We start from the raw sequence: 224,066 nt of genomic DNA on the forward strand, positions 1-224,066 counted from the left end.
TCGGGCAAGCGCTGGAGTGCGCTCGTCATCGACGGCGATCGCGCCATGGAGACACCGCTTGCCTTTGAATGAGCGGCTTTTATAGTCGCCGCCAGCCTGCGGCCTGTGCCGCTTGATCATCCGAACGAGGAGAGTTTCATGACCATCGCAATCGGCGACAGCCTTCCGGCCGCCACCTTCAAGGAAAAGACATCGGACGGCCCGGTCGAGACCTCGACCGAACAGCTGTTCAAGGGCAAGCGGGTCGTGCTCTTCGCCGTTCCCGGCGCCTTCACCCCCACCTGCTCGCTGAACCATCTGCCGGGCTATCTCGAAAATCGCGATACCATTCTCGGCAAGGGCGTCGACGATATCGCCGTGGTCGCCGTCAACGACTGGCACGTGATGGGCGCCTGGGCGCAGCAATCCGGCGGCCTCGGCAAGATCCACTTCCTTGCAGACTGGGATGCGGGTTTCACCAAGGCACTCGGCCTGGAAGCCGACCTCTCGGCTGGCGGCCTTGGCGTACGCTCGAAGCGCTATTCGATGCTTGTCGAGGATGGTGTCGTGAAATCGCTGAACGTCGAGGAAAGCCCCGGCCAGGCGACGGTCTCGGGCGCGGCTGCGATGATCGAGCAGCTGTAAGCTATTTCAGTTGGCGGCGGGCCGGTTCCGCCGCTTTCTTTTTGGAGATGCCGATCCACACTAGGGATGGGTGTCCCTTGGCAAGACATATCCCTCATGCCTGTGCTTGTCACAGGCATCCAGCCAGCCCAAGTCCTTGGGCTGAAAGACTCTCCCCACCGCGCCGACGCGCGGTGACTGGATTCCTGTGACGAGCACAGGAATGAGGGAGGATAGGTGCGAGCATCTGGTTAGCGTTGGGCTCTCAGGCAAGCGATCCGAGTTTCCAGCACTGCTCCCAGCTCGTCATCGCTGATGTCTCCGCCCGCAGCAATTGACGCATCGATGATCGCGTGCAAGCCATCGAGCCTAGCCTCTTGCTGAGCGACGAGGCTCAATCCCACGCTGACGACCTGTTCGGCTGAGTGGCAGCGCCCCTCGGCGACCAATCTCTCGACGAAATCTTCCCACTGCTTTTCGATCGATACCTTCATGGCGAAGCTCCCTTTCTGACAGGCTAATAGAAAGTCGTTGGCGCTACACCCTCCCGCTTGCATCCGCCGTGCTTTTGCCATACTCGTTATAACATAACTGTTATGTTATTACATTTTAGAAAGCGCTTCGATGCCCCGCCCCTTTCCCAACCTGCTCCGGCAATCCGCTGCCGTGCGTGCCGGTTTCGTGTTGTTGATGATCGCCGCGCTGTGGCTGGCGATCCATTGGGCGGTGATCCTGCCGTGAGTGCCGTTCTCATCGAGCTCGATAACCTGACAGTCAGCTACGACCGGCATCCGGCGGTACATCATGTGTCCGGCAGCCTTCGCGAGGGCAGCCTGACGGCGATTGCCGGGCCAAATGGGGCAGGTAAATCGACGTTGCTGAAGGCGCTCATCGGCGAGATCAGGCCGGCGGCGGGGCAGATTCGTCACCGGCTGGCACGGCTCGACTTCGGCTATCTGCCGCAGGCTGCCGATATCAACCGGCGCTTTCCAATCTCGGTTCTGGATACCGTGATGCTGGGCGCCTGGCGGCAGGCTGGGGCCTTCGGACGGGTGGCCGCGAACGAGCTGCAGAAGGCGCTCGAGGCGCTGTCAGCCGTCGGGCTCGACGGTTTCGAGAACCGGCATATCGGCGCGCTGTCGGCAGGGCAGTTCCAGCGCGTGCTGTTTGCCCGGCTGCTGCTGCAGGACGCCAAGGTTATCCTGCTCGACGAACCTTTCACGGCGATCGACGCGCGCACCACCCGCGACCTTCTCGACATCGTGGCGCGCTGGCATGGCGATGGGCGGACGGTGATCGCGGTGCTGCACGATTTCGAGCAGGTCCGGGCACATTTCCCCGAGACAATGCTGATCGCCCGCGAGCTGATCGGCTGGGGGCCGACGGCGGAGGTGATGTCGGCGGCGAATCTGATGACGGCGCGGGCGATGGCCGAACGCTGGGACGAAGACGCCGCTATCTGCGAGCCCGCCGCATGACCGCCTACGATATCTTTCTGGCGCCTTTCGCCGATTACGGTTTCATGCGACGCGCGCTCGCCGCCTGCCTCTGCCTCGGCCTCGGCTCCGGGCCGATCGGCGTGTTCCTGATGCTCCGGCGCATGAGCCTTGTCGGCGATGCGATGAGCCATGCGGTGCTGCCAGGGGCGGCGATCGGCTATCTCGTTGCCGGGTCCCTGTCGCTCACGGCGATGGGAATCGGCGGGCTCGTCGCCGGGCTTTCGGTGGCGCTGCTTTCAGGCGTCGTCAGCCGCGTGACGGTGCTGCAGGAGGACGCCAGTTTTGCGAGCTTCTACCTGATTTCGCTGGCGCTCGGCGTCCTCATCGTCTCGCTGCGTGGCTCGAACATCGATCTGCTGCATGTGCTGTTCGGCACAATCCTGGCGATAGACACCCCTGCCCTGACGCAGATCGGTGCGATCACGTCGGTGACGCTTTTGGCACTTGCGATCATCTATCGGCCGCTGGTCGCCGAGTGTTTCGATCCCGGCTATCTGCGCGCCGTCGGCGGGCGCGGTCTGCTCTATCACTTCCTTTTCCTGCTGCTCGTCGTGCTCAATCTCGTTGCGAGCTTCCAGGCACTCGGCACGCTGATGGCAGTAGGGCTGATGATGCTGCCGGCGGCGATCGCGCAGCTCTGGTCGCGCAGCCTGCCCCGGATGATGACCATTGCCGCGGTCAGCGCCACGGCATCCGGCTATCTCGGCCTTGTCGCCTCCTACCATCTCGAACTCGCCTCGGGGCCGACGATCATCATGACGGCGGCGGGCTTCTACGCGCTTTCGATCTTCTTCGCACCGTCCGGCCTTGCCCGGCGCTATTTTCCCCGCCCGCATCTCAAGGGCTGAACAAAGGAGACCATCATGAGATCCAAAACCCTGCTTCTGTCAGCCGCATTGCCCGCGCTGATTGCCGCTTCGGCGATGCCGGCTTCGGCGGAAACGCTGAAGACCGTTGCCTCCTTCACTGTGCTTGCCGACGTCGTTAAACAGGTCGGCGGCGATCATGTGACAGTGACCAGCCTGGTCGGCCCGAACGGCGACCCCCATGAATTCGAACCGTCGCCTGCCGATGCCAAGCACCTGAAGGCAGCGCAGGTCACCTTCGTCAGCGGCGAGGGCCTGGAAGGCTGGATGGACCGGCTGATCACCGCCTCCGGCTACAAGGGCACGCCAGTGACCGTCTCGGAAGGCATCGACACCCGCACCATGGAAGAGGACGGCAAGACCGTGACCGATCCGCATGTGTGGAACAGTCCGGTCAACGTGAAGATCTGGGTAAAGAACATCGAAAAGGCGCTATCGGATGCCGATCCTGCCGATGCCGCAGCCTTCAGGACCAATGCCGAGCGCTACACCAAGACGCTGGACGAGCTGAACAGCTATGCGCATGCGAAGTTCGACGCGATGCCTGAAGACCGGCGCAAGGTGCTGACCAGCCACGACGCCTTCGGCTATTTCGGCCGCGAATACAAGGTGAGCTTCCTGGCACCGCTCGGCGTCTCCACCGAAACAGAAGCGTCGGCCGCCGACGTTGCCAAGCTGATCGAACAGATCAAGACCGAGCATGTGAAGACGTATTTCTTCGAGAACTCCAACGATCCGCGTCTCGTCAAGCAGGTGGCCAAGGCAACCGGCGCAGAGCCGGGCGGCGAGCTCTATGTCGAGTCTCTCTCCGACGCCAAGGGACCGGCTCCGACCTACGAGAAGATGTTCCGGTACAATGTCGACCAGATCACCGCGGCGATCGCAAAGTCGAGCTGAGGAGCTTGGGCCGCGGAGCAATCCGCGGCCTTTCTTTCAGATATTCAGATCGAAGACCAGCAGGCCGCCAAGGCCGCCATCGACGGATTCGACGATGCGCTGGCCGACCGTCACATGCTCCGGATGGACGAGATAGGCATCGCGCGCCTCAGGGCTCTCGAATGTCACGGCAAAGCCATCGACGAAGCCGCCATGCAGCCCTTCGGGCGAGACGTTCGGCCCATGCTGGATGTCGATGATGCCGGGAATGACCTGCTTCAGCGCCACGACCGATTCGAACAGAGCCTGCTTCTCCTCGGCCGTCATCGCGGCCTTCAGCCGCAAGAATACGCAATGCAGGATCATATGGTGGCCTCCCTGTTTTCGTTGCGGCCAGAATAGTGGGAAAGCCACCGAGGGCAACCCCGTGCGGCACAAAGGCCAGCCATAGTCCCTCGCTTGCAGATGAACGGCATAAAAACACGCCAGGCGGGCGCCAAAACGGCCCGCTCCATCGCTGGATACATTTATTAGCGATATCTTGTTAACCATGGCCGGGGAGCGCAAAATGCGGCCCCGGCGGGGACGGGGCTTCCTGCCGCAGGGAGGACATCATGGACGACTTGAACCTCACGACCCTGCAACGGGGCCAAACCAGGGTGAAGGGCAGTACCATAGAGGCGTTCGCCGCCGCATTGCGCGGGCGGCTGATTACCAGGGACGATGCCGATTACGACGAGGCGCGAACGATCTGGAACAGTATGATCGACCGGCGTCCGGCAATGATCGTGCGCTGCGCCGGTGCTGGTGATGCCGTCAAGGCGGTGCGTTTTGCGCGTGACAACGGCCTGCTTCTGGCGATCCGCGGCGGCGGCCACAACATTGCCGGCAATGCGATCTGCGATGGCGGCGTCGTCATCGACCTGTCGGCGATGCGATCCGTCTGGGTCGATCCCGCGACGCGGCGCATGCGGGTGGAGCCCGGTGCGACACTGGCCGATGTCGATGCGGAGACGCAGGCCTTCGGACTTGTTCTGCCGACCGGCATCAACTCTACGACAGGCATTGCCGGGCTGACGCTCGGCGGCGGTTTCGGCTGGACGACCCGGAAATTCGGGCTGACGCTCGACAATCTGATCTCGGTGGACGTCGTGACCGCGGCAGGCGAACTGAAACGCGTCAGCGAAAAGGAAGAGCCGGAGCTGTTCTGGGCGCTGCGCGGCGGCGGCGGCAATTTCGGCGTGGTCACCTCGTTCGAATTCCGGCTGCATGATCTGCCGGGAGAGGTGCTGGCGGGGCTCGTCGTCCATCCTTTCGCGGATGCGGAGATGGTGCTCAGGCAATATCGCCAACAGTTGGAAACGGCGCCTGACGAACTGACCTGCTGGGCCGTGATGCGCAAGGCGCCGCCGTTGCCGTTCCTGCCTGCCGAGTGGCATGGCAAGGAGGTGCTGGTGCTTGCCATGTGCTATTGCGGCAATCTGCAGGCCGGTGAGACGGCGACCGCCGGGTTGCGGTCGATCGGCAAGCCGATTGCCGATGTCGTCGGACCGGCGCCTTTCGCCGCCTGGCAGCAGGCCTTCGATCCGCTTCTGACACCCGGAGCGCGCAATTACTGGAAGAGCCAGGATTTTGCGCGGCTTTCCGATCCTGCCATCTCCGTGCTGCTCGATGCCGTGCGCAAGCTGCCAGGGCCGGAATGCGAGATCTTCATCGGCCATGTCGGCGGCGCGGCAGGACGGATCGGCCACGAGGCCACGGCCTTCCCGCAGCGCAGCTCGCATTTCGTGATGAACGTCCACGCACGCTGGCGGGAAAAGGGGATGGACCAGACCTGTATCGGGTGGGCAAAGGGTCTGTTCGAGGCAACGAGGCCGCATGCGATCGGCACGGCCTATATCAATTTCATGCCAGAAGACGAGGCCGATCGCGTGGAAGCGGCTTATGGCATGAACTACCGGCGTCTCGCGGAAATCAAGAGACGCTATGATCCGCAGAATCTCTTCCGGATGAACCAGAATGTGAAACCTCTGGCGGAGATGCGGGCGGCCAGCTGAGGCGCGCTGGCGGCAGGTGCGCCCGAAACACACGGCTGGCGGCCGCGAACCGCCAGCCGCTTAAGCTTTGGGTAGCGCGAAGGGCCAGTCGATGACGCCTCCGGCATAAAGTGCCCACCAGACGAGGACAGGCTGAAAGGCAAGCCTCGGCACATGGTAAAGCCAGGCGTAGATGCTTGCGTCCACCGCCGACAACCCATCGATCGCATGCTTGATATTGGCTGGGTAGACGCAGACCGCGTAGGCGGCGAGCCCAATGCCGGCGGCAGCGCGATAGGGCGACGACAGCAGGCCGGCGGCGCCCGCAACCTCGCACGCGCCCGTCACGAAAATCACAGAGGCTGGAAACGGCACGAGGGCTGGCATGATCCGCAGAAATGGCCCCGGCAGCAGCATGTGCAGGACACCGGCGATCAGATAGATCGCCGACAGCGCGACGCGCCACCAAAGTCTCGGTTCCAGGGATGGCTCAAGCCAGGTTCCTGCATGCACAGCCATCTCATCCTCGGATCGTCGCTCAATAAAGATCGATACGAAAGCCGGCGGCTTCTGGATGTGTCCGTTTGGAACACAGCCGTTTCAGGCGTTTAAGTTTGACGCATGATTTTCTTGTATAGCCATCGCTAAGTTAAACCCGTTGAAAGGAAAAAGCCTTAGAAATGCGGGGATTGGCGCGTCTGGGTTCACTTGTACTGTATGAATACAACCTGGCAAATACTAACGGGCAATCTTGCCATCGTTGCATTGGTGATCTCGGTCTGGGCTCACATCTATTTCCGATTCCGTCAGCTCATCGATCTGCATACCAAGCTCGCCTTCGGCGCCGTCATGGGGGCCGGAACGATGGCCTCGATGATGATGTCGGTGCCGCTGAGCAACGGCGTGTTCATCGACCTGCGTTATTCGCTAGTGGCGATATCGGCGCTGTTCGGCGGCGCACCTTCGGCCATTCTGACGATCCCCATGGCCGTCGCCTTCCGGCTCTATATGGGTGGGTCGGGTGCGGTTGATGGCGTGATCAGCATTGCCTGCGCCGGTGCGGTCTCGCTGACGCTGCGCATATTGCAGAAGCGGCGCAAGGCGAAGCTCAGCGATATCTTCATTCTCGGCGCCACCGTCTCGCTGACGCTGCTGGCGACGATGCTGATCCTTCCCAATCAGGTCAGCGCCATGACGCTGCAGCTCGTCGGCATTCCCGCCATCGTCCTGAATTTCGGTGCTATCGCCGTTGCCGGTTCGCTGCTCCTGCAGTTCGAGAACATGGCGCAGGACCGTGATCTGCTGACCGCGGCGCTGACGCAGACGCCGGATTTCCAATACGTCAAGAACCGCGACAGCGTGTTCGTCGTGGTCAATCGCAATGTCGCCGAGCACCACCATTTCAGCTCGCCGGAAGCAATGATCGGCACCACGGATTTCCACATCGCCACACAACGCCGCGCCGAAGTGCTGTTTGCCGAAGAGCAGGACCTGATGCGCCGGGGCGAAGCGCAGATCAACAAAATCGAATCCCTGATGCAGGGCGAGCGGGAACACTGGTTCCGCACCTCGAAAGTGCCGCTGCGCGACCGCGACGGCGTCATCATCGGGCTTGCCGGCGTAACCCGCGATATTACGGAGGAGCGCCGCATCGAGCGGGAGCTGCGCGACAACCGCAACATGCTGTCGCATGCGATGTCCGGCATGTCGGACGGATTTGCGATGTATGATCCGCAGGGCAAGCTTGTTTATGCCAACCCGCAATATTCCAACCTCTTCCCGCTCTCAGGCGTCGTGCGCGTCGCCGGCTACAATATCCGCGATATCCTGCGGAAGGCCATCGAAACGCAGGAGCGCCGCAACTTTCCCGTTGCCGTCGATGAGCAATGGATCGAGACCGCCGCGCGCGACCTGCACCGCGACAAGGACGAGGAAATCGATCTCTATGACGGCCGCTGGCTGAGCCTGCGTACGCGCATGACGGCCGATGGCATGGCGCTTGTCGTCGTCTCCGACGTGACCGCCATGAAGCAGGCAGAGCATTCGCTGCGCGCCGTTGCTAACCGGATGAAGAGCCTCGCCGAAACCGACGGCCTGACGGGCATCGTCAACCGCCGCGCCTTCGACGAAGCCCTGGCGCTGGCGCTCGCCCGCAGTGTTCGCGAGCGCACGCCGCTCAGCCTGCTGATGATCGATGTCGACCGCTTCAAGGCCTATAACGATACCTACGGCCATCTGGCCGGGGACGAATGCCTGAAGGCGGTGACCGACTGCCTGCGCAAGGCGGCAAGACGCGACACCGATATTGTTGCCCGTTTCGGCGGCGAAGAGTTCGTGGTGCTGATGCCGGAGGCCGACGAAGCCGATGCCTGCCGTGTCGCCGGACAGTTCCGCGACGCGCTGCACGCGTTGAACCTGCCGCATACCGGCAGCGAATTCGACCGGGTGACGGCGAGCGTCGGCGTTGCCGTCAAGCAGAGCCGCGGCCGGGCGACCACGCCCTCCGAATTCATGCAGCATGCCGACGAGGCGCTTTACGATGCCAAGCGTGGCGGGCGCGACCGGGTGTCGGTGTGGGAATCGCCGAGCAGCGCGCGCGCCGTAAACGGCTAGGCGACCTCCAGCATCAGGGCGCAGTGATCGGAGACTTCGGGCGTGCTGACGACCTCGAAGCGGGTGACCTCGACATCTGCCGAGACCAGCATGTAGTCAGCAAACTTCCCCTCTTTCGGATAGAGAGACGTTCGCGTGCCCTGAAAGCCGCGGGAGGTCACGAGATCGGTGAGGCCGAGCCTGCCGAGGATCTCGAAGGTGGAGCTTTCGGGCAGGACATTGAAGTCGCCGCAGACAACGAGCGGATCGCCCTGCCGGTGGATGCGGCCGATCAGCGCCACCAGCGCTTCGGCCTGCGCTATCCTTTCAGGCGTGTCGCCCTTGCCCGCCATGTCACGCAGACCGTGCAGCTGCGCGATGGTCACGGTGCGGCCCGTGGCATAGTCGAAGAGCCTGACGACATGCGCGTTGCGCGCACGCGGATGGGCGCCGTATCCGTCCGGCGAGAAGCTGCCATGGACGAAATCCGCTGCCTGGCCGGTGATCGCCAGGGAGCGGTGGATGAAGGTGGCAAGGCCGAATTCCGAGGTGACGGCGCGATCGCCATCGAACAGCTCGCCGCGCGTTGACGGGGCGAAAAAGCCGTCATGCTCAGGCAGCACGGCCTTCAGATCATCGAAGAGATTGGGACGCTGCGGCAGGATATGGCTGCCGTCGCGATATTCCAGCCAATCCGCCGTGACACCTGACGAGCGGGTGATTTCCTGCAGGCAGAGCACATCCGCACCCGCGGTGGCGAGATACTCGATCAGCGGCTGGTAGATCTTGCCGCCCCAGGCATTCAACGAGATGATCCGCACGATGCCTCCCCCGCTCTGCCCGGCCTATTTCTTTTTGTAGGGGGCCATGCCCATGCGTGCCAGTTCGTCGGCGCGCTCGTTTTCCGGGTGGCCGGCATGGCCCTTGACCCAGTGCCACTTGACCTTGTGGCGCTGGTTGGCGGCATCGAGTGCCTGCCACAGCTCGCCGTTCTTCACCGGCTTCTTGTCGGCGGTCTTCCAGCCGTTCTTCTTCCAGCCGAAGATCCACTTGGAGATGCCGTCCATGACGTATTTGCTGTCGGTGTGGAGATCGACTTCGCAGGCGCTGTTGAGGGCCGAAAGCGCCGAGATCGCCGCCAGCAATTCCATACGGTTGTTGGTGGTCTCGGCTTCGCCGCCAGACAGTTCCTTCTCGACCTCGCCATAACGCAGGATCGCACCCCAGCCGCCGGGACCGGGATTGCCCGAGCAGGCGCCATCGGTGAAGATATCGACATGTTTCATTCGGAAAGCCCGTATTCTGCGGCAGACTTGATCTGGCGGTGGAAGCGCAGCTTGCGCAGATATTCGAGCGGATCCTTCTTGGTGACCATGGCGCCCTCGGGAGTCGTCAGCCAGTCGTAGAGGCGGGTCAGGAAGAAACGCAGCGCCGAGCCGCGCGACAGGATCGGCAGAGCGGCACGTTCGGCTTCGCTGAGCGGGCGGACACTCTGGTAGCCCTCCAGCATCGCCGTGCCCTTGGTGATGTTGTAGGCGCCGTCCTTTTCGAAGCACCAGGCATTGAGGATGATCGAGACGTCATAGGCCAGCAGGTCGTTGCAGGCGAAATAGAAGTCGATCAGACCCGAAAGCTGGTCGCCGAGGAAGAAGACGTTGTCGGGGAAGAGATCGGCATGGATGACGCCTGACGGCAGCTCCCGCGGCCAGTGGGCGGAGAGGAAATCCATCTCGCCGCGCACCTCAGCCGACAGCCCCTTTTCCACCTCGTCAGCGCGGGCCTCTGACTTGTCCCAAAGAACCTTCCAGCCATCGATCGACAACGCATTCGGGCGCTTCAACTCGAAGCCTTCGCCGGCAATGTGCATCTGCGCCAGGGCCCTGCCGACCTCGCGGCAGTGCCTGGATTCCGGCTTGCGCAGCCACATGCCTTCGAGGAAGGAGATCAGCGCCGCCGGGCGCTCCGACAGATGGCCGAGTAGCGCGCCATCCTTGCGCGGCAATGGCAGCGGGCAGGACAGGCCGCCGGCGGAGAGATGCTGCATCAGCCCGAGGAAGAACGGCAGATCGTTCTTTTCGACGCGCTTCTCATAGAGCGTCAGGATCAACGGATCCTTCGTGGTGTGCAGCAGGAAATTCGAATTCTCGACGCCCTCGGCAATCCCCTTGTAGGAGAGCAGCTCGCCAGCATCATATTCCGTCAGGAACCACTTCAGATCGTCTTCGGAGATATCGGTGTAAACGGCCAAGGTGGGGTCTCGTTTCGGGTTGGGTGGTCGCTCGGAGATGATACCCCCCTCTGCCCTGCCGGGCATCTCCCCCTCAAGGGGGGAGATCGGCAGATGGTGAGGGTTTCCCCAAACAATTGATGTCGAGCGAGCGATTTCTCCCAGCTGATCTCCCCCCTTGAGGGGGAGATGTCCGGCAGGACAGAGGGGGGTATCACGCCCTCCGACAGAACACTACCCATTCACAAACGCCATATCCGCCGATGTCAGCTCGATATTGCGCAGCTCGCGATTGACGAGGAAATGCTCGTTTTCCTGTACCGTCTCGGCCAGCTCCACCTGCGCATCGAAACGGGCGCGGAAGGCCTCGATGATTTCGTTGACGATGACTTCGGGGGCCGAAGCGCCTGCGGAGAGGCCGAGCGTCGAGATGTGGCCGATGTCGTCCCAGTTGAGCTCGGAGGCGCGCTGCACGAGGATCGATTTCTTCGCCCCTGCCCTCAGCGCCACTTCGACAAGCCGCTTGGAGTTGGAGGAATTCGGGGCGCCGACGATGATGAAGAGGTCGCAGCCGGGAGCCGCCTGCTTCACCACCTCCTGGCGGTTGGTCGTGGCATAGCAGATCGAATCGGCAGCAGGTGCAGTCAGGTTCGGGAAGCGCTGCTGCAGCCTTGCGATGACGCCAGCGGTATCGTCGACCGAGAGCGTCGTCTGCGTTACGTAGCCGAGATTATCGGGATCGGCGGGCTCGTAGGTGTCGGCGTCCTCGACGGTCTCGATCAGCGAGACCGAGCCCTCGGGCAGCTGGCCCATGGTGCCGATGACCTCGGGGTGTCCGGCATGGCCGATCAGGACGACATGGCGGCCGAGGCGGTTGTGGCGCATCGCCTGCTTGTGGACCTTGGAGACCAGCGGACATGTGGCATCGAGATAGAAGAGGTTGCGGCTGTTGGCATCTTCAGGGACCGACTTCGGAACGCCATGCGCGGAGAACACCACCGGCTGGGCGCGATGCTCTTCCGGGATCTCGTTCAGCTCCTCGACGAAGACGGCGCCCTTGGCTTCCAGGCCCTCGACGACGTAGCGGTTGTGAACGATCTCGTGACGGACGTAGACAGGTGCGCCGTAGGATTTCAGCGCCAGAACGACGATCTGGATGGCACGGTCGACGCCGGCACAGAAGCCACGCGGCCCGCAAAGCCTGATCGTCAGAGGAGGTTTCGCTGCTATGTTCATCTTGCGTCCGGTATCCATCGTCTCGGGTGTCTAGCCCAATATAGGAAGAAATTGAAGCGATACTATTGCGCCGGTGCGTTGCCGCCGCGCTTGCGGAACCAGGAAACGCCGACGATGCCGACGAGCACTGCCGCCAAGCCATACCAGGTGAAGGCATATTCAAGGTGGTTGTTCGGCAGATCGATTTCGGTGACGCCGCCGATCGGCATGCCTTTCGGGTTCGGCGTCGAGTCCGCATCGACGAAGAAGGGCACGACTTTCGCCGGATCGAAACCGTCGCTCGACGTCATCGCGTCGATGTCCTTCCAATAGAAGACATTCTTGGCGAGATCGTTTTCGGGCACGACCCAGGACGGCTTGCCGGGCAAGCGATTGCGGGCAAGACCGGTGACGGTCTGCTGGCCGGTCAGCTGGCCCTGCATGCGCATCTCCGGCTCCTTGTTCTCATAGGGAACGAAGCCGCGATTGACGAAGAGATAACGCCCGTCCGCCATTTCCAGCGGGGTATAGACGTAGAAGCCGGTCTGGCCGCGCCAGGTGGCGAAGAAGTGCCGTTCCTTGTTGTTGACGTAGCGGCCAGTGACGGTGACCGGGCGGTATTCGATATCGGTGCCACCGGCGTGCATCGCCTCGATGGCGGAGAGCTCGACGGGGGCCGAGGTTCGGCGCGAAGCGATGTCGGCGAGAAGGCCTTCCTTCCAGTGCAGCCGCTCGACCTGCCAGGTGCCGAGCGAAATCAGGATGGCGAGCGCAATCAGCACCACGATGCCGGTGAAAACAGGCAGCTTGCGGCGCGTGGCCGGAATGTTCATGTCAGTCACTCAGGCGTCCTTCGCGGGCATTGTGGCGGTATTGCATGGCGATCAGGATGCCCTTGCACCAGCGCAGGGTCAGCAGCGACAGGATGATCGTCAACGGACCGAAGAGCAGGATATGCAGCCAGATCGGCGGCGAATAGTTGACCTCCAGCCAGAGCACCGAGCCGATGACGATGAAGCCCACGATAAGGATGACGAAGACGGCCGGGCCATCGCCCGAATCAGCAAATGCATAATCCAGCCCGCAGGCGGCGCATCGCGGCTTCAGCGACAGCATGCCATCGAACAGCTTGCCGTTGCCGCAGCGCGGGCAGCAGCCCTTGATGCCGGTCTTCACCGGATCGACCGGTGGAAAAAGAGCTGTGTCTTCTTTCATACCCATTCCCGATAGCGGCGATCTCACCTAAAGCCGCCTTAACTCTCCCATAGAGTATCCGCAGGACGAAGGGAAATACCTGCGCGATTTCGCCTCAGCGATTCGCGCCAAACAGAAGAAGAAGACGCATGGACAACGACAACACCGCCGCGCAGATCGTCATTTTGAACGGCGCGCCGCGCAGCGGCAAAACCACGATCGCGAGGGCGATCCAGCAACAATTCGACGGCCCCTGGATGAATCTCGGGGTCGACGGCTACAATGCGATGACGCCGGCCGAGTATCTGCCGGGCATCGGCCTCAGGCCCGGCGGCGAGCGTCCCGATCTCGAGGAACTGGTGCCGTTTTTCTATGCGGCGCTCTACGAATCGATCGCCATCCATGCCGGGCTCGGGCTCAATGTCGTCGCCGATCTCGGCCATCACGACGCGTACTCGCAGCCGCTCGGCATTCTGGCCGATTGCGCCAGGCGTCTCGAAGGCTTTCCGGTACTGTTCGTCGGCGTACGCTGTCCGCTCGACGTCATCATGAAGCGGCGGGAGATCGACGAGCCCGGCCGCGAAGAACTCTATGCCAAGGCGACGGCCGAAACAGCGGTTCCCGAAGCCGTGCGCCGCTGGCAGGAAGAGGTTCACAAGCCCGGCATCTACGATCTCGAGCTCGATACGTCGGTGCTGACGCCCTATGAGTGCGCCGAGGCGATCCGCCATCAGCTCGACATCGGCATTCCCGAACCTTCCGCCTTCGAGCGGATCGCCGGGCTGCGATAGAGCAAAGAAAAAGGCGGGCGCCAGTGGCACCCGCCTTTTTCAATATCAGCCTTTCGGCCGGATCAGCCGTGGGCGACCGGTGCGCCCCATCCACCCCAGATGTAGATGGAGAAGAACAGGAACAGCCAGACGACGTCGACGAAGTGCCAGTACCAGGCCGCAGCCTCGAAGCCGAAATGCTGCTTCGGCGTGAAGTCGCCGCGGATGGCGCGGATCAGGCAGACGATCAGGAAGATCGTGCCGACCAGAACGTGGAAACCGTGGAAGCCGGTCGCCATGAAGAAGGTCGCGCCGTAGATCGATGCCTTGAAGGCGAACGGAGCGTGGGCGTATTCGTAGGCCTGGACGCAGGAGAACAGGATGCCGAGCAGAACGGTGAGCGTCAGGCCCTGGATGAGGCCCTTGCGGTCGTTGTGCAGCAGGGCGTGGTGTGCCCAGGTGACCGTCGTGCCCGAGAGAAGCAGGATGACGGTGTTGTAGATCGGCAGGTGCCAGGGATCGAGAACCTCTATGCCCTTCGGCGGCCATACGCCGCCGGTGAAGGCGAGGCGCGAGGCCTGAATGGCTTCATGCGGATAGAGGCTGGCGTCGAAATAGGCCCAGAACCAGGCAACGAAGAACATCACTTCGGAAGCGATGAACATGATCATGCCGTAGCGAAGGTGCAGCGAGACGACGCGGGTATGCGCGCCCTCGTGGGCTTCCTTCACCGTATCGGCCCACCAGCCGTACATGACGTAGAGGATCAGCGCGAGACCGATGAAGAACAGCCACGGATGCGCCCATTCGATGCCGAACAGGTGCAGCGATCCGCCGTTGATGTAGCGCATGAATCCGACGCCACCGAAGGTGATGATGAAGGCGCCGATCGAGGCGAGCAGCGGCCACGGGCTCGGATCAATGATATGGTAGTCGTGGTTTTTCTGATGCGCGTCGGCCATCTTGTATCCCCGGATCTCTTCCTCGCTCGTTCCCGGCATAGCCGGAAACGGACCTCAATCAAAGTTTCTTTTCAACCTTCTCCGCTCCACCCTCATTCGAAGCCACCGGCTTCGGTCCCTCTTTCGGGTAGAACGTATAGGATAGCGTGACCGTGTGAATGTCTTTCGATTCCACGGCCTTGGTAATTTCCGGATCGATGTAGAACACCACCGGCATTTCAAGCTTTTCGCCCGGCTTCAGATCCGTCTCGGTGAAGCAGAAGCACTGGACCTTGTTGAAATAGGCCCCGGCTTCGCCCGGCGTGACGTTGAACACCGCCTGGCCGCGCTGGGTCTCATTCGAGCGGTTCTCGGCAACGAAATTGACCTGGATCGTCTCGCCGATGCGCGGATTGACTTCGCGCTGGACCGGCTTGAATTCCCAGAACAGGCCGGGAGCGACATTGGCGTCGAAGGTGACGCGCATCTTGCGGTCGAGGATCACGGTCGATGCCTGCTCGACGCGCTGCGTCGTGCCATTATAGCCGGTGATCTGGCAGAACATGCGGTAGAGCGGAACGGCGGCATAGCTCATCGCGCCCATGCCGACGACGAAGCTCAGGCACATCATGACGACGGCGCCGTTGTTGCGGCCCTTCTTCTTCGGCGCGTCCACGGTCTCGCTCATTCGCTCAGCCTCCGTGCCCGGTGAACTTGACGATGGTGATCGCATAGAACAGCACGCAAAGGCCTGCCAGCACGAGGCCAAGCGCGACGTTGCGATTGCGGCGCGACTTGCGCTGCGCTTCGGTCAATTTGACGGTTTCGATCAAATCAAACCTCCTGCGTGGAACACCAGGATAGAGGCCACGCGATCGAACATGAGAGCAGAGAAGATGGCAAACAGATAGAAGATCGAGAAAGCGAACAGCTTCTTTGCCGGGATCATCTTCAGATCGCCATCCGGCATCCGCCAGACGGCGATGGAACAGCTTATGAAAATTGCGCCGAGCAGCGTCGCAACGAGGCCGTAGCCGAAGCTGGCAAAGCCGAGCAAGGACGGGACGACGCCGCAGACGGCCGTCAGCACCGCATAGGCAACGATCTGATGCTTGGTGGTGCGCTCGCCTGAGACGTTCGGCAGCATCGGCACGCCGACGGACTCGTAGTCGTGCATCTTAAAGAGCGCGAGAGCCCAGAAATGCGCCGGCGTCCACAGGAAAATGATCAGGAAGAGAACGGTGCTTTCGATGGTGACCGAATTGGTCACGCAGGCCCAGCCGATCATCGGCGGGAAAGCGCCTGCCGCGCCGCCGATGACGATGTTCTGCGGCGTCGAGCGCTTCAGCCACATCGTATAAACGACGGCATAGAAGAAGATGGTGAAGGCCAGGATTCCGGCCGAGAGCCAGTTGACGGCGAGGCCGAGGATCGAGACCGAGAAGCCTGAAAGAACGAGGCCGAAAGCCAGCGCTTCGCGCGGCTGGATGCGGCCGGCCGGGATCGGGCGCTGAGCAGTACGGGTCATGACAGCGTCGATATCGGCGTCATACCACATGTTCAGCGCGCCCGACGCGCCTGCGCCGACAGCAATGCAAAGGATCGAGATGAGGCCGAGGATCGGATTGATATGTCCGGGCGCCAGCACGAGGCCGGCAAAGGCCGTGAAAACCACCAGCGACATGACGCGGGGCTTCAGAAGCTCGAAATAATCGCGTGCGCCTGCTTCCGACAGGCGAAAGTCGCCTTCGTTTGCAAGTGCCTCGTGATTGTCGATGACCGTCATTATTCCGTCCTGCTTACATCAAGGCCGGACGCCGCATCTTGGTGCGGCGTCCGGTATTACAGCATCTTACTTGATGCGCGGAAGCTGTTCCCACTGGTGGTACGGCGGCGGCGAAGGCAGCTGCCATTCGAGCGTCGTTGCACCCTCACCCCACGGATTGTCACCAGCCAGGCGCTTCTTGGCGAAAGCTTCGAAGACACCGAAGAGGAAGATGAGAACCGCAAAGGCCGAGATGTAGGAGCCGATGGAGGACACGTAGTTCCAGCCGGCGAAGGCATCCGGATAGTCGATGTAGCGGCGCGGCATGCCGGCGAGGCCGAGGAAATGCTGCGGGAAGAACACCAGGTTCACGCCGATGAACATGACCCAGAAGTGCAGATTGCCGATCCACTCGCTGTACATGTAGCCCGACATCTTCGGGAACCAGTAGTACCACGCAGCGAAGATGGCGAACACGGCGCCGAGCGACAGAACGTAGTGGAAGTGAGCCACGACGTAGTAGGTGTCATGCAGCGAGCGGTCGAGACCGGCATTTGCCAGCTGAACGCCGGTGACGCCACCGACCGTGAACAGGAAGATGAAGCCGATTGCCCAGATCATCGGCGTGCGGAAGCTGATCGAGCCGCCCCACATCGTTGCGATCCAGGAGAAGATCTTCACGCCCGTCGGAACGGCGATGACCATCGTTGCGAACACGAAGTAGCGCTGTGCATCGAGCGACAGGCCGACCGTGTACATGTGGTGCGCCCAGACGACGAAGCCGACGGCACCGATGGCGACCATGGCGTAGGCCATGCCGAGGTAACCGAAAACCGGCTTCTTCGAGAAGGTCGAGATGATGTGGCTGACGATGCCGAAGCCCGGCAGAATCAGGATGTACACTTCCGGGTGACCGAAGAACCAGAACAGGTGCTGGTAGAGGATCGGGTCGCCGCCGCCTTCAGGTGCGAAGAAGGACGTGCCGAAGTTGCGGTCGGTGAGCAGCATGGTGATGCCGCCTGCCAGAACCGGCAGCGAGAGCAGCAGCAGGAAGGCCGTGATCAGAACGGCCCAGGCAAAGAGCGGCATCTTGTGCAGCGTCATGCCCGGAGCGCGCATGTTCAGGATTGTGGTGATAAAGTTAATCGCGCCGAGGATCGACGACGCACCGGCGATATGCAGCGAGAAGATCGCCAGATCGACGGCCGGGCCAGGCTGGCCTGCGGTTGCGAGCGGCGGATACATCGTCCAGCCGCCACCAGCGCCGTAAGCACCGGCCGGGCCTTCGACGAACATCGACAGCACGAGCAGCAGGAAGGCCGGAACGATCAGCCAGAACGAGATGTTGTTCAGACGCGGGAACGCCATATCAGGCGCACCGATCATGATCGGCACCATCCAGTTGGCGAAGCCGCCGATCATCGCCGGCATGACCATGAAGAAGATCATGATCAGGGCGTGAGCGGTGGTGAAGACGTTGAACATGTGCTTGGCGCCGTCGATCGCGGCGTCGCCTTCGAAGCCGTAAACCATCGAGGCCAGACCGTGGAAGATCTGGATGCCAGGCTCCTGAAGCTCCATGCGCATGGCAACGGAGAGCGCGCCGCCGATGATGCCGGCGAAGATCGCGAAGATCAGGTAGAGCGTGCCGATGTCCTTGTGGTTCGTCGAGAAGAACCAGCGATTGACGAAGCTCGGCGTATGCGAGTGATTGTGATGGTCGTCATGCGCATGCGCGTCATGGCCATGCTGATCATGAGAATGATCGTGAGCGGAAGGTCCAGCCATTGTCCCGAGTCCCTTCTAAATTACTGAGCGTTTTCGGCGACATCGACGGTCTTCGGACCATCGGTTGCTGCCATGAGGCTTTTGTAGGCCCCGGGAAGATCAGAAGCGGCGGCCGTCAGCCACTGCTTGTACTTGTCTTCGGAAACGACACGGATCGCGATCGGCATGAACGCATGGTCCTTGCCGCAGAGCTCGGAACACTGGCCGTAGAACAGGCCTTCGCGCTCGGTCTTGAACCAGGTTTCGTTGAGACGGCCCGGAACAGCATCGATCTTGACGCCGAAGGACGGCATCGCGAAAGCGTGGATGACGTCGGTCGGAGCAGCCGTCACCAGAACGCGGACCGTCTTGCCGACAGGCAGGACGACTTCGTTGTCGACGGCGAGCAGGCGCGGATAGGTGGAGAGGTCGGTCTTGCCGGCAGCGGCACGATCCGGATCCTTCAGCAGGTAGGAATCGAAAGCCAGCGGATTGTCGCCGGTGCCTTCATATTCGTAATTCCACTGCCACTGGGTCGCGGTTGCCTTCAGCGTCACATCCGGATTTTCCGGCAGCGTCAGCTGGGCGGTCAGAAGGTTGAACGACGGAACAGCGAGGAAGAGAAGGATCAGAACCGGCCCCACGGTCCAGATGACTTCGATAACCGTGTTGTGGCTGGTCTTCGACGGCACCGGATTGGCGCTGGCGCGGAACTTCCAACAGACGACGATGAGCAGGATCAGAACGAAGAGCGTGATCGGTACGATGAACCACAGCGTATATTGTTCGAACCAGCGGATTTCCCGCATAATCGGCGTCGCCGCCGGCTGCAGCGTTGCCTGCCACGGCATCGGCTGATCGGCATATGTGCCGGAAGCAAAAAGCAGACAGACCAGCGCGGTCAGAGCTGCATAAGCCTTCTTAATCACCTTAGTATCTCCCTCGAGCGCTTGACCTGCCATAAATCGAACGCAGAATCCTTGCCATCTTCTGCGCTTCAAACCACAGTTTGCCATGGACCGCAACTGGCCAAAGCAATTGTCTATGCGGCATTTTTGCGTAACGACAAATTCGCAAGCAGGCACAAAACATTACCGCCGATTTGCACCATCATACGGAAAAGCCTTACGCGGGCCAATCCAAAGCCCGAACATTCTTGCCGAAAGGTCCTATTTCTGCCGTAGTCCCCCGGTTTTCACGGGGCAGGTCTTTTCATTTTCGGTGACGGCCTTCAACAATACCGTCACCGATTCGAATCCAGAGGTTTTTATGGGTTTCCGTTCCCTTGCGCGGTCGCTTGCCGTGACCACCATACTTGCAGCAGCAGCGGCCACCCCCGTCTTCGCGCAGCAACAGCCGGCCGCCAAGCCGCCCGCACAGGCTGAACCCGCGCCCCCGGCACCCGGACAGCAGCAGGCCGTTCCCGGCCAGAGCCAGCCGCAGGCACCGGGCACGGTAAAATCCAACCACGGCGCCTGGTCCGTCGTCTGCGACAAGCCGGCCGGCGCGTCGGCCGAGCAGTGCGCGCTGATGCAGAACGTGATTGCCGAAGACCGTCCTGAAGTCGGCCTCTCGGTCGTCGTGCTGAAGACCGCCGACCGCAAGTCGAAGATCCTGCGCGTGCTGGCGCCCCTCGGCGTGCTGCTGCCGAACGGCCTCGGCCTCAATGTCGATGGCAAGGATATCGGCCGCGCCTATTTCGTCCGTTGCTTTGCCGATGGCTGCTATGCAGAAGTCGTGCTCGAGGATGAGCTGCTCAAGACCTTCCGCAGCGGCACCAGCGCCACCTTCATCGTCTTCCAGACACCGGAAGAAGGTATCGGCATTCCGGTCGATCTGAAGGGCTTTGCCGAAGGCTACGACGCACTACCCTGATAAGGGCCTGATTGGGGCTTGCTCGAACACCCGTCCGGACCTACATCGGCTTGAAGCATTACAGCTTTGAAGCGGAGCATACCATCATGAATACCGACCTCCTGACGCTCTTCGATGCCGACGAAGCGACGATGCGCAAGCTCGTGGCCGAAGCGCTTTCCGGCTCCGATGACGGCGAGCTCTACATCGAGCATGCGCAGGCGGAATCGCTGATGTTCGACAACGGCCGCCTCAAGGGCGGCAGCTTCAATACCGAGCAGGGTTTTGGCCTGCGCGCCGTGGCTGGCGAAGCGGTGGGTTACGCCCATGCCGGCGACCTCTCGGTTTCGGCGCTGAAGCGCGCTGCCGATGCGGTCGGCGCTGTCACGCGCGGCTATTCCGGCAGCTATGCCGCCGCCCCCCAGGGCACCAACAAGAAATTCTACAACGACGAGAACCCGATTGGCTCGCCCTCCTTCGAAGAGAAGGTGAAGGTGCTGACCGATATCGACGCCTATCTGCGCGGCAAGGACGACAAGGTGCGGCAGGTGACGGCTTCGGTTGCCGCCAGCTGGCAGGTCGTCGATATCCTGCGTGCCGATGGCCACCGCGTCCGCGACATCCGGCCGATGACCCGCATCAACATCTCGGTCATGGTGGGCGAAGGCGACCGGCAGGAGAGCGGCTCCTACGGATCCGGCGGGCGCATCGGCTTCGGCGACTTCATCACCGAGGGCAGCTGGCAGACCGGCGCCGACGAGGCGCTGCGCCAGGCGCTGGTCAATCTCGAAGCCATCGAAGCCCCCGCAGGCACGATGGATGTGGTGCTCGGCTCCGGCTGGCCCGGCGTCATGCTGCACGAGGCTGTCGGCCACGGTCTGGAAGGCGATTTCAACAGGAAGAAGACCTCGGCCTTTGCCGGCCTGCTCGGCCAGATGGTCGCCGCTCCCGGTGTCACCGTCGTCGACGACGGCACGATCGACAACCGCCGCGGCTCGATCACCATCGACGACGAAGGCACGCCTTCGGCTTACAACGTGCTGATCGAGAACGGCAAGCTCGTCGGCTACATGCAGGACCGGCAGAATGCCCGGCTGATGGGCATGAAGGCGACCGGCAACGGGCGCCGCCAGGGCTATGCCCATGTGCCGATGCCGCGCATGACCAACACCTATATGCTCGGCGGCGACAAGACGCCTGAGGAGATCATTTCCTCGGTCAAGAAGGGCATCTATGCCGTTTCCTTCGGCGGCGGCCAGGTGGATATCACTTCGGGCAAGTTCGTTTTCGGCTGCACCGAGGCCTACCTGATCGAAAACGGCAAGATCGGCGCGCCGATCAAGGGCGCGATGCTGATCGGCAATGGCCCTGACGCGATGAAGCGCATCTCCATGGTCGGCAACGACATGAAACTCGATACCGGCATCGGCAATTGCGGTAAGGCCGGACAATGGGTGCCCGTCGGCGTCGGCCAGCCGCACCTGCGCATGGACCAGGTTACCGTTGGCGGTACGCAAACCTAACAACCTCAGGAGACGGCGATGAGCGAGATCCTGATACGGCCCTTTGCCATCGCCGACATCGACGGCGTCTTTTCGGTGATCCTGCCGATCCAGCGGGATGAGTTCGGCATCGCCATCACCGCCGACGACCAGCCGGATCTGGCGGTGATCCCCGACTTCTACCAGGCCCGCAAGGGGCAGTTCTGGGTCGCCGAACTCGACGGAACGATCGTCGGGACGCTCGGCCTCAAGGATATCGGCAATAACCAGACGGCGTTGCGCAAGATGTTCGTGGCGGCCGATGTGCGCGGCCGCGAGCACAATGTCGCCGTCCGCCTGCTCGAGGTGCTCCTTGCGCATGCCGGGGAGCATGAGATCACCGATATCTTCCTCGGCACCACTGACCGGTTCCTCGCCGCCCACCGGTTCTACGAAAAGAACGGGTTTAGCGAGATCAGCCGGAACGACCTCCCCCGCGCCTTCCCTGTCATGGGCGTCGACAGTAAATTCTACCGGCGGGCACTCGGCAAATAACTCCGCGCATTCACGGCCTAAACAGCCATTTCCGCTCGACGGAGGGTGCGAGGTCGATGCCGTTGTGGTGGGCGAAGAGGAGGATGTGGCCGAGGAGATCGGCGGTCTCGTCGGCGAGGTCCTGCTTCATCTCGGCGGATGTCCGGCCCTTGGCGCGTCCCCTCCCCGTCAGGCGGTTCCAGGCCTGGGTGAGTTCACCCATCTCTTCCTGAAGCTTGAGCAGAAACCAGTCGGGATCGCGCTCCACGCCGTTTGCCGTGGCATAGGCCTTTGAGGCCGCCTCGAATTTTCCGGTAAGATCTGACAGCATTTCGTTCTCCTTCCGTACTCATGAAGGAGAACCGTGATTCCTGGCTGTTGTCCAGTCTAGATCAGCCGTTGCCGCCGACCATCACGCAGTCATAGGAGCGCTTCTTCAGGGCATCGCAGGCAGCGGCGGCGGCATCGCGGCTGCCGAAACCGGTGAAGCGGGCGCGGTAGACGGCGCTCGCGCCGGTGCCGACGGCCTGGGTCAGCGGCGAGGCGGATTTCAGTGCCGCACCGCCTTCGGTCTTGGCCTGCGCGAGCAGTGCCTGTGCGGCCTCGGCGCTTGGTGCTGCGGAGATCTGGATCTGCCAGCCGCTGGCCGATGCCTGCAGCTTGCCGCCCTTGCCCATCTTGTCGAGCGCGGCCGGGCGGTCGAGCGGAACGGTGGTGCCGCTGTAGCCGAGCGCGAAGGGGATTGCCTCGGCATCGCCCTGGGCGCGCGGTGCGTTCACCGGAACCGGCAGATCGCCGTCATCCGCAGCGGAAGCGACTTCAACCGGAGCTGCCGGCTGCGGCTTGCTGCCGGCACTGGCAACCAGCTTGGCACCACCCGATGCGCGGTCGAGATACTTGTCGAGCAGTGCTGCCATCTGGGCATCGCGGCTGCGGGCCGTGCGGCCGCCGAGAACGACGCCGACGACGCGGCGGTTGCCATCGCGCACGGCGCTGACGAGATTGAAGCCGGAGGCGTTGGTATAGCCGGTCTTGATGCCGTCCATGCCTTCGTAGCGGTACATGAGATTGTTGTGGCCGCGGATCGTCTTGCCGCGGAAATTGAAGGAAGCCACCGAGAAGAGCTGGTATTCCTTCGGGAAATTGCGGATCAGCGCCACGCCGAGGGTCGACATGTCGCGGGCCGTCGTTACTTGGCGAGCGTCGGGAAGGCCCGAGGCATTGTAGAAGGTGGTGCGGCTCATGCCGAGCTGGCGGGCCTTCTGCGTCATCATCCGGGCAAAGTTGCTTTCCGAACCGCCGAGCTTCTCGCCCATGGCAGCGGCAGCGTCGTTGGCCGACTTGACGATCATGCCATAGACCGCTTCACGCACGGTGATCGTGCCGCCGGGGCGAACGCCGAGTTTCGTCGGCGGGCGGCTCGCGGCATATTTGGACATGACGATCTGGCTATCCCAGCTGAGCTTGCCGCGATTGATCGCTTCGAAGGCGAGATAGAGGGTCATCATCTTGGTCAGCGATGCCGGGTGATTCAGCACGTCGGCATTTTCAGAGGCGAGGACCTTGCCGGTGCGGGCATCGAGGATGAAAGAGGCGTTGCCGGCGATCGCCGCAACGGGTGCCGAAAAGGCAAGCGTCGCAGTCAAGAGTGTGGCCAACAGCCTGTTCATGGATTTCCCCTCTAGGTGCCACGCGCGCGCAGCATTGCCAAAATGTGTCCCGTTCTGTGACAGAAGCCCGCACTTTGGCGCGACTTTGAGGCAACGAACACTGGTTCTCTGAGTTTTTTCCACCCGTGGTGAAGGAAACGTAAAGATTTCAGTCCGAAAAGCAATCTTCAGCAAGGTTTAACACCAGAATTGGTAGGGTCCGGACCTTTCACGGAGCTGACATGCAGGGATTGTGGAAAAAAAGGGCGAAGAAGGCCGCCATCACCGCCGGCCTTGAAGCGGCGCATCTGATCAGCGCTACGCGGCTGATGCGCGGCGCGCGCGGCCGTGGCGCAATCTTCACCCTGCACCATGTCCGCCCTTACGAGGCGCATGACTTCGAACCCAATGCGCATCTCGAAATTACGCCGGAATTCCTCGATGCGGCGCTGTCGCGGCTTACGAAGGACGGATATCGCTTCGTGGCGCTTTCGGACGTCCCTGCCCTGCTCTCTGCGCCGGCAGGCGATGCGCCGTTTGCCGCCTTCACACTCGACGACGGTTATCGCAACAATCTCGTCCACGCCTATCCGATTTTCGAAAGGCACGAGGCGCCGTTCACGATCTTCGTGGCCAAGGGGCTGACCGAGCGCACGCACAGTATCTGGTGGGAAACGCTGACGCTGCTGTTGCGCCGCGCCGATCTGCTGCATTTCGATTTCGGCAGCGGCGACGAGATACTCAGGCTCGAAAATCCGGCCGATCAATACGCGGCATTCGCGAGATTTGCCGCCTTTCTCCATAGCACAGACGAAACGGCGGCGATCGCGCGGCTCGACGCCCTGGCGCGGCAGCACGAGATCGATCCGCTCGGCATCGTCGACGATCTGGTGATGGGAGAGGCCGAGCTCAATCTGCTGGAGGCGAGCCCCCTCGCTTCGCTCGGCGCGCATACGATCAGCCACCGGGCGCTCGCCCGGCTGCCGGAAGCCGACGCCCGCGAGGAGATGCTGATTTCGGCCGATCACGTAGAAGTGGTTACCGGCCATCGGCCCGTGACGATCGCTTTTCCTTACGGCACCCGGGAGGCGGCGACGCAACGCGAGGCGGCAATTGCCGCCGGCCTCGGCTTCACGGTGTCCGTGACGACGCAGCCCGGCGTTATAAAGACCGGGCTATCCGGCGGCACCCATTACCTGCCGCGTCTGTCGCTGAACGGTCTCTACCAGAAGCCTCGTTATGTTTCGGCGCTGGCCTCAGGCATTCCCCTGAAACTGATGGGGAAATAAGAGGTTACGGATACATCCGGACCTTTTCCCAATCGCCCTCAGGCTCCGCACGGCGGAACTCGATGCGGTCGTGGAGACGGAAATTCTGGTCTTTCCAGAACTCGATGCTGACGGGCTTGATGCGGAAACCGGACCAGTAGGACGGGCGGGGAATTTCACCGATCGCATAGCGGGCGGTATATTCGGCAACCGACTTCTCGAGTGCGAAACGGCTTTCGAGCGGACGGGACTGTTTCGAGGCCCAGGCACCGATGCGGCTGCCGCGGGCGCGCGATTTAAAATAGACGTCGGCCTCTTCGTCGGTTACGACTTCCACCGGACCACGCAAACGCACCTGGCGGCGCAGCGTCTTCCAATGGAAGCACATGGCCGCCTTTTGCTGTCCCAAGATTTCGCGACCTTTCTGGCTCTCGAAATTGGTGTAGAAGACGAAGCCTGCGGTATCGAAGCCCTTCAGGAGGACCATGCGGACATTGGGAAGACCAGCCTCATCGACGGTTGCCAGCGCGACGGCATTGGGATCGTTGACCTCCGAAGCCTCGGCTTCCTTCAGCCATTCCGCGAAAAGCTTGAATGGTTCGCCGCGTTCGGTAAAGTCACTGCTTGTTAACTCATTTGCCGACATATTAGCTCAAATGCCCCGGGTTATCAGGTTAAATGCCCAGCTATTCACGACTGGACAGGACACAGGGTGGAAGTCATAGCAAAGTCAACTCACCATACAAAGGGCTTCCTGCGCCGCAGTGGTTCGCTCCTTCTCATCGGCATGGCGACACTCTCGCTGTCAGGCTGCATGACCGGTGGTTTTGACTTCCTCAGCGATTCTAAGGTCGACCGCTCCGTCTCGACCGGTACCGTGCCGCAGAACCCGCCGAGCACCGATACGCTTTCAGACGAAATGACCGTGCGCAACGCCGTGACCTCTGCCGATGTCGGCAAGGTCGGCGCGCAACCGCTGGCCTGGGCCAATGCCTCGACCGGCAGTGCAGGCGTGATCGACACTATCGTCGAGAACAACGATTCCGGCCAGGTCTGCCGGCAGTTCCGCACCACCCGTCATTCGTATGACGGCATTGCCAAGTTCATGGGCAAGACCTGCCTCGTCGGCGGCGGCAACTGGCAGCTTCTGAGCTTCCAGCCGGAAGGCTGAACCTTTTCCACAGGAATGCTTAATGCGCGCGGCGGCGGCATGACAATGCTTAGCAGAACGATAACCATTTGCCGCGAAAGCCACCGACACCGGCGGCGAAAATAACAAGTGATTAGCAACTCTCCCGCACGATCCAGCCCATAAGCGCGAGGTCCGGTTGAACCGGATGGCGCGCAAAGAGTTGTTATTGGGCTTTCGGCTGCCAAAGGGTGGCAGCCGGATCGGACACCGGCGGATTACTATGCGCGATCCATATAAGGTTTTGGGCGTCCAGAGGGACGCAGGAGCTGACGAAATCAAGGCTGCTTGGCGCAATATGGCCAAGGCGGTCCATCCTGACCACAATCAGAGCGACCCGAACGCCACGGCGCGTTTTGCCGAGGTCGGCCGCGCCTATGAGACGCTGAAGGATCCGAAGAAGCGCAGCCTCTTCGACACGGCTGCGCGCATGGCGGCGGCAAAGGTTAGCGGCGAAACCATCATGCAGCAGCGCCAGGCCGCGCGCGAAGCGGCTATCCGTGCCAAGCAGGCGCAGGAGAATGCCGAGCGTGTGATGGAAGAACTCGCGCGCGCCAACGCCCAGAAAGCGGCGAAAGCAGCGGCGGAGGAAGCGCAGAAGCAGAAGGCAGCAGGCTCCGAAAGTGCAGAAGACGTCGTCGAGCGCATCTTCGGCGCGAACGCGCAGGCCAAGACTGCGGGCGCCGGCGCAACGGGCCAGGCCCAGCAGCAGGCACAATCGCAGGCAAAGGCAAGACCTGCCGAGCCCGAAGCCGCCAAGAGCGAGCCGGACGCGGCCAAGCCGGATGGCGACAATGCCGACGCGAATGCCGCTGCAGCAGCAGCCAACATATTGCAGCCTTTCAGCATTCTGACATCGCTGGTGCGCCGGTTCACCGGCGCTGCGCCGGCACCCGAAAAGGCGCCGGACCAGTTTGCCCAGGCGACAGTGACGATCGAAGACATCCTGAAAGGCAACCGTATCACCGTTCCGCTGGGCGAAGCCCAGGAGGCGAGCTTCACGCTTTCCTCAGGGACAACAGACGGACAGCAGGTTCGCCTTAAGGGACAGGGGCTGAAACTGCCGAACATGCAGCGCGGCGACGCCGTGATCAGCGTGCGCATCGCATCCGACCCGAAGTTTACCGTGCACGGCTACGACCTGCACACCGTTCTGCCGCTGACCATCGAGAACGCAGTGCTTGGCACGGAAGCCGAGATCGATGGTCCCGACGGCAAGGTCCGGGTCAGCGTTCCGGCCTGGTCCGGTTCGGACAAATCGATCCGCGTCCAGAACCAGGGACTGCCTGACGGCAACGGTGCGAAGGGCGATCTCGTCGTCGAGTTGCGCATTATTCTGTGGGAAAAACCGGACGATAAGGTCACCGACCTGATGAGAAGCATGCGCGAAGGGCTTTTCCTGTGAAATTTTCGTGACAAGAGCACCCTTTGTTACGATCCCTAACAGTTGATGATTGCTCGCAATCTTGAACCGATTAGCTGCCTATGCCATAGGCACGTTTGAATTGGTTCATTAGGGGGCAAAATATGGCTCAAGCAACAGGCCTCATGTCAGGCAAGCGCGGCGTCATCATGGGCGTTGCGAACAATCGCTCGATCGCGTGGGGCATTGCGAAGGCCATTCATGCACAGGGCGGCGAAATCGCCTTTACCTATCAGGGCGAAGCGCTGAAGAAGCGCGTCGAGCCGCTGGCTGCCGAACTCGGCGGCGTTCTGGCCGGCCACTGTGATGTCTCCGACGAATCCACTATCGATGAAGTCTTCGCCAATGTCGAAAAGATGTGGGGCAAGATCGATTTCGTCGTTCACGCCATCGGCTTCTCCGACAAGGACGAGCTGACCGGCCGCTATGTCGATACCTCTGCGGACAACTTCAACAAGACGATGCAGATCTCCGTCTTCTCCTTCACCTCGGTCGCGCGCCGCGCCGAGAAGCTGATGACGGATGGCGGTTCGCTGCTCACCCTCACCTACTACGGCGCCGAGAAGGTGATGCCGAACTACAACGTCATGGGCGTTGCCAAGGCCGCTCTCGAAGCCAGCGTCAAGTATCTGGCCGTCGACCTCGGACCGAAGAACATCCGCGTCAACGCGATCTCCGCTGGCCCGATCAAGACGCTCGCAGCCTCCGGCATCGGCGACTTCCGCTACATCCTGAAGTGGAACGAGTACAACGCTCCGCTGCGCCGCACGGTTACCATCGAAGAAGTCGGCGACGTCGGCCTCTACATGCTGTCCGATCTGTCGCGCTCGGTCACCGGTGAAGTTCACCACGCCGACAGCGGCTACCATGTCATCGGCATGAAGGCTGTGGACGCGCCGGATATTTCGGTTATCAAGGACTGACCGAACTCCAAGAAACGGGACATGCCGTGCTTATCTATGTGGTCCGACACGGCCAGACCGATTGGAATGCCGAACGCCGTCTCCAGGGACAGAAGGACATTCCGCTGAACCCCATCGGCCGCGAACAAGCGCGGCTGAACGGTATTGATCTCGCAGAGATCCTGAAGGTCGAAGGCATTGCCTTCGACTTCGTCGCCAGCCCCCTCACCCGCACCCGCCAGACGATGGAGATCATCCGCGAGGCCATGGGCGTCGATCCCAAGGCCTACCGCACCGACGAACGGCTGGTCGAGGTTTCCTTCGGCGATTGGGAAGGCTCGACGATCAAGGAATTGAAGGCGACGCAGCGTGATCGCGTCACCGAGCGCAACCTCAACAAATGGGATTTCATCCCCCCTGGCGACGACGCCGAGAGCTACGAGATCATGTCGTGGCGGATTGCGTCCTGGCTAAATTCCGTTGATAAACCAACAGTTTGCGTGACGCATGGTGGCGTCATTCGCAGTCTTTTCAAGATGATTGCCGATGTGCCGAAGCACGAAGCGGCCGAAGGCGACATTCCGCAGGACCGGATCTTGAAGATCGACAGGGCGGAACGGCTGATCGGCTGGATCTGATCCCGGTTACTGGACGATATCGAGGTCGTTGATGACGCGCTTGCCGTCGACCTCAGTATAGAAGATCACGACCTTCACGCCGGCCTTCAGACCATCGAAATTGAATTCTTCCGGCGCCTGATAGGTCTTGCCGTCGTCGAGCGTCAGGCTGAGATTGGCCGTATCGACCTTCTTGATCGTCGCCTCGACGTCGGCGCTTTCAGCAAAACCGCTGATCGGCGACAGGAAACTTGCGGTGGCCAACAGCGTGGCAACAAAAAAACGCATCGCGGCGACCCTCTTCACACTCGACTCAAAAATCTTATGGAACACAGATAACCCTCTGAATATGGCAAAAATTGCCCGGAACAATGGCTTTCACCGCCCAATTGATGAATAGCATTTTAACAATAATCAGCAGCAGTGATTAACCATTATCCCCGGGTTCTTTTGGCGCCCGAAATATAAAATTGCAGGAAATCGTAAATTAACAAGTTCCTCTTACAGTTGCCGTTAAACAAGGGAGACTGATTTTGCTTTTCCGGCTGGGCGGCAACAGGCAACTGCGGCGAATTTTCAAGAATACATGGCTTTCGCTGCTGGTCTCCGGCTTTGTAGCGTTCATGATCGTTGCTGTCGGCATCACCCTTGATCGCGCCAATACTGCCGCGCATCTGCGCGAGTTGCAGATCCGCACGGAAAACGAGACTAATCTGATTCGCGCCCGCATGGCTGCACAGATCAACATGGACATCACCATCGTCCGTGACCTCTCGAACATGATTTCGCTGAGCGCCCGCACGAATGCCGAGGAGATGGAGCGGCAGATCAACTGGCTGCTGATCCAGAACCCGCATTTCATCAACGTCGCCGTCGCCCCCGGCTTTATCGTCAGCAACGTCTACCCGCCGCAATCCAACAAGTCGCGGATTGGCAAGGATGTGCGCGAAGTGCTTTCCAGCATGCAATCGGTCGCCCGTAATACCGGCGACCAGCAGGCGCGCTTCTACGGGCCGATCAAGACATCCGAAGGCAAGGATGCGTTTGCGATCTTCTTCCCGATCTTCGTCAAGGAAGATGGGCAGCGGAAGATCTGGGGCGCTGTCGAGGTCACCATCGACCGCGACATGTTCTATGAGAATACCGGCCTGAAGCCGGCGCGCAACAGCGAGAACCAGGAGCGCTATCCGCATCTCGATCACCTGGCGATCGCGGTGCGCGATCTTGGGACGGCAGCGGCCGATTCGGCAGCGCCCTTCTTCGGCGACACCGATGTTTTCGACAAACAGCCGCTGCGCCGCAAGATCGCCTTTGCCGGCGGACGCTGGGAGCTGTCGGCCGTGCCGATGACCGGCTGGGAAGAGGCGCCGCCGAACCAGTCGCAGCTCAGGGTCATCATCATCACCGCCGGCTGCGTGATCATCATCCCGATCTTCTTCGCAACCCTGCTGCTCGGCGAGCGCAACCGCAACATCTCGCAGTTGGAACGCCGCGAGGTGAAGCTACTCGAGCTGTCGCAGCGCCTCAATCTGGCGCTCGATTCCTCCAATATCGGCATCTGGGAACTCGAGGACGGCGGCCACAGTCTCTATTGGGACGGCCGCGCTTCGGCGCTGCACGGCGAAGGGACCGGCGAAGGAAGCCACCCGCTGGAAAGCTGGCTTTCGAAGATCGCGGCCGAAGACCGGCCGATCGCCGAGGCGCATTTCTTCAATTGCAGCGTGGCGGGCACTTCCTGCACCGCGCAGTACCGCATCTTCCTCGCAGACGGCACGGTCCGCCATCTGCGCTCGGTCGGCTCGTTCTATACCGACGCCGGCGGTGTTGGCCGGACGATCGGCATCGTCGCCGATGTGACCGCCGATGCGGAAGCGGCCGATACGCTGCGCCGGGCAAAGAACACCAGCGATATCAAGAACGCCGAGCTGGAGCTGGCGCTCGACGAGATTTCACGCCGCGAGGCCGAGTTGACCGAAGTGTCCGGCAAGCTGGATCTGGCGCTCGATGCCTATCAGTGCGGCATCTGGGATGCCACGGTCGGCAACCAGGGTTCACTCTGGGACGAGCGCATGCACGAGCTCTACGGCCTGGCTCCGCGCAACGGCTTCGTCACCGAAGATCTCTGGCTCTCCTGCATCCATCCGGACGATCGCGCGGCTGCGGTCGAGGCGTCGCGCTTCTTCAACCAGCCGGGCGATACGCATACGCTGATTTGCCGCGTCCCCTGCCCCGACGGCGGCGTTCGCTACGTCCGGTCCACCGGCAAGGTGCACCAGACGCCCTCGGGCGCCACCAAGGTCATCGGCGTTGCATTCGACGTCACCGAGGACGCGCTGCTGACGGCCGAGCTCAAGGCCGCCAAAGACGAGGCGGTTGCCAAGAACATCGAGCTTGAACTTGCCAAGAACCGCATCGAGCACAATTCGCTGCATGACCCGCTGACCAGCCTCGCCAACCGCCGCAAGATCGATATCGCGCTGGAAAGCCTGACGATCGACGCGCGCTCGCAGCGCCAGAAATTCGCGATCCTGCATATCGACCTCGACCGCTTCAAGGAAATCAACGACACGCTCGGGCACGCGGCCGGCGATGCGATGCTGGTGCACGCTTCCAAGGTGCTGTCGAAGAATGTGCGCGGCAGCGATCTCGTGGCGCGCATCGGTGGCGACGAGTTCGTGATCCTGGCGCATGATGTCAGCGACGTCGATATGGCCGAGCTTGCAGGCCGCGTCATCGAGGAAATGCGCCAGCCGATCGACTTCCAGGGCTTCTCGTGCCGCTGCGGCGTATCGATCGGTATCGCGCTTGCCAACGGCATCCATGTCGATGCCCGCAAGATGCTGATCAATGCCGATATCGCGCTCTACCGCGCCAAGAGCATGGGCCGGAACCGCTACGAGTTCTTCAATCAGAACCTCCAGGCCGACATCATCAACAACAAGCGCACGGCCGACGAGATCCTCGCCGGTATCGACAACAACGAGTTCACCGCCTGGTATCAACCGCAGTTCTGCGCCCGCACGATGAAGCTGACCGGCGTCGAGGCGCTGGTTCGCTGGCACCATCCGACCCGCGGCGTGCTGACGCCGGACAAGTTCCTGCGGATTGCCGACGAGATCAACGTGGTGCAGACGCTTGACAGCATCGTCCTGGAAACCGCGCTGAAGGACAAGATGCGCTGGGCGGCCCATGGTCTCCTGGTGCCGCAGGTCTCGGTCAACGTTTCGGCGCGGCGCCTGCATGACGGCAGCCTCTTCGAGTCGCTCAGCCACCTGCATATTCGCCCGGGCGAACTGTCCTTCGAGCTGGTGGAATCGATCTTCCTCGACGAGAGCGAAGACGTCGCCGCCCAGAACCTCGACCGGATCAAGGCGCTCGGCATCGATATCGAGATCGACGATTTCGGCACCGGCCACACCTCGATCGTCTCGCTGCTGAAGCTGAAGCCGAAGCGGCTGAAGATCGACCGCCAGCTGGTGCAGCCGATCCTCCACTCCTCGCAGGAACGCACGCTGGTTCGCTCGATCATCGATATCGCCCGCTCGCTCGGCGTCGAGACTGTGGCCGAAGGCGTCGAGAGCATCGACCATGCCGACATGCTGCGCGATCTCGGCTGCGATATCCTTCAGGGCTACGCCTTCTCGCGGCCGCTCGCCTTCGAGGACTTCACGCAGGCCGCACTCGGCACCGCCTGGCGCCTCGCCTCGTAAAGCCCATCGTTTCCAAATTGCAGAAACATCATTCTCAGATTGCGCCGCTTTTCGGCAAAGAAAGGCGTTTGCCCGTTTTGCTTTTTGGCCTATGAGTGACCGCGAATTTCTGGAAGTCTGGCGCTGCCGGCGACGGCCTAGGCGGCGCCCATTGGTCGGTAACACATGTCGCACAACACATTCGGTCATCTTTTCCGCGTCACGACCTGGGGCGAAAGCCACGGTCCGGCACTCGGCTGCGTCGTCGATGGCACGCCGCCCGGCCTGCGCTTCAAGCTCGGGGACATTCAGGTCTGGCTCGACAAGCGCAAACCCGGCCAGTCGCGGTTCGTGACGCAACGCCGCGAGGACGATCTGGTCAAGGTTCTCTCCGGCGTGATGCTGGATGCCGATGGCGAGACGATGATCACCACGGGCACGCCGATCTCGATGCTGATCGAGAACACCGACCAGCGCTCCAAGGATTACGGCGAGATCGCCCGCCAATACCGGCCGGGCCACGCCGACTATACCTATGACGTGAAATACGGCATCCGCGACTATCGCGGCGGCGGGCGCTCCTCGGCGCGCGAGACTGCGGCCCGTGTGGCCGCCGGCGGCATTGCCCGCCTCGTTCTGCCCGAGATGAAGGTGCGTGCTGCGCTGATCCAGATCGGCAAGCACAAGATCAATCGGCAGAACTGGGACTGGGCTCAGGTCGATCAGAACCCGTTCTTCGCGCCCGATGCCGCTATCGTGCCTGTCTGGGAAGAATATCTCGATGGTATCCGCAAGAGCGGCTCATCCGTCGGCGCTGTCGTCGAGGTCATTGCCGAAGGCGTTCCCGCCGGTCTCGGCGCACCGATTTATGCCAAGCTCGATCAGGACATCGCCTCGCTGCTGATGTCGATCAATGCCGTCAAGGGCGTCGAGATCGGCAACGGCTTTGGTGCGGCCGAAATCACCGGCGAGGAGAATGCTGACGAGATGCGGATGGGCAATGACGGCAATCCGTTGTTCCTGTCCAATCACGCCGGCGGCATCCTGGGCGGCATTTCCACCGGCCAGCCGGTGATTGCCCGCTTCGCCATCAAGCCGACCTCGTCGATCCTGACCGAGCGCCAGTCGATCGATGCCGATGGCAAGAATGTCGATATCCGCACCAAGGGCCGTCACGACCCCTGCGTCGGCATCCGCGCCGTGCCGATCGGCGAGGCGATGGTTGCCTGCGCCATTGCAGATCATTACCTCCGCGACCGTGGCCAGACCGGCCGGCTGAAATAGGAATTGCTCCATGCCTTATGACCAGAAGCGCGTCGTCGATGCCATCCGGGCCTTCGAAGCCGGCGAAATCGTCGTTGTCATGGATGACGACGACCGTGAGAACGAAGGCGACCTGATCGTCGCCGCCGTCCACTGTACCCCGGAGAAAATGGCCTTCATCGTGCGCCACACCTCAGGCATCGTCTGCACGCCGATGCCGAAGGAAGAGGCCAAGCGCCTGAACCTCAATGCCATGGTCGCCGAAAACGACTCGGCGCATACGACCGCCTTCACGGTCTCGGTGGACTTCAAGCACGGCACGACGACGGGAATCTCTGCTGACGACCGGACGCTGACGGTGCGCAACCTCGCCAACCCGAATGTCGGTGCCGCCGATTTCGTCCGGCCGGGCCACATTTTCCCGCTGGTTGCCCGCGAGGGCGGCGTGCTGATGCGTTCCGGCCATACGGAAGCCGCCGTCGATCTCTGCAGGCTTGCCGGCCTGCCGCTGATCGGTGTGATCAGCGAGCTCGTCAACGACAACGGTACCGTCATGCGCGGCCCGCAGGTGAGCAGCTTTGCCGAGGAACACGGCCTCAAGCAGGTGTCGGTTGCCGATCTGATCGCCTACCGCCAGCGCAAGGAAACTTTGATCGAGCTCGGCCAGAGCTTCGATATCGAGACGCCGTTCGGCAAGGCCAAGGCGCATACCTACTCGCTGCCCTGGGATCCGATGCAGCATCTCGCCGTCGTCTTCGGCGATATCCGCGACGGCATCGACATTCCGGTGCGCCTGCATCCCGAGAATGTTGCCGAGGATCTGTTCGGCAAGAAGAGCCCTGTCGACCACTACATGCAGAAGATCGCTGAGGAAGGCCGCGGCATCATCGTTTATCTGCGCGAAGGCTCCGTCGGCGTCGGCCATATCGACAACGGCCGCAAGGCCCGCAGCCAGGGCCGCGAGGCGCATGCCGAAGCAGCTACGCGTGAAAGCGAATGGCTGGAAATCGGTCTCGGCGCACAGATCCTCAAGGATCTCGGCGTCACCTCGATCAAGCTTCTGACCAGCCGCGAGCGGCACTATGTCGGGCTTGAGGGTTTTGGGATCAAGATCACCAAGACTGAACTCGGCTGATCACAGCAAATGCGCCTATGCGGCCCGCGCTCAGGCGGCGATACGCTTGAAGCGGGGGCGGACGTTGCGCATGTAATATTTGCCCGGCGACTGCGAGGTGACCATGGCAATCACATGCGCCTCGTTGACGCCCTCGAAGGTCCGGTCCTCGCCATTGCTGAGGCATACCCGAAGCCGGCCATCCTCCTGGCTGAAATAGACCGCGTCGATCAGCGCCGACTTTACCGCGACCGGCTTCATCGGCTCTCGCTGTTCGCTCGGCGAGAGCGTTGAGGCCGCCGCGGCACGAGCGTCGCGGCGGTTGCGGATCAGAGCCCTAACCCTGCGGCCCAGGTCGTTCCAAGCCAACCATGCGGCGTATCTGATGGGGTGCGTTTTCATGCGCCAACCGTAGGGGAACGGTGCTTAACAAGTTTGGCATGGGCATGGTAAACCGGCGTCAAGATTAACATCGGGTAATTTCGAAAAAACTGCTTAAAATTCAAACGACTGGCATCAACTACCCGAGCCAGCCATCGGCAAGGATCACGCGCTCTACGCCGGCAAAGCGGGCGACGCGGTCGAGCTCCGCAGCGAGCCTGTCGAGACGTCCGGCGGACGCCCGCACACCCGGTTCCAGCCACAAACGCTTCACATCCAGCGTGCCCTTCTTCCTGTCAGCCTTCATGTCGATCCGGCCGATCAGCTTGTCACCTTCCAACAGCGGGAAGACGTAGTAGCCATATTCACGCTTCGGCTCGGGAACGAAGATCTCGATGCGGTAGAAGAAGCCGAAGAGGCGTTCGGTGCGGTTGCGGTCGCGGATCATCGGGTCGAAGGGGCTGAGCACCCGGATGCGCGGCGGCGCATCCGGGTAACCGTCTATCGTGGCCGGGAACTCCGCAAGCGCCCAGGATGGGCGCGGTTTGCCGCCGAGTGCCGGTTCGATGATCACTTCGGTGAGTTCGTCGCGATGGGAGACAACCCAGGCTTTGGCGGCTTCGGGGGAAATCAGGTTCCAGAAGGCGGCGATCTCGCCTGATGTGGCAAAGCCGAGGCGGGAGAGCGCGCTGCGGCAGGCCCAGTCGATGAACTCTTCGCGATCGACTTCGGGCTCGCGGAACTCGTCCGGGATGACCCTTTCCACGAGGTCGTAGATCTTCTGGAAGTTCGAGCGCCCGGCAATGGCGAACTTGCCGGTGTGCCAGAAATATTCGAGCGCCGTCTTGTTCGGATGCCAGTTCCACCAGCCGCCGGAGACATGGCCATCCGCCTTGATATCGCGGGCGAGGATGGCCCCGTTTGCGACGACGCGATCGTAGGTTTCCTCGAAGGCATCCTCAAAACCCTCGCCACGCCATTTGCGCCAGCGCTCGACCAGCACTTCCTCCTGATGGACGAACTTGTGTTTCCAGTATTTGAAGAAGGCGCTCGGCAGGATCGAGGCGTCATGCGTCCAGTGTTCGAACAGCGCGCCGTCCTTTTCCAGAAGCGAGGTCAGGTGTTCGCGCCGGTAGGTCTGGTTGCGGGAGAACAGGATCTGGTGATGGGCGCGCTCGACCGTCTGGATGCTGTCGACCTGCACGAAGCCGAGATCGTGGATGAGCTGCAAGAGCCCGTCCTTGGTCAAGGCGCGGTTCGGCGGTGCGCTCAGCCCCTGCTTGGCAATGAAGACGCGGCGGGCATCGGCATTCGAGAGCAGATTCGTCATGGCCTCATCATATGCCGGAAAATCTTCCTAGCCACCCGCTTTTGCACTTTCCGCGCCGTCGCTGTAGAAGCTTGCGCCTGATCTATGAGGGACTGAATTTGGACATCCGTTTCGAAGGCGCTGCGGTCAGCTACGGCGCGCGCCAGGCGCTGCAGCCACTCAGCCTGCTGCTTGCCGAAAACCGCATCGGCGTGATCGGGCTGAACGGCTCCGGCAAGACGACCTTCGCGCGGCTGATCAACGGACTTGCCAAGCCAACGGCCGGACGCGTGCTCGTCAACGGCCGCGACACGGCCGATGAGCGCGGCGCGCTTGGCGATGTCGGCTTCATCTTCCAGCAGCCGCAGAACCAGATCATCCTGCCGATCGTGAAGGATGATATCGCCTTCGGCCTGAAGAGCCGCGGCGTGCCGAAATCCGAGATCGAGGCAAAGGTCGAAGCCGTCCTGGCGCGCTTCGACGCGGCCCATCTCGGCAGCCGGCGGGCGCACGAGCTTTCCGGCGGCGAACTCCAGATCGCAGCGCTCGCCTCGGTGCTCGTCACCGGCCCCGATATCCTGATCCTCGACGAGCCGACCAACCAGCTGGATCTCAAGAACCGGGCGCTGGTGCAGCAGCTGATCGAGGGCCTGCCGGAGAATGCCGTCGTCATCACCCATGACCTGGAGCTGATTGCCGGTTTCGGCCGCGTGCTGGTTTTCCACGAGGGGGCACTTGCCGCCGACGCGCCGGCGGCAGAGGCGATCGGGCGCTACCGGGAGATCGCCGGCTGATGCAATCGCTTTATGTCGAGGGTAACAGCCTCATGCACCGGCTGCCGGCGCGCGCCAAGCTGCTCGTGCTGGCTATCCTCGGCATCATTCTTTTCACCACGCGCGATATTCCGCTGCTGTCATTTGCCGTGCTGGCAAGTGCCATGCTCTATTTCCGGCTCGGCATTCCCTTTGCCCAGGCACTGCAGCGGCTGAAGCCGGTGCTGCTGACGATCGGCATCGTCGCGCTGTTCAGTCTTGCCTTCAATCCCTGGCACGGCGCCGTCGTCGCGCTTCTCAGGCTGACGTCGCTGATGTTCTTTGCCGCCGCCGTGACGGCGACAACGACGATCGCCGAATTCATCGACGAGATCACGCTGCTTGCCCGCCCGCTCGAGCGGTTGGGGCTGGTGCAGGCCAACGATGTCGGGCTGGCGGTCGGGCTCGTCGTGCGTTTCGTGCCGGAGATTCTAGGCCGCTATCAGGCGATCAAGGAAGCGCATGCGGCGCGCGGCATCAGGGTCCGTCCGGTGACGATGCTGGCGCCGCTGATCATCCTGACGCTCAGAGATGCGGATAACATTGCCGCGGCAATTGACGCGCGCGGCATTCGGCGGCATGTCAGTTAACCGATCGTAAACACGGAGCCCGCAATGAGCACCCGCGACCTTGTCCTCTCTGCCCTTTTTGCCGCGATCATCGTGGCGCTCGGCATTCTGCCGCCGATCACGCTCGGCTTCATTCCAGTGCCGATCACCGCGCAATCGATGGGCGTGATGATGGCTGGCGTCGTGCTTGGCGCACGCCGCGGCGTGGTTGCCGTACTGATCGTCTGGGTGCTCGTCGCCATCGGCCTGCCGGTTCTCTCCGGTGGCCGCGGCGGACTTGCCGCCTTTGCTGCGCCGACGACGGGCTTCCTGATCGGCTGGCTGTTTGCCGCCTTCACCACCGGCTATCTCAGCGAGCGCCTGGTCAAGGCCGAGCAATCCGGCCTCGTGCAGACGGTCGGCTTCTTCCTGTCGGCGATGATCGGCGGGATCGTCGTGCTCTATGCCTTCGGCATCGGCTATCTGGCACTGGTCAGCGGCGTCAACCTCGAGCAGGCCTTTGTCGGCTCCATGGCCTTCGTGCCGGGTGACGTCGCCAAGGCCTTTGTCGCAGCGCTGGTCGGCCGCGCCGTGATGGTTGGTTATCCGCTGCTGCCGGTGCGCGCCTAATCGAGAAAACTGTAGAGCCAGTCGCGCGTCTCTTCCGGCAGCGCGACCGGCTCGCCACTTTCGCGCCCGCGCGCCTGCCAGGTCAGCTCCACTTCGGCGGCCCGGTCTGCCTTGGCATCGACGGAAATGATGAAGCCGACGGAGCGAAGGCCGATCTTGTCGACGGTCGCGGTAAAGATCGCCTCCTCGTCATAGGCAAGCGGGCGGTGCAGCGTGCAGGATACTTTGGCGGCCACATAGAGTGGTTCGTCATCAAGCTCCGGCCGCATCGACCAGAAGCCCGCAAGCACCGCTTCGGCGTGGGAAATATAGGACGCGAGGAACATCTGACCGTTCATGTCCACATCCCGGAACGGTATTCGTATCTGCGCCACATTGCTGCGTTTCGGCTTTGCCATCGAATTGTCTTCCCCCTGCCCCGCGCGGACACTAGGCGCCGCCAGAGATGAAGTAAACGCTTGCGATGATAGGCACGCGACGGTGCACACCTGTTGAAATAGCCATGCCCGGCACCATCTGCTGTGGATCATGACAGGCCCAGAGGATAAGAGTGTCGCCATGAGCACCCGCCTTTACGAACACCCGATCTTTCTTGAGCATGTCACGCCTGAAGGCCACCCCGAACGGCCGGACCGGATGCGCGCGATCAACGTCGCGCTCGGCCATCCGAACTTCGAGCGGCTGGACCGCAAGGAGGCACCGCAGGCCAACGAGGACGCGGTTCTGCTCGCCCATCCGGAAGAGCACCTGATCGCCGTCATGCGGCAGATTCCCGAGGAAGAAGGCGAGATCAACCAGCTGGAAGCTGACACCTATGCCAGCTCGAAGAGCCTGCAGGCGGTGCTGACCGGCGTCGGCGGCGCCATGGCTGCCATCGATGATGTGTTTACCGGCAAGGCAGACAACGTCTTCGTGGCCGCGCGGCCACCCGGCCACCATGCCGAGAAGAGCAAGGCAATGGGCTTCTGTTTCTTCAACAATGCCGCGATTGCCGCCCGCCATGCGCAGAAGCGTTACGGCGCCGAACGTGTCGCGATCGTCGACTGGGACGTGCACCACGGCAACGGCACGCAGGACATCTTCTGGGACGATCCCTCGGTGTTGTTCTGCTCGACGCACCAGATGCCGCTCTATCCCGGCTCCGGCGCCAAGGACGAAACCGGCAAGCACGGCACGATCGTCAATGCGCCGCTCTCGCCGAATGTCGGCAGCGACCACTTTCGCGAAGCCTTCAAGTCCCGCGTGCTGCCGGCGCTCAACGACTTCCGGCCGGACCTGATCATCATCTCTGCGGGCTTCGACGCGCATCACCGCGATCCGCTGGCGCAGATCAATCTGGTCGGCGAGGATTTCGACTGGGCGACGGGAAGATTGCTGGAGATAGCCGACAAAAGCGCCTCCAATCGGGTCGTCAGCCTGCTGGAAGGCGGATATGATCTCGAAGGCCTCGCCGAATCGGCAGGCCTGCATGTGCTTCGATTGATGAAGGGTTGAGTATGACTGACAGCGCCAAGCCTGAAGTTTCAGGTCTTTCCTTCGAAAAGGCCGTGGCCGAACTCGAAAGCATTGTTGCCCGCCTGGAACGCGGCGACGTGGCGCTGGATGAATCGATCGAAATCTACGAGCGCGGCGAAGCGCTGAAGAAGCATTGCGAGACCCTGCTTTCCGCAGCCGAAAACCGCATCGAGAAGATCCGCCTCGACCGCGCCGGCAAGCCGCAGGGCGTGGAGCCACTCGACGGGGCCTGATTGCTAGAGGGCGATGACTGTCCTGATTTCGTCGTACCCAGCGCGCAAACCAGTGCCGTCGCGCTCTATGAGACCGGCTTCGGAAAGAATCTCGACGTCTTCGTGCACCCGCCGGTAATCGCGCTTGAGGCTTTTCGCCAGCGCCGAGATGCTGGTCTGCGGATGCCGGTGCAGGTGGCGTAGCAGCTCAAGACGCTTGGCCGTCATGGTGCGCGAAAAAGCATCCCAGCCGACGAAGGTCAGATGATCTTCCGTTACGCTTTCACCCGCTTCTGCCCTGTGCCAGGCATCGGCAACGCGCTTCGCGGTGTCGGCAAAGGAGCCGCCGATATGCAGTTCGATATCCTTGCTCATATCCGTTCCCCTCTCAGCTTCTCGACATCACTTCCGAAATCTTCGAGTATTTGTTCGATCGACACAAACGTGTAGCGTTCCTCGCGATTGCCGTAATGCCGATGGTCGCCTTTTCCGCGCTCGTTGTCGTAACCTATCAGGCGCGAACCGGGCCTTCCGTAGAAAAGCGAGTATTTCAGCCAGTGCGTCGAACCCGGCACCTGCACCGGAACACGCCAGATCCTTATTTCAATTATCGCGCCGTCACCGAAAACGATGCGTTCACGAATGACGAGTTCCGCTTTCATATAGGAACTATGTCTTCATGCGCCATATGTCGTCAAGTGACATAGGAACTTTTGCTATCGCTCGCTGCCTTATGCGGCTAACTTGGCGCCTCAGTTTGGAGAGAACAGATGTCCTTCTTCCCCGGTAAAGATCCCCTGCCCGGCGACGCCTTCGCCTGTGATGCGATCGAGAATCTGATCATTCCGCGCACCAGCGATATCGGCGGTTTCCAGGTGCGGCGTGCGCTGCCGACGCGGCAGCGGCGGCTGGTCGGGCCGTTCATCTTCTTCGACCGGATGGGACCGGCGATCCTGAAGCCGGATGAGGCGCTGGATGTGAAGCCGCATCCGCATATCGGGCTTTCGACGGTTACTTATCTCTTCGACGGCGAAATCCGTCATCTCGACAGTCTCGGTACCGAAAAGGTGATCCGCCCGGGCGATATCAACCTGATGACGGCGGGGCGCGGCATCGTGCATTCGGAACGCACACCCGACAATCTGCGCGGTCATCCGCTGCTGATGTCCGGTTTGCAGACATGGCTGGCGCTGCCTGACGACAAGGAAGAGATCGATCCGGCCTTCGCCCATACCGAAAAGAGCGAGATGCCGCTCATCGAGGATACCGGCATTCGCGGCCGTGTCGTCATCGGTTCGTTCGAGGGCCTGAAATCGCCGGTCAAGGTGTTTTCCGATACGCTCTATGCCGACATCAACATCCAGCCGGGCGCCAAGTTTCCGTTTGCTGCAGCCCATGAAGAGCGTGCGGTCTATGTGCTCTCGGGCGAGGTCGTTATCGCGGGAGACCGGTTTGCAGCCGATCAGCTGCTGGTTTTCCGGCCGGGCGATCCGATCACGCTGGAGGCAGGAAGCGAGGGCTGTCACCTGATGCTCTTCGGGGGCGCGGCCCTGAATTCCAAGCGCTACATATGGTGGAATTTCGTCTCCTCCTCGAAAGAGCGCATCGAGAAGGCCAAGGAAGAATGGCGCACCGGCCGTTTCGACATCGTTCCGGGGGATGAAGAGGAATTCGTGCCTTTGCCTGAGGGCTGAACTTCTCTAGAATGGCGGGGTTGCGGTTCTTGAAACGCACTTGTTTTGCCGCAATTTAATCGGAATAAGCATAAGCCTAGAATGACAAGAAAGAGCGCCCGCCCGTGACAAACCCGCTGAAGACACCGCTGCTTGATCAGGTCACCTATCCCGCCGACCTGCGCAAGCTCGATGATCGCGAGCTGCCGCAGCTTGCGCGCGAGGTCCGCGACGAGATGATCGACGCTGTCTCGCGAACGGGCGGACATCTGGGTGCCGGCCTCGGCGTCGTCGAGCTGACGATCGCCATCCACAGCGTTTTCAACACGCCTGACGACCGGCTGATCTTCGACGTCGGCCACCAGTGTTACCCGCACAAGATCCTGACCGGCCGCCGCGACCGTATCCGCACGCTGCGCCAGGAAAACGGCCTGTCCGGCTTCACGCGCCGTGCCGAAAGCGAATACGATCCCTTCGGCGCCGCCCATTCCTCGACCTCGATCTCCGCAGGTCTCGGCATGGCTGTCGCCGCCGAGCTCGACAAGACCGACAAGCGGGTGATCGCCGTGATCGGCGACGGCGCGATGTCGGCCGGCATGGCCTATGAGGCGCTGAACAATGCCGGTGCGCTGGACGCCCGGCTGATCGTTATCCTCAACGACAACGACATGTCGATCGCCCCGCCGACCGGCGCGATGAGCGCCTATCTGGCGCGTCTCGCTTCCGGCCGCACCTATATGGGCTTCCGTGATTTCGGCAAGAAACTGACCGCCTATCTCGGCAAGAAGGTCGACCGCGCGATTACCCGCGCCGTCGAGCATGCCCGCGGCTACGTGACCGGCGGGACGATGTTCGAGGAAATGGGCTTCTACCATATCGGCCCGATCGACGGTCACTCGTTCGAGCACCTGCTGCCGGTTCTGCGCAATGTGCGCGACCATGCGGAAGGTCCGGTTCTCATCCATGTCGTGACCCAGAAGGGCAAGGGTTATCCGCCGGCCGAAGCTGCTGCCGACAAGTATCACGGCGTCAACAAGTTCGACGTCATCACCGGCGCGCAGGCGAAGGTGAAGCCGAATGCGCCGAGCTATACGAGCGTCTTCGCCGAAGCGCTGGCGCAGGAAGCCGAGCTCGACGACAAGATCGTCGGCATCACCGCCGCCATGCCGAACGGCACCGGCCTGGACAAGCTGGCAAGCCTTTATCCGGCACGCTGTTTCGATGTCGGCATCGCCGAGCAGCACGCGGTGACCTTCGCCGCCGGTCTCGCCGCCGAAGGCTACAAGCCGTTTGCCGCGCTCTATTCGACTTTCCTGCAGCGCGCCTATGACCAAGTCGTCCATGACGTCGCCATTCAGGGCCTGCCCGTCCGCTTCCCGATCGACCGCGCCGGTTTCGTCGGCGCCGACGGGCCGACGCATGCCGGTTCCTTCGATACGACCTTCCTCGCAGCCCTTCCCGGCTTCGTGGTGATGGCGGCTGCCGATGAGGCGGAACTGAAGCATATGGTGCGCACCGCCGCTGCCTATGATGCCGGCCCGATCTCCTTCCGCTATCCGCGCGGCGAAGGTGTCGGCATCGAAATGCCGGTGCGCGGCGAAATCCTGCAGATCGGCAAGGGCCGGATCGTCAAGGAAGGCACCAAGGTGGCGCTGCTCTCCTTTGGCACGCGTCTTGCGGACAGCCTGCTCGCCGCCGAAGATCTCGATGCGGCCGGTCTTTCGACCACCGTTGCCGATGCGCGCTTTGCCAAGCCGCTCGACCACGACCTGATCCGCCAGCTCGCCGCCCACCACGAAATCCTGATCACCATCGAGGAAGGCTCCGTCGGCGGCTTCGGCAGCCACGTGATGCAGTTCCTGGCCATGGAAGGCCTGCTCGACAACGGGCTCAAGGTGCGATCGCTGGTGATGCCTGACATCTGGATGGAGCAGGCGAAGCCCGAGGCGATGAATGCCCATGCAGGGCTGGATCGCGCCGGGATTGTCTCGACGGTATTCCGGGCGCTCGGTCGCAGTGCTGCGGTTGGGGTTGCGGGGTAAATCGCAAAACGCCTGACCCGGAGCCCCCTCACCCTACCCGAGGGAGAGGGGAAGCTCGAGTTTGGAGCGGGCCTTTCGTTCTCACTCGCTTGTCCCCTCGGGGAGAAGGTGCCCCAAGGTTTCAGGTGCAACTCGTTGCACCTGGGATTAAGGGCCACACTCGCAAACGCCCAAAAACAAAAAGGCCCCCGAAGTTTCCCTCGGAGGCCCTGTGTCAGACAATCAGGCTCGTCTCAAAACTCTTCCCAATCTTCCTGCACGGCCGCAGCGGCCGTTGCAGTCCTGCCGCCGAATGCGGAGGCGACGCGGTTGTTCAGAGCCCGGGCCGGTGAGGCGACCGGGCGGGAGGCCGGCTGGGCGACTGCCGCGCGCGGGGCGACGGCAACGGCTGCGGCGGCACCGAGCTTGAACTGATGCAGGAGCGCGTCGAGGGATGCGGCTTCCTGCGCCAGCGAATGGCTGGCGGCCGTCTGTTCCTCGACCATGGCGGCGTTCTGCTGCGTGCCCTGGTCCATGTTGTTGACGGCAGTGTTGATCTCCTGCAGGCCGATCGACTGTTCGCGGGTGGCGGTGACGATCGCGCCGACGTGGCGGTTGATCTCCTGGACCTCGTTGACGATTTCGGCCAGCGCCTTGCCAGTCTGGTCGACCAGCGAAACGCCGGTATTGACCTGTTCCCCTGACGTGTTGATCAGCGCCTTGATTTCCTTGGCAGCCTGCGCCGAGCGCTGGGCAAGCTCACGCACTTCCTGCGCGACAACCGCAAAGCCCTTGCCGGCTTCACCGGCACGCGCGGCTTCGACACCGGCATTCAGCGCCAGAAGGTTGGTCTGGAAGGCGATATCGTCGATGACGCCGATGATGTTGCTGATCTCGCCCGAGGACTTTTCGATCTGCTCCATGGCGGTGACGGCCTTGCGGACGACGTCGCCGGAGCGCTCGGCGCCGACACGGGCTCGCTCGACCAGATGGCCGACATCTTCGGCGCGCTTGGCGCTGTCGCGAACAGTGGTCGTGACCTCTTCGAGGGCTGCGGCGGTCTCTTCGACGGCTGCGGCCTGCTGCTCTGTGCGACGGGCGAGATCGTCGGCGGCCGAGCGGATTTCACCGGCACCGGCATTGATCGCCGAGGCGTTGCGGCCGACCGACTGCAGCGTTGCCTGCAGCTTGCCCGCGGCATTGTTGAAGTCGGTGCGCAGGCCGTCGAACTGTTGAGAGAACGGCGTGGTGATGCGGCTCGCGACATCGCCATTGGCGAGGTTCGAGAGGCCTGTTGCGAGACCTTCGATCGCCGAACGGATTTCGGCCGCTTCGCGGGCCTTGTCCTCATCGGAGAGCAGGCGCTGGCGTTCGGCTTCGCCGCGCATACGGTCGGTTTCGCCTGATAGCCGCAGCTTTTCGGCGGCAGCTTCCTTGAAGACCAGAACCGACTGGGCCATGCGACCGACTTCATCGCGGCGGTCGAGGGCCGGAACGTCGACGTCGTGGTGGCCGCTTGCGAGGCGGTCCATGGCAGCCGTCATACCGATGATCGGCTGAACGATGGCGCGCGACAGCAGCCATGCGAGAACGGCGGCGGCCAGCGAGGCACCGATGCCGCCGAAGAGCAGCGTGTTGTTCAGATCGCTATCGGCATCGGCCTGAATGGCGGCGAGCAAAGCAGACTTGTCGCGGGCGGCGGCCTTGATTTTGGCGGAGGCCTGACGGAAGCCGTCGAGCTGGCCCTTGGTGGCGTTGACGCCGATCTTGACGACGTCGGCGATCGGGGTTTCGGTTTCCTTGCGGGCCTTGGCCTGCGGCTCGGCGAGCTCGTGGAAATAGAGGTCAGCAGCCTTCTGCATGCCGTCGATCATGTCGAGCACGGCGGGTTCGTCTGCCGCACTTTCCTTGGCCGAGGCGATCGCCTTCAGCATGCGCTCACGGTTGGCGAAAATATCGCCATAGGTGCTGTCGGAGCGGAAGAGAATGAAGCCGCGCAGATTGACGGCCTGCTCGAGCATGGCCTGCAGCGCGTCGTCGATCTGGTTGACGAGCAGCTCGGATTTCTCCTGCTGGGCGGCGGCGGCGGATGAAGCGCCGGCCTTGACATAAACATAGGACGAGACGGCAACGAAAATGACGATGAGGGCTGCGAACGTCGCCGCGAGCTTCCCCTTGAGTGAGATATTGGCGAACACCGGTAATTCTCCTGGCAAATAATCGGCGCGGCAAAGGACGGGCCGCCGATGGGCAGCGGCGGCAGACGGAAAATCGGAAGGAACATGAACTGCGGGCAGGGAAATGCGTGCCATCATGGCGAAAGCGATTCAAGCGAACCGCTGCAATCGTCCCGAACCTATGGGGCGGGGCTTTAAAATTGTTTAAGTTTGCACCGCACAAATATTGGGTGTGCTATTCATCCGGTGCATTGAGGATCAGAATATCGAGGTCCTGTTCTGGCCAGAAATCGGTCGCCGTCATCTCGAAAGTGGTGGGGCCGGTCTTCTTCACACCGGTGCCGCAGAAGCTGATGAGGTTTTTGGCCTTGCCCTTGTCCAGCATCAGCTTGAAGTTCTTGATCGGGCCGTTCCAGTTGGCGCCGGTCTTGAGGATGTAGGAAATCCAGCTTTCGGTGTAGTTCGGGCCGCCATTTTCCTGCCCCTTGGCGAGCTTCTGCGCGGCCTTAACGAAGCCTTGGTCCATGCAGTAGCGCCTGATGTAGTCAGCATAGCGATCGCCCTTGGCCTCCCCTTCTTCCAGGAAGCTGATCGCCACAGTGCCGCCGACGCTCGGCGTGTAGCGGTGCGAAACCGTCACCTTCGCCTTGGCCGGAAAGACGGTTTTCCACCAATAGGTCGAGCGCAGCGTCCAGAGCGGTGTCATGTGGTGTTTCATGCCGTTGCCGTCGTTGTCATAGACATCGTCGTAGAGCAGACCGCGGGAAAGCCAGTCCTGCTTGACATCATCGGGCAGTTTTTCCAGCGCCGCATAGGTGCCATCGGCAAAAGGAAGCGGCGGGATGTTGCGTGCTTTCAGGTCGTCCGTCACGTCGATGCTGGCGGCGATCGCCCGCTGCTGCAGCGCCGGGGCGATCGGCTTGCCATCCTGCGTCACGATGAAATCGAGGAAGTTGTCGCTGCCGGAATTGGCAATGGCGATATCGCTTTCGACATGGCCGGGAAGATCCGGCATCGGGAAGGCGACGAGCGTCTCGACATCCTTGTCGGCGCTGTTTTCGAAGACATAGTCGACGCGAACCTCCTTCTCCGAGATGAAAAGCGCCTCGCTTTCCATGCTGACATCGGGGGATTCGATAAAGGTGAGGCCGCCGGTCTTCAGCTCGGCCATCGTATCGTTGGCGAGCGCCGGGGCGGCAAAGGCTGTGGCGGCAAGAATGGCCAAGCTTCTCGAAATTGCCATGCCGCTTCGCTCCCCTACCCCATGACCAAGGGCAGAATTATCGCCGAACGCGAAGAGGCGTCAACGGCAGCCGTGCAACAAAAGGCTTGCAAGCGCGGGCTTTGCCAGTCATGGACAGCCCATGTCCGAACAGAACAATACACAGCGTCTCGACCAGCTTCTCGTCAGCCTCGGCCTTTTCGCCAGCCGCTCGCGGGCGCGCGATGCCGTCAACCGCGGAACGGTGAAGGTGGGCGGCAAGGTCGTCACCAAGGCCGGAGCGCTCTTTGGCGACGACGCCGCGATCGAAATCGACGATCCGGCGCAGGATTATGTCTCGCGCGCAGCCCTGAAGCTGACGGCGGCGCTCGACCATTTCTCTCTCGATCCCGCGGGACACCACTGTCTCGATATCGGCGCCTCGACCGGCGGCTTCACCGAGGTGCTGCTGGAGCGCGGTGCGGCCCATGTGACGGCGATCGATGTCGGGCATGGGCAGATGCATCCGCGCATTGCCGCCGATCCGCGTGTCGCCAATATCGAAGGCTTCAACGCCCGCAACCTGACAGCCGACGATGTCGGCCATGACGTGACCTTCATCGTCTCCGACGTGTCGTTCATCTCGCTGCGGCTGGCGGTGGCGCCGTCCCTTGAGATCGCCGAAAGCGGTGCGACCGCGGTTCTGCTCGTCAAGCCGCAATTCGAGGCCGGGCGCGAGGCGATCGGCAAGGGCGGCATGCTCAAGGATCCCGCTTCGGCGCCCGATGTAGCGGCTTCGCTGGAACGCTGGTTCGTAGAGGAGATGGGCTGGAAGAGCCTTGGGCTCATCGCCTCCCCCATTGCCGGCGGCGATGGCAACCAGGAATATCTACTCGCAGGAACAAAGCCGTGAGCACCGAAACAGTCACCATCCAGAAACTCGGCGGACAGGGCGACGGCATTGCCAGTGGCAAGGACGGCCCGATCTATGTGCCGTTTGCGCTGCCCGGCGAAGAGGTGGCGATCGCCCGCGTGAAGAGACAGGGCACGATCATGTCGATCGCCAAGGCGTCGGCGGAGCGGCGGGAACCTGCCTGCCGCCACTTTGGCCCCGATGGCGTCAACGGCACCTGCGGCGGCTGCACGCTGCAGCATCTTGCGGATGCGCCCTACCGCGCCTTCAAGCGGCAGCTGGTGGTCAACGCGCTGAAATCGCAGGGCATCGAGGCCGAGGTCGGCGAGCTGGTTGCGGCCCATCCCGGCGAGCGCCGCCGCGTGGTGTTTGCGGCGCGCAAGACCGAGAAGGATATGCTTGTTGGATTCAATCAGGCCGAAAGCCACCACATCGTCGATATCGAGGAATGTCCCATCTCGTCGGCGGGGATCATGGCCCGGCTGCCGGCGATCAAGGCCATCGGCGCCTCCATGGCGGCCAATGCCGAAGCCTTCCGCATCTCCGTGCTGGAGACGGCGTCCGGGCTCGACCTTGCCGTCGACGGCATCAAGAAGCTTTCCGACCAGCAGCGCCGCAAGGCGGTGGAAACCGTGCTCGGGATGCGCGGCATCGCCCGCGTTTCGCTGAATGGTGAAATTCTGGTCGAACCTGCCAAGCCGGTCGTCGATTTCGGCGGCGTCCAGGTTTCGCCGCCATCAGGCGGCTTCACGCAGGCGACCAAGCCGGCGGAAGACGCAATGGCTGAGCTGGTCGTCGCCCATGTCGGCAAGGCCAAGCGCATCGCCGATCTTTTTGCCGGATCCGGCACCTTCTCGCTGAGGCTTGCCCGTATCGGCCGGGTGCATGCCGTGGAAGGCGAAGACAAGGCTCTCGCCGCGCTCGACCAGGCGGCACGCAAGGCGCAGGGGCTGAAGCCCGTCAGCATCGAAAAGCGCGACCTCTTCCGCCGCCCGCTGATGACGGCAGAATTCAAGCATTACGACGCTGTGGTCTTCGATCCGCCGCGCGCTGGCGCCGAATTCCAGAGCCAGGAGCTGGCGCGCTCCGCGGTCAAGAAGGTCGTCGCCGTCAGCTGCAACCCGCTGACACTGGCGCGCGATCTCGCCATTCTCATCGCCGGTGGCTATCGCCTCACCAGCGTCACGCCGATCGACCAGTTCCTCTGGACGGCGCATGTGGAAGTGGTGGCGACGCTGGAGAAGTAGGCCGCGGCTGGTCGGGCCGTGTATCTTTCTGTGAATCGCGTGGTCTCCATCCCTCATTCCTGTGCTTGTCACAGGAATGAGGGAGAGTCCCAAAACAAAAATGCCCGCGTCTCCGCGGGCATTTTCAGTTCACAGCAGGCCTTATCAAGCGACGCGGCGGTGACCCGACGAAGCGCCGGACTGGCCGCTGCCGAGATTGAACTGCGACAGCAGCTGCATCAGCTTGGCTGCCTCGGCGGCGAGGCCGTGGCTGGCGGCGGTCTGCTCCTCGACCATGGCGGCGTTCTGCTGCGTGCCCTGGTCCATGGTGTTAACAGCCGTGTTGATCTCGTGGAGACCGGTCGACTGTTCGCGGGTGGCGGTGACGATTGCGCCGACGTGACGGCTGATTTCCTGGACCTGCGTGACGATCGCTTCCAGCGCCTTGCCGGTTTCGCCGACCAGGGTCACGCCGGAGCGGACCTGGGCGTTCGAGGTGGTGATCAGCGCCTCGATTTCCTTCGCGGCCTTGGCGGAACGCTGGGCGAGTTCGCGGACTTCCTGGGCGACAACCGCAAAGCCCTTGCCGGCTTCACCGGCACGCGCTGCCTCGACGCCGGCATTCAGCGCCAGCAGGTTGGTCTGGAAGGCGATATCGTCGATGACGCTGATGATGCTGGAGATCTGCTCCGAGGACTGTTCGATGCCCGTCATGGCATCGACGGCCTTGCGGACGATCTGGCCGGATTTCTCGGCGCCGTTGCGGGTGTTGGAAACCAGGTTGCCGGCTTCTTCGGCGCGGCGGGCGGTATCCTTGACCGTCGTGGTGATCTCTTCCAGCGCCGCCGCGGTCTCTTCGACAGAAGCGGCCTGCTGCTCGGTGCGGCGGGCAAGGCCATCGGCGGCGGTGCGGATTTCGGTTGCACCGGCGTCGATCGCATTGGCGTTGCTGCCGACGGTCTGGAGAGCGCCATGTAGCTTGCCGACAGCGCTGTTGTAGTCACTGCGCAGGCGGTCGAGATGGGCGGCAAAGGGCGTCTCGATGCGGTGCGCGAGGTTGCCGTCCGACAGCGCGCCGAGTGCCCCGCCAAGGGCATCGACGGCGGTGCGGATTTCAGCGGCTTCGCGGGCCTTCTGTGCCTCGCGCTCCTGGCGCTCGCGCTCGGTCAGCGAGCGGCCTTCTTCGGCTTCGCCTTCGAGACGCTGGCGGTCGATCGCGTTCGACTTGAAGACCGCAACGGCCTCGGCCATCGAGCCGATCTGGTCGCGGCGCTCCTGGCCGGGAATGGCGGCCGAGAGATCACCTGCGGCAAGCTTCTGCATCGCGGCGGTCATCGCCGTGACCGGCTGGACGACGAGGCCGTGCAGCAGCCAGGCCATGGCAGCGATCATCAGGCCGACAGCAAGCAAAGTGGCAATGGTGGCGGCGATGCGGAATTCGTTGAGTGCGGCAAAGGCCTTGTCGCTATCGACGACGAAGCCGAGAGACCATTCGACCGTCGGCAGGCCGGCGACCGGCATGAAGCTGACGAGAACGGGCTTGCCTGCGAATTCAGTGGCGACGAGGCCAGTGCCGATCTTCGGGGTCTGCTTCGGGAAGGCATCGGCCAGCGTCTTGGTGACCAGCTTGGCATCGGGATGGATGAGGATCTGGCCGCTCTTGTTGACGAGGAAAGCCGTGCCCTGGCCGCCGAGATCGATCTCCTTGATCATCTTGACCATGGTTTCGAGCGAGAAGTCGGAGCCGACGACACCGGCGAGCTTGCCATCGCGCTGAACCGGAACGGCAGCGCTGATGATCAGGTCGCCGCTGGACGCATCGACATAAGGCTCGGTCATGACGCTGGCATTGGCCTTGACGGCGTCCTGATACCACGGACGCTTGCGCGGGTCATAGCCATCGGGCATCGGCAGCTTCGGCCACATCGTGAAGACGCCTTGTTCGTCACCGAAATAGGTGCTGACAAACTGGCTGGTGAGAACGTCGTTCTGCAGCACTGTTTCGATCCCGGCCTGATCGGACGCGCGGCCGATGGCGTTCGCGACCATGGCGGTCAGCGTCACGCGGCCGTTCATCCAGTTGGCGAGGCTGTGTGCGGCCTGCTCGCCAGAGGACTGGATATTGGCTTCGATCGAGGCGGTGGTAACGTCGCGCTGGACGGAGTTGATGTAAAAGGAGAAGGCGGCAAAGGCCGCCAGGACAACTGCGGACGCGGCGACGAGAATGCGCGTCATCAAATTCGTCTTCTTCAAGTGCGTTCTTTCGAAGTCTACCACCTTGCCGTTTGCGCGGATGGACTGCGCGGCGGAACGGATCGGGCGGATGGGGCTTGGGGGCAAAGCTGCACAAGGCGCGTCATGCGCCTGGACGAACGGGCAATTCGTCACTTCCTGATTAGTAGGGTCGCATTAAAACACACTTAAAATTTAGCTAAAACCCTATGTTTTTATATTAGCGCCGCATGAAAGCTTCGAAGGCTTTTCTTGCCTCGTCACTTTTCAACTGCGCGGTGAAGTAACGCGCTTCTTCATCTATACGTGCAATAATTTCTTCGCGCGGACCGCGAACCAGATCGCGCGCAATTCGCAGAGCGGTGGCAGGCTTGGCGGCGAGCTTGCCTGCGGTTGTCAGCGTCAGATGTTCCACTTCGCCCGGCGCGCAGACCTTCCAGATCAATCCGGCATCGCGTGCCTCGGCAGCCGTGAAAGCTTCACCTGCGGCCAGCAGCGCGAAGGCACGCTGGTGGCCCATGATGCGTGGGGCGAGCAGGCTGGAGGCGGCTTCCGGCACCAGCGCCAGATCGACGAAGGGGGTGCGGAACTGGCTGCGGAGGGAGGCGATCGTCAGATCGCAATGCATGTGCATGGTGGTGCCGATGCCGATCGCCAGACCATCGACGCCGGAGACCAGCGGCTTGCGGGAATTGACCAGCGCGTAGAGAAAATCGAGCAGTTCGTGGCCGAGGCTGCCGCCCATGGCGGCGGCGAGGAAATCGGCGATGTCGTTGCCGGCAGAAAACGCGCCTTCGGTGCCGAGGAAGGCGGTGGCGCGGATGGTATCATCGGCATCGGCGGCCTTCAGTGCTTCTGTCATCCGCACATACATGGCGCGGGTGATGGCGTTCTTCTTGTCCGGACGGTTGAAGCGGATGATCTGGACGCCCGGGTGCTCGGCGGATTGCTCGACGATGATGTGGTCGGTCATGGGGATCCTCAGGCCAGGATGGCGCGGGCTGCGGCAAGGCTTGCGGCACCGTTGACGGCGCGGTCCTTCAAGGCAGCGGTTTCGGACAGCAGGTTTTCGGCGGCAAAGCGACAGAGCGCGATGCGGCCCTCTTCAGCACCGTCGCCGGTCTTGGCGAGGCCGCCCTTGGCGAGATAGGCGCTGGTCAGCACCAGACCGAACAAACGCTGATAGGGCGTGGCGCCCGAGAGGGCTTCGGCGATCTTGCCTTCGGCCTGGGCTTTCATCAGCCACTCCGTCGCCTCCGTCAGGTCGGCGATGGCGGCGTCGAGGCGGGCGGCGGTTTCGCCGAAGCCGGAGAGGTTCGAACCGCGCACGGCGTCGGCGATATCGCTCAGCTCGGCGATGAAGCCTTTCACATGCTCACCATTCGAGAGCGGCAGCTTGCGGGTGACGAGGTCGATTGCCTGGATGCCGTTGGTGCCTTCGTAGATCGGGGCGATGCGGGCATCGCGCAGGAAGCGGGCAGCACCGGTTTCCTCGATGAAGCCCATTCCGCCATGCACCTGGATGCCGAGCGAGGCGACATCGACGCCGGCGTCGGTGGAGAAGGACTTGGCGATCGGGGTCAGCAGGGCGGCACGCTCCTGCCAGTGCTTGGTGTCGCCTCCGGCGTGATGCGACATGTCGATGGCGTGGGCGCAGGCATAGGAGATGGCGCGCGAGCCCTGGGTGAGCGCCTTCATGGTCAGCAGCATCCTGACGACATCGGGGTGCTCGATGATCGGGCTCATGCCGGAGCCGGTCCAGCCGGGCGCCTTGCCCTGGGTGCGCTCCCTGGCGAAGGCGATCGCCTTCTGGGTGGCGGCTTCGGCGATCGCCACGCCCTGCATGCCGACCGTCAGGCGGGCATTGTTCATCATCGTGAACATGCAGTTGAGGCCCTTGTTCTCCTCGCCGATCAGCCAGCCGATGGCGCCCTTTTCGACCCCGAACTTGCCGTCACCATAGATCATCGTGCAGGTCGGCGAGCCGTGGATGCCCATCTTGTGCTCGAGCGAATGGACGAAGACGTCGTTGCGGGCGCCGAGCGAACCGTCGTCGTTGACGAGGAATTTCGGCACCAGGAACAGCGAGATGCCGCGGGTTCCCGCCGGCGCATCCGGCAGACGGGCCAGAACGAGATGGATGATATTGTCGGTGGCGTCGTGTTCGCCCCAGGTGATGAATATCTTCTGGCCGAAGATGCGGTAGGTGCCGTCATCGCGGCGCTCGGCGCGGCTCTTGAGCGCGCCGACATCGGAGCCTGCCTGCGGCTCGGTGAGGTTCATCGTGCCGGTCCACTCGCCGGAGACGAGTTTCGGCAGATAGGTCTGTTGCAGATCCTTGGATCCGTGCGCGGTCAGCGCCTCGACGGCGCCCATGGTCAGCGTCGGGCAGAGCGCGAAGGCGGTGGCGCCGGAATTCCACATTTCGAGGGCAGCGACATTGAGGAGAACTGGGAGCCCCTGCCCGCCGAATTCCTCCGGTCCGGTCAGGCCGTTCCAGCCGCCGGCGATCCAGTCCTGATAGAGCTTCGCCCAGCCATCCGGCGTCTTGACCCCGCCATCGATCAGACGGGAGCCCTGCGTATCGCCGATCTCTCCGAGCGGCGCGACCTCATCCGTGGCGAAGCGACCGGCTTCCGTCAGGATCGCATCGACGAGATCTTCGCCGAGATCGCCGAACAGTCCCTTGTCCAACGCGTCCTTCAGGCCGGCGACATGCTTCAGCGTGAAAGCGATCTCTTCGACGGGCGCCTTGTACATATGGTCTCCTCACATATCCGGCCAGTGATCGGTACCGGCCATCCTCCAGCCTCAGGGCTAATTGATTTTTACGTAAACGTCAATTTCGATTTTGAAGCGTGTCAGGGCTGCGCCACGTTGTCTCGCCTCTTGCTTATTCGCAGCGTTGTGCAAACAAACGTCATGGAGAATCTCTAGAGCGGAATGCAAAAAAGAGAATGACGGCTTTGCGAAGGACCGGTGACTGATGGATACACTGCCTGCCAATATCCCCGGCCTCATCTGGGCATACCGTTTCCCGGCAGGTTCGAAGACCGCGATCCGGCTTGACAACAGCGCGATGGCGGCGGAGCTGACGGCCGGAGACGGTTTCTACTGGCTGCATCTGAACCTGGCCGATGCGCGCGTCCCGGCGCTGCTGGACACGCTTGAAGGCCTGACCGAGGATGCCAAGTCGGCGCTGACGACGCGCGATACCCATGCGGCGCTCACCGTCGACGAGCAGATGCTCTACGGCACGCTCATCGACTGCCAGCGCGAATTCGACCAGGATACCGCCGATCTCGGCTGGCTGCATTTTGCGATCTCCGGCCGCTTCATCGTCACCACCCGGCTGCAGCCGCTGCGCAGCGCCGACCGGGCGCGGATCATGATCGAAAAGAACCCGGCAAAGTTCGAACGGCCGGTCGATATCTTCGAGCTGCTGGTGATCGAATTCCAGCGCACGTTGATCTCCGTCGTCATGGAACTGACGGAAGAGCTGAACCTGATAGAGGACTTCGTCTACGACAACACGCCGCGCGACGAGCGGCGGCGGCTGGCGCCGGTGCGCCGCACGGTCGTGCGCCTCCACCGCCACCTCAGAAACGTGCTGGCGCTGATGCGCCGGGCTTCGGCATCCGACGAGGACGAGATGCCCTTCGGTTTCGACGACATCGCTGGGCGGCTGACCAGCCGACTGGAGACGGTCGATCACGACATCTACGCGCTGCAGGAACGCGCCCGGCTGCTGCACGAAGAAATCGACTCGAAGCTGTCGTCGGAGACCAACCGCCACCTCTACATCCTGTCGATCATGACCGCCTTCCTGCTGCCGCCGACGCTGGTCACCGGCTTCTTCGGCATGAACACCGCTAATCTGCCCTTCGCCCAGGGGTCGGGCGGAACGGAATATGCGGTGGCGCTGATCCTCGCCTCGATCGTATTTGCCTGGTGGCTGCTGAAACGCGTCAACATTCTCTGACAGCAAAAAGCCCGGCATCTCTGCCGGGCCTTTATCATCTCGATGCGCTTTGTATCAGTAGGGCGAGTAGCACTGCTGGCGCGGGCCGTTATACGGCTGGAAGGTGTTGTCGTAGGCACGATACGAGCGGTAGCGGTTCTCGCACCACGACACATGGGCGGCCGTCAGACGCGGTGCGGCGTAGCGGGGCGGCGGCGCATAGTAGCGCGGCTGCGAAGCGATGGCACCACCGATGATCGCACCGGCACCGAAGGCAGCCAACGGATACCAGTAGCCGTTGTAGTGGCGGTAGCCGTTGCGATAATACGGATAGCCACGATAGCCGCCATACCAGCCGGGGCCCCGGCGCGGATAATAGCGGCGATACTGGACGTCCTGAATGCTGGAAGCCTGTTCCTGCTGCTGAATGACCTTCGGCGCTGCTGCCAGCGGCATGGCCTCAGACGGCAGGAAGCTCGTCAGGACAACAGCGGCGGACAGCACAGCGGCCGAAATCTTCTTACTGAGACCAATCATTGTCGTTCTCCATCCCAAGAGCGGAATTTGCCTGTCAGCAAACGCGCAGGGACGGAAAAGGTTCCCGGCACCGTTTTCTTCAAGCACGGGTTGAAATTACGAAAGCGCCGATGAACCGGAGATTAACCGGCTCATCGGCGCTGGCAAGATCACGCAAATGTCAGGCGACGACTGAGAGCTTCGCCTGATCGCCCTGCAGGCGATTGACCATGAAGTTCGAGTACCATTCGAGGAACTGCATGACGCCGCCCTCGTGCAGCATCGAATAGGGACCGGGCTCATAGGCCGGCGAGTGAATGCCGAAAGCGTTCTCTTCGACGATGCGGCGGTCCTGGTCGTTGGTCTCGGTCCAGACATGCGTCAGTTCTTCGAGATCGTAATCGACGCCTTCGACGGCATCCTTGTGAACGATCCACTTGGTCGTCACCGCGGTCTCGTTGGCGCTGAGCGGGATCACGCGGAAGGAGATCGCGTGGTCACCGAGCAGGTGATTCCAGGTGGTCGGATAGTGGAAGAGCAGCATCGTGCCGATACGGTCGATGGTGACGTCCTCGGACAGCTTGCGCTTGACCGCCGGGCGGCCCGACATGGTGTAGCTTTCGGCGTCCTCGATCAGTGGCATGCGCGCGGTACGGAACTGGCCGTCAGGCGAGATCTGGAACTTGCTCGGCAGGCCGGCGGCCTCGCAGCGAGCCCAGTGGCCGGCGATCTCCGGGTCATCGACACCGCCATCGGTACCGGTGACGCTCGGGGCTTCCGGATAGGTGCGGCAGAGTTCCGGGTGGTTTGCGGCGCAGTGATAGCACTCGCGGTTGTTTTCCCAGACGAGCTTCCAGTTGCCCTTCTCGATGATGGTGCTCTGGAAGGCGATCTTCCCTTCGGCGAGGCGATGCGGCAGCATGTAAGGCGTCACCATGTCGCGAACCGGCTGGAAATCCGGCGCCTTGTCGGCGAGGCAGATGAAGATATAGCCGCCGAAGCTTTCGCAATGGATCGGCTTCAGGCTGAAACCGCTCTTGTCGAAATCGTCGCCCATGTGGCGGGCGAAGGCGAGCTTGCCATCGAGATCGTAGGCCCACTGGTGATAGGGACAGACGAGGCGGACCGACGAGCCATGCTCCTTGGTGCAGACGCGCGAGCCGCGGTGGCGGCAGGAATTGTGGAAGGCGCGGATGACATTGTCGCGGCCGCGAACGATTACGACGGGATACTGGCCGATCTGCACCGTGAAATAGGCGCCGGGCTTCGGCAGCTCGCAATCATGGCCCATGAAGAGCCAGTCGCGGTAATAGATCATTTCCATATCGAGCTTGAAATAATCCTCGTCGATATAGAAGGGCTGCTCAAGGCTGAAGCCTTCGCGCCGGTTTTTGAGCTGCCGCAAAACGTTGCTTCGAATGTCCATTTGCATATCCTCGTGCAATCGGCTCAGCCATCAAAGGCATGGCTTTTGGAAGCGATCGCTTCCCTCCCTTCCGGGAGCATTAGTCATGGGGGCATTTAAGCACCGGGCATCCCCGGTTCTTGGTTGTAAAGCGACATCGGCTTCGAAATTGACGACAGGATGACGAGCGGCTGCGAAAATCGGAGCCCCGATGGATTTTCCACTCTTTTCATTCGATTGCGACATCACAAGAAGAACTGCCGCCGCCCGCTTTCCGCTTTCTCAAAGGCAATATTATCCCAGATACGACACGATGGCACTGCAAGTTTTCGGGGGGCGATGCCATTGGCGGCCTTAAGGGCGCATTAAGCATGAACTCCTATTCTTGTGGCAGAGACAAACGCGGGAATGCGGATCATGGCGAAACTTCGCTATTTCGACGCCAAGGACGAAACCAGACCGGAGGAGGCTCCTGCGGCGCCCCATTCCGAGTTTCTGCGGACGGGAAAGATCACCCGTGACCGCGCTCACTGGCTGGCGGAAGAGCGCCGCTACCTGACGCATGACGAAGTTGCCGAGAAGACCGGCCGTAAACTGCAATCGGCCGGAAACCAGGCACATCAGCAGATCAACGGCTTTCATCGGGCTATCCAGTTCCCCAAGATGGTATTTCACCGGACGCTCAGCGACAGCCCGCATCTCGGCTACTGTCATGTGACGGCCTCGCGCACCAAGTTTGCGCGCTACGAGGAAGTCAGCTGGGCTTTCTATATCGCCAATTTCTATGCCGATATCGGCGACAACGACAACTTCTTCCACAAGATCAACATGCAATATTCGCGCATGTATTTCGCCGTGGCGATCAAGCCTGGCGAGCATACGGCCGAGAAGATGACGATCGACCGGTCGGTGCGCGGCAACGGCGTGCTATTCCGCACCGACGATCCGCAGGCTGCGATCCGCAACGTCCTGCTGCTTGGCGCACGCAACGAGCAGCTCCGGGAAATCATTCGCCAGCTCTGATATTGATCGCAGGCGCTCAAGAGCATAAGGGACTGCCTGAGATTATAGGCAGTTCATGGCACGTATCATCGACATTACCGCAAGCAGGGAAGACGCGCTCAGCGCAGCCTCTGCCGTGCTTGGCGAAGGCTATCCGGTGGCGATCCCGACCGAGACCGTTTACGGCCTTGCGGCCGATGCCACCAACCCCGCCGCCATTGCCCGGATCTATGAGACCAAGGGCCGCCCGCAGTTCAATCCGCTGATCTGCCATATGGCCGACCTTGCGATGGCGGAGGAATATGCGGTCTTCGATCCGCTCTCGCGGCTTCTGGCTGAGGCCTTCTGGCCCGGGCCGCTGTCCCTGGTGCTGCCGCTGAAAGAGCAGAGCGGCATTCATGCCCTGGCAACCGCTGGGCTCGACACCGTCGGGATCCGGATTCCGAAGGGTTTTGCCGGCGAGCTGATCCGCACCTTCGGAAAGCCGCTTGCCGCCCCCAGCGCAAACACGTCCGGCAAGATCAGCGCCACCAGCGCAGACCACGTCGCCGATGATCTCGGCGGCAAGATCCGTTTGATCCTCGACGCGGGGGCGAGTGACGTCGGCGTCGAGTCGACGATCGTCAAGGTCGAGAACGGCGAGATGACACTGCTGAGGCCCGGCGGGCTGGCAGCCGCGGACATCGAGCGCGTTGCGGGCAAGCGCCTGCGCCGCAGGAAGAAGGCCTCGGCAGCCATCGAAGCGCCGGGCATGCTTGCCTCGCATTATGCGCCGGGTGCCGCCGTGCGGCTCGATGCCGATGCCGTCCTGCCTGGCGAGGCACTGATCCTGTTCGGGCGAGCTGAAATCCGCGGCATTGCAGATGCAGCAATCCAGCTGAACCTCAGCCCCGCAGGCGACCTTGCCGAGGCAGCCACCAACCTGTTCGACTACATGAAGAAAGCCGATGCCAGCGGCGCGGCGACGATCGCGTTTTCACCAATCCCCGATGAGGGACTTGGCGAGGCGATCAACGACCGCCTGAGGCGCGCTGCCGCACCGCGCGAATAACAAGGACCGAGCCCCGATGAGCGTATCCCCGGAACTTCTCGACCGCTTCACCGCCATCGTCGGCGAAAAATATGCACTGCGCAGCGAGGCCGAACTTGCACCGCACCTGGTCGAGAACCGCGGCCTCTATCACGGCTCCTCCCCTCTCCTCCTGAAGCCTGCCAATGCCGGTGAAGTCTCAGCGATCCTGAAGCTTGCCACCGAGACCGGCACCGCAGTCGTGCCGCAGACAGGCAATACCGGGCTGGTCGGCGGGCAGACGCCACGCGAAGGCAAGTCCGACATCATCATCTCGCTGGAGCGCATGAACAAGATTCGCGATGTGGATCCGGTCGCCAACGTTCTGGTTGCTGACGGCGGCGCCATTCTGGCCGAAGTGCAGAAGGCGGCGGAGGCGCACGGGCGGCTGTTTCCGCTGTCGCTCGGCTCCGAGGGCTCCTGCCGTATCGGCGGCAACCTGTCGACCAATGCCGGCGGTACGGCGGTGCTGGCCTATGGCAATATGCGCCAGCTCTGCCTTGGCCTCGAGGTGGTGCTGCCGACCGGCGAGATCTGGGACGGACTGCGGCGGCTGAAGAAGGACAATACCGGATACGACCTCCGCGACCTGTTCATCGGGGCCGAAGGGACGCTCGGCATCATTACCGGGGCAGTGCTGAAGCTCTTCCCGCAGCCGCTCGGCAAGCAGGTGGCCTTTGCCGGGATCGGCAGCGTCGAGGACGCGCTGGCGCTCTTCAATCTGGCAGGCAGCCTTTGCGGCACCTCGCTGACCGGCTTCGAGCTGATGCCGCGCTTCGGTGTCGAGATCACCAGCAAGCATATCGACGGTGTACGCGATCCGTTGGAAAGCCCGCACCCCTGGTATGTGCTGATCGACATCTCGACCTCGGATTCGGCCGAAACCGCCGAGCGGATGATGAACGCGCTTCTGGAAAAAGGTTTTGAGGAAGGCCTGGTACAGGATGCGGCGATCGCCTCATCGGTTGCCCAGCAGCAGGCGCTCTGGCACATGCGCGAAAGCATGTCGGAGGCGCAGAAGCCCGAGGGCGGTTCGATCAAGCACGATGTCTCGGTGCCAGTTTCGCGGATCCCGCATTTCATGGCGGAAGCGGCCGAGGCCGTGATGGCGGCGATGCCCGGCGCGCGCATCTGCGCCTTCGGCCATATGGGCGACGGCAACATCCACTACAACATCTCGCAGCCCATCGGCGCCGACAAGAACGCCTTCATTGCCCGATGGCGTGAAATGAACGGGATCGTGCATGGAATCGTGCGCGCCCATGGCGGCTCGATCTCGGCCGAGCATGGTATCGGTCAGCTGAAGCGCGACGAGCTCGCCGCGATCCGCTCCGAAATCGAGATGGATCTGATGCGCCGCATCAAGCGCGCCTTCGACCCCGCCGGCATCATGAACCCCGGCAAGGTCGTCAACCTCGATTAACCGAGGACGCCGGCCGCCTTGGTGGTTCCGCCATTCGTCAGGATCTGCAAGGCGGGCGCCTGGGTGGTGCTGTTCTGGATGTCGTACATCGCCGTGAAGCGCTTCACCAGCTTGTCGACCTTCTTGGGATCGCCGAGATCCTTCAGATCCATGAACTTCTGCAGCATCGCCACCTGCTTGTCGACATCCATGCTGGAAACCTGGCTCGGCAAGTTGAAGGCCGTCTGGACGACCTGGAACAGCGCCTTGTCACCAAGGATCGTGTAGAGCGACGTAATGTTCGGCGCCTGGCGGGTGAAGTAGAGCGCAAGACGGGTGCCGTCGTTGTTCTGCCCCTGCTGCGTTTCCAGCGTCTGCGCCAGATAGCCCTGCTGCGTGCGGTCGAGCGCACCCTGGTCCTGGACCGCGCCAAGCTTGGAGCGCGTCAGATTGCCGTCCTTGTCGAAGTTGAAGTCGGCGACGACGTCCTTGAACTTGGTATCGGCCCTCGTGTTCAGGTAGCTCTTCGGATCGGCGGGGTCAGAGGTGAAGATCTTCTTCAGCGTATCCTTCTTGTAGTCCTTCGGGTCGAGACCGACGGACTTGAGGATGAAGTCGGTGAGCTTGGTGTTGCCCAGCAAGTCGTCCAGCGACTTCACATCGTCCATGCCCTTGGCGAACGCATCGACGTCCTTCGCCGCATCCTTCGATGCCTTGTCCTTGGCCGGCCCGTCAGCCATGAACATCAGCAGGTGCGACTTGTAGTTGGTCGCGTATTTCGCCATCGACGCGTCGGAGAGCGGCGCCAGATGCTGACCGATCTTGCCATCGCTGCCGAAGTTGAAGGCGCGGGCGAAATTGGTGATGCGCTCATCCTTCAAGGAAGCGACATAGCCCTTCGGATCGTAGGCATCGCTCGTCAGCACCTTGCGGGCCATCGACTTCGGGAGGTCCGCTTCCGTCAAGCCAAAGGCCTGCAGCGCGACATGATACATGTCGGGAAGGTCGTCGTTTCTCTTGCTGAAGTCGATCTGCTTGTTGTCGCGCAGGAAGTCGTTGATATTCTTGACGTCCGAGAACGTCCCTGTGCCGACGCTCGAGGTAATGAGGTTCTTGTAGTTCGTGGTGATGTCATCCATGAAGTCGTTGGCTTCATCGTCGTAGCGCTTCATGTACTGCGTCGAGGTCTGCGTGGTAGCTGCAGCGCTCTGGGCACCATCGGGCGACGTGACCGTCCCATCCGTATTGAAGTTAAAGGCGTCGTGAAGCTCTGTGAGGCCAAGCTGGCCGGCGAGGCCCGAATTGACCAACACCTGGCGCAGGCCGGTATTATCAAGCCCGTCGACAAGACCGCTACCATAGCCATGCCTGCCAAGGCTGTAGGCTGCCTTGATGTAAGACGTCATGCGGTCGTCGGCCATCAGCTGATCGACGTTGGTGATCGTCTTGATCGTCTTTTCGAAATAGGACTTGTTGAAGGCCGCCGCCGCTGGCGTGACGTAATAGACGTCGTCAGGCTCGCCTGGTGCGTCGTCGTAGTCCACGACCTTCTGCAGAGAATTCAGTGTGTACTTCTCGAGGATGCCGTTCTTCTGATCGGTCGTCTGCGCTGCGCCGACCGTCGAACCATCGGCATTGAAATTGAAAGCCGAGGGCGCATCGGGCGCGCCCACCGAGGCCGCGTAAGCAGGATCGGTCAGCAGCTTTGTGACATTCTCATCGGTCATCGACATCGGCACGCCGAAGGCGACCTTGACATAGGAGGATAGGCCGGGATCGGCGACGATATCGTCGGCACCGGTCACGGTTTCCATGATCCGCTTGTAGTAAGCCGTCGACTGATCGAAGCGGGTAGCGGCGGTCACCGTCTGCGCGGCGGTCTGCGCGCTGCCGTTCACACTGCCATCGGCATTGAAGCTGAAGGCCGAGTTGAGGGTCGTGTAACCTTTGGCCGCGGCTTCCGTCGGATCGGTCAGATAAGTCTTCAGGTCGGCATCCGAAACGGTGCTGCCGACATTGTAGACCGCGCGGACGAAATTGTTGAGCTTCTGGTCCGACAGCAACTGATCGACATTGGCAATGCTGCCGATCGCCGACTGGAAATAGTCCTTGCCGTTGGCATTGGCGCGGCTGACCAGATCGGTCTGCTGCGTGGCAGTCTGCGGCGGCTGCGGCGTCGCACCGGTCGTGCCGTCGGCAGCGAAATTGAAGTAGCTGGCCATATCCTGATACTTGGCGTTGGCCTGCGTATTGACGAAGCTGTTCGGATCGCTGACGTCGCTCGTCAGAACATTCTTCAGGAAGCTGTTCGAGACATAAGTGCCGTCGATGCCGAAGGTCTTGAACACGAAGTCCTTGAGACGCGGATCGCCGACCAGATCATCGACACTCGTCACATCGCGCATCGCCGATTTGAAATAGGCAGACTCGGTCGCGGCGTCCTTGCCGCTATCCTGATACGACTGCGTGTAGAGGCCGATCATGTCGTCCTCCTGAGAGGAGGTCTGAGCCTGTGGCGCTGCCGTGTGAAAATTAAAGGCGGCGGCGAATGTCTTGTAACGGGAATCGGCCAGCTTGTTGGCGAAGCTGTTGGCGTCGGTCAGATCGCTCTCCAAAACCTTCTTCATGAAGGCCTTGGCATAGGTCATATCGCTGAGACCGTAGGCGTCCATGGCATAGCTATAGAGCTTATAGTTGCCGAGAAAATCGTCTACGTCTTTGACCTTGTTGATGTTCGCCGCATAGTAATCGGCATTGCTCTTGACGGTCGACTGGGATGCGACACGATCGAGGCTCGTCTTCATATCTTTCGACAATATCGCGTAAGCAACGGAAGATGAAATCATCGAGAGCGCCCTTTTCGGGAAAATACCTAAAAGAATAACGGGATATCCTGTCTCGATTTTGCCACTTAAAGCTTACTTGAGGCTTACCGACGCGGGTGCCGTTATGGCACATGCTCTTATGAGACAACGTTCACATTCCAGAAACCCTGCCACATTCGATTTTGATAACCATCAGGAAAGGCAGCGTTTTCTTAACCGCAAATTTTAAGCGGTCCGGAAGAGGCCGCGCCTATTGTCGAGCCATAGAGGGCGAAAAAGCCCCGAGGAGAAGACCGGAAACCGGCTCTCAGGTAAGACAAGGGTAGAAATGAACATGAACAACACCGTTATGAAGCCCGCATGGGCTGGTACGACACTGCGCCTCGATCCGTCGCGCTTTCCCCAGCAGGTCAGCTACGCCATCCATGACGCCTCCGGTGACGTCAACATAACGATCGACGAACGTGGCGCCATCCTGCGCAAGGTTCTCCCCTCCAGCGGCCTGCCGCTCTCCATCGCCCTGCCGAAGCGCGCCTTCAAGGGTGTTGCAGCCCGGGCGATCGACCATGGTGACGGCGAAGTGACCGTGACCTTGGAACTCCACCACGAAGATCCCGATCTCTGCGTGCCGCTCCTCGTGGCCCACGATCTCGGCGATATCGCCGCCGACTGGCGCGGCTGGTCGGAAGCCTTCCGCATTCCGATGCTGATGGTCGAGGCCGATGGCGTTGCCCGCCCGCTGGAAGAACATCTCGGCGATCTGCGCACCAGCCACATGAAGCCGCGCCGCCGCCACTCCTATTTCGCCAACCGCCGCCCGCGCTTCCTGGTGCGCCGCACGACCGGCAAGCTCGGTGTCTCGATGAAGATCGAAGGCAAGGAAATCATCGCCCGCAACTGATCGCGGCGACAGAACGCAAACAGAAAACCCGGCCTTGCGCCGGGTTTTCTGTTTTGATCAGGGCATCGTCAGAAGCAACGAGACGAATAGACCGGCAAAGATGATCAGGCCGACCCGGTTGTTCGACTTGAAGAGATAGAGGCACTGGTCGCCATCGTTGATATCGAGCTTGACGATCTGCCAGGCAAACATGCCGGCAGCGATCGCGAGGCCGAGATAGGCGACAGGCCCGACGCCTGCCAGCCAGAAGGCAAGCAGCATCAGCACCAGCGTCGCCCCGTAAAGGCCGATCAGCCACTGGCGGGTGCGGTCGCCAAAGAGACGCGCCGTGGAACGGACGCCGATCAGCTCGTCATCTTCCTTGTCCTGATGCGCATAGATCGTGTCGTAACCGATCGTCCAGACGACGGAGGCGATATAGAGCGAGACGGCGGCGAGTGACAGCGTCCCGAAAATGCCCGCCCAGCCCATCAGCGCGCCCCAAGAGAAGGCAAGGCCGAGGAAGAATTGCGGCCAGTCGGTGAAGCGCTTTGCGAATGGGTAGAGCGCCACGATGGCGAGCGACAGGATGCCGAGAATGACGGAAAACCAGTTGAACTGCAGCAGAACGATCAGGCCAACGAGGGCTTGGAGAACGATGAAGATCTTCGTCTGCGTGCGGGTAACACGGCCCGATGGCAGCGGACGCGAGCGCGTGCGGGCCACTTCCATATCGATCTTGTGGTCGACGAGATCATTATAGGCACAGCCGGCACCGCGCATGGCGACCGAGCCGACGAAATAGAGGCACAGATGATAGACCGTGCGCCCGCCGGAAAAACTGCCGGCGGCAGCGGCTGCATTGGCGGCAAGCGCCACCGACCAGAAGCACGGCCACATCAGCAACTGCCAGCCGATTGGCCGGTCCCAGCGCGCCAGCTGCGCATAAGGCCACAGCCAGGGTGGCAGGATCCGGTAAACCCAATTGTCCGAAGGCGCGTCGGCGACTCGCCCGTTCAGTCCGTCGATCTTTTGCATGGGGTCATCTAGCGACGGTGAGCGCGGCGGGTCAAGCGGGCATGGTGGCAGACCGTCCCGCGTTCGGCTGGCCAGCAAGATAGACGTGCGCGAGAACAATGGCAGAATAACTCACGCTTACCGCCTGAGCGAAGGCGGCAACAGCGGACACCAGAAGCGTTAGCGCATAGGCGCTATTGCCAGAGATCAGCGACGGTGACTTTTCAAGCTCTGAAGCACCAATGACAAGAAGGAGAGTGAGAAGAAGCGGCAGGAAGATTGCCGCGATCAATCGGCCGAATGTTGGAAGAAATTGCGACACGCCCCGGCGAAAGGCGCTGGCAAACGAGGTTCCAATACCGGCGATGCCGGACGCAGGCCATGTGCCCAAGAGCGCCATAAGCAAAGCATACGCAACGAAAACGATGCATATAAAGGCGAGCAGACTGATGGGAAGCAGATCATCGCCCGGAGTTAAGGGGAATAGCACAAAGACGGGCAGGCAGACGATGACCGCACTCAAAATCAGCGCGATGGTCTTCAGGAAATACGGCAACGTCTTTCCAAAACCCATGCGTTTTCCGACGTCATTGAACGTAGTTGAATGAATGATCGCGCCCTGAACACACATAGCGACATACGACCAGACAAAGAAAGTCGCGCCGCCCGAGCTTCGCCTTCCGGAGAAGTCGTCCAATACGCCAAGTCCGACAAGACAACCCACCACAACCGCATACATCGTCCAGTTCTTGCGGATAACACTAAAAGTCTCGCTCAGCATTCTGCCCTCCCCTGCAGCCAATACAACCAATCAAACTGAGTCGTGGAGATCAGTCAAAAAAGAGGCCAGGCCTACCGCCCATTCCACCGCCGGATCACCGGCTCGGTCAGGTCGTGCTCGTAGCCGAGGACGCTGATGCTCGCCGTATCCAGCACGAATTTCGATCCGTCCTCAGGCGGCAGGCCGAGCCAGCGGGCGGCCAGCACGCGCAGGAAATGGGAGCTGGAGAAGATCAGGACCGGGGCGTTGAGCGCGCGCAGTTCGGCGATGATGCGGCCGGCGCGGGTGCCGGTGTCGGCCGCGGTTTCGCCGTTGGGGCAGCCGTCGCGGAAGAGCTGCCAGCCTGGGCGGGTTTTCAGGATTTCCTTTGTGGTGATGCCTTCATAGGCGCCGTAGTCCCATTCGGCGAGATCATCCTTGATGACGGCATTGGCTCCGAAGCCTGCGAGGCTGCAGGTGTTGCGGGCGCGTTGCGACGGGCTTGACCAGACGGCGGATGCCGGAACGCCCTGGAGACGGGCGGCGAGGCCGCGGGCGGCTTCTTCGCCCTTGGCGGTCAGCGGGATATCGCTGCGGCCGGTATGCTGGCCAGTCAGGCTCCATTCGGTTTCGCCGTGACGCACCAGGGTTATTTCGGGATGGGCGCTGGCCATGACAACAATGATCCTTGAAGCGAAAAGCGCGGCTCGATGGCCGCGCTCGATTGTCAGAAGCTAATCTTTTCCAAAGGCGGACGCACCGCCTCGAATTCCTTCAGCTTCGTTTCCGCCGCCGGAATGTAATTGCGGTTATCGGGCGTCGAATACTGGTTCTTGGTAATCTGGATCTGCATGATGAACAGCTCGTCCCAGCGGAAGCCGATCTCGGAACCGGCGAGATAGAACTCCCACATGCGGAAGAAGCGTTCGTCATAGAGCGCCACTGCCTCGGCCTTGTGGGCGACGAAGCGGTCGCGCCAGTGGCGCAGCGTGTAGGCGTAATGCAGCGGCAGGACTTCGACGTCGCGGACCAGCAGCCCTGCTTTCTCGATCGCCGGAATGGTTTCGCCGATCGAGGGGATATAGCCCTGCGGAAAGATATATTTTTCGATGAAGGCGTTGGTGGCGAAGCTCGGTTTCGGGCGCGCGATCGAATGCAGGAGCATGACGCCGTCATCAGCCAGAAGTTCGTGCACTTTACGGAAATAATTGGCGAAATTGCCGATGCCGACATGCTCGAACATGCCGACGGAGACGATGCGGTCGAAGGGCTTGGCCCGCATCGTCCGGTAATCCTGCAGCTCGAAGCGGACGCGATCGGCAAGGCCGCGCTTTTCGGCGCGGTCGCGCGAGATCTTCAGCTGCTCTTCGCTCAGCGTGATGCCGGTATGATCGAGACCCGGTGTCGCCTCGGCGATATAGAGGCCCATGCCGCCCCAGCCGGAGCCGATCTCCAGCACGCGCTGGTTCGGCTGCAGCAGCATCTTGGCGGCGATATGGCGCTTCTTGGCGACCTGCGCTTCCTCCAGGCTGATGCCCGGCGGATCGAAATAGGCGCAGGAATATTGCCAGTCCTCATCCAGGAACAGCTCGAACAGCCGCTCCGACAGATCATAGTGATGGGCGACGTTGCGCTTGTTGTGATTGACCGGCAGACGGCTCTTCAGCTGCTGCAGGGCGATGCGGCCGATGAGAAGCGCCGCCATCGGAATGTCAAAGATCTCGTTGGTGGTGTTCTGCTTCACCATGGCGAGGAAGTCGTAGATGTTGCCGTGTTCAAGAATGAACCGGCCATCCATATACATTTCGCCGAGCTTGAGGGTGGGGTCGCGGCGGATCAGCTTTTCCGCCTCTTCATCGGCGATGCGGACGGCGACCAGATCGCCGCTGCCATCACCGACCGTATGTGTCTCGCCGTTGGCGAGTGTAAGCTTCAAGTTACCCTTGCGGATGATTTTCTGGACAATCGACAGGAATCCCGACGCCATGATGAGGCCTCGCAATGTGACAGGACGGTCACATCAACTTAATAGCTCTCTCGTGTCTGACAAGCGCACAGTTTAGCACTTTGGCAACAACGCTGCCAAAGTGTGACATTTTTGCAAATATCAGCCCTAAGTGCTTATTTTCGCTTCATTGCTTCGGCCAGCGCGGCGCCAAAAGCGCCTTGGCTCTCGGGTTTTGACGGCGCAGGGCGGGAAGAATTCTGCGACCGGGGCGCGTTGTTCGTCCGCTGCTCGCCTCGCGGCGGGGGTGCTGTGCCATCGTCCTTGCGCATCGAAAGAGCGATGCGTTTGCGCTTGGCATCGACCTCGACGACGCGGACTTTCACGACATCACCGGCTTTGACGACCTCATGCGGATCCTTCACGAAGCGGTCGGCGAGCTGCGAAACGTGGACAAGGCCATCCTGATGCACGCCGATATCGACGAAAGCGCCGAAGGCCGCGACATTGGTGACCGTGCCCTCGAGCATCATGCCGGGCTTCAGGTCGGAGATCTCGTTGACGCCTTCGGCGAAGGTCGCGGTCTTGAAGCTCGGGCGCGGGTCGCGGCCGGGCTTTTCCAGCTCCGAGATGATGTCCTTGACGGTCGGCAGGCCGAACTGTTCGTCAATGAACTTGCGCGGATCGAGCCCCTTCAAGAGGACGCTGTCGCCCATCAGCGAGCGCAGATCGCGGCCGCAGGCGGCGACGATCTTCTTGGCGACGCCATAGGCTTCCGGATGGACCGAGGAAGCGTCGAGCGGCTCCTTGCCATCGCGGATACGCAGGAAGCCCGCCGCCTGTTCGAAGGTGCGGCCGCCAAGACGGGCGACCTTCAAGAGATCCTTGCGGCTTGCAAAGGGGCCGTTCTGATCGCGGTGGACGACGATGGAATCGGCGATCGAGCGGCTGAGGCCGGAAACGCGCGACAGCAGCGGCGCCGACGCGGTATTCAGATCGACGCCGACGGCATTGACGGCATCTTCGACGACGGCATCGAGCGAGCGGGAGAGTTTGCCCTGATCGACATCGTGCTGATACTGGCCGACGCCGATCGACTTCGGCTCGATCTTGACGAGTTCGGCCAGCGGATCCTGCAGGCGGCGGGCGATGGAGACGGCGCCGCGTAAGGAGACGTCGAGATCGGGGAATTCGGCGGCAGCGGTCGCCGATGCCGAATAGACGGAGGCCCCCGCTTCGGAGACGATGACCTTGGTGGGCTTCGTGCCCGGAAGCTCGGCCAGCATGTCGGCCACCAGCTTTTCGGTCTCGCGGCTGCCGGTGCCGTTGCCGATCGAGATCAGCTCGACATTGTGCTTGCGGATCAGCGAAGCGAGCTCGACCTGGGCGCCGCGCACATCGTTTCTCGGCTGGAACGGATAGACGGTGGAGGTGGCGACCACCTTGCCGGTGCCATCGACGACAGCGACCTTGACGCCGGTGCGGATGCCCGGGTCGAGGCCCATCGTGGCGCGGGATCCGGCGGGGGCCGCGAGCAGCAGATCCTTAAGATTGCGGGCGAAGACGTGGATCGCCTCTTCCTCGGCACGCTCGCGCAGCTCACGCATCAGGTCGAGCGACAGCGACATGGAGAGTTTGACGCGCCAGGTCCAGGTGGCGACATCGAGCAGCCAGCGGTCGCCCGGGCGGGAATCGCCGATCTCGTAGGCGATGGCGATCATCCGCTCGACCGGCTTGTTCGGCGATGCGGTCTCGGCATCGGCCTCGATCGTCAGCGTCAGCACTTCCTCGTTCCAGCCGCGCAGCATGGCGAGCACGCGGTGGCCGGAGGCGGTTGCCCAGCGTTCGGAATGGTCGAAATAGTCGGAGAACTTTTCGCCCGCCGCCTGCTTACCATCGACGACCTTGGCTTTCAGGAGTGCGGCACTGCGCATATGGGCGCGCAGCTTGCCGAGCAGATCGGCATTTTCGGCAATGCCTTCGGCGACGATATCGCGGGCGCCTTCCTGCGCCGTCTTCACATCGGGGACGTCGGCGGTGATGTAACCTTCGGCCAGCGTTGCCGGCTCCTTTGCCCGGTCGGCGAGGATCGCTTCGGCGAGCGGCCCGAGGCCGCGCTCGCGGGCAATCTCGGCGCGGGTGCGGCGCTTCGGCTTGTAGGGCAGATAGAGGTCTTCGAGCTCGGCCTTGGTGGCGGCGCCCGAAAGCTTGCCCATCAGCTCGTCGGTCATCTTGCCCTGCGAGTTGATGGATTCGACGATGGTGTCGCGGCGCGCTTCAAGTTCGCGCAGATAGACCAGGCGCTCGGCGAGGTTTCTAAGCTGCGTATCGTCGAGGCCGCCGGTCACTTCCTTGCGGTAGCGGGCGATGAAGGGAACCGTCGCGCCCTCGTCCAGCAACTCGATCGCCGCCTTGGCCTGATCCGGCCGGGCGTTGATTTCCGAGGCGATGACGGCGGAGAGCGAGCGAAGGTCTGCGGCCATGGGATTCCCTGATCGTTGACAAAAGTTGGCGGACCATAGCGGCGAAAAACGGCAAGGCAATGCCCGAGGGCGGTTTCCACAGTGGAAAGGCGACGTCAGCGTTTGTGGCGCCACCCCCTCTGCCCTGCCGGGCATCTCCCCCACAAGGAGGGAGATCGACTCGTTGCGCGCATCTCCCCAAACAATCAAGGTCGGAACGAGCGGGCGCGCCCAGCCAATCTCCCCACCTGTGGGGGGAGATGCCCGGCAGGGCAGAGGGGGCATCCACGGCACAACGTAGCGAAATGCCCCACCGCGCGGCGTTTTTGCGGTTGTGCAGATGCGGCATTCTTTGGTAGCAGAGGCGACCGTTTTGGACCGTCCCGGACCCGGTGACGCAAGGAAAAGTGACATGCCTGATCTGCTTCTAGAACTCCGCTCCGAGGAAATTCCGGCCCGTCTGCAGCGCAAGGCTGCCGGCGACCTGAAGAAGCTCGTTACCGATGCGCTTGTCGAAGCCGGTCTTTCCTATGAGGGTGCGCGCGAATACTGGACGCCGCGCCGCCTGACGCTCGATATCCGCGGCCTGACGGCGCGCTCCGCCGATGTGCGCGAGGAGAAGAAGGGCCCGCGCACCGACGCCAACGAAAAGGCGATCGAAGGCTTTCTGCGCAGCGCCGGGCTCTCTTCGATTTCGGAGGCACAGGTGCAGAGCGACCCGAAGAAGGGCGATTTCTATGTCGCCGTCATCTCGCGACCGGGCCGTGACGCTGAAGAGATCATCGCCGGCGTGATGCCCGGCATCATCCGCGACTTCCCGTGGCCGAAGCCGATGCGCTGGGGCAAGGCGTCCGCCAAGCCCGGCTCGCTGCGCTGGGTGCGCCCGCTGCAGTCGATCGTCTGCACTTTCGGCACCGAGCATGAAGAAACCACGGTCATTCCGTTCGAAATCGAAGGCATCGTCGCTTCGAACATCACCTATGGCCACCGCTTCCATGCGCCTGCCGCGATCACCGTCCGGCGCTTCGACGACTACGTCGCCAATCTGGAGAAGGCCAAGGTCATTCTCGATGCCGAGCGCCGCAAGGAGATCATCGCTTCCGACGCCGCCAATCTGGCCTTTGCCAGCGGCCTTGAACTGGTCGAGGACGAAGGCCTTCTGGAAGAAGTTTCCGGTCTCGTCGAATGGCCGCAGGTGCTGATGGGCGCCTTCGAGGAAGACTATCTGTCGATCCCTTCCGAGATCATCCGCCTGACGATCAAGACGAACCAGAAGTGCTTCGTCACCCGCAAACAGGGTGAGGAGACGCTTTCGAACAAGTTCATCCTGATTTCCAACATCGAGGCGACCGACGGCGGCAAGGAAATCATCCACGGCAACGCCAAGGTCGTGCGCGCCCGCCTCTCCGACGCGCTGCATTTCTGGAAGCGCGACCAGGGCAACCTGCCCGATCTTGAGACGCTGGAAGCCTCGGCCAAGGCGTTCGATCTCGACCTCAAGAAGCCGCTCGACCAGCGCATGGCGAAGCTCGATGCACTCAACGTCACCTTCCAGGCAAAGCTTGGGACGCAGGGCGAGCGGGTGCAGCGCATGCGGGCGATGGCTGCGAAGATCGCCTTTCCGCTCAGCGCCGACCACAAGCTCGTCGACCGGGCAGTCGTGCTCGCCAAGGCGGATCTGCGCACCGAAGCCGTCGGCGAGTTCCCGGAACTGCAGGGCGTCATGGGCCGCAAATATGCGGTGCTGCAGGGCGAAGACAGCGCTGTTTCGACCGCTATCGAGGACCACTACAAGCCGCAGGGCCCGTCCGACCGTGTGCCTGAAGACAAGATCGCCATCAGCGTGGCGCTGGCCGACAAGCTCGACACGCTGATCGGCTTCTGGGCGGTCGATGAGAAGCCGACCGGCTCCAAGGACCCGTTCGCGCTGCGCCGCGCCGCACTCGGCGTCATCCGCATCATTCTGGAGCGGAACGTCCGCCTGACGCTGCTGCCGCGCATCGTCAGCCATATGGGCCGGATCGATGACGACATCGCCGACAAGGCCGGCGTACCGAGGGCTGAGCAAGGCGTGGACCTGTCGCGTCAGCTCGACCTGCTGTCGTTCTTCCACGATCGCCTCAAGGTCTATCTGCGCGATCAGGGCGCGCGTTATGACCTGATCGATGCCGTGCTGACGCCGGAGACGGACGACATGTTGATGGTTGCCCGCCGCGTCGAGGCGCTGACCGCCTTCATCACCTCCGAGGACGGCAAGAACCTCTTGGCCGGCACCAAACGCGCTACCCAGCTGCTCGCCGCCGAAGAGAAGAAGGGCACCGTCGTTGCCAATGGAGTCTCGGAAGCGCTCCTGAAGCTCGATGCCGAGAAGGAACTCCATGCAGCCGTCGCCCATGCCTCTGCCGAGGCTTCGGCTGCGATCGTCAACGAGGACTTCCGCTCGGCGATGGCCGCGCTGTCGAAGCTGCGCTCCCCTGTCGACCGGTTCTTCGAGGACGTGCTGGTCAACGACGAGGACGCGGCGGTACGCGCCAACCGTCTGGCACTGCTACGCCTGATCCGCGAAGCGACCGGCACCGTGGCCGACTTCTCGAAGATTGCTGGATAACTCGGCGTCGAGCCGTCATCCTCGGGCCTGTCCCGATGATCTACCGAGCGAACCGGATCGTGAAACTGCAGATCCTCGGGACAAGCCCGAGGATGACGTTGGGAGAGACGGGTGAAGGCCTATAATATCGAAGTCCTCCCGCAATCGGTTTCGGAGGAAGGGCCGCGCGGCGGTGGCTGGTGTTTCGGCCTGCCGCCTGGAATCGTCGAGGAACAGTGGCCGCTGGATGCCAATACCGGCTATCCGCTGCAGCACGGCTTCACGCTGGTGCTGCCGCCTGAATATCGCGGCTTCGGGGCCGATATCGTTGCCCTCTCCTTCTTCGGCAGCGCTCATAACGAAGACGAGGGGCGTGTCGCCGAGATTGCGGCGCTGATTGCCGATCCTGATGCCAGCGAGCCTGGCGATGGCGATCTCTATCCCTTCTGGATGAGCGAGCGGCTTCGCCATCCCCGCCTTCACCGGATGGCGGATTTCCTCGGGCGCTCGCATGCGGTGATCCTGCTGACCGAGGAGGAATTCAACGCGCCCTTCTGCCAGCCGCCGCGTCTCCGGCCCAACGCATATCGTGACCGCATTCGGCGCCCCGAATGGCTGGCGCGGGGCGCGGCTGCGGTCTATCTCGACGATCAGACCGAGAATTACGGGTTGCTGCAGATGCTCGGCGACACCGAGCATGCCGACCTCGCCTATAACCGCGCCCTCGACATCACGCCGCGCGGCGAAGACCCGAATGCCGGTATCGCGCCGCGCGACGAGTGGGCGGCGGCCGAAACGGGATACCAGGCCTTCTATTACTGGGAAGGCGACGAGGTCGAGGAAGAGAATTACCGCGAGCATGCCTGGGCGGCGGATCACCTGCCCGATCATATCGGCGGCTCGATGCGCCCGGCGCAGAACATCCCCGATATCAGCCCTTACTACATCGAGTTCGAGGAATATCTGGGGGGATTCAACTTCGGCGGCGGCAATGCCTGGCTCGACCTGCAGACGCTGACGTTCGACTGGGCGCAGTAAACGCCGGCACAAATGTACAAGACGGTCTGTGAGCCCTGATCTACACTTGCCCCGGCAAGATGGAGATGAGCATGGACCAGCCGACCAAGACATATAGCGCTATCAATTTCGCAGAGAAGCTCACGAAATTCAGCGACCAATGGCAGCCGCGGGTGATTGCGGAACTCAACGACTACCAGTTCAAGATCGTCCGCATCGAGGGCGATTTCATCTGGCACGACCATCCGACGACCGACGAGGCGTTCATCGTGCTCGAGGGCGTGCTGCGGATCGATTTTCCCGATGGTGCCGTGTCGATCGGCCCCGGCGAGATGTATGTCGTGCCGAAGGGCCTGAAGCATAAGCCCTACGCCGCTTCCGAGGTGAAGATGCTGCTGATCGAGCCGCGCGGCACGCTGAACACCGGCGAGGAAGGCGGCGAGCGGACGGCGAAGAGCGACCTCTGGATTTGAGAAGGGTGGCTGGCGGCAACCCGCCAGCCTCACTGCGCTACTGCCGCTCCTTCTGCATCTTGGCGATGGTGAAGGTTTCGTCGGCGCGGCCATAGCCGCCATCGACCACTTCATCGACGAGAACCATCGTGTAGGGACGCACCCCTTCGCCGAAATAGCCGACGAAGATGGCTGTGGTCTTGTGGATGAGGTCTTCCTTCTGTTCGGCGCTCATGGTGCCCTGCGGGACCTTGAAATTGGCGAATGGCATGGTCGTCTCCCTGATTGGGTGGTTGGAATGACCATAAGCTATGCCGGGTGCCGCCATACTTGAAATCGATAGTCGATATATGCATTCATCCATGACATGGATTTACACGGCATCGATCTCAACCTGCTTGTCGCCTTCGACGCGCTGATGCAGGAACGCAGCGTCACCAAGGCAGGCATCCGTATCGGGCGGACGCAGCCGGCAATGAGCGCGGCGCTCTCGCGTTTGAGGGCGCTGTTTCAGGACGAGCTTTTCGTGCGCGGGCCGGCCGGACTGCAGCCGACGCCGCGGGCCACGGATCTGGCGGGACCGCTGCAGCAGGCGCTGGCCGAGATCCAGAAGACACTTGCCTTCACGCAGCGCTTCGAGCCGCGGGCCTCTACCCTCACCTTCACGCTCGGGCTGTCCGATCATCCGGCCTTCGTCCTCCTGCCGCAGTTGATACAGCAGCTTCCGGCACGCGCGCCTGGCATCACGCTGCAGGTCAGGAATTTCAGCGCCCGCGATGATGCGGTGGACATGCTGGATTCCGGCGAAGCGGATGTGACGATCGGCGTTCCCTCGGCATCGGCAGGGCGGATCCTGACGCAGCCGCTTTTCGAAGAGCGGTTCGTCTGCATATTGCGCAAGGATCATCCGCTGGCGAAGGCGCCGCTCGATCTCGATACCTTCCTGAGCCTAGGGCACCTGCTGGTGTCGCCTGAGAACGACCGTTTCGGTCATGTCGATATGGCTCTCGCCAAGCAGGGTCTGAAGCGGCGCTTGGCACTGACCCTGCCGCATATGTATGCGGTGCCACTGCTGGTCGCCCGGTCGGACATGATCGCGACATTGATGGAAGGTGTCGTCGAGGCCTCCGGCCAGGCGGATAATCTGATCGCCCGGGCGCCGCCTCTCGATCTGGCGCCCGTGCCCTTCGTCATGTCCTGGCACCGGCGGAATGACGCGCATCCGGCACAGCGCTGGTTTCGCGCGGTCATTGCCGACCTGCCCGTTGCGGCTGGCAGCTGATCGTGGCGAGAGAACGAGCACGGCCACCGGATTGCTCCGGCGGCCGCTAATGCTGGTCTTGATGAAAAGGTCTGTAATAAAAACTCAGGCTGCGCGGCGGTGGTGAACCGCCGGTGCGGCGTGCGCGACATTGCCGACGCGGAAGCCGCGGATCAGATCGAGCAACTCGTCGGTATCGGCAGCCAGTGTTTCTGCCGATGCCGTGGTCTCTTCGGCCATCGCAGCGTTCTGCTGGGTGGCGGCGTCGAGCTGGTTCATCGAGGACGAGATCGAGCGCAGCGTGGTGTCCTGTTCGGAGGCGCTGTGAGCGATCTTGGCGACGATTTCGTTGGCCGACTTGATCTGATCGGAAATGCGCTTCAGGGCTTCACCTGCTTCGCCGACAAGGCGGACGCCCTGGTCGACCTGGCTGGAGGAGCGGGCGATCTGATCCTTGATCTCCTTGGCGGCAGCGGCGGAACGTTGGGCCAGTTCGCGAACTTCCTGAGCGACGACCGCAAAGCCCTTACCGGATTCACCGGCACGTGCCGCTTCAACACCGGCGTTCAGAGCCAGCAGGTTGGTCTGGAAGGCGATCTCGTCGATGACGCCGATGATCTTGCCGATTTCATCCGACGACTTCTCGATGCCGCTCATGGCGGTGATCGCTTCGGTGACCACGGCATCGCTGCGCGAGGCTTCGGTGCTGACTTCGCGGACGCGCTGGCTGGCTTCGTGGGCGCCTTCCGCCGTCTGGCGAACGGCAACGGTGAGCTCGTCGAGAGCAGCCGAGGTTTCTTCCAGGCTGGCGGCCTGACGCTCGGTGCGCTGCGACAGTTCGTTCGATGCGCGGCGGATTTCTTCCTTGCTGACACCGATGTCGCTGCCCTTGGTGCTGACCTTGGCCATGGCGGCTTCGAGGTGCGACAGGGCGTCGTTGAAGTTGTCGCGCAGGGCTGCGTATTTCTGGCCGATATCGGCGCAACGGACGGTCAGGTCGCCGCGGGCGATCTGTTCCAGTGCCTGGCCAATGGTGGTGACGACGCGAGCCTGAACCGACGCTTCGTCCTGCTGACCGCGCAGGTTGGTCTCGCGCTCCGTTTCGAGCGCCAGTGCCTGAACCGCTTCGCGTTCGGCCATGGCGTGACGTTCGCGCACCTTTTCTTGCAGCGACTGCGTCGCCTTGGCCATCATGCCGATCTCGTTGTTCATGCCGGTATGCGGAATGGCAATCGACACATTCTCGTTGGCAACGGCCTCAAGAGCCTGGTGGACATCCTTCAGCGGCAGCGAGATGCCGCGGATGACCAGATAGGCCGCAACGATGGCGAGAAGCGAAAGGATCAGGCTGCCGGATAGAGCGCTGAGGATCTTGTCATTCACCTGGGCGTCGAGGTCATCCATATAGACGCCGGTGACGACCACCACCTTCCAGGGATCGAAAGCCAGCGCATAGGCCGTCTTGCGGAAATCGCCTGCCGGCTGACCGGGCTTGGCGGTCGAATAGTATTCGACAAGGCCGCCGCCCTGCTGGCCGAGCTTGACCAGCTCTTCGCGATAGAGCTTGCCCTTGCTGTCCGGCTGACCCTTGTTGATCTGCCCGACCTTCGAGGCGTCGTAGTGGAACATCATCTGGATGTCGTAGCTATAGCCGAAGAAATAGCCATCCGGATCGTATTTCATGGCGTTGAGCGTAGCGTAAGCCTGCTTCTGGGCGTCTTCCAGCTTCATCTCGCCGGCATCGACCTTCGCCTGGTATTGTTTGAGGACGGAAACGCCCGACTGGACCTCCGACCGGAGCATGTCATAACGCTCCTTGTAAATCGCATTGACCGAGGACCGGACCTGCAGAGTGGTTGCGATCGCAAAGGCGATCATCAATCCGGTAACCAGCAAAATCAGTTGTTTTGAAATCTTCAGCTTTTTCATGGTGCCCCACAGCGGAAAGGACGAAAGGGTTCCGGCGCGGTCTGATACCGCTTGTGCGAGCGAGTCCGTGAAGACCGCTTATACCGCTGCTTAAGAACATGCTGCGGCCGGCAAGAGGACAATGGCATAAAAACGACTAAAAAAGCCTTAAAAAGCAAGCCTCCCGAACAATAAAATCATTTTAAATCATATAGTTATGCAAAATCACCGGGCAATTGCCCGGTGATTTCAGATCATCTGTTATCGCGTATTTTGGAGCGCGGAAATCAGGCCGCGCGGCGTGTGCGGATCACGTCCTGCTGGGTGTTTCCGATGCGGAAGCCACGGATCAGGCCGAGCAGTTCGTCGGTATCGGCAGCGAGTGTTTCAGCCGAAGCGGTAGTCTCTTCGGCCATCGCAGCGTTCTGCTGGGTGGCGGCATCCAGCTGGTTCATCGAGGACGAGATCGAGCGCAGCGTGGAGTCCTGTTCGGAAGCGCTGTGAGCGATCTTGGCGACGATTTCGTTGGCCGACTTGATCTGATCGGAGATGCGCTTCAGGGCTTCGCCTGCTTCACCGACGAGGCGGACACCCTGGTCGACCTGGCTGGAGGAGCGGGCGATCTGATCCTTGATCTCCTTGGCGGCAGCGGCAGAGCGCTGGGCCAGTTCGCGAACTTCCTGAGCGACGACCGCAAAGCCCTTACCGGATTCACCGGCACGCGCTGCCTCGACACCGGCGTTCAGAGCCAGCAGGTTGGTCTGGAAGGCGATCTCGTCGATGACGCCGATGATCTTGCCGATCTCGTCGGAAGACTTCTCGATACCGCTCATCGCGCTGATCGCTTCTGTAACAACCGCGTCGCTGCGGCTGGCTTCGGTGCTGACGGCATGAACCCGTTTGCTGGCTTCGTGGGCGCCTTCCGCCGTCTGGCGAACGGCAACGGTGAGCTCGTCGAGAGCAGCCGAGGTTTCTTCCAGGCTGGCAGCCTGACGCTCAGTGCGCTGCGACAGTTCACCGGATGCACGGCGGATTTCTTCCTTCGCCATGCCGATATCGCCGCCCTTGGCACTGACCTTGGCCATGGCCGCCTCGAGGTGCGAGAGAGCCTCGTTGAAATTGTCGCGGAGGGCTGCGTATTTCTGACCGATGTCGCCGCAACGGACGGTCAGGTCACCCTGAGCGATCTGTTCCAGCGCCTGGCCGATGGTGGTGACGACACGCGTCTGTGCGAGAGCTTCATCGCGCTGGCTGCGCTGGTTGCTTTCGCGCTCGCTCTCGAGCTCGAGCTGCTGAACCGCTTCACGCTCGGTCATGGCGTGACGTTCGCGAACCTTTTCCTGCAGCGACCGCGTGGCGCGGGCCATCATGCCGACTTCGTTGTTGAGTTCGGTATGCGGGATCTTTGCATCGACGCGCTCGTTGGCAACGGCCTCAAGTGCTTCGTGGACATCCTTGAGCGGTTTGGAAATGCCGCGGATGAAGTAGAACGCCGCGCCGATGCCGGCGAGGAAGACGATGCCGCAAGCGATGAAGGCCTTCCACAGCGTCGCGTCGATCTGCGCCTGCAGGTCATCGAAATAGACACCACAGCCGACGACCAGCTGCCAGGGATCGAAGGCCTTGGAATAGGCACCCTTCAGGAATACTTCCGTCTCCGGCTGACCGGGCTTGCTCCAGAAATAGATCGTCTCGCCGCCGCCGGCCTTGCCCTTTTCGACCATTTCCTTGCTGAAATGGGTACCGCGCTTGTCGACCTGGCCGCTCATGTCCTTGCCGATATTGACCGGGCTTGGATGGAAGCGCTGGAAGACGTTGTAGTCGAAGCCGAAGAGATAGCCGTTCGGGTCGAACTTGACCTTGGAGAGAACCTTGAACGCCTCGGCCTGGGCGGCCTCATGCGTCATCTCGCCAGCCTTCTCACGCTCATAATAGGTGTTCAGGATGGAGATGCCGGACTCGACCTGCGTACGCAGCAGATCGAAGCGGTCTTCGTAGATGGATTCCGACGTTGTGCGGATCTGGAAATAGGTGGCAACCGCGAAGGCCGCCATGAGGACACCGACAAGAGCAAAAAGCTGATGGGCAATTTTAAGCTTTTTCATAATTGTCTCGCGAAAGTGGTGAAATTTATAAAACACCGGATCGGGAAACTCCCGTCCTTTGCACGTGTCACCACGCACTTTCAGCAAGCGCAATCATGCTCGCTCCGGCCTCCGGTGGCTAGAATTATGGTGAATGGTTAAACGATGCCTTAACGATATCGGCGCGCGGAACGGTCAATTATGAGTCCCGTTTTTTCGCATAAGCGCATGCGTTGTATGCGTAATTTATCATTCAATCAAAATAAAGAATGCGCCCCTGCTTCTCTCAGGAGCGCATTCAATCCGCGCTAAGCGGACCCCAGCGATCAAACCTTGACCGGGTCAGGGGCAGGGAACTTTTTGCTGCTACATGCGCAGCTTGAAGGAGGAAATGTCCAACGGCGCGGTTTGTTCCGTCTCTGCCGTCATACCTGCCGTGGCCGGCTTGGCGTCGAGGCCGATGACCGAGGTCGTGGCGGTAGGATCGATGCCTTCTGCGGGCGTGGCACTCTTGTCGAAAGCCTGCAGGACTTCGGGCGTTGCCTTGGTGACGAAGACCACGGGCGATCCGCCCATCCAGCCTTCGGTGCGGTAGAGCTTCTTTTCGCCGCCGACATCGCGCAGCTCGCTCGCCTGAAGCGAACCGGACGCCAGGGTCGGAACAGTGTAATCCTTCTTGCGTTCGGCGACGGCAAGCGGCGGGCAGCTGGTGCAGGTTTCCTTGAGAATGCTGCCATTGCCTTCAGGCGCGGTTGGCTTGATGACATCGATGGACGATGCCATTGCCGAACCGGCGATAAGGGCGATTGCCGCACCGAGGATGAACTGACGCATGAACGCTACTCCGCCTGACTATGAACAGGAGAATAGCGCGTCTTTATTTCCATCCGGTCAGGGGAAAGGGTAAAAATTTAGCGAACTGACCCGATTTCGAGCCAGCTCTTAAGTATTTTCGCGCTCGACCGCGCGCCAGCCGATATCACGGCGGCAGAAACCGTTGTCCCACTCGACCTGATCGAGCAGCGCATAGGCATGGCGCTTGGCATCGCTGACGCTGGTGCCCGTTGCCGTGACGTTGAGTACGCGGCCACCGGTGGCAACCAGCTGGCCGTCCTTCAGCGCCGTGCCGGCATGGAAGACCTTGGCCCCCTCGCCCGCTTCCGGGATTGAGGCGATCGGCGTGTTCTTGTCATAGGAACCCGGATAGCCCTTCGAGGCCATCACAACCGTGAGCGCCGGATCGTCGCTCCATTCGGCACTTGCCTGATCCAGCGTGCCGTCGGCGCAGGCCAGCAGCAACGGCAGCAGATCGCTCTTCAGGCGCATCATCAGCACCTGGCATTCCGGATCGCCGAAGCGGACGTTGTATTCGATCAGTTCCGGGCCCTTGGCGGTGATCATCAGACCGGCAAAGAAGACGCCCTGGAACGGATAGCCGCTTTCGGCCATGCCGCGCATGGTCGGCTCGATGATTTCCTTCATCGTGCGCTCGACCATCTCTTCGGTCATCACAGGTGCCGGAGAATAGGCACCCATGCCGCCGGTATTGATGCCGGTATCGCCCTCGCCGACGCGCTTGTGATCCTGGGCCGTCGCCAGCGCCAGCGCATGCTTGCCATCGGACAGGCAGAAGAAGCTCGCTTCCTCGCCATCGAGATAGGCCTCGACCACGACTTCCGCACCGGCAGCGCCGAAGGCGCCTTCGAAACAGTCGTCGACGGCGGCCAGCGCCTCATCGACGGTCATTGCCACGGTCACACCCTTGCCGGCTGCCAGGCCATCGGCCTTGACGACGATCGGGGCGCCCTGCTCGCGGATATAGGCCTTGGCCTTCGGCGCGTTGTTGAAACGCTGATAGGCGCCGGTCGGGATATCGTAGCGGGCACAGATATCCTTGGTGAAACCCTTGGATCCCTCGAGCTGGGCAGCGGCCGCGGACGGGCCAAAGACCTTGAAACCGGCAGCGCGGAGCGTACCGGCTAATCCGGCGACCAAGGGCGCTTCGGGGCCGACGACGACGAAATCGATCGCCTTGTCGCGGCAGAAGGCGATGACCGCGTCCTGGTCTTCGGTATTGATGGGGGCGAGGACCGCATGCTCGGCAATGCCGGGATTGCCGGGCGCTGCATGGAGTTCCGTCAGCAGTGGCGACTGCGCCAGCTTCCAGGCGAGAGCATGCTCGCGGCCGCCCGAACCGATCAACAGAACCTTCATGCGCGATCCCTTTCCGTTTTCCGCTTGGCGGTTAAGCGGAGCGGGGCGAAAGGTCAAGTGTTGGGGTGATTAATAGGCTCCTCTGTGCCGCGCGGCCCCCTCATCCGGCCCTACCGGGCCACCTTCTCCCCGCTGGGGAGAAGGGATCGGAGACGGTGCGGCAACTCCCCTTCTCCCGGGGAGAAGGTGCCCGAAGGGCGGATGAGGGGGCTACACTGTAGAACCTAAACGACTCTACCAGCCCCCACCACCACCGCCACCTCCGCCGCCACCGGACGAGCCGCCACCGCCGGAAAAGCCCGAGGACGAGCTCGAAGGCGGTGGGCTCGGGATCGTCGAGGCGATGGTGGAGGCCATCGAGGACGAGAAGCCGCCGATGCGATCCGAAAAACTGCCGCTGTTGAAATTGCCGGAATACCAGGCGGGCGCATAGGCGGCGGCAGCACCGGCTGCGGCGGCGGCCAGCCAGGTCTCGAAGGTCCGGCTCCAGGGCTTTTCGACCCCGAGCGCCACCGCATAGGGCAGGAGCTTTTCGAAATGCTGGGGCGACATCTCCGGCGCACCCGCCATGTTCATCCGGTCTTTCTCGGCGAGCGTCAGATACTGCCGGAGACCATCAATGCCATCCATCATCTTGGCGCCGAGCGCGGTCGGGGCGCCCATGATGAAGACATAGAGCATGTTGAGGAAGACGATGCCGCCGACCGCGAAGAGCATCGGCGTTTCGTGAAGCTCCATCAGCGAGGAGAATAGAGCAAGCGCCAACGAGGAAACGATGCTGAAGCCGACGAAACCGCCGATGCCGATCGCCACGACCGACATGATTTTCGAGCCGAGCGAATGGCCGCGCCGGAAAGATTTTGCGAAACCGGCAACGAAGAGTGAGAGGAAGGCGACGACGGCGATCGGGATGATCATCAGCGCGATCGTATCCGGCTGCAGCGAGCCGAAGACGAAGAGAATGATCAGCACCGCAACACTGAGCACGACGCCGCCGGTCACATAGCCGGTATTGGCGTTGTAATATTTGCCGCGATGCTCGCGCTCGATCGCCGAGCGGAAATTCTGGCCGACGGATTTCACTCGCTCGCCATTGGCCTTGTCGATGGTCAGCGATCCCCGGCTGCCAACGGCATTCAGCAGGCTTGCCTCCCCCGCCTCGAATTTTTGGCCGACATTGGGCTTGTCGGTGCGGCGGATGACGATCGACTGCTTGAGATCCTCAAGCACGACGAAGCCGCGCACCGCAAGGTTCAGCGCGCTCGCCGACAGCGCCGTCCAGCCCTGGCCGGAGAAGCCCTTGTTGTCGATGTAATTGACCAACGCAGGCGAGATATTGTCTGGCGCATCCCAGCGCGGCACGACGACACCGCGGGCCGGATCGCGCCCGACCCTCAGCCAGGAGCGGGTGTAATAGAGGAAGACCAGGATGAGGCCGCCGAAGCCGATGAAGTAATCGCGGTTATCCTTCAGCCACCACATGTTCTGATCGGATTCGCTCGGTGGATCGATGGCGCCCTTCGGGAACTTGACGGCAATCGTCAGTCCCTCCTCGGCGTTCAGCGGCTGCGTCGTGGAAAAGACCGGGCGCGTGTTGGTGCCGGAGACGCGTGCGTTCTTGTCCTTGGCGCCGAGCCGGCCGGTGAAGAAATTGGTGTCTGTAGCGCTGACACCATCAGGCAGATTGACCGTCGCGGTGGCGGCCATGATCGGGAAGATCCAGCCGTTGCCGGTGACGTTCCAGTAAAGCTCGTCATGATCGGGGAAATAGCGGATCTGCCGGTTCGTGCGGTAGGTGAAGACATATTGATGGCGGCCGGGCGAGAGCATCACGTCTTCGGAACCGGCATAGATGCGGATGCCGCCGGAGATCGATTCCGTCTTCCAGGGTTCGTCATTGCCGTCACGGGTCACCGAAACGACGTCGAAATCGACGCTGCGAAGGCGGCCGTTCTCATCGGTGAAGGTCAGCGGGAAATCGCGGAAGATGCCGCGGCGGATGCGATTGCCTTCGGCATTGACGGTGATGGTCTCGGCCACCGTCATCGCCCCGCTCTTCTCCAGCCGGATATCGGAATTGAAGGAGGAGATGATCTCCGCGCCGAGTGCCGTGCGCACCGTCAGCGCCATAAACAACGCCAGGCACACACCCAAAGACCGCAGGATCATTCCACCCCTCCCCGATCGCGGCAGATGCCGCTTTGCTATCTCAACTTTCGTTGGCGTAGGTCACGCCGAGTGCTGCCAGCATGCGCCAATAGGCCGGAACCGTCTTGCCGACGCAATCCGGATCCAGAATGGTGATGCCGTCGATCTTCAGCCCGGCCAGCGCAAAGCTCATGGCGATGCGGTGGTCGGCGAAGGTATCGATCGACGCCGGCAGGTGCTGACCGGCAAGCTTCGGATCGGCATTGACGATCAGGTCGTCGCCTTCCTCGCGTGCCAGATCGGCGCGGATCTGCGTCAGGCCCGTCGACAGCGCGCGGATGCGGTCACATTCCTTGACGCGCAGATTGGCGATGCCGACGAAACGGACGGGCGTGTTGTTGAAGGCGGCGAGGACGGCGAGCGTCGGCACCGCATCCTGCATCTGCGAGCCGTCGATTTCGGCCGGCAGGTTCGGGAACTTGGCTATGACGTCGTAGGCCTTCGCATCCGGCTGGGTGAAGGCGGCATTGGGAACGCCGAGATCGATCTTGCCCGAGGTCAGCACTTCGGCGGCCCAGAAATAGGTCGCAGCCGACGCATCCGGCTCGATGACGTAGTCGGCAGCCGTATAGCCGGTCGGCTCGACGCGCCAGGTGACCTCGCTGGTCTTCTCGACCTTGGCGCCGAAGGCGCGCATGGCCGAGGTCGTGAGGTCGATATAGCCAACGGCGCCGATATCCTCGCCGAGCAGCTCGATCGTGACGGGCTTGTCGCCGCCCGCCGCCATCATCAAGAGGGCCGAGACATACTGGCTGGACAGACCGCCATCGATCTCGATGCGGGTAGCATCGAACGTGCCGGTGCCGTTGACGGTCACCGGCGGGCAACCCGTTGCCGTGCTGGCATCGATGCCGAGCGTGCGCAGCGCATCGACCAGCGGGCCGATCGGCCGCTTGCGCATGTGCTGGTCGCCATCGACGACAACAGTGCCATCGACGAGCGCGGCGGCAGCCGTCAGAAAGCGGGTGGCGGTTCCGGCGTTGCCGAGAAACAGCGGCTCCTTCGGCGCCAGCAGCTTGCCGTTGCCAGTGACGACGAAGCTGGTGTCATCGGGCTCGTCGATCTGAACACCCATGGCGCGCAGGGCTTCGGCCATATAACGGGTATCGTCGCTTTTCAGCGCGCCGGTCAGCCGGCTGGTACCCTTGGCAAGACCGGCAAGCAGCAGCGCCCGGTTGGTGATCGACTTGGAACCGGGAGGCACCGCGCGGCCTTCGAGCGGCGCCTTGACCGGGATGATGGTGAGTTTCTTGTCTGTACCCATGACGATTGTATTCCGTCCATTACGCTTAAGCCGTGACCGGCCTGCTCATAGCAGCTTTTGCGCAAAGACAAACGTCAGAATTTGACCGTCGGGACGGCGCGATCGGCCTCGTTGGTGATCTCGAAATATTCCTTCTTCTGGAAACCGAACTGACCGGCAACCAGATTGGACGGGAAGCTCTCGACCTTGACGTTCAGATCCCGGGCGGCGCCGTTATAATAACGGCGGGCCATCTGGATTTCGCTTTCCATGGTTTCCAGCGAGGTCTGCAGCTCGGCGAAGTTCGTGTTCGCCTTCAGATCCGGATAGGCCTCGGCAAGCGCGATGACCCGGCCAAGTGCGGCCCCAAGCAGCCCTTCCGCCTGCGCCCTGCCGGCTACGTCACCGGCGGGAACCGCCTGCGCCTTGTTGCGCAGCGCGACGACCTCTTCCAGCGTGCTCTTTTCGTGGGTGGCGTAGCCCTTGACCGTCTCGATCAGGTTCGGGATCAGATCGGCACGGCGCTTCAGCTGAACATCGATGCCCGACCAGGCTTCTTCAGCCATCTGCCGGGCGCGGACGAGGCCGTTATAGATGAAAATGGCATAGAGGGCGATCAGGACGATCAGGCCAAGTATGATGTACATCAAGAATCCCCCGCAACGGAAATAGAGTTGCGGGGAGACTATGCATGTTGCGAAGAATTGTCATCCGGGAACTCACGCGATCGTGAGCTCCCCAAAGCCGTGATTTACGCGGCGTCTTTCGCGAGATTGACCCCACCGGCATCCGTCAGCAGAAACGCTTCGCCGCAGGCCTTGGCCAGCGTGCGGACGCGCAGGATGTAGCCCTGGCGTTCGGTGACCGAGATCACGCCGCGGGCATCGAGCAGGTTGAAGACGTGGGAGGCCTTGATGCACTGGTCGTAGGCCGGGAAGACACATTTGTGGAGGCGGTGATTGTCGCTGTCGCCGGGGGCGCCGGCGGCGAGCAGCGCCTGGCATTCCTTCTCGGCATCGATGAAGTGGCGGTGCAGCATCTCTGTATTGGCGAATTCGAAATTGTGGCGGGAATATTCCTGCTCGGCCTGCAGGAAGACGTCGCCATAGCTGATCTTCTCGTCGCCATCGCGGCCGTTGAAGTTCAGGTCGTAGACGTTGTCGACGCCCTGGACATACATGGCCAGGCGCTCGAGACCATAGGTCAGTTCGCCCGCGACCGGCGAGCATTCGAGACCGCAGACCTGCTGGAAATAGGTGAACTGCGAGACTTCCATGCCGTCGCACCAGCATTCCCAGCCGAGACCCCAGGCACCCAGCGTCGGGCTTTCCCAGTCATCCTCGACGAAACGGATATCGTGCAGCAGCGGATCGAGGCCGATCGCCGCCAGCGAACCGAGATAAAGCTCCTGCAGGTTCGGCGGGTTCGGCTTCAGGATGACCTGATACTGGTAGTAGTGCTGCAGGCGGTTCGGGTTTTCACCGTAGCGGCCATCGGACGGGCGGCGTGACGGCTGGACATAGGCAGCCTTCCACGGCTTCGGGCCGAGCGCGCGCAGCGTGGTTGCCGGATGGAAGGTACCGGCGCCGACTTCCATGTCGTAGGGCTGCAAGACCGCACAACCCTTGTCCGCCCAGTAGTTATGCAGGGTCAGGATCAGCGCCTGGAAGGAGCGCTTCGGGTTCATATGGTCGGGGATCGATGCAGACATGGGAAGTCACCGGTTGCTTATTTTGCCGGGACAGGTGCCACGGCGGGGGACAAGGGTCAATAGATAACGTATGATCGCAATGGTTTCGAACGGATGCAGGCCATGAACGTCAAGACGACCGTGACGCTATCGGATGAAGACCTCCGCTTTGCCGAGGAACTGGTCGAGGCTGGCCGCTTTCCGAGCGTGTCCGACGTCATCGGCGAAGGGCTGGCGCGGCTGCGGCTGGAGGAGAGCGACAGCGATCCGGTTGCGGGAATGGCGGATGAAATCCGGCGGCGGATGGAATTGCCGCGGGATCAGTTTCTGCCTTGGGATGGCGAGGTCATTGCCAAGCGGATCAAGGAGCGGCTCGCTCAGAAGCGCGGTGAATAGGCCGCATGGCATACACGATCACGCAGCATCCGCTCGTGGAAGGCGACCTTCTTGGCGTCGCCGAGCTTGTTGCCGATTACGCCGGGATTGAGGTTGCAAACCGCAAGGTCGACGAGATCGTCGATTTCATCGACCGGCTGGCGGATTATCCCCACATCGGGACGGTGCGAAGCGATCTTTACCCCGGGCTCAGGGCAATTCAGGCTTCACCGAAGTCCGTGGTCTGTTTTGCTGTCGATGACGAGACGAAGCAAGTGCACATCATCTGTGTCAGCTATGCCGGCTCGGATTGGCAAGCTGCGGTTCGCGAACGCCGCTAGATCCGAAGTCCTCCGGGAGTTGGCGTCGGAGCTATCCGAACTCACTCCTCCTCCCGCTTCACCCTGTACTCCCCCGTCACCGGATCCTTCACCAGCGTGCCGACAGCGCCCGTCTGGCGTTCCTTTTCAGCGCGGCGGGATTTTTCCTGCAGGCGTTGGGCGTCGGAGATGAAGCGGCGGTAGAGCCACCAGCCGGCGCATATCAGGATGATAACAGTAAAAAGCTGCGCCATTGCCCCTCGTTCCGCCCCTTCTTATAGTCCGAACCGGCTCCACAATGCCTTTTCTTCGGCTGCTTCGACAAGTCCCGTCGCGAGACCGGATGCCGCACCGTCGAGCGACATGCTGGAGATGCCGGGAACGCGGCGGCCAAAGAGACCGCGGGCAGCGGTGACGAGTTCCAGCTTGGTCTTGTGGCCGTAGCGCTTCTTCAGCTCCTGGCGCATGTCGCCGAGACCATCGATCAGGCCGAGTTCCAAGCCGCGGGTGCCGGTCCAGAACAGGCCGGAGAACACCGTCTCGTCATCCTTCAGCTTGCCGGCGCGGCGCTCGCGCACCATCGCGATGAAGACCTGATGAATCTCGAGCTGCAGGGTCTTCAGGTATTCGATGTCCTTTTCCTTCTCCGGCTGGAAGGGATCGAGGATCACCTTGTTCTCGCCGGCGGTATAGACGCGGCGCTCGACGCCGATCTTCTTCAACAGCTCCGGAAAGCCGAAGCCGCCGGAGACGACACCGATCGAGCCGACGATGGAGGTCGGGTCGGCGATGATCTCGTCACCCGCCAGCGCGATCATGTAGCCGCCAGAGGCCGCGACATCCTCGACGAAAACAAGCACCTTCTTCTGCTTCTCGCGGGCGAGCTCGCGGATGCGGGTGAAGATGAGGCGCGACTGCACCGGCGAGCCGCCCGGCGAATTGATGGTGATTGCGACAGCCGGTGCATCCTTCACGGAGAAAGCCTTTTCCAGCATCGGCGCGACCGAGGCCAGATTGAGTGCCGGGCGGAACTGGTTGCCGCCGCTCATGATGGCGCCCTGCAGCCTGACGACGGGAATAACCACCCCTTCCTTGCGGAAGCGCTTCGGCATCAGCTTTCTCAAAAATCCGGCCATTTCAAATCCTTCTTCGCGTTTCGGCGTCGCAATCCATGTATGCAGCGGAACGGCAAACGCAATGGGTGCGTTCCGAAAAGACCCGGAATGCAGGCGAATGACCGTTGTTGCGATTTCTTGTTGCGAATGACTTGCATTATCATTCTAATCGGTCATAGTGCGAGAATAGGAAACAGGTGGAAATGACATGGATGTTTTGAATCCGCAGAGAAAAGGCGGCTGGCGGTTCGACCGCGAGGAGGCTTCGCTCTCCGACGTCTATCGCAGCGTCAACACGAGACGCGACGGATCGAAACTCCGCAGGATCGCCGCCTTCGCCGGTCCGGGCTACATGGTCGCGGTCGGCTATATGGACCCCGGCAACTGGGCGACGTCGCTCGCCGGCGGCTCGAAGTTCGGCTATGCGCTGCTGACGGTGGCGCTGCTTTCGAACCTGATGGCGATCGTGCTGCAATCGCTCTGCGCGCGTCTTGCCATCGCTTCCGGCCGCGACCTGGCGCAGGCCTGTCGCGATGCGTTTCCGAAGTGGGTATCCATTCCGCTCTGGGCCTTTGCCGAAATCGCCATTATCGCCACCGATATCGCCGAGGTCATCGGCACGGCGATCGGCCTCAACCTGATCTTCGGCGTTCCGCTGGAACTCGGCGTGCTCATCACCGCGCTCGACGTCTTCCTGATCCTCTATCTACAGAAGATGGGTTTCCGCTGGGTCGAGGCCTTCATCATCACCCTGCTCGGCGTCATCGCCGTCTGCTTCGGCGTACAGATCCTGCTCGCCGATCCGCAATGGGGCGCCGTGCTGACCGGCTTCTTCCCGACGACCGAGATCGTCACCAATCCGGAGATGCTCTATCTGGCGCTCGGCATTCTCGGCGCCACGGTGATGCCGCATAATCTCTACCTGCATTCCGGCATCGTGCAGACCCGCGACTTCGGCCACACGCTGCCGGAAAAGCGGGAGGCGCTGACCTTCGCGACAATCGACTCGACGGTTGCGCTGTGTTTCGCGCTGCTGATCAATGCCTCGATCCTGATCCTGGCCGCCGCCGCCTTCAATGCCAACGGCCAGACTGACGTGGTGGAACTCGGCGAAGCGCATTCGCTGCTGGCGCCGCTGCTCGGTCTTGCGATTGCCCCGACACTGTTTGGTATCGCCCTGCTCTGCTGCGGCCTGAATTCGACGGTGACGGCAACGCTTGCCGGCCAGATCGTCATGGAAGGCTTCATCAAGATGAAGGTGCAGCCATGGGTGCGCCGTCTCGTCACCCGGGCGATCGCCATCATCCCGGCCGCCTTCGTCACCATCTGGTATGGCGATGCGGGGACGGCGGAACTGCTGATCCTGACGCAGGTGGTGCTCAGCCTGCAGCTCTCCTTCGCCGTCTTCCCGCTGGTGATGTTCACCGCCAGCAAGGCGAAGATGGGCGAACTCGTCGCTCCCCGCTGGCTCTCGGCAATTGCCTATCTGATCGCCATCGTCATCGCCGGGCTGAACATCAAGCTGCTGTTCGACTTCGTGATCGGCTAAAGCCGCTCATAGGCCGCGCGGCCGTTGTTGAAATCATCGACGAGAGGGGAGAACTTGTGGCTCCCCTCTTCATGCATGATCAGCGGCGCCCGCAGCGACAGCCGCGCCCGCGAGCCCTTGATCGCGGTCACCAGGATGCGGACCGCGTTTTCGCCCTGGCGCGGATGGATGGCGGTGATCTCGATGCCGCCGAAGCGGCGGCCGCAGGCGGCGATGATCTCAGCGATCGATTCCGGGCGGGCGATCAGCGACAGCTGGCCACCGGGGATCATGATGGCACCGGCAGTGCGGATCCAGCTTTCGAACAATCCCTCGGTCATTGCATGCGCCTCGGCCTTCAAGGAATCGGGCGTCTTGCGGTCGCCGGCATCGTTGAAAGGCGGGTTCATGATGACGTGGTGGAAGACCTCGTCGAGCAGCCCGGCGTCGTTGCGGGCCTTGGCAGTCAGCGTCACATCGGCCTCGACGACGGAGACACGGCCCGCCATATGGGCATTGTCGGGCAGCGCGATACTGCGCCTCGCATAATCGGCCATTTCGGACGAACGCTCGAACAGCACGGCTTGCGCCCTCGGCAGCCGCGACGCAACCGCAAGACCGGCCGCCCCGGCACCCGCTCCGAGATCGGCGACCTTCATAGTCCTGTCGTCGGCAACCAATGCGGCGAGCAGCATGGCATCCATGCCCGAGCGATGACCCCGGCCCTTCGGCTGGACGATATGGAAGCCGCCGCGGTGGAAGGCATCGATCGTTTCGGAAACCGCTGGCGCCATCGGCTCACTTTTCCGCGCGCAGCTCGTCGGCCAGACCGGCATCGGTGAGGATGCGGCGGGCCTGGGCGGCGCGCTCGTCGTCAACCAGCAGGCGGCGCGGCAGCATGCCGAGCGAACCTTCCAGAATGCTCATGCCCTGATCGGCCACGAAGCAGTGAATTCCGGCGTCCTTTAACAGGCTCTCCGCAAAAGAGAGCAGGACGGGATCGTTGGCGCGGATAAGTTCATGCATTTGCGGTCAATTCCGTTTCAAATTTGCGCTACGCGACAATTCACCCCTTGCCGCTTCTCCCGCCCCTTTCTATTGTCGAACTCAATGAGTGAACAGGAGTCCGGGTCGTTGGGCGTGGTCATACCGCTTGAAGAAAGCAAAAACAAACTGGCATCCGTCAAGCCGCTGGTCGATTTGACAAAGGCGGATATGGATCGGGTGAACCAGCTTATCCTTTCGAAGGCCGGTTCCGACGTACAGATGATCCCGGAGGTTGCCAACCACCTGATCTCCTCCGGCGGCAAGCGTCTGCGCCCGATGCTGACGCTCGCCTCGTCCTGTCTGTTCGGCTACAAGGGCGAAAACCACATCAAGCTCGCGACGTCGGTCGAGTTCATGCACACGGCGACGCTTTTGCATGATGACGTGGTGGACGAAAGCGATCTGCGCCGCGGCAAGTCCACGGCCCGTACCATCTGGGGCAATCAGGCCAGCGTTCTCGTCGGCGACTTCCTGCTCGGCCAGGCTTTCCGCATGATGGTCGATGTCGGCTCGCTCGATGCGCTCGACGTTCTCTCCTCGGCTGCCTGCGTCATAGCCGAGGGCGAAGTGCTGCAGCTTTCCGTCGCCAAGAACATGGAAACCACCGAGGACGACTATCTCTCGGTCATCCGCGCCAAGACGGCAGCTCTCTTTGCCGCTGCCGCCGAAGTCGGCCCGATCGTTGCCGAGGCCGGCAAGTCCGGCCGCAACGCGATGAAGTCCTACGGCATGAATCTCGGCCTCGCCTTCCAGCTGGTCGACGATGCGCTGGATTACGGCGGTAAGGCTGCCGATCTCGGCAAGAATGTCGGTGACGATTTCCGCGAGGGCAAGATCACCCTCCCTGTTATCCTCGCCTACCGCCGCGGCACGCAGGAAGAGCGCGCCTTCTGGCGCGATGCGATCGAGGGCGGCAACAGCACCGATGCGAACCTCGAAAAGGCGCTCGGCCTGATCACCAAATACGGCACGCTGAACGATACGATCGCCCGGGCGGTTCACTATGGCACGATCGCGCGCGACGCCCTGGCGCCGCTTCCCGATACGCCATGGAAATCGGCCATGATGGAAGTCATCGACTTCTGCATCGAGCGCGTCAACTAATCAAAGGTCTTTGATCGCGGGCTGATTTTGTTGCAGGGCCGCTTCAAAAAAGCCATCCTGTTGTGAATCAGTCATCGCAGCTGATTTCGCGGCCGGAGCTTTGCCGGCTGCATTGAAGAGAGGTTTTCTAATGCGGCAGAGATTTGCCATCCGTCTTCTTTCGAGCGCAGCCCTTGCAGCCGTCCTTTCGCTCGGCGCAATGACCGGCGCGCATGCCGAAGACGCGGCGAAGACGGAAGAAGCCAGCCCGACCGTGATGTTCGATCCGGATACGGTTTCCACCTTCTCCGGTGCCTTCCTTGCTGCCCGCACCGCCGATGTCGACCACGACTACAAGACGGCAATCGAGCTCTACAAGAAGGCGCTGCAGATCGAGCCGGGCAATCCGGAAATCCGCCAGCGCCTGATGATCTCGCTGCTGCTCAGCGGCGATTTCAAGGAAGGCGTCAAATACGCCAACGAACTGAAACTCGACCCAAGCATCGAGCGCGTGACGACGGTCGTGCGCAGCATGGATGCCGTCAGCCGCGGCGACTACAAGGGCGCCGAAGCGATCCTGAAATATGATGGTCCGAACGATCTGGACCGGATGATGAACGACCTGCTGTCGGCCTGGTCGCGCCTTGGCGCCGGACGCGGCAAGGAAGCGCTGGCGATGGTCGAGAAGATGAAGGGACCGGACTGGTTCCGCATCTTCCAGAACTACCATGCCGGCGCGATCGCCATCGTCAACGGCAATATCGCGTCGGCCCGCAAGCATCTGAACGACGCAGTGCTCGACAAGGATGGCGGCGCTACCGCCCCCGACACGTTCATGCGCTCGATCATGGCGCTGGCCCGCCTCGAAGCATCGCAGGGCAACAAGCAGAAGGCACTGGACGCCATTTCCGTCGGCGACAATTTGCTGCCGAACTACGCGCCGCTGAAGGCGCTGCGCCAGAGCATCGAAAGCGGCGAAAAGCCGAAGCAGCAGGTCGAGAACGCTGCACAGGGTGCGGCTGCCGTGCTCTTCTCCGTCGGCGCCGCGCTGAACCGCGATGGTGCCGAAGACATCGTTTCGCTCTACCTGCAGACCGCCAATGCGCTTGATCCCGACAGCCCCGATACGCTGGTTCTGCTCGGCGGCATTGCCGAGAAGCAGGAACAGATGGACCGCGCCATCGAGTTCTATCAGAAGGTTCCTGCGGATTCGCCGATGCGCCGCATCTCCGAACTGCAGCTCGGCCTGGCGCTCGCCCAGGGCGGCAAGGTAGACGAGGCCCGCAAGCATCTGCAGCAGCTGATCACCTCCGACCCGAGCGATATCCGCAGCTACCTCGCCTATGGCAGCGTCCTGTCCGACGCCAAGGACTATCCGGCGATGGCCGCCAACTACGACAAGGCCGTCGAGGCAATCGGCGCGCTGCCGGGCCGCTCCGACTGGACCGTGTTCTTCCAGCGCGGCATCGCCTATGAGCGGCTGAAGAAGTGGGATCAGGCCGAGCCGAATTTCCGCAAGGCGCTGGAACTCAATCCGGACCAGCCGCAGGTTCTGAACTATCTGGGCTATTCCTGGATCGACATGAACAAGAACCTCGACGAAGGCCTGACGATGATCAAGAAGGCCGTCGATCTGCGCCCTGACGACGGCTACATCATCGATTCGCTGGGCTGGGCCTACTACCGCCTCAACCGCTTCGACGATGCCGTAGCGGAACTCGAGAAGGCCGCCGAGATCAAGGCTGGCGATGCGACGATCAACGATCACCTTGGTGATGCCTACTGGCATGTCGGCCGCAAGCTTGAGGCCGTCTATCAGTGGAACCGGGCGCTGAACTCGCAGCCCGAGGAAGCCGATATCCCGAAGATCAAGGACAAGATCGCCAACGGCCTGAAGCCGGAGAACGACGACGCCAAGTCTGCCGACAAGAAGCAACCGGACCCAGCGCCGGTCGCTCCGCCGCCTGTCGACAAGAAGTCCTGATAGCGCATGCCGGATGCGGAGAGCCGCCGTTTCACGGTGACTGAAGACGCGCCTGCGAAAATCAATCTGGCCCTGCATGTGACGGGCCAGAGAGATGATGGTTACCATCTGCTCGACATGCTGGTGACCTTCACGGCGCATGGCGACCGGCTGAGCTTTACTTCTGCCGATAGAGACGGCTTTACCTTGGGCGGGCGCTTTGCCGCTGACCTCGGCGGCGAGCCGGGCAGCAATCTGGTGCTCAAGGCGCGCGATCTCCTGCGCCAGGCGGCTTTCGCCCAGCGTGGCCACGCGCCTGCGGTTTCCATCCATCTCGAGAAGAACCTGCCCATCGCCTCGGGGATCGGCGGCGGTTCTGCGGATGCGGCCGCGGCACTGCGCGGGCTTCAGCGCTTCTGGAATGTGCGCTTGCCTGCCGATATCCGTTCGGCGCTCGCCCTTCAGCTTGGCGCCGATGTGCCGATGTGTCTGGAAAGCCGGCCGCTGATTGCGCGCGGCATCGGCGAGGAGATCGAGCACGCCGCACTGCCCCGGCTCTATCTGGTATTGGCCAATCCGCTGAAGGCCGTCTCGACGCCTCAGATCTTCCGGCTGCTGACCGAGAAGAACAACCGGCCGCTCGATCTTGCGGCCGGAGACTGGATGGCAGCGATTGCCGCCAATCGCAACGATCTGGAGCCGCCGGCACGCGGCCTGACGCCTGAAATCGCCGAGATCTCGGCGCTGCTTGTGGAGAGCGGCGCAGGGCTCGTGCGGATGTCGGGGTCGGGCGCCACCTGCTTCGGCATCTTCCCCTCCCTTGCGGCGGCTGAAGCGGCCGAGCAGCAGCTTCACAGGCTGCGGCCGGACTGGTATTTCCAGGCAACGGAAACAGCCGCGGGAGAATGACATGCCTGGCATAGACAAGAACCGCCCGTTCATCCCCGTCGGCATCGCCGTGCTGACCGTATCGGATACCCGCAGCCTCGAGAATGACAAGTCGGGCGATACGCTCGCCGCCCGCATCGCCGAGGCTGGCCACAAGCTCATCGACCGCGCCATCGTGCAGGATGACAAACAGGCGATCGCCGCGCGCGTGAAGGCCTGGATGGAGACCGACGGCATCGACGTCGTCATCACCACCGGTGGAACCGGCTTTACCGGCCGCGACGTGACGCCCGAGGCGCTGGAGCCTCTGTTCGAGAAGCGCATGGACGGCTTCTCGGAGGTGTTTCACCGCATCTCCTACGACAAGATCGGCACCTCGACGATCCAGTCACGCGCCACCGCAGGCGTTGCCAATGCCACCTTCATCTTCGTGCTGCCAGGCTCTCCCGGCGCCTGCAAGGATGCGTGGGACGGGATATTGAAGGCGCAGCTCGACTACCGGCACATGCCCTGCAATTTCGTGGAGATCATGCCGCGGCTTGACGAGCATCTGAAGCGCGGCGGCTGATTCTATCTGGCGGCGCGCGCCACCCAGGAAGGAATCAATTCACTGGAGAGCTGCCTGAGCTTCTGTCCCTTGGGAAATTCCGACAGCCGCATGCCGCTCTTTGCCGAGGCGATCGCCTGGTTCTTGGGGACAAGATAGGCAAGCTCCAGCGGTGGCACCGAGCGGCCGAGACGCTGCAGCAGCGGACGGCGATAGGCACGCGAGGCGGTGAAGCGGGCGGGCAATCTGTTCAGCGCCACATATTCGGCGATCTCGTCGATCCAGCCCGCCTGCGGGCGCGCGCCCGGCTCGACGAAGAGCAGCCATTCGCCACGCGCCGAGCGCAATATGTCGTTGATATCCCACTCAGAATGAAAGCGGCAACCGGCCGCGTCCGCCACCCGCGAGGTGCCGTCGCGCGAGCCGTGATCAAGCACCACGACATCGCTGACAAGGCCTTCGACCGCGCCTGCAACCAGCACCGATAACGTCTGCGCCAGCTCCGGTTCCTGATCCTGGCACTCGAGAACAACTGTCAACATTGCCTATTTATAATGCGCCGCACAAAACTTTGCCAGCGCGACTTTCCTCATTTTGTTCTTGCATTGTTCTCGTTTTCTGATTAGGAATTTAATCATCAAGAACGGGCGAAGGCAACGCCTCCGCTGCGGGAGAATCCGATGAACGAACAGTCCCTTGCAGGGCAGGCCGCATTCGCGCCTGCCAACACGGCAGATATTGCCGAAGCGCTGATCGCCCAGTCTGGCTTGCGCGTGGATGCCGAACGCCGCCGCGGACGCGGCGCCGGGCTCAATCCCGGCGGACGGTTCGAGCCGCAGAGCCGCGAGAGCTTCGACGACGGCTGGCAGACGCTGGAGGAACTGCCGCCCTTCAAGACCGAAGTGCAGATCGAAAAGCCGCGCACCGCGATCACCCGCAACGAGTCGCCCGACATTCCGTTCGACCGGTCAATCAACCCCTATCGCGGCTGCGAGCATGGCTGCATCTATTGCTTCGCCCGGCCGAGCCACGCCTATATGGGGCTTTCGGCGGGGCTTGATTTCGAGGCCAAGCTCTTTGCCAAGCCGGATGCCGCCAAGCTTCTGGAACGCGAACTTGCAAAGCCCGGTTACAAGCCGCGGGTGATCGCGATCGGCACCAATACCGATCCCTATCAGCCGATCGAAAAGGAATGGCGCATCATGCGGCAGATCCTCGAAGTGCTCGACAAGGCCAATCATCCTGTCTCGATCGTCACCAAGTCGGCGATGATCATGCGGGATATCGATATCCTGAAAAGCATGGCGGAACGCGGCCTGGTGCGCGCCTCGCTGTCGGTGACGACGCTCGACCGCAAGCTTGCCCGGACCATGGAGCCGCGCGCCTCGACGCCGCCACGGCGGCTGGAAGCGATCCATGCTCTGAGCGAGGCCGGTATCCCGACCTCCGTCATGGCCGCCCCTGTGATCCCGGCCCTGAACGACCACGAGATCGAACGCATTCTCGATGCCGCGCATGCTGCCGGTGCGCGCGAGGCGGGCTTTGTCATCCTGCGGCTGCCGCTGGAGGTCTCGCCGCTGTTTCGCGACTGGCTGCTGCAGCATTACCCGGATCGCTACCGGCACGTCATGTCGCTGGTGCGCTCGATGCGCGGCGGTAAGGATTACGACGCCGATTTCGGCAAGCGCATGAAGGGTGCCGGCCCCTATGCCTGGCAGATTGCCCGGCGCTTCGAGATGGCCACCAAGCGGCTCGGCATGGTCAGGCGCAGCATGCCGCTGCGCGACGATCTCTTCGTGCCGCCCGACGGCAGCGGCGTGCAGCTGTCGCTGCTCTGAAACTTCCCGCCCGCTGGCACGGGCGCGAGGAGAAACGGCGCGTCCGTTTCGAACGGCAGGCAGACGATGCCTGCTGAGGAATTACCCGCAGGAGACCGCCGCCCTGGTCTCTTGCACGCCGCGAATGGGTCCCCTGCCCCTTCGCGGTCCTAGCCCCCGGCCCGCCGCCCTGTTCCGGGGGCTTGCAGGAAATCGGGTTGGCGTGCGAGGTTCAGCCGCATGAAACGTCGCACGCCACCCGATTCTCCTCTGCTTTTCGAAGACGCGCCACTCACTCCGGATTTCAAGCTGGAACTGAAGGCACGCAAGGCCGGCCACTGGCCGGTTGCCGGTGCCGACGAAGCCGGGCGCGGGCCTCTGGCTGGTCCGGTGGTGGCTGCCGCCGTCATTCTCCATCCCAAACGCATTCCCGAGGGGCTGAACGATTCCAAGCAGCTCTCGGCGGCCAAGCGCGAAGAGCTGTTCGTGCAGATCCTGGCGACGGCGACAGTCTCGATCGCCTCATCGAGCGCCACCCGCATCGACGATACCGATATCCGCAAGGCGAGCCTCGACGCGATGCGCCGCGCCATCTGCGGCCTTTCCCTTCCGGCCGCCTATGTGCTGACCGATGGTCTCGACGTGCCCCAGGGCCTCAATTGTCCCGGACAGGCGGTGGTCAAGGGCGACGCGCGCTCCGTCTCGATCGCCGCCGCCTCGATCGTCGCCAAAGTCACCCGCGACCGGATGATGACCCGCGCCCACCTCGTCTTCCCCGACTACGGCTTTGCCGTCCATGCCGGTTACGGCACGGCCCAGCACCGGGCGGGGATCGAGCAGCACGGGCCGTGTTCGCTGCACCGGATGACATTTAGGCCGCTCCGGAAGGATGGGGCAGAGCTTGCGGTGACGCAGGAAATGCTTGGGGATTGAGGGTGCGGTGCGCCAGAGGCGATGGCGCGCCCGGTGCCACCTCACCCGGTTGCTGCTGCGGACCAGCTACGGGGATTGAGCCTAGACACGACCACAGGTGCCACCTCGCGCCGCGGCCACTAGCCTCTCCTTCCTCATTCCTGTGCTTGTCGCAGGAATCCAGTGCGCCCCGCTCTTGGGGCGCGGGAGACATATGACCCATCGCGAGCTCGTTTGAGTTATTCACGGCGCGGACGCGCCGTGGCTGGATTCCTGTGACAAGCACAGGAATGAGGTCGGTGGGGAGGGGTTGAGCGAACCCATTGGCTGCCTGCGTTGGCCACGCAGCGCAGCAGGCACGGTGCCACGCTATAATGACTACCAACACCACCAACGCCCAAAAAACAAAAAGCCCCGCACGAGGCGGGGCTTTTCAATCCGTAAACACACCAAACCTTAGTTCAGGCGGGTCTTCACTTCGCCGACGGCGGTCTTGAAGAGATCGGCCTGGACCTTGCCTTCGGCCTTCTGGGCCAGCACGGTCTCGGCAGCGGAGATGGCGAGATCGACGGCCGCTGAACGAACGGCCTTCATCGCTTCGACTTCTGCCTGCTTGATCTTCTGCTCGGAAAGCGCGGTGCGGTTGGCAACGAACTCTTCGGTCTTCTTCTTGGCTTCGGCGGTCAGCATCTCTGCTTCGCGTTCGGCCGCAGCGACGATGTTCGCAGCTTCGGCTTCGGCTTCCTTGCGCTTGCGCTGGTATTCGGCCAGCAGGTGCTGGGCCTCTTCGCGCAGGCGCTTGGCTTCCGCCAGTTCGTTGCGGATCTGATCGGCGCGGTCGTCGAGCGACTTCGCCATCATCCCCGGAACCTTCAGGTAGACGACCAGCAGGATGAAGAGAACGAGGCCGACAAAGGCGAAGAAAGTTGCATCAAGAGCAAATTCCATCGATCAACCCTCCTTCTTGGCGGCTGCGACCGCCGCTGCGACATCAGCCTTGGCAGCGGTGCCACCGATCAGCTGCTGAACGACGGCGACAGCCGTTTCCTCAGCGATCGTGCCGACGTCTGCGAACGCCTTCGCCTTGATATCGGCGATGCGGCCTTCGGCAGCCTTCAGCTTTTCGGCAAGGCTTGCTTCGACAGCGCGGCGGTCGGCTTCAGCCTTGAGCTTGGCGGCATCGCGAGCGGCGGTGCCGATCTGATTGGCCTTGGAGCGGGCTGCGGCGAGTTCGCCTTCATAGGTTGCGACCGCTGCGTCGGCTTCGGACTTGAGGCGTGCTGCCTCGTCCAGATCCTGCGCAAGCCGGTTATGGCGCTGCTCGAGGATGCCGCCGATGCGCGGTGCGATGACCTTTTGCATGAGCACGAAGAAAACAGCGAACGTAATCACCAGCCAAAGCAGCTGGGATGCGTAGGTCGACGTATCGAACGGCGGGAAAACGCCGCCATGATGCTCGCCACCGGCAACGCCGGTTTCGGTATGGACCTCGCCAGCAGCCGGAGCGGCATGCGGATCCGTACCGGTGGCTGCACCCGTTTCTGCCGTTCCCGCCGGAGCTTCTTCAGCATAGGCCGGGGTCACAAAAAACATGCTCACCTCCAGGTGTACTGCAAATGCAAAGGATCACGGCTTGCGGTCTGCAGGCCGTGATCCTTCAATCCACCGAAATTAAACGGCGAAGAGCAGGAGGAGAGCGACGAGCAGCGAGAAGATGCCCAGAGCTTCCGTAACGGCGAAGCCGAAAACCAGACGGCCGAACTGGCTGTCAGCGGCAGACGGGTTGCGCAGAGCGCCGGACAGGTAGCTGCCGAAGATGTTGCCGAGGCCGAGAGCCGTGCCGGCCATACCAAAGCAAGCCAGGCCTGCACCGATGAACTTTGCTGCTTCCGCTTCCATGTTGAACTCCTTGAGATGGTTGTTGCGGCGAATGACTGACGCCCTTTGACGTCGATGTCGTTATCCTTAGTGCCCGCCGGGATGGATCGCGTCGTTGAGGTACATGCAAGTCAGTACCGCGAAGACGTAAGCCTGGAGGAAGGCGACGAGGAACTCGAGACCGGTCAGGGCGACGGTCATGATGAGAGGAAGAATGGCACCGCCGATACCGAGCGCACCAAGGGCTCCGAGCGAGGCGACAAAGCCTGCGAACACCTTGAGCGTGATATGACCAGCGAGCATGTTGGCGAAAAGACGAACCGAGAGCGAAATCGGACGCGATAGGAAGGAAATGATTTCGATCGTCACGACCAACGGCAGAAGAATGCCGGGGACGCCTTGAGGCACGAAGACATTAAGAAAGCCAAAGCCGTGCTTATAGAAGCCGTAGACCAGGACCGTGCCGATGACGAGAAGCGCCAGCGCGAAGGTGACGATGATCTGGCTGGTGATGGTGAAGAAGTAGGGGAACATGCCGAGCAGGTTTGCCGTCAGCACGAACATGAAAAGCGAGAAGACCAGCGGGAAGAACTTCATCCCCTTGGTTCCGGCGCCTTCCTTCAGCATCGAAGCGATGAATTCGTAGGACATTTCCGCGACGGACTGCGAGCGGCCAGGAACGATGGCGCGGTTCGACGTCGAGAAATACAGGAAGCCAGCGGCAACAGCTGCCGAGGCCACCATAAAGAGCGAGGCATTGGTGAACGAGAAATCAATCCCGCCGACTTCGATCGGCACAATCTTCTGGATCAGGAACTGATGAGTCGGATCGTTAGACACCGCTTGTTCTCTCTTCTTTGGCCCGCGGGCGCGGGATCATCATAATGAGCGGAGCGCTGGCGCGCCCTGCCCTATTTGCTGCCGTTTCCGTTTCCGGGCTCGGGTTTTGCAACCTTGCCTGCGGCACGGAGAACATTCAAAACACCGGCACAAAATCCGAGAAGCAGAAGAATAATCAAACCCCAAGGCGCCGTGCCGACAAAACGGTCGAGGAGATAGCCAAGCAGGGCACCAACAATGATAGCGGAGATGAATTCGCTCGAAAGCTTCATCGCCTGGGCATAGCCTTTACGGCTTTCCTCGGCGCGGGCCTCGCTCGCCTGTTCCTCTCTCGCCTCTACACGCTTCGCCTTGAGCTCTGCTCCCAGCTGCGCGCGGCGCCTGTCCAGACTTTCTTCCCGGTCATCCGACATGGTTCCTCCTCCTATGCCTCTATCCCCAATCCCGCTACCCCGGTCCTGTGGACGTCAGAGACATGGAATATAGAACCTTTCGGCCCGTTCTGAAGTCGCGCGCAACATAGTTTTAGGGATTGGTATAGTCAAGGCATAGGGCGCCTGCGCTCAGACATAAAATAATCGAGCTAGATCAAATACTTGATCTCAATTTAGGCGGCCTGGCAAAATTCGAGCGGGAGAATCCGCTTTATAGGCGCTGCAAGCTGCAGAGAATCCACAGCTTAGGCGGCTTCCGGTCAGCTCCAGCCGCCGCCATAGGTGCGGTAGAAGACGTGCAGACCGATACGGCCGACCTTCTCCATGGTCTTTGCCCATTTCGGACGGACATAGACGGCGTGGTAGTGGGTGGCGGAGCCGACCTGCGGCAGCCAGATCTTGCCTGCTGTCACCGCCATCGCCACTTCACGAGCCATGCGCCAGTGATATTGCGAGTTTACGCGGTCCTTGATGTTGTCGCAGGCAAAGGAGAACTGGCAGCGGTTTCGCCAGTCTTCGTTCTGATAGACGACGCCGCAAATGGTTTTCGGATAGGCCGGATTGCGGACGCGATTGAGGATGACCTGGGCGACGGCCGCCTGCCCCTTCACCGATTCGCCGCGCGCTTCGAAATAGATGCCTGAAGCCAGGCACTGCTGCTCGGCGGCCGAAAACACCGCCGGCGGAAGAATGCTGGCGGCCCAGGCATGATCCCTGGCGCCGATCTGCGGCACGAAGCGGCCGTCATTGGCGCTCTTGTCGGTGAGGATCGAATCGAAGGGCGACTGACGCGAATAGTCCGGGGCGGCCGGCGCATAGGCGGTTGCCAGCACATCCGGCTTGTTGTTGTTGACGAGGTCGGCCAGGAAGGTCGGCACCACGGTTTCCGGCTTGACCGGCTCCTTCTTATAGAAGGCCGTGGCGATCTCGATTTCCTTGCCCTTGATCTTCGGCTTCACGAAAGCCGACTTGTCCTTGAGATTGAAGCTGGGTTCGAACAGCAGCTTGGTGCGCTGGAGAATGGAGCCGGCGGTGAAATCCTTCGGTGGCTGCATCTTCTCGACGGCGACGACGCGGCCCTTCTTCAGGCTGCGATTGACGCGTTCTTCATCGGTGGTGTCCTCATGCCCCTTCCCTTCGGCGACGAAGGCGACCTTTCGGCCATCGGGCAGAACCATGCCGGCGCCGGCTGCGACCGTGCCGGTGACGATCGGATCGGCGAAGGTCAACTCCGCCTGATGGATGGAGCCGGCCGGCGAATTGGTCATCACCATGCGCCAGTTTTCGCGGCTCTCATCGAGACCTGCGAGCATGGCGGCGAGATCCGCATGCGAAACGATGCTGGGGAATGCAAGCCACCCGCAGATGCCGAAGATCGCGGGTGAAATCCAGTTTTTGGGCAGATAACGCAGCTTGCTGCTGAAAACGCTCTGTCGACGCAACGCCAGACTCCGGAACACGGGACGCATGAACACTGCATTGAAAATCTCTCATTAACCTTGATGCTTGGTTAATTCGCCGTCCCGGAATCTCTCCGTGAGAATTTTTTCATATAGCGAAACGCAAAGAACCCGGCACGAAGGCCGGGTTCCCTGAATTGCGATCTGGCGCGAGGTCAGATGATGACGTGCGATCCGAGCTCGACCACGCGGTTGGCCGGCAGGCGGAAATAGTCGGATGGATTGGCCGCAGCATTGGCGAGCGCAATGTAGAGGCGGTCCTGCCAGTAAGGCATGCCCGACTTCGCATCCGGCACCAGCTTGCGGCGGCCGAGATAGAAAGAAGTCGACATGATGTCGAACTTCAGTCCGGTCTTTCGAAGCGTCGCCAGCGCCTGCGAGACGTTCTGGGTTTCCATGAAGCCGAACTGCAGCTCGACACGCGAGAAGCGCTCGGAAATCGGCTCGACCTTGTAGCGGTCGATGCTCGGAACGCGCGGCTTGTTGACGGTACGGATTGTCAGGATGACGTTCTTGTCGTGCAGAACGTGATTGTGCTTCAGATTGTGAAGCAACGCGGCGGGTGCGGATTCCGGATCGCTGGTCAGGAAGATCGCGGTGCCCGGAACATGGGCCGGCGAATGATCGCTCTTCCGCTCGATCGAGCTGACAAAGGAGGCCAGCGGAATATCCGTGTGGCGGGTCTTTTCGGTGAGGATTGCAGTGCCACGGCGCCAGGTCCACATGATGACGATGAAGGCGGTGGCGATCAGGATCGGGATATAGCCGCCGTCGTGAATCTTCAGCAGGTTGGCGCCGAGGAAGATCAGCTCGAGCGCAAGCAGGGGCAGCAAAACGATCGCGGCCACCGGGATCGACCAGTTCCAGCGGGTGCGAACGAATTCGAAAGCCATGATCGAGGTGACGACCATCGCGCCGGTGACCGAGATACCATAGGCCGTTGCCAGCGCATCCGAGGTCTTGAAGGTGATGACCAGGAACATGACGCCGAGGAAGAGGACGGCGTTGACCGACGGCAGGAAGATCTGGCCCGTATTGGTTTCCGAGGTGAAAAGGATTTCCATGCGCGGCAGAAAGCCGAGGTTGATCGCCTGACGGACCAGCGAGAAGGCACCGGTGATGACGGCCTGGCTGGCGATGATGGTGGCGCAGGTGGCGAGCACGACGCCGAACGGCAGCGCCCATTTCGGGAACATCAGATAGAAGGGATCCGACATCGCCAGCGGATTGCCGAGAACGAGAGCGCCCTGCCCAAGATAGTTCAGCGTCAGCGAGGGGAAGACCAGCGCGAACCACGCCCACTGGATCGGACGGCGGCCGAAATGGCCGAGGTCGGCGTAAAGCGCTTCTGCCCCGGTGATCGTCAGGAACACGGCGCCCAGCACGACGATGCCGTAGAAGCCTTCATTTAGCAGGAAGCTGACGGCATAGTATGGGTTGAAGGCGGCGAGGATGCCGTAATCATCCGAGATGTGCGAGATGCCGACCAGTGCCATGACGATGAACCAGATCGCGGTGATCGGCCCGAAGAAGCGGGCCATCGTGCCAGTGCCGCGGGACTGGAAGGCGAACAGCCCGACAAGGATCGCCACCGAGATCGGCACGATATAGGGCGAGGCATTCGGCGCCACGAGCTTGATACCTTCGACCGCCGACAGAACCGACAGCGCCGGGGTGATCATCGCGTCGCCGAGAAAAAGCGCGGCGCCAGTGAGTCCGAGCGCGACGAGGATCGCAGTATGGCCATTCGCCGTTTTCATCAGCAAGGCGAGCAGCGACAGCGTGCCGCCTTCGCCTTCGTTGTCGGCGCGCAGCAAAAGCAGCACGTATTTGAGGGTGACGATAATGGTCAGCGCCCAGATCATCAGCGAGATCAGGCTGATGACTTCGAAACGGGTGAGACCATCCTGGGCGACCGGCTTCAGCGCTTCGCGGAATGCGTAAAGCGGGCTGGTACCGATGTCTCCATAGACGACGCCAACGGAGCCGAGCGCAAGATAAAAGAGTTTGCGCGGCGTCATGTGGCGATCGTGCGAATGGCTTTCGTCGGACATGAAGTTACAACAGGCTCCTCAGAGCCAGCCTTTCCATCGGAAAAAGAAAAACGGAATGATGGCGGATACGACCATCAGGCCCAGCGAATAGGGATAACCCGCGGCCAAGTGCAGTTCCGGCATGAATTCGAAGTTCATACCATAAATGGATGCGACGAGGGTCGGCGGCAAGAAGACCACGGATGCGATAGAGAAGATCTTGATGATCGAGTTCTGCTCGATGTTGATCAGGCCGAGCGAAGCATCGAGCAGGAAGGTGATGTTGCCGGCGATGAACGAGGCATGTTCGTTGAGCGACTGGATATCGCGCGACACCGTGCGGCAGAGTTCCTTGGTGTTCTGATCGTGCTGAACGGCAGGCACCGTATAAAAGAAGCTTGAAAGCCGGGAGAGCGATGCGAGGCTATCGCGCACCTTGGAGACCAGCCGGTGGTGGGCAGCGATGTCGCGCAGCTTTTCTTCCAGATAGTTCGACGGCTTGCGCACCTTCTTGGCGCGTTCGCCGAAGACATGGGTCGAGAGAATGTCGATGCGGGCAACGGACAGTTCGAGAATCTCGGCGGTGCGATCGACGATCGTTTCAAGCAGCTTGGCAAGCAGCGCGGCACCATTGCGCCACTGTTCCGGCACGCGATGAAGCGCCGCGATGAACAGCTTGAAGGATTTCGGATGGGCGTAGCGGATGGTGATCAGCCGGTTGCCCGACAGAATGAAGGCAACATCCGTCAGCGTCGGAGATGCGGTTTCGGCCTGCCAGACCAGCGAGGCGGTCATGAACACGTCGTCGCCTTCGGTGTAGAGGCGTGCCGAGGGTTCGATGTCCTTGAGGTCGTCGCGGGTCGGCACTTCGATGCCGATCACTTTCTCGACATAGAGCTCCTCCTCGCGCGTCGGCTCGATCAGATCGATCCACACGACGTCATCCGGAAACTCGTCCATCTTCGCCAGATCACGAATCTCGACGGACTTGCAGTTGGAGCAATAGGCGGTGATCAACGGGCCTGTCTCCAGCCGCGCTCGCGCCATGCCATCATCGCCATCATCGAACGCCCTTCCATCACGCGGCTGCCAAGAAGGCAGCGCTGAGGCTGCAAGCCTTGGAGACTAACGGAAACGGATAAAAAAAGTTCATACAACTCCGGCTGCGTCCGGCCGTTTGCCGGGTGCGCATTGTGCTCAACCGCATCGCAGTCACCAATCCTTCAACCGACAAGTCAACTCCGAACATGCAGGCTGGCCGGGAACCCCCGGGGGCAAAGGCGGCCGTCATCGAGCATCTGCAGAAACCGCCCTCATGGCGACGGCGGGGCATATGACGGAAAGCGGCGAAATAATCAAGACGTGTTACGTGAACTGCGCGTTTTCACCACATTTCCCCCGCAATTTGGGGTATGAGGCGGCCGCCCGAATCCGCCGTCTGTGCTATTCGAAGACAATTACAGGGGCCGGACGCTGCGGCTGTCCGCCGACCTCCGCCCAGACCTTGGCAGCGATGTCCTTATAGATCCCGGCGACGATGCCGTTCGGCTCGGAAGCCACCAGCGGCGTTCCGGCATCCGACGTTTCGCGGATGTTGATCGTCAGCGGTACTTCGCCGAGGAACGGTACGCCGATGCGCTCTGCTTCCTTGCGGGCGCCGCCATGGCCGAAGATATCGTAGCGGGTGCCGGTATCGGGAGCGATGAAATAGCTCATGTTCTCGACGATGCCGAGAACCGGAACTTCAACCTTCTTGAACATGTTGAGACCCTTGCGGGCATCGATCAGCGCCAGATCCTGCGGCGTCGAGACGATGACGGCGCCGGCGAGTGGCACCTGCTGGGCCATGGTCAGCTGCGCATCACCGGTGCCGGGCGGCATATCGACGACGAGAACGTCGAGTTCGCCCCATGCGACTTCACGCAGCATCTGCATCAGTGCCGACTGGACCATCGGGCCGCGCCAGATCATCGCGGTCTCCTCATCGACGAGGAAGCCCATCGACATGACCTTGAGGCCGTAATTTTCCATCGGGTTGATGATGCGGCCGTCGATCTGCGTCGGGCGGCCGGAAATCTTCAACAGGCGCGGCATCGACGGGCCGTAGATATCGGCATCGAGGATGCCAACCTTCAGGCCATTGGCGAGCAGGCCGAGCGCCAGATTGACTGCCGTGGTCGACTTGCCGACGCCGCCCTTGCCGGAGGCGACGGCGATGATCGCACCGATGCCCGGCACGCCGATCTTGCCGCTGCGCTGCTGCTGGGGCTGCGGGGCGTGAGAATGGGAATGGCCGTGGTGATCGTGGCCGGCATGGGATGCGGCCGGACGGGCGGCGGGAGCGGACTGCGAAGCGGCCTTCTTGTCGGCGGTCAGCGTGACCAGCGCGCCCTTGACGCCCGGCATTTCCTTGATGACGCGCTCGGCGGCCTGGCGCAGCGGCTCGAGTTCCCTTGCCCGTTCAGCAGGCACGGTGATCGAGAAATAGACCTTGGCATCGGAAATGAAGACGTCGGACACCATGCCGAGCTCGACAATATTGTGTTCGAGATCGGGACCGCGCACGGTCTTCAGCGTTTCAAGAACCTGTTCCTTGGTGACCTCAGTCATGCATTCCTCACGCGTATCTTTGCAGACACGTAGATAGTGGAGGGCTGCGCCTTCGCCAAACGAAATCGGCAATGAGGAACGGAAAACGCGCGATCGAATTCCGTTGCGGCCATCTGGTCCGCCAGGCTTTCGCCTCGATGGCCGCAACGGTCTCCCCGAGAACCGGCGCGATCAGACCGACCTAGCGCAATGGCCAAAAATGACCAGAGACAAAATCACACTAATAATTGGGGGGTGGGCACGATGGCGAAGGCGCCGTAACATAAAGGCAACAACCGCCGCCAGCGACCGGATGCAAGAGAAACGCATCTACAATCGTGGGCGGCGGCTGGCCGAAATGGCGCCATTCTTGGCGCTCTTTTCAAAGTCCCCTCTGGACCTCTGCCAGATAAGAAGCAAGGTGCATGCCAAGTGCTGCGCTTGGCATTGCGCGAGCCCGGCTGTATGGCGTGGGTGACCAGAATGGGCGACGACGATGGAACTGCCGAAGATCTTGCGTGAACGGGTGGAAGCGATGCTGGAGGGTCAGCCGCTGGATGCGCTGAAACGCGCCTCGGCGCGCCTTTCCAGCCGCTATCGGCAGGAGCTGCGTGATGGCAGCTTTCATATCAGCGACCAGCTGGCGGCCCATGCCTATCTGGCCGCCCGTCTGCCCGCGACCTATGCGGCGATCCGCGCCGCCCTCGAGATGATCGCCGAGGTGCGGCCAGACTTCGAGCCACAGCGGTTCATCGATGTCGGCGCCGGTCCGGGTTCGGCGCTCTGGGCGGCAGCCGATTGCTGGCCCGGTATCGGCGAAGCGACGATGGTGGAAGCCAGCGCCGCGATCCGGCAGACGGGACAGAGCCTTTCGGAGGGCCTCGATTTCCCGGCAAACTGGGTGGATGGCAATCTTCTCAAGGAGTTGCCCTCACTGCCACCTGCCGATCTCGTCACGCTTGCCTATGTTCTCGACGAGATCGAGCCGCACCAGATCGCTGCATCGATCGTCAAACTCTGGGCGTTGACCGGCGACACGCTGGTTATCATCGAGCCCGGCACGCCGGCCGGTTGGGACAGGATCCTGGCGGCTCGCGACGTTCTGCTTTCGAAGGGCGCCCATATCGTTGCGCCCTGCACGCACGCCCTCGACTGTCCGATCGCCGCACCGGACTGGTGCCACTTCTCCCGGCGCGTTTCGCGCTCGAAGATCCACCGGCTGGTGAAGGATGCTGAGGTGCCGTGGGAGGATGAGAAATACATCTTCATCGCCGCCAGCCGCTTCCCCGTCGCGCTGCCCGACGCGCGGGTGATTGCCCCGCCACAGGGCTCCGGCAGCGTCATCAGACTGAAACTCTGTCAGGACGACGGACGTGCAGCGGAACAGACATTATCGAAAAGAGATGGGGCCGCTTTCAAATGGGCGCGGCGGGCCGATTGGGGCGATGCCCGCGAAAAGGACAGCGGCTGATCGCGCTGCCCATCTTTGAAGCGCCGTGACGTTTTTTTCGGCAGGCTATTTGATCAGGCCGATGCGCAGCGCCTTGGCGACCGCCTGCGTGCGGTTGACGGTATCCAGCTTCTTCGTCGCCCGGTTCAGATAGTGGTTCACCGTATGCTCGGAGAGACCGAGGATATCGGCGATTTCGGCGCTGGTCTTGCCGGCAGCGGTCCAATTGAGGCAATCGACCTCGCGGTCCGTCAGCGTATCGGTCAGGCGGTTGTCGAGATTGCGGATCTCGGCCAGCCGGTCGAAGACATGGATGGCGATATAGGAGAGATTGCGCATCTCCTCCGGCGTATAGGGCTCGCGATCGCCAGCGAAGGAAACCGCGCCGCGCAGACCCGAAGGCTCATGCGTCGGGAAATAGGCGCAACGCACCATCCGGAAGCGCTCGAACAGCCCGGCGACCATCGCCGACTTGCCGTCGTCGCGCACCCAGCCTTTTGACGTGTCGTGGAAGAACGGTATGGACGAGGTGCGTAACCGGCGCAGCACAGGGCTGTTCATCATCAGCCCTTCCTGATCGTAGAGCGACAGGAGTTCTGCCGGCCAGCTGGTGATGACGGTGGTGCTCTGCAGTTCGAAGGACGTGATCGGCGGCAGGTTGAGAACCATGAAGGCACGGCTGCCGAAGGCGTCCGTTACCCGCTTCATGAAGCGGAAGATATCGAACTGGGTCTTCAGACCCGCTATCTCCTGGACATACCCGTCCGTCTGATCGGACGCTTGTGACAAAGCCATCTACTTCTTCATCTTCCCGAGCTTGCGGTTCAGATCAACTGCGCTGCTAAATTGCTAAACCTAAAACGAAAAATATGGTTCCCGGCCTTAAAATGCGCGGCCGGTCGAAACTTGTAACTATTTGACGAACTATCGCAGTTGGTGTGATTCGCCGGCAAATCTCAATATGGTCCTCATCATAAGCATGCTCTTCTTTTGCGTCCACCCGATGAAACCATCACGCCCGCGTTACCGGCGTGGACCAAGCCTGACGCGCATGCCTTCCATGATGCTTCCGGCTGCCTCGCGCACGGGCTCTGCCCATTCCGTCAGCCGCTCCATCGTCAGCCGGTAGGCGGGGCCGGTGATCGAGACGCCGCCGACCAGACTGCGATCGGGCGTCCAGATCGGCGCGGCGACGCAGCGGATACCCTGCTCGTGTTCTTCCCGGTCGAAAGCGCAACCCACCTTGCGGATGTCGGCGAGTTCGGCAAGCAGGCTTTCTGTGGAAGCCAGGGTGTTCTCGGTGAAGCGCTGAAACGGGATCACGGCGGCGAGCGCGGCGACTGATGCTTCCGGCAGGACGGACAGAGCCGCCTTGCCGACGCCGGTGCAATAGACCGGCGAGGCGTTGCCGATCTGCGAATACATGCGGACGGATTGCTGGCCCTCGACCTTGTCGAGATAGATGATCGAGGTGCCGCGGAGAACGCCGAGATGGACGGTCTCGCCGCTCATCGCCTGCAAGGCGCGCAGATGCGGCTCGGCGATCAGGCGGAATTCGTTCTTCGCCCAGCTGCGGGCGGCAAGATCGAGCAGGCGTAGTCCCGGCGAGTAGCGGCCCTCGCCATCGAGCTCCAGCAGTCCCTCCTCCACCAGATGCCCGAGTTGGCGATGCAATGTGCCGCGCGGCTGGCCGGCCTGCGCCAATATGTCCGTGAAGCGCAGCGGCCTTTCGGCATGGGTCACCAAATCGAGCAGGACCATGAGTTTGCCGAGCGTTCCGGTGTCGTTTTCGCCTTCTGTGCCTTTTCGCGGAACCATCCATCGCCTACCGTTGTGACCGCCTGCGGTCTTGACAGAGAGGCCAACGTAAATCGATAATTCCACATAGTCAAATTAAGTTCTAAATAATGGAACTACGGGAGGAATGCGGTGACGGGTGTATCGGCACGGTTTCCGGAATTCAGGGATCGGACGGTTCTGGTGACCGGCGGCGGATCGGGCATCGGCGCGGCCATCGTCGAGGGTTTCGCGCGCCAGGGCGCCAAAGTCTCCTTCATCGACATCGCCGAGGACGAGAGCCGCGCGCTTTCCATGCGGCTGTCACGGGACAGCGAGCACCCGGTTCATTTCTTCAAGGCAGATCTGCGCGATATCGAGGCTGTCAGGCAGACAGTCGATGCGGTTGTCGCCCAGTCGGGTCCGATCACCGTTCTCGTAAATAACGCCGCCCGCGACGACCGGCATGATTTCGATGCGGTGACGCCGGAATACTGGGACAACAATCAGGCGACCAATCTGCGCCATGTGTTCTTCACGGCGCAGGCCGTGGCGCCGTCGATGCGGGAGGCCGGCGGCGGGGCGATCATCAACATGTCGTCGATCGCCTTCCTTTTGAACATGCCGGACTTTCCGGCCTATTCCACCGCCAAGGCCGCCGTCATCGGGTTGACCAAGAGCCTGGCGGGCAAGCTTGGGCCTGACAATATCCGCGTCAACTGCATCCTGCCCGGCATGATCGTCACCGAGCGGCAGATGAAGCTCTGGCTCACCGAAGAGGGGATCGCCAGGACCGTCGAGCGGCAGTGCCTGAAAAGGGTGCTGAACGCCGACGCGATCGTCGGTCCCACATTATTTTTAGCATCCGATTGCGCGGCCGCAGTGACGGCGCAGTCCATGATTGTCGATGGAGGCATTTTCTGATGGCAAATCCCGCTTACGTCGCGGTTGACTGGGGTACGAGCAGTTTCCGGCTCTGGCTGATCGCCGAGGATGGCAGCGTGCTCGGCGAAAGCCGCGGCAGCGAGGGCATGACGGTGGCGGCGAAAACCGGCTTTGCCGAGGTGCTCGCCGCGCATCTCGACAAGGTCTCGGCACCGGCCGATCTCCCTGTCATCGCCTGCGGCATGGTCGGGGCCAAGCAGGGTTGGGTCGAGGCCGGTTATACCGACGTTCCGGCAACGCTCTCCTCGATCCTGACGGGTGCGGTCTCCGTTCCCGGCCAGGGCCGCGATATCCGCATTCTTCCGGGCCTCGCGCAGCGCGACAAGGCCTCGCCTGACGTGATCCGCGGTGAGGAAACCCAGCTGCTGGGAGCGCTCGGCGCGGAGAGCACCGGCGCGCAAGCGGTCTGCATGCCCGGCACGCATTCCAAATGGGTGCATGTGCAGGATGGCGAAGTCATCGGCTTCTCGACCTTCATGACCGGCGAGCTTTTCGACGCGATCACCAAACACACGATCCTGTCGCATGCCGTTGCCGGCGCCGACCAGTCTCCATCAGACAATTCGGCCTTCAAGGCCTCGGTGACGGCTGCGTTCCACCAGCCGGCGATGGCGACCAATCTGCTCTTTACCGCCCGCTCCGGCCAGCTGCTGCATGGGCTGACGGCTGCCGGCGCGCAGGCGAAGATCTCAGGCACGCTGATCGGCCTGGAGATTGCCGGAGCATTGTCGGATGCCGCCAACGATACGCCGATCGCGCTGGTCGCTTCCGGCCGCCTGCAGACGCTTTACGAAACCGCCTTCAAATCCCTGTCTCTTAAATTCACGACGATAGATGCCGATACGGCAGTGCTTCGCGGCCTCTCCGCAGCTGCTGCCGCCATCTGGTCAAAATAAGAAAGTTAAAGCCATGAACCGTGTTCCTTTCCCCTCCATGAAGCGCCCACTGATCGCCATCCTGCGCGGCATCAAGCCCGAGGAGACGGCAGGCGTCGTCGGCGCGCTGATCGAAAACGGCCTGACGGCGATAGAGATCCCGCTGAACTCGCCGGAACCCTTCAAGTCGATCGAGATCGCCGCCAAGATGGCACCATCGGAGGTGCTGATCGGCGCCGGCACTGTGCTGACCACCGAGGCCGTCGATAGCCTGCACAATGCTGGCGGCAAGCTGCTGGTGACGCCGAATGTCGAGCCTGACGTGATCATCCGCGCCCATGGCTACGGCATGGTTTCGATGCCGGGCGTCTTCACGCCGACGGAAGCGCTTTCGGCAGCGCGCGCCGGCGCCACCGGTCTCAAGTTCTTCCCGGCAAGCGTGCTCGGCCCGTCCGGCATCACGGCGATCCGCGCCATCCTGCCGCCGGAACTCGTCATTGCGGCTGTCGGCGGCGTCTCGGACAAGAATTTTGCCGAATACACCAATGCCGGGATCAAGGCCTTCGGTCTCGGCACCAGCATCTACAAGCCGGGAATGACCGTTGCAGAGGTTGCCGAGCGCGCCAAGGCGACCATTTTAGCCTATGACGCAGCCGTAGGAGCATAGGCATTATGACCGCTATTCATGAATTTGAAGGCAAAACACTTTGCGACACCAATTCCGTACTCGGTGAGGGCCCGACCTATGATCCGTCCACCGATACCGTGTGGTGGTTCAACATTCTCGGCAAGGAACTGCATGAGCTGACGCTTTCAAGCGGCAAGAAGAAGGTTCACGAGCTGCCGTTCATGGCAAGCGTGCTTGCCCGTATCGACGACAAGCGGCAGCTGCTGGCGACCGAAGAGGGCCTGTTCGTCCGCGATGTCGCCGATGGCAAGTTGACCTTCTACGCGGCGCTCGAAAACGACCAGCCGGAAAACCGCTCCAACGACGGCCGCACGCATCAGTCCGGTGCATTGTGGATCGGCACGATGAGCAAGCGGGCGGAAAATCAGGCAGGCTCGATCTATCACGTCGCCAAGGGCGGCGTCGTCACCAAGATCTTCAGCGGCATCAGCATTCCGAACTCCATCTGCTTCTCGCCCGATGGCACGATCGGTTATTACACCGACACGCGGATCAGCCGCCTGATGCGGGTGATGGTCGATCCGCAGACTGGCCTGCCCGCAGGCGAGCCGATCGTCATGGTCGACAGCATGGAAGATCCGGGCGGTATCGACGGCTCGGTCTGCGATGCCGACGGTTATATCTGGAATGCCCGCTGGGGTGCCGGCGTCGTTGACCGCTACAGCCCGGATGGTCTTCGCATCGCCCGCTATAAGGTACCCGCCGCACAGCCCTCCTGCCCGGCCTTCATCGGCAAGGATGCCGACCGCCTGGCGGTGACGACGGCGTGGGAAGGTCTCGACGAGACGGCCCGCTCCTCGCAGCCGCAGGCCGGTGCGCTGCTGGAACTCGGCGTCACCGTCAGGGGCGTCTTCGACCCGGCCTTCGTGGTCTGAAACGGGTCAAAATTGATGACAGGGGCATTCTTTGCGGAGTGCCCCTTTTCTCGTTCCGCGACAGGAAATCTGCAGCCTTTGAGATAAAAGTTCCCGAAAAATCGCGAGTTTTTCCAAGTTTTTCAGCGGAACCAATAACCTGCCCACCCATTTTCCCCTTCGAACCGGCACGGCATGGACGTCAGAAAACGAGGTGTCCGCCGCGCTAGAGATCACACTAGGGAATAAAAAAGGTAGGTACGAAATGACACGCAAACTCCTGACGACCGTTGCCGCTGGCGCCCTGTTTGCCACGGCTTTCGCACCGGTAGCTTTCTCGCAGACGGCTCCGCAGCCTGCGGCCCCCGATGCGACCCAGTCCGCCCCGGCGGATGCCACCGCACCGAAGATGCCCGAAGTGACGGCACCGGCTGGTGATGCCGCACAGGCTCCGGCCCCGGCTGCATCGACTGACACGGCACAAGCCGCTGGCGGCACCTATCTGACCGAACAGGGTGCAGACCAGATCAGCGCCAACACCTATATCGGCCAGTCGGTCTATACCGGTCAGAACGAAAGCATCGGTAACGTCACCGACCTGATCATGAAGAAGGATGGCGGCCTCGTTGCTGCTGTGGTCGGGGTCGGCGGCTTCCTTGGTATCGGCCAGAAGAACGTCGCCGTACCGATGGACAAGATCACCGTGGCCCAGAATACCCAGGACGGCAGCGTCAAGCTGACGACCACGGAAACGGCCGATAGCCTGAAGGCTGCGCCGGAGTTCAAGACGCTGCAGATGCAGGCAGCCGAGAAGACCCCGGCTGCAACGGGTACAATGCCGACGGATAGCACGGCAACCGGCTCGACCACGGCCAAGTAACACCGCGCGGTGAATATAGTGTAGATGGCGGCGTCCTCAGGGGCGCTGCTATTTTTATGGGGATCAGGCGGAAACGCGTTCGGCGCCGGCGGAATCGTAGTTTTCGTGCAGGTAGCGCAGCGTCGCGATGCTGTCGGCCGGTTTGCCGAAATGATAGCCCTGCCCCATGCCGCAGCCGAGGGCACGGAGCTTGACGGCTTCCGAATAGTCTTCGATGCCTTCGGCGACGACCTCAAGGTCCAAGCCTTCGCACATCGTCAGGATCGCCTTGATGATATGCTCGGAGGCGCGGTCGTTGTTGATGCGCGAGACGAAGGCGCGGTCGATCTTCACTTTGTCGAAGATGAAGTCGCGAAGGCGTCCGAGGCTTGACTGGCCGGTACCGAAATCGTCGAGCGAGACGCGAACGCCTGCCTGACGCAGATCGGAGATGATGCGGTGGGCGGTATCGGCCGAACTCATGACCGCCGTCTCGGTAATCTCAAGCTCCAGGCGATGCGGATCGAAACCGACGCGGCCAAGGATCGACAGCACGTTGGCGCTGGTGCCGGGGTCCATCAGCTGCGCCGACGACAGATTGAACGAGAGGAAAAGCTCGCGCGGCCAGGAGAGCGCTGCCTCTGCAGCCTTGCGCAGCAACGTTTCAGAGAGCGCATCGATAAAGCCGCGCTCTTCGGCGAGCGGCACGAAGACACCCGGCGAGACGAAACCGAGATCCGGATCGTTCCAGCGGGCAAGCGCTTCGAAACCGACGACCTGATTGTTGGCAAGCGAGACGATCGGCTGGAAATGCACGTCGATTGCATCGGAGATGATGGCGTTTCGAAGCGCCTGTTCCAGCTGCGTGGCGCGCTTCATTTCCTGCGCGATCTCGCGCGAATAGACGGTGATCTGGCTACGGCCGCGGCGCTTCGAGCGGTAGAGCGCTGTTTCGGCACTCTTCAGCAGCTCGTCAAATTCCTCGCCTGCAAAGGGATAGATGGCGAAGCCAAAGGAGGCGGAGAGACGAACGTTGCGGTCGCCGAGATCATAGGGTGCCGACAGCACTTCGCGGATCATCTGGCCGAATTTCTCGGCACTGGCGCGTTCGAAAATCAGTGGCAGCACGAAGGCGAACTCGTCGCCATCATGGCGCGTCACAAGTGCGCCGTCAGGAATGCAGGCTTTCAGGCGGTGAGCCACCTGGCACAGAATCTCGTCGCCCGCGGCCGAACCGAACAGATCGTTGATCGGCTTGAAGGAATCGAGATTGGCGATGCCGATGGTGAAGGGCGCAGGATCGCTGGCGCGCTCGGCGGAGATCTGCGTCACCCGATCGCGCATGCGGTGGCGATTACCAAGTCCGGTCAACGGATCGGTGTAAGCCATGGCCTGGAGCTCGTTCTGGCTCACGGGCAAAAAGGGTAAGTCCGCCGGCTTCATCATTTGACCTGAGAAATTCACTCCCTCCGGGGAGAATGGCGGCCAAGTCTTAATAAACCGATAGTGGAAAGGCGATGTTTCGGGTTGCAGACGCCCCAAAATCTAGGGAGTTGACCAAGCTTTCCGTTCAACCAAGAGCCCGCACCTGCTCGGGCTGCAAGTGTTTCTGGAAGATCGTCTCCAGTATATCCGGGCTGACCGGCTTCATGATGACATCATCCATGCCGGCCTTGGCGCATTCGGCGCGGTCGCGCTCGAATGCCTGGGTCAGGACGCCGATGATCGGGGTCTTGTCCATGCCGCCCTCTTCGATGCCGCGGATCATGCGTGCGGCCTCAAAACCGTTGAGGCCCGGCAGCGAAATATCCATCAGCACGATCTGCGGCTTGTGTTCGGTCCAGAGCCTGACGGCCTCGTCGCCGCTGGAGGCGATCATGTAGCGGTAGCCGAGGCCTTCGAGGATTTGCGAGAAGACGATCTGGTTGATGTCGTTGTCTTCCGCGACCAGAACCTGCAGGCCGTCGCCATCTGCGGAAGTGGAGATTTCCCAGTCGGCTTCGGGCTCGCTGACCGCACGATTGTTGCGGTTGAAATGACGGGCAACCTGGAAGGTAAGCTCGTTGGCAAGCTGGAAGCCGTCCATGATCAGCGCCGGAATGCCGTGCTGATTTGCGAGCTCCAGGCAGCGCATGCCCATCTGGTTGTCGATGATGATCAGATCGAGATCGATCCCGGCAGAGGCCGCGATCTCCAGGAAATGCTCCTCCTCATCCTCGCCGCGAATGGCGCAGGCTTCGAAGCCGTATTTGGCAAGGGTGCGCAATGCTGCGGTCTCGGCGGCGAGATCGCCGGTGACGACGAGGATCTTGCGGCCGGAAAAATTCTCCGGGACGATCGCTTCCATTGCCGCCGGCTCGCGCCGCGTCGCCTCGCCGTTCAGCGGCACATAGGCCCGGCGGTAGGACTGGTGGCTGGAGGTGGTGACCGAAGTGGCGCGGTCGAACTCGTCGAGATCGGCGCCATCGCGCGGCAGGTCCTGCATGGTCGAAACCAGGAAATAGCGGCCGGGCTTGCCGATGCGGTGCTTGCGGCTGACGATATCGCGCTCCGATCCATCGCGCGAAACCTGGCGCTGGCGGGAGATCGACATTTCGCCGGTCTCCAGCACATGGCGATCGCTTTCCTCGAAGCGGCTGGCAATCTCGGCGGAGAACAGGTCACCGCTTTTGCGCCCCAGCACCTCGTCGGGTGTCGTCTGGAATTTCTCGCAGAAGGCGACGTTGACGGCGACGTAATTGAGATTGCGGTCCTTGACGAACAGCGGGAACGGCAGATTGTCGAGGATGTCCTCAGTCAGCTGCACGCGCTCCAGATCGGCGCGCCACTGTTCCTCACGCTTGCGCTCCTCGGAAATGTTGGAGATCATCGAGACGCAGTAACCGCTCGGCAGCCGGCGCTTGATCAGCCGGATCCAGCGATCGGGACCATGGCGCTCGATGATTTCGAAACGTTCGCGCCAATGCGAGGCAATCTTCTGCGACAGCCAGTCCTCGCGCCCGAGCACACCGCCCGGTTGTTTGGCGGAATATTGCTGGCGCACGCCGGTATCGAAGACGGCGCCGAGAAAATCGCGCAGCCGGGTACCGGCTTTCAGCATCGAAGGCGCGATCGGGAAGAAGTCGAGAACCTGGCGGCTCGCGAAAATCATCTGATCGTTCTTGTCGTAGACGATGAGTGCGGCAGAGAGGCCATCGGAGACGGCATCGAAAAGTGATGCCTGGAGATCGGGTTCGACCGGCAATTCGTCGCTCACGGATGATGCGTCCGTCTTTTCGAAGCCGGCACTCATGCCCTAAAATCCCACATCTATCCGATTTAATAGCGCTATTTGGTGGTATGCGATTAAAATGCCAGCTTTCTCCTAACGGCGGCTTAACATTAAGCCACCCCAAATATGGGGGTCGGAAGCGCGGCTCTGGACGAGCGCTTTTTGCCCTTCCATCGGGCGGCCGAATCCACGAAAATGGCGCATGGCCATCAGACAGCTCTCCGAAACGCTCATCAACCAGATCGCCGCCGGCGAAGTCATCGAACGCCCGGCGAGTGCGGCCAAGGAATTGATCGAGAACGCGCTCGACGCCGGCGCGACCCGCATCGAAATCGCAACCTCAGGCGGCGGCAAGGGCCTGCTTCGCGTCAGCGACAATGGCGCCGGCATGGATGCCGCCGATCTCGAACTCGCGGTCAAACGGCATTGCACGTCGAAGATTTCGGACACGCTCGACGATATCCGCACGCTCGGCTTCCGCGGCGAGGCCCTGCCCTCGATCGGCTCGGTCGCCAAGCTCAGTATCTCCAGCCGCCGTAAGGACAGCGCCGGCGGCAGCGAGATCGCGGTTTCCGGCGGCAAGTTCCTGCATCTCAGACCTTCCGCCTCGAACCCCGGGACGATCGTCGAGGTCCGCGACCTGTTCTTCGCGACACCGGCGCGGCTGAAATTCCTGAAGACGGAAAAGGCCGAAGCAGCCGCGATCACCGAAGTCGTCAAGCGCATGGCGATCGCCTTTCCGGGCGTGCGCTTCGTTCTCTCGGGCACCGACCGCAGCACGCTGGAACTGCCTGCCACCGGTGACGACCATCTGGCGCGCATGGCGCAGATCCTCGGCAAGGATTTCCGCGACAACGCCATCGAGATCGACGCCGAGCGCGAGGATGTGGGCCTGACGGGCTTTGCCGGGGTGCCGACCTTCAACCGCGGCAATTCCGGCCACCAATATGCCTTCGTCAATGGCCGGCCGGTGCAGGACAAGCTGATCCTGTCGGCAATCCGCGGCGCCTATGCCGAGACCATCCCCTCCGGCCGCTATCCAGTGGCCGTGCTCTCCTTCAGGCTCGATCCCGCGCTTGTCGATGTCAACGTGCATCCCGCGAAATCCGATGTGCGCTTCCGCGATCCCGGACTGATCCGCGGCCTGATCATCGGCGCAGTGCGCGAGGCGCTTGCCCGTGACGGCAGCCGCGCCGCCACCACGGGTGCCGACGGCATGCTGCGCTCCTTCCGTCCCGGGTTCCAGCCGAACGCCTATCAGCGGCCGCAGACGCAGGCGCCCTGGTCGCCGGAGACGTCACCGTCGCGCCCCTATCAGGTTGCCAATACCGGCTTTGCCGAGCGGCCACAGGCCTCCTTCGACGGACTGGTGACGCCGACGGCGCGTTCCGAACCACAGCCACAGAGCTGGCAGCAGCCGGCGGCAGTGCCGCGCGAGGAAGCGCCGCAGCGCTTCCCATTGGGTGCTGCCCGGGCGCAGATCCACGAGAACTATATCGTCGCCCAGACCGAGGATGGTCTGGTCATCGTCGATCAGCATGCCGCCCATGAGCGGCTGGTCTTCGAGGCGATGCGCAAGGCGCTGCATTCGAAACGGCTGCCGTCGCAGGTGCTCTTGATCCCTGAAATCATCGACCTGCCGGAAGAGGATTGCGACCGGCTGATGGTGCATGCCGAAGGGCTCGGCGAGCTTGGCCTGGCGATCGAGCGTTTCGGGCCGGGGGCGATCGCAGTGCGCGAGACCCCGGCACTGCTCGGCGAGGTCGACGCACAGGGGCTGGTTCGCCAACTGGCCGACGAGATTGCCGAATGGGACACGGCCTCCGGCCTGTCGCAGAAACTCGAATATGTCGCCGCCACCATGGCCTGCCACGGCTCGGTGCGCTCCGGCCGGCGCATGCGGCCGGAGGAGATGAATGCGCTGCTCAGGCAGATGGAAGTGACGCCGGGCTCCGGCCAGTGCAATCACGGCCGGCCGACCTATATCGAGCTGAAACTTTCCGACATCGAACGGCTGTTCGGCCGAAGCTGAAAATACTGGCAATGTCTTACGCGCCGCTATATGGCAGGAGGATAAAGCCGCAAGGAACGGAGCAGGATGAACTTGTTTGAAGGTCACGGAAACCGCGAGGCGAAAATCCGCTATCTCGACGCCGATTTCCAGATCCTGTCGCCGGGCTCCTACGTCGTCTGCGCCATGACCGGCAAGCACATCCCGCTCGACGAGCTGCGCTACTGGAGCGTTGCACGCCAGGAGCCTTATGCCGACGTGATCTCCTCCTTCGAAGCCGACAAGCGCGCCGGCGTGCTGCCGAACCAGAGGCGCTGATCTCTAGCTCTGCTTTGCTTCCCGCAGGCGGCGGGCGCGGCAGGCCTCGATGGCTCTGTCGATGATGAGACCCGGCGCCTGCGGGTCCTCGAAGGCCATTTCCACCTCGATCACCCTCGATTTCTCTGCCAGCTCCTGCGCTCTGCCGTGATGACCGGCCAGGCGGACGAAATCCTTCGATGTGGTGACGATCTGCAGATTTTCGCGGGCGGCGATTTCGATCAGGTTGCCGATCTCGTCGTCGCTCAGATGTTCATGGTCACCGAAGGATTTGGCGACCGCGATCTCGGCACCCAGCGTTTCAACCGTGCGGAAGAATTTTCCGGGATCGGCGATGCCGGCGAAGGCGAGCACGCGGCAGCCTGAAAGCTCGTTCATGCCGACGGTTTTCAGCGCGGCGGTGAAATAGGGTTTACCGGCGCGGGCTGCCGTGCGGACGATGGCATCGGCGGCATTGCCGTTGCCGACCTTCAGCAGCGCCGTTGCATAGCGCATCTGCACCGGGATTGGCGCCCTGACGGGACCACCCGGTACGGTGTGGCCATTGCCAAGGCCGCGCGCCGTGTCGATGACTAGAAGGGCGTAGTCCAGCGCCAGACGGGCGCTTTGGAAGCCGTCATCCATGATGATCAGGTCGGCGCCTTCCTTGACCAGGCGTTCGGCGCCTTCGACGCGGCGCCGGGAAATGACGGTGAGCGCCTCGCGGGCGAGCAGCAGCGGCTCATCGCCGACGGCCATCGCCCGGTGATGGGCAGCATCGACGACCGTCGTGACATCGAGCGAACCGCCGTAGCCGCGGCTGAGAAAGCCCGGTTTCAGGCCCTTGGCCTTGGCGGCGCGGGCAATGGCCAGCGCCGTCGGGGTCTTTCCGGCGCCGCCGACCGTGAAATTGCCGATGCAGATGACGGGAATAGGCACGGAGGCGCGGCGCGCATGCTTCATGCGATAACCGGCGACCCCGCCGTAGATCAGCGAAATGGGCGACAGCGTCCAGGCCCGCCAGTCGGCTTTCGTCCACCAGAATGGCGGCGCTTCGGATACCATGATGTGCCTGCCCTGTGCTTCCGGCACCCATGGCAACCGGCTATCCCCTTCAACTGGCGGCAAAGAGAGGGCAAAACCAAAGAAAAAGCAAGCCTTTGCCTAGGCTACGCCGGCTGAAGCCCCGGCAACAGCGGCTCGAGCTCGGTGATGTCATTGAGGCAGTAGTCGGATGCGGCGGACAGCGATTCACGCGAGCCGGTGCCGGTGAGCACCGCGACCTTGAGGCCGGCATTGGCGTTGTGGCCCATATGCAGGTCGTGATTGTTGTCGCCGACGACGGCGACCTGGGACGGCTCGAGACCTGTCGCCTTGCAGAAGCCGAGCACCATTCCGGCTTCCGGCTTGCTACCGAAGCCGCTGTCGTAGCCGGCGATATAATCGACATATTGGGCAAAGCCGAAGCGCTGGGCGGTTTGGCGGATCGAGCGTTCGTTGTCGCTGGAGGCGATGCCGAGCTTGAAGCCGCGGGCATGCAGGCGGGCGAAGAAACCGGCGAGATCTGTGACCGGCACGGAGAATTCGGCAGCGTTGGAAAACAGCGTATCGAGCTTGATGGTGAGCTCGGTGACCTCCACCTTCGAACCGGCGGCGACGAGACCCTCTGCGATCTGGCGGGTATTGCCGGCGGCCAGCAGGCTGTCGGGAACGATATGGCCGCTCACCGGATCCATGCCGGTTTCGCGCAGCAGGTGATCGGCGAGTGCGGCATCGTCTTCTGATGCGATGCGGGCGAGTTCGCGGTTAACAGGCAGCCAGCTCTCGTCGTAATCGAGGAGCGTGCCGTCCTTGTCGAAGAGAATGCCCCTGATACCCTCGAGTGCCATTGTTACCCTCAGCCTTGCGCCGATTTCGGCAGCAGCCTTGCCTTCACCGTCAGCGGATTGATGTAGGGCTCGAGCGCCTTCACCGTCGCCGTCAGTGCTCCGCGCATTTCTTGCACGGCGGCGATGCCGGCCTCGATCATATTGCGGCGTGCGTCGTCGTTGATGAGCAGATAATGCACGCCCTTGGCCAGCATCTCGGTGTCGCGCACCATGCGGGCGCTGCCGCGGCGGGCGAGCTTCTGATAGGCCTCGCGGAAATTCTGGACGTTGCTGCCCGAGAGAACCGCACAGCCGAGCATGGCCGGTTCCAGCGGATTCTGGCCGCCTTCGGCATAAAGCGAGCGGCCGACGAAGACCACTTCGGTGAGCCTGAGATAGAGACCCATCTCGCCGATCGTATCGCCGAGGAAGATATCGATGTCAGGCGTGATGATATCGTTGCGGGTGCGCCGCGCGACCTTCAGTCCCTGAGCGACGAGCATCTGCTCGATCTCGTCGGATCGCTCCGGATGGCGCGGCACGATGATCGTCAGCTGGTTGTTGCGCTCCTTCAGCGTCCGGTGGACGACGGCGGCGGCATTCTCCTCGCCGTCGAACGTCGAGATGGCAGCCCAGGTCTTGCGGTCGCCGATCTGTTGCTTGTAGCGGGCGAAGATGGCGGCGTCATAGGGCGGCGCGTCGGTATCGACCTTCAGGTTGCCGGAGGTCATGACATGGCGGGCGCCGAGATCGCGGAAGCGCTCGGAATCCAGATCGGACTGGGCGATCACCAACGCCAGGTTCTCGAACAGCGCCTCGGCGATCGACGGGCGGCGCTGCCAGCGGGCGAAGGAGCGGTCCGACATGCGGGCATTGACGAGGATCTGCGGAATGCGGCGGCGGCCGAGCTCCATCATCGTCGCCGGCCAGATTTCGGACTCGGCGATGATGGCGCAATCGGGCTGCCAATATTCGAGGAAGCGGCTGACGGCCGGCTTCAGGTCGAGCGGCACATATTGATGGATCGCCTCGCTGCCGAGCCGGTCGGCGGCGACCTTGGCCGAGGTGATGGTGCCTGTGGTCAGGATGACGTGGATATCGCGGCGGCGGATTTCGCGGATCAGCGGGATGACGGCATTGGTTTCGCCGACGCTGGCGGCATGAAACCAGACCAGCGGACCCTGCGGCCGGTTGGCGCTCGCATAGCCGAAACGTTCCGTCCGGCGGGCGCGCTCTTCCTTGCCCTTGGCGGTGCGATAGGCGAGATAGGCGCCGACCAGCGGCGTCGCCACGATGCCTGCGGTCCTGTAGACGCCCAGCGCGAACCGCGCTCCTGGCGAACTCATCTAAAACGTCTCCGATCGACAATGATCGACATCAAACCCATTCCCCAATTATTGTTGCGGCGGCAATGGCCGATTAATTTGTTCAGAATGCGTCATTCGACGGGGTGGGGCGTAACGCCCCGGCAGGAGACGGCGCCGCCACGAAGGCGGCTACCCTGCTGAAAAGCCTATAAAATCAGTTGCTGCCGGTCTTGTCTTGCGGATCAAGCAGGCGGTGCATGTGGACGATGAAGTAACGCATATGTGCGTTGTCCACAGTCGACTGTGCCTTGCCCTTCCACGCCGTCAGTGCGGATGCGTAATCGGGAAAAATACCGACGATGTCGAGATCCTTCAGATCGCGGAACTGAACGTCATCGAGACTTTCCAGTTCGCCGCCAAATACGAGGTGCAGCAGCTGCTTCTTGCCACCGGATTCCGTCATTTTCTTCTCTTTCTTTTCTGGTCTCCTCCGCGCCTTCATCTGCGGGATTTTGACGGAAACGTCAACTGCTTCGTATCGAAGCCAGCCCCTCCAGAAACTCGGGCAGGCGGGGTGCCGCAGCGCCGCAGAGCGCACCGTGGCTGACGGCAGCGCGGTTATAAATGACAGGGTTGCCGTCGAGACCGGTCAGCTGCCCGCCTGCCCGCTCGAGGATCAGATCGGCGGCGGCGAGATCCCAGTCGTGGGAGTTCGGCTTGACGAACGTCCCTTCTAGGCGGCCATCGGCCACCATGGCGATGCGATAGGCAAGCGAGGGAACATGCTTGACCCGCTCGATGCCTTCGCGGAACGGAGCCGGGAAGGATTTCAGCACGTCCTCGGCGATCGCAAACCGGCTGACCGTTCCCGGACCGTTTGCCGAAACCGCGATCGGTTCGCCGTTCTTCAGCGCTGTGCCACCTTCGACAGCTTCGAACAGTTCTTCAAGCGCCGGCGCATAGAGCACTCCGGCGACAGGACGGCCGCGATGGACGACGGCGACGCTAACGCACCAAAGGGTCTGGCCGCCGAGAAATGCCCGGGTGCCATCGATCGGATCGATGATGAAGACGGTGTCACTGGCAAGCCGAGCCGCGCTGTCCTCGGTCTCCTCGGACATCCAGCCATAGGTGGGGCGGGCGGCGCGCAGGATCTTCTCGAGCGTTTCGTTGGCGGCGAAATCGGCGGCGCTGACCGGCGAGCGGCCTTCGTTCTTCCACCAGACCTCAGGCGACTGGTTGAAATAGCTGAGCGCGACGCGGCCCGCCTGCTGGGCGGCATCGGCGATCAATGCGAGATCGCTCTGCCAGCGGGCGCTTCTGTCGTCACTCATTCTTCAATCCAATCTTCAGCGCCCGGCGAGCGTCATGCCCTCGATGGCGAGTGTCGGGGCGGCGACGCCGTATTTGTAGTCGATGTCATTTGCAGGGGTCACCCGCATGAACATCTCCTTGAGGTTCGATGCGATGGTGACCTCGGAGACCGCGAAGGTGAGTTCGCCGTTTTCGATCCAGAAACCAGTGGCGCCGCGGCTGTATTCGCCTGTTATCATGTTGACGCCCTGGCCGATCAGCTCGGTGACGTAGAAGCCGTTGCCGACGCTGCGGATCAACTCTTCGGGTGAGACGTCGCCGGGATTCAGCGCCAGGTTGGTGGAGGCCGGCGTCACCGAATTGCCGCCGCGCACGCCGCGGCCGTTGGTTTCCATGCCGATTTCGCGGCCGGTCGATGTGGAGAGGAACCAGTGCTTCAGCACGCCGTCCTCGATCATCACAAGCTTTTCGCCGGAAACGCCTTCGCCATCGAACGGGCGCGAGGACGGACCGCGGACGATCAAGGGATCGTCGGTGATCGACAGCCCGGATTTCAGAACCTGCTGGCCCATCTTGTCACGCAGGAAGCTGGTCTTGCGCGCCACCGAAGCGCCGTTGATGGCACCCGCAATGTGGCCGATGAAGCCGCGGGCGATGCGCGGGTCGAAGACGACAGTGACGTCCTTGCCTGTCGGCACCTGGCGCGGATTGAGACGCTTGACGGTGCGCTCGCCGGCGCGCCGGCCGATATCGGCGGGATCGTCGAGCTCGCTGTAGTAAATCCGGCTGTCGTAATCGTAGTCGCGCTCCATGCCGGTGCCTTCACCGGCGATGACGCTGACCGAGCGGCCGAAGCGCGAGCCCATGTAGCTGCCTTCGAAGCCGTGCGAGGTGACGAGGACGAGACCACCCATACCGCCCGAGGCGCCGCCGCCGGAGGAATTCGTCACACCCTTGACCTCAAGAGCTGCGGCTTCGGTTGCGAGCGCTGCCTCCCGCAGTATCTCGGACGTCACGTCCGTGCGGTCGAGAAGCTCAAGATCGGGATAGGATTTGGCGAGATTGGCTTCGTCGGCCAGGCAGGCGAAGGGATCTTCCGGCGAGACCTTGGCCATGGCCACGGCCCGCTCGGCAAGCGCCGTGAGGTCGAAACCCGGATTGGCCGAGACGCTCGCCACCTTCTTGCCGACGAAGACGCGGAGCGAGAAATCGTCGCTTTCCGACGACTCCGTGCCTTCGACCTTGCCGAGACGAACGCTGACGGATTGCGAGCGGGAACGGACGACCACCGCATCGGCGGCATCGGCACCGGCTTTCCTGGCAAGATCGATCAGCTGGCTGGCACGGGAAAGAAGTGTCGAGGAATCAATTTCTGAGGACATGATTTGGCCTTTCCTTCGGCTTCCATTTATTGTGCAGTTCGGAAAGCATCAAGGCCGCGGCCTGCGATTCTTTTTCCCGCCGCTTGCGCGCCTCCTGCCATTGAAAGAAACTCCGACGCATGTCCGCCCCCAATGCCTTCTTTTTCGAGACGATCCTGCTGCTTGGCGGCGCGGTCGTTGCTGCGCCGATTTTCAAGAAGCTGGGGCTTGGCACCGTGCTTGGCTATCTGGCCGCGGGCGTCGTCATCGGGCCTGTGTTCCACGGGATTACCGATGGCGAGCAGATCCTCGGCGTTGCCGAACTCGGCGTCGTCTTCCTGCTGTTCATCATCGGCCTGGAGCTGAAACCATCTCGCCTCTGGCAGATGCGCCGCGATATTTTCGGGCTTGGCACGGCGCAGGTGGTGGTCACCGGTTTGGCGCTCACGGCGCTTGCCTATCTCTCCGGCGTGCTTGAATGGCGCGGCAGCATCGTCGCAGGCTTCGGCCTCGCGCTCTCTTCCACCGCCTTTGCCATGCAGATCCTCGAAGGCACTGGTGAAGTGAACACGAAATACGGCCAACGCTCGTTCTCGGTACTGCTGCTGCAGGATCTGGCGATCGTGCCGCTGCTGGCGCTGATCACTGTCCTTGGCGGCGGCGGCGGCGGCGAGGGTGGCGATCAACCGTTTCTCGACTTCGCTATTGCGATCGGCGCCGTCATTGCGATGATCGTCATGGGGCGCTATCTGCTGACGCCGCTTTTCCAGGTGATTGCCCGCACCGGCGCCCGCGAGGCGATGATTGCGGCGGCGCTGTTCGTGGTCATGGGATCGGCAACGCTGATGCAGTTTGCCGGCCTGTCGATGGCGATGGGCGCGTTTCTCTCCGGCATCATGCTGGCGGAATCCTCCTACCGGCACGAGCTTGAAGCGGATATCGAACCATTCCGCGGCGTGCTGCTCGCTATTTTCTTCATCGCCGTGGGCCTGTCGCTGGAGCTGCAGGTGCTGGTCGACAACGCGCTGTTCATCGTCGCTGCGGTCCCGATCATCATGGCGGTGAAGGCGGCGGTCATCTATGCGCTTTGCCGGGCTTCCGGCTCTTCGCATAACGACGCCATCCGCATAGCCTTCCTGCTGCCGCAGGGCGGCGAGTTCGGCTTCGTGCTGTTTACCGCTGCGGCGACCGCGGGCCTGATGCCATCCAGCACCGCATCTCTGCTGGTCGCCATCGTGACGCTGACGATGGCGCTGACGCCGATCGGTTCGGCGCTTTCGAGGCGGTTGCTCACCGGCGACGAGCATGAGGAACTCGATGAGGATTTCGAAGGCGCGGGTGCGGACGTGCTGATGGTCGGCTTCTCGCGTTTCGGCCAGATCGCCGCGCAAATCCTGCTTGCCGGCGGCCGCGACGTCACAGTCATCGACTTTTCCGCCGACCGCATCCGCCAGGCCTCGTCCTTCGGCTTCCGCATCTATTTCGGCGACGGCACCCGCAAGGACGTGCTGCGCTCGGCCGGCATCGACAAGGCGAAGATCGTCGTCGTCTGTACGCAGAAGCGCGAGATCACCGACAAGGTGGTGGAGCTGGTGCAGGCCGATTATCCGCATGCCAAGCTCTTCGTGCGCTCCTACGACCGCATCCACTCGATTGCGCTGCGCAATCTGAACGTCGACTACGAGCTGCGCGAGACGCTGGAGTCAGGTCTGCTCTTCGGCCGCCGGACGCTGCAGGCACTGGGTGTCGGTGAGGCGGAGGCTTATGAGATCGGCGAGGATATCCGCCGCCGCGACGAGGAGCGGCTGGTGCTGCAGGTTTCCGAAGGGCTGCAGGCGGGGCGCGACATGTTGTTTTCGCATCCTGTCCGGCCGGAGCCGCTGGTCAAGCCAAAGCGCTCGATGGAGATGGATGCCGATCCCTTGGCAGGTCCGGCGGATGTGACGGCCGACGCCTAGGCCTTAAGGCGCGATTCGAACTGGCGGTCCAGCTCGCGCTTCAGGTCGTCCTTGACGCCTGCGGACATGGCGAGCACTTCGCGGGCCTTCAGAAAGTCCATGACGCCGGTGCGGCCGACCGCGGGACGCAAAAAGATATGCGGCGGCTGGATCTTCAGCTTCAGGGTGATCGCCGTCTGCATCATCAGCTGGCCGGAGCCAAAGATGCTTTCCATGCGGTTCGGGATATGGGTGCCGTCGCCTTCAGGCGCGCCGACGACATCGATGCCGATGACGATGTCGGCGACATCCATCAGGCATTCGTAAGGCACGGGATTGCTGATGCCGCCATCGATCATCACGCGGTCGTTCATGCGCACCGGCATGAAGACGGCGGGGATGGAGGAGGACGCGGCAAGTGCCGGGAAGAGCTGGCCTTCCGTGATGATCACTTCGTTCTGGCCGTAATAATCGGTGGTGATGACCTGCATCGGCACGAGAAGATCGGCGAAGCGATCCGGCAGGTCGGCGGGCAGAAAGGCCTTCAGGATCCGCTCCAGATTGAACTGGCCGATGCGGATACCCTTGGCGACGGCATCGCGCACCGTTTGGGGGCGCATGCCCCAGATGCGGCTGACGACGGCGGTCTTGTTGCCGACGGTCATCAGCGCGTGTTCGCGGATTGCCTCGCCGCTCATGCCGGCGGCCATACCGGCGCCCATGATGGCGCCGATCGACGAGCCCGATATCGCCACCGGGCGGATGCCGAGTTCGTCCAAGGCTTCGATGACATGGATATGCGCCAGGCCGCGGGCGCCGCCGCCGCCGAAGGCGACCGCGACGGTCGGCATAGTGCCGCCGGTGGCAGGTATGACGCTATTCACAATACCTGCCTGCTGCACTGAACGCTCCCGGTGGCTTCGCCCCGCCTAGACCGGCTGATAGCGGAAGAAATGGACCTTGGTGTCGCCAAAGATCCTGTCTTCGAGGAACAGATAGGAAGGATCGACCGAAACGGCAACATCGGAGCGCTCTTCGAGCACGGCGATCGCGCCCGGCACCAGCCAGCCACCCTTGGCAGCCGCAGCCATGGCCTTTTCGCCCAGACCCTTGCCGTAGGGCGGATCGGCGAAGAGCATGTTGAAGGGCTCGAGATTGCCGACCGAACCGAGATCCGTGGCGTCACGCCGCAGGATGCGCGTGCGGCCATGCAGGCCGAGCGCGTCGATGTTTTCCCAGAGCAGCCCCCTGCCCTCGACGCTGTTCTCGACGAACAGCGCATGACGGCAGCCGCGCGAGACGGCTTCGAGACCGACCGCGCCGGTCCCGGCAAAGAGATCGAGTATCCGGGTGCCATCGACGCATTCCGGATAGGCATGGCTCAGAATATTGAAAAGGCTCTCACGCGTCCGGTCGGCAGTCGGCCGGATGTCGTTGGATTTAGGTACGGCGAGCGACCGTCCGCGAAACTCACCGCCGACGATCCGCACCGCGCGTCATTCCCTTTCCTTTTGGTCCACCACGCGACGGCCCGCCCGAAGGCTTGCCTCCGCCATCGGGCCGGTCGCCTCTCGGCTTGCCGGAGAAATTCTTGGCACCGCCGGGCTTGGCGCCGAAGCTCTTGCCGCGCGGCTTGTCACCCTGCGGACGATCGCCCTGCGGCTTGTCGCCAAAGGAGCGTTCGCCACGCGGACGCTCCGAGCGGCCTTCGCCGGGAGCGCTGCGGGCGGCACGCGGGCGATCGCCATAGGAACGGGGACGCTCGTCACCCTCCTCGCGCGGACGGCGCGGCTTGTCTCCGAACGGACGGTCACCGCGGGCCGGACGATCGCCGGACGGGCGTTCGCTGCGGGCGGGGCGGTCACCATAGGGTCTGTCACTGCGAGCCGGACGGTCGCCGTAGGAACGCGGACGATCGCCATCTTCGCGGGGCTTGCGCTCGCCGCGCGGCTTGTCGCCAAACGGGCGGTCACCGCGGGCGGGACGATCCCCTGCCGGGCGGTCTCCACGCGGGGGACGATCCCCTGCCGGGCGGTCTCCACGCGGGGGACGGTCGCCATAGGGTCTGTCACCACGGGCGGTGCGATCACCACCGGAGCGTTCACCACGGCCCTCGCCGCGGGGGCGGTCACCGAAAGGCCGGTCGCCGCGGCCGCCGCGATCGCCACCCGGACGATCGCCGGAGCGCTTGCGGCCGCCGTCGTCATTGCTGACTTCGCTGGAACGGATCCATTCGCCCTCTTCATCGCGGGCACGGTTGATCTGGACGCGCGGGCCTTCGTCGTAGCTCACCGGCTGCGGCTTGGAGCGGCCAGGCTTCTCGCCGCGCTTCAGCGCGGTCTGGGCATTCTTCTCGGCCTTTGCGGCTGCCTTTTCGCCTAGCGGACGGGCGCCGGGCGCCATCCAGACATTGGCGTTGCGGCGGCTGCCCAGCGCCGGGCGCTTAGGACGGTCGTCATCCTTGCGTCCGCCATCGCGGCCACCGTCCCGGCGATCATCCTTGCGGTCATCGCGGCGATCGTTGCGACGGTCATCGCGCTTGGTGTCGAGGCTGCCGCGCGGGCGCTCGCGCTTTTCTTCCGGCTTCCATGCGCGCTGTTCGCGCCGTTCCGGCTTGGCCTGCTCTTCTTCCTCGGCTGCGGCAACGGCCGGAGCGTTGTAGAGCGGCGCATCGAAATTGGCGTTGGAGTCCTCGATGAGACGCGGGCCGAGCTGATCGCGCAACGTGCGGCCGCGCACTTCGATGACGTGGCCTTCCGGCAGGTCGCCCAGCTGGAACGGACCGTAGGATATACGGATCAGGCGGTTGACGTCGAGGCCAAGCGCACCCATCACGTTCTTGATTTCGCGGTTCTTGCCTTCGCGCAGGCCCATGGTGATCCAGACGTTGGATCCCTGGGTGCGGTCGAGCGTCGCGTCGATCGAGCCGTAGAGCACGCCATCGACAGCGATACCTTCCTTCAGCTTGTCGAGCGCATCCTGATCGATCTCGCCATGGGCGCGCACGCGGTAACGGCGCAGCCAGCCGGTCGTCGGCAGCTCCAGCGAGCGGGCAAGGCCGCCATCGTTGGTGAGCAGCAGCAGACCTTCGGTGTTGATATCGAGGCGGCCGATCGACATGACGCGCGGCAGTTCGTCCGGCAGATTGTCGAAGACCGTCGGGCGACCCTCGGGATCGGCATTGGTGGTCACCAGGCCGGCCGGCTTGTGATAGAGCCAGAGACGCGTGCGCTCGATGCCGCGGATCGGGATACCATCGACTTCGATCTTGTCGGTCAGCGTGACGTTGACGACGGGCGTCTCGAGCGGCTTGCCGTTCAGCGTGACGCGGCCATCCATGATCATGCGCTCGATATCGCGGCGCGAAGCAACGCCTGCGCGTGCCATGACCTTGGAGATGCGTTCCGCCTTGCCGTCGCCTGCGGTTTCCGCGGCTGCAGCCTTCGGCGCAGCGCTGCGGACCGGCTTGTCATCGGTTTTCGGTCGCGTGTCGCGCCCTGCGGGCTTGCCGCCCGGCCGTTTTGGCTTGTCTTTGAATGTCATTTGTTGTTTGCCTGCCTTTTGGGGCTTCTCTATCAGGTCGCGCCCCTGCGGTTAAGTGGGAATTTGCCGGATCGTGAAGACAAATCGGTTTATGGAGATGGCGCTCGAAGAGGCGCGGGCGGCCGGTGAACGCGGCGAAGTGCCGATCGGGGCAATCGTGGTGCTCGACGGCACGGTGGTTGGGCGTTCCGGAAACCGTACCCGCGAGCTCAACGACGTGACCGCCCATGCCGAAGTCGCCGCCATCCGCATGGCCTGCGAAGCGCTGGGACAGGAACGGCTGACGGGCGCTGATCTCTATGTTTCGCTGGAACCCTGTACGATGTGCGCGGCGGCGATCTCGTTTGCCCGCATCCGGCGACTCTATTATGGCGCCGAGGATCCAAAGGGCGGCGCGGTCGAGAGCGGCGTGCGCTTCTATGCGCAGCCGACGTGCCACCACGCGCCCGAGGTCTATTCCGGTTTGAATGAGACGGAGGCTGCGGATATCCTCAGGACGTTCTTTGCAGGAAAGAGGGAGATGCCATGAGCCTCGCCATTCTTGCAGCGATGATCGCCATCGGCGTATTCGCGTATCTGCGCGTCGCGCCCGGCGTTTCCGGCATACCGATGCAATGGTCCTTGCGGGGAGAGATCAACTGGTCGGCGCCGCGGGCGGCTGCTTTCAGCGCCTTGCCGGGTCTCGCGATCGCGATCTGCGCGATCTTCGCGGCCAGGGGGATGACCGCGATTTTCGCGATCACCGGCTCAGGTCTTCTGATCTGCCAGATCATGCATATTCTGCTCGTGCGCCGCTGGGCAGCGGCGCAGCAGATGTAAGCAAGCGCTTACTGCAGCAAGTTCCACCACTGCTTGCCGGTACCGGCAACCGCGGCATCTTTCTTACGCTGCTTCTGCTTCTTGAGCTCCGGCTCGCCGAGATCATCAAGCTTGGACGGGTCGTCTGCCTGGCGGTACTCCGTCGGCGGATCGGAGATCGAGCGGCGCTCGGTCACGGCGCCGGCGCCCTTCTGCGCGGCGCGGGCTTCCCTGAACGCCTGGGCCTGTTCGGCTGCGGTCTTGCGGCCGCCTTCGATGCCATTCTTGGCCAGTGGCGAAACATACCGGGACTTGTCTTCGTTGTCGTCAGCTTCCTGGACGAGACGGGCGCGGGTCTCTTCGGGAGACTCGACCCATTCCGGATTGTCCTTGCTGGCAACCGTCTGCTGCGGCTCGACCAGCGTTTCCTTGGAGGCGTCAGCCGGGAGAACAAGCGTCGGACGCGGCTGGTACCTGACGCCCTTGTTCTTGGGCTCCTGCGGCGCGAGCGACACGGACTGGCCGATATCGTCGCCAAGCTGGGCCATTGCGCTCGTGCCGGTACCGTAGGTCGGGCTCGTGCAGCTGGTGGCCATCGAGCCTGCCGCCATAACAACCGTCAGGCAAGCGCCTACACGGAACCAACGCGTCGCTAACATGAAAACCCTTCCAGCCATGCCGGTGCAATTATCGCCCAACCGGACGTCCGTCCCCCTGACGTAAAAATCCGGCCATTTTCAGGCAGCTTTTACCGGATGAACCACTAAAGAGCAATTCACCCGGTAACTTTCTTGAGGATTTACAGTCCGAGCTCACGCAAAGCGACAGCATCGCGCGCCGAAACATCGGGATATTCAGGGTCGGACCCGACATCCTTGGTGATCCGCCAGGAACGGGCGCACTTGGTACCTTCGGCAAGCGTCGGCTCGACGGAGACACCGGGAACCTCGGGAAGACGGAACGCCTCAGCAGAGCCCTCACCCGCATCGATTGCGATATCCGAGGTGATGCAGATCTCGGAGAAGTCGAGACCATCGAGCGCTGCCTTCAGGCCCGCATCAGCGATGTGCACGGTGGGGGCGGCTTCGAGCGACGAACCGATACGCTTGTCCTTGCGCTCTACTTCGAGGGCGCCCGTGACGACGGAGCGGATGGCGCGAACGCTTTTCCACTTCTCGGCCAGCGCCTCGTTCTTCCAATCCGCCGGGATCGCCGGGAACTGTTCGAGGTGAACCGAAACGGCTTCAGGATTGCGCGACAGCCATGCCTCTTCGGTGGTGAAGGGCAGCATCGGCGCAAGCCAGGTCACCATGCAATCGAAGATGTTGCGGATGACATGGAGTGCCGAACGGCGGCGCAGGCTCGACGGGGCGTCGCAATAAAGCGCGTCCTTGCGGATGTCGAAATAGAAGGCCGACAGCTCGACATTGGCGAAATCGATCAGCGCGCGGGCGATCTTCTTGAAGTCGAAGGCATCGTAGTTTTCGCGCACGAGATCGTTGAGTTCGGCCAGGCGGTGCAGCATCAGCTGCTCCAGTTCCGGCAGTTCGGCAAGCGCGATGACTTCGCCCTTGTCGTGCGCCAGCGTGCCGAGCATCCAGCGGATGGTGTTGCGCAGCTTTCTATAGGCATCGACATTGGTCTGGATGATCGTCTTGCCGACACGCAGGTCATCAGCATAGTCCGAGGTCATGACCCAGAGGCGCAGGATGTCGGCGCCGGCATCCTTCATGATTTCCTGCGGAGACGTGACGTTGCCCTTGGACTTCGACATCTTCTCGCCCTTCTCGTCCATGGTGAAACCATGGGTGAGAACGGCGTTGTAAGGCGCGCGGCCGCGGGTGGCAGCCGATTCCAGCAGCGACGAATGGAACCAGCCGCGATGCTGGTCGGAGCCTTCGAGATAGAGATCGGCCGGCCATTTCAGGTCGGGGCGGTCTTCCAGCGTGAAGGTGTGGGTCGAGCCCGAGTCGAACCAGACGTCGAGGATATCCATGACCTGCTTCCACTTGGCATGGTCGTGGTCATTGCCGAGGAAGCGCTCCTTGGCACCTTCGGCGAACCAGGCGTCGGCGCCTTCGCGTTCGAAGGCGTCGAGGATACGCTGGTTGACGGCTTCATCGACCAGGACTTCGCCCTGTTCATCGGCGAAAACGGCGATCGGCACGCCCCAGGCGCGCTGGCGCGAAAGCACCCAGTCCGGGCGTCCTTCGATCATGGCGCGCAGGCGGTTCTGACCAGCGGCGGGGACGAAGCGCGTGTCGTCGATCGCGCCCAGTGCGCGCGAGCGCAGCGTCGTGCCGTCAGCCAGTTCCTTGTCCATATAGACGAACCACTGCGGCGTGTTGCGGAAGATGACAGGCTTCTTGGAGCGCCAGGAATGCGGATAGGAATGCTTCAGACGGCCGCGGGCGAAGAGCGCGTTGCGGGCGATCAGCTCCTTGATGACGCGATCGTTGGCATCACCCTTCTTGCCGTTGTCGTCGATGACGCGGGCGCCTTCGAAGCCGGGGGCATCGGCGGTGTAGAAGCCGGCATCATCGACCGGGAACGGAATACTAGTGTCTATTTCGCGATCCTTCAGCTCACGGGAGTGGCTCATCCAGGCATCGAAATCTTCGCGGCCATGGCTTGGCGCGGTGTGGACGAAACCGGTACCGGCGTCATCGGTGACGTGGTCGCCATCGAGGAGCGGGACCTGGAATTCGTAGCCACCGCCGAGGCTCTTCAGCGGGTGGGCGCAGGTGATGGAGCCGAGTTGCTCTGCCGAAACGTCCTGTAAACGCTTGAACTGCAGCTTCGCCTTGGCGAAGGCATCTTCAGCCAACTTGTCGGCAAGGATCAGCTTCTCGCCGGGGCGCGGGCCAAAATCGTTGGCCGCTTCGGTGACTTCATAGAGCCCATAGGAAACGCGCGACGAATAGGCGATCGCCCGGTTGCCGGGGATCGTCCAGGGCGTGGTGGTCCAGATAACGATGAAGGCCGACTTCAAAGCATTGTGCGTTGAAATGAGTTCCTCGGCGACAAAATCAGCCATTGCGTTGTTCGAACTAACTGACGAGATTCTCTCTCCATCAGAGGTCACAACATATTGCTGTCCTAAGGGGTCGACTTTTATCGTCGCTTCGTAGCCGGTAGCTACAACCGGGAATTTCACCCAGATCATGTCGCTTTCGATGTCGTGATACTCGACCTCGGCTTCGGCCAGCGCCGTGCGTTCGACGACCGACCACATGATCGGCTTGGAGCCGCGGTAGAGCTGGCCCGACTTGGCGATCTTCAGCAGTTCGCCGGCGATGCGGCTTTCGGCATGGAAGGCCATCGTCGTATAGGGATTGTCGAAGTCGCCCTCGATGCCGAGGCGCTTGAACTCGGCGGCCTGGGTCTTGATCCAGCCGGAGGCGAATTCGCGGCATTCCCTACGGAATTCGTTGACCGGGACCTCGTCCTTGTTCTTGCCCTTCTCGCGGTACTTTTCCTCGATCTTCCATTCGATCGGAAGGCCGTGGCAGTCCCAGCCGGGAACGTAATTGGCGTCGAAGCCGCGCATCTGGAACGAGCGATTGATGACGTCCTTGAGAATCTTGTTCAGCGCGTGGCCGATATGGATGTTGCCGTTGGCATAGGGCGGGCCGTCATGCAGCACGAACTTTTCGCGCCCGGCGGCCGAGGCGCGCAGCTTCTTGTAGAGACCCATCTGCTGCCAGCGGGCGACGATCTCCGGCTCCTTCTGCGGCAGGCCGGCGCGCATCGGGAACTCGGTTTCGGGCAGATTGAGGGTCTTCGAATAGTCGATCTTTTCGGCTGTGTCGGTCATGTCTGGCAATCGTCTCTGGCGGCCTCAGAAGGCGCAACGGATGTGGAATTGTTGGTGACGGAAGCGCTTGCTCGGCAAGCGCTGAAAACCCGGACCTTCCGGCCGCTCAGCGCGCGCGGAAGGCCGGGCCGATAATTCGTATCGCAATCGCCAGCCGGAATTTTGTCATCGGGCCGGTTCATAGGCGCTTTTGGCGGGAAAAGGAAGAGGGATTTGGGCTGACGGCATGGCGGCCGGGCGTGCGTCGCGCGCCCCTGCGTAACAGCCTGATCCTGCAGACAAAGAAAAAATCTCGTGGCAATGTCGAAATGGCGGCATCTCGACCGTCCTTGGAATGCGAGCCGCCGCTCGGGCGCCCGCATTTCTCGGGTCCACAGGGAGTGAAGTGGATATGAGCAGTTCCTATCGTTGGGTCATCGTCGCCGCCGGCGCCCTGATGACATGCGTTGCGCTCGGCGCGATGTTCTCTCTCGCCATCTTCCAGACGCCGATCGCCACGGAGACCGGCTGGTCGCATACCGGCATTGCCAGCGCCATGACGCTGAATTTCATCGTCATGGGGATCGGCGGCTTCATGTGGGGTGCGTTGAGCGACCGTTTCGGGCCCCGGCCGGTGGTGATGATCGGTGCCGTGCTTCTGGGACTTGCGCTGGTTCTGGCGAGCCGCGCCGGATCGCTGATGCAATTTCAGCTTACCTACGGCGTCATCGTCGGCATTTCGGCCAGCGCCTTCTTCGCGCCGATGATTGCGGCGACCACCGAATGGTTCGACGAGAACCGCGGATTGGCCGTGTCGCTGGTTTCAGCCGGGATGGGCGTTGCGCCGATGACGATTTCGCCGCTCGCCCGGGCGCTGATCTCTGCCTACGACTGGCGCACCGCGATGCTGATGATCGGCATCGGCGCCTGGATCCTTCTGATCCCGGCAGCCCTCCTTATCCGCCGCGCGCCGTCTCCGGCAAGCGATCCCGGCGCCGTCGAAACCACAAGCGGCGAGCGGCCCTCGCTCGGCAAGATCTTCCGCTCGCCACAGTTCCTGGTTCTGGGCGGCACCTTCTTTGCCTGCTGTGCAGCGCATTCCGGGCCGATCTTCCATATGGTGAGCTACGCGACGATCTGCGGCGTGGCGCCGATGGCGGCGGTCAGCATCTACAGCGTCGAAGGACTGGCCGGCCTCGGTGGGCGGCTGCTCTACGGCAGCCTTGCGGACAGGTTCGGCGTCAAGCCGGTTCTGGTCGCCGGGCTCTTGGTGCAGGCGGCGGCGCTGGCGACCTATCTTGCCGTCAGCGAACTCGGGCAGTTCTATGCGCTGGCGGTGATCTTCGGCAGCGCCTATGGCGGGGTAATGCCGCTCTATGCGGTGCTGGCGCGCGAATATTTCGGGCCTAAAGTCATTGGCACCGTCTTTGGCGCGGCGACGATGCTGTCGAGCATCGGCATGGCCTTTGGCCCTCTGATCGGCGGCTGGATCTTCGATACCTACCAGAATTATTCGTGGCTGTTCATCGGCTCGGCGCTGGTGGGGCTCGGTGCGGCAGCGATCGCGCTTGCCTTTCCGCCGCTGCCGCGGGGGAAGCAGGCGCCTGCATTGGGCGCTGCCTAATTCGAGGCTGAGGCTTTGCCCCCTCATCCGGCCTTCGGCCACCTTCTCCCCGCTGGGGAGAAGGGAAGTGCGGCGTCGCGATTTCCCTTCTTCTCCCCAGCGGGGAGAAGATGCCGGCAGGCAGATGAGGGGGGCCACACGACAAAACGTCAGTTGGAGCAGAGCAGCCGGTCGAGTTCGCCGAGCGGCTGTACGCCTGAAAGCAGCGCCCTCGCCTCTTCCTCGTCGCGCTTGATCTGCGCGACGAGCGGGTCCAGCCCGTCGAATTTCAGCTCCGGCCGGAGATAGCCGAAAAACGAGACGGAACAGACCTGGCCGTACAGATCACCGCTGAAATCGAAGACGTAGGTTTCGAGCAGCGGCGCACCATTGTCCGTTACCGTCGGGCGGCGGCCGTAGCTGGCGACGGCGTCGTGGAGCGTGCCGTTCTGCAGGCGGAAGCGGACGGCGTAGATGCCGGAAGCAAGTTCGACTTCAGGCGGCAGCTGCATGTTGGCGGTCGGGAAGCCCAGCTGGCGGCCAAGCTTTTCGCCGCCGATGATCTCGGCCTCGACGGTGTAGTGATAGCCGAGCTGGGCCGCGGCCTCGCTGACTTCGCCATTCTTCAGCTGCGCCCGGATGCGGCTCGACGAGACGACGTCGGCATTCTCATCGCGGTAGGCGTCGATCAGCGTGACGCCGAAGCCGTATTTCTGGCCGGCATCCATCAGGAAGGCCGGACCGCCCTCGCGGCCCTTGCCAAAATGGAAATCGACGCCGGTGACGACTTCCGAGGCCCCCAGCCAATCCTTGAGGATGCCGTGGATGAAATCATCCGGCGAACGCTGCGAAAATTCGCGGCCGAAGGGGTATTCGATGACGGCGTTGAAGCCGAGAGCTTCGAGAATCCGGGCCTTCAATGGCGCCGGCGTGATGCGGAAGACCGGGCTCTCGGGGCGGAAGACGGTGCGCGGGTGCGGCTCGAAAGTCAGCACCAGGGCCGGAACGCCACGCGCCCGGGCAATCTCCAATGCCCGCGTTAAGACCGACTGATGGCCGCGATGCAGGCCATCGAAATTGCCGATGGCGATCACCCCGCCCTTCAGATGGGCTGGCAGCGGTTCACGGGTTTCATTGCGGTGAAAGACGGTCATCGGCGGGCTTCTTCTTATGCGAGGCGCGGCATCCACCACTTGGGCGCTGCCTTTTCACGCTCGAGATAGGCGTGCAGGATTGCCTCGTCCGTCTCGCCGTTCAGCGTGTATTCCTTGGCGTGGATGCCGCCGCTGATATAGAGAAGGTCGAGGCCGTAATCGAGAGCGCCGCGCACATCGGTCGGCATGCCATCGCCGATGGCGAGGATGCGGCTCTTCGGGAAGTCGCCGCGAAGCTCTTTCGCGGTTTCCAGCACGGCTTCATAGATCGGCGTATGCGGTTTGCCGGCAATGCGGGTGGCGCCGCCGAGCTGGTTGTAATAGGCGGCCATGGCGCCGGCGCAGGGGATCATCTTGTGGCCGCGCTCGACGACGAGATCCGGATTGGCGCAGATCATCGGCACGTTTCGAGACTGAAACTCCTTCAGCATTGCCGTATAGTCTTCCGGCACTTCCTTCTCGTCATCGAAGAAGCCGGTGCAGACGACGGATTCCGCTTCCGTCGCATCGACGCGCTCGACGCCGAGGCCTTCGATAATGGCAATGTCGCGCTCGGGGCCGAGCAGGAAGACCTTCTTCGGGCCTTCAGCGATCAGGCCGCGGGTGACGTCGCCGGACGTGATGATCCGGTCATAGGCGCCGTCCTGGATGCCGATATGGCGGAGCTGATCGACGACCAGAGGCGCGATACGCGGCGAATTGGTGATGAGAACGACCGTCAGGCCTTCGCCGCGGGCGGCTTCGAGGGCGGCAGCCGCCTTGGGGAAGGGATCGACGCCATTGTGCAGGACGCCCCAGACATCGCAGAACACCGCGTCATACTGGCTGGTGATCTCTGCAAAACTTCCGATGCGCTTGGCCATTCCGATATCCCATTTGCGTTCAGTCAGGCGTGACATTGCAAAGGCCCGGCGGGATGGCAAGGTTTTTTCGCCCCGGCAGCGCAAAAACAGCCGGGCGCGCTAGAGAAGCAACTCGACGCCGCGCACGGCCAGCCCGGCTGTAGCCGCGAAGCCGAGAATGCTAACGATGCCGAGCTTGAAGCGGAAAAGCATGATGCAGGCAGCCACCACGATCAGCGCCGCGGCAATATTCAAACTGCTCCAGACCGGCCAGGCGAGGCTGACGAGCGGCAGGCCGGTGGCGCGAGAGAGAAGCGCGATATTGCCGACATCGGCAAAGAGAACATGCAGGCCAAACCAGAGGGCTAGATTGAGGATGACGCCGACGACGGCAGCAGTGATCGCCGACAGGGCCGCCGACAATATGTTGTTCTGGCGGAGCTTCTCCACATAGGGCGCACCGGCGAAGATCCAGATGAAGCTCGGCACGAAGGTCGCCCAGGCGGCGAGGCTGGCGCCGATCACGCCGCCGAACAGCGGATCGATGCCGAGCGCATTGCGGAAACCGGCCATGAAGCCGACGAAACAAAGGACAAGCACCAGCGGACCCGGCGTCGTCTCGGCCAGCGCCAGACCGTCCAGCATTTCACCGGGGCGCAGCCACGCATAGTGTTCGACCGCCACCTGCGCGACATAAGAGAGCACGGCATAGGCGCCGCCGAAGGTGACGACCGCCATCTTGGAGAAGAAGACAAAGACGGCGGCGAAGACATTGGTCTCGCCGCTTAGCGCCTCGGCAATCAGATCCTGCGGACCATGAATCTCGCGGACGATCAGCAGCGGAAACTGCCAGACGATCACCCAGAAAGCGAGGATTAGGAACGGCCTGGCGATATGGCGGCTGGTGAGCCCTGACAGCATTCCCTTGGCGAGCTTCGAGGCCTCGGCTGGCGCCACGCCCTCTACCTTTCGCTTGCGGCGCTCGACGAGGAAGCCGGCAATGCCTGCGGCAAGGACCACGAGCGGGAATGGCAGATTGAGCAGGAAGAGCGCCACGAAAGAGGCGGCAGCCACATAATAGTGAAAGCGCGATTTCAGCGCCCGGCCGGCCACCCGCATCAGCGCCTCGATGACGACGGCGAGCACGGCCGCCTTGAGGCCGAAGAACAGAGCGAGCAGCCACTCGGCGTTCTGGAAATAGGCATAGAGACCGGAGAGGACCAGGATGACCAGAAAGCCCGGCAAGATGAAGAGAAGGCCGGCGACGATGCCGCCGCGCACGCCATGCATCAGCCAGCCGATATAGGTGGCAAGCTGCTGGGCCTCGGGACCCGGCAACAGCATGCAATAGTTCAAGGCATGCAGAAAACGGTCTTCGGAGATCCAGCGCTTTTCCTCGACCACGGTCTTGTGCATCAGGGCGATCTGCCCGGCAGGACCGCCGAAGCTCAGACAGCCGATACGCGCCCAGACGGCAAATGCCTCGGAAAAAGCGGGCCGTGGCAGGGGCTCGGCAACCACGTCAGACAAATCCCCTCACCTCTCCACAATTCCGGCGCAAAAATCCGTGAATGGTTTCCTTGACTCTTTCTGGAGCCATCCCTAAATGCACGTCGCTAGCACTCATCAATGGAGAGTGCTAACACTCATCCATGTGGACCCCGGTCCGCGAATGTCATTTGATCGAGGGATTAGACAATGGCAAGCACCAACTTCCGCCCCCTTCACGATCGCGTCGTTGTTCGCCGCGTTGAGTCCGAAGAAAAGACCAAGGGTGGCATCATCATCCCGGACACCGCCAAGGAAAAGCCGCAGGAAGGCGAAATCGTCGCCGTCGGTTCGGGCGCTCGTGACGAGTCCGGCAAGGTCGTCGCTCTCGACGTCAAGGCTGGCGACCGCGTTCTGTTCGGCAAGTGGTCGGGCACCGAAGTCAAGATCAACGGCGAAGACCTTCTGATCATGAAGGAAGCCGACATCATGGGCATCATCGGCTAATCAGCCGGTTATCCCGTTCAGATTATCGCTGACACCCCTTTTCAGGAGTTCTCAAAATGGCAGCTAAAGAAGTAAAGTTCGGCCGCTCTGCGCGCGAAAAGATGCTGCGCGGCGTCGACATCCTCGCTGACGCAGTGCAGGTCACCCTCGGTCCGAAGGGCCGTAACGTTGTTATCGACAAGTCCTTCGGCGCTCCGCGCATCACCAAGGACGGTGTTTCGGTCGCCAAGGAAATCGAACTCGAAGACAAGTTCGAAAACATGGGCGCCCAGATGGTCCGCGAAGTTGCTTCGAAGACCAACGACATCGCCGGCGACGGCACCACGACGGCAACCGTTCTGGCCCGCGCTATCGTTCGCGAAGGCGCAAAGGCTGTTGCAGCCGGCATGAACCCGATGGACCTGAAGCGCGGTATCGACCTCGCTGTTGCAGAAGTCGTCAAGGACCTGCAGGCGAAGGCCAAGAAGATCTCTACCTCGGCTGAAGTTGCCCAGGTCGGCACGATCTCCGCAAACGGCGACAAGCAGGTTGGCGAAGACATCGCTGAAGCCATGCAGAAGGTCGGCAACGAAGGTGTTATCACCGTCGAAGAAGCCAAGACCGCTGAAACCGAACTCGAAGTCGTCGAAGGCATGCAGTTCGACCGCGGCTACCTCAGCCCGTACTTCGTGACCAACCCGGAAAAGATGATCGCCGACCTCGACGACGCTTACATTCTCCTCCACGAGAAGAAGCTCTCGAACCTGCAGGCGATGCTCCCGGTTCTCGAAGCCGTCGTTCAGACCGGCAAGCCGCTCCTCATCATCGCTGAAGACGTCGAAGGCGAAGCTCTTGCTACGCTCGTCGTCAACAAGCTGCGTGGCGGCCTGAAGATCGCTGCCGTCAAGGCTCCTGGCTTCGGCGACCGCCGCAAGGCCATGCTGGAAGACATCGCTATCCTCACGGGCGGCACTGTCATCTCCGAAGACCTCGGCATCAAGCTCGAATCCGTAACGCTCGACATGCTCGGCCGTTCGAAGAAGGTTTCGATCTCCAAGGAAAACACCACGATCGTCGACGGCGCAGGCGCCAAGTCCGACATCGAAGGCCGCGTTGCGCAGATCAAGGCTCAGATCGAAGAAACCTCTTCCGATTATGACCGCGAAAAGCTGCAGGAACGCCTTGCCAAGCTCGCTGGCGGCGTTGCCGTCATCCGCGTTGGCGGCTCCACGGAAATCGAAGTCAAGGAAAAGAAGGACCGCATCGACGACGCTCTGAACGCGACGCGCGCTGCTGTTCAGGAAGGTATCGTCCCCGGCGGCGGTATCGCTCTGCTCCGTTCCTCGACGAAGATCACTGCCAAGGGCGTGAACGACGACCAGGAAGCTGGCGTCAACATCGTCCGCAAGGCTCTGCAGTCGCTGGTTCGCCAGATCGCTGAGAACGCTGGTGACGAAGCTTCGATCGTTGTCGGCAAGGTTCTCGACAAGAACGAAGACAACTACGGCTACAACGCCCAGACGTCTGAATATGGCGACATGATTGCCATGGGCATCGTCGACCCGGTCAAGGTTGTCCGTACGGCTCTGCAGAACGCAGCTTCGGTTGCTTCGCTGCTGATCACCACGGAAGCCATGATTGCCGAGCTGCCGAAGAAGGACGCTCCTGGTGGCATGCCTGGCGGCATGGGCGGCATGGGCGGCATGGACATGATGTAAGACCTTCGGGTCTGACATCTGAGCCAACCGGTTCAGTTACGGAAGGGCGGTCTTCGGGCCGCCCTTTTCATTTGACGGATAGCGATTCGGCCTTACCAATTTTTAGAGTCTCAACGACGGAACTGATAAAACGTTTAAGCGTCTATTCCGCACCGAAATCAGACTCTGAAGCTTTCGCGAGCCTTACCAAGCTGTGTTTTTTATCAGCAGCTGATATTTCTTAATGAAATTGGTTTCACTGCGATAATGTGAAAATTTTGCAAAGCGTAACCGTTTACATCTCGCGAAACGGGCAACTTTTTACTTTGATTTCTGCTACCTTTTATAGAAGCATGCAATATATCGCATCCTTCGCGTTGCGGATTACCCCCGAAAAAGCATTTGCCGCCTCTCAAAAACTGCCTATAAATCCGCGCTGCGAATTGCAGTGCATGACGATATTTTTCTGCCCGCCAGCGGAAGACCGTATTTTGCAAATGACACCGGCTGCAGAGCATTCCGCGCCAGAATTTTTGAGAAGAGCATGAAAGGGGTTCCGCACCGGCGGCGCCGCAATTCTGCTCACGGCCGGACATGATGACCGGTGCGCATGAAGATGTTTTCGTCACACCGCACGAGTGCGCTGCATTGAACTGCGCCCGACACGGGGAACCCCATTTGTTCAAGATCGCCAAAGCCAATGTTGCCGCCCCGCTCACGCCTGGCTCCTTTGATCTGACCCATCACAATCAGGAGATGCTGGCGCAGTTTTCCGTCTCCGAGGCCTGGAACGGTGACTTTTCGAGCGGCATCATCCGGCTCGGCGAATGGAGCTCGATGCTTCACGGTCTTGCCGGCCAGGAATGCGGCCTGCTGAGCCTTATGCGCTGTTATGACGTCAAGGACCGTGCCCATATCCTGGCGCTGTTCGAACAGGCTGCAACGCTCTCCTCGTCCTTCTGTTTCTCGACGACGATCGTCATGCCGAACGGCTTCCGCCAGCCGCTGTTCTGCATGGGCGAGTCCGCCGGACTTGAGGAGAAATACGCCGGCAGCATGGTCGGCGTCTTCATCTTCCCGCGCTTCAAGCTTGAAAACACCAGTCAGGCCGCCAGCCGCCAGTAAAGCGGCAAAGCCCTATGAAAAAGGCCGGTCTCGCGACCGGCCTTTTTGTTTGCGCTACTACTCCGGTTTCACCGGAATGTTGAGCCCCTTGGCGCTGGCCGGGCGGGCAATGCAGCGCTCCAGCCAGGCCCGAACGGCCGGGAATTTCGCATATTCCAGAACCTCGCCACCGCCATAGAACAGATCGGCGCCACGGATCCACGGGAACGTCGTGATATCGGCGATCGTGTATTCATCGCCCATGATCCACTGGCGGCCCTGCAGACGGCCTTCCAGGATGCCCAGCAGACGCTTGGCCTCGTCGCGATAGCGCTCCATCGGATAGGAATTGTTGGCGACCTTATCGGCCGCAAACTTGTAGAAGTGGCCGAACTGGCCAAGCATCGGGCCAAGGCCCGACATCTGGAAGAACACCCACTGAATGGTTTCGTAGCGGCCAGCCGCATCGGCGGGGATCAGCTTGCCGGTCTTCTCGGCGAGATAAAGCAGGATGGCGCCGGATTCGAAGATACCGATCGGCTTCCCGTCAGGACCGTTCGGATCGATGATCGCAGGGATACGGCCGTTCGGATTGAGGGAAACGAATTCCGGCGACTTCTGGTCGTTGTTAGCGAAGCCGACATAGTGCGGCTCGTAGGGCAGGCCGAGTTCTTCCAGTGCCACCGAAATCTTCACGCCGTTCGGCGTCTGCAGCGAATAAAGCTGGATGACATCGGGATTTTTTGCTGGCCAGCGCTTGGTGATCGGGAAGCTTGAAAGGTCTGCCATTGAAATCTCCATGGGGTTTGGACCCTGACCATAGACAGGCGGGCGGCGCCAAGACAAGCGGCGGGAGACGGATCATCGTTTCAAAATACTGAACGAACCGTCCCCTTTCGTTTATCTTTCCAGCTGCGACAAAATGCGCGACAAGTGGGTCAACGAGATCAGCCGATCTCACAGTGATTCAAACGGAGATTACTTCCATGTCGAATACGACCAACATCATCGTTCTCGTCGCCCGCATTCTTCTGTCCTTCATGTTCATCCTTGCCGGCTTCGGCAAGCTCACCGACCCGGCTGGCACCGCCGGCATGATCGCAGGTGCTGGCCTTCCGGCCTCCACCGCCCTCACCTATCTCGCAGGCCTCTTCGAACTCGTGACCGGCCTTGCCGTTCTCGTCGGCTTCCAGGTTCGCATCGTCGGCTGGCTGCTGGCTGCCTTTTGTATCTTCACGGCCGTCGTCTTCCACCTGCCTGCCGTCAACGTTCCTGATTTCCCGGCTGGCGCAAACGGCTGGATCAACGCTCTGAACCAGATCATGGTCATGAAGAACTTCACGCTCGCCGGCGCCTATATCCTGCTCGCCACCGTCGGCGCTGGCGCTTACTCGATCGATGCACGCCGCGGCGCATATCCGGTCGCTGCCTAAGCGAAATCGGCCTCCTAAGCATAAAGAAACCCGCCGTCGCGAGACGGCGGGTTTTCTCGTTTCCGAAATCCGGAAGAAATCAGAGTGCGCCGCGTACCGCCGCGACGATCTTTGCCACCGACGGCTCGGCCGCATGGCTTTCCTTGCGGGCGCGAACGAGGCAGGCCTCGGAGCGCAGGATGACGCCGTCATTGAGGACGCGCAGGTGGTTTGCTCGCAGCGTTGATCCGGTCGAGGTGATATCGACGATGACATCCGCCGAACCGGAGGCCGGTGCGCCCTCGGTCGCCCCCAGGCTCTCGACGATGCGATAAAGCTGGATGCCGTGCTGGCTGGAGAAGAACTGCTGCGTCAGCCGCCAGTACTTGGTGGCGATCGTCAGACGGCGGCCATGGCGGGCGCGGAACTCAGCCGCGACGTCGCCGAGATCGGCCATCGTATCGACATCGAGCCAGATCTCCGGGACCGCCACGACGACATCGGCATGCCCAAAGCCGAGCCGGGCGCAGAATTCGACGCGCTTATCGGTTTCGGCCAGACCCTCGCGCACCAGATCTTCTCCGGTGACGCCGAAATCGATCGAGCCGTTGCCAAGCTCGCGGGAGATTTCCGACGCCGACAGGAAGGCGACCTCGACATCATCCCAGCCTTCGACGCGGCCACGATAGGAGCGGTCGTTGCCGACGGCGGTGATTTTCATGCCTGCGCGCTCGAAAATGGCGGAGGCATCGTCCTTCATGCGGCCCTTGGAGGGCAGTGCGATGGTCACGGTCATGCGACGGCCCTTTCCGTTTCGATGCGATCGAGCCAGAGCGAGAAGCCAACGGCGGGGATGCGCTCCCGGGCGCCGAGGAAGTTCAACAGCTTGTCAAAGCGCCCGCCACCGGCAAGCACGGCCGACGAGCCTTCAACGCTGACCTCGAAGACGAGACCGGTGTAATAATCCAGCGGGCGGCCGAAGGCGGCGCGGTAATCCATCGACGAGAGATCGAGACCGGCATTGGCGAGTGCGGCCAAGCGGCTGTCGAAATGTGACAGTGCCGTGCCGATCTTCAGCCCAGCGGCATCGGCAAAGCCTGCAAGCGCCGAGGATGCATCGGCCAGCGGCACGTTCAGCGACAGGAATTCCTCCAGCACACGGAAGGCATCGTCATCGAGTCTCGTTTCCGACAGCACCAGCTTTTCCCTCAGGCGGCGGGCGATATCGGCAGGCGAGCGGCTGGCATTGGTCGAGTAACCGGTCGCTTCCATCGTCTGATCGATATGGGCAATCAGCGCCTTGTCGTCGCCGGCTGCCACGAGCCTGGCGATGTCGTCATCGAGGCCGGTGACGAATTGCGGGCTGACGAGGCTGGCCAGCAACGCCTCGATCTGCGTCATGTTGCCGAAAGCGTGGATCAGCCGCTTCTGCCAGCCGAGCGGCAGGCCGAGCGCCTGAACCACCGCCTCGAAGACGGCCTGGTCGCCCAGAACGGTCGAGACCGTCTTTCCCGGGATCAGCCGCTGCAGGATGGTGATGGCATCGCCGATGGCGCGCGCATCGGCACTCGCCGTATCGGTCTCCCCGAGATCCTCGATACCCGCCTGATAGAACTCGTTGCTGCCATCACGCCGCTGGCGGAAGACCTCGCCGAGATAGGAATAGCGCTTCGGCGTACCGGTCGCCGTTTCGATGTGGCGCAGGCAGACGGGAATGGTGAACTCCGGGCGCAGGCAGAGGCTGGCGCCGGTCTCGCTTTCCGTCATGAAAATACGGCGGCGCAGATCCTCGCCGGCGATATCCAGAAACGGCTCGGCCGGCTGGATGACCGGGGTGTCGATGCGCTCGGTCTTGCGGGCGGCGAACTCGGCGAGGAGATCGGTTGAGAAGTTGGGAAGATTGATCAAAGTCCCCTCCCCAACCCCTCCCCACAGGGGGAAGGGACTAACCCGCGGCACTCGCCGAGCGAGGCCAAAAATGTCTTAGGCGCGGCATTGCACAAGCCGGCGCCAACTGAAGCCCCTCCCCCTTGTGGGGAGGGGTTGGGGAGGGGAAAGTCACGCATTCGACGCCCGCTTCCGATCTTCCGCCTGCGCCGCCAGGATTTCCTTCACCTTGGCGACGAGATCGGCTTCCGGCACGGTTTCTTGCGCCACGCGCGCTTCGCGCCAGCTGGCATTGTCTTCGATCTCGCCGGAGAGGCGCTTGCCCTCGATCAGGTCCTTGATCTGCACCACACCGGTGGCGCGCTCGTCGCCGCCCTGGATGATGGCGACGGGGCAGCCGCGGCGATCGGCATATTTCAGCTGGTTGCCGAACTTCTTCCAGTTGCCCTGATACATCTCGGCGCGGATACCGGCAGCGCGCAGCTCCTGGGTGATCCGCTGGTAGCGGCCCATGGCACCGACATCGCCATCCATGACAGTGACGAGAACCGGTTCGATAACCTCGCTCTGGCCGAGCTTGCCGAGGTTCTTCAACGCCGTCATCAGGCGCGACACGCCGATCGAGAAGCCGGTTGCGGGAACCGGCTGGCCCATGAAGCGCGAGACGAGGCCATCATAACGGCCACCGCCACCGACGGAGCCGAAGACGACCTTTTCGCCCTTCTCGTTGGTGACGTCGAAGAGCAACTCGGCTTCGTAGACCGGGCCAGTGTAATATTCGAGGCCGCGGACGACGGAGGGGTCGATCTTGATGCGGGTGCTGTCGTAACCGGCGCTGGTGACGAGGCTGCCGATGAAATTGAGTTCCTCGACGCCTTCCCCACCATTCGAGGTCCCGGCAACGAGTTCTGCAAGCTGGGCAGCACTTTCGGCATAGTCCTTGATGCCAACGAAGAAGAGCACCTTGTCGATCTGGTTCTGGTCGAGACCGGCGCCCTTGGTGAAGTCGCCGGACTCATCCTTGCGGCCGGGGCCAAGCAGGAGGGCGACACCTTCAGGACCGAACTTGTCGAGCTTGTCGATGGCGCGCAGCACGTTCAGGCGCTGGGCGGCCTTGTCGTCACCACCGAGCCCGATGGCTTCGAGAACACCGTCGAGAACCTTGCGGTTATTGACGCGGATCCCGTATTCGCCGCGCTTGATGCCGAGGGCTTCCATCGTATCGGCCATCATCATGCACATTTCGGCATCGGCCTGGACGCCGGGCGCGCCGACCGTATCGGCATCGAACTGCATGAACTGGCGGAAGCGGCCGGGACCGGGCTTCTCGTTGCGGAAGACGTAGCCGGCGCGATAGGTGCGGTAGGGAAGCTGGATATCGTTGAAATTCTCGGCGACATGACGGGCGAGCGGCGCCGTCAGATCGTAACGCAGGCTCATCCACTGCTCGTCGTCGTCTTGAAGCGAGAAGACGCCCTCGTTCGGTCGGTCGGCATCCGGCAGGAACTTGCCGAGCGCATCGGTATATTCGAACAGCGGCGTTTCGACAGGATCGAAACCATAATGCTCATAGACTTCGCGGATCTTCGCGGTCATTTCGTTGACGGCGCGAATATCGGCAGCCGAGCGGTCAACGAAGCCGCGCGGCAGGCGGGCCTTGAGCTTTTGCGGTTTCTTCTTGGTGTCGTTCATTTCAGGGGATTTCCACAGTGTGACAGTGGCGGTTTCCTAGCGGATTGGGCGGGGAGCGGCAAGGGCGAAGGGTGGCGAAGCCACTGGCGAACTGTTATATATTGGCCGATTGAGGATCGTTCGATGAACAAGCGCGTCACCATTGAAATGCCGGATGAAATTCATCGGCTGATCGCCGAGCACGCCGCCAAGGCCGGCGCGGCGACGGATGCCTATGTTCTCGAAGTGATCGAGCAGCATCTCGAAGACCTTCACGACATTGCCGCAGCGGATGCGGCGATGGATCGTATCGAACGCGGTGAAGAGGAAATCGTCAGCGCTGAGGAGTTCTGGCGTGGCATGGACGATTGAATATCTGCGCGCCACGCAGAAGAGCCTCAAAAAATTCAGCAAACAAGACCGGGACCGTATCCGCGCGTTTCTTGACGTGAGGCTTGCTGCACTCGACGACCCGCGCCAGCTGGGCGCAGCCCTTCAGGGCGACAAGCTCCGGCAATATTGGCGCTATCGCGTCGGCGACTTTCGCATTATCTGCGATATCCAGGACAACCGGCTCGTCATCCTGGTGATCGAGATCGGTCATCGCCGCCAAATCTATCGTTAGACCTTCATGATACTCGAAGCCCTTTTCTATCTCGCAACGGTGCCGGTGACGGCAAAGCCGCACCGCAAGTTTATCCGCTATTCCGTCAACCTCTGGTCCCGCGCGAGGCGCTGCAGCGGCCAATGGGCGGAGCATGAGGAAAAGAGCCGGGCGGCGATGCTGGCGGCAGCATCCGGCCTCCGCCAGAAGCGCACGGCAGTCGTGCTCGGCTCCGGCCTGCTGCGCGACGTGCCGATCGAGGTGCTTGCGAAGACCTTCGATACCGTGGTGCTTGTCGATCTGGTTCACCTTGCCTCCGTCCGTTTCTGGCTGAAGGCGAAAGGGTACCGGAATGTCCGCCTGATCGAGCGCGATCTTTCGGGCTATGAGGCGTTGCAGACGGCGGGCCATGCCGAGCCGCTTGGCTTTCTGCGCGGCGTGCCCTACCTGGACTTGGTGATTTCGGCGAACCTGCTGTCGCAGATCGGCCGCGGCGTGAAGCGGCGCTTCGAGGCGGAGGACGACGGCGCCATGCCAGAGGACACCGTCCAGCGGCTGATCGCGGCGCATATCGATGGATTGAAAGCGCTTCCCTGCGCCACCTGTCTGGTGACCGATATTTCCTATGCGGTGAATGACCGGACCGGAAAGACGCATGAGACGGCCGATCTGCTGCAGGGCGTTCAGCCGCCAGCGGAGACCAAGGCATCCTGGGCCTGGCCGGTGGCCCCGCTCGGCGAGGAGAGCAGCGACTACCAGATCGTTCATCAGGTGATTGCCGTCTATTGAGATGCAGATTATTCTGGTTGCAATCCAGGATTTATTGTATCACTTTTAATATCGGATATCATTGCGGTGAGGATCGTTTGGGATGAGCCGAAGCGGCTTGCAAATCTCGACAAGCACGGATTGGATTTTGCCGATCTCGATCTAGCATTTTTCCTGTCCGCCGTTCTGCAACCCGCCCGCGGCCGGCGCGTGATGGCGATCGGACGGTTTGCGGACGGGACCATCGTGGTGATCTTCGCGAGACTGGGTATCGAAGCAATCTCGGTGATTTCGATGCGCTCGGCCAAGGCAACGGAAAGGCGGCTCCTCAATGACAACAAAGAAAATTGAATTGCAGTCCGAGTTCAAGGAAGGGCGCGGGTATAGCAAGGCCGATTGGGACGACGTTAGCGACAATCCCGAATGGACCGAGGAAGACTTCAAGAATGCGCGGCCGTTCGCGGAAGTGTTTCCTGAGCTTGCCGAGAGCATTCGCCGGGCGCGCGGCCGGCCGGTGATGGAGAAGCCGAAGCGGCAGATTTCGCTGCGACTCGATCCCGATGTCATCGATGCCTTCAAGGCCACCGGCAAGGGTTGGCAGGGGCGGATCAACGACGTGTTGCGCAAGGCCGCAAAGCTCTGAGCCGCCTCTTGGCGAAGCAGGCGCCCTCGCCTATCTTCAACTCATGCGTCTCGTTTCGATCATAGCGATGATATTCGGCTGGCTGACGTTCAGTGCGTCCGCCTGGGCAGGCTGTCCGATGTGCGCTGCGATGAGCCAGCCGTCGGCATCAGAGATGCAGCACGGTATGCATGGTATGGCCGATATGCCTGACTTGGTGACGGAGCACAGCGGTCACGAGATGTCGAAGGACCCGTGCTCGCCGGGCAATCCAAGCCATATGTCGATTTGCTCCTACTGCGTGGTAACGCCCGCCGCTGTGATGATCAGTGACGGCGGAAAGCACGTCTTTGCCTATCCCGCACCGGCAGCCGCAAAGGCGCTTGCCGATCTGCGTCCCGCCCCGCGGGCGCCCCCTCCCCGCTTCATCTGACAATCGCGCGATACGGCCGCACGAACATGATCGTGCAATCCCTTTTGTCAGACAGAGGAAGGACCTCGCATGTCTATGAAAATCATCGCTCTGATCTCCACTCTCGCCTTTGCCGCTCCGGCCTGCGCCGAGAACATGCAGATGGACATGAGCAAGCCGATGGGCGGCCACGGTGCCTCCAGCCATGCCTTTGCCGAGGCCAATGCCAAGATGCACAAGAACATGATGATCGAGATGACCGGCAATGCCGATGTCGATTTCATCCGCGGCATGATCCCGCATCATCAGGGCGCGATCGACATGGCGAAGATCGAGCTGCAATACGGCAAGGATCCGGAGATTCGCAAACTGGCCGAAGCCGTCATCAAGGCTCAGGAAACTGAAATTGCTGAGATGAACGCATGGTTGAGTGAAGACACCAAGTAATCAATCATGAAGCGAGGCGCCAGTTCTGAAACTGGCGCCTTGGTTATATAGATTTCGCGCTTAGCGATACTTCTGCAATCAAGATGCTATTATTGCGTTTTATTTAGAACGACTTAGTAATGTTTTGATTACGAAATTCTAATTTATGTAAAATACAAATCGTCTCATCAAGTTAGGGAAATCGATGAGACATCTTCTTTCGAAAGCGCGCAGGCTCGCCCGCGAGACCAACGGCAATGTCGCCATGGTCTTCGCCCTGCTGCTCGTTCCGCTGATTGCCATGGGCGGCGCCGGCATCGACCTGGCGCGCTATGAAGCGATCCGCGTCGAGATGCAGGATGGCCTCGATCGCGGCGTGCTGGCTGCCGCTTCGCTTTCCCAGAAGGAGAAGCCCGAGGATACGCTGCGCAGCTTCATGAAGAACCTCGACTATGCGCAGGACATCGCCCTCAACTTCACCGAGACGAAGGGCCTGAATTCGCGCAAGATCAATGCCAGCGCCGCCTATGTGATGAACACCACCTTCATCCACCTTGTCGGCGTCCGTCAGCTGAGTGTCGCGGCTGTCTCCACCGCCGAGGAAGCCAAGCAGAATATCGAGATGTCGCTGATGCTGGATATGTCCGGCTCGATGAACGGCAACCGCATCAAGAACCTGAAGAAGGCGGCCCAGCAGTTCATCGATCAGGTGCTGACCGACGAGACCAAGGATTATACGACGATCACCATCGTGCCCTATTCAGGTCACGTGAATATCGGCGCGGCTGTCTTCGACAAGCTCGGCGCCAAGCGCGATCATTCGAACTCGTCCTGCGTCGAGCTCAGCACCACCGGTTTCGGCGGCGGCGTGCCGAGCTTCAAGGACGCGGCGCAGGTTCCGCATTTCACCCAGTGGAACTATGGACGCACTGATCTGAAGCCCTGGTGGTGCCCGGTGGAATCGACGGCGATCACCTATTTTTCCAACGATGCGACCTATCTGAAGAACCGCATCACACAGCTCGAACTGCATGATGGCACGGGTACGCAGAATGCCATGCAGTGGGGCTACATGCTGCTCAATCCGGGTGCCAAGACCATCGTCAATGCCGCGATCGACGCCAAGATGATGGATGCGAAATTCGCCAACCGGCCGGCGGCCTTCGGCGATCCGGATACGATGAAGGTCATCGTGCTGATGACGGATGGCGCGATCACCGAGCAGTATCGCCCGAAAGACTACAGCCGCCCGGTCAGCCAAGCGCCTGACAACAAGCAGATCATCAACTCCACGGATACGGCGAAGATGCTGTCTTCGGTCTGCACCGCGGCCAAGACCAACGGCATCACCGTCTTTACCATCGGTTTCGAAGTGAGCGGCAATGCGACGACGCAGATGACCAACTGCGCCACCAGCCCCGGCCATTACTATCCGGCGTCGGGCTCCGGCATCGGCGATGCCTTCAAGTCGATCTCGACCTCGATCAAGAAGCTGAGGCTGACACAGTGACCCGCATTCTCAATCGTCTCAGACGTGATCGCGGCGGCGCGGCCGGCATCGAATTCGCCATCCTGGCGCCGATCGTCTTCTCGCTTGTTTTCTCGACCTTCGAAGCGGGCTGGATCATGACGCAATCGATCATGCTCGACCGCGCCGTCAGCCGCGGTTCGCGTGCGCTGCAGGTGGCGGGTTCGAACTTCACCTATGATGATTTCAAGAAAAAGGTCTGCGACGAGGCGATCATTCTGACCAACTGCCTCAAATCGATCCGCATCGAATTCACGCCGATCAGCAAATCGACCGACTTTCCGACATCCGAGACATCCTGCGTCGACCGCAGCGTGAATATCGATCCTGTCACCACCTATACCGGCGGGCAGCGCTCGCAGATCGTCTTTGCGCGCGCCTGCTATGTCGTCGATCCCATCGTCCCCGGACTTGGCTTTGGACTGGCGATGCCGAAGGACAGTACCGGCGGCGTTCGCCTGACATCGCGCTTCGCGTTCGTGAACGAGCCAGGCTGATGATCACGCTTCTCAAAGACTTGCTGAAAAGCCGCTCCGGCGCCTCGGCGATCGAATTTTCCTTCGTCGCGCCGGTGATGATCTTCTTCTTCATCGGCAGCGTCGCCGTGTTCGACATGTTCCGGACCTATCAGAACATCGTCGAGGCCAATGGCGTTGTCGCGGACGTGATCTCGCGCCAGACCTCGATCGATGCCACGTTCGTTTCCAATATCTACGGTGTTTTCACCAACCTGCAGCAGAACAGCACGGCGCCTAGCGCGCTCAGGATTTCCAGCATCAAGAAGACGGCTGGTGTCTACAAGCTGGACTGGAAGAAGGAGAGCGGCACCGTCAGCCTGTTGAAGGCGCAGGTGCTCGACAGCTCGACGCTGCCGCAAATCACCGACGGCGACTCGATCATCTATGTCGAGGGAGCCACGACCTACACGATGCTCTCCAACATCCTCGGCTTCGGGCAGATGACTTTCGCAGAGCGGGCATTCACGCGACCGCGCTTCATCAGCGCGGTCGCATTCAACTAACTTAAAATCAAGCCTTCGGCTCGAACGGTTCCGGGCGGCGGCCGGCGCCCTGACGGGCAACCATCCAGCCGGGATACTCAGGCGCCAGCGCGCTGACGTCGTCGAGCTTTTTCAGGTCGTCGGCATCGAGCTTGAGGCCCGTCGCTGCAAGGTTCTGATCGAGCTGCTCGATCCGCTTGGCACCGATGATCACAGTCGTGACAAAGGGCTTGGCCAGCACATAGGCGAGCGCCACAGTTGCGACGCTGACGCCGTGCTTCTCGGCCACTTCGCGCATCACAGCGACGCAGGCCCAGGCACGGTCCTTGTCGACAGGCGGGAAGTCGAAGGTGGCGCGGCGGCCCTCGCCGTTGCCGGGGGCGCCCGGACCATACTTGCCGGAAAGCAGACCGCCTGCCAGCGGCGACCAGACCATCAGGCCGAGCTTCTCCTCGTTCATCAGCGGCACGATCTCGCGCTCGAGATCACGGCCGGCGATCGAGTAGTAAGCTTGGATCGTCTCGAAGCGGGCAAAGCCGCGGCGTTCGGAAATGCCCAGCGCCTTGGCGATCCGCCATGCCTGCCAGTTGGAGACGCCGACATAGCGCACTTTGCCCTGGGCGACGAGATCGTCGAAGGCGCGCAGCGTTTCGTCGATCGGGGTGACGGTATCCGTCGCGTGGATTTGGTAGAGGTCGATGTGATCGGTCTGCAGCCGCTTCAGGCTGGCATCGACGGAATCCATGATGTGGCCGCGCGAGGCGCCACGGTCGTTGGGCTTGCTGCCCATCACGCCGTAGACCTTGGTGGCAATGACGACGTCCTTGCGGGGGACATTGAGGTTCTTCAACGCCTGGCCGAGGAGCAGTTCGGATTCGCCGAAGGAATAGACGTCGGCGGTGTCGATGAAATTGACGCCTGCGGCCAGCGAGCGCTCGACGATCTTGTCGGCGGCGGCCTGATCGACATCCGCGATGGCGCCCCAGGGGCTGCCTTCATTGGCTTCACCGAAGGTCATCGTTCCCAGGCAGATTTCGGAAACGAAAAGGCCGGTATTTCCAAGCTGATTGTATTTCATGAGGAAATTTCCTTGTGACTGCCACAGGCGGGGGTGCCCATGGACTGCTGAACGCAATCTTTTGATTATTGGCCCGCATGGCAGGCATAGCCGGGCTGGCTGCTGATGAGGCACTTTTTACGTAAGCGCGCCCGGCGGCATTTCAACAGCATGCGGCATCCCGTCCGTCAAAAAACAAAGCCCTTGTCTCGAACGGCCACGCCGATAGATTCAGGGCGAGGGAATTGCAGGAGCATCCGATGAGCAAGCACGCGCTGACGACGATCGGCTTCGATGCTGATGATACGCTCTGGCAGAACGAGCAATATTACCGGCTGACGGAAGCGCATTTCACCGAGTTGCTGGCTGATTTTGCCGAGGGGCCGAAGATTTCGGAGCGGCTGCTGGAAGCAGAGAAGCGCAACCTCGCCCATTACGGCTTCGGCATCAAAGGCTTCACGCTGTCGATGATCGAGACGGCGATCGAGATGACGGATGGCAGCGTCCCGGCTGGTGTCATCGCACAGATCCTCGATATCGGACGCGATCTTCTCTCCCATCCGGTCGAAACCATGCCGCATGTGCAGGACACGCTGGAGGCGTTGGCCGGAAACTACCTGCTGGTGCTGATCACCAAGGGCGACCTGTTCGACCAGGAGCGCAAGCTGGCGCAATCCGGCCTCGGCGATTTCTTCGATGCCGTCGAGATCGTCTCGGACAAGACGGCGGTCACCTACCGGCGGATTTTCTCGAAGGTGGGCGACGGGCCGGAACGGGCGATGATGGTCGGCAACTCGCTGAAATCGGACATCGTGCCCGCCATTGCCGCCGGGAGCTACGGCGTCTTCGTGCCACATGAGCTGACCTGGGTGGTGGAGCATGTGGAGGAGCCGTCCGACGCGCCGCGCTTCCGCAAGATCGCCAATCTTGGCGAGTTGCGCAGGCTTCTCGATCAGTTGGACTGACCTACTCCTCTTCGTCCGCGCCTGATTTCGGCGGAAACAGCGACGGCCGCTGCGGCTCTTCAGACTTGGCCGCAGGCGGCGCGGTGCCGGGCGCCTGAGGCTCGATCATCAGCGTATAGGGAGCGCCGAGGCCGCGCCGGGGAGAGACCTTCGAATAATAGGGCCGCAGCATCCAGGTCGTGTCTTCCTTGGCAATGGTATCGAGGACAGAGCCGTCCTCATCCGTGCCGAAGAATGCCTCGTCATCGCCCTTCGACAGATCGAAGATCGCCAGAAACGCAAACTGGCTGCGTGTCGTGAAGCTGATCTTTACATGCTGGCCGGCTTTGACAGGTAGCGTAAAGACATGGCTGTTGCCGAACTTCGTCCAGCCCTTGATCTGCATGGTCACGGCCGGAAACTGAAGCTTCTCCAGCTTCTCGCCGGGATCGAGCTGCGGCGCTTGGGCGAAGGCGGGAAGCGCTGAAAGAACCATCAGAGCGCCCGTCGCAAGCAGTTTTCTCATGGACGCACCAGTGCCTTCCGTATCGCTTCCACCTCTGAGCGGCAGAAGCAGCCCTCGACGTGATCGTTGACGAGCCCCATCGCCTGCATGAAAGCATAAACTGTGGTCGGGCCGACAAAGGTCCAGCCGCGCTTCTTCAAATCTTTGGAAATGCGGACGGAAACCGGCGTCGTCGGGTTGGCGGCGATGTAGGCGCGATCAACCATACCGGGACGATCGCCAGTGCCCGGCTCATAGCTCCAGAAATAACGGGCAAGCGAGCCGAATTCCTGTTTCAGTGCGATGGCGCGCCTGGCATTGTTGATCGTCGAAACGATCTTGCCGCGATGGCGGATGATGCCGGCATCGGCGACGCAGCGCTCGATATCCGCGTCGTCGAAGAGCGCGACCTTCTCGAAATCGAAACCGGCAAAAGCGGCGCGGAAATTCTCCCGCTTTCGCAGGATCGTCAGCCAGGAGAGGCCCGATTGAAAGCCTTCGAGGCAGATCTTCTCGAACAGCCTGATATCGTCGGTAACCGGGCGGCCCCATTCCTCGTCGTGATAGCGCATATAGTCAGGAAGATTGGCGTGCCAGTGGCAGCGGCTCTTTCCGTCGTCACCGGTCGTGATGCCCGTATCGCTCATGCTTCCCCACTGATTTTACGCTTCAATTGCGGCTTTACCATTTAGAAACCCCGTTTCCAAACCGAACAGTAACCCTGACGAAAAGTTTATCCGGTGCTTCGCAGTTTAATGAATCGATCTTTACCATTCGCTGGCCGGAGCGGTGGCAGCATCCGGCCAGGCGGAAATGCCCGCCCCAGCATTTTCGGTCATATGTAGAGAGTTCCGTCCGATGATGAAATCCGTTTTGATTGCCGCAAGCCTGATTGGCCTGCTTGCCTCGCCTGCCCTTGGTGACGATCGCTATGCGACCCGCCCGCCCGTCGTCCTCAGCCCCGATCTGACCGCGCCCTGGCTCAACCAGCTGGGCGGCAGCAACGTGCGCCCTGTCGTCTATCAGCGCCCGGTCATTCAGCCGCAGCGCCGCGGGCTGTTCCAGTATCAGCAGCGCATCGTGCGCCGTGCAGCCCCTGCCGGTATTCAGCAGGTTGCGGTCGTGCGCCCCGGCGCAATTCCTGTTGTCCGCGAGCAGTTCGATCCGCAGTTCCTGCCGCAGATGGTCGATTACGACACCAAGGAAAGGCCCGGCACGATCGTCATCGATACCAACAATCGCTTCCTCTACCTCGTGATGGCGAATGGCAAGGCCCGCCGCTACGGCGTCGGCGTCGGCAAGCCGGGCTTCGAATGGGCCGGCGAGCACAAGATCACCCGCAAGGCCGAGTGGCCGGATTGGACCCCGCCTTCCGAAATGATCAGCCGTGAAGCGGCCAAGGGCCATTACCTGCCCGCCCGCATGGATGGCGGCCCGGAAAATCCGCTTGGCGCCCGCGCCATGTATCTCGGCTCGACGCTCTATCGCATCCACGGCACCAATGCGCCCTGGACGATCGGCAATGCCGTATCGTCGGGCTGCATCCGCATGCGCAACGAGGACGTGACTGACCTTTACGAGCGCGTCAATGTTGGCACCCGCGTGATCGTGATCTAAAGATCGCAGGGCCGCGGCGGGCCGTTGCAAGAACGGCGCGCCGCGGCACAAAAACACGCGCAAACCCCTCTGAAGCTTGAAATCCGGGGCAAATTGGCTAGCTTGGCGGTCATCCTGGATAGAGGGGAATTGAGAATGAAGCATATCATACGGCTCGCGGCCGCCTCTGCGATTGCGCTGGCCTGCACAATGAGCCTCGCCCATGCCGAGCCTCAGTTGACGGCAACAGACGCGGTTCGCGGCGTCAAGCAGGTGAAGACCGTCAAGCCGCAGTTCAAGAAGCGCGTCGTCCGCCTCGTCACCGACGAAGCGCCTGGCACCGTGATCGTCGATACGACCAACAAGTTTCTTTACCTCGTCGAGGGCAACAACCGCGCAACCCGCTATGGCATCGGCGTCGGCCGCGAAGGCTTCGGCTGGTCCGGTGTGGTGAAAGTCGGCCGCAAGGCGGAATGGCCCGGCTGGACGCCGCCGCCAGAAATGCGCGCCCGCGAAGCCAAGGCCGGCCACAAGCTGCCTGCCTTCCAGCCCGGCGGCCCGGACAATCCACTCGGCGCCCGCGCCATGTATCTCTACCAGGGCGGCCACGACACGGCCTTCCGCATCCACGGCACCAACCAGCCCTGGACGATCGGCCTCAACCTGTCTTCGGGCTGCATCCGCATGGTCAACAACGACGTGCAGGATCTCTACGAGCGCGTCCCCGTCGGCACCAAGGTGATCGTCGTCGGTCCCGGCAACAAACAGGGCAACGTCGCCTTCCAGGACCGCGGCATCGATGTTCTCAGGACGCTGTTTGGCGGGTGAAAACTGTCAGGTTGATGGAATTGAAGAGGGCGCTTTCTGGCGCCCTTTTTTGTTTCAGTGCCTACCATCTTCCTCATCCCTGTGCTTGTCACAGGGATCCAGCGCGCTCAAGTCTTTGGGCGCAGGAGAATCCCTCGCCTCATAGTGAGTCATTCACCGCGCAGACGCGCGGTGGCCTGGATTCCTGTGACAAGCACAGGAATGAGGGTCGAGAATGGGAAGGGCTCTCCACCCACCATAAATCTCACAGCCCACCGCCCCTGCAATAAGCCTGTTACACAACGCGGGATAGATTTGCGGTACTGCCATCCGGGGATAATCCATGCGCCGCGCCGTTCGCCTGTCCGTGTTTGGGCTTGCCGCCCTTGCCTGTCTCGCCTCGCCTGTCCTTGCCGAGGACCTGCAATTCTCCGTCTATGGCGGCTACCAGACGGCGCCCCATAGCGGCGTCGATCTGTCGGACGGGACGCATTTCACGGCGGGGTGGGAGGGCAAGTCCTTCGGTTCGCCACCTTATTACGGCGCGCGGGTGACGTGGTGGCTGGAGGATTTGGGCCATCCCAATCTCGGCCTGTCGATCGACTATACGCATGACAAGGTCTATGCCGACGACAAGACGCTGGCGGCTTCGGGCTGGTCGCATTTCGAATTCACCGACGGGCTGAACCTTCTGACGGCGAACGCGCTCTACCGCTTCCCGCAGGACGGCGGGCGATGGACGCCCTATCTCGGCGCCGGCGTCGGGGTGAACATTCCGCATGTCGAGGTGACGCGCCCATCCGGCACGACCTTCGACTACGAATTCGGCGGCGTGACGCTGCAGGCGCAGGCCGGCGTCGATTTCCGCGTCAGCGACCACTGGTCGACCTTCGTGGAATATAAGGGGACCTATTCCAAGGTAGATGTGCCGATCGACAGCGGCGACCGGTTGAAGACCGATATCTTCACCAACGCCGTCAATCTCGGCGTTTCGTTCCACTGGTAAGCAAGAGGCTTACTTCGAGCCGCAGCTGACCTTGCCGCTTGCGGTGAACGGCTTGGAACCGCCTGTTACAGTCATCCCATAGGTGCCGCTGAAGGCCTTGCCTTCACCTTCGGCCATGACCACCATGTTCAGCGCTTGGCCGGATGTATCGTCACCGCCGTCATCATAGATTTCCATGCGCAGCTCGCCACCGTTCGACCACCGGTTCGTCAGGTGGCTGGAATTGAAGACGCGCTTCTTGAACTGGTCGGGCACAGAGCCGTCCTTGATCATCAGACCGCCGCGGAAGTGGTTCAGCACATGGCCGCCGTCCGCCTTGAAGCCGATCTCGACTGTGAAGCGGGTGGCTGCATCGTCGGCCGAGCAGAAATAACGGCTATCGGCATGCGCGGTGCCTGCGGCACCGAAAAAGACAGAGAGCAAAAGAAGTGTACGCCGCATAGCGCTGAATCCCATGACCGGCCGACAACCGGCCGAACTCAGGCTATATGCAAATCCATTAATTTTTGAGGTACAGGACCACCGTAGGCCCAATCGATCAATTCTACGGTATGGACGATGGGGATACCGGTGCCTGAGGCAATCTGGGTGATGCAGCCGATATTGCCGGTGGCGATCACATCCGCCTTCGTTGCCTCGATATTCTTGACCTTGCGGGCCTTCAGGGCAGCTGAAATATCCGGCTGCATGATATTGTAGGTGCCGGCCGAGCCGCAGCAAAGATGGCCTTCTGCCGGATCGCGCACGGTGAAGCCCGCCGCCTTCAGGAGCTGCTTCGGCGCCATGGTGATCTTCTGGCCGTGCTGCATCGAGCAAGCGGAGTGATAGGCGACGGTGACGCCCTTCGGCATATGCGAGGGCAGATCGAGCGGTGCCAGATATTCGGTAATGTCCTTCGCCAGGCCGGAGACGATGGCGGCCTTTTCGGCATAGGCCGGATCGAGGCGCAGCATGTGGCCGTAATCCTTGATCGTCGTGCCGCAGCCGGAGGCGGTGATGATGATCGCATCGAGAGCGCCGTTTTCGATCTCCCGCGTCCAGACATCGACATTGGCGCGGGCGCTGGCCAGAGCCTGCTCCTCGCGGCCCATATGGTGGACGAGCGAACCGCAGCAGACTTCGCCTGTGGGCGCCACGACCTCGACGCCGAGGCGAGTGAGCAGGCGGATGGTCGCCTCGTTGATCCCGGGGTCGAGAACCGGCTGGGCGCAACCGGTGAGGATCGCGACACGCGCTTTCCGTTCGCCTTCGGCGGGATGATTGCCGGGACGTGAATAGATGGAAGGCGGCGGCACCTGCCGGGGCGCCAGCGCCAGCATCGCCGCGAAGGGTTTCAGGGCCGGAGCGCGCATCAGGCTGCGGAACGGGCGGCCGAGACGGGCAAGCCGCAACGCCAGGCGGAAGCGGCCGGGATAGGGCAGGACGGCAGCGAGGATGCCGCGCGTCAGCCGGTTCATGAACGGCCGTTTGTACGTCTTTTCGATATGGGCGCGGGCATGATCGACAAGATGCATGTAATCGACGCCGGACGGACAGGTGGTGACGCAGGCCAGACAGGAGAGACAGCGATCGATATGGGTGACCACCTCGGCATCCGCCGGGCGATCGTTTTCCAGCATGTCCTTGATCAGATAGATGCGGCCGCGCGGGCTATCGAGCTCGTTTCCGAGCGTCACATAGGTCGGACAGGTGGCAGTGCAGAAGCCGCAATGGACGCATTTGCGCAGAATCTTTTCGGATTCGGCGACATGGGGGTCGGTCAGTTGCTCGGCGGTGAAATTGGTTTGCATCAGTGGTATCCCGTCGAGGCTTGGTGGGTGGGGTTACCCCTCAGCGATAATTGGTGCAGCGAGCGGGCGCCTCTGGCCAATCTCCCCCCTTGAGGGGGAGATGTCCGGCAGGACAGAGGGGGGTGCCCCGCATACTCGAACTCAGCCATCACAACCCATCTTCCCCGGATTGAAAATCCCGGCCGGATCGAACTTTTCCTTCACGCGGGCCGAGAGCATTGCCACTGCTTCCGGCTGCGGCTGGAAAGCCGCCACGTCAGCACGCATCACTTCCGAAGCACGCATCAGCGTTGCATGCCCGCCGCCGAGCGCCTTGATGAAGCGGCGCAACAGGCCGGCTTCGGGATCGGCCTCCATTCGCATCCAGACGAGGCCGCCCTGCCAGTCGTAATAGGCGTCGACACCGGCTTCGAGCCGCAGCGCGGCGACAAGCTGGTGGCCGGCGGACGGCGCAACGGAGACGCGCCAGACGGGGCGCATCGTGTCATCGGCATAGGGAAAGACATCGCGGATTTCGCGCCAGAGCCCGCGGCTCGCCTGCTGATCGAGCTTGGTGACCGGACCGAAAGCGGCCATCGCCTTGGCGAGCTTTTCGGCACGCACCTCGACGGAACCCGGCAGCCCCTCGAGACGAAGTACGGTTGCCTCGCCTTCGGGCAGCGTGCCGCCTGCAAAGCGCCAGGTGACCGTCATCGGCAGATGCGCCGCACCCGAGACCTCGACAGATAGCGCCATGGCGGCAGCCATCGCATTGGCGGCTTCGGCATCGTTGAGGCCGGATATGACGAGCGTCTCTTCGGCTTTCGGACGCGGCGGAACGCGGAAGGTCACTTCGGTGAGGAAACCGAGCGTGCCGTGTGAACCCGCCAGCAGCTTCACCAGATCGAGACCGGTGACGTTTTTCATCACCCGGCCGCCGTTCCTGATAATCTCGCCGCGGCCATTGACGAAGCGGATGCCGAGCAGACTGTCACGCGCCGCACCCGAAACGAAGCGTCGGGGGCCGGAGACATTGGCGGCAAAGACCCCGCCGATCGTCGGCTCGCCCGAGGTGCCCATGACCCCGCGGTGATCCATCGGCTCGAAAGCCATCATCTGGCCGTTCTCGGCAAGGGCGGCTTCGATCTCGGCAACTGGCGTACCGGCACGCGCCGTCATGACCATTTCGCCTGGATTATAGGCGACGATGCCGGAGAGGCGGGTTGAGCGGAGCGTGTCTTCGGCAGCGACAGCATTGCCGAAACCGGCGCGGGTGCCGCCGCCGGAGATGGCGAGTGCTCTGCCTGATGCGGCGTGTTCGCGGATCAGCCCTGCGGCTTCGTCTTCGCTCCGGGGGAAGAATTCACTCATGCGGCCGGCCGTCCATCGAGCGGGAAAACCTTGGAAGGATTGAGGATCCAGCCCGGGTCGAAGGCAGCACGCGCCGACATCTGCTGTGCCAGGTCCACCTCGGAATATTGATGGCGCATCAGGTCGCGCTTTTCGATGCCGACGCCGTGTTCACCGGTCAGGCAGCCGCCGGCATCGACGCAGAGTTTGAGGATTTCGTTCCCCGCGGCTTCGGCGCGGGCGGCATCTTCGGGGTCGTTGGCATTGAAGAGGATCAGCGGGTGCATGTTGCCATCGCCTGCATGGAAGACATTGGCGACGCGCAGGCCGTAGTGATCGACGATCTCGGCGGTCTTCTTCAACACGTAGGAAAGCTGGCTGAGCGGCACTGTGCCATCCATGCAGATGTAATCGGCGATGCGGCCGGTCGCGCCGAAGGCGGATTTGCGGCCCTTCCAGATCAGCGCGGCCTCAGTCGCCGACTGGCATTCGCGCACGGTCTTGACCCGATGCTTGCGGGCGATCTCGACGATGCTCTTCAGCATGTCGTCCATCTCGGCTTCCGAGCCCTCGACCTCGACGATCAGGAGCGCGCCGACATCGAGCGGATAGCCCGCATGGGCGAAGGCCTCGCAGATCTCGATCGCCGGCTTGTCCATGAACTCGATGGCGACGGGGATGATGCCCGAGGCGATGACATCGGCGACGCAGGAGCCGGCGTCTTCCGATGTATCGAAGCCGAAGAGAACCGGTCGGGCGCCTTCGGGCTTGGCGATCAGGCGGACCGTCGCTTCGGTGACGATGCCGAGCTGGCCCTCGTGGCCGCAGACGAGGCCAAGCAGGTCATAGCCGCCGGCATCCAGCGCCTTGCCGCCGAGCTCGATGACCGTGCCGTCGGTCAGCACCATCTTGACGCCCAGCAGATTGTTGGTCGTCACGCCGTATTTCAGACAGTGGGCGCCGCCGGAATTCATGCCGATATTGCCGCCGATGGTGCAGGCGAGCTGCGAGCTCGGATCGGGCGCATAGAAAAAACCGTCTGCAGAGACGGATTCAGAGATGTTGAGATTGGTGACACCCGCCTGGACGACGGCGACGCGGTTTGCGAGGTCGATTTCCAGGATGCTGTTCATCTTCGACAGGCCGATGACGACGGCATCCTCCTGCGGGATGGCGCCGCCCGAGAGCGAGGTGCCGGCACCGCGCGGCACGACCGGGATGCCGTAGCGATGGCAATATTTCATCACGGCAGCCACCTCGGCCGTCGAGCGCGGCAGGGCGACGGCGAGCGGCAGGCGGCGATAGGAGACGAAGGCATCAGTCTCGAAGGGCACCAGTTCGCGCGCCTCGTGCACCAGACATTCCGGCGGCAGCAGATCGATGAGATCACCGACGATCTGGCTGCGGCGGGCAAGCACATCGGCGCGCGGAGCAAGAAAGGAAATGGTGTCGGACATGGCGCGCTTCCTCCCGATTGGCAGCGAGGCCGGCCTGTCCTCCGTGGCAGCCGGTTTCACTCGGCTTAACACTTTCCCGAAACCGGCGCAAATGCTAAGCACTTATGCCTAAAGGGGAAACAGTGCCGCACCATGACCAATCTGGGTGATCTCGAGATATTTGCCAAGGTCGTTTCGACCGGCAGCATGTCGCTTGCCGGGCGGGCGCTCGGTTTTTCCCCTGCCGTCATCTCTAAGCGCATCAAGCGGCTGGAAGACCGGCTCGGCACGCGCCTCCTGCAGCGCACGACGCGGCAGATTTCGCTGACCGAGGCGGGCCAGGGTTTCTACGACCGGGTGCTCGGCATTCTGGCCGGGCTTGAGGAAGCCGAATATTATATTTCCGGCCGCTCGGCGCAGATGCACGGCACGCTGAAGATCTCGGCACCGACTTCTTTCGGCCGCATGCATATCGCCCCGCATCTGAAGCGCTTCATGGAGGAGCATCCGGAGCTGGCCATCAATCTGGTGCTGACAGACGAGTTTAGCGACATTGTCGGCGGCGGCTTCGATCTGGCGATCCGCATTGCCGAGCTCACCGATTCCAGCCTGGTAGCCAGGCGTCTGGCGCCGGTGCGCCGCCTGCTCTGCGCCGCGCCGTCCTACATCGAGGCGCATGGGATGCCCGCGAACCTCGACGACCTGAAGAACCACCGCTGCCTGCCCGCGCACAACAATGATGTCTGGCGGCTGGAAGGACCTGACGGCGCCATGACGCTGCGGCCGGAGGGCATGCTGATCACCAATTCCAGCGAGGTGATCCGCGAGACGGTGATTTCAGGTATCGGCATCGCGCTGCGTTCCACCTGGGATATCGGCGAAGAGCTGAAGAGCGGCAAGCTGGTGCAGGTGCTGCCGGAATATGAGGGCTCGCGCAATGTAGCCCTCTCGGCAGTCTATCCGAGCCGGCAATTTCTGCCCGCCAAGGTGCGGCTGTTCATCGATTATCTGGCGGAGCTTTATGGGCCGGTGCCCTACTGGGAGCTCTGACGCCTCCACCGCCGATCACATCTGGAGACTGACATGACTGCTTCGCCTCTTTTCCTTGGCCTATCCGACCGTCTCGATGACGGCGGAACGCCGCGCATGGTGATCTTCGGCGCCGGTCACGGCACGACCTATCCCGGCAAGGACAGCAGCGGCTATGCGGGCTCGGCCAACACAATCCGCGCGGCCAGCCAGGAAGATGCGGGGCTGATCGAACATTGGGATTTCGATCTCGGCGGGCCGTTGTTCGACGGCAAGCCGGTCTGCTGCGTCGATGCCGGAGATTTGCCGACCGACGCTCGGAACAACGCCGGAAACCGGGCGCTGATCGAGGCGAAAACGCGGGAGGTGCTGGCGATGTCTGCAGTGCCGATCCTGCTTGGCGGCGACGATTCCGTGCCGATCCCTTTCCTTGCCGGTTTCGCCGGTCACGGCCCGATCTGGATCCTGCAGATCGACGCCCATATCGACTGGCGCGATGAGCTGCATGGCGAGCGCCAAGGCTATTCCAACCCGATGCGGCGGGCGAGCGAAATGGCGCATGTCGCAGGCATGGTGCAGGCCGGTATCCGTGGGGTCGGCAGTGCGCGCCGCGCGGAGGTCGAGGCGGCTAAGCGTTATGGGAGCCATCTCGTCACCGCCCGGGAAATTCATGCACAGGGCGTCGAGGCGGCGCTGCGGCATATTCCTGAAGGCGCGCAGGTGGTGATCACGCTCGACTGCGACGGGCTCGACCCCAGCGTCATGCCAGGCGTCGCGGCCCGCACGCCCGGTGGGCTGACCTACACGCAGGTTATCGACCTTATCGCGGGCGTGGGCCGTCGTGGCAGGATCGTTGGCTTCGATCTCGTCGAACTCTATCCGCCAGCCGATATCGACGGGATTTCGGCGCTGACGGCAGCGCGGCTGCTCGTCAACGCAATCGGGACGATCGTCCGCCAGGGCTGAGCCTAGCGCGCGAGATCGAGATAGGCGCTCGCCACCATCGCATCGATATCTCGAGGCACCGGCACGATGCAGGCCTCAGGTCCCGCTCCGCGCTTGGCAACCCGTTCGAGGCAGCGGGCCTGCAGGGTGAAGCCGAGGTCCATGGATTCGACGGAATTGCCGAGGGGGCGCGGTCCTGCGAGGTTGGCCATATGGCCGCCGCCGAGGATATGGATCGAGCGGCCATCCTTGAGATGCAGGGTTTCCATGACATCGGCCTCGTAGCGGTCGATGGCGACGACATCAGGATGGGCGCGGAAGCCCGATACGTCGATCTCCAGCGGGAAATGGCCGCCATTCATCAGGATCGCGCCGTCCTTGATCAGCGGCAGGTCGGCGACAGTGACGATGCCGGGGAAACCGGTGACGGTGATCAGGATATCGGCAGAGCGGATCGCATCCTCGCGAAGCGGCGTGACAAAGCCATCGAGATGCGCTTCCAGCGCCGTGACCGGATCGATATCGACGACGCTGACGGTGGAGAAAGCGTTGCGGAAGCTGGCGGCCGTTCCCTTGCCGCAGGCGCCGTAGCCGAAGACGGTGACGCGCTTGCCGTTGGTGGAACGGTTGGTGAAGCGCATGTAGCTTTCGAACAGGCTCTGACCGACGGCATGCTTGTTTTCGGCGAATTGCTTGATCGGGCTGTCGTTGATGACAAGGATCGGCATGTTCAGCTTTTCCCGCATCGGCAGCAGGCGGGTGCGGCCGGAGGTCGTCTCTTCGGTGCCGCCGAGCAGGTTGGCATAGGGGCGTTCCGCGGCGATGGCGAAGAGATCGCCGCCATTATCGAGCAGCAGGTCGGGCTTGGCATCGACAACGGCTTCGAGGCTGCGGTGATGCTCGGCAGGATCGGTGGTCTGCGTGGCGAAGACGGTGATGCCCTGGGAGCGGAGATAGTCGACCGTCGATGGCTGGGTGCTGTTCAGATTTCCGGTGCAGACGAGCTTGGCGCCGCCGGCACGCAGCGTCGTCAGGAGCGCCACCGTCTTCGGCTCCAGATGGATACCGGTGCCGATCGTGAGGCCTTCGAAGGGGCGGGTGCGTTCGAATTCGGCGGCCGTTGCCTTCAGCAGACGGCAGCTGTTTCCGATCCAGTCGATGCGGGTGGCGGTATTTTCCATGATGGTCTCCTGTCGCTGATGACCGTCATAACGCCCACCGCGACCGCGCGGCATGGATAATCCGCTGCCGATACGGCAGTAAATCTGCCCTATTCGGCCCCCTCGCCTGCCTTGACCAGCCAGTCGCGCAATGCGGTGAAATGCGGCTTTCGAAAATCCGTCGTGCGGCAGCAGAGGCTATAGCCTGCCGGACGGCGGATGAAGCCGAAGGGAGCAGTCAGAATATTGCGCGCCAGATCATCCTCGATCGACGCGCGCGGAGCGAGTGCCACACCGAGGCCGGATCGGGCCGCACCGAGCGCCAACAGCAGATCCTCGAATTCCTGACGGCGGGCGAAGCTGACTGCCGGTGTGCCGCTTTCGGCAAACCATTCGTCCCAAAGCTTCGGCACGCTGCGGCTGACGAGCATGGCAGCCGTAGCCATCCCCATGGGATCGCTGCCGAAGGTGGCGGTAAGTTGGGGTGCTGCCACCGGACCGAACTCGTCTTCCATGAAGCGGATGGCGGCCACACCGGCCGAGGGGCGGTACTCGCCCCCCATGATGACGGCATCGAGCTCCGGATGCTGCAACAGCGGCTCGGCGACCGCCATCGGCACGATATCGATCTCGGCATCGCCAAGCGCCCTTTGCAGGCTGCCGATGCGCGGCATCAGCCACCAGATGCCGAAGGCAGAGGGAACGCCGAGACGGAGCTTGCGGCTATCGTCCTTCTGCAGGTCACCGGCGGCATGCTGCAACAGGGAGAACGCCGCCGTTGCCGCTTCGGCAAAAGCCCTGGCCCGGTCGGTCGGCACGAGGCGGCGGCCTTCACGGTTGAAGAGCTTCTCGCCGAAATAATTCTCGAGTGCCGCGATCTGCAGACGCACCGCGCCGCGCACGACACCGAGCTCTTCGGCAGCCCTGAGCACGCTGCCCTTACGGCAGACGGCTTCGAAAGCTCTGATTGAATTGAGTGGCGGAAGGCGCATGGCGGTCATCAACAGGAAACGATATCCCCAGATTGATATGGGCATTGAACGAAAGGCAAGAAGGCCCCATATTGAACACCTGTGCAAAGGCGGAAACAGAACAGGTTTTGCCGGAATTTCGACCCGCTGCGGCGTGAGATTTGCCTATTAAAAACCATAGCCGCGTTATGCACCGTTAAATGGCGCATGGATCGCGCAAGCTTTCCAGCACATGCTAATATTAATGATTCTTTGAAACGACTCGAAAGGTGACCCGACAGTTGACTCTTCTCTCCCGCCTCGCCTCCGACATGCAGCTGATGTTCCGGCGTCCGCCGAGACAGCAGTATGCTGCGCTGTGCTACCGGATGAAGAAGAAGGGCACCGAGGTCGAGGTTCTCCTGATGACCAGCCGTGATACCGGCCGCTGGGTCATCCCCAAGGGCTGGCCGATGAACGGTAAGTGCTCTTATGAGGTCGCCGCCCGCGAAGCCTATGAAGAAGCAGGCGTGCGCGGCAGCGTCGAGCACGAGACGCTCGGCGCCTACAGCTATCCGAAGGTCCTGAAGGATGGACTGAAGGTGAGCTGCAAGGTGCAGGTCTATGCGCTCGAGGTTTCCGAGCTTGCCAAGAACTTCAAGGAAAAGGGCGAACGCACGATCGAGTGGGTTTCCTGCGACGAGGCCTGCAAGCGGGTCCGCGAGCCGGAGCTTCGCGACGTGTTCCTGCAGTTCAAGCGCCGCATCGACGAACATCTTCAGGCAAGCCGCGCCAAGCAGATTCCGGCGGAATGATTCCTGCCATCTTGCGCTGTTAGGAATGATAGCGTTAAAGCAGGATTCCTCCCAGGAAAGAGCATGGCCGAGAAGACACCTGTCCTTACAAAACGCACGCTCGACAAGGACCTCGACAAGTATAGCCATGTCGAGGATGCCTCGAAGTTCGTTGCGCGCAAGCTGATCGCACCGGGCATCGGCCTGGTGTTCCTCGGTCTCGCGATGCTGTTTGCCGGGGTCTACGTCTTCGACCGGCCGAGTGCGGTGCTGATCATCGCCGCTGCCGCGCTTGCCGCCTACATGGCAATGAATATCGGCGCGAACGACGTGACGAACAATGTCGGCGCCGCCGTCGGTGCACGCGCGATGACGATGGCGCAGGCGCTGGTGATTGCCGCGATCTTCGAGATCCTGGGTGCTACGATCGCGGGCGGCGAAGTGGTGAAGACCATTTCGTCCAGCATCGTCGATGCCGTGCAGGTTCCGGAAGGATTGCTTGCCTGGATCATGATGGCGGCGCTGATGGCGGCCGCGTTGTGGATCAACCTTGCGACCTGGCTGAATGCACCTGTTTCCACCACCCATGCGATCGTCGGCGCGGTCATCGGCGCCGGCATCGCTGCCGTCGGCCCGGAGCCGGTCAACTGGCGGGTGATGGCGGAAATCTCGTCGAGCTGGGTGACGTCGCCGATCATCGGCGGCGTGATCGCCGCCGGTCTGCTGTTCCTCGTCAAGACCTTCGTCATTTATCGCGACGACAAGATCGCGGCGGCCCGGCGCTGGGTGCCTGTGTTGATCGCGGCAATGGCCGGCGCATTTACGGCCTATATGATCCTCCAACTCACGACACCGGACCGTTTTCCGGCAACGACGGTGCTGGCCTATGGGCTGGCGACAACCGTTGTCTGCTGGCTGATCGCCCGGCCGATCGTACGCCACCAATCCGAGGGGCTCGAGAACCGCAACAGCTCGTTGCGTATCCTGTTCAAATATCCGCTGATCGGCTCTGCCGCCCTGCTCTCCTTCGCCCATGGTGCAAACGACGTTTCGAACGCGGTCGGCCCGCTTTCGGCAATCGTGCGCTCGACGACGCTTCTGCCTGTTCACGGGGAGATCGCCCCGCCGCTCTGGGTGATGCTGATCGGCGCTCTCGGCATCTCGGTCGGTCTGCTGCTGTTCGGCCCGCGCCTGATCCGTCTCGTCGGCGAGCAGATCACCAAGCTCAATCCGATGCGCGCCTATTGCGTGGCGCTGTCGACCGCCTTTACCGTCATTCTTGCCTCCTGGTTCGGCCTTCCGGTCAGCACGACGCATATCGCGGTCGGCTCGGTCTTCGGCGTTGGGTTCTTCCGCGAATGGTACACCCGCAACTCGAAGCGCCGCATCGCCTATATGCGCCATAAGGCCGAGAGCTGGGCGATCGACGAACCGGCCGATCCGAACGTCCATGAAACCCGCCGCCGCTATCTGGTGCGCCGGTCGCATTTCATGACGATCATAGCCGCCTGGGTGATCACCGTGCCGGCCTCGGGCGCGCTTGCGGCGCTGCTCTATTGGGTTATGTTCGCCCTCTTCGTTTGACCGGGAAATCTATAATGCGCGCCAATTTCCGCATGCAGCGGCTGTTCATCGACGCACCGCTTGCCGCCAATGCCGCCGTCGAAGCCAGCTCCGACCAGTATAATTACCTGGCGAATGTGCTGCGCCTGACCGACGGCGCGGAGATTCTCGTTTTCAACGGCCGGGATGGGGAATGGAAAGCCACCCTCGCCTTTCCGACCCGCAAGCGCATCCTGCTGACACCGGTCGAACAGACGCGGCCGCAGCCGGCGCCATCCGATCTTCACTATCTCTTCGCGCCGCTGAAAGTGGGGCGGCTGGACTATCTGGTGCAGAAGGCGGTGGAGATGGGAGCCGGCGTTCTGCAGCCGGTCATGACCCAGCATGTGCAGGGCAAGATCACCAATCTCGACAAGCTCAAGGCCAACGTCATCGAGGCGGCAGAGCAGTGCGGTATTCTCGGCATTCCCGATGTCGCCGAACCCGTGAGACTTTTCGATCTTCTGGACGGCTGGTCCAGCGATCGTCGGATCATCTATTGCGACGAGGCCGATGCCGGGCAGAATCCGCTGCCGCTGCTCTCGGCGATCACCGAAAGGAAGCTGGCGCTTCTGGTCGGCCCGGAAGGCGGATTTTCGGAAGAGGAGCGCGCCCGGCTGCGCAACCTCAATTTCGTCACCGCCATCCCACTCGGCCCGAGAATCCTGCGTGCGGATACGGCTGCTGTAGCGGCAATGGCCGTCATTCAGGCAGCGCTCGGCGACTGGAATTAACCTTGCGCCTATTCACTCAAGATACAGGATGCTATTTTTTTGAACCGGCGTTGAAAGAATTTCACTTGCAACATACCTGAGAGCGGTCCTAATCACCCTTCCATTGCCGCGCCCAAAAGGCGTTCCCCCAGAATACAGGTTAGATTTGCATGGCTCGCGACACCACCGACCAGACACCGCTCTCTTCGGTTCAGGAGCTGACCGATTATCTTGCTGCGGGGAACAAGCCGAAGGAAAAATTCCGCATCGGCACCGAGCATGAGAAGTTCGCCTTCTTCCGCGCCGACAACAGCCCCGTTCCCTACGCTGGCGATGCCAGCATTTCCGCGCTGTTGAAGGGCCTGCAGGAACGTTCCGGCTGGGAGCCGATCATGGACGGTGAGAATATCATCGGCCTTGGCGAACAGCACGGCATGGGCGCGATCTCGATCGAGCCCGGTGGCCAGTTCGAACTGTCGGGTGCCCCGCTCGAAACCATCCACGAGACCTGCAGGGAATCCAACCAGCATCTCGCCGTGCTGCGCGAGATCGCCGAGCCGATGGGTATCCGCTTCCTCGGCATCGGCGGCAGCCCGAAATGGACGCTGGCGGAAACGCCGCGCATGCCGAAATCCCGTTACGACATCATGACCCGCTACATGCCGAAGGTCGGCAGCAAGGGGCTCGACATGATGTACCGGACCTGCACGATCCAGGTGAACCTCGACTTCTCCTCGGAAGCCGACATGCGCAAGAAGATGCGCGTTTCGATGAAGCTGCAGTCGTTCGCGACAGCGCTGTTTGCCTCCTCGCCGTTTACCGAAAACAAGCCGAACGGCCTACTCTCCTGGCGCGGCGACATCTGGACGGATACCGACAACCGCCGCTCGGGCCCGCTCGATTTCACCTTCCGCAACGATTTCGGCTTCAAGGACTATGCCGAATGGGCGCTCGACGTGCCGATGTATTTCATCGTCCGCGACGGCCGCTATAAGGACTGTACCCACGTCACCTTCCGCCAGTTCATGAACGGCGCGCTGAAGAGCGAGATCAAGGACTGGGAGCCGACGATGGGCGACTGGACCAACCACCTCTCGACGCTGTTCCCGGATGTACGGCTGAAGCGCTTCCTTGAGATGCGCGGCGCCGATGGCGGCCCGTGGCGCCGCATCTGTGCGCTACCCGCCTTCTGGGTCGGCCTGCTCTATGATGAAGCGGCGCTCGAAGCTGCCGACCAGTTTACCAAGGACTGGACGTTCGAAGAGGTCGTGGCCCTGCGCAATGCCGTTCCGGCCGAGGGCCTGAAGGCTTCGTTCCGTGGTCATGCCTTGTTCGACGCAGCGAAGGATGTGCTTGCTATTTCCAAGGCCGGCCTGAAGTCGCGCAATCGCCTCAACAAGGAAGGCCAGGACGAGACGATCTTCCTGTCGCCGCTCGATGAGGTGATGGCCAAGAAGGCGACGCTCGCGGAGGACCTGCTCGCCCGCTTCAACGGCCGTTGGAACGGCTCGGTCGAACCTGTCTTCGAGGAATATCAGTACTAAGGTCTCCGGCAAAAAGCCGTTTGCGCATTCCTATTTCCGTTTATAGTAGCGATTCAACGCACTAAACAGCGGAAGGACTGCCCATGCTGCCACTCTTCGACATGATGATGCAGGCGCAGAATGGCGCGGCGATGGATGCCATCGCCAAGCAGTTCAACCTTGCGCAGGAACAGGCGACCAAGGCGATGGCGGCGCTGATGCCGGCCTTCTCCGCCGGACTGAAACGCAGCACAAGCAATCCCTATGATTTCATGGGGCTGATGCAATCGGTCTCCTCGGGAAATTACGGCAAGTATTTCGAGGACATGAGCAAAGCCTTCACGCCGCAGGGCGTGACCGACGGCAACAATGTCCTTGCACAACTGTTCGGCTCTCAAGAGGTCTCCCGCGCCGTTGCGGCTCAGGCGGCACAGATGACCGGGATCGGCCAGGAGATCTACAAGCAGATGCTGCCGGTGATCGCCAGCACGCTGATGGGCGGGCTGTTCAAGCAGTCGATGGGTCAGATGTCATCGCCGGTCAATCCCTTCGTCAACACGGCGATGGGCGAGACGATCCAGACATGGCTGGAGAGCACCGGTTTTGCGCCGAAACAGAAGGCCGCACCCGAGCCCAGCATCTTCGACAATCCCTTCACGCAGGCGATGCAACTGATGTTCAGCGTGCCGAAGCCTGAACCGGAGAAGGCCACAGCCAATCCATTTCTCGACAATCCCTTCGCCAAGGCATTCCAGGACATGATGGCGGGGATGAACCAGCCGCAGCAACCGACCAAGGCGCCGGAGCCTCCGAAAGACGAGGCGAAGGAGCAGACGGCGGGCTACATGGATATGCTCAACTCCATGTTCGACAGCGGGCTTGAGGTGCAGAAGAGCTACCAGAAGAACCTGGAATCGATCTTCGACGCCTACCGCCCGAAAGCACCCTCCCCCTCCTCCAAACCATAAAAAAACCCGGAGACGGCTTGGGAAAGCGGTCACCGGGTTAAGAGGCAGGGCTATTGGCTATCACCCTGCGGGGAAAAAGGGTCCGCTCCTAATCGATATAGGAGCGGAAGATCGACAGGCGCCAGCGGCGGCGGGCGGAGTCGGTCAGCTGCGGTGACGGGTCCTCGAAAAAGGTCGATGTCAGCAGGGCGGAGGCGATATCGGCGCGGGTCAGGCCGATATCCCGCAACTGATAGTCATCAAGCTCCGTAAGACCGTTGATTGCTCTGCGATTGCGGTAGCCGCGAAAGAGAGCAGCGAGCGGCGCAAGGATGCCGGCAAGGCGTGCGGACACGCTCACAGGCTGCTTGGCACAGTCGAGTTCTAAAGTCTGGTCAATCATGCGCATCGAACTCTCCTTTCTTTCGGGCGCAACAACCCACCCCTCCCGCGAGGTCGAGCGGGAAGGCATACGGGCTGGAACTCAAGGCGGACAGAAGGGTCTCTGTCCTTCACTTTGCTTGATTTGCACGCTGAAGATGCCAAAGGCCTATTGATCAGTCCAACGAATGTTTCTAATGGTTATTATCAGAGATCGTTATAGGTGAGCCCATGTCAGCGCCTCTTGATATTGACCAGTTGCAGACCTTCATCGCCATCGTCGATTCCGGCAGCTTCACCAAGGCGGCAGATCGCGTCTACAAGACGCAGTCGGCGGTCTCGATGCAGATGCGGCGGCTGGAAGAGCGGATCGGCAAGCAGCTGTTCATCAAGGACGGCCGCGGCAACCGGCTGACGGCCGAGGGCGAGAAGCTGCTCAACTATGCGCGGCGGATCATCCGCCTGAATAACGAGGCGATGGCGGCTTTCGACGACAATCGTCTCGAAGGCATGCTGCGCATCGGCACGCCCGACGACTATGCCGACCGTTACATGCCTGAGATCATCGGCCGTTTCGCCAAGACGCATCCGAATGTCGAGCTCTATATCGTTTGCGAACCATCGGTGGACCTTGCCGAGCGCATGCATAAGGGCGAGCTCGATATCGCGCTCGTCACCCATAACCCCCGCGAACGCATGTCGGATGTTGTCAGAACCGAACCGCTCTGCTGGGTCGGCTCGGCCAACCATCCGATCCGTGACGACGCGCCGGTGCCGCTTGCCGTCGGCCGCCGCGACTGCCAGTGGCGCCAGCTTGCCTGCTCGGCGCTCGATGCCGTCGGACGCGAGCATCAGATCCTGTTCACCAGCTGGTCCTGCACTGTTGTTGCTGCTGCCGTGCTGGCGGGCATGGCCGTCTCGGTCATGCCGGAATCGGCGCTGAGAACCGGTATGAAGGTGCTCAGCCAGGCAGACGGCTTCCCCGCCCTGCCCCCGGTTCAGATCGGCATCATGAAGCGTCCCGGCGTTTCCATCTCGCTGATGAATGCGATCACGGCCCACATCACGGCCTGCCTCGACAACATCACGCCTGCTGTCGTCGACGACAATCTGGAAGCCGATCTGAAGACCGCCTATGCGCGCAACTACCCGCGGCTGAAGGCTGCCAACATGGTGCCGAGCTGGTAAGTTTCAGCTTGCCTTGGAGAAGAGCGAAGCGCGGATCACGCGCTTCCATTCACCGAGCATGCGCAACGCCAGTTCTTCCTCGCTCTTGACCGCAAGACGGATCGAGGCGCCAATCAAGTGGCTGAAGAGATAGGTGCGTGCCTGCATGTCGATCGCTTCGAGTTCCGGCGCTACGCGCTTGACGGCTTCGTAGAAGATGTCGGCAACCCGATTGCTGTGATCGATGTTCAGCCGCAGCAGATCCTGATCGGTTTCGGTGCCCATCCAGACGCCGAGATAGGTCGGGTCGTTGCGATAGGCATCGTAGTACCAGTCGATCATCCCCTCGATGAGATGAAGGGCGTCTTCCAGTGAGTGGACGTTGGCGAAGACCTGCGCGGTCTTGGCCTGCACCTCGCTGGCATGACGATCGAACAGCGCTTTGACGATTGCCGCCTTTTCGGGAAAGTACTGATAGACCGAGCCGATCGGCACCTTGGCGGCGACCGCAAGTTCGGTCATGCGCATGGCACTGACGCCCTTTTCGGCGATGATCTCGGCGGCAGCGGACAGGATGAGATCGAAACGCTGAATGCTGCGCTCCTGCTTCGGTTTCCGGCGCAGGCCGATGCGATCCACATTGTCTATGCTCATGCCGACCCGCCCCCACAGCTTATTCTTGAGCGGCGGCAGCTGTCTCAAACCGGCGCATCCGAGCGATATGGCATGCAGGTCTTCATGCGCCGTGAAGGGAAAACTTCGCATTTTATCGAACTGTCAAACTCGACAAAAATCGGAGCAAAATGCCCCGATTTTTCATGTCTAACCCTGTGGATGACTTGGCAGCCGAAAGATCAGGCCAGGTTCTTCTTGAGGAAATCCACGGTGCGGCTCCAGGCCAAATCAGCAGCCTTCTTGTCGTATCGCGCAGACGACGTATCGTTGTTGAACGCGTGATTGACGCCATCATAGACGAAGATCTGGAAATTCTTGCCGTTGGCCTCCAGCTCCTTCTTGTAGGCATCGATGCCGGCATTGATGCGATCGTCGAGACCGGCATAGTGCAGCATCAGCGCCGCCTTGATACCGGGCACCTGATCTGCCTTCGGCTGGGCGCCATAATAGGCGACACCCGCCTTGAGCTCCGGCGATTTGGTGGCGAAGTTGTTGACCGTGCCGCCGCCCCAGCAGAAACCAATGGCGCCGACATTGCCATTCGCATTGGGCAGCGTCTGCAGATATTTCAGCGTCGCTTCGGCATTGGCCGCTGTGGCTGCGGCATCGAGCTTGCCGAAGAGCTCGCGGGCCTGATCCTCGTTTTCAGGCGTGCCGCCGAGCGGCGACAGGAAGTCTGGCGCCAGCGCGATGAAGCCTTCCAGCGCCATGCGGCGGGCGACATCGCGGATATGCGGGTTGAGGCCGCGGTTCTCATGAATGACGATGACGCTGCCGATCTTGCCGGATGTGGCCTTCGGCTCAACGAGATACCCCTTCGTATCGCCGCTGCCGCTCGGATAAGTCACGTCCTTCGCCGTCAGCCGTTCGTCGCCGGCCGGCACCATTTCGGCTGCGGCCTTGTTTGCCGCCAGCATCGGGGCGATGACGGCGGCGGCGCCTGCGGATCCGGCAAGCTTCGTCAGCTTGTCCATGAAGCCGCGGCGGTCCAATGTCAGATGTGTGTATTCATCATAGGCGCTGATCATCGCCTGTGTGATTTCCGGCTTGTCCATATCGATCTCCTCTTCCCTACCCGGGCCATGCCCGAGCAGGAAGATAGGTCAGTGCAAAACAAGCGGTGTACAAATATGCGTTACCCGCTGAAGGCCATCCAGCCGATCAGCCAGGCCCACATGCCGAGCAGAGCGGCACAGCCGAGCGCAAAGAGCGGGCTGCGGATTCGCATGTTGTTGCTGGTCACGTGAACATAGGCGTGTGCATAGCGCAGCACGACGAAGAGCCAGGCGAGCACGAGCGACGGAAGATTGTCGGCCTCGGTGATATAGAGAAGCACACAGCAGACATAGAAGAGAACCGGCAGCTCGAACTGATTGGCGATGCTGTTCTTGACGAAAAGGCTCTCGGGCGGCTCATCCCGGTTTTCGCGGTATTCGGAAATCCTGATCTTGCCCTGCCTCACCATCCGGCGGCGGCGGTAGCCGAGCAGGCCGTAAAGGATGAAGACCAGGACGACTTGGCCGACGATCGGCCAGAAGATCTCGAAACCGGTCATATGGGCATTTCCTTTCCGCTTCATTCAAATTTTTCAGAGCAGTAAAGGAAAAGGAAAGCGCTTGCCAGAGGAATGCCCGCCGCGAAAAGACGCAGCGGGCATGAGATTCAGACCTGGGCGATACCGCCGTCGGCAAAGAGCTCGGCACCGGTGACGAAGCTCGAGTCATCGGAGGCGAGGAAGAGCGCGGCGGCGGCAATCTCATCCGCGCGGCCGACGCGGCCCATCGGGACCTGACCGGCCAGCAGATCGAGCAAGCCCTGCTGCTGCGCCTTGTCCTGACCGGCAAGTTCGACGAGACCGGTGGTCTCGGTCGGGCCGGGGCTCAGCGTATTGATGCGGATGCCGCGATCCTTGAGGTCGAGGATCCAGTTGCGCGAGAAATTGCGGATCGCAGCCTTGGAAGCGGCATAGACGCTGAAGGCGGGAGTGCCGGTCGAGCCTGCCGTCGAGCCGGTGAGGATAACGGAGGAGCCTTTGGCGAGCAGCGGCAGCGCCTTCTGCACGGTGAAGAGCACGCCCTTCACATTGCGGCCGAAGGTATCGTCATACTGCTCCTCGGTGATTTCGCCGATCGGAGCGAACGAGCCGCCGCCAGCATTGACGAAGAGCACATCGATGCGGCCGGCTTCCGCCTTCACCTGCGCGTAGAGCCTGTCGAGATCGGCGAGCTTTGCCGAGTCGGCCTGAATGCCGGTGGCATTGCCGCCGATTTCGGCGACGGCTTTCTGCAGCACATCGGCGCGGCGGCCGGTGATAAAGACGCGTGCGCCTTCGGCGGCGAAACGTTTGGCGGTGGCAAGGCCGATGCCCGAGGTGGCGCCGGTGATGACAGCAATCTTTCCATTCAGTCTCTGGGTCATATCAGTCGTCTCCTTGTGTTCGACTGATGCTGAGATATGGACGACCAGATCATTTCGGAATAGAAAGAAATGAAAGTCATCATTGCAGATTTGAAACAATGAAATTGCCGGATTTCGAAGGCCTCGCGATGTTTGCCAAGGTGGCGGAGGAACGCTCTTTTGCCCGCGCGGCAAAGACGCTCGGCGTCTCGGTTGCCACCGTCTCGCGCGGTGTCGCCAGGTTGGAAGAACGGCTCGGCGCGCGGCTTTTCAACCGCACTTCCCGGCAGCTGTCGCTGACCGAGTTCGGCGCCCGGCTCGCCGACCGGGCAACGCGCATCTATTGCGAAGCGGAAGAGATGGAAAATGCCGCCCGCGAACTCTCCAGCCGTCCGCGCGGGTTGATCCGGCTGGCTGTGCCGATGTCCTTCGGCCTGCGCTGGGTGGCGCCGATCCTGCCCGATTTCTTCGAACAATATCCTGACATCAGCATCGACTTGCATATGAGCGATGCCAGCGTCGATCTCGTCGGCGACGGCTTCGACGCGGCGCTCAGGATTGCCGTGCTGCCCGACTCATCGCTGGTCGCACGGCGGCTGGCGCCGGTTGCGCCGTTCATTCTGGCCGCACCTGCCTACCTTGAGAAATACGGCTGCCCCGACCATCCACGCGATCTCGCCGCCCATCATCTGCTCGGCTACTCCTACCGGCCGAAGCAGGATGTCTGGCGCCTGAAGAACCGGCAGGGCGATGAGGAATATGTGACGCCTAGCGGGCCGTTGAGGGCGACCAATTCCGAAGCTCTGGTGCCGCTTGCGCTGCGCGGTCTCGGGATCTGCGAACTTCCGGAGTTCCTGGCCAGCGAATATCTGGCGGACGGGCGGCTGAAGGCGATCCTACCGGACTGGACGCTGCCGAGCGGGGCGCTCTATTTCGTGACGCCATCGGCGCGGGCACGCCCGGCGAAGATCGAGGCACTGTCGGAATTCATGATTGCGCGGCTTTCTAACCCGCCCTGGCGCTGGCCGCGCTAGGCGTCGTCCTTCGGTCCGAAACGGATCAGCGCGAAGCGGATGATGGCGATCACCGTGACGGCGAGCGAGGCGAATTTCAGCTTGGTCAGCCAGGGCAGGATAGTGACCGCGGTGGTCGAAGACGGGCTGCCGCCGAAGGCAATCAGGCTGGATATGTTTTCGGCATAATCGGAAAACGCATAGATGAGCGGCAATGCCAGGACGGCTTTTACAAGAGCCGGGCGAACCGGCTTGCCAAAGTATCGCCCTGTGGTCTCGAGCTTGAGGATGAGGCTCAGGAGCAGCATCGCCAGCAAGGCGGGCAACACCAGCTCAGGGCCGAGATACATGGAACGGAGAATTCCATAGGCAGCGGCATTGTCCTTCAGCAAGGCCTGCATGGCCGCGACAGTCGCCTCGTCATAGCCTGCGACATAGGTATCGAGCATGGCGCGGCCGGTTTCGTGCTGAAAGGGTAGGACGAAACCGAAGAGCGCCCAGCCAAAAGCGGCAATGCAGAGAATGGCGAGCAGCCCGATGATGCGGAGCGGTATCCGGCTGCCCGCTGTCATGATCAGACGCCAGAGCCCGGATAGTTCGGGCTTTCGCGGGTGATCGTCACGTCATGCGGATGGCTTTCGCGCAGACCGGCGCCGGAAATGCGCACGAAGGTGGCGCGTTCCTGGAACTCCTTGAGGTCCTTGCCGCCGACATAACCCATGGCAGCCTTCAGGCCGCCTGCGAGCTGGTGCAGCACGCCCGATACCGGTCCCTTGTAGGGAACCTGGCCCTCGATACCCTCAGGCACGAGCTTCAGCGTGTCGCGGACTTCAGCCTGGAAGTAGCGGTCTGCCGAGCCGCGGGCCATGGCGCCGACGGAGCCCATGCCGCGATAGGCTTTGAAGGAACGGCCCTGGTAAAGATAAACTTCGCCCGGGCTTTCGTCGGTGCCGGCGAGCAACGAGCCGATCATGACGGCCGATGCGCCCGAGGCGATCGCCTTGGCAACGTCGCCGGAGAACTTGATGCCGCCATCGGCGATCACAGGGACGTCCTGCGCCTGCGCTGCTTCGACAGCCGACATGATGGCTGCGAGCTGCGGAACGCCGACACCGGCGACGATACGCGTCGTGCAGATCGAACCCGGGCCGATACCGACCTTGACCGCATCCGCACCGGCATCGATCAGCGCCTTGGTGCCATCAGAGGTGGCGACGTTGCCCGCCATGACGCGAACCGAGTTGGAGAGCTTCTTGACGCGCGCCACGGCATTGAGAACGCCCTGCGAATGACCATGGGCGGTATCGACGACCAGAAGGTCGACGCCGGCTTCGATCAGGCGCTCGGCACGCTCGAAACCATCGTCACCAACGCCGACAGCAGCGGCGGCTCGAAGACGGCCCTGCGCATCCTTCGAAGCGTTCGGGTTCAGCTGAGACTTCTCGATGTCCTTGACGGTGATCAGGCCGACGCAGCGGCCTTCGCCATCAACGACCAGCAGCTTCTCGATGCGGTGCGCGTGCAGAAGGCGCTTGGCTTCCTGCTGATCGACATTTTCCTTGACGGTAATCAGGCCTTCGCGGGTCATCAGCTCGTAGATCTTCTGCGAAGGATCGGAGGCGAAGCGAACGTCGCGGTTGGTGAGAATGCCGACGAGGCGGCCGGACTTCTCGACGACCGGGATACCGGAGATCGAGTACATTTTCATCAGGCCCAGCGCATCAGCGAGCGTCGCATCGGGGCCGATGGTGACAGGGTTGACGACCATGCCGCTTTCGAACTTCTTGACCTGGCGGACCTGCTCGGCCTGTTCGACAGGCGTCAGGTTCTTGTGGATGACACCGAGGCCGCCGGCCTGGGCCATGGCGATCGCCAGACGGCTTTCCGTGACGGTGTCCATGGCAGACGAAATGATCGGGATATTCAGTTCGAAGTCGGTTGCGATACGTGTCGCGACGCTGGTCTGGCCCGGCAGAACTTCGGAATGACCGGGCTGCAACAGCACGTCGTCAAACGTGAGTGCGTCCAAACCGGTCGGCGTTTCAATGATGCGAGCCATGGCCAATTTCCTTCAAATAAGAAAAATGCGACCCCACCCGGAACGAATCGTCCGCACCGGCGGTGTGCAAGGGTTGCTTTGGAAGTTGGCGAGGGCTGGTAACACGTCTATGACAGGTTGGGAATAGCAAAACGCGAATGCCTGCTGCGCGTCCAGGGAATAGGACGATGTGGCGCATTCCCAGGCCACGCAGCCTTGTTTCCGGCATGTCCGTTTCCCATGTGTCCACGGGCTGGACCGCATTCTCTTCAAGACAATACAATCCGCCAATTCCAACGGGCACTGGAGCTGCAAGCCGTGAACACCACCTGCACATCCTCCGACACGTTTCTATTTCTGCGCGCCTGGCTGCGAAATCCGCTGCGCGTTGCCTCCGCCATTCCGTCGGGCCGCTCGCTGGCCCAGCTCATTACCCAGGAGATCGACCCGGCAGCTGGCCGCGTCATCGAACTCGGGCCGGGCACCGGCGTCTTCACGCGCGCACTGATCGGCCGCGGCGTTGCCGAGAGCGACCTGGTGCTGATCGAGAAAGGCCGCGAATTCACCGGCATGCTTGCGGTGCGGTTTCCGCAGGCGGCGATTGTCGAAAGCGATGCGGCGAAGATCGGACAGCTCGATATCGGCGGCCCGGCGGGCGCCGTCATCAGCGGCTTGCCGCTGCTCTCCATGCCGCCGCGCCAGGTGATGGCTATTCTCGCCGGCGCGTTCCGGCATCTCGGCAGGCAAGGGAAATTCTACCAGTTCACCTACGGCCCGCGATGCCCGGTGCCACGCCCGATCCTCGACAGGCTAGGCCTCAAGGCGGTGTTCCTGGGACGGACGATCCAGAATTTTCCGCCGGCCGCCGTGTACCGTATCTCGAAGCGGACCACCCTGCCCTTCTGGCAGGGCGACTGAGCGTTGAAAAAACGGGAGCGGTGTGGGCCCGCTCCCGCCTCATGTCAGATATCGAACTGATAGCTCTTGGGGACGAAGCGGTAGCCGGCGCCCTGCTTTTCGACGAAGCCGACCGCCGGGAACGGCATGTGATAGCCGAGGAAAGCGATCTTGTCGGTGGCGATCAGGTCGAACACCTTTTTGCGCGAGGCGGCGGCCTCGGCCTTGTTCATGTCGAAGCGAACTTCCCATTCAGGATGCAGCAGCGACAGGATGTAATGGTTTGCCGTATCGCCTGTAAAAACCAGCTGCTTGTTGTCGGACTGCGCATGGAAGACCATGTGGCCGGGCGTATGGCCGGGCGCCAGCATCGCAGTGATGCCGCTAACGACGGAATCGCCTTCCTTGATGAAGGTGGTCTTTTCGGCAAAGGGCATGACATTGGCGAGAACCGCCTTGTGGCCGCCTTCGGCCGGTGTGCCTTCGCGAGCCTTGTCGGTCCAGAAATCGTATTCCGCCTGACCGGCGACATAGCGGGCGTTCTTGAAAGCCGGGGCGCCGCCTTCCATCATGCCGCCGATATGGTCGCCATGCATATGCGTCAGTGCCACGACGGTGACGTCATCGACGCTGTAGCCGGCAGCCTTCAGGCCATCCTGCAACTTGCCCAGGCCACGCTCGCGGCCGCCGGCACCGAAGCCGGTATCGACGAGGATCACATCGGAACCGGTATCGATGATCGCGGGCGAATAGCTGTTCACGAACTTGTCGGCAGGCAGGAAGTTTTCGGTGAGCAGCGTCTTCACTGCTTCCGGCTCCTGATTGGTGCCGAAGGTTTCGAACGGCTTCTCCAGCACGTTGCTGCCGTCGCGGACGGCGGTGATCTTGAAGGAACCCAGCTTGAATTGATTGATCTCTGGCAATGCTGTCGTCATCTTTGCTTTATCTCCGGTCTCGGCCGCCTGGGCCGGTATTCTCAAAATGGCCGGCGCCGCCAGCAGGCCAAGACCTGCGGCAAAAAGCGTGCGCCGCTTCATCCCCAATGAAACTGCCATATATCCATCCTCTGGCAACGTGCGATCTCTATTCGCACTCATCCCCACGTGCTTGCCGGGCATTTCTGGCCGCGGCGGCGTAAGCATATGTCAATGTTGAAAGGAGAAGTTGTCGAACAAGCCGTCTCACGCAGACGTGAAGCGGATGTGTAGACTTCAGCATTTCCGGGATTGGCAGAGACCGAGCCCGGGACTAAACAGCAGCCGCCCCCAAAGACCATTCAAGGCTTTCGCCTATGAACCGCATCGTTCCGCTGATCCTTGCCGTCGCTCTGTTCATGGAGCAGATGGATTCGACTGTTATCGCCACCGCACTGCCGGCGATCGCCAATGACCTGCATGTCAACCCGATCACCCTGAAGCTGGCGCTGACCTCCTACATGGTATCGCTTGCCGTCTTCATTCCGATCAGCGGCTGGATGGCCGACAGGTTCGGCGCCAAGAATATCTTCCGCCTGGCCATCTGCGTCTTCGTCGTCGGCTCGATCTTCTGCGCCAGCTCGTCCAATCTCGTCGAATTCGTCTTCGCCCGCTTCCTGCAGGGTATCGGTGGCTCGATGATGACCCCGGTTGGACGCCTCGTGCTGGTGCGAACGACGCAGCGCAGCGACCTCGTTTCGGCCATGGCGCTGCTCACCATTCCGGCGCTGGTGGGCCCGCTGGCAGGCCCGCCGCTCGGCGGCTTCATCACCACCTATTTCAGCTGGCACTGGATCTTCCTGATCAATGTTCCGGTCGGCGTCATCGGCGTGTGGCTGGCGACGATCTTCCTGCCGCATGTGGAGGCGACGCGGCCGCCGAAACTCGATGTCATCGGGTTTGTCCTGACATCCGTTTCCGCGGCTGGCGTCGTCTTCGGCCTCTCGGTCGTCAGCCTGCCTGCGCTGCCGCCGGTCATTGGCATCACGGCGACAATCGTCGGTCTCATCTGCGGCTGGCTTTACGTCCGCCACGCCCGAAGCCACCCGGCGCCGATCCTGAACCTCGACCTCTTCAAGAACGCCACCTTCCGCGCCTCGACCACGGGCGGCACGCTGTTTCGCATCTGCGTCGGCGCCATGCCATTCCTGACACCGCTGATGCTGCAGCTCGGCTTCGGCCTGACGCCGTTTCAATCCGGCCTCATCACCTTCTCGGGGGCGATCGGGGCGATCACCACCAAGTTCATGGCGCGCCGCGTCTTTGCCGCCGCCGGTTTCCGCTCGACGCTGCTGACTGCGGCGTGCGTGACGACCGTTGTCACCGCCGCAACGGGCTTCTTCACGCCGGAGACCCCGCATCTGGCGATCGTCATCATTCTGCTGATCGGCGGCTTCTCGCGATCGTTCATCTTCACCGGCATCAATGCGCTGGCCTTTGCCGACATCAAGGATTCGGAGGCCAGCCAGGCGACGTCGATGAGTTCGGTGATGCAGCAGATCAGCCTGGCGCTCGGCGTTTCCGTTGCCGCCATGATCCTGGAAACCTGCATCTATTTCCGCGGTGAAGCGCTTCAGGTGGCCGATTTCCACGTCGCCTTCTACGTCATCGCCGGCCTGACGCTCATTGCGATGATCCCGTTCATCCGCATGGACAGGAATGCCGGGGCCGTGGTCTCCGGCCATCGTGGCAAGCCGATCACGCCTGCCGCCATCGAGGCCGAGCAGCAGGCGGTGAAATAGCCTATTCCGGCAACTCGCAGACGGCGCTGAGCTTGTTGCCATCGGGATCTCTAATATAGGCGGCGTAGAAACTGTCGTGGAACGGGCGAAGGCCCGGTTCGCCTTCGTCCTTGCCGCCCGCGGCGATCGCCGCCGCGTAGAAGGCATCAACATCGGCCCGGCTCGCCGCAGACAGTGCGGCCATCGTGCCATTGCCATTCGACGCGCGGCGCCGGTTGAACGGCGTGACCACCCAGAGCCGGCAGCGGGTGTCGCCATCGGCCGAATAGCCGATTTCTTCTTCCGAATAGCGCTGGCAGCGATAGCCGAGCGGCGGCATGATGGCATCATAGAAATGCCGTGCCCGCTCGATGTCATTGGTTCCGAGGGTCAGATAGAGAAGCATGGGTCTGTGATATTCCAAGTCTTGGGACTGTCATAATCGCCCCAGTTCACCCGAAAGATCAAGCTTCCGTAACGTCAACCTGTTTTTGACGGCCTTTGAAGCCCTTGGCGAGCAGGAACATCTCGACCGATTCGGCGCGCGACGATGCCGGCTTGACGTGGACGACCTGCTTGAAATGCTGCTTCAGCATGGTCAGCAGCTCGCGCTCGGTGCCGCCTTGGAAGGTCTTGGTCAGGAAGTGACCGCCTTCACCCAGCACCTCGATGGCGAAATGCGCCGCGACCTCGCAGAGATGCATGGTGCGCAGATGGTCGGTGCGGTGATGGCCGGTAGTCGGCGCCGCCATGTCGGAGATGACTAGGTCAGGCGTGCCGCCGACGGCTTCCAACAGCGCTGCCGGCGCCGATGGATCCAGGAAGTCGAGCTGCAGAACCTTGACGCCCGGAAGCTGCGTCATTTCCAGGAAGTCGATGGCCGCGACGCGGATATCCTCGTCGGTCGAACCGGTGACCTTGGCGGCGATCTGCGACCAGCTGCCCGGCGCAGCGCCGAGATCGATGATGCGGCGGGCGCCCTTGAGGATGTTGTACTTCTCGTCGATCTCCAGCAGCTTGAAGGCCGCGCGGGCGCGATAGCCCTCGAGCTGCGCGCGCTGCACATAGGGATCGTTGATATGGCGCTGCAGCCACTGGCGCGACGACGCCTTCATCTTCTTGTTCTTGACGCGCTGGCCGAGCTTGCGGCCGGTGCGGTTGCCCGCAATGGGTGCCTTGGTCATTGTTCTCTTACCTTCCACGCTGGCCGCGGCGATTGCGGTGACGGCGCCAGACGCCATCATCCGCCATCATGTCGGTCAACAGGCCTTCCCTCAAGCCGCGATCGGCAACGCGCATGCGCGGGCTCGGCCAGCGGCGGCGGATGGCTTCCAAAATGGCGCAACCGGCCAGAACCAGATCGGCCCGGTCGGGGCCGATGCACGGATTGGCGGCGCGGCTTGCAAAATCCCACGACAGGAGCTTCGCCTGCATGGCCGAAACCTCATCGTCCGACAGCCAGATACCATCCACCTTACGGCGATCATAACGTGGCAGATCGAGATGCACGCCGGCAAGCGTCGTCACTGTGCCCGATGTGCCGATCAGATGGAAATCGGTCGACTGGGCAACCTCGATATCGGGGCAATCGAAACCGGAGAGCATGCCCGCGACTTCGCTGACCATGCCTTCGAAGACATCGGGCGTTACATCCCGGCCGCCATGGCGTTCGGACAGCGTGACGACGCCGACCGGCAGCGAGGTCCAGTGGGTGATGTGATTCGCCAGGCGGCTGAAGCGGTTTTCGCCGATACGGATGACGGCGATCTCGGACGAGCCGCCGCCGATATCGAAGAGTACGACGGAGCGCGTTTCACGCCCGACGAGCGACGAGCATCCGGAGACCGCAAGCCGGGCTTCGGTTTCGCGGTCGATGATCTCGAGATCCAGACCCGTCTCGGCAACGACGCGCTCCAGGAACGCTTCGCCGTTCGATGCCTGGCGGCAGGCTTCGGTGGCGATCAGCCGCATGCGGCGGATTTCGCGGTTCTTCAATTTGCCGGCGCAGACGCGAAGCGCATCGACGGCGCGATCCATCGCCTCGTCGGAGAGACGGCCGCTGGCCGCCAGCCCCTCGCCGAGCCGGACGATGCGTGAGAAGGCATCGACGACACGGAACTGGCCTGGACGCGTCGGCTGGGCAATCAGCAGGCGGCAATTATTGGTGCCGAGGTCGAGCGCCGCATAGAGCTCGTCCGGCCAGGGATGTTCGAAGCCGTGATGCTCGCGTTCGCCGGGGCGATGCGGGCGTGGCTGGTCGCCGCTTCGCGCATCGGCATGACTGTTCGCCCGGGCGGACGGCTGATTTGCAGCAGACGATGGCTGAGAAGCGGTCTTCTCCGGCGTCAGCGGACGGCCCTGCAGGCCGCGCTTGCCGCGATGCTTGCGCCGGTTGCGGCGCGAGGCATGCTCCGAATCGCCAGATGGATTCGCCGCACCATCGGCAACCTTCTGATGCTGAACGGCGGCCTGCGGCGCCGCGCCGGTTTGCGGCGCAGCACTGCCACGGCGGCGACGCTTGCGCTTGCGGGACGGATTCCCTGCTGTGTTTTCCGTTGGGCGCGCAGCGTCTCCAGAGGGTCCGGAGGCGGTCTGCGAAGCGGTCTGGGGCGCGTTGCGGTTCTGGCCGCCACGTTTTCCCTTGCGGCGCCTGGACTTTTTGCCGTCCTTGCGCTGTGCCGCTGGCGCCCCGTCAAATTGCGGCTTGGCGCCGCCTTCGGGGTCTTCCACGTTGTTTTTCCACGCGCCGCGCAAGGCCTGAACGGTATGCTGCTGGCGCTCATTAGATTTTTGCGTTGCCGCAAGAATACCAGCGCATGCCAAAATCACCAAATTCTTTTTGAAATCAGTTTTAGAAGCCCCTGAAACGCATCATCCACATGCCCTGAAATTTTTTCAAAACAGCTATTTGCATTCCGCCGCGATTTGGTTATAAGCCCCGCACGACAGCGAAGCGGCCGACGCGCCGCTCCTGCTGGGGAATAGTTCAATGGTAGAACGACGGACTCTGACTCCGTTAATCTTGGTTCGAGTCCAGGTTCCCCAGCCAAATTTTCTCTTCATTAAGATGATAACTCCGCCATATAGCGGAGTCGGACATTTTCAGTCCGCGTACGCGTCTCGATGGGCCGCGCTATAGTTGTATCGCCAAGCTACCGTGGAGGAAAGTTTCTGCCTAGGCTTGCCGCCTGAAAATCGATGGAACGAGCTGCAGCCTGTTCGACAAGACGCTCAAAGATGCCCAGACTAAGCGAATCAACGCCCTCGCGCTCAGACGTCAAGGTGATCAAGTCTCCGATCATCTAGCTCGTAGCAAGGAGGATGACAGGCGCATGATTGGAAGCTACCGATGGGTGCCAGCAAACGCAGAAAAGAGCTATTCCTCTTAAAGCATCCGTTGTGCTTTTTCTGCGGGTCAGCATCTGAGACGGAAGACCATGTACCCTCTCGCGAGTGCTTCATAAATCGAGTGTGGCCAGAGGGTTATGTCTTCCCGGCCTGCAAAGCTTGTAACAATAAAGCTGGCCCGCTTGAGCAAGTTGCTGCGCTTTACATGAAACTTGGCGATCACTCGGGCACTACACCTAGCGACCAGTTTTTGAAGCTCCTGTCGGGTGTTCGAAACAATAACCCGGAGTATCTGCCGAGACTCGACGTTACGGCAAACGCCAAGAAGCGCGCGCTGCCACTCTATAATCTCTCGCACCCCCCAGACGAGCCCGCCGCGTCAGCGCCGATCGCCGAGATGCCGAATGAAAATCGGAAAGCTTTTGAAGCTTTCGAACGTCGGCTGACCTGCGCACTCTACTACAAGCATATGAAAGAGGTCATGCCAACGACACACATGATCAGAACTTTCCGAACCCAGGTTATCGCGCGCAATTCTGAGACGCTTATCAGGACAATTGCGCCGATGTTTCCGAACACGATCAGGACAACCCGACAGAACACCAATCTAGGCGATCAATTCACATACGTTTGGTATGGCTCAGAGGACAAACAGATGTTCGCCTTCATCGCTCAATTCTCGCAGTCCTACGTTTTTCTCGGTGTGGCCTGCCGAAGCGAAGATCTTGAGGGCGGTAAAGATTATCGCTTGCATTCGGACGACCTTTAACAAGGCGGCATCCTCACCCTTCCCGCGGCGAAGCAAAGTCATGCCACTCCGCCTCGGACCCATGGAACACGTTCAAATCGATCTTGCCCTGAACGCCCTGTGACAGCCCTGAACCCGAATATTGCCAGAGCATCCAGCGGCGGCCGGGATAGACTTGGGCCGGGTGGGCGGCGACGGAGCGGAGCCAGAAGGGGTGGCTTGGGAACTGGCCGCGCAGGTTGTCGCGGTAGAAATCGGGCGCCGTGTAGATAATCGGGCGCTTGCCGTAGTAGCGCTCCAGCTTGTCCATGAAGACCTGCATCTTTTCGACGACGCGCTCGGGTGACGGGCGGCGCTTGCAGCTGGATTCGCCGTTCCACTCGACGTCGATAACAGGCGGCAAGGCATCGGGATCGCGCGGCACGTTGCGCATGAACCAGTCTGCCTGTTCGCCGGCGGTGCGGCACCAGTAGAAGAAATGATAGGCGCCGCGCTTCATGCCCGCGGCCTTGGCGCGCTGCCAGTTGGTGCGGAACATCGGGTCGAGATGGTCGCCGCCGTCGGTGGCCTTGATATAGGCGAAGTTGGCGCCTTGGGTTCTCAGCGTCGCCCAGTCGATATTGCCCTGCCAGCGCGAGACGTCAACGCCGTGGACGGCGAGCTTGCGCGGCGAGGCGCGGCCGAAATTGATCGGCTTGGCATCGCGGAACTGGTGGGCATAGATGCGCGAGCGGGTGCGCGGGGCGAATGCGGGTTCGGCCATCGGCACGGGTGCCGCCATCAGCGCTTCCGGGCGCTCGGCCGGAACCGGGGCGCCGACGACGCGATTGACGGGCTCGAAGGCCTGTGGCTGCGGCACCTGGCCTGCCCAGGCCAGCTCTTCCTGATGCGGCATGGGGGCTGAGGGCGCGGCCTGCGCATAGACAGGCGCGGCCGGAACGGGCGCTGGCGGCGGGGACACCGAGCTCGTCGTTTCCTTCGACACCACACCGGAAACCAGACCCTCGGGGGTCGTGCTGGATGCGCAGCCCGACACCGTCAGGCAGGCAAGAAAGATCGCAGGAACAGCCGAAAAACGCATGGAACCCGTACACAACACAGAAAACGACATTGGCTTCATCAGGCCCGAACGGGGCCGGAAGAATGGCTAACGACAGTTTACCGGGAAATGTTGAATCCAATCTTTACGCCGGAATTTTCCGGACGTGCGTGTCATTTTCGCACGCAAGCACTTGTTAAAGATACAGAAAACCCGGCGTTTCACCGCCGGGCCGGGATGCGATCCTGTTCGTTCGCTGCCGTCAGCGGCGCATCAAGCGCATGACGAGCGAGACGACGAAGAGAACCAGGAATATGAAGAAAAGAACCTGCGCGATGGACGCCGAAGCGCCTGCAATGCCGCCGAAGCCGAGCACGCCGGCAATCAGTGCCACGACGAGGAATACCAGAGCGTAATACAGCATGGCGATCTCCTATGCGTTGGACTGACATAATAACGGCCGCCCAAGGACTTAGTTCCATGGGCGGCCGCTTCAGAATGAGATTTCGCGTCAGCTGTCAGCCGAAATTGAAGAGCGCGCGTTCGGCGCGGTCGCCCTGATCGGGCGCCGGCGGCTCGGCGGCATCCAGATAGAACTTGACCGGCGCCGTCAGCACGAACCAGACGCAGGCGCCGGCCATGAAGGCGTGTCCAACAGGATCGTCGCTGCCCGCCAGAAACGGCAGGCCGCCCGATACCGAAAGCACCGTCATGCGTAGCGACCATTCGGCCTCTCGCTTGGAAACGGCGCGGGCGCGAGCCGACTTGTATTGGCGGGCGTCATAACGGTTGGATTTCTTCAGCCGCAGAAGCTTACGCAGCGACGGCAGCGCAAGCGCCATGAGAGCCGCTAGGCTGAGTGCCAGCGGCATACCCGCGAGCCCATACCAGCAGCCTGCCGTGAGCAGCGAGATGACGATGAGATTCCAGACCGGCTCCAGCCTTTCCGGCGCCTGGCCGGTGCGGATATGCCATGCCCTGAGCACGCTCGCCGCGCCTTCCAGCAACGGCTCGTCGATATAACGATTGATCCAGTTCACGCTGATGCGCCCCTTCATTAGGAGAGGCTCAGGCAAAACCACGCAAAATCGGCATGAAGATGGCGAGACGGCCTCAAGCGGTGAGTTTTGGCCTCACCGCATCGGCAATTTCGCGCATCCGATCGACCGGCGCGTGGCCGATCAGCATGAAGGCATGGGTCGCCGTCGACCAGTAGATGACGTTCATGCCCTTGCGCCCCTCGATATCGGGCTGCTTCGCCCCCTTGTCGGAGCGGATGATGCAGAGCGCCATCGGCCCGCTCTCCGGATCGAGATAGGCGATCTGCGCCAGGGGATGATCGTCATATTCAAGCAGCTGGGCGCGCTTGAAATCGACGCCCGGCAGGGCCACCGTTTCAGGCGAGAGGTTCAGTCCAAGCTTGCCATCGACGCGGGCGAGCTGCGCGGTCTGGACGTCGGCCGGCGGCACCGGACCAGCCAGCGTATCCGGCGTATAAAGCGCGATATATTCAGCGACGACGCTGCGCCACTCACTGCCCTCGTCCCGGCCGATGCTGCGGCCAATACCGAGATAGGCGCGGTCGGCAATGATGCCGACAGCAAGCGATGCGGCGAGCGCGCCGAAGAGGCCGCGGCGGGTGATGGTGGAGCGCTCCGCGCTCGCAGCCGCAGCGGCGGGCGCCGGGATCGCGGCAAGCATCGCCTCGAGCTTCTGCTTCGGCGCCTCGTCGAGCAGCGGTGCGAAAGCTTCGCTGAACGGCATGCTGCCATTGGCCAGGAACTCGATGCGGGCAGCCACTTCCTCGTCTTCATTGGCCAAGGCTTCGATGCGCGCCATGTCCGGCTGCGGCAGTTCGCCGTCAAGAAAGGCGGTCAGCTCTTCGTCGGAAGGCATGCGGATATTGCTGGTCATGGGCGCCCTCCTTCGGCTGTTTCGGCGGAGAGCCTGGCGCGGGCGGCGGCAAGGCGGCTCATCACGGTTCCGATCGGTATGTTCAAGATTTCCGCGACCTCACGATAGGCGAGCCCTTCGACATAGGCCAGGAAGACGGCGCTGCGCTGGGCCTCCGGCAAGGCATCGACCTTGCGCAGCAACTGGGCGGCGGCGACATGCGTTTCGGTCGCCCCTGCCCCATCGAAAACCAGGGTTTCCTCGGCATCGGCAAAGCCTTGGCCCTGCCGCACCTTGTTGGCCCTGATCTCGTTCAGCCAGATGGAATGGAGGATGGAAAACAGCCAGCGGTCCAGCCGGGTGCCCGGTTCGAACTGGGCGGCGCGCTCAAGCGCCCGCACGCAGGTCTGCTGCACCAGATCCTCGGCGACATCCCGCTTGCGCGACAGCACGAGACCGTAACGCCAGAGCCGGGAGAGGTGCTCCGTCAGGCCCGTCCTGATATCCGCTTCGCTCGCGATGGCCGCCTCCGCGCCTGCTGTTTTCGGCGGCGCCGCCGGGGTGACCGGCGACTCCGATTTTTCGCGACTATAGGCAAGAAACGGGGCGTGTGCGACCGCCATCAGAGCAATCCTTTGCAGCCGGCTTCGCCCATTTGCCGATCCTCAGATTTTCGAGGGGTCGATGATCGCGGCGTTCAGATCCTGGTATTCTTCGCAATCCGTGCCGCAGATCGTCTTGATCGTTGCCAGCTGGTCCTTGGCCATGTCGAGCTGGCCCTTGATGACATAGGCTTCGCCGAGATATTCGCGGACCTTGGCATATTGCGGATCGAGCTTCACCGACTGCAGGTAATAGGAAATGCCCTCGTCGGTGCGGCCGAGCTTGCGGGTGGCATAGCCGCGGTAGTTCAGGACTTCGGCGTTGTTCTGATCCTTGACAGTGTCGAGCATGGCGAGCGCCTCATCGAAGCGGCCGCTTTTCGCCAGCGAATAGGCATAGTCGGTGCGGTTTTCATCGGTGATGTTGGCGCTGCTCTGCTTCACGCACTTCTTGGCCTTCTTGTCGTAGACCTCGCCCTTCTTGCAGACCGGCATGGTCTCGCTGTCGTCGCCTGCGGCGAAGACCGGGACGGAAAGTGCTGCCGCGGCGATAAAGCCGCCGAGGACGAGAGAAGCGATACGGACAGTTGTGGTCGTCATGGGAACATCTCCAGGAAAATGACGTTGCACACCGAGAACACCGGTCATCGGGATTTTATTCGGCGGGGTCATTCATTTTTTCGCATCACCTTTTCGTGACGGCGGGAGCCTGAATAAAGCGGCTCTAAGTAGTGTTCTCCAGCGCCGGGTGCATAAAGGAGAACTCCGTGAACGAACGGGTGACATTGCTTAGCGTTGCGACTGCCGTGCCTGAAGCCATCATCACGCAAAGCGAGGCGGCGGCGACGTCGGCGCGCCTTTTTGCGCACCGGTTCAAGGATTTCAGGCATCTCGTCGGGGTTTTCGAGAATGCCGGGATCAATAAGCGCCATGCGGCCCGGCCGCTTTCCTGGTTCGAGGACAATCACGGCTGGCCGGACAGGATGGCCGCGTATGCGGAGGTTGCCGGTCAGCTCTTTGCAGAAGCGGCAGCAAAGGCTCTCGCCGGCGCCGGGCTGGAGGCAGGCGACATTGATTGCGTCGTCACCGTCTCCTCGACGGGGATCGTCACCCCGAGCCTCGATGCTCGGCTGGCACGGCAGCTCGGATTTCGCGCCGATATCGAACGTGTTCCGGTCTTCGGTCTTGGTTGTGCGGCCGGCGTTTCCGGGCTTGGCATCGCGGCGCGGCTGGCGGCGGTGCGGCCCGGCAAGACGGTGCTTTTCGTCGCCATCGAACTCTGCACACTGGCCTTCCGGCTGGACGAGCTGACACGGCCGAACATTATCGCCACCGCGCTTTTTGCCGATGGCGCTGCGGCCTGCATCCTGCGGAGCGGAGACGGCGGCATCGCCGAGATCGAATCGTCAGGCGAGCACCTGTTTCCCGACACGCTCGACATCATGGGCTGGAAGATCGACGACACCGGCTTCGGCATCATCCTGGCGCAATCGCTGCCGCCATTCGCCGAGCGCGAACTGGGGCCTGCGATCGACGGCATTCTCGCCCGCAACGGGCTGACACGCGCGGACATCGGCCGGTTCATCTGCCACCCGGGCGGCACGAAGGTTCTGGGTGCTATGGAAGCGACGCTGGGGCTCGAACAGGGTTCGCTCGACCATGAGCGCGCCGTGCTTTCGGAATACGGCAACATGTCCTCGCCGACAGTACTTTTCGTGCTGGAGCGCGCGATTGCCGCCGGTCTGCCGGAGCGCGTGGCGATGATCGCCATGGGGCCGGGCTTTTCGGCAAGCTGCGTGACACTGAGGAGGATCGGTTGATGGACGCTTCTTTGCTGCTTCTTGCTTTCGTCACCCTGCAGCGGCTGGCAGAGCTGGTGATTGCGAAGCGGAACACGCTTGCCCTGTTTGCCCGCGGCGCACGGGAGGCCGGGGCCGATCATTATGCCTACATGGTCGCCCTGCATGCGGCCTGGCTTGGCGGCCTGTGGCTGCTTGCTCCCGGCAAGCCGGTTCAAGCGGGCTGGCTTGCGCTGTTCCTGGTGCTGCAGGCCTTGCGGATCTGGGTGCTCTTCACGCTGAGGGGACGCTGGACGACGCGGATCATTATTCTGCCCGGCGAGACGCTGGTCAGAGCCGGTCCCTACAAGCTTCTCAACCATCCGAACTATGTGATCGTCGCGGGCGAGATTGCCGCCCTGCCGCTTGCCTTCGGCATGGCCGCCTACGCGATCCTGTTCTCGGTTTTGAACGCCGTGATGCTTGCCATTCGCATCCGCGTTGAAAATGCCGCATTGAGAGGGCAATGAAATTGAAATGAAACGCGATTTTTCATTTGCACCGCCGCCAGCCTAAGGGCATTTTCGGGCTTGGGAACTCATTGGGTTGCAAGGAAAAATGACAAAGACTGCAATCGTGCTTGGTGCCGGCATCATCGGCGTTTCGACAGCCATCCACCTGCAACGCCGCGGCTGGCAGGCGGTGCTGGTTGATCGCAAGGCACCGGGTAACGAAACGTCCTTCGGCAATGCCGGCCTCATCCAGCGCGAGGGCGTCGTTCCCTACGGTTTTCCGCAGCAGGTCGGGCTGTTGCTGCGCTATGCGCTGAACAACCGCATCGACGCGCATTATCACCTGAAGACGCTGCCGAAGCAGGTCGCCTTCCTCGCCCGCTACTGGTGGAATTCCAATGCCCGCCGGCACGACGCCATCACCCGCGCCTATGCGCCGCTGATCGAGAATTCGGTGCTTGAACACAAGGACCTGATCGAGGCGTCGCATGCCGAAGCGCTGATCCGCAAGGATGGCTGGATGCGGGTGTTTCGCACTGCCGAGAAATACGACCAAGCGATTGCCGAAGCCGCACTCTGGGAACGGGAATTCGGCGTCGAGTACGACAAGTTGAGTTCAGCCGATGTCGCGCGCATCGAGCCGGGCCTGATCCAGAACTTCACCGGCGGGCTGCGCTGGCGCGATCCGTGGTCGGTTCTCGATCCGCATGCGCTGACGGCGGCTTACTGCGCCTATTTCGAAAGCATCGGCGGCCGTTTCGTCAGCGGCGATGCAAACTCGCTCGGACAGGCCGGCTCGGGTTGGCGGATTTCCACGGCAGAAGGCCCGCTCGATGCCGATGATGCGGTTCTGGCGCTCGGCCCCTGGGCCGAGGTCGCGACCAAGCGGCTCGGCTATTCCTTCCCGCTCGGCGTCAAACGCGGCTATCACATGCATTACGCCGCGCAGGGCAATGCCGTTCTCAACAACTGGACGCTGGATGCCGAGCGCGGCTACTTCCTGGCGCCGATGAACAAGGGCATCCGCCTGACGACGGGTGCGGAATTTGCGACGCTCGACGCCCCGAGAACGCCGGTGCAGCTTGACCGCGCCGAGAGGGTGGCGCGCACGATCTTCCCGCTCGGCGAGCGGCTGGACCCCGAACCCTGGATGGGCGCGCGCCCCTGCACGCCTGACATGATGCCCATCATCGGCAAGGCGCCACGGCATAGTGGATTGTGGTTTGCCTTCGGCCACGCGCATCACGGGCTGACACTCGGACCGGTCACCGGCAGAGTGCTGGCGGAGCTGATGACCGGCGAGACACCCTTCATCGATATCTCCGCTTACTCGCCGCAGCGTTTCAATCCTTAAGCACTTGCGCAGACTGGCCTTTTTCCGCCAGATGAATCCGCATCAGGGGCTTTTCAGGAAACAGGATTCCTCCAAAACCAGCACCTGAGGTTCTAGTATTGCGCTAGAATTTCAGGAGAATCCCATGTCTATCGCTTCACCCAGCATCCCCGGCATCAAGGAGCCGTCGCTCGGCACGCCGGGGCTCGGCTCGATCATCGTGCTCGTTCTTGGCACCCTGCTGCTCGGTTATTTCTACGGACCGGCACAAGGCGCACTCTTCCTCGTCGGCGGCGCGCTCGGTATCGCGCTTTACCATGCCGCTTTCGGCTTCACCTCCGCCTGGCGCGTGCTGATCCTCGATGGGCGCGGCCGGGGCTTGCGGGTGCAGATGATCCTGCTTGCGATCGCCGTCGTGCTGTTCTTCCCGTTCCTGGCAAGCGGCACGCTGTTCGGCCATGAAGTGAAGGGCTCCGTTTCGCCGGCCGGTCTCGGCGTCATCGTCGGTTCCTTCATGTTCGGCATCGGTATGCAGCTCGGCGGCGGATGCGCGTCCGGTACGCTGTTCACCGCCGGTGGCGGCAATGCCCGCATGCTGATCACGCTGCTGTTCTTCATCATCGGCTCGATGCTTGGCACCGTCAATTTCGACTGGTGGGTCAGCCTGCCGTCGCTGCCGCCGACCTCGCTGGTGCAGAGCTTCGGCGCTGTGGGCGGTATCGCCGTATCGCTGGCGATCTTTGCAGCCGTCGCCTGGATCAGCATCATCGTCGAGAAGCGCTGGCACGGCTCGCTCGAGCAACCGGCTCCCTCGCCGCGCCAGGGCCTTTCGCGCTTCCTGCGCGGTCCCTGGCCGCTCGTCCTCGGTGCGGTGGCACTGGCGCTTCTGAACTTCCTGACGCTGGCCATCGCTGGCCGTCCGTGGGGTATCACGTCGGCCTTTGCGCTCTGGGGTGCCAAGGGCGCTTTGCTGCTCGGCATCGATCCGACCGCCTGGGCCTATTGGCAGACGCCTGCCAATGCCAAGGCGCTCTCCGACAGCGTCTTTGCCGATATCACCTCGGTCATGGATTTCGGGATCATCGCCGGCGCGATGCTGGCCTCCTCGCTCGCCGGCCGTTTCTCGCCGAGCTGGGATATTCCGCTTCGTTCAGTCGTTGCCGCCGTCGTCGGCGGTCTGCTGCTGGGTTATGGGGCGCGCATCGCCTATGGCTGCAATATCGGCGCCTATTTCTCCGGGATCGCTTCGGGCAGCCTGCATGGCTACCTCTGGGCGTTCTCTGCCTTTGCGGGGAATATCGTCGGCGTAAAGTTCCGTCCGTTCTTCTTCCTGGAGAAGAAGAACCTGCGCCGCATCGACGGTTAGGAAATACCGAGCGGCGCGAGCTTCATTCGCGCCGCGTCCGCAATCGCGTCGATGGTGCCGTCGATATCGACCGTGACCACGCCGGGCTCGCCGGTTGGAACCTCAAGCGTTGCAAGCTGGCTTTCCAGCAGCGATGCCGGCATGAAATGGCCGGTGCGATGGCCCATGCGGTCCATCAACAGTTCCTTCGAACCTTCAAGATAAACGAAAAAGAGATTGCCGCCGGCAGCACTGCGAAGCCGTTCGCGGTAGATGCGCTTCAGCGCCGAGCAGGAAACGATGACACCCTCGCCTTCGGAGAGCGCGAACCTGATCGTCTGGCCGATCACATCAAGCCAGGGCATGCGGTCCTCGTCGGTGAGCGGAATGCCCTTCGACATCTTCTCGACATTGGAGCGCGGATGCAGTGCATCGCCTTCAACGAAACGGAGGCTCAACGCCTCCGCCAGTTTCTCGCCGATCGAGGATTTGCCGGAGCCGCTGACGCCCATGACGATGATGGCATGGGGCTTGCGGTCATTCTCCGGCATCTCTGATCCTCTTTGTTCCGGCTATTTCTATGCCTCAGGAGGCAGCAGCAGCCTTGCGGGCCAGACGCGCCCGGATGGTTTCGACATCGGCCCGCGGCGTCGCCGCAAACAGCGTCTTGGTGTAGCTGTGCTGCGGATCGCTGAAGACCTGATCGCGGCTACCGTATTCGACGGCTTCGCCGAAATACATCACCATCACGTCGTCTGCCATATAGCGAACGACCGAGAGGTCGTGGCTGATGAAGACATAGGTGAGATTCAGCTCGTCCTGCAGGTCGGCGAGCAGGTTCAGCACCTGTGCCTGGACTGAGAGGTCGAGGGCCGAGACCGGCTCGTCGAGAACCAGAAGCCGCGGGTTCAGCATCAACGCACGCGCGATGGCGATACGCTGGCGCTGGCCGCCGGAGAACATGTGCGGATAGCGGTTGAAGTGGATTTCCTGGAGACCGACCTTTTTCAACATCGCCATCGCCAGTTCCTGCCGTTCGGCAGCGGGCGTCTTGGTGTTGATGATCAGCGGCTCCATCAGGATGTCGCCGATCTTCTTGCGCGGGTTCAGCGAACCATAGGGGTTCTGGAAAACGATCTGCACCTTACGGCGGATTTCCGGCGTCAGATCGCCGGCGGCGATATCGACCTTCTTGCCGTCGATCATCAGCTCGCCTGCCGTGGCAGGGTCGATCATCGTGACGATACGGGCAAGCGTGGACTTGCCGCAGCCGCTTTCGCCGACGATTGCCAGCGTCTTGCCCTGCTCGACCTTGAAGCTCACGCCCTTGACGGCATGAACGGTCTTTGCCTGCTTGAACAGGCCGCCCGGAAGATAGTAGTCGCGGACGATATTCTTGGCTTCGAGGACTGGCGTCATTGTGCCGCTCCCTGATTGAAAAGCTCGCCGATGGTCGGCAGGCGATCACCGGTGGCGTTGTCTGGAAGAGCGGCGAGCAGAGCGCGGGTATAATCGCTCTTCGGCGCTTCGAAGAGCGACAGGACGTCGGCCTCTTCCATCTTGCGGCCCTTGTACTGAACGATGACACGATCGGCCGTTTCAGCGACCACGCCCATGTTGTGGGTGATCATGATCAGGCCCATGCCGTGCTCACGCTGCAGGCGCATCAAGAGATCGAGGATCTGCTTCTGGATCGTCACGTCGAGCGCGGTGGTCGGCTCGTCGGCGATCAAGAGCTTCGGATTGCAGGCGATCGCGATGGCGATCATCACGCGCTGGCACTGGCCACCCGACATCTGGTGCGGGAAATGGTTGAGCCGCTCCGCGGGGTTCGGGATACCGACAGCTTCAAACAGTTCGATCGCACGCTTGCGGCGCGCGGCCTTGTCGAGGCCAAGGTGGATCTTCAGGACTTCCTCGATCTGGAAGCCGACCGTGAAGCACGGATTGAGGCTGGCGATCGGTTCCTGGAAGATCATCGACATATCCTTGCCGATGATCTGGCGGCGCTGGGCGCCGGACATGCCGAGCAGGTTCTGGCCGTCGAAGACCATCTTGTCGGCCGTGACCTTGGCGGTCCAGGGCAGAAGGCCCATGGCAGCCAGCATCGAGACCGACTTGCCGGAACCGGATTCGCCAACGATGGCGAGAACTTCACCCGGATCGACCTTCAGAGAGACGCCGTCCACGGCACGGAAAGCACCTGTCGACGTCTGAAACTCGACGACGAGATTTTCGATTTCGAGAAGTGCCATATCAGGACCTCTTCAGCTTGGGGTCGAGCGCATCACGCAGGCCGTCACCCATGAGGTTGATGGCAACAACAGTGATGAGGATCGCGAGACCCGGGAAAGTGACCACCCACCAGGCGCGCTGGATGAATTCGCGCGCTTCGGCAAGCATCGTGCCCCATTCGGGTGTCGGCGGCTGGGCGCCCATGCCAAGGAAGCCGAGGGCGGCTGCGTCGAGGATCGCCGCCGAGAAGGCGAGCGTTGCCTGAACGATCAGCGAAGCAAGGCAGTTCGGCAGGATGGTCTTGAACATCAGGCGCAGCGTGCCGGCACCGGCAACGCGGGAAGCCACGACATATTCCTTCTCGCGCTCGCTCATGACGGCGGCACGCGTCAGGCGGACGAAATGCGGCTGATTGACGATCGAGATGGCGATCATCGCGTTGGTCAGGCCCGGGCCGAGGACCGCGACCAGCACGAGGGCGAGCAGCAGCGACGGGAACGCCAGGATGATGTCCATCAGGCGCATGATGACGATATCGACGCGGCCACGGAAATAGCCGGCAACAAGGCCGATCAGCACGCCGGCGACAACCGACAAAGTGACGACGACGACGCCGATGAACAGCGAGAAACGTGCACCATAGATCAGACGCGACAGGATATCACGGCCGACGGCATCGGTGCCGAGCGGATAGGTGAAGCTGCCGCCGTCCATCCAGAACGGCACCGACAGCAGCAGCTGGCGGTTCTGCTCATCAGGGGCGTGCGGCGCGACGATCGGTGCGCCGATGGCTATGACCAGGATGAAGAGGAAGATGAAGAGGCCGATGACGGCGCCCTTGTTTCGCGAAAAATAGTACCAGAACTCCGCAAGGACGGATGGCTGGCCGGTTTTTGTGCTTACCGTGCTCATGAGCCGCTCCTAATGACGAATACGCGGGTTGATAAAGCCATAGGTGACATCGACAAGCAGATTGACCAGCATGATGATGCCGGCGATCAGCAGCAGACCACCCTGGACGACCGCATAGTCACGCTTGAACACCGCATCGACCATCCACTTGCCGATACCCGGCCAGGAGAAGATCGTCTCGGTGAGGATCGCACCTGCCAGGAGCACGCCGACCTGCAGGCCGATCGTGGTGATAACGGGGATCATGGCGTTGCGCAGCGCATGAACGCCGACGACGCGCAGGGGCTTCAGGCCCTTGGAGCGTGCCGTGCGCACATAGTCTTCGCCAAGCACTTCGAGCATTGCCGAACGCGTCTGGCGGGCGATGACCGCAAGCGGGATCGTGGCGAGAACGATGGTCGGCAGGATGAGATAGCTGACGGCGGACTTGAAGGCGCCGGCCTGGCCGGACAGCAGACTGTCGATCAGCATGAAGCCGGTGACCGGCTTGAAGAAATACATCAGCGAGATGCGGCCCGAAACGGGGGTCCAGCCGAGATAGCCGGAGAAGAAGATGACGAGCAGCAGGCCCCACCAGAAGATCGGCATCGAATAGCCGATGAGGGCGACGCCCATCACGCTCTGGTCGAACCACGTCCCTCGTTTGACCGCGGCGAAGACACCAGCGGGAATGCCGAGCGCGGCCGCCAGAATGATGGCGCAAAGCGACAGCTCGAGCGTAGCGGGGAACAGTGTGAAGAATTCGCCGAGAACCGGGCGCTTGGTGACGATCGAGGTTCCGAGATCGCCGTGCAAGACCTTACCGAGGTAATCGAAATACTGCACATACATCGGCCTGTCGAAGCCGAGATCATGCATGATCTGGGCGTGACGTTCAGGCGCCATGACTCGTTCGCCCGACAACAGCATGACGGGGTCGCCCGGTAGCAGGCGGATAAACGAAAAGGCGATGAGCGAAACGCCGAGGAACGTTGGGATCAGCACCGCAAGGCGGCCGATGAAGAAACGTAACATGGCAGGTGTCCAATAGTTTCCGGCGGTCAGGATGATCCCGACCGCCGGCCAAGCCCGGCTTTCACCGGACAGTTTACAGATTTTCTATTATTCGGAAATGTCCACGCCGTCGAAGCGGTGGATGCCGAGTGGGTCCATGTGGAAGCCCGTGACCTTCTTGCTCATCGGAACGAAGACGACCGAGTGGTCGATCGTTGCCCAAGGAGCTTCCTTCTTGAAGATCAGCTGAGCCTGCTCATAGAGCTTCGTACGTTCTGCGACGTCGGCCGTCTGCTTGGCCTTCTTCATCAGATCGTCGTAGTCCTTGTTGCACCACTGAGCACGGTTGTTGCCGCCAACGGCGGTGCAGCCGAGCAGCGTGTCCATGAAGTTGTCCGGGTCACCGTTATCGCCGGTCCAGCCGAGGATGACGGCGCCATCGCGCTTCACATCGGAGGAGAGCTTCAGGTATTCGGCCCATTCATGGGTGACGATTTCGACCTTGACGCCAGCCTTGGCGAAGTCGGCCTGCATCAGTTCAGCTGCGCGGCGTGCGTTCAGCATGTAAGGACGCGAAACCGGCATTGCCCAGATCTTCATCGAAAGATCCTTGACGCCTGCAGCTTCGAGAGCCTTCTTCGAGCCTTCCGGATCGTACTTGTCGTCAACGACGGCATCATTGTACGACCACATCGTCGGCGGGATCGGGTTCTTGGCAACGGTTGCGGCGCCCTGGAAGACGGCGTCAACGATCGCCTGCTTGTTGATCGCCATGTTCAGAGCGCGGCGAACTTCCGGCTTGTCGAACGGGGCCATCTGCGTGTTGTAGGCGAGGAAGCCGATGTTCAGGCCCGGCTGTTCGAGAACGGTCAGGTTCTCGTCCTTCTTCAGCTCGGAAACGTCAGCTGCGTTCGGGTAAGGAAGGATGTGGCATTCGCCGGCCTTCAGCTTCTGAGCGCGCACCGAAGCGTCGGTGGTGATCGCGAACACGAGATCGTCGATCTTTTCCTTGCCCTTGAAGTAGGTTTCGTTGGCCTTGTAGCGGATGACGGCATCCGGCTGGTAGGCAACGAAGGTGAACGGACCAGTGCCGAGCGGCTGCTGGTTCAGCTGAGCCATCTTGCCGTCAGCAGCGAGCTTGTCGGCATATTCCTTGGAAACGATCGATGCGAAGTCCATGGCGAGATCGGCCAGGAACGGCGCTTCCGGACGGTTCAGGGTGAACTTGACGGTCAGGTCGTCAACCTTTTCGATCGACTTGACGAGATCCGGGAAGCCCATGCCGGCAGCGTATTCGTAGGAACCGCCTTCGACATACTTGTTCCACGGATTGTCAGCGCGCAGCTGGCGCTCGAACGAGAAGACGACGTCGTCGGCGTTCAGGTCGCGGGTCGGGGTGAAGAAGTCGGTGGTCTGGAACTTGACGCCCGGATGCAGCTTGAAGGTGTATTCCTTGCCGTCGTCAGAGACGGTCCAGCTGTCGGCGACGCCCGGCTCGATCTCCGTACCGCCATGCTTGAACTCGACGAGACGGCTATAAACCGTACGCGAGGAAGCGTCAAAGGTCGTGCCTGCGGTGTAGAGGCTCGGATCGAAGCCTTCCGGCGATCCCTCAGAGCAATAGACAAGCGTCTTGGAGTAGGCGGCGGTGGCCATGACGGAAGCCAGGGCAGTCGCTGCCAGCAGGACAGAGAACTTTTTCATGATGTTGTTTCCCAGGTTTGTTCTTTTTGATCTTTGGAGATCGGCGCTAGTTATCCCGATCAGCGGGCCGATGGAACGATATTTATTTGCTGAAAGCAACGGCGTAGGCAGAAAATTTTTCCAGAAAACCAACTTTAGAAATTTTCGGTCAAAAATAGGCCTGAATTTGCAAGATTGAGGCACATTCGACCGCGATTCTGTCGCATTTGGTATAAATTCGCGTCTGTGGACGGCATTGGAAGCGGTTTCAATGCGCTGTGATATATCAACACTGCGTGAGCCGGAACTAAAAAGCCACGGCTACCGAGGGTAGCCGTGGCTTCATGATGACTTTCGACTATTCAAATATTAAGCAGCCGGAGCGGGTATCGCCGCCTTGCGATAAGGCTGCTCGCCGGTGATGCCGAGCAGGAAATTGATCTGCGGACGCGCTTTGACGAGGTCGTCGATCGAGTATTCGGTCAACACGTCGAAGAAGGCATTCAGCGCCTTGCGAAGCGCGGAATTGAGACCGCAGCTATCGACCAGCGGGCACTCGACGGCGCCGTCCTCAAAGCATTCGGCCATGGCGAAGCTGTCTTCAGTGACGCGGACCACGTCGAACAGGCTGATGTCAGCTGCCGGCTTGCCGAGACGCACGCCGCCATTGCGGCCGCGGACGGTTTCGACCAGGCCAGCTTTGTTGAGCGGCTGCAGAATCTTGAAAAGGAAGAGCTCGGACACACCATAGGCTCTGGCGATTTCCGGGATCCGGCTCAAGTGTCCGTCATTGGCAGCGCAATACATCAACATGCGAACCGCATAGTTGGTCTGCTTCGTCAATCGCATGCCGGTCTCCTGACTCGAATGGGGCTGAAGCCTATATAGTGGGTAAGATAGTTTTGAACAATTCCAAAATATGAAAATCGGAGTCACGTTTATGCGGCCCCTCGCCGCATTGCGTCAAACGAAAAACGGGCCCGCCGAGGAGCCCGTTTTCCAAGTCTTTCAGGATGATGCGCTTACTTCATCGTCGGCATGACGAACTCGGCGCCGTCCTTGATGCCCGACGGCCAGCGGCTGGTGACCGTCTTGGTGCGGGTCCAGAACTTGATCGAGTCGGTGCCGTGCTGGTTGAGATCGCCGAAGGAGGACGACTTCCAGCCACCGAAGGAATGGTAGGCGAGCGGAACCGGGATCGGAACGTTGACGCCGACCATGCCGATGTTGATGCGTGAGGCGAAGTCGCGGGCCGCATCGCCATCACGGGTGTAGATCGCAACGCCGTTGCCGTATTCATGCTTCATCGGCAGGTCGAGGGCTTCCTCGTAGTTTTTGGCGCGGACAACCGACAGAACCGGTCCGAAGATTTCGGTCTTGTAGATATCCATGTCGGGCGTGACGTTGTCGAACAGGCAGCCGCCGACGAAATAGCCGTCTTCGTAGCCCTGGAGCTTGAAGTTGCGGCCATCGACGACGAGCTTTGCGCCTTCATCGACACCCTTGTTGATCAGGCCCATGATGCGCGCCTGGGCTTCCTTGGTAACGACCGGGCCGAGATCGGCCTTCTCATCGGTATAAGGGCCGATGCGCAGGGATTCGACCATCGGGGTCAGCTTGGCGATGAGACGGTTGGCGGTTTCCTCGCCGACCGGAACAGCGACCGAGATCGCCATGCAGCGCTCGCCGGCTGAGCCGTAGCCTGCGCCCATCAGCGCGTTGGCAGCCTGATCGAGATCGGCATCGGGCATGATGATCATGTGGTTCTTGGCGCCACCGAAGCACTGGGCGCGCTTGCCGTTCTGGGCAGCCGTGCCATAGACGTAGCGGGCGATCGGCGTGGAGCCGACAAAGGAAACGGCCGAGATATCCGGATGCGTCAGGATCGCGTCGACTGCGCCCTTGTCGCCGTTGACGACGTTGAGGATGCCGGCAGGCAGGCCTGCTTCGATCATCAGTTCGGCAAGACGGATCGGCACGGAGGGGTCACGCTCCGACGGCTTCAGGATGAAGGCGTTGCCACAGGCGATCGCCGGGGCAAACATCCACATCGGGATCATGGCCGGGAAGTTGAATGGGGTGATGCCGGCGCCGATGCCGACAGCCTGGCGGATCGAATACATGTCGATATTCGGGCCGGCGCCTTCGGTGAACTCGCTCTTGGCGAGGTGCGGAATGCCGATGACGAACTCGCAAACTTCGAGGCCGCGAATGAGATCACCCTTGGAGTCTTCGATCGTCTTGCCATGTTCCTTGGAGAGCAGTTCGGCGAGCTCGTTCATGTTGTCATTGAGAAGCTGCACGAACTTCATGAACACGCGGGCGCGGCGCTGCGGGTTGGTGGCAGCCCACTTCGGCTGGGCAGCCTTGGCGTTCTGAACCGCTTCGTCCAGTTCGGCATCGCTGGCGAGCGCGACGGTCGCCTGCACTTCGCCGGTTGCCGGGTTGTAGACGTTGCTGGTGCGGCCGCTGGTACCCGCGACCTGCTTGCCGCCGATGAAATGTCCGATCTGACGCATGAAGTGCTCCTCCTGTATTTTCTCGATGGCGAACAATCGCACTTCAATTTGCACAAATCAATGAGCTGAGATAAGCAACCGTTGTGCGTAAATTGAAGTTACAAGACTGGAAAGCGGCCTTGTGAACGATAGATAGGTCCGCTTCTGCATTGGCAACCGGCATCGCAGAGGAGGCGAGTGAGCGATGAGCGAAAATCGTATCGTCAGAATGGCCGAGATCGAGGTCGATCCCCAGCATCTCGAGACCTACCGCGCATTGCTCGGCGAGGAGATTGCGGCATCGGTCGCCGTCGAGGCGGGTGTCTTGTCGTTGAATGCCGTGGCGATCAAAGGCAGCCCGAGCAGGATTCGCATACTCGAGGTCTATGCCAGCCAGGAAGCCTATGAGGCCCATCTTCGGGCACCGCATTTCCTGAAATACAAGACCGCGACGGCGGGAATGGTGACGTCGCTGACGCTTCTCGACGTCGAGCCGATCATCATGTGCAGCAAGCCATGAACTGGGACGACGTCCGCATCTTCCTCGCCGTTGCCCGCACCGGGCAGATCCTTGCCGCGTCGAAGCGGCTGGGGCTGAACCACGCGACGCTGTCCAGGCGGCTGACCTCGCTGGAGGAAGCTTTGAAGACGCGGCTCTTCATTCGCCGCACTAATGGCTGCGAACTGACTGCGGAGGGCGAAATCTTCCTGTCGTCGGCGGAGCGGATGGAAACCGAGATGCTGGCAGCGCAGGCCAATCTCGGCCGGACCGATACGGCGATCGCCGGTACCGTGCGCGTCGGGGCGCCCGATGGTTTCGGCGTCTCGTTTCTGGCGCCGCGCATGGGGCGGCTGATCGAGCGGCATCCGGAACTGAAGATCCAGCTTGTGCCGGTGCCCCGATCCTTCTCGCTGTCGCAGCGCGAGGCGGACATCGCCATCACGCTTGAGCGGCCGGAACAGGGCCGGCTGATTTCCGCGAAATTGACCGACTACACGCTTGGCCTCTACGCATCGAAAAGCTACGCGGCGCAGAACGGCCTGCCCGCCGACGCCGACGCCTTGAAGCAGCACAGGCGGATCGGCTATGTCGAAGATCTGCTTTTCTCGCAGTCGCTGAACTTCACCGGCGAGGTGATGCGCAACTGGGATGCCGCCTTCGAGATCTCCTCGGCGACGGGGCAGACGGAGGCGGTGCTTTCCGGCGCGGGGATCGGCATCCTGCACGACTATATCGCCCGGCAGCACGCTGAACTCGTCCGCATCCTGCCCGATACGTCGATCCGCCGTGCCTATTGGACGACATTCCACGAAAGCGCCCGCGAACTCGTTCGCGTGCGCACCGTCTCGGATTTCCTGCAGGAACTGGTAAGTGCCGAGCGGCACATCTTTCTATAGATGCTTCGCCGGCTCTTCATTCTCATCCGGATTGGGGTTCGGGGCCTCGTCGGGAAGCCTGTCGGGTTCCGGCTCCTTTATCGGCGGCTCCGGCATCCAGCCGGGTCCCGGCATCGGCGGCTGATCGGGGATAGGTTCGTTGGGTACGGACATATCCTGCTCCTTCCGTCTCTGTTGATTTCAATTTTCTGGTTTCGTGGATTCGGCAGCGCGCATCGGCATGCTGTCTATGATGGCAAACAGCTCGCCATTGCTCACGGGTTCGCTGGCCTTGAGCTTGACCGTGCCGTCCTTGCCGATCAGCGCCGCATGAAAGGTGCCGGTATCCGGTGCGTCGAGCGCTTGGCGCAATACGCCGGCATCGACCGGTTCCGCTGAGCCGAAGACGGCCCGGACTGCATTCCCTGACACCTTGAGGACGATCATGTCGCGCTCCTCAAGTGCCGGACGGTCGGCAAGCAGCTGGTTTTCCTGGCGGGCGGCGCGGCTGTTGTCGCTGTCCGAGAAGATCACCAGAACGCGATTCTTCCACTGAAATTGCGAGAGGCTTTCGATTGCCGCATAGGCGGCGTTCGTCTCATCGACCTTGGTCGCGCCATATAGAAGCGTCTTAGACATTCTCGTTCTCCCGTCCGCTGATAGAACGGGTGGGAGGATCGGACGGTTCCATGGTGCAATGGAACCATGCCCCTGGAATGAAAAAAGCCGGTCAGATCGACCGGCTTTTTAGTTCGTTCCTGCGTCAGTTACATCGGAACGAAGGCAGACAACGGGACCTGCAAGGCAGCGGCAATGCGCTTGAGCTTTGCGGGGTCGGCGTTTTCCCCATTTTCAATTTCCGTAATTTCACTCGGCACGAGACCACAGGTCACCGCCAGATCGTCGATGCTGTAGCCGACGGCTTCGCGCGCAGTCTTGACCTCGGCCGCGACGTTGATCGCAGACACCACAGTCGCCTTGGATTCATCCAGATTGTTGAGAGAAATGGACATGAAGTCTCCTTCGATAAGCAGCTCTGAAGTAACCCCCGGCACAAAATGGCACTGCCGCTCACATTTTGCAACGCAATATAAGAGAAAGTTTACCTGTGCCGGTACGGGTAGATAGGCGGACGGGCCCGGACGGCAAGACCGGTAGAATGTGATGGTCCCTGCTGTGCTTCAGGGTCCGCTTCGGGATCATATATAGAAGGAAGAATGGTACGGTTGGGGGGTCTCGAACCTCCGACCTCAGGTGCCACAAACCTGCGCTCTAACCAACTGAGCTACAACCGCACAATGCCGCGCTCGGCGCGACGGGGGTCACATACGAGGACTTGAAAATTAATTCAAGCCCTATCTCCCCTCAATGTACAAAAAGGCCGGACGAAGCGTCCAGCCTTTTGTTCTATGTGCCCGAAATCGATCAGGCAGCCTTGAAGGACGCCATGACCTTCTCGGCGGCTTCCTTGGAAGGCTTTGCAAGCTTTTCGGCAACCTGCTTGGAGGTTTCCTGCATCGACTTCGCCTGCTCGACGGTCAGCTCTGCCTGCTTGCGGAAGAAGGTGGTCTGGAGTTCGAAGAACTCGGCAACCGACTTGACGCCAAGAAGCGCTTCCATGTGCGAGAGAGAGTTTTCGGCATTGGTGCGGAGCGCATCAATAGCCTTGAGGCCGATCTCGACGCTGCCGGCCTGTGCCGTCTGAACGGTGGCTTCGAGCGTCTTGCCGGCGTCTTCGCCAGCGGACTTGATCTTGCTATAGGCTTCGCGCGACTGCTGAGCACCCTTTTCAGCAAAATCGCGGAACGATTCTGCGAACTTGGACGGGTCGAATGCGGCCATTGAAAAAACGTCGTCGGTCTTTATGGTAGCCATTGGATGCGAGCTCCTTGAGTCCGGGCGTTTGACGCCCTTTAGTTTGGATAGGGCTTATATAGACCAACTTATTGTGCATTGCAACATAATTGTGCGACGCACAAGGCGTTAACCTTTCCGCCCGAAAAGGCGGCCTGAAGCTGGACCCTTTTCCGGCGCATCGTTATTAATAGACCGTTAATTAAAAGAGACCTAAGGCAACAAGGTTCCCCATGCCCGCTGTCCAGTACCCGTTCATCGACATTGCCGTGCATCAGCGGGTGCGGGAGCGTTTTTCGCGTGGCGAAGCCCTGGTGCTTTTTTCCGCCGACCTGAGCCGCCTGCTCTGGGCAAATGGCGCGGGTGCCGAGCTTTTTGGCCATTCGGCAGTCTATGACCTGCTCGACCAGGGCGTCGGCAACGGCGACATCACCTTCCGGCAGCTGGAGACGACGGCGCGGCAGCTGAGCGCGACCGGCGACAGCCGTAGCCTGATAATCCGCATCGTCAAAGGCTTCCAGCGTGTTCCGGTTCAGGCAAATGCCGAGTTGATCGGGCTTTCGAGCGGCGAGCGCGCTATCCTGTTTTCGGTCCCCGTCGCCGGCAAGGCGTTGAGCCCGGCCGCCTCGGCTGCGCAGATGCTACAAGGTCTCGACGATCCGGACACGCATATGGCCGTCATCGGTGCGGACGGCGAGGCCATCGCTTCCTCCCCCGGATACGCCTCGCTCGGCATCACCCAGCAGACGGCAAAGACCCTGACCGCACTCGCATCCAGCCATCCCGATCGCCTCGTCAAGCGGCCGGTCGCCACCGGCAAGGGATATCTCCCGGCCGCCGTCGGCAAGCTGAGCGACGAACCGGTTCTCAATCTGCTTTTTGCCGTAGAGACCGTGCTCGGGCATCTCGATCCGATCGACACCGCGGCCCCGGAAGAAGTCTTATCCACAGCCGCCGTTAACCATATCTCTCCCGCGAAATTCGACGAGGCCCTGAGCGCCGTCGCCGGGATCGAAGAGGTCGAGGAGACGCTGGAAAGCGTTGACGAGCCAGAAGAGGCGCTCGCCGAAGAACCGCGCGTCGAGGAATTCGTCGATAGCGAATCGCAAAGCGAAACAGCAGCGGACGAGCCAGAACAGCAGGCCGCCGCCGAGCATGTGACTGACGAGACGCCCGATGAGCTGCCGGAGCCGTCCGTCGAAGCAGAGTCCGTTACGATCGAACCGCAGCCGATGGTCGTGCTTCATAACGAGGCCGTTGCAGATGACGCGCCGGCAGAGGAGACCGTGGAAACGCCGCTGGTCGAAGCCGCCGCTGCAGAGATTGCAGACGAACCGGTAGCCGATGCTCCGGCTGCAATGGAATCCGTCGCCGGCGAACAGACACCTGCCGCCGCCTTCAGGTTCCAGCCGAATAGCCGGGCAACGCGTTTCGTCTGGAAGATCGATGCGCAGGGTTGCTTCAGCGAGGTATCGAACGAGTTTGCCGAGGCCGTCGGCCCGAACGCCGCCAACATCATCGGCGTCGCCTTCAGCGATATCTCCGCGCTCTTCAATCTCGATCCGGAAGGCAAGATCGCCGAGGCGCTGGAACGCCGCGATACCTGGTCCGGCAAGACGATCAACTGGCCGATCGAAGGCACAAGCCTCGTCGTGCCGGTCGATCTCGCCGCGCTGCCGACCTATACGCGTCATCGCGAGTTTGACGGCTTCCGCGGATTTGGTGTCGTGCGCCTTTCAGATGCAGCTGAAGATCCGCTGGCCCTTGGGCTGACGCTCGGGCCGGAGGGTATCGGACGCGATGTCGCAAGCCTCGACCAGCCATTGGAAGACGTTCATGCCGAGGCGCCCTCGCCCGTCGAGAACGCACCGGCGGCGGCTGGGGTCGAAGAAACGCCCGCCCCAACCGAATTGCCGGCGCCGCGCGAAGAGCCTCCAGCGCTCCGCCTTGCCGAAACACCAAGCCGCCGCCTGACCGACAAGATCGTGCAACTGCACAATGCCGGCCCGGGACTGAGCGCGTCCGAACAGGCCAACTTCCGCGAGATCGCCAAGCGGCTCGAGGCCTTCGGCGTGCGTGAAGACGGCTCTGCAGAAGACGAGCCCGCAGGTGCTGACGCGGTCCAAGCGGTGACGCCGGTCGAAGAAATTCCGGTCGCGGCGAATGATTCCGTACCGCCGGACGAAGAGATCGCCGTGGTGGCCGAAGAACCCGCCGAGCCTGCGGAAGCGGAGATCGCCGAAGCTGCCAGCGACGGCGAACAGCCTACGGCGGCGGCAGCGGACGGCGACAGCGATGACGACGCCACCGAAGGACTGCCGGAAACATCCTTCAGCCCGATGGAAATGCTGAGCACCGTCATCCCGCCCCGCGTGAAGATGGTAGATGGGCTTTCCTCGGCGACCGTCGATCAGCTGCCGGTCGCCGTGCTGATCCACGCCGGCGACGCGCTGATCCATGCCAATCCCGAATTCATGCGCCTGACCGGCTACACGTCGCTCAGCGAGCTGAACGAGGTTGGTGGCCTGGATGCATTGCTGCAGCGGCACGAGCTGGACGAGAATGCCGGCCGCCCTGGCGCGATGATGCTTGTCACCGCCGATGACCGCGTGGTGCCTGTCACCGCCCGCCTGCAGTCGGTTCGCTGGGAAGACGCCAGTGCGCTGATGCTGGCGCTGATGCCGGTCGAGAATAAGGAAGCCCCAGCGGGGAAGGCCGAAGATACGCGCCACGACAACCGCTCCGACCGGATGGTCGAGAAGGTTGCCAAGCTGCAGGTCGAAGTCGAAGAACTCCGCTCGATCCTGGAAACGGCGACCGACGGTGTGGTCGTCATCGGTGCCGAGGGCGACATCCGCTCGATGAACCGTTCGGCAAGCGCGCTGTTCAACTATGACGAAGAAGAAACCCGCGGCAAACCCTTCGTCATGCTGTTTGCGCATGAGAGCCAGAAGGCTGTTCTCGACTATCTGAATGGTCTTTCGGGCCATGGCGTTGCCAGCGTGCTGAACGATGGACGCGAAGTGATCGCCCGCGAAGCCGCAGGCGGTTTCGTGCCGCTGTTCATGACGATGGGACGGCTGACGTCCTCCAGCGGTTACTGCGCCGTCATCCGCGACATTACCCAATGGAAGCGCACCGAAGACGAGCTGCGAAACGCCAAGGGCGCCGCCGAAACGGCCAATGCCCACAAGACCGACTTTCTGGCCCGCATCAGCCACGAGATCCGCACGCCGCTCAACGCCATCATCGGCTTCTCCGACATGATGGCCGGCGAGCGCTTCGGACCGATCGGCCACCCGCGCTACATCGAATATGCCAACGATATCGGCCGCTCCGGCCGCCACGTCCTCGATATCGTCAACGACCTGCTCGACATTTCGAAGATCGAAGCCGGCGAGATGGATCTCGACTTCGCCTCCGTCGGGCTCAACGATGCGATTTCGGAGGCCGTGGCGCTGGTGCAGCCGCAGGCGAATGGTCAGCGGGTGATCATCCGCACGGCGCTGTCGCATTCGGTGCCCAACGTCGTTGCCGATCTGCGCTCGGTAAAACAGATCGCCCTGAACATCCTGTCGAATGCCATCCGTTTCACGCCTTCAGGCGGGCAGATCGTCGTTTCGACCTCGTATGAAAGCAATGGAAGCGTCGTCTTGCGCGTCCGCGATACCGGTATCGGCATGACCCGCAGCGAGCTCGATCAGGCGATGAAGCCGTTCCGTCAGGTCTCGGCGCAATCCCGCCACCGCGGCGACGGCACCGGTCTTGGTCTGCCGCTGACCAAGGCGATGGTTGATGCCAACCGGGCGATCTTTGCGATCAATTCGGCGCCGAACGAAGGCACGCTGGTGGAGATCACCTTCCCGTCCCAGCGGGTGCTTGCCGGCTGAGGCGTATCCTCGCCGAATTGAACCGCTCGAAAACGAAAAAAGGCAGCCCGAGGTCTGGGCTGCCTGGAGTTTGGTGCTGTTCAACAAGGGCTTAGTCGCTCAACGTCATGTCACGGGAGCCAAGGGCTCCTAGCTGCCTATCATCCACAGCTCCAAGTTGCTTCACCTTTGACCAACCTTTCTTAACGAAGGGTTGCCGCGGCTGGGAAGCTATCAAAGGTGAAAGCTTGTAGTTTCGGGCGCCTTTTATTGAAATTAGCCGTTTAGTTCAGCCAATCCGGCGAAAAGCTCCAGCGCTTCCGGGTTTGCAAGCGCCTCTTTGTTCTTGACCGGCCGGCCGTGGACGACCTCACGCACGGCGAGTTCGACGATCTTGCCAGACTTTGTGCGGGGAATATCTGTGACGGCGATGATTTTGGCTGGCACGTGGCGCGGCGATGCACCCGTGCGGATGCGGGTCTTGATCGTCTTCACCAGATCTTCGCTCAGCGACACGCCCGGTGCGAGACGGACGAACAGCACGACGCGGACGTCGTCATCCCAATCCTGGCCGATGCACAGCGCTTCGGCCACCTCTTCCATCTGCTCCACCTGATTGTAGATCTCGGCGGTGCCGATCCGCACGCCACCCGGATTGAGTGTTGCGTCGGACCGGCCGTGGATGACCAGACCGCCATGCTGCGTCCATTCGGCGAAGTCGCCGTGACACCAGACATTGTCGAAGCGTTCGAAATAGGCAGCGCGATATTTGGCACCGTCAGGGTCGTTCCAGAAGCCGGCAGGCATGGACGGAAAGGCCTTGGAGCAAACGAGTTCGCCCTTTTCCTGGCGCACCGGCTTGCCTTCGTCGTCCCAGACATCGACGGCGAGGCCGAGGCCTGCACCCTGGATCTCGCCGCGCCAGACCGGCTGCAGCGGATTGCCGAGGACGAAGCAGGAGACGATATCCGTGCCGCCTGAGATCGAAGCGAGCTGGATGTCTTCCTTGATACCTTCGTAAACGAAGGTGAAGCCTTCGGGCGACAACGGTGAGCCGGTCGAGGTCATCAGCCGGAGGCTCGAAAGGTCGTGGCTGGTGCGCGGCGTCAGGCCGCTCTTGCGAACCGCGTCGATATATTTCGCCGAGGTGCCGAAGACCGCGAATTTCTCCGCCTCAGCGTAATCGAAGAGCACGTTGCCGTCAGGCGCGAAAGGCGACCCGTCGAAGAGGCAGAGCGTGGCGCCAGCGGCCAAGCCGCTTGCCAGCCAGTTCCACATCATCCAGCCGCAGGTGGTGAAATAAAACAGCCGGTCGCCGGGCTTGATGCCGCAATGCAGGCGGTGCTCCTTCAGGTGCTGCAACAGCGTGCCGCCCGCCGAATGGACGATGCATTTCGGCACCCCCGTGGTGCCCGACGAGAAGAGGATATAGAGCGGATGGGAGAATGGCAGCGGTGTGAATTCGACCGGCTTTGCCTGATAGGGCGAAAGGATTTCGGCGAAGGTCTTGGCGCCGGGTGTCGCTCTCGCCACGGCCTCAGCATCACCGGCATAGTGAACGATCATCGACGGCGCCTGCAGCTTGGCGGCGACGGCAGAGATCTTGGCGGAGACATCCTGCAGCTTGCCTGAATACCAATAAGCGTCGCAGGCAATGAACAGCTTCGGGCCAATCTGGCCGAAGCGATCGAGCACACCTTGTTCGCCGAAATCGGGGGAGCAAGAGGACCAGATGGCCCCGATCGAGGCAGCCGCCAGCATGCAGGCGATGGTCTCCGGCATGTTGGGCATCATTGCGGCGATGCGATCGCCTTCGCCGATGCCGAGTGCACGATAGGCCTGCTGCAGCTTCGAGACCGTCTCATGGAGACGGTTCCAGGACCAGCGATCCTCGACCTTGTCTTCGCCGCGAAAGATCAGCGCATCACCTTCGCCCTCGGTCGACAGCAGGTTTTCCGCGAAGTTCAGCCTGGCGTCGGGAAAGAAGCGAGCCTTCAGCATGAGATCGCCATCGGCAAGCACACGATCGCCCCGGTCGCCGCGAACGCCGCAGAAATCCCAGAGAGCTGCCCAGAATTTCTCGCGCTCGGCAATCGACCAGGCATGCAGGCCGGCGTAGTCGTCAAGCGCCAATCCGAAGCCGGCGTTGCAATGCTGCATGAAGGCATACATCGGGCTTGCTTCAATGAATTCCCGTGACGGCGTCCAGAGCGGCCCAATGTCGTTCATCGCATTTTCCTCCCGTTTATTCGCTATATAACATGCTGCACTGCATTATAAAGCGTGCATTGCGCCAACTGCACGGCCAGCCGAATTGCATATGGCGCGTATTTCATATATCCGGCAAACTCAGCGCATAACCGGTAAGCGACTGAAAAGACTGGCGGAGCTGATGAGTACGTCAAGACAACCGAAGTGGCGTAGAAAGATGGCCCCCGTTTCGCGCTGGCTACCGGGTGTCGCACGTCTGGCGACAATGCTCTTGCTTGTTTCCGCCGTCATCTTTGTCTCCCTGCGCGTCGCTGCACCTTTTCTCGTCTCGACCGGCATGGTGCGCTCCGGCATCGAAGATGCGCTGTCGCGCTGGACCGGCTACAAGGCCGAGATCAAGGGCAGCCCGGGGCTGGAATTCTGGCCGACGCCGCGCATCACGCTGAACCAGATCACCATCCGGCAGCCGCCAAACGCAGGCAACAAACTGCTGGGCACGATCGAGAGCCTTTCGGCTGATTTCAGCCTGATCGATGCCCTGCGCGGCCGGGCAAGCTTCCACGAATTCCATCTGCTGCGGCCCAACCTGTCGCTGACCCGCGACCAGCAGGGCCTGATCGACTGGACTTATGCCGGCCAGCTTGCCAAGGCGATCGATGGCGCGCACCAGGATGGTAATGCCGAGCTTCTCGATCCGAAGCTTGATGCGGAGGTCGGCGCGATTACCGTCGAGGACGGCACGTTCAACATCGCCGATCTCTCGACGGCCAAGACTTACCATTTCGATGGCGTGACTGCCGATATCAACTGGCCAAGACTGTCGAGCGGAATGTCGGCCGTGCTGATCGCGCGTACCAGCGGCCAGGACCTGAAGATCGACTTCTCGTCGCGCACGCCGCTGCTGGTGTTCGATGGCAAGACCGCCGAGATCAAAGCGTCGCTGACATCAGGCCTGATGACGGCGGCATTCTCCGGACTCGGAAGCATATCCAGGCTCGACGGCCTGTCAGGGAATGTCACGGCCAATATTGCCGATGTCCCTGCCCTATTGGCATGGTCGGGCAAGTCGATCCCTGGGACCGAGAGCCTCAAGTCCTTTTCAATCAGCAGCGACGTGATTTCGGCGGCGAATGGGCTTCGTTTCAACAACGTCACGCTCGGGCTCAACGGTTCTACCGCAAGCGGCGTGATGGATGTCTCGAACGTCCGTAACAACCGGGCAAAGCTTGGCGGCACGCTTGCCTTCGACACGATGAACCTCAAGCCCTTCTTCGACGCTTTCGCGCTGCGGCTTGCAGCGGGCGAAGAGGGCGCGACGCCCGATGGCGGGCCGCTGCAGCGGCTGGATCTCGACCTGCGGTTCTCGGCCAAGGAAATGCAGCTTCAGCCATTCGCCCTATCGAATGTCGGCGCCAGCATCATCGTATCCAGCAACGAGGCGAAGTTCGATATCGGCGACAGCCAGTTCGAAGGCGGCGAGATGTCGGCGCATCTGGAAGCAACGCGTGGCGACTTCGACGGTGGCGGCAAGCTGCAGATGTCGATCCGCGGCGCGGATTTCGGAGCGCTGGTCGAGCGGCTGCAGCTGAAAGGTCCGCTGCCGCTGACCACGGGTTCGCTTGACGTTTCGCTGAAAACCGCAAAGCCGCTCTGGACGACCGGGCTTGAGGATCTCAACGGACAGGTCGTGTTTCAGGCCGGGGCCGGGTCGATCGCCAACTTCGATGTGGAGGCGATCCGCAATCAGGCGGCGCAGCAGAGGTTCTTTCCGCTCAATGCTGCCGGTGACCACTCCTTCCCATTCACGCGGGCCGAGCTGACGGCAAACCTCTCCGCCGGATCCGCCGATCTTGAGAACGTGCGGGTTCAGGGCACGGTCGAAACGCTCAGCCTGTCGGGTCTCATTCCTCTGCAATCCAGCGGGCTCGCGCTTTCCGGCTCTCTGCAGGCGACCGACGATACGCGGGCAGCGGAGCTTCCGCTGCTACCCTTCTTCATCGGAGGCTCCTGGCCCAATCCGGTGATTTCGCCGGTGCCGGTGGTTGCCCAGCCGGCACCGAACGCGCAGTAATCAGGGGGCGTTGGCGGCAGCGCGTTCGTCGCGCTCCCGCTGCACTTCGCGGCGCTTGGTGATCACCGAAGCTGCGATAACCCCGACGGCGACGACCGCGATCAGCAGGGTGCAGACCGCGTTGATTTCAGGCGTCACGCCCAATCGCACCTGGCTATAGATTCTCATCGGCAGCGTCGTCGCCCCCGGACCGGAGGTGAAGCTGGCGATGACGAGATCGTCAAGCGACAGGGTGAAGGCCAGGATCCAGCCGGAAAAGACGGCGGGTGCGATGATCGGCAGCGTGACCTCGAAGAAGGTGCGGACCGGCGGGGCGCCGAGATCCTGTGCCGCTTCCTCAATCGACTGATCGAAGGTCATCAGGCGCGACTGAACGACAACTGCCACGAAGCACATGGTCAGCGTGGTGTGCGCCAGCGTGATCGTCCAGAAGCCGCGGTCGAGACCGATTGCCACGAAGAGCAGCAGCAGCGACAGGCCGGTGATGACCTCAGGCATGACAAGCGGCGCATAGACCATGCCCGAAAACAGCATGCGGCCCCGAAAGCGCGTGTGCCGCACCAGCGTGATGGCCGCCAGCGTGCCGAGAATGGTCGCTGCCGTCGCCGACAGGACACCGACGCGGACCGTCACCCAAGCGGCGTCCAGCAGGGCGTCGTTGTGCATCAACGACACGTACCACTTGGTCGAGAAACCACCCCAGACAGTGACGAGCTTGGACTCATTGAAAGAGAAGATGACGAGGAGCACGATCGGCAGATAGAGGAAAGCGAAGCCGAGCGTGACGGAGATGATGTTAAAACGTGTCCAGCGTAGCATCTCTTATCTCCCCTGCTCATCGGCTTTGGCCTGCGCATTCTGGAAGAACACGATCGGCACCACGAGGATCAAGAGAAGGATGGTCGCCACCGCCGAGGAGACCGGCCAGTCGCGGTTCGAATTGAACTCGTTCCACAGCGTCTTGCCGATCATCAGCGTCTGTGATCCGCCGAGCAGATCGGGGATGACGAACTCGCCGACAGCGGGGATGAAGACCAGCATGCAGCCGGCAACGACGCCGGGCAGCGACAGCGGGAAGGTGACGCGCCAGAAGGCGCGGATCGGCGTGCAACCGAGATCCTGCGCCGCCTCGATCAGGGTGCCATCCATCTTTTCCAGCGAGGAATAGAGCGGCAGCACCATGAACGGCAGGTAGGAATAGACGATGCCGATATAGACGGCGATGTTGGTGTTCAGGATGATCAGCGGCGTATCGATGATCCCCGTTCCGATCAGCACCTGGTTCAGCAGCCCTTCCGGCTTGAGAATGGCGATCCAGGCGTAGACGCGGATCAGGAAGCTCGTCCAGAACGGCAGGATGACCAGCATCAGCAGCGTCGGGCGGATGCTGCGCGGCGCCTGCGCCATGCCATAGGCGATCGGATAGGCGATCAGCAGCGTCAGGAAGGTCGAGATCCCGGCGATGACAAGGCTCGAGATATAGGCGTTGAAATAGAGCGGATCGTCGATCAGGTAGCTGTAATTGTCGAAGGAGAAGGTCGACATCTTATCAAGGATGCCACTCCAGCCGTCAGCAAACGAGAAGGACGGCTCGTAGGGCGGCATGGCAATCGCCGTCGCCGACAGCGATATGCGGAAGACGATGAAGAACGGCGCCAGGAAGAAGATCAGAAGCCACGCATAGGGGATGATCATCACCAGGCGATTGTAGACGGCTGAACCGAGCTTGCCCATGATCAATCCTTCAACAGCACGCCGGCATCTTCGGCGAAGGTGACCCAGACTTCCTGATCGTAGGTGAAGGGATCATCGACGGCGCGCTGCGCGTTCAGCGACGATGCCTTGACCACCTGGCCATTCTTCAGCTTGACGTGGAAGACGGTCATGTCGCCGAGATAGGCAATGTCCCAAAGCTCGCCCGAGGAGGCGTTGACCGTCGGGTTGGCGGGCGGCTGGCGGGTAACCCTGAGCTTCTCGGGGCGGATCGCGAAACCGGCGCTGCTGCCCTTGGCGGGCATATCCGATGTTGCGACCTTGATGGTCAGACCAGCATCGACGGCGAGCTCGACGCTCGCGCCATCGGCGGAGACCACCTTGCCGTCGAAGATATTCACATCGCCGATGAAGTCGGCCACGAAGCGGCAGTTGGGCGCTTCGTAGATTTCGGCAGGCGTCGCGACCTGGACGACCTTGCCATGGCTCATGACCGCGATGCGGTCGGCCATGGTCATCGCCTCTTCCTGGTCGTGGGTGACGACGACGAAGGTGAGGCCGAGATTCTGCTGCAGGTCCATCAGCTCGAACTGGGTTTCCTCGCGCAGCTTCTTGTCGAGCGCGCCAAGCGGCTCGTCGAGCAGCAGCACCTTCGGGCGCTTGGCGAGAGAGCGGGCGAGAGCGACGCGCTGGCGCTGGCCGCCGGAAAGCTGGTTGGGCTTACGGGAAGCGAACTGCTCGAGCTTCACCATTTTCAGCATCTGCGACACGCGCTCGCCGATCGCGTCCTTCGACATGCCGTCCTGGCGGAGACCAAAGGCGATGTTCTTTTCGACCGTCATATGCGGGAAGAGCGCGTAGCTCTGGAACATCATGTTGACCGGGCGCTTGTAGGGTGGCGTGCCGGCCATGTCGGTGCCATCCAGAATGATTTCACCCGCCGTCGGCTGTTCGAAGCCGGCCAGCATACGCAGCAACGTGGACTTGCCGCAGCCGGATGCACCGAGCAGCGCGAAGAATTCGCGGTGATAGATATTCAGACTGAGATCATCGACGGCGGTGAAATCGCCGAAGCGCTTGGTGACGTTCTTGAAGGAGATAAAGGGTTTTGCTGCCGGATCGGTCCACGGCGCGAAGGAGCGGCGAATATTGCCAAGAGACTTCATGGTTTTCCCCGAAATTATGATTTGAAAACCGGCGCTCCCCCGACGGCCGGCACGTCAATAAAAGGCCCGGGCGTTGCCGTCCGGGCCGAAGTCTCGATTACTGGCCGGTAACGACCTTTGTCCAGATTCGCGTGACGATGCGCTGCGTCTTCGGATCGAGCGGCGGCACCGTGAACAGTTTGGCCATGACTTCAGGCGTCGGGTAGATCGCCGTGTCGTCGATGACGGCCTTGTCGAGGAACTGCTGCGACGCCTTGTTGCCGTTGGCGTAATAGACGAAGTTCGATGCCTTGGCGGCGACTTCAGGCTTCATCATGTAGTTGATGAAAGCATGTGCCTCTTCGACATGCGGTGCGTCCTTCGGGATACCGAAGACGTCGAAGAAGATCTGCGCACCCTGGTTCGGAACCGAATAGTCGATGGTGACGCCAGCCTTGGCTTCCGCCGCGCGGTCACGCGCCTGGAACATATCGCCGGAATAGCCGAGCGCGATGCAGATATCGCCGTTGGCGAGCGCGCTGATATATTCGGACGAGTGGAACTTGCGCACGAACGGACGGACCGCGAGCAGAACTTCCTGCGCCTTGTCGAGATCGGCCTGCTTCTTGCTGTTCGGATCGAGGCCGAGATAGGCAAGCACAGACGGAATGACGTCGGTCGGCGAATCCAGCATGTAGATGCCGCAATCCTTGAGCTTCGCAGCCTTTGCCGGATCGAAGAGCGCATCCCAGTTCGGCTTCTCGTCGGTGCCCAGCGCAGCTTTCACCTTGTCGACATTATAGCCGATGCCGGTGGTGCCCCACATGTAGTCGACGCTGTATTCGTTGCCCGGATCGAAGGTGGCGACGCCCTTCATGACGACGTCCCACATGTTCGACAGGTTCGGGAGCTTCGACTTGTCGAGCTTCTGATAGA

The 224,066-nt window shown here is 61.8% G+C and carries 222 protein-coding genes and 2 tRNA genes (2 of these 224 running past the window's edge); 97 read left to right on the forward strand and 127 right to left on the reverse strand.

What is annotated here, in order from left to right:
- A protein-coding gene (locus J2X43_RS06290) for a protein-disulfide reductase DsbD domain-containing protein (RefSeq protein ID WP_310291864.1) crosses the window boundary here: on the forward strand, positions 1–72 show its final stretch. It extends 765 nt beyond the left edge of the window; 72 of the gene's 837 nt are visible here — the last part of the coding sequence; its start codon lies off the left edge, out of view; the stop codon is at positions 70–72.
- Positions 73–138: 66 nt separating this feature from the next.
- The gene (locus tag J2X43_RS06295; RefSeq protein WP_112518223.1) at positions 139–624 is read left to right on the forward strand and encodes a peroxiredoxin; all 486 of its coding nucleotides are present in this window, start codon (positions 139–141) and stop codon (positions 622–624) included.
- A gap of 230 nt (positions 625–854) precedes the next feature.
- Here J2X43_RS06295 and J2X43_RS06300 read toward each other — a convergent pair whose 3' ends face one another.
- Positions 855–1,097 carry a type II toxin-antitoxin system ParD family antitoxin gene (locus tag J2X43_RS06300; protein ID WP_310291867.1) on the reverse strand — a complete coding sequence of 81 codons (243 nt, stop codon included), beginning with the start codon at positions 1,095–1,097 and terminating at the stop codon, positions 855–857.
- Between the two features lie 243 nt (positions 1,098–1,340).
- Between J2X43_RS06300 and J2X43_RS06305 the strand changes: the two genes are divergently transcribed.
- From J2X43_RS06305 to J2X43_RS06315, 3 genes are read left to right on the forward strand one after another with little or no spacing between them, the layout of a single operon-like run.
- Positions 1,341–2,081: an ABC transporter ATP-binding protein gene (locus J2X43_RS06305; RefSeq protein WP_310291870.1), complete on the forward strand. Its 741-nt coding sequence runs from the start codon at positions 1,341–1,343 to the stop codon at positions 2,079–2,081.
- Positions 2,078–2,950 (forward strand): metal ABC transporter permease, encoded by an 873-nt coding sequence (locus J2X43_RS06310; RefSeq protein WP_310291871.1) that lies wholly within the window; start codon positions 2,078–2,080, stop codon positions 2,948–2,950. The genes J2X43_RS06305 and J2X43_RS06310 overlap by 4 nt, the downstream gene beginning before the upstream one ends.
- Positions 2,951–2,965: 15 nt before the next feature.
- Positions 2,966–3,865 (forward strand): metal ABC transporter solute-binding protein, Zn/Mn family, encoded by a 900-nt coding sequence (locus tag J2X43_RS06315; protein WP_310291873.1) that lies wholly within the window; start codon positions 2,966–2,968, stop codon positions 3,863–3,865.
- Between the two features lie 36 nt (positions 3,866–3,901).
- Here J2X43_RS06315 and J2X43_RS06320 read toward each other — a convergent pair whose 3' ends face one another.
- Positions 3,902–4,210, reverse strand: a complete 309-nt coding sequence (locus J2X43_RS06320; protein ID WP_310291876.1) for a Dabb family protein — start codon at positions 4,208–4,210, stop codon at positions 3,902–3,904.
- A 248-nt stretch (positions 4,211–4,458) separates the two neighbouring features.
- Here J2X43_RS06320 and J2X43_RS06325 point away from each other — a divergent pair, with 248 nt between their 5' ends.
- Entirely contained in the window at positions 4,459–5,901 is a 1,443-nt protein-coding gene (locus tag J2X43_RS06325; RefSeq protein WP_310291879.1) for an FAD-binding oxidoreductase, read from the forward strand.
- A gap of 60 nt (positions 5,902–5,961) precedes the next feature.
- Here the strand turns inward: J2X43_RS06325 and J2X43_RS06330 are convergent, their stop codons facing one another.
- The gene (locus J2X43_RS06330; RefSeq protein WP_310291881.1) at positions 5,962–6,399 is read right to left on the reverse strand and encodes a DoxX family protein; all 438 of its coding nucleotides are present in this window, start codon (positions 6,397–6,399) and stop codon (positions 5,962–5,964) included.
- Between the two features lie 198 nt (positions 6,400–6,597).
- Between J2X43_RS06330 and J2X43_RS06335 the strand changes: the two genes are divergently transcribed.
- Entirely contained in the window at positions 6,598–8,493 is a 1,896-nt protein-coding gene (locus J2X43_RS06335) for a diguanylate cyclase (protein ID WP_310291883.1), read from the forward strand.
- On the opposite strand, the gene J2X43_RS06340 is transcribed toward J2X43_RS06335, so the two are convergent.
- From J2X43_RS06340 to J2X43_RS06365, 6 genes are all read right to left on the reverse strand, one after another.
- On the reverse strand, positions 8,490–9,293 hold the full coding sequence (locus J2X43_RS06340; RefSeq protein ID WP_310291886.1) for an endonuclease/exonuclease/phosphatase family protein: 804 nt from the start codon (positions 9,291–9,293) through the stop codon (positions 8,490–8,492). The two genes, J2X43_RS06335 and J2X43_RS06340, sit on opposite strands and share 4 nt — an antisense overlap.
- Positions 9,294–9,317: 24 nt before the next feature.
- On the reverse strand, positions 9,318–9,758 hold the full coding sequence (gene rnhA / locus J2X43_RS06345) for a ribonuclease HI (protein ID WP_112386446.1): 441 nt from the start codon (positions 9,756–9,758) through the stop codon (positions 9,318–9,320).
- A complete protein-coding gene (locus J2X43_RS06350; RefSeq protein ID WP_310291889.1) occupies positions 9,755–10,720 on the reverse strand; it encodes a homoserine kinase in 966 nt (321 codons plus the stop codon). The genes rnhA and J2X43_RS06350 overlap by 4 nt, the downstream gene beginning before the upstream one ends.
- Before the next feature lie 213 nt (positions 10,721–10,933).
- Positions 10,934–11,935 (reverse strand): 4-hydroxy-3-methylbut-2-enyl diphosphate reductase, encoded by a 1,002-nt coding sequence (gene ispH, locus J2X43_RS06355; protein ID WP_112386516.1) that lies wholly within the window; start codon positions 11,933–11,935, stop codon positions 10,934–10,936.
- Positions 11,936–11,997: 62 nt separating this feature from the next.
- Complete coding sequence (locus tag J2X43_RS06360) at positions 11,998–12,747, reverse strand: SURF1 family protein (protein WP_405049577.1); 750 nt, start codon at positions 12,745–12,747, stop codon at positions 11,998–12,000.
- Position 12,748: 1 nt separating this feature from the next.
- Positions 12,749–13,129 (reverse strand): DUF983 domain-containing protein, encoded by a 381-nt coding sequence (locus tag J2X43_RS06365; RefSeq protein ID WP_112386517.1) that lies wholly within the window; start codon positions 13,127–13,129, stop codon positions 12,749–12,751.
- 128 nt (positions 13,130–13,257) lie between these two features.
- Here J2X43_RS06365 and J2X43_RS06370 point away from each other — a divergent pair, with 128 nt between their 5' ends.
- On the forward strand, positions 13,258–13,899 hold the full coding sequence (locus J2X43_RS06370) for a phosphotransferase-like protein (RefSeq protein ID WP_310291895.1): 642 nt from the start codon (positions 13,258–13,260) through the stop codon (positions 13,897–13,899).
- Between the two features lie 62 nt (positions 13,900–13,961).
- On the opposite strand, the gene J2X43_RS06375 is transcribed toward J2X43_RS06370, so the two are convergent.
- The 6 genes from J2X43_RS06375 to coxB form a co-directional block, all read right to left on the reverse strand.
- Positions 13,962–14,840 (reverse strand): cytochrome c oxidase subunit 3, encoded by an 879-nt coding sequence (locus tag J2X43_RS06375; RefSeq protein ID WP_112386518.1) that lies wholly within the window; start codon positions 14,838–14,840, stop codon positions 13,962–13,964.
- Positions 14,841–14,898: 58 nt separating this feature from the next.
- Complete coding sequence (locus tag J2X43_RS06380; protein ID WP_112537166.1) at positions 14,899–15,507, reverse strand: cytochrome c oxidase assembly protein; 609 nt, start codon at positions 15,505–15,507, stop codon at positions 14,899–14,901.
- A gap of 4 nt (positions 15,508–15,511) precedes the next feature.
- Positions 15,512–15,652 carry a hypothetical protein gene (locus J2X43_RS06385; RefSeq protein ID WP_162698648.1) on the reverse strand — a complete coding sequence of 47 codons (141 nt, stop codon included), beginning with the start codon at positions 15,650–15,652 and terminating at the stop codon, positions 15,512–15,514.
- Positions 15,649–16,605: a heme o synthase gene (locus tag J2X43_RS06390; protein WP_310291898.1), complete on the reverse strand. Its 957-nt coding sequence runs from the start codon at positions 16,603–16,605 to the stop codon at positions 15,649–15,651. The genes J2X43_RS06385 and J2X43_RS06390 overlap by 4 nt, the downstream gene beginning before the upstream one ends.
- Positions 16,606–16,671: 66 nt before the next feature.
- A complete protein-coding gene (gene ctaD, locus J2X43_RS06395; RefSeq protein ID WP_112386452.1) occupies positions 16,672–18,372 on the reverse strand; it encodes a cytochrome c oxidase subunit I in 1,701 nt (566 codons plus the stop codon).
- 20 nt (positions 18,373–18,392) lie between these two features.
- The gene (coxB, locus tag J2X43_RS06400) at positions 18,393–19,280 is read right to left on the reverse strand and encodes a cytochrome c oxidase subunit II (RefSeq protein WP_112386453.1); all 888 of its coding nucleotides are present in this window, start codon (positions 19,278–19,280) and stop codon (positions 18,393–18,395) included.
- Between the two features lie 340 nt (positions 19,281–19,620).
- On the opposite strand from coxB, the gene J2X43_RS06405 reads away from it, so the two are divergent.
- The 3 genes from J2X43_RS06405 to J2X43_RS06415 all read left to right on the forward strand — a co-directional run bounded on the left by J2X43_RS06405 (position 19,621) and on the right by J2X43_RS06415 (position 22,241).
- Entirely contained in the window at positions 19,621–20,226 is a 606-nt protein-coding gene (locus J2X43_RS06405; RefSeq protein WP_112386454.1) for an invasion associated locus B family protein, read from the forward strand.
- Between the two features lie 86 nt (positions 20,227–20,312).
- The gene (tldD, locus tag J2X43_RS06410; RefSeq protein WP_112537164.1) at positions 20,313–21,728 is read left to right on the forward strand and encodes a metalloprotease TldD; all 1,416 of its coding nucleotides are present in this window, start codon (positions 20,313–20,315) and stop codon (positions 21,726–21,728) included.
- 18 nt (positions 21,729–21,746) lie between these two features.
- Positions 21,747–22,241 carry a GNAT family N-acetyltransferase gene (locus J2X43_RS06415; RefSeq protein WP_310291904.1) on the forward strand — a complete coding sequence of 165 codons (495 nt, stop codon included), beginning with the start codon at positions 21,747–21,749 and terminating at the stop codon, positions 22,239–22,241.
- A 10-nt stretch (positions 22,242–22,251) separates the two neighbouring features.
- Here the strand turns inward: J2X43_RS06415 and J2X43_RS06420 are convergent, their stop codons facing one another.
- Together J2X43_RS06420 and J2X43_RS06425 are read right to left on the reverse strand one after the other, a co-directional pair.
- Positions 22,252–22,551, reverse strand: a complete 300-nt coding sequence (locus J2X43_RS06420) for a pyrophosphatase (protein WP_310291906.1) — start codon at positions 22,549–22,551, stop codon at positions 22,252–22,254.
- A 61-nt stretch (positions 22,552–22,612) separates the two neighbouring features.
- Positions 22,613–23,890 carry a D-alanyl-D-alanine carboxypeptidase family protein gene (locus J2X43_RS06425; protein WP_310291908.1) on the reverse strand — a complete coding sequence of 426 codons (1,278 nt, stop codon included), beginning with the start codon at positions 23,888–23,890 and terminating at the stop codon, positions 22,613–22,615.
- A 221-nt stretch (positions 23,891–24,111) separates the two neighbouring features.
- Here J2X43_RS06425 and J2X43_RS06430 point away from each other — a divergent pair, with 221 nt between their 5' ends.
- Positions 24,112–25,158, forward strand: a complete 1,047-nt coding sequence (locus tag J2X43_RS06430) for a polysaccharide deacetylase family protein (protein ID WP_310291911.1) — start codon at positions 24,112–24,114, stop codon at positions 25,156–25,158.
- Between the two features lie 4 nt (positions 25,159–25,162).
- Here the strand turns inward: J2X43_RS06430 and pdxH are convergent, their stop codons facing one another.
- Positions 25,163–25,783 carry a pyridoxamine 5'-phosphate oxidase gene (pdxH, locus tag J2X43_RS06435; RefSeq protein WP_112386460.1) on the reverse strand — a complete coding sequence of 207 codons (621 nt, stop codon included), beginning with the start codon at positions 25,781–25,783 and terminating at the stop codon, positions 25,163–25,165.
- Between the two features lie 66 nt (positions 25,784–25,849).
- Between pdxH and J2X43_RS06440 the strand changes: the two genes are divergently transcribed.
- The 4 genes from J2X43_RS06440 to J2X43_RS06455 all read left to right on the forward strand — a co-directional run bounded on the left by J2X43_RS06440 (position 25,850) and on the right by J2X43_RS06455 (position 29,289).
- The gene (locus J2X43_RS06440; RefSeq protein ID WP_112518182.1) at positions 25,850–26,308 is read left to right on the forward strand and encodes an RT0821/Lpp0805 family surface protein; all 459 of its coding nucleotides are present in this window, start codon (positions 25,850–25,852) and stop codon (positions 26,306–26,308) included.
- Positions 26,309–26,549: 241 nt separating this feature from the next.
- Complete coding sequence (locus J2X43_RS06445; protein WP_310291918.1) at positions 26,550–27,731, forward strand: DnaJ C-terminal domain-containing protein; 1,182 nt, start codon at positions 26,550–26,552, stop codon at positions 27,729–27,731.
- A gap of 122 nt (positions 27,732–27,853) precedes the next feature.
- Positions 27,854–28,672: an enoyl-ACP reductase FabI gene (gene fabI, locus J2X43_RS06450; protein WP_112386463.1), complete on the forward strand. Its 819-nt coding sequence runs from the start codon at positions 27,854–27,856 to the stop codon at positions 28,670–28,672.
- Between the two features lie 26 nt (positions 28,673–28,698).
- Complete coding sequence (locus J2X43_RS06455) at positions 28,699–29,289, forward strand: histidine phosphatase family protein (protein ID WP_310291923.1); 591 nt, start codon at positions 28,699–28,701, stop codon at positions 29,287–29,289.
- Positions 29,290–29,295: 6 nt separating this feature from the next.
- On the opposite strand, the gene J2X43_RS06460 is transcribed toward J2X43_RS06455, so the two are convergent.
- Positions 29,296–29,556 (reverse strand): DUF1344 domain-containing protein, encoded by a 261-nt coding sequence (locus J2X43_RS06460; protein ID WP_112386465.1) that lies wholly within the window; start codon positions 29,554–29,556, stop codon positions 29,296–29,298.
- A gap of 245 nt (positions 29,557–29,801) precedes the next feature.
- On the opposite strand from J2X43_RS06460, the gene J2X43_RS06465 reads away from it, so the two are divergent.
- The 3 genes from J2X43_RS06465 (at position 29,802) to ribB (ending at position 35,355) form a co-directional block, all read left to right on the forward strand.
- Positions 29,802–32,978, forward strand: coding sequence for an EAL domain-containing protein (locus J2X43_RS06465; protein ID WP_310291928.1), 3,177 nt, complete (start codon positions 29,802–29,804; stop codon positions 32,976–32,978).
- 165 nt (positions 32,979–33,143) lie between these two features.
- The gene (gene aroC / locus J2X43_RS06470; RefSeq protein ID WP_310291931.1) at positions 33,144–34,241 is read left to right on the forward strand and encodes a chorismate synthase; all 1,098 of its coding nucleotides are present in this window, start codon (positions 33,144–33,146) and stop codon (positions 34,239–34,241) included.
- Positions 34,242–34,251: 10 nt separating this feature from the next.
- Entirely contained in the window at positions 34,252–35,355 is a 1,104-nt protein-coding gene (ribB, locus tag J2X43_RS06475; protein WP_310291934.1) for a 3,4-dihydroxy-2-butanone-4-phosphate synthase, read from the forward strand.
- A gap of 30 nt (positions 35,356–35,385) precedes the next feature.
- On the opposite strand, the gene J2X43_RS06480 is transcribed toward ribB, so the two are convergent.
- Positions 35,386–35,595 (reverse strand): KTSC domain-containing protein, encoded by a 210-nt coding sequence (locus J2X43_RS06480; protein WP_310291937.1) that lies wholly within the window; start codon positions 35,593–35,595, stop codon positions 35,386–35,388.
- Positions 35,596–35,854: 259 nt separating this feature from the next.
- Positions 35,855–37,045, reverse strand: a complete 1,191-nt coding sequence (locus tag J2X43_RS06485) for a winged helix-turn-helix domain-containing protein (protein WP_310291939.1) — start codon at positions 37,043–37,045, stop codon at positions 35,855–35,857.
- Between the two features lie 98 nt (positions 37,046–37,143).
- Here J2X43_RS06485 and J2X43_RS06490 point away from each other — a divergent pair, with 98 nt between their 5' ends.
- Genes J2X43_RS06490 through J2X43_RS06500 form a run of 3 tightly spaced genes read left to right on the forward strand, consistent with a single transcriptional unit; the run spans position 37,144 to position 39,014 of the window.
- A complete protein-coding gene (locus J2X43_RS06490) occupies positions 37,144–37,818 on the forward strand; it encodes an ABC transporter ATP-binding protein (RefSeq protein WP_310291942.1) in 675 nt (224 codons plus the stop codon).
- Positions 37,818–38,426 (forward strand): energy-coupling factor transporter transmembrane protein EcfT, encoded by a 609-nt coding sequence (locus tag J2X43_RS06495; protein ID WP_310291945.1) that lies wholly within the window; start codon positions 37,818–37,820, stop codon positions 38,424–38,426. The genes J2X43_RS06490 and J2X43_RS06495 overlap by 1 nt, the downstream gene beginning before the upstream one ends.
- A 24-nt stretch (positions 38,427–38,450) precedes the next feature.
- Entirely contained in the window at positions 38,451–39,014 is a 564-nt protein-coding gene (locus J2X43_RS06500; RefSeq protein ID WP_112445804.1) for a biotin transporter BioY, read from the forward strand.
- On the opposite strand, the gene J2X43_RS06505 is transcribed toward J2X43_RS06500, so the two are convergent.
- Positions 39,011–39,412: an acyl-CoA thioesterase gene (locus J2X43_RS06505; protein WP_310291952.1), complete on the reverse strand. Its 402-nt coding sequence runs from the start codon at positions 39,410–39,412 to the stop codon at positions 39,011–39,013. The two genes, J2X43_RS06500 and J2X43_RS06505, sit on opposite strands and share 4 nt — an antisense overlap.
- Positions 39,413–39,572: 160 nt before the next feature.
- Here J2X43_RS06505 and J2X43_RS06510 point away from each other — a divergent pair, with 160 nt between their 5' ends.
- Entirely contained in the window at positions 39,573–40,508 is a 936-nt protein-coding gene (locus J2X43_RS06510; protein ID WP_112537150.1) for a histone deacetylase family protein, read from the forward strand.
- A gap of 2 nt (positions 40,509–40,510) precedes the next feature.
- Positions 40,511–40,762 (forward strand): exodeoxyribonuclease VII small subunit, encoded by a 252-nt coding sequence (locus J2X43_RS06515; protein WP_003545921.1) that lies wholly within the window; start codon positions 40,511–40,513, stop codon positions 40,760–40,762.
- A gap of 3 nt (positions 40,763–40,765) precedes the next feature.
- Here J2X43_RS06515 and J2X43_RS06520 read toward each other — a convergent pair whose 3' ends face one another.
- Positions 40,766–41,116 carry a hypothetical protein gene (locus J2X43_RS06520; RefSeq protein ID WP_310292258.1) on the reverse strand — a complete coding sequence of 117 codons (351 nt, stop codon included), beginning with the start codon at positions 41,114–41,116 and terminating at the stop codon, positions 40,766–40,768.
- Positions 41,113–41,403: a DUF6516 family protein gene (locus J2X43_RS06525; RefSeq protein ID WP_310292261.1), complete on the reverse strand. Its 291-nt coding sequence runs from the start codon at positions 41,401–41,403 to the stop codon at positions 41,113–41,115. Before J2X43_RS06525 ends, J2X43_RS06520 begins: the two co-directional genes overlap by 4 nt.
- 108 nt (positions 41,404–41,511) lie before the next feature.
- Here J2X43_RS06525 and J2X43_RS06530 point away from each other — a divergent pair, with 108 nt between their 5' ends.
- The gene (locus J2X43_RS06530; protein WP_112537146.1) at positions 41,512–42,435 is read left to right on the forward strand and encodes a pirin family protein; all 924 of its coding nucleotides are present in this window, start codon (positions 41,512–41,514) and stop codon (positions 42,433–42,435) included.
- 104 nt (positions 42,436–42,539) lie between these two features.
- Positions 42,540–44,456, forward strand: a complete 1,917-nt coding sequence (gene dxs / locus J2X43_RS06535) for a 1-deoxy-D-xylulose-5-phosphate synthase (RefSeq protein WP_310292264.1) — start codon at positions 42,540–42,542, stop codon at positions 44,454–44,456.
- Positions 44,457–44,689: 233 nt separating this feature from the next.
- Here the strand turns inward: dxs and J2X43_RS06540 are convergent, their stop codons facing one another.
- Positions 44,690–46,633 (reverse strand): methyl-accepting chemotaxis protein, encoded by a 1,944-nt coding sequence (locus J2X43_RS06540; RefSeq protein ID WP_310292266.1) that lies wholly within the window; start codon positions 46,631–46,633, stop codon positions 44,690–44,692.
- Positions 46,634–46,847: 214 nt separating this feature from the next.
- Positions 46,848–47,849: a DUF4424 domain-containing protein gene (locus J2X43_RS06545; protein WP_405049578.1), complete on the reverse strand. Its 1,002-nt coding sequence runs from the start codon at positions 47,847–47,849 to the stop codon at positions 46,848–46,850.
- A gap of 127 nt (positions 47,850–47,976) precedes the next feature.
- On the opposite strand from J2X43_RS06545, the gene J2X43_RS06550 reads away from it, so the two are divergent.
- Together J2X43_RS06550 and J2X43_RS06555 are read left to right on the forward strand one after the other, a co-directional pair.
- Positions 47,977–48,726, forward strand: a complete 750-nt coding sequence (locus tag J2X43_RS06550) for a TlyA family RNA methyltransferase (RefSeq protein ID WP_310292270.1) — start codon at positions 47,977–47,979, stop codon at positions 48,724–48,726.
- On the forward strand, positions 48,723–49,973 hold the full coding sequence (locus J2X43_RS06555) for a class I SAM-dependent RNA methyltransferase (protein ID WP_310292271.1): 1,251 nt from the start codon (positions 48,723–48,725) through the stop codon (positions 49,971–49,973). Before J2X43_RS06550 ends, J2X43_RS06555 begins: the two co-directional genes overlap by 4 nt.
- A 144-nt stretch (positions 49,974–50,117) precedes the next feature.
- Here the strand turns inward: J2X43_RS06555 and J2X43_RS06560 are convergent, their stop codons facing one another.
- The 3 genes from J2X43_RS06560 to J2X43_RS06570 all read right to left on the reverse strand — a co-directional run bounded on the left by J2X43_RS06560 (position 50,118) and on the right by J2X43_RS06570 (position 54,944).
- The gene (locus J2X43_RS06560; protein WP_310292273.1) at positions 50,118–52,187 is read right to left on the reverse strand and encodes a methyl-accepting chemotaxis protein; all 2,070 of its coding nucleotides are present in this window, start codon (positions 52,185–52,187) and stop codon (positions 50,118–50,120) included.
- Between the two features lie 217 nt (positions 52,188–52,404).
- Positions 52,405–53,157: a crotonase/enoyl-CoA hydratase family protein gene (locus J2X43_RS06565; protein WP_310292275.1), complete on the reverse strand. Its 753-nt coding sequence runs from the start codon at positions 53,155–53,157 to the stop codon at positions 52,405–52,407.
- Positions 53,158–53,165: 8 nt separating this feature from the next.
- Complete coding sequence (locus tag J2X43_RS06570) at positions 53,166–54,944, reverse strand: acyl-CoA dehydrogenase (RefSeq protein WP_310292277.1); 1,779 nt, start codon at positions 54,942–54,944, stop codon at positions 53,166–53,168.
- Positions 54,945–55,170: 226 nt separating this feature from the next.
- Here J2X43_RS06570 and J2X43_RS06575 point away from each other — a divergent pair, with 226 nt between their 5' ends.
- A complete protein-coding gene (locus J2X43_RS06575; protein ID WP_112386487.1) occupies positions 55,171–56,166 on the forward strand; it encodes a transporter in 996 nt (331 codons plus the stop codon).
- A gap of 54 nt (positions 56,167–56,220) precedes the next feature.
- Here J2X43_RS06575 and J2X43_RS06580 read toward each other — a convergent pair whose 3' ends face one another.
- Together J2X43_RS06580 and J2X43_RS06585 are read right to left on the reverse strand one after the other, a co-directional pair.
- Positions 56,221–56,682, reverse strand: a complete 462-nt coding sequence (locus J2X43_RS06580) for a BA14K family protein (protein WP_310292279.1) — start codon at positions 56,680–56,682, stop codon at positions 56,221–56,223.
- 160 nt (positions 56,683–56,842) lie between these two features.
- Positions 56,843–58,087 (reverse strand): aromatic ring-hydroxylating dioxygenase subunit alpha, encoded by a 1,245-nt coding sequence (locus tag J2X43_RS06585; protein ID WP_310292281.1) that lies wholly within the window; start codon positions 58,085–58,087, stop codon positions 56,843–56,845.
- 396 nt (positions 58,088–58,483) lie between these two features.
- On the opposite strand from J2X43_RS06585, the gene J2X43_RS06590 reads away from it, so the two are divergent.
- The 3 genes from J2X43_RS06590 to J2X43_RS06600 are packed head-to-tail and all read left to right on the forward strand — an operon-like array spanning position 58,484 to position 61,560.
- The gene (locus tag J2X43_RS06590; protein WP_112386519.1) at positions 58,484–59,089 is read left to right on the forward strand and encodes a DUF6656 family protein; all 606 of its coding nucleotides are present in this window, start codon (positions 58,484–58,486) and stop codon (positions 59,087–59,089) included.
- A gap of 55 nt (positions 59,090–59,144) precedes the next feature.
- The gene (locus J2X43_RS06595) at positions 59,145–60,119 is read left to right on the forward strand and encodes an L-threonylcarbamoyladenylate synthase (RefSeq protein WP_310292284.1); all 975 of its coding nucleotides are present in this window, start codon (positions 59,145–59,147) and stop codon (positions 60,117–60,119) included.
- Between the two features lie 16 nt (positions 60,120–60,135).
- On the forward strand, positions 60,136–61,560 hold the full coding sequence (locus J2X43_RS06600) for an FAD-binding oxidoreductase (protein WP_310292286.1): 1,425 nt from the start codon (positions 60,136–60,138) through the stop codon (positions 61,558–61,560).
- Here J2X43_RS06600 and J2X43_RS06605 read toward each other — a convergent pair.
- Entirely contained in the window at positions 61,557–64,385 is a 2,829-nt protein-coding gene (locus tag J2X43_RS06605) for a DUF1217 domain-containing protein (protein ID WP_310292289.1), read from the reverse strand. The genes J2X43_RS06600 and J2X43_RS06605 overlap by 4 nt on opposite strands.
- A gap of 313 nt (positions 64,386–64,698) precedes the next feature.
- On the opposite strand from J2X43_RS06605, the gene J2X43_RS06610 reads away from it, so the two are divergent.
- On the forward strand, positions 64,699–65,265 hold the full coding sequence (locus J2X43_RS06610; RefSeq protein ID WP_112386520.1) for a DUF6101 family protein: 567 nt from the start codon (positions 64,699–64,701) through the stop codon (positions 65,263–65,265).
- A 57-nt stretch (positions 65,266–65,322) separates the two neighbouring features.
- Here J2X43_RS06610 and ubiA read toward each other — a convergent pair whose 3' ends face one another.
- The 5 genes from ubiA to J2X43_RS06635 form a co-directional block, all read right to left on the reverse strand.
- Positions 65,323–66,282, reverse strand: a complete 960-nt coding sequence (ubiA, locus tag J2X43_RS06615; protein ID WP_310292296.1) for a 4-hydroxybenzoate octaprenyltransferase — start codon at positions 66,280–66,282, stop codon at positions 65,323–65,325.
- A gap of 31 nt (positions 66,283–66,313) precedes the next feature.
- Positions 66,314–67,042 (reverse strand): hypothetical protein, encoded by a 729-nt coding sequence (locus tag J2X43_RS06620; protein ID WP_310292299.1) that lies wholly within the window; start codon positions 67,040–67,042, stop codon positions 66,314–66,316.
- A gap of 71 nt (positions 67,043–67,113) precedes the next feature.
- Complete coding sequence (locus J2X43_RS06625) at positions 67,114–67,695, reverse strand: histidine phosphatase family protein (protein ID WP_310292302.1); 582 nt, start codon at positions 67,693–67,695, stop codon at positions 67,114–67,116.
- A gap of 53 nt (positions 67,696–67,748) precedes the next feature.
- Complete coding sequence (locus J2X43_RS06630; protein WP_310292304.1) at positions 67,749–69,008, reverse strand: cyclopropane-fatty-acyl-phospholipid synthase family protein; 1,260 nt, start codon at positions 69,006–69,008, stop codon at positions 67,749–67,751.
- Between the two features lie 134 nt (positions 69,009–69,142).
- On the reverse strand, positions 69,143–71,449 hold the full coding sequence (locus J2X43_RS06635) for a Tex family protein (protein ID WP_310292306.1): 2,307 nt from the start codon (positions 71,447–71,449) through the stop codon (positions 69,143–69,145).
- Between the two features lie 391 nt (positions 71,450–71,840).
- On the opposite strand from J2X43_RS06635, the gene glyS reads away from it, so the two are divergent.
- The 3 genes from glyS to J2X43_RS06650 all read left to right on the forward strand — a co-directional run bounded on the left by glyS (position 71,841) and on the right by J2X43_RS06650 (position 75,505).
- A complete protein-coding gene (gene glyS, locus J2X43_RS06640; RefSeq protein ID WP_310292309.1) occupies positions 71,841–74,036 on the forward strand; it encodes a glycine--tRNA ligase subunit beta in 2,196 nt (731 codons plus the stop codon).
- A 111-nt stretch (positions 74,037–74,147) separates the two neighbouring features.
- Complete coding sequence (locus J2X43_RS06645) at positions 74,148–75,053, forward strand: hypothetical protein (protein WP_310292311.1); 906 nt, start codon at positions 74,148–74,150, stop codon at positions 75,051–75,053.
- A gap of 65 nt (positions 75,054–75,118) precedes the next feature.
- Entirely contained in the window at positions 75,119–75,505 is a 387-nt protein-coding gene (locus J2X43_RS06650) for a cupin domain-containing protein (RefSeq protein ID WP_405049568.1), read from the forward strand.
- 37 nt (positions 75,506–75,542) lie between these two features.
- Here J2X43_RS06650 and J2X43_RS06655 read toward each other — a convergent pair whose 3' ends face one another.
- Complete coding sequence (locus J2X43_RS06655; protein WP_112386501.1) at positions 75,543–75,755, reverse strand: tautomerase family protein; 213 nt, start codon at positions 75,753–75,755, stop codon at positions 75,543–75,545.
- Positions 75,756–75,851: 96 nt separating this feature from the next.
- On the opposite strand from J2X43_RS06655, the gene J2X43_RS06660 reads away from it, so the two are divergent.
- The gene (locus J2X43_RS06660; RefSeq protein WP_310292314.1) at positions 75,852–76,766 is read left to right on the forward strand and encodes a LysR family transcriptional regulator; all 915 of its coding nucleotides are present in this window, start codon (positions 75,852–75,854) and stop codon (positions 76,764–76,766) included.
- 84 nt (positions 76,767–76,850) lie between these two features.
- Here the strand turns inward: J2X43_RS06660 and J2X43_RS06665 are convergent, their stop codons facing one another.
- From J2X43_RS06665 to J2X43_RS06700, 8 genes are all read right to left on the reverse strand, one after another.
- Positions 76,851–78,674, reverse strand: coding sequence for a methyl-accepting chemotaxis protein (locus J2X43_RS06665; protein WP_310292317.1), 1,824 nt, complete (start codon positions 78,672–78,674; stop codon positions 76,851–76,853).
- A 266-nt stretch (positions 78,675–78,940) separates the two neighbouring features.
- On the reverse strand, positions 78,941–80,758 hold the full coding sequence (locus J2X43_RS06670) for a methyl-accepting chemotaxis protein (RefSeq protein WP_310292320.1): 1,818 nt from the start codon (positions 80,756–80,758) through the stop codon (positions 78,941–78,943).
- A 345-nt stretch (positions 80,759–81,103) separates the two neighbouring features.
- On the reverse strand, positions 81,104–81,571 hold the full coding sequence (locus J2X43_RS06675; protein ID WP_310292324.1) for a plant virulence effector HPE1-like domain-containing protein: 468 nt from the start codon (positions 81,569–81,571) through the stop codon (positions 81,104–81,106).
- Between the two features lie 108 nt (positions 81,572–81,679).
- Positions 81,680–82,951, reverse strand: a complete 1,272-nt coding sequence (gene purD, locus J2X43_RS06680; RefSeq protein WP_310292327.1) for a phosphoribosylamine--glycine ligase — start codon at positions 82,949–82,951, stop codon at positions 81,680–81,682.
- A 234-nt stretch (positions 82,952–83,185) separates the two neighbouring features.
- Positions 83,186–85,120 carry a DUF2207 domain-containing protein gene (locus J2X43_RS06685; RefSeq protein ID WP_310292329.1) on the reverse strand — a complete coding sequence of 645 codons (1,935 nt, stop codon included), beginning with the start codon at positions 85,118–85,120 and terminating at the stop codon, positions 83,186–83,188.
- 40 nt (positions 85,121–85,160) lie between these two features.
- A complete protein-coding gene (locus J2X43_RS06690) occupies positions 85,161–86,423 on the reverse strand; it encodes a 3-phosphoshikimate 1-carboxyvinyltransferase (protein WP_310292331.1) in 1,263 nt (420 codons plus the stop codon).
- A gap of 74 nt (positions 86,424–86,497) precedes the next feature.
- On the reverse strand, positions 86,498–87,049 hold the full coding sequence (locus J2X43_RS06695; RefSeq protein WP_112518686.1) for a LemA family protein: 552 nt from the start codon (positions 87,047–87,049) through the stop codon (positions 86,498–86,500).
- Between the two features lie 104 nt (positions 87,050–87,153).
- Entirely contained in the window at positions 87,154–88,113 is a 960-nt protein-coding gene (locus J2X43_RS06700; protein ID WP_112390529.1) for a glycine--tRNA ligase subunit alpha, read from the reverse strand.
- Positions 88,114–88,215: 102 nt separating this feature from the next.
- Between J2X43_RS06700 and J2X43_RS06705 the strand changes: the two genes are divergently transcribed.
- Both J2X43_RS06705 and J2X43_RS06710 read left to right on the forward strand, forming a co-directional pair.
- Complete coding sequence (locus tag J2X43_RS06705; RefSeq protein WP_310292334.1) at positions 88,216–88,488, forward strand: hypothetical protein; 273 nt, start codon at positions 88,216–88,218, stop codon at positions 88,486–88,488.
- 5 nt (positions 88,489–88,493) lie between these two features.
- Positions 88,494–88,808 carry a type II toxin-antitoxin system RelE/ParE family toxin gene (locus J2X43_RS06710; RefSeq protein ID WP_310292337.1) on the forward strand — a complete coding sequence of 105 codons (315 nt, stop codon included), beginning with the start codon at positions 88,494–88,496 and terminating at the stop codon, positions 88,806–88,808.
- A gap of 41 nt (positions 88,809–88,849) precedes the next feature.
- Here the strand turns inward: J2X43_RS06710 and J2X43_RS06715 are convergent, their stop codons facing one another.
- Together J2X43_RS06715 and J2X43_RS06720 are read right to left on the reverse strand one after the other, a co-directional pair.
- Complete coding sequence (locus tag J2X43_RS06715; protein WP_112538087.1) at positions 88,850–89,041, reverse strand: hypothetical protein; 192 nt, start codon at positions 89,039–89,041, stop codon at positions 88,850–88,852.
- Positions 89,042–89,062: 21 nt separating this feature from the next.
- A complete protein-coding gene (locus tag J2X43_RS06720; protein WP_310292341.1) occupies positions 89,063–89,923 on the reverse strand; it encodes a S49 family peptidase in 861 nt (286 codons plus the stop codon).
- Positions 89,924–90,110: 187 nt separating this feature from the next.
- Here J2X43_RS06720 and J2X43_RS06725 point away from each other — a divergent pair, with 187 nt between their 5' ends.
- Positions 90,111–91,451, forward strand: coding sequence for an Nramp family divalent metal transporter (locus tag J2X43_RS06725; RefSeq protein ID WP_310292343.1), 1,341 nt, complete (start codon positions 90,111–90,113; stop codon positions 91,449–91,451).
- On the opposite strand, the gene J2X43_RS06730 is transcribed toward J2X43_RS06725, so the two are convergent.
- Both J2X43_RS06730 and J2X43_RS06735 read right to left on the reverse strand, forming a co-directional pair.
- On the reverse strand, positions 91,448–92,224 hold the full coding sequence (locus J2X43_RS06730; protein ID WP_310292345.1) for a methyltransferase: 777 nt from the start codon (positions 92,222–92,224) through the stop codon (positions 91,448–91,450). The genes J2X43_RS06725 and J2X43_RS06730 overlap by 4 nt on opposite strands.
- Before the next feature lie 4 nt (positions 92,225–92,228).
- Entirely contained in the window at positions 92,229–92,456 is a 228-nt protein-coding gene (locus J2X43_RS06735; protein WP_112390537.1) for a DUF2007 domain-containing protein, read from the reverse strand.
- Positions 92,457–92,564: 108 nt separating this feature from the next.
- On the opposite strand from J2X43_RS06735, the gene J2X43_RS06740 reads away from it, so the two are divergent.
- Positions 92,565–93,581: a polyprenyl synthetase family protein gene (locus J2X43_RS06740; protein WP_112390538.1), complete on the forward strand. Its 1,017-nt coding sequence runs from the start codon at positions 92,565–92,567 to the stop codon at positions 93,579–93,581.
- Here J2X43_RS06740 and J2X43_RS06745 read toward each other — a convergent pair whose 3' ends face one another.
- Entirely contained in the window at positions 93,582–93,731 is a 150-nt protein-coding gene (locus J2X43_RS06745; RefSeq protein ID WP_310292348.1) for a hypothetical protein, read from the reverse strand.
- Here J2X43_RS06745 and J2X43_RS06750 point away from each other — a divergent pair.
- Genes J2X43_RS06750 through moaB form a run of 3 tightly spaced genes read left to right on the forward strand, consistent with a single transcriptional unit; the run spans position 93,712 to position 96,979 of the window.
- Entirely contained in the window at positions 93,712–95,544 is a 1,833-nt protein-coding gene (locus J2X43_RS06750) for a tetratricopeptide repeat protein (RefSeq protein ID WP_310292350.1), read from the forward strand. The genes J2X43_RS06745 and J2X43_RS06750 overlap by 20 nt on opposite strands.
- 6 nt (positions 95,545–95,550) lie before the next feature.
- On the forward strand, positions 95,551–96,432 hold the full coding sequence (locus J2X43_RS06755) for a 4-(cytidine 5'-diphospho)-2-C-methyl-D-erythritol kinase (protein WP_310292352.1): 882 nt from the start codon (positions 95,551–95,553) through the stop codon (positions 96,430–96,432).
- 1 nt (position 96,433) lies between these two features.
- Positions 96,434–96,979, forward strand: coding sequence for a molybdenum cofactor biosynthesis protein B (gene moaB / locus J2X43_RS06760; protein WP_310292355.1), 546 nt, complete (start codon positions 96,434–96,436; stop codon positions 96,977–96,979).
- Between the two features lie 2 nt (positions 96,980–96,981).
- Here moaB and J2X43_RS06765 read toward each other — a convergent pair whose 3' ends face one another.
- The gene (locus J2X43_RS06765) at positions 96,982–97,500 is read right to left on the reverse strand and encodes a glycosyltransferase family 2 protein (RefSeq protein ID WP_112390542.1); all 519 of its coding nucleotides are present in this window, start codon (positions 97,498–97,500) and stop codon (positions 96,982–96,984) included.
- A gap of 138 nt (positions 97,501–97,638) precedes the next feature.
- On the opposite strand from J2X43_RS06765, the gene J2X43_RS06770 reads away from it, so the two are divergent.
- Positions 97,639–98,796 (forward strand): PA0069 family radical SAM protein, encoded by a 1,158-nt coding sequence (locus J2X43_RS06770; protein WP_310292357.1) that lies wholly within the window; start codon positions 97,639–97,641, stop codon positions 98,794–98,796.
- Positions 98,797–99,015: 219 nt separating this feature from the next.
- Positions 99,016–99,708 (forward strand): ribonuclease HII, encoded by a 693-nt coding sequence (locus J2X43_RS06775; RefSeq protein ID WP_310292359.1) that lies wholly within the window; start codon positions 99,016–99,018, stop codon positions 99,706–99,708.
- Positions 99,709–100,143: 435 nt separating this feature from the next.
- Here the strand turns inward: J2X43_RS06775 and J2X43_RS06780 are convergent, their stop codons facing one another.
- From J2X43_RS06780 to apbC, 9 genes are all read right to left on the reverse strand, one after another.
- Complete coding sequence (locus tag J2X43_RS06780) at positions 100,144–100,635, reverse strand: F0F1 ATP synthase subunit B (RefSeq protein ID WP_112390545.1); 492 nt, start codon at positions 100,633–100,635, stop codon at positions 100,144–100,146.
- A 3-nt stretch (positions 100,636–100,638) separates the two neighbouring features.
- Entirely contained in the window at positions 100,639–101,280 is a 642-nt protein-coding gene (locus J2X43_RS06785; RefSeq protein ID WP_112390546.1) for a F0F1 ATP synthase subunit B, read from the reverse strand.
- Between the two features lie 78 nt (positions 101,281–101,358).
- Positions 101,359–101,586, reverse strand: a complete 228-nt coding sequence (locus J2X43_RS06790; RefSeq protein WP_003588243.1) for a F0F1 ATP synthase subunit C — start codon at positions 101,584–101,586, stop codon at positions 101,359–101,361.
- Between the two features lie 66 nt (positions 101,587–101,652).
- Entirely contained in the window at positions 101,653–102,405 is a 753-nt protein-coding gene (locus J2X43_RS06795; RefSeq protein ID WP_112390547.1) for a F0F1 ATP synthase subunit A, read from the reverse strand.
- Between the two features lie 71 nt (positions 102,406–102,476).
- Positions 102,477–102,818 (reverse strand): AtpZ/AtpI family protein, encoded by a 342-nt coding sequence (locus J2X43_RS06800; protein ID WP_112390548.1) that lies wholly within the window; start codon positions 102,816–102,818, stop codon positions 102,477–102,479.
- A 281-nt stretch (positions 102,819–103,099) separates the two neighbouring features.
- A complete protein-coding gene (locus tag J2X43_RS06805) occupies positions 103,100–104,281 on the reverse strand; it encodes a cell wall hydrolase (RefSeq protein WP_310292446.1) in 1,182 nt (393 codons plus the stop codon).
- A 173-nt stretch (positions 104,282–104,454) separates the two neighbouring features.
- On the reverse strand, positions 104,455–106,353 hold the full coding sequence (locus J2X43_RS06810) for a potassium transporter Kup (protein WP_112390550.1): 1,899 nt from the start codon (positions 106,351–106,353) through the stop codon (positions 104,455–104,457).
- An 18-nt stretch (positions 106,354–106,371) separates the two neighbouring features.
- Entirely contained in the window at positions 106,372–107,349 is a 978-nt protein-coding gene (locus J2X43_RS06815; protein WP_310293755.1) for a magnesium transporter CorA family protein, read from the reverse strand.
- Between the two features lie 426 nt (positions 107,350–107,775).
- Positions 107,776–108,942 carry an iron-sulfur cluster carrier protein ApbC gene (apbC, locus tag J2X43_RS06820; RefSeq protein ID WP_310292449.1) on the reverse strand — a complete coding sequence of 389 codons (1,167 nt, stop codon included), beginning with the start codon at positions 108,940–108,942 and terminating at the stop codon, positions 107,776–107,778.
- Positions 108,943–109,417: 475 nt separating this feature from the next.
- Between apbC and J2X43_RS06825 the strand changes: the two genes are divergently transcribed.
- Complete coding sequence (locus tag J2X43_RS06825; protein ID WP_310292453.1) at positions 109,418–110,392, forward strand: small ribosomal subunit Rsm22 family protein; 975 nt, start codon at positions 109,418–109,420, stop codon at positions 110,390–110,392.
- 45 nt (positions 110,393–110,437) lie between these two features.
- Here the strand turns inward: J2X43_RS06825 and J2X43_RS06830 are convergent, their stop codons facing one another.
- Positions 110,438–111,166, reverse strand: coding sequence for an autoinducer binding domain-containing protein (locus tag J2X43_RS06830; RefSeq protein WP_112390554.1), 729 nt, complete (start codon positions 111,164–111,166; stop codon positions 110,438–110,440).
- A 228-nt stretch (positions 111,167–111,394) separates the two neighbouring features.
- Positions 111,395–112,189, reverse strand: a complete 795-nt coding sequence (locus J2X43_RS06835) for an IclR family transcriptional regulator (RefSeq protein ID WP_112538105.1) — start codon at positions 112,187–112,189, stop codon at positions 111,395–111,397.
- Between the two features lie 111 nt (positions 112,190–112,300).
- On the opposite strand from J2X43_RS06835, the gene J2X43_RS06840 reads away from it, so the two are divergent.
- The 5 genes from J2X43_RS06840 to J2X43_RS06860 all read left to right on the forward strand — a co-directional run bounded on the left by J2X43_RS06840 (position 112,301) and on the right by J2X43_RS06860 (position 116,389).
- Positions 112,301–113,071: an SDR family oxidoreductase gene (locus tag J2X43_RS06840; protein ID WP_310292458.1), complete on the forward strand. Its 771-nt coding sequence runs from the start codon at positions 112,301–112,303 to the stop codon at positions 113,069–113,071.
- The gene (locus J2X43_RS06845) at positions 113,071–113,988 is read left to right on the forward strand and encodes a 2-dehydro-3-deoxygalactonokinase (RefSeq protein WP_310292461.1); all 918 of its coding nucleotides are present in this window, start codon (positions 113,071–113,073) and stop codon (positions 113,986–113,988) included. The genes J2X43_RS06840 and J2X43_RS06845 overlap by 1 nt, the downstream gene beginning before the upstream one ends.
- A 13-nt stretch (positions 113,989–114,001) precedes the next feature.
- Positions 114,002–114,634: a 2-dehydro-3-deoxy-6-phosphogalactonate aldolase gene (locus J2X43_RS06850; protein WP_112538108.1), complete on the forward strand. Its 633-nt coding sequence runs from the start codon at positions 114,002–114,004 to the stop codon at positions 114,632–114,634.
- A gap of 5 nt (positions 114,635–114,639) precedes the next feature.
- Positions 114,640–115,530, forward strand: a complete 891-nt coding sequence (locus tag J2X43_RS06855) for an SMP-30/gluconolactonase/LRE family protein (protein ID WP_112390559.1) — start codon at positions 114,640–114,642, stop codon at positions 115,528–115,530.
- Between the two features lie 244 nt (positions 115,531–115,774).
- Entirely contained in the window at positions 115,775–116,389 is a 615-nt protein-coding gene (locus J2X43_RS06860) for a PRC-barrel domain-containing protein (protein ID WP_310292468.1), read from the forward strand.
- A 63-nt stretch (positions 116,390–116,452) separates the two neighbouring features.
- Here the strand turns inward: J2X43_RS06860 and J2X43_RS06865 are convergent, their stop codons facing one another.
- Positions 116,453–117,814 carry an EAL domain-containing protein gene (locus J2X43_RS06865; RefSeq protein ID WP_112390561.1) on the reverse strand — a complete coding sequence of 454 codons (1,362 nt, stop codon included), beginning with the start codon at positions 117,812–117,814 and terminating at the stop codon, positions 116,453–116,455.
- Positions 117,815–117,938: 124 nt separating this feature from the next.
- Positions 117,939–119,660 (reverse strand): response regulator, encoded by a 1,722-nt coding sequence (locus J2X43_RS06870; RefSeq protein WP_112390562.1) that lies wholly within the window; start codon positions 119,658–119,660, stop codon positions 117,939–117,941.
- Positions 119,661–119,841: 181 nt separating this feature from the next.
- Between J2X43_RS06870 and mutL the strand changes: the two genes are divergently transcribed.
- Both mutL and J2X43_RS06880 read left to right on the forward strand, forming a co-directional pair.
- On the forward strand, positions 119,842–121,671 hold the full coding sequence (gene mutL / locus J2X43_RS06875) for a DNA mismatch repair endonuclease MutL (RefSeq protein ID WP_310292472.1): 1,830 nt from the start codon (positions 119,842–119,844) through the stop codon (positions 121,669–121,671).
- A 66-nt stretch (positions 121,672–121,737) separates the two neighbouring features.
- A complete protein-coding gene (locus J2X43_RS06880; RefSeq protein ID WP_112390564.1) occupies positions 121,738–121,968 on the forward strand; it encodes a DUF2093 domain-containing protein in 231 nt (76 codons plus the stop codon).
- 3 nt (positions 121,969–121,971) lie between these two features.
- Here J2X43_RS06880 and lpxK read toward each other — a convergent pair whose 3' ends face one another.
- The 6 genes from lpxK to J2X43_RS06910 all read right to left on the reverse strand — a co-directional run bounded on the left by lpxK (position 121,972) and on the right by J2X43_RS06910 (position 127,818).
- Complete coding sequence (lpxK, locus tag J2X43_RS06885) at positions 121,972–123,012, reverse strand: tetraacyldisaccharide 4'-kinase (RefSeq protein ID WP_310292476.1); 1,041 nt, start codon at positions 123,010–123,012, stop codon at positions 121,972–121,974.
- 104 nt (positions 123,013–123,116) lie between these two features.
- Complete coding sequence (locus J2X43_RS06890; RefSeq protein WP_310292479.1) at positions 123,117–123,836, reverse strand: HAD family hydrolase; 720 nt, start codon at positions 123,834–123,836, stop codon at positions 123,117–123,119.
- An 8-nt stretch (positions 123,837–123,844) separates the two neighbouring features.
- Positions 123,845–125,161, reverse strand: a complete 1,317-nt coding sequence (gene waaA / locus J2X43_RS06895) for a lipid IV(A) 3-deoxy-D-manno-octulosonic acid transferase (protein ID WP_310292482.1) — start codon at positions 125,159–125,161, stop codon at positions 123,845–123,847.
- A gap of 175 nt (positions 125,162–125,336) precedes the next feature.
- Positions 125,337–125,585 (reverse strand): DUF4170 domain-containing protein, encoded by a 249-nt coding sequence (locus J2X43_RS06900; RefSeq protein WP_112390568.1) that lies wholly within the window; start codon positions 125,583–125,585, stop codon positions 125,337–125,339.
- 61 nt (positions 125,586–125,646) lie between these two features.
- Entirely contained in the window at positions 125,647–126,456 is an 810-nt protein-coding gene (locus tag J2X43_RS06905; RefSeq protein WP_310292484.1) for a 3'(2'),5'-bisphosphate nucleotidase CysQ, read from the reverse strand.
- A gap of 15 nt (positions 126,457–126,471) precedes the next feature.
- Positions 126,472–127,818: a TldD/PmbA family protein gene (locus J2X43_RS06910; protein ID WP_310292487.1), complete on the reverse strand. Its 1,347-nt coding sequence runs from the start codon at positions 127,816–127,818 to the stop codon at positions 126,472–126,474.
- Positions 127,819–127,937: 119 nt separating this feature from the next.
- On the opposite strand from J2X43_RS06910, the gene J2X43_RS06915 reads away from it, so the two are divergent.
- The gene (locus J2X43_RS06915) at positions 127,938–129,755 is read left to right on the forward strand and encodes a monovalent cation:proton antiporter-2 (CPA2) family protein (protein WP_310292490.1); all 1,818 of its coding nucleotides are present in this window, start codon (positions 127,938–127,940) and stop codon (positions 129,753–129,755) included.
- On the opposite strand, the gene J2X43_RS06920 is transcribed toward J2X43_RS06915, so the two are convergent.
- The 3 genes from J2X43_RS06920 to J2X43_RS06930 form a co-directional block, all read right to left on the reverse strand.
- Entirely contained in the window at positions 129,752–130,585 is an 834-nt protein-coding gene (locus J2X43_RS06920; protein WP_405049579.1) for a patatin-like phospholipase family protein, read from the reverse strand. The two genes, J2X43_RS06915 and J2X43_RS06920, sit on opposite strands and share 4 nt — an antisense overlap.
- Positions 130,586–130,663: 78 nt before the next feature.
- On the reverse strand, positions 130,664–131,224 hold the full coding sequence (gene rsmD / locus J2X43_RS06925) for a 16S rRNA (guanine(966)-N(2))-methyltransferase RsmD (RefSeq protein WP_112390573.1): 561 nt from the start codon (positions 131,222–131,224) through the stop codon (positions 130,664–130,666).
- On the reverse strand, positions 131,205–133,277 hold the full coding sequence (locus J2X43_RS06930) for a pseudouridine synthase (protein ID WP_310292499.1): 2,073 nt from the start codon (positions 133,275–133,277) through the stop codon (positions 131,205–131,207). Before J2X43_RS06930 ends, rsmD begins: the two co-directional genes overlap by 20 nt.
- Positions 133,278–133,368: 91 nt before the next feature.
- Here J2X43_RS06930 and J2X43_RS06935 point away from each other — a divergent pair, with 91 nt between their 5' ends.
- Both J2X43_RS06935 and J2X43_RS06940 read left to right on the forward strand, forming a co-directional pair.
- Positions 133,369–133,806: a nucleoside deaminase gene (locus tag J2X43_RS06935; protein ID WP_310293757.1), complete on the forward strand. Its 438-nt coding sequence runs from the start codon at positions 133,369–133,371 to the stop codon at positions 133,804–133,806.
- On the forward strand, positions 133,803–134,096 hold the full coding sequence (locus J2X43_RS06940; RefSeq protein WP_112518427.1) for a hypothetical protein: 294 nt from the start codon (positions 133,803–133,805) through the stop codon (positions 134,094–134,096). The genes J2X43_RS06935 and J2X43_RS06940 overlap by 4 nt, the downstream gene beginning before the upstream one ends.
- A gap of 8 nt (positions 134,097–134,104) precedes the next feature.
- On the opposite strand, the gene J2X43_RS06945 is transcribed toward J2X43_RS06940, so the two are convergent.
- Positions 134,105–134,734: a hypothetical protein gene (locus tag J2X43_RS06945; RefSeq protein WP_112390577.1), complete on the reverse strand. Its 630-nt coding sequence runs from the start codon at positions 134,732–134,734 to the stop codon at positions 134,105–134,107.
- Positions 134,735–134,874: 140 nt separating this feature from the next.
- Entirely contained in the window at positions 134,875–137,892 is a 3,018-nt protein-coding gene (gene ileS, locus J2X43_RS06950; protein WP_310292505.1) for an isoleucine--tRNA ligase, read from the reverse strand.
- A 391-nt stretch (positions 137,893–138,283) separates the two neighbouring features.
- On the opposite strand from ileS, the gene J2X43_RS06955 reads away from it, so the two are divergent.
- Positions 138,284–139,495 (forward strand): MFS transporter, encoded by a 1,212-nt coding sequence (locus J2X43_RS06955; RefSeq protein ID WP_310292508.1) that lies wholly within the window; start codon positions 138,284–138,286, stop codon positions 139,493–139,495.
- A 149-nt stretch (positions 139,496–139,644) separates the two neighbouring features.
- Here J2X43_RS06955 and J2X43_RS06960 read toward each other — a convergent pair whose 3' ends face one another.
- The 3 genes from J2X43_RS06960 to chrA form a co-directional block, all read right to left on the reverse strand.
- Positions 139,645–140,628 (reverse strand): bifunctional riboflavin kinase/FAD synthetase, encoded by a 984-nt coding sequence (locus J2X43_RS06960; RefSeq protein WP_310292511.1) that lies wholly within the window; start codon positions 140,626–140,628, stop codon positions 139,645–139,647.
- 14 nt (positions 140,629–140,642) lie between these two features.
- A complete protein-coding gene (locus J2X43_RS06965) occupies positions 140,643–141,491 on the reverse strand; it encodes a TIGR01459 family HAD-type hydrolase (RefSeq protein ID WP_310292514.1) in 849 nt (282 codons plus the stop codon).
- A gap of 99 nt (positions 141,492–141,590) precedes the next feature.
- On the reverse strand, positions 141,591–143,000 hold the full coding sequence (gene chrA / locus J2X43_RS06970) for a chromate efflux transporter (protein ID WP_310292517.1): 1,410 nt from the start codon (positions 142,998–143,000) through the stop codon (positions 141,591–141,593).
- A 168-nt stretch (positions 143,001–143,168) separates the two neighbouring features.
- Between chrA and groES the strand changes: the two genes are divergently transcribed.
- From groES to J2X43_RS06985, 3 genes are all read left to right on the forward strand, one after another.
- Positions 143,169–143,465: a co-chaperone GroES gene (gene groES, locus J2X43_RS06975; protein WP_004675403.1), complete on the forward strand. Its 297-nt coding sequence runs from the start codon at positions 143,169–143,171 to the stop codon at positions 143,463–143,465.
- Between the two features lie 56 nt (positions 143,466–143,521).
- Positions 143,522–145,162, forward strand: coding sequence for a chaperonin GroEL (gene groL, locus J2X43_RS06980; protein WP_112390583.1), 1,641 nt, complete (start codon positions 143,522–143,524; stop codon positions 145,160–145,162).
- A gap of 657 nt (positions 145,163–145,819) precedes the next feature.
- Positions 145,820–146,266 carry a hypothetical protein gene (locus J2X43_RS06985; RefSeq protein ID WP_112390584.1) on the forward strand — a complete coding sequence of 149 codons (447 nt, stop codon included), beginning with the start codon at positions 145,820–145,822 and terminating at the stop codon, positions 146,264–146,266.
- Positions 146,267–146,323: 57 nt separating this feature from the next.
- Here the strand turns inward: J2X43_RS06985 and J2X43_RS06990 are convergent, their stop codons facing one another.
- Positions 146,324–147,034, reverse strand: coding sequence for a glutathione S-transferase C-terminal domain-containing protein (locus J2X43_RS06990; RefSeq protein WP_310292640.1), 711 nt, complete (start codon positions 147,032–147,034; stop codon positions 146,324–146,326).
- Between the two features lie 197 nt (positions 147,035–147,231).
- On the opposite strand from J2X43_RS06990, the gene J2X43_RS06995 reads away from it, so the two are divergent.
- The gene (locus J2X43_RS06995) at positions 147,232–147,678 is read left to right on the forward strand and encodes a DoxX family protein (RefSeq protein WP_112390586.1); all 447 of its coding nucleotides are present in this window, start codon (positions 147,232–147,234) and stop codon (positions 147,676–147,678) included.
- Positions 147,679–147,757: 79 nt separating this feature from the next.
- Here J2X43_RS06995 and hisG read toward each other — a convergent pair whose 3' ends face one another.
- The 3 genes from hisG to hisS all read right to left on the reverse strand — a co-directional run bounded on the left by hisG (position 147,758) and on the right by hisS (position 151,236).
- The gene (gene hisG / locus J2X43_RS07000; protein WP_112390587.1) at positions 147,758–148,453 is read right to left on the reverse strand and encodes an ATP phosphoribosyltransferase; all 696 of its coding nucleotides are present in this window, start codon (positions 148,451–148,453) and stop codon (positions 147,758–147,760) included.
- The gene (locus J2X43_RS07005) at positions 148,450–149,565 is read right to left on the reverse strand and encodes an ATP phosphoribosyltransferase regulatory subunit (protein ID WP_310292645.1); all 1,116 of its coding nucleotides are present in this window, start codon (positions 149,563–149,565) and stop codon (positions 148,450–148,452) included. Before J2X43_RS07005 ends, hisG begins: the two co-directional genes overlap by 4 nt.
- A gap of 150 nt (positions 149,566–149,715) precedes the next feature.
- Positions 149,716–151,236 (reverse strand): histidine--tRNA ligase, encoded by a 1,521-nt coding sequence (gene hisS / locus J2X43_RS07010; RefSeq protein WP_310292648.1) that lies wholly within the window; start codon positions 151,234–151,236, stop codon positions 149,716–149,718.
- Positions 151,237–151,359: 123 nt separating this feature from the next.
- Between hisS and J2X43_RS07015 the strand changes: the two genes are divergently transcribed.
- The 10 genes from J2X43_RS07015 to J2X43_RS07060 all read left to right on the forward strand — a co-directional run bounded on the left by J2X43_RS07015 (position 151,360) and on the right by J2X43_RS07060 (position 156,596).
- On the forward strand, positions 151,360–151,587 hold the full coding sequence (locus tag J2X43_RS07015; RefSeq protein WP_310292650.1) for a DUF6290 family protein: 228 nt from the start codon (positions 151,360–151,362) through the stop codon (positions 151,585–151,587).
- Positions 151,571–151,840, forward strand: coding sequence for a type II toxin-antitoxin system RelE/ParE family toxin (locus J2X43_RS07020; protein WP_310292652.1), 270 nt, complete (start codon positions 151,571–151,573; stop codon positions 151,838–151,840). The genes J2X43_RS07015 and J2X43_RS07020 overlap by 17 nt, the downstream gene beginning before the upstream one ends.
- 6 nt (positions 151,841–151,846) lie before the next feature.
- Positions 151,847–152,608 carry a hypothetical protein gene (locus tag J2X43_RS07025; protein ID WP_310292655.1) on the forward strand — a complete coding sequence of 254 codons (762 nt, stop codon included), beginning with the start codon at positions 151,847–151,849 and terminating at the stop codon, positions 152,606–152,608.
- A 66-nt stretch (positions 152,609–152,674) separates the two neighbouring features.
- Positions 152,675–152,938: a BrnT family toxin gene (locus J2X43_RS07030; protein ID WP_310292658.1), complete on the forward strand. Its 264-nt coding sequence runs from the start codon at positions 152,675–152,677 to the stop codon at positions 152,936–152,938.
- Positions 152,919–153,230 carry a BrnA antitoxin family protein gene (locus tag J2X43_RS07035; RefSeq protein WP_310292659.1) on the forward strand — a complete coding sequence of 104 codons (312 nt, stop codon included), beginning with the start codon at positions 152,919–152,921 and terminating at the stop codon, positions 153,228–153,230. Before J2X43_RS07030 ends, J2X43_RS07035 begins: the two co-directional genes overlap by 20 nt.
- 154 nt (positions 153,231–153,384) lie before the next feature.
- Positions 153,385–153,642 carry a hypothetical protein gene (locus tag J2X43_RS07040; protein WP_310292662.1) on the forward strand — a complete coding sequence of 86 codons (258 nt, stop codon included), beginning with the start codon at positions 153,385–153,387 and terminating at the stop codon, positions 153,640–153,642.
- Positions 153,643–153,711: 69 nt separating this feature from the next.
- Complete coding sequence (locus J2X43_RS07045) at positions 153,712–154,068, forward strand: DUF305 domain-containing protein (protein ID WP_310292665.1); 357 nt, start codon at positions 153,712–153,714, stop codon at positions 154,066–154,068.
- Between the two features lie 184 nt (positions 154,069–154,252).
- A complete protein-coding gene (locus J2X43_RS07050; RefSeq protein ID WP_310292667.1) occupies positions 154,253–155,557 on the forward strand; it encodes a pilus assembly protein in 1,305 nt (434 codons plus the stop codon).
- Positions 155,554–156,072, forward strand: a complete 519-nt coding sequence (locus J2X43_RS07055; RefSeq protein ID WP_310292670.1) for a pilus assembly protein — start codon at positions 155,554–155,556, stop codon at positions 156,070–156,072. Before J2X43_RS07050 ends, J2X43_RS07055 begins: the two co-directional genes overlap by 4 nt.
- Positions 156,072–156,596, forward strand: a complete 525-nt coding sequence (locus tag J2X43_RS07060; protein WP_310292673.1) for a pilus assembly protein — start codon at positions 156,072–156,074, stop codon at positions 156,594–156,596. Before J2X43_RS07055 ends, J2X43_RS07060 begins: the two co-directional genes overlap by 1 nt.
- Positions 156,597–156,603: 7 nt before the next feature.
- Here J2X43_RS07060 and J2X43_RS07065 read toward each other — a convergent pair whose 3' ends face one another.
- Positions 156,604–157,653, reverse strand: a complete 1,050-nt coding sequence (locus tag J2X43_RS07065) for an aldo/keto reductase (RefSeq protein WP_310292676.1) — start codon at positions 157,651–157,653, stop codon at positions 156,604–156,606.
- Between the two features lie 239 nt (positions 157,654–157,892).
- Between J2X43_RS07065 and J2X43_RS07070 the strand changes: the two genes are divergently transcribed.
- A complete protein-coding gene (locus J2X43_RS07070; protein WP_310292678.1) occupies positions 157,893–158,597 on the forward strand; it encodes an HAD family hydrolase in 705 nt (234 codons plus the stop codon).
- Position 158,598: 1 nt separating this feature from the next.
- On the opposite strand, the gene J2X43_RS07075 is transcribed toward J2X43_RS07070, so the two are convergent.
- Positions 158,599–159,102 (reverse strand): hypothetical protein, encoded by a 504-nt coding sequence (locus tag J2X43_RS07075; protein WP_310292681.1) that lies wholly within the window; start codon positions 159,100–159,102, stop codon positions 158,599–158,601.
- Positions 159,099–159,728 (reverse strand): DNA-3-methyladenine glycosylase I, encoded by a 630-nt coding sequence (locus J2X43_RS07080; protein ID WP_310292685.1) that lies wholly within the window; start codon positions 159,726–159,728, stop codon positions 159,099–159,101. Before J2X43_RS07080 ends, J2X43_RS07075 begins: the two co-directional genes overlap by 4 nt.
- 211 nt (positions 159,729–159,939) lie before the next feature.
- On the opposite strand from J2X43_RS07080, the gene J2X43_RS07085 reads away from it, so the two are divergent.
- The 3 genes from J2X43_RS07085 to J2X43_RS07095 all read left to right on the forward strand — a co-directional run bounded on the left by J2X43_RS07085 (position 159,940) and on the right by J2X43_RS07095 (position 162,490).
- A complete protein-coding gene (locus tag J2X43_RS07085; RefSeq protein WP_310292688.1) occupies positions 159,940–160,698 on the forward strand; it encodes a L,D-transpeptidase in 759 nt (252 codons plus the stop codon).
- A 144-nt stretch (positions 160,699–160,842) separates the two neighbouring features.
- Positions 160,843–161,505 carry a L,D-transpeptidase gene (locus J2X43_RS07090; RefSeq protein WP_310293759.1) on the forward strand — a complete coding sequence of 221 codons (663 nt, stop codon included), beginning with the start codon at positions 160,843–160,845 and terminating at the stop codon, positions 161,503–161,505.
- A 322-nt stretch (positions 161,506–161,827) separates the two neighbouring features.
- Positions 161,828–162,490, forward strand: a complete 663-nt coding sequence (locus tag J2X43_RS07095) for a porin family protein (RefSeq protein ID WP_310292690.1) — start codon at positions 161,828–161,830, stop codon at positions 162,488–162,490.
- A 9-nt stretch (positions 162,491–162,499) separates the two neighbouring features.
- Here the strand turns inward: J2X43_RS07095 and J2X43_RS07100 are convergent, their stop codons facing one another.
- From J2X43_RS07100 to J2X43_RS07115, 4 genes are all read right to left on the reverse strand, one after another.
- Positions 162,500–162,931, reverse strand: coding sequence for a hypothetical protein (locus J2X43_RS07100; RefSeq protein WP_310292693.1), 432 nt, complete (start codon positions 162,929–162,931; stop codon positions 162,500–162,502).
- A gap of 38 nt (positions 162,932–162,969) precedes the next feature.
- Positions 162,970–164,280 (reverse strand): glycolate oxidase subunit GlcF, encoded by a 1,311-nt coding sequence (glcF, locus tag J2X43_RS07105; RefSeq protein ID WP_310292695.1) that lies wholly within the window; start codon positions 164,278–164,280, stop codon positions 162,970–162,972.
- Between the two features lie 141 nt (positions 164,281–164,421).
- Positions 164,422–165,630, reverse strand: coding sequence for an FAD-binding protein (locus J2X43_RS07110; RefSeq protein WP_310292698.1), 1,209 nt, complete (start codon positions 165,628–165,630; stop codon positions 164,422–164,424).
- Positions 165,627–167,066, reverse strand: a complete 1,440-nt coding sequence (locus J2X43_RS07115) for an FAD-linked oxidase C-terminal domain-containing protein (RefSeq protein WP_310292701.1) — start codon at positions 167,064–167,066, stop codon at positions 165,627–165,629. The genes J2X43_RS07110 and J2X43_RS07115 overlap by 4 nt, the downstream gene beginning before the upstream one ends.
- 132 nt (positions 167,067–167,198) lie before the next feature.
- Here J2X43_RS07115 and J2X43_RS07120 point away from each other — a divergent pair, with 132 nt between their 5' ends.
- Positions 167,199–168,095, forward strand: a complete 897-nt coding sequence (locus J2X43_RS07120; RefSeq protein ID WP_310292704.1) for a LysR family transcriptional regulator — start codon at positions 167,199–167,201, stop codon at positions 168,093–168,095.
- Positions 168,096–168,128: 33 nt separating this feature from the next.
- Positions 168,129–169,040, forward strand: coding sequence for an agmatinase (locus tag J2X43_RS07125; protein WP_310292707.1), 912 nt, complete (start codon positions 168,129–168,131; stop codon positions 169,038–169,040).
- Positions 169,041–169,042: 2 nt separating this feature from the next.
- Here J2X43_RS07125 and J2X43_RS07130 read toward each other — a convergent pair whose 3' ends face one another.
- Positions 169,043–170,254, reverse strand: a complete 1,212-nt coding sequence (locus tag J2X43_RS07130; protein ID WP_310292709.1) for an adenosylhomocysteinase — start codon at positions 170,252–170,254, stop codon at positions 169,043–169,045.
- A 35-nt stretch (positions 170,255–170,289) separates the two neighbouring features.
- Positions 170,290–171,171, reverse strand: a complete 882-nt coding sequence (locus J2X43_RS07135) for a LysR substrate-binding domain-containing protein (RefSeq protein WP_310292712.1) — start codon at positions 171,169–171,171, stop codon at positions 170,290–170,292.
- A 260-nt stretch (positions 171,172–171,431) separates the two neighbouring features.
- On the opposite strand from J2X43_RS07135, the gene J2X43_RS07140 reads away from it, so the two are divergent.
- The 5 genes from J2X43_RS07140 to J2X43_RS07160 all read left to right on the forward strand — a co-directional run bounded on the left by J2X43_RS07140 (position 171,432) and on the right by J2X43_RS07160 (position 176,729).
- Positions 171,432–171,944, forward strand: coding sequence for an NUDIX hydrolase (locus J2X43_RS07140; protein ID WP_310292715.1), 513 nt, complete (start codon positions 171,432–171,434; stop codon positions 171,942–171,944).
- Positions 171,945–172,007: 63 nt separating this feature from the next.
- Positions 172,008–173,507, forward strand: coding sequence for an anion permease (locus tag J2X43_RS07145; protein ID WP_310292718.1), 1,500 nt, complete (start codon positions 172,008–172,010; stop codon positions 173,505–173,507).
- Between the two features lie 14 nt (positions 173,508–173,521).
- Positions 173,522–174,259: a 16S rRNA (uracil(1498)-N(3))-methyltransferase gene (locus J2X43_RS07150; RefSeq protein WP_310292721.1), complete on the forward strand. Its 738-nt coding sequence runs from the start codon at positions 173,522–173,524 to the stop codon at positions 174,257–174,259.
- A gap of 149 nt (positions 174,260–174,408) precedes the next feature.
- Positions 174,409–175,782: a glutamate--cysteine ligase gene (locus J2X43_RS07155; RefSeq protein WP_310292724.1), complete on the forward strand. Its 1,374-nt coding sequence runs from the start codon at positions 174,409–174,411 to the stop codon at positions 175,780–175,782.
- Between the two features lie 83 nt (positions 175,783–175,865).
- The gene (locus tag J2X43_RS07160) at positions 175,866–176,729 is read left to right on the forward strand and encodes a DUF937 domain-containing protein (protein ID WP_310292727.1); all 864 of its coding nucleotides are present in this window, start codon (positions 175,866–175,868) and stop codon (positions 176,727–176,729) included.
- Between the two features lie 88 nt (positions 176,730–176,817).
- Here the strand turns inward: J2X43_RS07160 and J2X43_RS07165 are convergent, their stop codons facing one another.
- Positions 176,818–177,117: a DUF1127 domain-containing protein gene (locus J2X43_RS07165; protein ID WP_112513899.1), complete on the reverse strand. Its 300-nt coding sequence runs from the start codon at positions 177,115–177,117 to the stop codon at positions 176,818–176,820.
- Positions 177,118–177,320: 203 nt separating this feature from the next.
- Here J2X43_RS07165 and J2X43_RS07170 point away from each other — a divergent pair, with 203 nt between their 5' ends.
- The gene (locus tag J2X43_RS07170; protein WP_112387692.1) at positions 177,321–178,277 is read left to right on the forward strand and encodes a LysR substrate-binding domain-containing protein; all 957 of its coding nucleotides are present in this window, start codon (positions 177,321–177,323) and stop codon (positions 178,275–178,277) included.
- Between the two features lie 3 nt (positions 178,278–178,280).
- On the opposite strand, the gene J2X43_RS07175 is transcribed toward J2X43_RS07170, so the two are convergent.
- The 4 genes from J2X43_RS07175 to J2X43_RS07190 form a co-directional block, all read right to left on the reverse strand.
- Positions 178,281–178,910, reverse strand: coding sequence for a TetR/AcrR family transcriptional regulator (locus J2X43_RS07175; protein WP_310292735.1), 630 nt, complete (start codon positions 178,908–178,910; stop codon positions 178,281–178,283).
- Positions 178,911–179,110: 200 nt separating this feature from the next.
- The gene (locus J2X43_RS07180) at positions 179,111–179,986 is read right to left on the reverse strand and encodes a dienelactone hydrolase family protein (protein ID WP_310292737.1); all 876 of its coding nucleotides are present in this window, start codon (positions 179,984–179,986) and stop codon (positions 179,111–179,113) included.
- 80 nt (positions 179,987–180,066) lie between these two features.
- Positions 180,067–180,486, reverse strand: a complete 420-nt coding sequence (locus tag J2X43_RS07185) for an MAPEG family protein (RefSeq protein ID WP_112387690.1) — start codon at positions 180,484–180,486, stop codon at positions 180,067–180,069.
- A 107-nt stretch (positions 180,487–180,593) separates the two neighbouring features.
- The gene (locus J2X43_RS07190) at positions 180,594–181,349 is read right to left on the reverse strand and encodes an SDR family oxidoreductase (RefSeq protein WP_310292740.1); all 756 of its coding nucleotides are present in this window, start codon (positions 181,347–181,349) and stop codon (positions 180,594–180,596) included.
- A gap of 98 nt (positions 181,350–181,447) precedes the next feature.
- Between J2X43_RS07190 and J2X43_RS07195 the strand changes: the two genes are divergently transcribed.
- Positions 181,448–182,362 (forward strand): LysR family transcriptional regulator, encoded by a 915-nt coding sequence (locus J2X43_RS07195; RefSeq protein WP_310292743.1) that lies wholly within the window; start codon positions 181,448–181,450, stop codon positions 182,360–182,362.
- On the opposite strand, the gene J2X43_RS07200 is transcribed toward J2X43_RS07195, so the two are convergent.
- Both J2X43_RS07200 and guaB read right to left on the reverse strand, forming a co-directional pair.
- Positions 182,359–182,913, reverse strand: a complete 555-nt coding sequence (locus J2X43_RS07200; RefSeq protein ID WP_310292745.1) for a hypothetical protein — start codon at positions 182,911–182,913, stop codon at positions 182,359–182,361. The two genes, J2X43_RS07195 and J2X43_RS07200, sit on opposite strands and share 4 nt — an antisense overlap.
- A gap of 2 nt (positions 182,914–182,915) precedes the next feature.
- A complete protein-coding gene (gene guaB, locus J2X43_RS07205; RefSeq protein ID WP_112513905.1) occupies positions 182,916–184,400 on the reverse strand; it encodes an IMP dehydrogenase in 1,485 nt (494 codons plus the stop codon).
- Positions 184,401–184,697: 297 nt separating this feature from the next.
- Here guaB and J2X43_RS07210 point away from each other — a divergent pair, with 297 nt between their 5' ends.
- A complete protein-coding gene (locus J2X43_RS07210) occupies positions 184,698–185,297 on the forward strand; it encodes an SAM-dependent methyltransferase (protein ID WP_310292749.1) in 600 nt (199 codons plus the stop codon).
- Positions 185,298–185,341: 44 nt separating this feature from the next.
- Here J2X43_RS07210 and J2X43_RS07215 read toward each other — a convergent pair whose 3' ends face one another.
- A complete protein-coding gene (locus tag J2X43_RS07215) occupies positions 185,342–186,331 on the reverse strand; it encodes an MBL fold metallo-hydrolase (protein ID WP_310292752.1) in 990 nt (329 codons plus the stop codon).
- A 236-nt stretch (positions 186,332–186,567) separates the two neighbouring features.
- On the opposite strand from J2X43_RS07215, the gene J2X43_RS07220 reads away from it, so the two are divergent.
- The gene (locus J2X43_RS07220) at positions 186,568–187,992 is read left to right on the forward strand and encodes a DHA2 family efflux MFS transporter permease subunit (RefSeq protein WP_310292755.1); all 1,425 of its coding nucleotides are present in this window, start codon (positions 186,568–186,570) and stop codon (positions 187,990–187,992) included.
- 1 nt (position 187,993) lies between these two features.
- Here J2X43_RS07220 and J2X43_RS07225 read toward each other — a convergent pair whose 3' ends face one another.
- The 3 genes from J2X43_RS07225 to J2X43_RS07235 are packed head-to-tail and all read right to left on the reverse strand — an operon-like array spanning position 187,994 to position 190,701.
- Positions 187,994–188,377 (reverse strand): VOC family protein, encoded by a 384-nt coding sequence (locus J2X43_RS07225; protein WP_310292757.1) that lies wholly within the window; start codon positions 188,375–188,377, stop codon positions 187,994–187,996.
- Positions 188,378–188,435: 58 nt separating this feature from the next.
- On the reverse strand, positions 188,436–189,155 hold the full coding sequence (locus tag J2X43_RS07230) for an RlmE family RNA methyltransferase (RefSeq protein ID WP_112513910.1): 720 nt from the start codon (positions 189,153–189,155) through the stop codon (positions 188,436–188,438).
- A gap of 7 nt (positions 189,156–189,162) precedes the next feature.
- Entirely contained in the window at positions 189,163–190,701 is a 1,539-nt protein-coding gene (locus tag J2X43_RS07235) for a Ppx/GppA phosphatase family protein (protein ID WP_112514329.1), read from the reverse strand.
- A 245-nt stretch (positions 190,702–190,946) separates the two neighbouring features.
- Here J2X43_RS07235 and J2X43_RS07240 point away from each other — a divergent pair.
- Positions 190,947–191,020: transfer RNA gene (locus J2X43_RS07240), tRNA-Gln, on the forward strand.
- 300 nt (positions 191,021–191,320) lie between these two features.
- On the forward strand, positions 191,321–192,088 hold the full coding sequence (locus tag J2X43_RS07245) for a hypothetical protein (protein ID WP_310292760.1): 768 nt from the start codon (positions 191,321–191,323) through the stop codon (positions 192,086–192,088).
- A gap of 13 nt (positions 192,089–192,101) precedes the next feature.
- Here the strand turns inward: J2X43_RS07245 and J2X43_RS07250 are convergent, their stop codons facing one another.
- The 6 genes from J2X43_RS07250 to J2X43_RS07275 all read right to left on the reverse strand — a co-directional run bounded on the left by J2X43_RS07250 (position 192,102) and on the right by J2X43_RS07275 (position 196,201).
- Entirely contained in the window at positions 192,102–193,148 is a 1,047-nt protein-coding gene (locus tag J2X43_RS07250) for a GH25 family lysozyme (RefSeq protein WP_310292763.1), read from the reverse strand.
- Positions 193,149–193,368: 220 nt separating this feature from the next.
- Positions 193,369–193,530, reverse strand: coding sequence for a DUF1328 domain-containing protein (locus J2X43_RS07255; protein ID WP_112387679.1), 162 nt, complete (start codon positions 193,528–193,530; stop codon positions 193,369–193,371).
- A gap of 94 nt (positions 193,531–193,624) precedes the next feature.
- Positions 193,625–194,164, reverse strand: a complete 540-nt coding sequence (locus J2X43_RS07260; protein WP_310292767.1) for a hypothetical protein — start codon at positions 194,162–194,164, stop codon at positions 193,625–193,627.
- Between the two features lie 55 nt (positions 194,165–194,219).
- Positions 194,220–195,020, reverse strand: coding sequence for an anti-sigma factor (locus J2X43_RS07265; protein WP_112387677.1), 801 nt, complete (start codon positions 195,018–195,020; stop codon positions 194,220–194,222).
- On the reverse strand, positions 195,017–195,622 hold the full coding sequence (locus tag J2X43_RS07270; RefSeq protein ID WP_112387676.1) for an RNA polymerase sigma factor: 606 nt from the start codon (positions 195,620–195,622) through the stop codon (positions 195,017–195,019). Before J2X43_RS07270 ends, J2X43_RS07265 begins: the two co-directional genes overlap by 4 nt.
- A gap of 42 nt (positions 195,623–195,664) precedes the next feature.
- Positions 195,665–196,201: a tetratricopeptide repeat protein gene (locus J2X43_RS07275; protein WP_310292771.1), complete on the reverse strand. Its 537-nt coding sequence runs from the start codon at positions 196,199–196,201 to the stop codon at positions 195,665–195,667.
- Positions 196,202–196,368: 167 nt separating this feature from the next.
- Between J2X43_RS07275 and J2X43_RS07280 the strand changes: the two genes are divergently transcribed.
- The 4 genes from J2X43_RS07280 to J2X43_RS07295 all read left to right on the forward strand — a co-directional run bounded on the left by J2X43_RS07280 (position 196,369) and on the right by J2X43_RS07295 (position 200,590).
- Positions 196,369–197,421, forward strand: a complete 1,053-nt coding sequence (locus tag J2X43_RS07280) for a type III polyketide synthase (protein WP_310292774.1) — start codon at positions 196,369–196,371, stop codon at positions 197,419–197,421.
- Positions 197,421–197,909 (forward strand): isoprenylcysteine carboxyl methyltransferase family protein, encoded by a 489-nt coding sequence (locus J2X43_RS07285; protein ID WP_405049569.1) that lies wholly within the window; start codon positions 197,421–197,423, stop codon positions 197,907–197,909. Before J2X43_RS07280 ends, J2X43_RS07285 begins: the two co-directional genes overlap by 1 nt.
- An 88-nt stretch (positions 197,910–197,997) precedes the next feature.
- Positions 197,998–199,245 carry an FAD-binding oxidoreductase gene (locus J2X43_RS07290; protein WP_310292779.1) on the forward strand — a complete coding sequence of 416 codons (1,248 nt, stop codon included), beginning with the start codon at positions 197,998–198,000 and terminating at the stop codon, positions 199,243–199,245.
- Positions 199,246–199,369: 124 nt separating this feature from the next.
- Entirely contained in the window at positions 199,370–200,590 is a 1,221-nt protein-coding gene (locus J2X43_RS07295; protein WP_310292782.1) for a YeeE/YedE family protein, read from the forward strand.
- Here the strand turns inward: J2X43_RS07295 and J2X43_RS07300 are convergent.
- The 8 genes from J2X43_RS07300 to J2X43_RS07335 form a co-directional block, all read right to left on the reverse strand.
- Positions 200,587–201,120, reverse strand: coding sequence for a gluconokinase (locus J2X43_RS07300; RefSeq protein ID WP_310292785.1), 534 nt, complete (start codon positions 201,118–201,120; stop codon positions 200,587–200,589). The genes J2X43_RS07295 and J2X43_RS07300 overlap by 4 nt on opposite strands.
- Before the next feature lie 34 nt (positions 201,121–201,154).
- A complete protein-coding gene (locus tag J2X43_RS07305; RefSeq protein WP_112387669.1) occupies positions 201,155–201,988 on the reverse strand; it encodes a dipeptide ABC transporter ATP-binding protein in 834 nt (277 codons plus the stop codon).
- Positions 201,985–202,824, reverse strand: coding sequence for an ABC transporter ATP-binding protein (locus J2X43_RS07310; RefSeq protein WP_112387668.1), 840 nt, complete (start codon positions 202,822–202,824; stop codon positions 201,985–201,987). Before J2X43_RS07310 ends, J2X43_RS07305 begins: the two co-directional genes overlap by 4 nt.
- 1 nt (position 202,825) lies before the next feature.
- On the reverse strand, positions 202,826–203,716 hold the full coding sequence (locus J2X43_RS07315) for an ABC transporter permease subunit (protein ID WP_112387667.1): 891 nt from the start codon (positions 203,714–203,716) through the stop codon (positions 202,826–202,828).
- Between the two features lie 9 nt (positions 203,717–203,725).
- Positions 203,726–204,730, reverse strand: coding sequence for an ABC transporter permease subunit (locus J2X43_RS07320; protein WP_112387666.1), 1,005 nt, complete (start codon positions 204,728–204,730; stop codon positions 203,726–203,728).
- An 87-nt stretch (positions 204,731–204,817) separates the two neighbouring features.
- Positions 204,818–206,413, reverse strand: coding sequence for an ABC transporter substrate-binding protein (locus tag J2X43_RS07325; RefSeq protein ID WP_112387665.1), 1,596 nt, complete (start codon positions 206,411–206,413; stop codon positions 204,818–204,820).
- Between the two features lie 348 nt (positions 206,414–206,761).
- Positions 206,762–207,241, reverse strand: a complete 480-nt coding sequence (gene rirA / locus J2X43_RS07330; protein WP_112387664.1) for an iron-responsive transcriptional regulator RirA — start codon at positions 207,239–207,241, stop codon at positions 206,762–206,764.
- Between the two features lie 173 nt (positions 207,242–207,414).
- The gene (locus J2X43_RS07335) at positions 207,415–208,911 is read right to left on the reverse strand and encodes a CoA-acylating methylmalonate-semialdehyde dehydrogenase (protein WP_310292795.1); all 1,497 of its coding nucleotides are present in this window, start codon (positions 208,909–208,911) and stop codon (positions 207,415–207,417) included.
- A 184-nt stretch (positions 208,912–209,095) separates the two neighbouring features.
- On the opposite strand from J2X43_RS07335, the gene J2X43_RS07340 reads away from it, so the two are divergent.
- Positions 209,096–209,410, forward strand: coding sequence for a putative quinol monooxygenase (locus J2X43_RS07340; protein WP_310292800.1), 315 nt, complete (start codon positions 209,096–209,098; stop codon positions 209,408–209,410).
- A complete protein-coding gene (locus tag J2X43_RS07345) occupies positions 209,407–210,288 on the forward strand; it encodes a LysR family transcriptional regulator (protein ID WP_310292803.1) in 882 nt (293 codons plus the stop codon). The genes J2X43_RS07340 and J2X43_RS07345 overlap by 4 nt, the downstream gene beginning before the upstream one ends.
- Here J2X43_RS07345 and J2X43_RS07350 read toward each other — a convergent pair.
- The 5 genes from J2X43_RS07350 to J2X43_RS07370 all read right to left on the reverse strand — a co-directional run bounded on the left by J2X43_RS07350 (position 210,283) and on the right by J2X43_RS07370 (position 212,142).
- Positions 210,283–210,441, reverse strand: a complete 159-nt coding sequence (locus J2X43_RS07350) for a hypothetical protein (protein WP_310292806.1) — start codon at positions 210,439–210,441, stop codon at positions 210,283–210,285. The two genes, J2X43_RS07345 and J2X43_RS07350, sit on opposite strands and share 6 nt — an antisense overlap.
- Positions 210,442–210,468: 27 nt before the next feature.
- On the reverse strand, positions 210,469–210,906 hold the full coding sequence (locus J2X43_RS07355) for a DUF4174 domain-containing protein (RefSeq protein WP_310292809.1): 438 nt from the start codon (positions 210,904–210,906) through the stop codon (positions 210,469–210,471).
- A gap of 128 nt (positions 210,907–211,034) precedes the next feature.
- Positions 211,035–211,280, reverse strand: coding sequence for a helix-turn-helix domain-containing protein (locus J2X43_RS07360; RefSeq protein WP_112444522.1), 246 nt, complete (start codon positions 211,278–211,280; stop codon positions 211,035–211,037).
- Between the two features lie 205 nt (positions 211,281–211,485).
- A tRNA-His gene (locus J2X43_RS07365) sits at positions 211,486–211,562 on the reverse strand.
- A gap of 130 nt (positions 211,563–211,692) precedes the next feature.
- Positions 211,693–212,142, reverse strand: coding sequence for a phasin (locus J2X43_RS07370; protein WP_112387659.1), 450 nt, complete (start codon positions 212,140–212,142; stop codon positions 211,693–211,695).
- A gap of 212 nt (positions 212,143–212,354) precedes the next feature.
- Between J2X43_RS07370 and J2X43_RS07375 the strand changes: the two genes are divergently transcribed.
- Positions 212,355–216,011, forward strand: coding sequence for an ATP-binding protein (locus J2X43_RS07375; protein ID WP_310292814.1), 3,657 nt, complete (start codon positions 212,355–212,357; stop codon positions 216,009–216,011).
- 255 nt (positions 216,012–216,266) lie between these two features.
- Here J2X43_RS07375 and J2X43_RS07380 read toward each other — a convergent pair whose 3' ends face one another.
- Entirely contained in the window at positions 216,267–218,219 is a 1,953-nt protein-coding gene (locus tag J2X43_RS07380) for an acetoacetate--CoA ligase (RefSeq protein ID WP_310292816.1), read from the reverse strand.
- A 163-nt stretch (positions 218,220–218,382) separates the two neighbouring features.
- On the opposite strand from J2X43_RS07380, the gene J2X43_RS07385 reads away from it, so the two are divergent.
- Positions 218,383–220,272, forward strand: a complete 1,890-nt coding sequence (locus tag J2X43_RS07385) for an AsmA family protein (protein ID WP_310292818.1) — start codon at positions 218,383–218,385, stop codon at positions 220,270–220,272.
- Here J2X43_RS07385 and J2X43_RS07390 read toward each other — a convergent pair whose 3' ends face one another.
- The 4 genes from J2X43_RS07390 to J2X43_RS07405 form a co-directional block, all read right to left on the reverse strand.
- A complete protein-coding gene (locus tag J2X43_RS07390; RefSeq protein ID WP_112387655.1) occupies positions 220,273–221,091 on the reverse strand; it encodes an ABC transporter permease subunit in 819 nt (272 codons plus the stop codon).
- 3 nt (positions 221,092–221,094) lie between these two features.
- Entirely contained in the window at positions 221,095–222,006 is a 912-nt protein-coding gene (locus J2X43_RS07395) for an ABC transporter permease subunit (RefSeq protein ID WP_112387654.1), read from the reverse strand.
- 2 nt (positions 222,007–222,008) lie between these two features.
- Positions 222,009–223,151, reverse strand: a complete 1,143-nt coding sequence (locus J2X43_RS07400) for an ABC transporter ATP-binding protein (RefSeq protein ID WP_310292820.1) — start codon at positions 223,149–223,151, stop codon at positions 222,009–222,011.
- Positions 223,152–223,248: 97 nt separating this feature from the next.
- On the reverse strand, positions 223,249–224,066 hold the 3' portion of the coding sequence (locus J2X43_RS07405) for a polyamine ABC transporter substrate-binding protein (protein WP_310292822.1). It continues 280 nt past the right edge of the window; the window shows 818 of its 1,098 coding nt (coding positions 281–1,098); its start codon lies beyond the right edge, outside the window — the gene reads right to left on this strand; its stop codon occupies positions 223,249–223,251.

The sequence above is a fragment of the Rhizobium sp. BE258 genome (assembly GCF_031457345.1).
In the GTDB taxonomy this organism is placed as follows: Bacteria; Pseudomonadota; Alphaproteobacteria; order Rhizobiales; family Rhizobiaceae; genus Rhizobium.

What these genes read in the sequence shown, in the direction of transcription:
- J2X43_RS06295 (WP_112518223.1), top strand. Translation starts at nt 139, where the DNA reads ATGACCATCGCAATCGGCGACAGCCTTCCGGCCGCCACCTTCAAGGAA.
- J2X43_RS06300 (WP_310291867.1), bottom strand. Translation starts at nt 1,097, where the DNA reads ATGAAGGTATCGATCGAAAAGCAGTGGGAAGATTTCGTCGAGAGATTG.
- J2X43_RS06310 (WP_310291871.1), top strand. Translation starts at nt 2,078, where the DNA reads ATGACCGCCTACGATATCTTTCTGGCGCCTTTCGCCGATTACGGTTTC.
- J2X43_RS06315 (WP_310291873.1), top strand. Translation starts at nt 2,966, where the DNA reads ATGAGATCCAAAACCCTGCTTCTGTCAGCCGCATTGCCCGCGCTGATT.
- J2X43_RS06320 (WP_310291876.1), bottom strand. Translation starts at nt 4,210, where the DNA reads ATGATCCTGCATTGCGTATTCTTGCGGCTGAAGGCCGCGATGACGGCC.
- J2X43_RS06325 (WP_310291879.1), top strand. Translation starts at nt 4,459, where the DNA reads ATGGACGACTTGAACCTCACGACCCTGCAACGGGGCCAAACCAGGGTG.
- J2X43_RS06330 (WP_310291881.1), bottom strand. Translation starts at nt 6,399, where the DNA reads ATGGCTGTGCATGCAGGAACCTGGCTTGAGCCATCCCTGGAACCGAGA.
- J2X43_RS06335 (WP_310291883.1), top strand. Translation starts at nt 6,598, where the DNA reads ATGAATACAACCTGGCAAATACTAACGGGCAATCTTGCCATCGTTGCA.
- rnhA (WP_112386446.1), bottom strand. Translation starts at nt 9,758, where the DNA reads ATGAAACATGTCGATATCTTCACCGATGGCGCCTGCTCGGGCAATCCC.
- ispH (WP_112386516.1), bottom strand. Translation starts at nt 11,935, where the DNA reads ATGAACATAGCAGCGAAACCTCCTCTGACGATCAGGCTTTGCGGGCCG.
- J2X43_RS06360 (WP_405049577.1), bottom strand. Translation starts at nt 12,747, where the DNA reads ATGAACATTCCGGCCACGCGCCGCAAGCTGCCTGTTTTCACCGGCATC.
- J2X43_RS06365 (WP_112386517.1), bottom strand. Translation starts at nt 13,129, where the DNA reads ATGAAAGAAGACACAGCTCTTTTTCCACCGGTCGATCCGGTGAAGACC.
- J2X43_RS06370 (WP_310291895.1), top strand. Translation starts at nt 13,258, where the DNA reads ATGGACAACGACAACACCGCCGCGCAGATCGTCATTTTGAACGGCGCG.
- J2X43_RS06375 (WP_112386518.1), bottom strand. Translation starts at nt 14,840, where the DNA reads ATGGCCGACGCGCATCAGAAAAACCACGACTACCATATCATTGATCCG.
- J2X43_RS06380 (WP_112537166.1), bottom strand. Translation starts at nt 15,507, where the DNA reads ATGAGCGAGACCGTGGACGCGCCGAAGAAGAAGGGCCGCAACAACGGC.
- J2X43_RS06390 (WP_310291898.1), bottom strand. Translation starts at nt 16,605, where the DNA reads ATGACGGTCATCGACAATCACGAGGCACTTGCAAACGAAGGCGACTTT.
- ctaD (WP_112386452.1), bottom strand. Translation starts at nt 18,372, where the DNA reads ATGGCTGGACCTTCCGCTCACGATCATTCTCATGATCAGCATGGCCAT.
- J2X43_RS06405 (WP_112386454.1), top strand. Translation starts at nt 19,621, where the DNA reads ATGGGTTTCCGTTCCCTTGCGCGGTCGCTTGCCGTGACCACCATACTT.
- tldD (WP_112537164.1), top strand. Translation starts at nt 20,313, where the DNA reads ATGAATACCGACCTCCTGACGCTCTTCGATGCCGACGAAGCGACGATG.
- J2X43_RS06415 (WP_310291904.1), top strand. Translation starts at nt 21,747, where the DNA reads ATGAGCGAGATCCTGATACGGCCCTTTGCCATCGCCGACATCGACGGC.
- J2X43_RS06420 (WP_310291906.1), bottom strand. Translation starts at nt 22,551, where the DNA reads ATGCTGTCAGATCTTACCGGAAAATTCGAGGCGGCCTCAAAGGCCTAT.
- J2X43_RS06425 (WP_310291908.1), bottom strand. Translation starts at nt 23,890, where the DNA reads ATGAACAGGCTGTTGGCCACACTCTTGACTGCGACGCTTGCCTTTTCG.
- J2X43_RS06430 (WP_310291911.1), top strand. Translation starts at nt 24,112, where the DNA reads ATGCAGGGATTGTGGAAAAAAAGGGCGAAGAAGGCCGCCATCACCGCC.
- pdxH (WP_112386460.1), bottom strand. Translation starts at nt 25,783, where the DNA reads ATGTCGGCAAATGAGTTAACAAGCAGTGACTTTACCGAACGCGGCGAA.
- J2X43_RS06445 (WP_310291918.1), top strand. Translation starts at nt 26,550, where the DNA reads ATGCGCGATCCATATAAGGTTTTGGGCGTCCAGAGGGACGCAGGAGCT.
- fabI (WP_112386463.1), top strand. Translation starts at nt 27,854, where the DNA reads ATGGCTCAAGCAACAGGCCTCATGTCAGGCAAGCGCGGCGTCATCATG.
- J2X43_RS06460 (WP_112386465.1), bottom strand. Translation starts at nt 29,556, where the DNA reads ATGCGTTTTTTTGTTGCCACGCTGTTGGCCACCGCAAGTTTCCTGTCG.
- aroC (WP_310291931.1), top strand. Translation starts at nt 33,144, where the DNA reads ATGTCGCACAACACATTCGGTCATCTTTTCCGCGTCACGACCTGGGGC.
- ribB (WP_310291934.1), top strand. Translation starts at nt 34,252, where the DNA reads ATGCCTTATGACCAGAAGCGCGTCGTCGATGCCATCCGGGCCTTCGAA.
- J2X43_RS06480 (WP_310291937.1), bottom strand. Translation starts at nt 35,595, where the DNA reads ATGAAGCCGGTCGCGGTAAAGTCGGCGCTGATCGACGCGGTCTATTTC.
- J2X43_RS06485 (WP_310291939.1), bottom strand. Translation starts at nt 37,045, where the DNA reads ATGACGAATCTGCTCTCGAATGCCGATGCCCGCCGCGTCTTCATTGCC.
- J2X43_RS06495 (WP_310291945.1), top strand. Translation starts at nt 37,818, where the DNA reads ATGCAATCGCTTTATGTCGAGGGTAACAGCCTCATGCACCGGCTGCCG.
- J2X43_RS06500 (WP_112445804.1), top strand. Translation starts at nt 38,451, where the DNA reads ATGAGCACCCGCGACCTTGTCCTCTCTGCCCTTTTTGCCGCGATCATC.
- J2X43_RS06505 (WP_310291952.1), bottom strand. Translation starts at nt 39,412, where the DNA reads ATGGCAAAGCCGAAACGCAGCAATGTGGCGCAGATACGAATACCGTTC.
- J2X43_RS06510 (WP_112537150.1), top strand. Translation starts at nt 39,573, where the DNA reads ATGAGCACCCGCCTTTACGAACACCCGATCTTTCTTGAGCATGTCACG.
- J2X43_RS06515 (WP_003545921.1), top strand. Translation starts at nt 40,511, where the DNA reads ATGACTGACAGCGCCAAGCCTGAAGTTTCAGGTCTTTCCTTCGAAAAG.
- J2X43_RS06520 (WP_310292258.1), bottom strand. Translation starts at nt 41,116, where the DNA reads ATGAGCAAGGATATCGAACTGCATATCGGCGGCTCCTTTGCCGACACC.
- J2X43_RS06525 (WP_310292261.1), bottom strand. Translation starts at nt 41,403, where the DNA reads ATGAAAGCGGAACTCGTCATTCGTGAACGCATCGTTTTCGGTGACGGC.
- J2X43_RS06530 (WP_112537146.1), top strand. Translation starts at nt 41,512, where the DNA reads ATGTCCTTCTTCCCCGGTAAAGATCCCCTGCCCGGCGACGCCTTCGCC.
- J2X43_RS06550 (WP_310292270.1), top strand. Translation starts at nt 47,977, where the DNA reads ATGTCCGAACAGAACAATACACAGCGTCTCGACCAGCTTCTCGTCAGC.
- J2X43_RS06560 (WP_310292273.1), bottom strand. Translation starts at nt 52,187, where the DNA reads ATGACGCGCATTCTCGTCGCCGCGTCCGCAGTTGTCCTGGCGGCCTTT.
- J2X43_RS06565 (WP_310292275.1), bottom strand. Translation starts at nt 53,157, where the DNA reads ATGACCGACCACATCATCGTCGAGCAATCCGCCGAGCACCCGGGCGTC.
- J2X43_RS06570 (WP_310292277.1), bottom strand. Translation starts at nt 54,944, where the DNA reads ATGTACAAGGCGCCCGTCGAAGAGATCGCTTTCACGCTGAAGCATGTC.
- J2X43_RS06575 (WP_112386487.1), top strand. Translation starts at nt 55,171, where the DNA reads ATGGATACACTGCCTGCCAATATCCCCGGCCTCATCTGGGCATACCGT.
- J2X43_RS06580 (WP_310292279.1), bottom strand. Translation starts at nt 56,682, where the DNA reads ATGATTGGTCTCAGTAAGAAGATTTCGGCCGCTGTGCTGTCCGCCGCT.
- J2X43_RS06585 (WP_310292281.1), bottom strand. Translation starts at nt 58,087, where the DNA reads ATGGACATTCGAAGCAACGTTTTGCGGCAGCTCAAAAACCGGCGCGAA.
- J2X43_RS06590 (WP_112386519.1), top strand. Translation starts at nt 58,484, where the DNA reads ATGGCGAAACTTCGCTATTTCGACGCCAAGGACGAAACCAGACCGGAG.
- J2X43_RS06595 (WP_310292284.1), top strand. Translation starts at nt 59,145, where the DNA reads ATGGCACGTATCATCGACATTACCGCAAGCAGGGAAGACGCGCTCAGC.
- J2X43_RS06600 (WP_310292286.1), top strand. Translation starts at nt 60,136, where the DNA reads ATGAGCGTATCCCCGGAACTTCTCGACCGCTTCACCGCCATCGTCGGC.
- J2X43_RS06605 (WP_310292289.1), bottom strand. Translation starts at nt 64,385, where the DNA reads ATGATTTCATCTTCCGTTGCTTACGCGATATTGTCGAAAGATATGAAG.
- J2X43_RS06610 (WP_112386520.1), top strand. Translation starts at nt 64,699, where the DNA reads ATGAACAACACCGTTATGAAGCCCGCATGGGCTGGTACGACACTGCGC.
- ubiA (WP_310292296.1), bottom strand. Translation starts at nt 66,282, where the DNA reads ATGCAAAAGATCGACGGACTGAACGGGCGAGTCGCCGACGCGCCTTCG.
- J2X43_RS06620 (WP_310292299.1), bottom strand. Translation starts at nt 67,042, where the DNA reads ATGCTGAGCGAGACTTTTAGTGTTATCCGCAAGAACTGGACGATGTAT.
- J2X43_RS06625 (WP_310292302.1), bottom strand. Translation starts at nt 67,695, where the DNA reads ATGGCCAGCGCCCATCCCGAAATAACCCTGGTGCGTCACGGCGAAACC.
- J2X43_RS06630 (WP_310292304.1), bottom strand. Translation starts at nt 69,008, where the DNA reads ATGGCGTCGGGATTCCTGTCGATTGTCCAGAAAATCATCCGCAAGGGT.
- J2X43_RS06635 (WP_310292306.1), bottom strand. Translation starts at nt 71,449, where the DNA reads ATGGCCGCAGACCTTCGCTCGCTCTCCGCCGTCATCGCCTCGGAAATC.
- glyS (WP_310292309.1), top strand. Translation starts at nt 71,841, where the DNA reads ATGCCTGATCTGCTTCTAGAACTCCGCTCCGAGGAAATTCCGGCCCGT.
- J2X43_RS06650 (WP_405049568.1), top strand. Translation starts at nt 75,119, where the DNA reads ATGAGCATGGACCAGCCGACCAAGACATATAGCGCTATCAATTTCGCA.
- J2X43_RS06655 (WP_112386501.1), bottom strand. Translation starts at nt 75,755, where the DNA reads ATGCCATTCGCCAATTTCAAGGTCCCGCAGGGCACCATGAGCGCCGAA.
- J2X43_RS06660 (WP_310292314.1), top strand. Translation starts at nt 75,852, where the DNA reads ATGGATTTACACGGCATCGATCTCAACCTGCTTGTCGCCTTCGACGCG.
- J2X43_RS06665 (WP_310292317.1), bottom strand. Translation starts at nt 78,674, where the DNA reads ATGAAAAAGCTGAAGATTTCAAAACAACTGATTTTGCTGGTTACCGGA.
- J2X43_RS06670 (WP_310292320.1), bottom strand. Translation starts at nt 80,758, where the DNA reads ATGAAAAAGCTTAAAATTGCCCATCAGCTTTTTGCTCTTGTCGGTGTC.
- J2X43_RS06675 (WP_310292324.1), bottom strand. Translation starts at nt 81,571, where the DNA reads ATGCGTCAGTTCATCCTCGGTGCGGCAATCGCCCTTATCGCCGGTTCG.
- purD (WP_310292327.1), bottom strand. Translation starts at nt 82,951, where the DNA reads ATGAAGGTTCTGTTGATCGGTTCGGGCGGCCGCGAGCATGCTCTCGCC.
- J2X43_RS06685 (WP_310292329.1), bottom strand. Translation starts at nt 85,120, where the DNA reads ATGATCCTGCGGTCTTTGGGTGTGTGCCTGGCGTTGTTTATGGCGCTG.
- J2X43_RS06690 (WP_310292331.1), bottom strand. Translation starts at nt 86,423, where the DNA reads ATGGGTACAGACAAGAAACTCACCATCATCCCGGTCAAGGCGCCGCTC.
- J2X43_RS06695 (WP_112518686.1), bottom strand. Translation starts at nt 87,049, where the DNA reads ATGTACATCATACTTGGCCTGATCGTCCTGATCGCCCTCTATGCCATT.
- J2X43_RS06700 (WP_112390529.1), bottom strand. Translation starts at nt 88,113, where the DNA reads ATGTCTGCATCGATCCCCGACCATATGAACCCGAAGCGCTCCTTCCAG.
- J2X43_RS06705 (WP_310292334.1), top strand. Translation starts at nt 88,216, where the DNA reads ATGAACGTCAAGACGACCGTGACGCTATCGGATGAAGACCTCCGCTTT.
- J2X43_RS06710 (WP_310292337.1), top strand. Translation starts at nt 88,494, where the DNA reads ATGGCATACACGATCACGCAGCATCCGCTCGTGGAAGGCGACCTTCTT.
- J2X43_RS06715 (WP_112538087.1), bottom strand. Translation starts at nt 89,041, where the DNA reads ATGGCGCAGCTTTTTACTGTTATCATCCTGATATGCGCCGGCTGGTGG.
- J2X43_RS06720 (WP_310292341.1), bottom strand. Translation starts at nt 89,923, where the DNA reads ATGGCCGGATTTTTGAGAAAGCTGATGCCGAAGCGCTTCCGCAAGGAA.
- J2X43_RS06725 (WP_310292343.1), top strand. Translation starts at nt 90,111, where the DNA reads ATGGATGTTTTGAATCCGCAGAGAAAAGGCGGCTGGCGGTTCGACCGC.
- J2X43_RS06730 (WP_310292345.1), bottom strand. Translation starts at nt 92,224, where the DNA reads ATGGCGCCAGCGGTTTCCGAAACGATCGATGCCTTCCACCGCGGCGGC.
- J2X43_RS06735 (WP_112390537.1), bottom strand. Translation starts at nt 92,456, where the DNA reads ATGCATGAACTTATCCGCGCCAACGATCCCGTCCTGCTCTCTTTTGCG.
- J2X43_RS06750 (WP_310292350.1), top strand. Translation starts at nt 93,712, where the DNA reads ATGCGGCAGAGATTTGCCATCCGTCTTCTTTCGAGCGCAGCCCTTGCA.
- J2X43_RS06745 (WP_310292348.1), bottom strand. Translation starts at nt 93,731, where the DNA reads ATGGCAAATCTCTGCCGCATTAGAAAACCTCTCTTCAATGCAGCCGGC.
- J2X43_RS06755 (WP_310292352.1), top strand. Translation starts at nt 95,551, where the DNA reads ATGCCGGATGCGGAGAGCCGCCGTTTCACGGTGACTGAAGACGCGCCT.
- moaB (WP_310292355.1), top strand. Translation starts at nt 96,434, where the DNA reads ATGCCTGGCATAGACAAGAACCGCCCGTTCATCCCCGTCGGCATCGCC.
- J2X43_RS06765 (WP_112390542.1), bottom strand. Translation starts at nt 97,500, where the DNA reads ATGTTGACAGTTGTTCTCGAGTGCCAGGATCAGGAACCGGAGCTGGCG.
- J2X43_RS06770 (WP_310292357.1), top strand. Translation starts at nt 97,639, where the DNA reads ATGAACGAACAGTCCCTTGCAGGGCAGGCCGCATTCGCGCCTGCCAAC.
- J2X43_RS06775 (WP_310292359.1), top strand. Translation starts at nt 99,016, where the DNA reads ATGAAACGTCGCACGCCACCCGATTCTCCTCTGCTTTTCGAAGACGCG.
- J2X43_RS06780 (WP_112390545.1), bottom strand. Translation starts at nt 100,635, where the DNA reads ATGGAATTTGCTCTTGATGCAACTTTCTTCGCCTTTGTCGGCCTCGTT.
- J2X43_RS06785 (WP_112390546.1), bottom strand. Translation starts at nt 101,280, where the DNA reads ATGTTTTTTGTGACCCCGGCCTATGCTGAAGAAGCTCCGGCGGGAACG.
- J2X43_RS06790 (WP_003588243.1), bottom strand. Translation starts at nt 101,586, where the DNA reads ATGGAAGCGGAAGCAGCAAAGTTCATCGGTGCAGGCCTGGCTTGCTTT.
- J2X43_RS06800 (WP_112390548.1), bottom strand. Translation starts at nt 102,818, where the DNA reads ATGTCGGATGACCGGGAAGAAAGTCTGGACAGGCGCCGCGCGCAGCTG.
- J2X43_RS06810 (WP_112390550.1), bottom strand. Translation starts at nt 106,353, where the DNA reads ATGTCCGACGAAAGCCATTCGCACGATCGCCACATGACGCCGCGCAAA.
- apbC (WP_310292449.1), bottom strand. Translation starts at nt 108,942, where the DNA reads ATGACTGAGGTCACCAAGGAACAGGTTCTTGAAACGCTGAAGACCGTG.
- J2X43_RS06825 (WP_310292453.1), top strand. Translation starts at nt 109,418, where the DNA reads ATGGAACTGCCGAAGATCTTGCGTGAACGGGTGGAAGCGATGCTGGAG.
- J2X43_RS06830 (WP_112390554.1), bottom strand. Translation starts at nt 111,166, where the DNA reads ATGGCTTTGTCACAAGCGTCCGATCAGACGGACGGGTATGTCCAGGAG.
- J2X43_RS06835 (WP_112538105.1), bottom strand. Translation starts at nt 112,189, where the DNA reads ATGGTTCCGCGAAAAGGCACAGAAGGCGAAAACGACACCGGAACGCTC.
- J2X43_RS06845 (WP_310292461.1), top strand. Translation starts at nt 113,071, where the DNA reads ATGGCAAATCCCGCTTACGTCGCGGTTGACTGGGGTACGAGCAGTTTC.
- J2X43_RS06850 (WP_112538108.1), top strand. Translation starts at nt 114,002, where the DNA reads ATGAACCGTGTTCCTTTCCCCTCCATGAAGCGCCCACTGATCGCCATC.
- J2X43_RS06855 (WP_112390559.1), top strand. Translation starts at nt 114,640, where the DNA reads ATGACCGCTATTCATGAATTTGAAGGCAAAACACTTTGCGACACCAAT.
- J2X43_RS06860 (WP_310292468.1), top strand. Translation starts at nt 115,775, where the DNA reads ATGACACGCAAACTCCTGACGACCGTTGCCGCTGGCGCCCTGTTTGCC.
- J2X43_RS06865 (WP_112390561.1), bottom strand. Translation starts at nt 117,814, where the DNA reads ATGATGAAGCCGGCGGACTTACCCTTTTTGCCCGTGAGCCAGAACGAG.
- J2X43_RS06870 (WP_112390562.1), bottom strand. Translation starts at nt 119,660, where the DNA reads ATGAGTGCCGGCTTCGAAAAGACGGACGCATCATCCGTGAGCGACGAA.
- mutL (WP_310292472.1), top strand. Translation starts at nt 119,842, where the DNA reads ATGGCCATCAGACAGCTCTCCGAAACGCTCATCAACCAGATCGCCGCC.
- J2X43_RS06880 (WP_112390564.1), top strand. Translation starts at nt 121,738, where the DNA reads ATGAACTTGTTTGAAGGTCACGGAAACCGCGAGGCGAAAATCCGCTAT.
- lpxK (WP_310292476.1), bottom strand. Translation starts at nt 123,012, where the DNA reads ATGGTATCCGAAGCGCCGCCATTCTGGTGGACGAAAGCCGACTGGCGG.
- J2X43_RS06890 (WP_310292479.1), bottom strand. Translation starts at nt 123,836, where the DNA reads ATGGCACTCGAGGGTATCAGGGGCATTCTCTTCGACAAGGACGGCACG.
- waaA (WP_310292482.1), bottom strand. Translation starts at nt 125,161, where the DNA reads ATGAGTTCGCCAGGAGCGCGGTTCGCGCTGGGCGTCTACAGGACCGCA.
- J2X43_RS06900 (WP_112390568.1), bottom strand. Translation starts at nt 125,585, where the DNA reads ATGACGGAATCCGGTGGCAAGAAGCAGCTGCTGCACCTCGTATTTGGC.
- J2X43_RS06905 (WP_310292484.1), bottom strand. Translation starts at nt 126,456, where the DNA reads ATGAGTGACGACAGAAGCGCCCGCTGGCAGAGCGATCTCGCATTGATC.
- J2X43_RS06910 (WP_310292487.1), bottom strand. Translation starts at nt 127,818, where the DNA reads ATGTCCTCAGAAATTGATTCCTCGACACTTCTTTCCCGTGCCAGCCAG.
- J2X43_RS06915 (WP_310292490.1), top strand. Translation starts at nt 127,938, where the DNA reads ATGTCCGCCCCCAATGCCTTCTTTTTCGAGACGATCCTGCTGCTTGGC.
- J2X43_RS06920 (WP_405049579.1), bottom strand. Translation starts at nt 130,585, where the DNA reads ATGCCGACCGTCGCGGTCGCCTTCGGCGGCGGCGGCGCCCGCGGCCTG.
- J2X43_RS06930 (WP_310292499.1), bottom strand. Translation starts at nt 133,277, where the DNA reads ATGACATTCAAAGACAAGCCAAAACGGCCGGGCGGCAAGCCCGCAGGG.
- J2X43_RS06935 (WP_310293757.1), top strand. Translation starts at nt 133,369, where the DNA reads ATGGAGATGGCGCTCGAAGAGGCGCGGGCGGCCGGTGAACGCGGCGAA.
- J2X43_RS06940 (WP_112518427.1), top strand. Translation starts at nt 133,803, where the DNA reads ATGAGCCTCGCCATTCTTGCAGCGATGATCGCCATCGGCGTATTCGCG.
- J2X43_RS06945 (WP_112390577.1), bottom strand. Translation starts at nt 134,734, where the DNA reads ATGTTAGCGACGCGTTGGTTCCGTGTAGGCGCTTGCCTGACGGTTGTT.
- ileS (WP_310292505.1), bottom strand. Translation starts at nt 137,892, where the DNA reads ATGACCGACACAGCCGAAAAGATCGACTATTCGAAGACCCTCAATCTG.
- J2X43_RS06955 (WP_310292508.1), top strand. Translation starts at nt 138,284, where the DNA reads ATGAGCAGTTCCTATCGTTGGGTCATCGTCGCCGCCGGCGCCCTGATG.
- J2X43_RS06960 (WP_310292511.1), bottom strand. Translation starts at nt 140,628, where the DNA reads ATGACCGTCTTTCACCGCAATGAAACCCGTGAACCGCTGCCAGCCCAT.
- J2X43_RS06965 (WP_310292514.1), bottom strand. Translation starts at nt 141,491, where the DNA reads ATGGCCAAGCGCATCGGAAGTTTTGCAGAGATCACCAGCCAGTATGAC.
- groES (WP_004675403.1), top strand. Translation starts at nt 143,169, where the DNA reads ATGGCAAGCACCAACTTCCGCCCCCTTCACGATCGCGTCGTTGTTCGC.
- groL (WP_112390583.1), top strand. Translation starts at nt 143,522, where the DNA reads ATGGCAGCTAAAGAAGTAAAGTTCGGCCGCTCTGCGCGCGAAAAGATG.
- J2X43_RS06990 (WP_310292640.1), bottom strand. Translation starts at nt 147,034, where the DNA reads ATGGCAGACCTTTCAAGCTTCCCGATCACCAAGCGCTGGCCAGCAAAA.
- J2X43_RS06995 (WP_112390586.1), top strand. Translation starts at nt 147,232, where the DNA reads ATGTCGAATACGACCAACATCATCGTTCTCGTCGCCCGCATTCTTCTG.
- hisG (WP_112390587.1), bottom strand. Translation starts at nt 148,453, where the DNA reads ATGACCGTGACCATCGCACTGCCCTCCAAGGGCCGCATGAAGGACGAT.
- hisS (WP_310292648.1), bottom strand. Translation starts at nt 151,236, where the DNA reads ATGAACGACACCAAGAAGAAACCGCAAAAGCTCAAGGCCCGCCTGCCG.
- J2X43_RS07015 (WP_310292650.1), top strand. Translation starts at nt 151,360, where the DNA reads ATGAACAAGCGCGTCACCATTGAAATGCCGGATGAAATTCATCGGCTG.
- J2X43_RS07025 (WP_310292655.1), top strand. Translation starts at nt 151,847, where the DNA reads ATGATACTCGAAGCCCTTTTCTATCTCGCAACGGTGCCGGTGACGGCA.
- J2X43_RS07035 (WP_310292659.1), top strand. Translation starts at nt 152,919, where the DNA reads ATGACAACAAAGAAAATTGAATTGCAGTCCGAGTTCAAGGAAGGGCGC.
- J2X43_RS07040 (WP_310292662.1), top strand. Translation starts at nt 153,385, where the DNA reads ATGCAGCACGGTATGCATGGTATGGCCGATATGCCTGACTTGGTGACG.
- J2X43_RS07045 (WP_310292665.1), top strand. Translation starts at nt 153,712, where the DNA reads ATGTCTATGAAAATCATCGCTCTGATCTCCACTCTCGCCTTTGCCGCT.
- J2X43_RS07050 (WP_310292667.1), top strand. Translation starts at nt 154,253, where the DNA reads ATGAGACATCTTCTTTCGAAAGCGCGCAGGCTCGCCCGCGAGACCAAC.
- J2X43_RS07060 (WP_310292673.1), top strand. Translation starts at nt 156,072, where the DNA reads ATGATCACGCTTCTCAAAGACTTGCTGAAAAGCCGCTCCGGCGCCTCG.
- J2X43_RS07065 (WP_310292676.1), bottom strand. Translation starts at nt 157,653, where the DNA reads ATGAAATACAATCAGCTTGGAAATACCGGCCTTTTCGTTTCCGAAATC.
- J2X43_RS07070 (WP_310292678.1), top strand. Translation starts at nt 157,893, where the DNA reads ATGAGCAAGCACGCGCTGACGACGATCGGCTTCGATGCTGATGATACG.
- J2X43_RS07075 (WP_310292681.1), bottom strand. Translation starts at nt 159,102, where the DNA reads ATGAGAAAACTGCTTGCGACGGGCGCTCTGATGGTTCTTTCAGCGCTT.
- J2X43_RS07080 (WP_310292685.1), bottom strand. Translation starts at nt 159,728, where the DNA reads ATGAGCGATACGGGCATCACGACCGGTGACGACGGAAAGAGCCGCTGC.
- J2X43_RS07085 (WP_310292688.1), top strand. Translation starts at nt 159,940, where the DNA reads ATGATGAAATCCGTTTTGATTGCCGCAAGCCTGATTGGCCTGCTTGCC.
- J2X43_RS07095 (WP_310292690.1), top strand. Translation starts at nt 161,828, where the DNA reads ATGCGCCGCGCCGTTCGCCTGTCCGTGTTTGGGCTTGCCGCCCTTGCC.
- J2X43_RS07100 (WP_310292693.1), bottom strand. Translation starts at nt 162,931, where the DNA reads ATGCGGCGTACACTTCTTTTGCTCTCTGTCTTTTTCGGTGCCGCAGGC.
- glcF (WP_310292695.1), bottom strand. Translation starts at nt 164,280, where the DNA reads ATGCAAACCAATTTCACCGCCGAGCAACTGACCGACCCCCATGTCGCC.
- J2X43_RS07110 (WP_310292698.1), bottom strand. Translation starts at nt 165,630, where the DNA reads ATGAGTGAATTCTTCCCCCGGAGCGAAGACGAAGCCGCAGGGCTGATC.
- J2X43_RS07115 (WP_310292701.1), bottom strand. Translation starts at nt 167,066, where the DNA reads ATGTCCGACACCATTTCCTTTCTTGCTCCGCGCGCCGATGTGCTTGCC.
- J2X43_RS07120 (WP_310292704.1), top strand. Translation starts at nt 167,199, where the DNA reads ATGACCAATCTGGGTGATCTCGAGATATTTGCCAAGGTCGTTTCGACC.
- J2X43_RS07125 (WP_310292707.1), top strand. Translation starts at nt 168,129, where the DNA reads ATGACTGCTTCGCCTCTTTTCCTTGGCCTATCCGACCGTCTCGATGAC.
- J2X43_RS07130 (WP_310292709.1), bottom strand. Translation starts at nt 170,254, where the DNA reads ATGCCGCGCGGTCGCGGTGGGCGTTATGACGGTCATCAGCGACAGGAG.
- J2X43_RS07135 (WP_310292712.1), bottom strand. Translation starts at nt 171,171, where the DNA reads ATGCGCCTTCCGCCACTCAATTCAATCAGAGCTTTCGAAGCCGTCTGC.
- J2X43_RS07145 (WP_310292718.1), top strand. Translation starts at nt 172,008, where the DNA reads ATGGCCGAGAAGACACCTGTCCTTACAAAACGCACGCTCGACAAGGAC.
- J2X43_RS07150 (WP_310292721.1), top strand. Translation starts at nt 173,522, where the DNA reads ATGCGCGCCAATTTCCGCATGCAGCGGCTGTTCATCGACGCACCGCTT.
- J2X43_RS07155 (WP_310292724.1), top strand. Translation starts at nt 174,409, where the DNA reads ATGGCTCGCGACACCACCGACCAGACACCGCTCTCTTCGGTTCAGGAG.
- J2X43_RS07160 (WP_310292727.1), top strand. Translation starts at nt 175,866, where the DNA reads ATGCTGCCACTCTTCGACATGATGATGCAGGCGCAGAATGGCGCGGCG.
- J2X43_RS07165 (WP_112513899.1), bottom strand. Translation starts at nt 177,117, where the DNA reads ATGCGCATGATTGACCAGACTTTAGAACTCGACTGTGCCAAGCAGCCT.
- J2X43_RS07170 (WP_112387692.1), top strand. Translation starts at nt 177,321, where the DNA reads ATGTCAGCGCCTCTTGATATTGACCAGTTGCAGACCTTCATCGCCATC.
- J2X43_RS07175 (WP_310292735.1), bottom strand. Translation starts at nt 178,910, where the DNA reads ATGAGCATAGACAATGTGGATCGCATCGGCCTGCGCCGGAAACCGAAG.
- J2X43_RS07180 (WP_310292737.1), bottom strand. Translation starts at nt 179,986, where the DNA reads ATGGACAAGCCGGAAATCACACAGGCGATGATCAGCGCCTATGATGAA.
- J2X43_RS07185 (WP_112387690.1), bottom strand. Translation starts at nt 180,486, where the DNA reads ATGACCGGTTTCGAGATCTTCTGGCCGATCGTCGGCCAAGTCGTCCTG.
- J2X43_RS07190 (WP_310292740.1), bottom strand. Translation starts at nt 181,349, where the DNA reads ATGACCCAGAGACTGAATGGAAAGATTGCTGTCATCACCGGCGCCACC.
- J2X43_RS07195 (WP_310292743.1), top strand. Translation starts at nt 181,448, where the DNA reads ATGAAATTGCCGGATTTCGAAGGCCTCGCGATGTTTGCCAAGGTGGCG.
- J2X43_RS07200 (WP_310292745.1), bottom strand. Translation starts at nt 182,913, where the DNA reads ATGACAGCGGGCAGCCGGATACCGCTCCGCATCATCGGGCTGCTCGCC.
- guaB (WP_112513905.1), bottom strand. Translation starts at nt 184,400, where the DNA reads ATGGCTCGCATCATTGAAACGCCGACCGGTTTGGACGCACTCACGTTT.
- J2X43_RS07215 (WP_310292752.1), bottom strand. Translation starts at nt 186,331, where the DNA reads ATGGCAGTTTCATTGGGGATGAAGCGGCGCACGCTTTTTGCCGCAGGT.
- J2X43_RS07220 (WP_310292755.1), top strand. Translation starts at nt 186,568, where the DNA reads ATGAACCGCATCGTTCCGCTGATCCTTGCCGTCGCTCTGTTCATGGAG.
- J2X43_RS07225 (WP_310292757.1), bottom strand. Translation starts at nt 188,377, where the DNA reads ATGCTTCTCTATCTGACCCTCGGAACCAATGACATCGAGCGGGCACGG.
- J2X43_RS07230 (WP_112513910.1), bottom strand. Translation starts at nt 189,155, where the DNA reads ATGACCAAGGCACCCATTGCGGGCAACCGCACCGGCCGCAAGCTCGGC.
- J2X43_RS07245 (WP_310292760.1), top strand. Translation starts at nt 191,321, where the DNA reads ATGGGTGCCAGCAAACGCAGAAAAGAGCTATTCCTCTTAAAGCATCCG.
- J2X43_RS07250 (WP_310292763.1), bottom strand. Translation starts at nt 193,148, where the DNA reads ATGCGTTTTTCGGCTGTTCCTGCGATCTTTCTTGCCTGCCTGACGGTG.
- J2X43_RS07255 (WP_112387679.1), bottom strand. Translation starts at nt 193,530, where the DNA reads ATGCTGTATTACGCTCTGGTATTCCTCGTCGTGGCACTGATTGCCGGC.
- J2X43_RS07260 (WP_310292767.1), bottom strand. Translation starts at nt 194,164, where the DNA reads ATGAAGGGGCGCATCAGCGTGAACTGGATCAATCGTTATATCGACGAG.
- J2X43_RS07265 (WP_112387677.1), bottom strand. Translation starts at nt 195,020, where the DNA reads ATGACCAGCAATATCCGCATGCCTTCCGACGAAGAGCTGACCGCCTTT.
- J2X43_RS07270 (WP_112387676.1), bottom strand. Translation starts at nt 195,622, where the DNA reads ATGGCGGTCGCACACGCCCCGTTTCTTGCCTATAGTCGCGAAAAATCG.
- J2X43_RS07275 (WP_310292771.1), bottom strand. Translation starts at nt 196,201, where the DNA reads ATGACGACCACAACTGTCCGTATCGCTTCTCTCGTCCTCGGCGGCTTT.
- J2X43_RS07285 (WP_405049569.1), top strand. Translation starts at nt 197,421, where the DNA reads ATGGACGCTTCTTTGCTGCTTCTTGCTTTCGTCACCCTGCAGCGGCTG.
- J2X43_RS07290 (WP_310292779.1), top strand. Translation starts at nt 197,998, where the DNA reads ATGACAAAGACTGCAATCGTGCTTGGTGCCGGCATCATCGGCGTTTCG.
- J2X43_RS07295 (WP_310292782.1), top strand. Translation starts at nt 199,370, where the DNA reads ATGTCTATCGCTTCACCCAGCATCCCCGGCATCAAGGAGCCGTCGCTC.
- J2X43_RS07300 (WP_310292785.1), bottom strand. Translation starts at nt 201,120, where the DNA reads ATGCCGGAGAATGACCGCAAGCCCCATGCCATCATCGTCATGGGCGTC.
- J2X43_RS07305 (WP_112387669.1), bottom strand. Translation starts at nt 201,988, where the DNA reads ATGACGCCAGTCCTCGAAGCCAAGAATATCGTCCGCGACTACTATCTT.
- J2X43_RS07310 (WP_112387668.1), bottom strand. Translation starts at nt 202,824, where the DNA reads ATGGCACTTCTCGAAATCGAAAATCTCGTCGTCGAGTTTCAGACGTCG.
- J2X43_RS07315 (WP_112387667.1), bottom strand. Translation starts at nt 203,716, where the DNA reads ATGAGCACGGTAAGCACAAAAACCGGCCAGCCATCCGTCCTTGCGGAG.
- J2X43_RS07320 (WP_112387666.1), bottom strand. Translation starts at nt 204,730, where the DNA reads ATGTTACGTTTCTTCATCGGCCGCCTTGCGGTGCTGATCCCAACGTTC.
- J2X43_RS07325 (WP_112387665.1), bottom strand. Translation starts at nt 206,413, where the DNA reads ATGAAAAAGTTCTCTGTCCTGCTGGCAGCGACTGCCCTGGCTTCCGTC.
- rirA (WP_112387664.1), bottom strand. Translation starts at nt 207,241, where the DNA reads ATGCGATTGACGAAGCAGACCAACTATGCGGTTCGCATGTTGATGTAT.
- J2X43_RS07335 (WP_310292795.1), bottom strand. Translation starts at nt 208,911, where the DNA reads ATGCGTCAGATCGGACATTTCATCGGCGGCAAGCAGGTCGCGGGTACC.
- J2X43_RS07340 (WP_310292800.1), top strand. Translation starts at nt 209,096, where the DNA reads ATGAGCGAAAATCGTATCGTCAGAATGGCCGAGATCGAGGTCGATCCC.
- J2X43_RS07345 (WP_310292803.1), top strand. Translation starts at nt 209,407, where the DNA reads ATGAACTGGGACGACGTCCGCATCTTCCTCGCCGTTGCCCGCACCGGG.
- J2X43_RS07350 (WP_310292806.1), bottom strand. Translation starts at nt 210,441, where the DNA reads ATGTCCGTACCCAACGAACCTATCCCCGATCAGCCGCCGATGCCGGGA.
- J2X43_RS07355 (WP_310292809.1), bottom strand. Translation starts at nt 210,906, where the DNA reads ATGTCTAAGACGCTTCTATATGGCGCGACCAAGGTCGATGAGACGAAC.
- J2X43_RS07360 (WP_112444522.1), bottom strand. Translation starts at nt 211,280, where the DNA reads ATGTCCATTTCTCTCAACAATCTGGATGAATCCAAGGCGACTGTGGTG.
- J2X43_RS07370 (WP_112387659.1), bottom strand. Translation starts at nt 212,142, where the DNA reads ATGGCTACCATAAAGACCGACGACGTTTTTTCAATGGCCGCATTCGAC.
- J2X43_RS07375 (WP_310292814.1), top strand. Translation starts at nt 212,355, where the DNA reads ATGCCCGCTGTCCAGTACCCGTTCATCGACATTGCCGTGCATCAGCGG.
- J2X43_RS07380 (WP_310292816.1), bottom strand. Translation starts at nt 218,219, where the DNA reads ATGAACGACATTGGGCCGCTCTGGACGCCGTCACGGGAATTCATTGAA.
- J2X43_RS07385 (WP_310292818.1), top strand. Translation starts at nt 218,383, where the DNA reads ATGAGTACGTCAAGACAACCGAAGTGGCGTAGAAAGATGGCCCCCGTT.
- J2X43_RS07390 (WP_112387655.1), bottom strand. Translation starts at nt 221,091, where the DNA reads ATGCTACGCTGGACACGTTTTAACATCATCTCCGTCACGCTCGGCTTC.
- J2X43_RS07395 (WP_112387654.1), bottom strand. Translation starts at nt 222,006, where the DNA reads ATGGGCAAGCTCGGTTCAGCCGTCTACAATCGCCTGGTGATGATCATC.
- J2X43_RS07400 (WP_310292820.1), bottom strand. Translation starts at nt 223,151, where the DNA reads ATGAAGTCTCTTGGCAATATTCGCCGCTCCTTCGCGCCGTGGACCGAT.